Annotated in this window: 195 protein-coding genes, 3 tRNA genes and 1 riboswitch (2 of these 199 only partly in view); of the genes, 120 read left to right on the plus strand and 78 right to left on the minus strand. The window is 39.9% G+C overall.

Annotated features, from left to right (window positions below):
- From rpsA to ACO6S2_RS09545, 10 genes are all read left to right on the plus strand, one after another.
- On the plus strand, positions 1–1311 hold the 3' portion of the coding sequence (rpsA, locus tag ACO6S2_RS09500; RefSeq protein WP_422362264.1) for a 30S ribosomal protein S1. 711 nt of this gene lie to the left of the window's left edge; the window shows 1311 of its 2022 coding nt (coding positions 712–2022); its start codon lies beyond the left edge, outside the window; it ends in the stop codon at positions 1309–1311.
- Between the two features lie 146 nt (positions 1312–1457).
- Positions 1458–1528 (plus strand) — tRNA-Cys (locus ACO6S2_RS09505).
- A 567-nt stretch (positions 1529–2095) separates the two neighbouring features.
- A complete protein-coding gene (locus ACO6S2_RS09510) occupies positions 2096–3562 on the plus strand; it encodes a hypothetical protein (RefSeq protein ID WP_422362265.1) in 1467 nt (488 codons plus the stop codon).
- A gap of 1 nt (position 3563) precedes the next feature.
- The gene (locus tag ACO6S2_RS09515) at positions 3564–4070 is read left to right on the plus strand and encodes a hypothetical protein (RefSeq protein ID WP_422362266.1); all 507 of its coding nucleotides are present in this window, start codon (positions 3564–3566) and stop codon (positions 4068–4070) included.
- The gene (locus tag ACO6S2_RS09520) at positions 4067–4567 is read left to right on the plus strand and encodes a hypothetical protein (protein ID WP_422362267.1); all 501 of its coding nucleotides are present in this window, start codon (positions 4067–4069) and stop codon (positions 4565–4567) included. Before ACO6S2_RS09515 ends, ACO6S2_RS09520 begins: the two co-directional genes overlap by 4 nt.
- Positions 4568–4585: 18 nt before the next feature.
- Complete coding sequence (locus tag ACO6S2_RS09525) at positions 4586–6763, plus strand: peptidoglycan-binding domain-containing protein (RefSeq protein ID WP_422362268.1); 2178 nt, start codon at positions 4586–4588, stop codon at positions 6761–6763.
- A 39-nt stretch (positions 6764–6802) separates the two neighbouring features.
- Positions 6803–14875, plus strand: a complete 8073-nt coding sequence (locus ACO6S2_RS09530) for a hypothetical protein (RefSeq protein WP_422362269.1) — start codon at positions 6803–6805, stop codon at positions 14873–14875.
- The gene (locus tag ACO6S2_RS09535) at positions 14862–22496 is read left to right on the plus strand and encodes a hypothetical protein (RefSeq protein WP_422362270.1); all 7635 of its coding nucleotides are present in this window, start codon (positions 14862–14864) and stop codon (positions 22494–22496) included. Before ACO6S2_RS09530 ends, ACO6S2_RS09535 begins: the two co-directional genes overlap by 14 nt.
- Positions 22487–22933: a hypothetical protein gene (locus tag ACO6S2_RS09540; protein WP_422362271.1), complete on the plus strand. Its 447-nt coding sequence runs from the start codon at positions 22487–22489 to the stop codon at positions 22931–22933. Before ACO6S2_RS09535 ends, ACO6S2_RS09540 begins: the two co-directional genes overlap by 10 nt.
- A 111-nt stretch (positions 22934–23044) precedes the next feature.
- Complete coding sequence (locus ACO6S2_RS09545; RefSeq protein ID WP_422362272.1) at positions 23045–23581, plus strand: hypothetical protein; 537 nt, start codon at positions 23045–23047, stop codon at positions 23579–23581.
- 94 nt (positions 23582–23675) lie between these two features.
- On the opposite strand, the gene ACO6S2_RS09550 is transcribed toward ACO6S2_RS09545, so the two are convergent.
- The 3 genes from ACO6S2_RS09550 to ACO6S2_RS09560 are packed head-to-tail and all read right to left on the minus strand — an operon-like array spanning position 23676 to position 25522.
- Positions 23676–24437 (minus strand): hypothetical protein, encoded by a 762-nt coding sequence (locus ACO6S2_RS09550; RefSeq protein ID WP_422362273.1) that lies wholly within the window; start codon positions 24435–24437, stop codon positions 23676–23678.
- 16 nt (positions 24438–24453) lie between these two features.
- The gene (locus tag ACO6S2_RS09555) at positions 24454–25149 is read right to left on the minus strand and encodes a hypothetical protein (RefSeq protein ID WP_422362274.1); all 696 of its coding nucleotides are present in this window, start codon (positions 25147–25149) and stop codon (positions 24454–24456) included.
- Positions 25136–25522: a hypothetical protein gene (locus ACO6S2_RS09560; protein ID WP_422362275.1), complete on the minus strand. Its 387-nt coding sequence runs from the start codon at positions 25520–25522 to the stop codon at positions 25136–25138. Before ACO6S2_RS09560 ends, ACO6S2_RS09555 begins: the two co-directional genes overlap by 14 nt.
- Positions 25523–25832: 310 nt before the next feature.
- On the opposite strand from ACO6S2_RS09560, the gene ACO6S2_RS09565 reads away from it, so the two are divergent.
- The 7 genes from ACO6S2_RS09565 to ACO6S2_RS09595 all read left to right on the plus strand — a co-directional run bounded on the left by ACO6S2_RS09565 (position 25833) and on the right by ACO6S2_RS09595 (position 34770).
- Complete coding sequence (locus ACO6S2_RS09565; RefSeq protein WP_422362276.1) at positions 25833–27665, plus strand: DUF885 domain-containing protein; 1833 nt, start codon at positions 25833–25835, stop codon at positions 27663–27665.
- A 128-nt stretch (positions 27666–27793) separates the two neighbouring features.
- Positions 27794–28396 carry a hypothetical protein gene (locus ACO6S2_RS09570; protein ID WP_422362277.1) on the plus strand — a complete coding sequence of 201 codons (603 nt, stop codon included), beginning with the start codon at positions 27794–27796 and terminating at the stop codon, positions 28394–28396.
- Positions 28396–29487 carry a serine hydrolase domain-containing protein gene (locus tag ACO6S2_RS09575; RefSeq protein ID WP_422362278.1) on the plus strand — a complete coding sequence of 364 codons (1092 nt, stop codon included), beginning with the start codon at positions 28396–28398 and terminating at the stop codon, positions 29485–29487. Before ACO6S2_RS09570 ends, ACO6S2_RS09575 begins: the two co-directional genes overlap by 1 nt.
- 63 nt (positions 29488–29550) lie before the next feature.
- Positions 29551–30132, plus strand: a complete 582-nt coding sequence (locus tag ACO6S2_RS09580) for an RNA polymerase sigma-70 factor (protein WP_422362279.1) — start codon at positions 29551–29553, stop codon at positions 30130–30132.
- Positions 30133–30187: 55 nt separating this feature from the next.
- The gene (locus ACO6S2_RS09585; protein WP_422362280.1) at positions 30188–31141 is read left to right on the plus strand and encodes a FecR family protein; all 954 of its coding nucleotides are present in this window, start codon (positions 30188–30190) and stop codon (positions 31139–31141) included.
- A gap of 99 nt (positions 31142–31240) precedes the next feature.
- Entirely contained in the window at positions 31241–33925 is a 2685-nt protein-coding gene (locus tag ACO6S2_RS09590) for a TonB-dependent receptor (protein WP_422362281.1), read from the plus strand.
- A complete protein-coding gene (locus ACO6S2_RS09595) occupies positions 33922–34770 on the plus strand; it encodes a DUF4249 domain-containing protein (protein ID WP_422362282.1) in 849 nt (282 codons plus the stop codon). The genes ACO6S2_RS09590 and ACO6S2_RS09595 overlap by 4 nt, the downstream gene beginning before the upstream one ends.
- A gap of 1 nt (position 34771) precedes the next feature.
- On the opposite strand, the gene ACO6S2_RS09600 is transcribed toward ACO6S2_RS09595, so the two are convergent.
- On the minus strand, positions 34772–35212 hold the full coding sequence (locus tag ACO6S2_RS09600) for a hypothetical protein (protein ID WP_422362283.1): 441 nt from the start codon (positions 35210–35212) through the stop codon (positions 34772–34774).
- A gap of 157 nt (positions 35213–35369) precedes the next feature.
- On the opposite strand from ACO6S2_RS09600, the gene ACO6S2_RS09605 reads away from it, so the two are divergent.
- The 6 genes from ACO6S2_RS09605 to trmB all read left to right on the plus strand — a co-directional run bounded on the left by ACO6S2_RS09605 (position 35370) and on the right by trmB (position 40593).
- Entirely contained in the window at positions 35370–36701 is a 1332-nt protein-coding gene (locus tag ACO6S2_RS09605) for an SPOR domain-containing protein (RefSeq protein WP_422362284.1), read from the plus strand.
- A gap of 95 nt (positions 36702–36796) precedes the next feature.
- Positions 36797–37468 carry a MotA/TolQ/ExbB proton channel family protein gene (locus ACO6S2_RS09610; RefSeq protein WP_422362441.1) on the plus strand — a complete coding sequence of 224 codons (672 nt, stop codon included), beginning with the start codon at positions 36797–36799 and terminating at the stop codon, positions 37466–37468.
- Positions 37468–37857 carry an ExbD/TolR family protein gene (locus ACO6S2_RS09615; RefSeq protein WP_422362285.1) on the plus strand — a complete coding sequence of 130 codons (390 nt, stop codon included), beginning with the start codon at positions 37468–37470 and terminating at the stop codon, positions 37855–37857. Before ACO6S2_RS09610 ends, ACO6S2_RS09615 begins: the two co-directional genes overlap by 1 nt.
- A 2-nt stretch (positions 37858–37859) precedes the next feature.
- A complete protein-coding gene (locus ACO6S2_RS09620) occupies positions 37860–38699 on the plus strand; it encodes a hypothetical protein (RefSeq protein ID WP_422362286.1) in 840 nt (279 codons plus the stop codon).
- A 1-nt stretch (position 38700) separates the two neighbouring features.
- A complete protein-coding gene (locus ACO6S2_RS09625; RefSeq protein ID WP_422362287.1) occupies positions 38701–39930 on the plus strand; it encodes a bifunctional folylpolyglutamate synthase/dihydrofolate synthase in 1230 nt (409 codons plus the stop codon).
- Positions 39931–40593 (plus strand): tRNA (guanosine(46)-N7)-methyltransferase TrmB, encoded by a 663-nt coding sequence (gene trmB, locus ACO6S2_RS09630; RefSeq protein WP_422362288.1) that lies wholly within the window; start codon positions 39931–39933, stop codon positions 40591–40593.
- Here the strand turns inward: trmB and ACO6S2_RS09635 are convergent, their stop codons facing one another.
- The 5 genes from ACO6S2_RS09635 to trpS form a co-directional block, all read right to left on the minus strand.
- Complete coding sequence (locus ACO6S2_RS09635) at positions 40594–41499, minus strand: hypothetical protein (RefSeq protein ID WP_422362289.1); 906 nt, start codon at positions 41497–41499, stop codon at positions 40594–40596.
- Positions 41496–42068, minus strand: coding sequence for an RNA polymerase sigma factor (locus ACO6S2_RS09640; protein WP_422362290.1), 573 nt, complete (start codon positions 42066–42068; stop codon positions 41496–41498). Before ACO6S2_RS09640 ends, ACO6S2_RS09635 begins: the two co-directional genes overlap by 4 nt.
- A 137-nt stretch (positions 42069–42205) precedes the next feature.
- Complete coding sequence (locus tag ACO6S2_RS09645) at positions 42206–43180, minus strand: calcium/sodium antiporter (protein ID WP_422362291.1); 975 nt, start codon at positions 43178–43180, stop codon at positions 42206–42208.
- Between the two features lie 241 nt (positions 43181–43421).
- A complete protein-coding gene (locus tag ACO6S2_RS09650) occupies positions 43422–45152 on the minus strand; it encodes a phospho-sugar mutase (RefSeq protein WP_422362292.1) in 1731 nt (576 codons plus the stop codon).
- A gap of 5 nt (positions 45153–45157) precedes the next feature.
- Positions 45158–46126, minus strand: a complete 969-nt coding sequence (trpS, locus tag ACO6S2_RS09655) for a tryptophan--tRNA ligase (protein ID WP_422362293.1) — start codon at positions 46124–46126, stop codon at positions 45158–45160.
- 90 nt (positions 46127–46216) lie between these two features.
- On the opposite strand from trpS, the gene ACO6S2_RS09660 reads away from it, so the two are divergent.
- Together ACO6S2_RS09660 and ACO6S2_RS09665 are read left to right on the plus strand one after the other, a co-directional pair.
- The gene (locus ACO6S2_RS09660) at positions 46217–47311 is read left to right on the plus strand and encodes a DUF1573 domain-containing protein (RefSeq protein WP_422362294.1); all 1095 of its coding nucleotides are present in this window, start codon (positions 46217–46219) and stop codon (positions 47309–47311) included.
- Positions 47312–47366: 55 nt separating this feature from the next.
- Positions 47367–47957, plus strand: a complete 591-nt coding sequence (locus ACO6S2_RS09665; protein ID WP_422362295.1) for a tetratricopeptide repeat protein — start codon at positions 47367–47369, stop codon at positions 47955–47957.
- A 2-nt stretch (positions 47958–47959) separates the two neighbouring features.
- Here the strand turns inward: ACO6S2_RS09665 and ACO6S2_RS09670 are convergent, their stop codons facing one another.
- From ACO6S2_RS09670 to ACO6S2_RS09690, 5 genes are all read right to left on the minus strand, one after another.
- Complete coding sequence (locus tag ACO6S2_RS09670; protein WP_422362296.1) at positions 47960–49924, minus strand: ATP-binding protein; 1965 nt, start codon at positions 49922–49924, stop codon at positions 47960–47962.
- A gap of 60 nt (positions 49925–49984) precedes the next feature.
- Positions 49985–51061, minus strand: coding sequence for a DNA/RNA non-specific endonuclease (locus ACO6S2_RS09675; RefSeq protein WP_422362297.1), 1077 nt, complete (start codon positions 51059–51061; stop codon positions 49985–49987).
- 5 nt (positions 51062–51066) lie between these two features.
- Positions 51067–51957, minus strand: a complete 891-nt coding sequence (locus ACO6S2_RS09680; protein WP_422362298.1) for a 3-hydroxybutyryl-CoA dehydrogenase — start codon at positions 51955–51957, stop codon at positions 51067–51069.
- Positions 51958–52121: 164 nt separating this feature from the next.
- Entirely contained in the window at positions 52122–53186 is a 1065-nt protein-coding gene (fbaA, locus tag ACO6S2_RS09685) for a class II fructose-bisphosphate aldolase (RefSeq protein ID WP_422362299.1), read from the minus strand.
- 223 nt (positions 53187–53409) lie between these two features.
- Complete coding sequence (locus ACO6S2_RS09690) at positions 53410–55956, minus strand: M14 family zinc carboxypeptidase (RefSeq protein ID WP_422362300.1); 2547 nt, start codon at positions 55954–55956, stop codon at positions 53410–53412.
- A gap of 146 nt (positions 55957–56102) precedes the next feature.
- Here ACO6S2_RS09690 and ACO6S2_RS09695 point away from each other — a divergent pair, with 146 nt between their 5' ends.
- The 3 genes from ACO6S2_RS09695 to ACO6S2_RS09705 all read left to right on the plus strand — a co-directional run bounded on the left by ACO6S2_RS09695 (position 56103) and on the right by ACO6S2_RS09705 (position 61462).
- Positions 56103–56999, plus strand: a complete 897-nt coding sequence (locus tag ACO6S2_RS09695; RefSeq protein WP_422362301.1) for a hypothetical protein — start codon at positions 56103–56105, stop codon at positions 56997–56999.
- A gap of 161 nt (positions 57000–57160) precedes the next feature.
- Entirely contained in the window at positions 57161–59641 is a 2481-nt protein-coding gene (locus ACO6S2_RS09700; RefSeq protein WP_422362302.1) for a PIG-L family deacetylase, read from the plus strand.
- A 135-nt stretch (positions 59642–59776) separates the two neighbouring features.
- Positions 59777–61462, plus strand: a complete 1686-nt coding sequence (locus tag ACO6S2_RS09705; protein WP_422362303.1) for a sodium:solute symporter — start codon at positions 59777–59779, stop codon at positions 61460–61462.
- A 47-nt stretch (positions 61463–61509) separates the two neighbouring features.
- On the opposite strand, the gene ACO6S2_RS09710 is transcribed toward ACO6S2_RS09705, so the two are convergent.
- The 3 genes from ACO6S2_RS09710 to ACO6S2_RS09720 form a co-directional block, all read right to left on the minus strand.
- Positions 61510–61992, minus strand: a complete 483-nt coding sequence (locus ACO6S2_RS09710; protein WP_422362304.1) for an outer membrane beta-barrel protein — start codon at positions 61990–61992, stop codon at positions 61510–61512.
- Between the two features lie 155 nt (positions 61993–62147).
- Entirely contained in the window at positions 62148–63158 is a 1011-nt protein-coding gene (locus ACO6S2_RS09715) for a glycoside hydrolase family 113 (RefSeq protein WP_422362305.1), read from the minus strand.
- A complete protein-coding gene (locus ACO6S2_RS09720; protein ID WP_422362306.1) occupies positions 63155–65398 on the minus strand; it encodes an efflux RND transporter permease subunit in 2244 nt (747 codons plus the stop codon). Before ACO6S2_RS09720 ends, ACO6S2_RS09715 begins: the two co-directional genes overlap by 4 nt.
- 400 nt (positions 65399–65798) lie before the next feature.
- Here ACO6S2_RS09720 and ACO6S2_RS09725 point away from each other — a divergent pair, with 400 nt between their 5' ends.
- From ACO6S2_RS09725 to ACO6S2_RS09755, 7 genes are all read left to right on the plus strand, one after another.
- Entirely contained in the window at positions 65799–66611 is an 813-nt protein-coding gene (locus ACO6S2_RS09725) for an AraC family transcriptional regulator (protein WP_422362307.1), read from the plus strand.
- 89 nt (positions 66612–66700) lie between these two features.
- The gene (locus tag ACO6S2_RS09730; RefSeq protein WP_422362308.1) at positions 66701–67174 is read left to right on the plus strand and encodes a VOC family protein; all 474 of its coding nucleotides are present in this window, start codon (positions 66701–66703) and stop codon (positions 67172–67174) included.
- Positions 67175–67607: 433 nt separating this feature from the next.
- Positions 67608–69821, plus strand: a complete 2214-nt coding sequence (locus ACO6S2_RS09735) for a tetratricopeptide repeat protein (RefSeq protein WP_422362309.1) — start codon at positions 67608–67610, stop codon at positions 69819–69821.
- Positions 69822–70463, plus strand: a complete 642-nt coding sequence (locus ACO6S2_RS09740) for a response regulator (RefSeq protein WP_422362310.1) — start codon at positions 69822–69824, stop codon at positions 70461–70463.
- A 167-nt stretch (positions 70464–70630) separates the two neighbouring features.
- Positions 70631–75502: an FG-GAP-like repeat-containing protein gene (locus ACO6S2_RS09745; RefSeq protein ID WP_422362311.1), complete on the plus strand. Its 4872-nt coding sequence runs from the start codon at positions 70631–70633 to the stop codon at positions 75500–75502.
- Between the two features lie 139 nt (positions 75503–75641).
- Positions 75642–75923, plus strand: a complete 282-nt coding sequence (locus tag ACO6S2_RS09750; protein ID WP_422362312.1) for a hypothetical protein — start codon at positions 75642–75644, stop codon at positions 75921–75923.
- Positions 75924–76288: 365 nt separating this feature from the next.
- Positions 76289–76960: a hypothetical protein gene (locus ACO6S2_RS09755; RefSeq protein WP_422362313.1), complete on the plus strand. Its 672-nt coding sequence runs from the start codon at positions 76289–76291 to the stop codon at positions 76958–76960.
- Positions 76961–77097: 137 nt separating this feature from the next.
- Here the strand turns inward: ACO6S2_RS09755 and ACO6S2_RS09760 are convergent.
- Positions 77098–77170 (minus strand) — tRNA-Met (locus tag ACO6S2_RS09760).
- A gap of 123 nt (positions 77171–77293) precedes the next feature.
- On the opposite strand from ACO6S2_RS09760, the gene era reads away from it, so the two are divergent.
- From era to ACO6S2_RS09775, 3 genes are all read left to right on the plus strand, one after another.
- Positions 77294–78181 (plus strand): GTPase Era, encoded by an 888-nt coding sequence (gene era / locus ACO6S2_RS09765; protein WP_422362314.1) that lies wholly within the window; start codon positions 77294–77296, stop codon positions 78179–78181.
- A 49-nt stretch (positions 78182–78230) separates the two neighbouring features.
- Positions 78231–78971 (plus strand): lysophospholipid acyltransferase family protein, encoded by a 741-nt coding sequence (locus ACO6S2_RS09770; RefSeq protein ID WP_422362315.1) that lies wholly within the window; start codon positions 78231–78233, stop codon positions 78969–78971.
- A gap of 75 nt (positions 78972–79046) precedes the next feature.
- Positions 79047–80057 carry a threonine aldolase family protein gene (locus ACO6S2_RS09775; protein WP_422362316.1) on the plus strand — a complete coding sequence of 337 codons (1011 nt, stop codon included), beginning with the start codon at positions 79047–79049 and terminating at the stop codon, positions 80055–80057.
- On the opposite strand, the gene ACO6S2_RS09780 is transcribed toward ACO6S2_RS09775, so the two are convergent.
- The 3 genes from ACO6S2_RS09780 to ACO6S2_RS09790 all read right to left on the minus strand — a co-directional run bounded on the left by ACO6S2_RS09780 (position 80054) and on the right by ACO6S2_RS09790 (position 83640).
- On the minus strand, positions 80054–80494 hold the full coding sequence (locus ACO6S2_RS09780) for an SRPBCC family protein (RefSeq protein ID WP_422362317.1): 441 nt from the start codon (positions 80492–80494) through the stop codon (positions 80054–80056). The two genes, ACO6S2_RS09775 and ACO6S2_RS09780, sit on opposite strands and share 4 nt — an antisense overlap.
- Before the next feature lie 112 nt (positions 80495–80606).
- On the minus strand, positions 80607–83390 hold the full coding sequence (gene leuS / locus ACO6S2_RS09785; RefSeq protein WP_422362318.1) for a leucine--tRNA ligase: 2784 nt from the start codon (positions 83388–83390) through the stop codon (positions 80607–80609).
- A gap of 176 nt (positions 83391–83566) precedes the next feature.
- Positions 83567–83640: transfer RNA gene (locus ACO6S2_RS09790), tRNA-Met, on the minus strand.
- Between the two features lie 122 nt (positions 83641–83762).
- Here ACO6S2_RS09790 and ACO6S2_RS09795 point away from each other — a divergent pair.
- Positions 83763–84146 (plus strand): START-like domain-containing protein, encoded by a 384-nt coding sequence (locus ACO6S2_RS09795; RefSeq protein ID WP_422362319.1) that lies wholly within the window; start codon positions 83763–83765, stop codon positions 84144–84146.
- On the opposite strand, the gene ACO6S2_RS09800 is transcribed toward ACO6S2_RS09795, so the two are convergent.
- The gene (locus ACO6S2_RS09800; RefSeq protein ID WP_412071650.1) at positions 84143–84310 is read right to left on the minus strand and encodes a B-box zinc finger protein; all 168 of its coding nucleotides are present in this window, start codon (positions 84308–84310) and stop codon (positions 84143–84145) included. The two genes, ACO6S2_RS09795 and ACO6S2_RS09800, sit on opposite strands and share 4 nt — an antisense overlap.
- A gap of 187 nt (positions 84311–84497) precedes the next feature.
- Here ACO6S2_RS09800 and ACO6S2_RS09805 point away from each other — a divergent pair, with 187 nt between their 5' ends.
- Positions 84498–85025, plus strand: coding sequence for a thioredoxin family protein (locus ACO6S2_RS09805; protein WP_422362320.1), 528 nt, complete (start codon positions 84498–84500; stop codon positions 85023–85025).
- A 1-nt stretch (position 85026) separates the two neighbouring features.
- On the opposite strand, the gene ACO6S2_RS09810 is transcribed toward ACO6S2_RS09805, so the two are convergent.
- Both ACO6S2_RS09810 and ACO6S2_RS09815 read right to left on the minus strand, forming a co-directional pair.
- Positions 85027–85833, minus strand: a complete 807-nt coding sequence (locus ACO6S2_RS09810; RefSeq protein ID WP_422362321.1) for an exonuclease domain-containing protein — start codon at positions 85831–85833, stop codon at positions 85027–85029.
- 37 nt (positions 85834–85870) lie between these two features.
- Positions 85871–87229, minus strand: coding sequence for a UDP-N-acetylmuramate--L-alanine ligase (locus ACO6S2_RS09815; protein WP_422362322.1), 1359 nt, complete (start codon positions 87227–87229; stop codon positions 85871–85873).
- A gap of 249 nt (positions 87230–87478) precedes the next feature.
- Here ACO6S2_RS09815 and dnaB point away from each other — a divergent pair, with 249 nt between their 5' ends.
- Both dnaB and ACO6S2_RS09825 read left to right on the plus strand, forming a co-directional pair.
- Positions 87479–89053: a replicative DNA helicase gene (gene dnaB / locus ACO6S2_RS09820; protein ID WP_422362323.1), complete on the plus strand. Its 1575-nt coding sequence runs from the start codon at positions 87479–87481 to the stop codon at positions 89051–89053.
- A 15-nt stretch (positions 89054–89068) separates the two neighbouring features.
- Entirely contained in the window at positions 89069–90067 is a 999-nt protein-coding gene (locus tag ACO6S2_RS09825) for a zinc-binding dehydrogenase (RefSeq protein ID WP_422362324.1), read from the plus strand.
- Here ACO6S2_RS09825 and ACO6S2_RS09830 read toward each other — a convergent pair.
- Together ACO6S2_RS09830 and ACO6S2_RS09835 are read right to left on the minus strand one after the other, a co-directional pair.
- Positions 90064–91242 carry an OmpA family protein gene (locus tag ACO6S2_RS09830; protein WP_422362325.1) on the minus strand — a complete coding sequence of 393 codons (1179 nt, stop codon included), beginning with the start codon at positions 91240–91242 and terminating at the stop codon, positions 90064–90066. The two genes, ACO6S2_RS09825 and ACO6S2_RS09830, sit on opposite strands and share 4 nt — an antisense overlap.
- 62 nt (positions 91243–91304) lie before the next feature.
- Complete coding sequence (locus ACO6S2_RS09835; protein WP_422362326.1) at positions 91305–93056, minus strand: tetratricopeptide repeat protein; 1752 nt, start codon at positions 93054–93056, stop codon at positions 91305–91307.
- A gap of 161 nt (positions 93057–93217) precedes the next feature.
- Here ACO6S2_RS09835 and ACO6S2_RS09840 point away from each other — a divergent pair, with 161 nt between their 5' ends.
- The 3 genes from ACO6S2_RS09840 (at position 93218) to guaA (ending at position 96242) form a co-directional block, all read left to right on the plus strand.
- Positions 93218–93946, plus strand: a complete 729-nt coding sequence (locus ACO6S2_RS09840; RefSeq protein ID WP_422362327.1) for a hypothetical protein — start codon at positions 93218–93220, stop codon at positions 93944–93946.
- Positions 93933–94616, plus strand: a complete 684-nt coding sequence (locus tag ACO6S2_RS09845; RefSeq protein WP_422362328.1) for a DUF6048 family protein — start codon at positions 93933–93935, stop codon at positions 94614–94616. The genes ACO6S2_RS09840 and ACO6S2_RS09845 overlap by 14 nt, the downstream gene beginning before the upstream one ends.
- A 96-nt stretch (positions 94617–94712) precedes the next feature.
- A complete protein-coding gene (guaA, locus tag ACO6S2_RS09850; RefSeq protein ID WP_422362329.1) occupies positions 94713–96242 on the plus strand; it encodes a glutamine-hydrolyzing GMP synthase in 1530 nt (509 codons plus the stop codon).
- Positions 96243–96246: 4 nt separating this feature from the next.
- On the opposite strand, the gene ACO6S2_RS09855 is transcribed toward guaA, so the two are convergent.
- Together ACO6S2_RS09855 and ggt are read right to left on the minus strand one after the other, a co-directional pair.
- Positions 96247–96615 (minus strand): Hpt domain-containing protein, encoded by a 369-nt coding sequence (locus tag ACO6S2_RS09855; RefSeq protein WP_422362330.1) that lies wholly within the window; start codon positions 96613–96615, stop codon positions 96247–96249.
- Positions 96616–96876: 261 nt separating this feature from the next.
- Positions 96877–98571: a gamma-glutamyltransferase gene (gene ggt / locus ACO6S2_RS09860; RefSeq protein ID WP_422362331.1), complete on the minus strand. Its 1695-nt coding sequence runs from the start codon at positions 98569–98571 to the stop codon at positions 96877–96879.
- Between the two features lie 119 nt (positions 98572–98690).
- On the opposite strand from ggt, the gene ACO6S2_RS09865 reads away from it, so the two are divergent.
- The 3 genes from ACO6S2_RS09865 to ACO6S2_RS09875 all read left to right on the plus strand — a co-directional run bounded on the left by ACO6S2_RS09865 (position 98691) and on the right by ACO6S2_RS09875 (position 102663).
- Entirely contained in the window at positions 98691–99173 is a 483-nt protein-coding gene (locus ACO6S2_RS09865; RefSeq protein WP_422362332.1) for a deoxycytidylate deaminase, read from the plus strand.
- 344 nt (positions 99174–99517) lie between these two features.
- Complete coding sequence (locus tag ACO6S2_RS09870; RefSeq protein ID WP_422362333.1) at positions 99518–100858, plus strand: NAD(P)/FAD-dependent oxidoreductase; 1341 nt, start codon at positions 99518–99520, stop codon at positions 100856–100858.
- The gene (locus ACO6S2_RS09875) at positions 100855–102663 is read left to right on the plus strand and encodes a 4Fe-4S binding protein (RefSeq protein ID WP_422362334.1); all 1809 of its coding nucleotides are present in this window, start codon (positions 100855–100857) and stop codon (positions 102661–102663) included. Before ACO6S2_RS09870 ends, ACO6S2_RS09875 begins: the two co-directional genes overlap by 4 nt.
- Before the next feature lie 37 nt (positions 102664–102700).
- Here the strand turns inward: ACO6S2_RS09875 and ACO6S2_RS09880 are convergent, their stop codons facing one another.
- Complete coding sequence (locus ACO6S2_RS09880) at positions 102701–103030, minus strand: iron-sulfur cluster assembly accessory protein (protein WP_348498444.1); 330 nt, start codon at positions 103028–103030, stop codon at positions 102701–102703.
- A gap of 147 nt (positions 103031–103177) precedes the next feature.
- Here ACO6S2_RS09880 and mce point away from each other — a divergent pair, with 147 nt between their 5' ends.
- The 4 genes from mce to ACO6S2_RS09900 all read left to right on the plus strand — a co-directional run bounded on the left by mce (position 103178) and on the right by ACO6S2_RS09900 (position 106652).
- Positions 103178–103579 carry a methylmalonyl-CoA epimerase gene (gene mce / locus ACO6S2_RS09885; protein WP_422362335.1) on the plus strand — a complete coding sequence of 134 codons (402 nt, stop codon included), beginning with the start codon at positions 103178–103180 and terminating at the stop codon, positions 103577–103579.
- A complete protein-coding gene (gene thiL / locus ACO6S2_RS09890) occupies positions 103579–104607 on the plus strand; it encodes a thiamine-phosphate kinase (protein ID WP_422362336.1) in 1029 nt (342 codons plus the stop codon). Before mce ends, thiL begins: the two co-directional genes overlap by 1 nt.
- An 86-nt stretch (positions 104608–104693) precedes the next feature.
- On the plus strand, positions 104694–105122 hold the full coding sequence (locus tag ACO6S2_RS09895; protein ID WP_422362337.1) for a hypothetical protein: 429 nt from the start codon (positions 104694–104696) through the stop codon (positions 105120–105122).
- A gap of 81 nt (positions 105123–105203) precedes the next feature.
- Entirely contained in the window at positions 105204–106652 is a 1449-nt protein-coding gene (locus ACO6S2_RS09900; protein WP_422362338.1) for a S1C family serine protease, read from the plus strand.
- Positions 106653–106686: 34 nt separating this feature from the next.
- On the opposite strand, the gene dnaA is transcribed toward ACO6S2_RS09900, so the two are convergent.
- The gene (gene dnaA, locus ACO6S2_RS09905) at positions 106687–108102 is read right to left on the minus strand and encodes a chromosomal replication initiator protein DnaA (protein WP_420581166.1); all 1416 of its coding nucleotides are present in this window, start codon (positions 108100–108102) and stop codon (positions 106687–106689) included.
- A gap of 281 nt (positions 108103–108383) precedes the next feature.
- On the opposite strand from dnaA, the gene ACO6S2_RS09910 reads away from it, so the two are divergent.
- On the plus strand, positions 108384–110084 hold the full coding sequence (locus ACO6S2_RS09910; RefSeq protein WP_422362339.1) for a methylmalonyl-CoA mutase family protein: 1701 nt from the start codon (positions 108384–108386) through the stop codon (positions 110082–110084).
- Positions 110081–112222 (plus strand): methylmalonyl-CoA mutase, encoded by a 2142-nt coding sequence (gene scpA, locus ACO6S2_RS09915; RefSeq protein ID WP_422362340.1) that lies wholly within the window; start codon positions 110081–110083, stop codon positions 112220–112222. Before ACO6S2_RS09910 ends, scpA begins: the two co-directional genes overlap by 4 nt.
- Here scpA and ACO6S2_RS09920 read toward each other — a convergent pair whose 3' ends face one another.
- Positions 112223–113206 (minus strand): pyruvate dehydrogenase complex E1 component subunit beta, encoded by a 984-nt coding sequence (locus ACO6S2_RS09920; protein WP_422362341.1) that lies wholly within the window; start codon positions 113204–113206, stop codon positions 112223–112225.
- A gap of 201 nt (positions 113207–113407) precedes the next feature.
- Positions 113408–115186 carry an OmpA family protein gene (locus tag ACO6S2_RS09925; protein WP_422362342.1) on the minus strand — a complete coding sequence of 593 codons (1779 nt, stop codon included), beginning with the start codon at positions 115184–115186 and terminating at the stop codon, positions 113408–113410.
- Between the two features lie 140 nt (positions 115187–115326).
- Between ACO6S2_RS09925 and ACO6S2_RS09930 the strand changes: the two genes are divergently transcribed.
- From ACO6S2_RS09930 to ACO6S2_RS09970, 9 genes are all read left to right on the plus strand, one after another.
- Entirely contained in the window at positions 115327–115542 is a 216-nt protein-coding gene (locus tag ACO6S2_RS09930) for a PspC domain-containing protein (RefSeq protein WP_422362343.1), read from the plus strand.
- A 109-nt stretch (positions 115543–115651) separates the two neighbouring features.
- Positions 115652–116599 carry an acetyl-CoA carboxylase carboxyltransferase subunit alpha gene (locus ACO6S2_RS09935; RefSeq protein ID WP_422362344.1) on the plus strand — a complete coding sequence of 316 codons (948 nt, stop codon included), beginning with the start codon at positions 115652–115654 and terminating at the stop codon, positions 116597–116599.
- A 9-nt stretch (positions 116600–116608) separates the two neighbouring features.
- Complete coding sequence (locus ACO6S2_RS09940; RefSeq protein WP_422362345.1) at positions 116609–117163, plus strand: 1-acyl-sn-glycerol-3-phosphate acyltransferase; 555 nt, start codon at positions 116609–116611, stop codon at positions 117161–117163.
- A gap of 26 nt (positions 117164–117189) precedes the next feature.
- Positions 117190–117408, plus strand: coding sequence for a hypothetical protein (locus tag ACO6S2_RS09945; protein ID WP_422362346.1), 219 nt, complete (start codon positions 117190–117192; stop codon positions 117406–117408).
- 1 nt (position 117409) lies between these two features.
- Positions 117410–117631: a membrane protein insertion efficiency factor YidD gene (yidD, locus tag ACO6S2_RS09950; protein ID WP_422362347.1), complete on the plus strand. Its 222-nt coding sequence runs from the start codon at positions 117410–117412 to the stop codon at positions 117629–117631.
- An 83-nt stretch (positions 117632–117714) separates the two neighbouring features.
- Positions 117715–118656 carry a fatty acid desaturase gene (locus tag ACO6S2_RS09955; protein WP_422362348.1) on the plus strand — a complete coding sequence of 314 codons (942 nt, stop codon included), beginning with the start codon at positions 117715–117717 and terminating at the stop codon, positions 118654–118656.
- A 65-nt stretch (positions 118657–118721) separates the two neighbouring features.
- Complete coding sequence (gene fmt, locus ACO6S2_RS09960) at positions 118722–119630, plus strand: methionyl-tRNA formyltransferase (RefSeq protein WP_422362349.1); 909 nt, start codon at positions 118722–118724, stop codon at positions 119628–119630.
- A 1-nt stretch (position 119631) separates the two neighbouring features.
- Positions 119632–120138: a dihydrofolate reductase gene (locus ACO6S2_RS09965; RefSeq protein ID WP_422362350.1), complete on the plus strand. Its 507-nt coding sequence runs from the start codon at positions 119632–119634 to the stop codon at positions 120136–120138.
- Positions 120135–120932, plus strand: coding sequence for an SDR family NAD(P)-dependent oxidoreductase (locus ACO6S2_RS09970; protein ID WP_422362351.1), 798 nt, complete (start codon positions 120135–120137; stop codon positions 120930–120932). Before ACO6S2_RS09965 ends, ACO6S2_RS09970 begins: the two co-directional genes overlap by 4 nt.
- On the opposite strand, the gene ACO6S2_RS09975 is transcribed toward ACO6S2_RS09970, so the two are convergent.
- The 3 genes from ACO6S2_RS09975 to ACO6S2_RS09985 form a co-directional block, all read right to left on the minus strand.
- A complete protein-coding gene (locus tag ACO6S2_RS09975) occupies positions 120929–121690 on the minus strand; it encodes a YdcF family protein (RefSeq protein WP_422362352.1) in 762 nt (253 codons plus the stop codon). The genes ACO6S2_RS09970 and ACO6S2_RS09975 overlap by 4 nt on opposite strands.
- Positions 121691–121698: 8 nt before the next feature.
- Positions 121699–124734 carry an ATP-binding cassette domain-containing protein gene (locus tag ACO6S2_RS09980; RefSeq protein ID WP_422362353.1) on the minus strand — a complete coding sequence of 1012 codons (3036 nt, stop codon included), beginning with the start codon at positions 124732–124734 and terminating at the stop codon, positions 121699–121701.
- Positions 124735–124851: 117 nt separating this feature from the next.
- Positions 124852–125757, minus strand: coding sequence for a hypothetical protein (locus tag ACO6S2_RS09985; protein ID WP_422362354.1), 906 nt, complete (start codon positions 125755–125757; stop codon positions 124852–124854).
- A 152-nt stretch (positions 125758–125909) separates the two neighbouring features.
- On the opposite strand from ACO6S2_RS09985, the gene ACO6S2_RS09990 reads away from it, so the two are divergent.
- The 4 genes from ACO6S2_RS09990 to ACO6S2_RS10005 all read left to right on the plus strand — a co-directional run bounded on the left by ACO6S2_RS09990 (position 125910) and on the right by ACO6S2_RS10005 (position 128159).
- Positions 125910–126545: a toxin-antitoxin system YwqK family antitoxin gene (locus tag ACO6S2_RS09990; RefSeq protein WP_422362355.1), complete on the plus strand. Its 636-nt coding sequence runs from the start codon at positions 125910–125912 to the stop codon at positions 126543–126545.
- 100 nt (positions 126546–126645) lie between these two features.
- Positions 126646–127107, plus strand: a complete 462-nt coding sequence (locus tag ACO6S2_RS09995; protein ID WP_422362356.1) for a hypothetical protein — start codon at positions 126646–126648, stop codon at positions 127105–127107.
- Between the two features lie 72 nt (positions 127108–127179).
- A complete protein-coding gene (locus ACO6S2_RS10000) occupies positions 127180–127662 on the plus strand; it encodes a hypothetical protein (protein WP_422362357.1) in 483 nt (160 codons plus the stop codon).
- A gap of 326 nt (positions 127663–127988) precedes the next feature.
- Entirely contained in the window at positions 127989–128159 is a 171-nt protein-coding gene (locus ACO6S2_RS10005; protein ID WP_422362358.1) for a PLDc N-terminal domain-containing protein, read from the plus strand.
- Between the two features lie 21 nt (positions 128160–128180).
- Here ACO6S2_RS10005 and dnaE read toward each other — a convergent pair whose 3' ends face one another.
- The 6 genes from dnaE to ACO6S2_RS10035 form a co-directional block, all read right to left on the minus strand.
- Positions 128181–132395, minus strand: a complete 4215-nt coding sequence (gene dnaE / locus ACO6S2_RS10010) for a DNA polymerase III subunit alpha (protein WP_422362359.1) — start codon at positions 132393–132395, stop codon at positions 128181–128183.
- 241 nt (positions 132396–132636) lie between these two features.
- Positions 132637–133632 (minus strand): glycosyltransferase family 2 protein, encoded by a 996-nt coding sequence (locus ACO6S2_RS10015; RefSeq protein WP_422362360.1) that lies wholly within the window; start codon positions 133630–133632, stop codon positions 132637–132639.
- A 66-nt stretch (positions 133633–133698) separates the two neighbouring features.
- On the minus strand, positions 133699–134004 hold the full coding sequence (locus ACO6S2_RS10020; RefSeq protein ID WP_422362361.1) for a hypothetical protein: 306 nt from the start codon (positions 134002–134004) through the stop codon (positions 133699–133701).
- A 90-nt stretch (positions 134005–134094) separates the two neighbouring features.
- Positions 134095–134847, minus strand: a complete 753-nt coding sequence (locus tag ACO6S2_RS10025) for a succinate dehydrogenase/fumarate reductase iron-sulfur subunit (protein WP_422362362.1) — start codon at positions 134845–134847, stop codon at positions 134095–134097.
- A gap of 8 nt (positions 134848–134855) precedes the next feature.
- The gene (locus ACO6S2_RS10030) at positions 134856–136778 is read right to left on the minus strand and encodes a fumarate reductase/succinate dehydrogenase flavoprotein subunit (protein WP_422362363.1); all 1923 of its coding nucleotides are present in this window, start codon (positions 136776–136778) and stop codon (positions 134856–134858) included.
- A gap of 29 nt (positions 136779–136807) precedes the next feature.
- Positions 136808–137494 (minus strand): succinate dehydrogenase cytochrome b subunit, encoded by a 687-nt coding sequence (locus ACO6S2_RS10035; protein ID WP_422362364.1) that lies wholly within the window; start codon positions 137492–137494, stop codon positions 136808–136810.
- A 316-nt stretch (positions 137495–137810) separates the two neighbouring features.
- On the opposite strand from ACO6S2_RS10035, the gene ACO6S2_RS10040 reads away from it, so the two are divergent.
- The 3 genes from ACO6S2_RS10040 to fabD all read left to right on the plus strand — a co-directional run bounded on the left by ACO6S2_RS10040 (position 137811) and on the right by fabD (position 142104).
- Positions 137811–140726 (plus strand): gliding motility-associated C-terminal domain-containing protein, encoded by a 2916-nt coding sequence (locus ACO6S2_RS10040; RefSeq protein ID WP_422362365.1) that lies wholly within the window; start codon positions 137811–137813, stop codon positions 140724–140726.
- A complete protein-coding gene (locus tag ACO6S2_RS10045; protein ID WP_422362366.1) occupies positions 140705–141118 on the plus strand; it encodes a thiol-disulfide oxidoreductase DCC family protein in 414 nt (137 codons plus the stop codon). The genes ACO6S2_RS10040 and ACO6S2_RS10045 overlap by 22 nt, the downstream gene beginning before the upstream one ends.
- A gap of 113 nt (positions 141119–141231) precedes the next feature.
- Positions 141232–142104, plus strand: coding sequence for an ACP S-malonyltransferase (gene fabD, locus ACO6S2_RS10050; RefSeq protein WP_422362367.1), 873 nt, complete (start codon positions 141232–141234; stop codon positions 142102–142104).
- On the opposite strand, the gene ACO6S2_RS10055 is transcribed toward fabD, so the two are convergent.
- The 3 genes from ACO6S2_RS10055 to ACO6S2_RS10065 form a co-directional block, all read right to left on the minus strand.
- Positions 142101–142892, minus strand: a complete 792-nt coding sequence (locus ACO6S2_RS10055; protein WP_422362368.1) for a M48 family metallopeptidase — start codon at positions 142890–142892, stop codon at positions 142101–142103. The genes fabD and ACO6S2_RS10055 overlap by 4 nt on opposite strands.
- Positions 142889–143380, minus strand: coding sequence for a DUF4870 domain-containing protein (locus ACO6S2_RS10060; RefSeq protein ID WP_422362369.1), 492 nt, complete (start codon positions 143378–143380; stop codon positions 142889–142891). The genes ACO6S2_RS10055 and ACO6S2_RS10060 overlap by 4 nt, the downstream gene beginning before the upstream one ends.
- Before the next feature lie 72 nt (positions 143381–143452).
- Positions 143453–144034: a DUF4389 domain-containing protein gene (locus ACO6S2_RS10065; RefSeq protein ID WP_422362370.1), complete on the minus strand. Its 582-nt coding sequence runs from the start codon at positions 144032–144034 to the stop codon at positions 143453–143455.
- A 167-nt stretch (positions 144035–144201) separates the two neighbouring features.
- Between ACO6S2_RS10065 and ACO6S2_RS10070 the strand changes: the two genes are divergently transcribed.
- Entirely contained in the window at positions 144202–144669 is a 468-nt protein-coding gene (locus ACO6S2_RS10070; protein WP_422362371.1) for a hypothetical protein, read from the plus strand.
- Between the two features lie 6 nt (positions 144670–144675).
- On the opposite strand, the gene ACO6S2_RS10075 is transcribed toward ACO6S2_RS10070, so the two are convergent.
- Both ACO6S2_RS10075 and ACO6S2_RS10080 read right to left on the minus strand, forming a co-directional pair.
- Positions 144676–145098, minus strand: coding sequence for a RidA family protein (locus tag ACO6S2_RS10075; RefSeq protein ID WP_422362372.1), 423 nt, complete (start codon positions 145096–145098; stop codon positions 144676–144678).
- Positions 145099–145111: 13 nt separating this feature from the next.
- Entirely contained in the window at positions 145112–146401 is a 1290-nt protein-coding gene (locus ACO6S2_RS10080; protein ID WP_422362373.1) for an aminopeptidase P family protein, read from the minus strand.
- 151 nt (positions 146402–146552) lie between these two features.
- On the opposite strand from ACO6S2_RS10080, the gene ACO6S2_RS10085 reads away from it, so the two are divergent.
- The 9 genes from ACO6S2_RS10085 to ACO6S2_RS10125 all read left to right on the plus strand — a co-directional run bounded on the left by ACO6S2_RS10085 (position 146553) and on the right by ACO6S2_RS10125 (position 154139).
- The gene (locus ACO6S2_RS10085) at positions 146553–146939 is read left to right on the plus strand and encodes an SRPBCC domain-containing protein (RefSeq protein ID WP_422362374.1); all 387 of its coding nucleotides are present in this window, start codon (positions 146553–146555) and stop codon (positions 146937–146939) included.
- A gap of 17 nt (positions 146940–146956) precedes the next feature.
- Positions 146957–147301: a YciI family protein gene (locus ACO6S2_RS10090; protein WP_422362375.1), complete on the plus strand. Its 345-nt coding sequence runs from the start codon at positions 146957–146959 to the stop codon at positions 147299–147301.
- 140 nt (positions 147302–147441) lie between these two features.
- Positions 147442–147885, plus strand: coding sequence for a hypothetical protein (locus ACO6S2_RS10095; protein ID WP_422362376.1), 444 nt, complete (start codon positions 147442–147444; stop codon positions 147883–147885).
- A gap of 36 nt (positions 147886–147921) precedes the next feature.
- Positions 147922–149190: an RNA polymerase sigma factor gene (locus ACO6S2_RS10100; RefSeq protein ID WP_422362377.1), complete on the plus strand. Its 1269-nt coding sequence runs from the start codon at positions 147922–147924 to the stop codon at positions 149188–149190.
- Between the two features lie 71 nt (positions 149191–149261).
- Positions 149262–150503 (plus strand): M16 family metallopeptidase, encoded by a 1242-nt coding sequence (locus ACO6S2_RS10105; RefSeq protein WP_422362378.1) that lies wholly within the window; start codon positions 149262–149264, stop codon positions 150501–150503.
- Positions 150504–150561: 58 nt separating this feature from the next.
- Entirely contained in the window at positions 150562–150969 is a 408-nt protein-coding gene (locus tag ACO6S2_RS10110; protein ID WP_422362379.1) for an EVE domain-containing protein, read from the plus strand.
- A 58-nt stretch (positions 150970–151027) separates the two neighbouring features.
- Positions 151028–152596 (plus strand): hypothetical protein, encoded by a 1569-nt coding sequence (locus ACO6S2_RS10115; protein WP_422362380.1) that lies wholly within the window; start codon positions 151028–151030, stop codon positions 152594–152596.
- A gap of 71 nt (positions 152597–152667) precedes the next feature.
- Positions 152668–153216, plus strand: a complete 549-nt coding sequence (pyrR, locus tag ACO6S2_RS10120; protein ID WP_422362381.1) for a bifunctional pyr operon transcriptional regulator/uracil phosphoribosyltransferase PyrR — start codon at positions 152668–152670, stop codon at positions 153214–153216.
- The gene (locus ACO6S2_RS10125; RefSeq protein ID WP_422362382.1) at positions 153213–154139 is read left to right on the plus strand and encodes an aspartate carbamoyltransferase catalytic subunit; all 927 of its coding nucleotides are present in this window, start codon (positions 153213–153215) and stop codon (positions 154137–154139) included. Before pyrR ends, ACO6S2_RS10125 begins: the two co-directional genes overlap by 4 nt.
- Positions 154140–154206: 67 nt before the next feature.
- On the opposite strand, the gene ACO6S2_RS10130 is transcribed toward ACO6S2_RS10125, so the two are convergent.
- Positions 154207–155130 (minus strand): hypothetical protein, encoded by a 924-nt coding sequence (locus ACO6S2_RS10130; RefSeq protein ID WP_422362383.1) that lies wholly within the window; start codon positions 155128–155130, stop codon positions 154207–154209.
- A gap of 28 nt (positions 155131–155158) precedes the next feature.
- Positions 155159–156403 (minus strand): CHASE2 domain-containing protein, encoded by a 1245-nt coding sequence (locus ACO6S2_RS10135; RefSeq protein WP_422362384.1) that lies wholly within the window; start codon positions 156401–156403, stop codon positions 155159–155161.
- 250 nt (positions 156404–156653) lie between these two features.
- Here ACO6S2_RS10135 and meaB point away from each other — a divergent pair, with 250 nt between their 5' ends.
- A complete protein-coding gene (gene meaB / locus ACO6S2_RS10140) occupies positions 156654–157643 on the plus strand; it encodes a methylmalonyl Co-A mutase-associated GTPase MeaB (RefSeq protein WP_422362385.1) in 990 nt (329 codons plus the stop codon).
- Here the strand turns inward: meaB and ACO6S2_RS10145 are convergent.
- From ACO6S2_RS10145 to ACO6S2_RS10175, 7 genes are all read right to left on the minus strand, one after another.
- Entirely contained in the window at positions 157624–158346 is a 723-nt protein-coding gene (locus ACO6S2_RS10145; RefSeq protein WP_422362386.1) for a diphthine--ammonia ligase, read from the minus strand. The genes meaB and ACO6S2_RS10145 overlap by 20 nt on opposite strands.
- Positions 158343–158903 (minus strand): alpha-ribazole phosphatase, encoded by a 561-nt coding sequence (gene cobC / locus ACO6S2_RS10150; RefSeq protein ID WP_422362387.1) that lies wholly within the window; start codon positions 158901–158903, stop codon positions 158343–158345. The genes ACO6S2_RS10145 and cobC overlap by 4 nt, the downstream gene beginning before the upstream one ends.
- Positions 158888–159661 (minus strand): adenosylcobinamide-GDP ribazoletransferase, encoded by a 774-nt coding sequence (locus ACO6S2_RS10155; protein ID WP_422362388.1) that lies wholly within the window; start codon positions 159659–159661, stop codon positions 158888–158890. The genes cobC and ACO6S2_RS10155 overlap by 16 nt, the downstream gene beginning before the upstream one ends.
- Positions 159662–159663: 2 nt before the next feature.
- The gene (gene cobT / locus ACO6S2_RS10160) at positions 159664–160701 is read right to left on the minus strand and encodes a nicotinate-nucleotide--dimethylbenzimidazole phosphoribosyltransferase (RefSeq protein ID WP_422362389.1); all 1038 of its coding nucleotides are present in this window, start codon (positions 160699–160701) and stop codon (positions 159664–159666) included.
- Positions 160701–161204, minus strand: coding sequence for a bifunctional adenosylcobinamide kinase/adenosylcobinamide-phosphate guanylyltransferase (locus ACO6S2_RS10165; protein ID WP_422362390.1), 504 nt, complete (start codon positions 161202–161204; stop codon positions 160701–160703). Before ACO6S2_RS10165 ends, cobT begins: the two co-directional genes overlap by 1 nt.
- Positions 161201–161851 (minus strand): diphthine--ammonia ligase, encoded by a 651-nt coding sequence (locus ACO6S2_RS10170; protein WP_422362391.1) that lies wholly within the window; start codon positions 161849–161851, stop codon positions 161201–161203. Before ACO6S2_RS10170 ends, ACO6S2_RS10165 begins: the two co-directional genes overlap by 4 nt.
- A gap of 67 nt (positions 161852–161918) precedes the next feature.
- Positions 161919–163829, minus strand: a complete 1911-nt coding sequence (locus tag ACO6S2_RS10175) for a TonB-dependent receptor plug domain-containing protein (protein WP_422362392.1) — start codon at positions 163827–163829, stop codon at positions 161919–161921.
- Between the two features lie 104 nt (positions 163830–163933).
- A riboswitch (cobalamin riboswitch) is annotated at positions 163934–164172 on the minus strand.
- Positions 164173–164463: 291 nt separating this feature from the next.
- Here ACO6S2_RS10175 and ACO6S2_RS10180 point away from each other — a divergent pair.
- The 11 genes from ACO6S2_RS10180 to ACO6S2_RS10230 all read left to right on the plus strand — a co-directional run bounded on the left by ACO6S2_RS10180 (position 164464) and on the right by ACO6S2_RS10230 (position 172140).
- Entirely contained in the window at positions 164464–164928 is a 465-nt protein-coding gene (locus ACO6S2_RS10180; protein WP_422362393.1) for a hypothetical protein, read from the plus strand.
- Between the two features lie 45 nt (positions 164929–164973).
- A complete protein-coding gene (locus ACO6S2_RS10185) occupies positions 164974–166107 on the plus strand; it encodes an ABC transporter substrate-binding protein (RefSeq protein WP_422362394.1) in 1134 nt (377 codons plus the stop codon).
- 43 nt (positions 166108–166150) lie between these two features.
- A complete protein-coding gene (locus ACO6S2_RS10190) occupies positions 166151–167167 on the plus strand; it encodes an iron chelate uptake ABC transporter family permease subunit (RefSeq protein WP_422362395.1) in 1017 nt (338 codons plus the stop codon).
- Entirely contained in the window at positions 167167–168135 is a 969-nt protein-coding gene (locus ACO6S2_RS10195; protein WP_422362396.1) for an ABC transporter ATP-binding protein, read from the plus strand. The genes ACO6S2_RS10190 and ACO6S2_RS10195 overlap by 1 nt, the downstream gene beginning before the upstream one ends.
- Complete coding sequence (locus ACO6S2_RS10200; RefSeq protein ID WP_422362397.1) at positions 168132–168476, plus strand: DUF6984 family protein; 345 nt, start codon at positions 168132–168134, stop codon at positions 168474–168476. Before ACO6S2_RS10195 ends, ACO6S2_RS10200 begins: the two co-directional genes overlap by 4 nt.
- A gap of 88 nt (positions 168477–168564) precedes the next feature.
- Positions 168565–169239 carry an ABC transporter ATP-binding protein gene (locus ACO6S2_RS10205; protein WP_422362398.1) on the plus strand — a complete coding sequence of 225 codons (675 nt, stop codon included), beginning with the start codon at positions 168565–168567 and terminating at the stop codon, positions 169237–169239.
- A 132-nt stretch (positions 169240–169371) separates the two neighbouring features.
- A complete protein-coding gene (locus ACO6S2_RS10210; RefSeq protein ID WP_422362399.1) occupies positions 169372–170289 on the plus strand; it encodes a hypothetical protein in 918 nt (305 codons plus the stop codon).
- Positions 170290–170300: 11 nt separating this feature from the next.
- The gene (locus tag ACO6S2_RS10215; RefSeq protein ID WP_422362400.1) at positions 170301–170735 is read left to right on the plus strand and encodes a hypothetical protein; all 435 of its coding nucleotides are present in this window, start codon (positions 170301–170303) and stop codon (positions 170733–170735) included.
- A gap of 2 nt (positions 170736–170737) precedes the next feature.
- Positions 170738–171154 carry a response regulator transcription factor gene (locus ACO6S2_RS10220; RefSeq protein WP_422362401.1) on the plus strand — a complete coding sequence of 139 codons (417 nt, stop codon included), beginning with the start codon at positions 170738–170740 and terminating at the stop codon, positions 171152–171154.
- A gap of 77 nt (positions 171155–171231) precedes the next feature.
- A complete protein-coding gene (locus ACO6S2_RS10225) occupies positions 171232–171744 on the plus strand; it encodes a DUF4199 domain-containing protein (protein ID WP_422362402.1) in 513 nt (170 codons plus the stop codon).
- A gap of 24 nt (positions 171745–171768) precedes the next feature.
- A complete protein-coding gene (locus tag ACO6S2_RS10230) occupies positions 171769–172140 on the plus strand; it encodes a VOC family protein (RefSeq protein ID WP_422362403.1) in 372 nt (123 codons plus the stop codon).
- Positions 172141–172197: 57 nt separating this feature from the next.
- Here ACO6S2_RS10230 and ACO6S2_RS10235 read toward each other — a convergent pair whose 3' ends face one another.
- Both ACO6S2_RS10235 and ACO6S2_RS10240 read right to left on the minus strand, forming a co-directional pair.
- Positions 172198–172611 (minus strand): DUF1573 domain-containing protein, encoded by a 414-nt coding sequence (locus ACO6S2_RS10235; protein ID WP_422362404.1) that lies wholly within the window; start codon positions 172609–172611, stop codon positions 172198–172200.
- Between the two features lie 36 nt (positions 172612–172647).
- Positions 172648–174045, minus strand: a complete 1398-nt coding sequence (locus ACO6S2_RS10240) for an ATP-dependent DNA helicase (RefSeq protein WP_422362405.1) — start codon at positions 174043–174045, stop codon at positions 172648–172650.
- A gap of 42 nt (positions 174046–174087) precedes the next feature.
- Here ACO6S2_RS10240 and ACO6S2_RS10245 point away from each other — a divergent pair, with 42 nt between their 5' ends.
- The 4 genes from ACO6S2_RS10245 (at position 174088) to coaD (ending at position 176612) form a co-directional block, all read left to right on the plus strand.
- Positions 174088–174579 (plus strand): NUDIX domain-containing protein, encoded by a 492-nt coding sequence (locus ACO6S2_RS10245; protein ID WP_422362406.1) that lies wholly within the window; start codon positions 174088–174090, stop codon positions 174577–174579.
- Between the two features lie 68 nt (positions 174580–174647).
- Positions 174648–175244, plus strand: coding sequence for a hypothetical protein (locus ACO6S2_RS10250; protein WP_422362407.1), 597 nt, complete (start codon positions 174648–174650; stop codon positions 175242–175244).
- Between the two features lie 8 nt (positions 175245–175252).
- Positions 175253–176143 carry a DUF3822 family protein gene (locus ACO6S2_RS10255; RefSeq protein ID WP_422362408.1) on the plus strand — a complete coding sequence of 297 codons (891 nt, stop codon included), beginning with the start codon at positions 175253–175255 and terminating at the stop codon, positions 176141–176143.
- A 10-nt stretch (positions 176144–176153) separates the two neighbouring features.
- The gene (gene coaD, locus ACO6S2_RS10260) at positions 176154–176612 is read left to right on the plus strand and encodes a pantetheine-phosphate adenylyltransferase (protein ID WP_422362409.1); all 459 of its coding nucleotides are present in this window, start codon (positions 176154–176156) and stop codon (positions 176610–176612) included.
- Here the strand turns inward: coaD and ACO6S2_RS10265 are convergent.
- Positions 176609–177289 carry an NUDIX hydrolase gene (locus tag ACO6S2_RS10265; RefSeq protein ID WP_422362410.1) on the minus strand — a complete coding sequence of 227 codons (681 nt, stop codon included), beginning with the start codon at positions 177287–177289 and terminating at the stop codon, positions 176609–176611. The two genes, coaD and ACO6S2_RS10265, sit on opposite strands and share 4 nt — an antisense overlap.
- A gap of 132 nt (positions 177290–177421) precedes the next feature.
- On the opposite strand from ACO6S2_RS10265, the gene pyrE reads away from it, so the two are divergent.
- On the plus strand, positions 177422–178072 hold the full coding sequence (gene pyrE, locus ACO6S2_RS10270) for an orotate phosphoribosyltransferase (protein ID WP_422362411.1): 651 nt from the start codon (positions 177422–177424) through the stop codon (positions 178070–178072).
- An 83-nt stretch (positions 178073–178155) separates the two neighbouring features.
- Here pyrE and ACO6S2_RS10275 read toward each other — a convergent pair whose 3' ends face one another.
- The 3 genes from ACO6S2_RS10275 to ACO6S2_RS10285 are packed head-to-tail and all read right to left on the minus strand — an operon-like array spanning position 178156 to position 180743.
- The gene (locus tag ACO6S2_RS10275; protein ID WP_422362412.1) at positions 178156–178917 is read right to left on the minus strand and encodes a TIGR02757 family protein; all 762 of its coding nucleotides are present in this window, start codon (positions 178915–178917) and stop codon (positions 178156–178158) included.
- Positions 178907–179974: a LysM peptidoglycan-binding domain-containing protein gene (locus tag ACO6S2_RS10280; protein WP_422362413.1), complete on the minus strand. Its 1068-nt coding sequence runs from the start codon at positions 179972–179974 to the stop codon at positions 178907–178909. The genes ACO6S2_RS10275 and ACO6S2_RS10280 overlap by 11 nt, the downstream gene beginning before the upstream one ends.
- Positions 179964–180743, minus strand: coding sequence for a hypothetical protein (locus tag ACO6S2_RS10285; RefSeq protein WP_422362414.1), 780 nt, complete (start codon positions 180741–180743; stop codon positions 179964–179966). Before ACO6S2_RS10285 ends, ACO6S2_RS10280 begins: the two co-directional genes overlap by 11 nt.
- A 70-nt stretch (positions 180744–180813) precedes the next feature.
- Here ACO6S2_RS10285 and ACO6S2_RS10290 point away from each other — a divergent pair, with 70 nt between their 5' ends.
- The 7 genes from ACO6S2_RS10290 (at position 180814) to ACO6S2_RS10320 (ending at position 187414) form a co-directional block, all read left to right on the plus strand.
- Entirely contained in the window at positions 180814–182163 is a 1350-nt protein-coding gene (locus tag ACO6S2_RS10290) for an NfeD family protein (RefSeq protein WP_422362415.1), read from the plus strand.
- 2 nt (positions 182164–182165) lie between these two features.
- Positions 182166–182348: a hypothetical protein gene (locus ACO6S2_RS10295; RefSeq protein ID WP_422362416.1), complete on the plus strand. Its 183-nt coding sequence runs from the start codon at positions 182166–182168 to the stop codon at positions 182346–182348.
- 9 nt (positions 182349–182357) lie between these two features.
- A complete protein-coding gene (locus ACO6S2_RS10300) occupies positions 182358–183386 on the plus strand; it encodes a DUF3667 domain-containing protein (RefSeq protein WP_422362417.1) in 1029 nt (342 codons plus the stop codon).
- A gap of 75 nt (positions 183387–183461) precedes the next feature.
- Positions 183462–184469 carry a magnesium/cobalt transporter CorA gene (gene corA / locus ACO6S2_RS10305; protein WP_422362418.1) on the plus strand — a complete coding sequence of 336 codons (1008 nt, stop codon included), beginning with the start codon at positions 183462–183464 and terminating at the stop codon, positions 184467–184469.
- Between the two features lie 103 nt (positions 184470–184572).
- On the plus strand, positions 184573–185247 hold the full coding sequence (locus tag ACO6S2_RS10310) for an HAD family hydrolase (protein ID WP_422362419.1): 675 nt from the start codon (positions 184573–184575) through the stop codon (positions 185245–185247).
- A gap of 91 nt (positions 185248–185338) precedes the next feature.
- Positions 185339–186991, plus strand: a complete 1653-nt coding sequence (gene pgi, locus ACO6S2_RS10315; RefSeq protein ID WP_422362420.1) for a glucose-6-phosphate isomerase — start codon at positions 185339–185341, stop codon at positions 186989–186991.
- 57 nt (positions 186992–187048) lie between these two features.
- Positions 187049–187414, plus strand: a complete 366-nt coding sequence (locus tag ACO6S2_RS10320) for a methylglyoxal synthase (RefSeq protein WP_422362421.1) — start codon at positions 187049–187051, stop codon at positions 187412–187414.
- 9 nt (positions 187415–187423) lie between these two features.
- Here ACO6S2_RS10320 and ACO6S2_RS10325 read toward each other — a convergent pair whose 3' ends face one another.
- Positions 187424–188101 (minus strand): YggS family pyridoxal phosphate-dependent enzyme, encoded by a 678-nt coding sequence (locus tag ACO6S2_RS10325; RefSeq protein ID WP_422362422.1) that lies wholly within the window; start codon positions 188099–188101, stop codon positions 187424–187426.
- Positions 188102–188219: 118 nt separating this feature from the next.
- On the opposite strand from ACO6S2_RS10325, the gene ACO6S2_RS10330 reads away from it, so the two are divergent.
- From ACO6S2_RS10330 to ACO6S2_RS10370, 9 genes are all read left to right on the plus strand, one after another.
- Positions 188220–189776 (plus strand): GH3 family domain-containing protein, encoded by a 1557-nt coding sequence (locus ACO6S2_RS10330; protein WP_422362423.1) that lies wholly within the window; start codon positions 188220–188222, stop codon positions 189774–189776.
- A gap of 132 nt (positions 189777–189908) precedes the next feature.
- Positions 189909–191666, plus strand: coding sequence for a DUF1800 domain-containing protein (locus ACO6S2_RS10335; protein ID WP_422362424.1), 1758 nt, complete (start codon positions 189909–189911; stop codon positions 191664–191666).
- A gap of 10 nt (positions 191667–191676) precedes the next feature.
- Positions 191677–193398, plus strand: coding sequence for a DUF1501 domain-containing protein (locus ACO6S2_RS10340; protein ID WP_422362425.1), 1722 nt, complete (start codon positions 191677–191679; stop codon positions 193396–193398).
- Between the two features lie 61 nt (positions 193399–193459).
- Complete coding sequence (locus ACO6S2_RS10345; RefSeq protein WP_422362426.1) at positions 193460–194272, plus strand: outer membrane beta-barrel protein; 813 nt, start codon at positions 193460–193462, stop codon at positions 194270–194272.
- A 6-nt stretch (positions 194273–194278) separates the two neighbouring features.
- The gene (locus tag ACO6S2_RS10350; protein ID WP_422362427.1) at positions 194279–195484 is read left to right on the plus strand and encodes a hypothetical protein; all 1206 of its coding nucleotides are present in this window, start codon (positions 194279–194281) and stop codon (positions 195482–195484) included.
- A gap of 168 nt (positions 195485–195652) precedes the next feature.
- Positions 195653–196975: a hypothetical protein gene (locus tag ACO6S2_RS10355; protein ID WP_422362428.1), complete on the plus strand. Its 1323-nt coding sequence runs from the start codon at positions 195653–195655 to the stop codon at positions 196973–196975.
- Positions 196968–201179, plus strand: coding sequence for a PKD domain-containing protein (locus ACO6S2_RS10360; RefSeq protein WP_422362429.1), 4212 nt, complete (start codon positions 196968–196970; stop codon positions 201177–201179). Before ACO6S2_RS10355 ends, ACO6S2_RS10360 begins: the two co-directional genes overlap by 8 nt.
- Before the next feature lie 19 nt (positions 201180–201198).
- The gene (locus ACO6S2_RS10365; RefSeq protein WP_422358475.1) at positions 201199–202824 is read left to right on the plus strand and encodes a T9SS type A sorting domain-containing protein; all 1626 of its coding nucleotides are present in this window, start codon (positions 201199–201201) and stop codon (positions 202822–202824) included.
- A gap of 129 nt (positions 202825–202953) precedes the next feature.
- Positions 202954–203571: a LysE family translocator gene (locus ACO6S2_RS10370; protein WP_422358476.1), complete on the plus strand. Its 618-nt coding sequence runs from the start codon at positions 202954–202956 to the stop codon at positions 203569–203571.
- A 69-nt stretch (positions 203572–203640) separates the two neighbouring features.
- On the opposite strand, the gene ACO6S2_RS10375 is transcribed toward ACO6S2_RS10370, so the two are convergent.
- On the minus strand, positions 203641–204558 hold the full coding sequence (locus ACO6S2_RS10375) for a PhzF family phenazine biosynthesis protein (protein WP_422358477.1): 918 nt from the start codon (positions 204556–204558) through the stop codon (positions 203641–203643).
- Between the two features lie 178 nt (positions 204559–204736).
- Between ACO6S2_RS10375 and ACO6S2_RS10380 the strand changes: the two genes are divergently transcribed.
- Positions 204737–205288, plus strand: a complete 552-nt coding sequence (locus tag ACO6S2_RS10380; protein ID WP_422358478.1) for a NirD/YgiW/YdeI family stress tolerance protein — start codon at positions 204737–204739, stop codon at positions 205286–205288.
- Positions 205289–205334: 46 nt separating this feature from the next.
- Here ACO6S2_RS10380 and uvrB read toward each other — a convergent pair whose 3' ends face one another.
- The gene (uvrB, locus tag ACO6S2_RS10385; protein ID WP_422358479.1) at positions 205335–207359 is read right to left on the minus strand and encodes an excinuclease ABC subunit UvrB; all 2025 of its coding nucleotides are present in this window, start codon (positions 207357–207359) and stop codon (positions 205335–205337) included.
- A 112-nt stretch (positions 207360–207471) separates the two neighbouring features.
- Between uvrB and ACO6S2_RS10390 the strand changes: the two genes are divergently transcribed.
- Together ACO6S2_RS10390 and ACO6S2_RS10395 are read left to right on the plus strand one after the other, a co-directional pair.
- A complete protein-coding gene (locus tag ACO6S2_RS10390; protein WP_422358480.1) occupies positions 207472–208680 on the plus strand; it encodes a hypothetical protein in 1209 nt (402 codons plus the stop codon).
- A 15-nt stretch (positions 208681–208695) separates the two neighbouring features.
- A complete protein-coding gene (locus ACO6S2_RS10395; protein WP_422358481.1) occupies positions 208696–209649 on the plus strand; it encodes a carbon-nitrogen hydrolase family protein in 954 nt (317 codons plus the stop codon).
- Here the strand turns inward: ACO6S2_RS10395 and ACO6S2_RS10400 are convergent, their stop codons facing one another.
- The 5 genes from ACO6S2_RS10400 to ACO6S2_RS10420 form a co-directional block, all read right to left on the minus strand.
- Positions 209650–210804, minus strand: coding sequence for an MFS transporter (locus ACO6S2_RS10400; protein WP_422358482.1), 1155 nt, complete (start codon positions 210802–210804; stop codon positions 209650–209652).
- Positions 210805–210855: 51 nt separating this feature from the next.
- Positions 210856–211596 carry a shikimate dehydrogenase family protein gene (locus tag ACO6S2_RS10405; RefSeq protein WP_422358483.1) on the minus strand — a complete coding sequence of 247 codons (741 nt, stop codon included), beginning with the start codon at positions 211594–211596 and terminating at the stop codon, positions 210856–210858.
- The gene (locus tag ACO6S2_RS10410) at positions 211593–212546 is read right to left on the minus strand and encodes a DUF368 domain-containing protein (RefSeq protein WP_422358484.1); all 954 of its coding nucleotides are present in this window, start codon (positions 212544–212546) and stop codon (positions 211593–211595) included. Before ACO6S2_RS10410 ends, ACO6S2_RS10405 begins: the two co-directional genes overlap by 4 nt.
- 17 nt (positions 212547–212563) lie before the next feature.
- Complete coding sequence (locus tag ACO6S2_RS10415) at positions 212564–213337, minus strand: phosphosulfolactate synthase (RefSeq protein WP_422358485.1); 774 nt, start codon at positions 213335–213337, stop codon at positions 212564–212566.
- 116 nt (positions 213338–213453) lie between these two features.
- Positions 213454–214848 (minus strand): tetratricopeptide repeat protein, encoded by a 1395-nt coding sequence (locus ACO6S2_RS10420; RefSeq protein ID WP_422358486.1) that lies wholly within the window; start codon positions 214846–214848, stop codon positions 213454–213456.
- A 332-nt stretch (positions 214849–215180) separates the two neighbouring features.
- Here ACO6S2_RS10420 and ACO6S2_RS10425 point away from each other — a divergent pair, with 332 nt between their 5' ends.
- Together ACO6S2_RS10425 and ACO6S2_RS10430 are read left to right on the plus strand one after the other, a co-directional pair.
- The gene (locus ACO6S2_RS10425; RefSeq protein WP_422358487.1) at positions 215181–216308 is read left to right on the plus strand and encodes a helix-turn-helix domain-containing protein; all 1128 of its coding nucleotides are present in this window, start codon (positions 215181–215183) and stop codon (positions 216306–216308) included.
- 69 nt (positions 216309–216377) lie between these two features.
- A complete protein-coding gene (locus ACO6S2_RS10430; protein ID WP_422358488.1) occupies positions 216378–218726 on the plus strand; it encodes an ABC transporter permease in 2349 nt (782 codons plus the stop codon).
- Positions 218727–218786: 60 nt separating this feature from the next.
- On the opposite strand, the gene ACO6S2_RS10435 is transcribed toward ACO6S2_RS10430, so the two are convergent.
- The 9 genes from ACO6S2_RS10435 to miaB form a co-directional block, all read right to left on the minus strand.
- Positions 218787–219182 (minus strand): DUF3127 domain-containing protein, encoded by a 396-nt coding sequence (locus ACO6S2_RS10435; RefSeq protein ID WP_422358489.1) that lies wholly within the window; start codon positions 219180–219182, stop codon positions 218787–218789.
- A gap of 119 nt (positions 219183–219301) precedes the next feature.
- A complete protein-coding gene (locus ACO6S2_RS10440) occupies positions 219302–220642 on the minus strand; it encodes a WD40 repeat domain-containing protein (RefSeq protein WP_422358490.1) in 1341 nt (446 codons plus the stop codon).
- Between the two features lie 98 nt (positions 220643–220740).
- The gene (gene groL / locus ACO6S2_RS10445) at positions 220741–222378 is read right to left on the minus strand and encodes a chaperonin GroEL (protein WP_422358491.1); all 1638 of its coding nucleotides are present in this window, start codon (positions 222376–222378) and stop codon (positions 220741–220743) included.
- A gap of 45 nt (positions 222379–222423) precedes the next feature.
- Complete coding sequence (locus ACO6S2_RS10450; protein WP_422358492.1) at positions 222424–222702, minus strand: co-chaperone GroES; 279 nt, start codon at positions 222700–222702, stop codon at positions 222424–222426.
- Between the two features lie 226 nt (positions 222703–222928).
- Complete coding sequence (gene secG / locus ACO6S2_RS10455; protein ID WP_422358493.1) at positions 222929–223306, minus strand: preprotein translocase subunit SecG; 378 nt, start codon at positions 223304–223306, stop codon at positions 222929–222931.
- The gene (locus ACO6S2_RS10460) at positions 223307–225379 is read right to left on the minus strand and encodes a hypothetical protein (RefSeq protein ID WP_422358494.1); all 2073 of its coding nucleotides are present in this window, start codon (positions 225377–225379) and stop codon (positions 223307–223309) included.
- A gap of 69 nt (positions 225380–225448) precedes the next feature.
- On the minus strand, positions 225449–225976 hold the full coding sequence (lptE, locus tag ACO6S2_RS10465; protein ID WP_422358495.1) for an LPS assembly lipoprotein LptE: 528 nt from the start codon (positions 225974–225976) through the stop codon (positions 225449–225451).
- Positions 225960–227237 (minus strand): sigma 54-interacting transcriptional regulator, encoded by a 1278-nt coding sequence (locus tag ACO6S2_RS10470; RefSeq protein ID WP_422358496.1) that lies wholly within the window; start codon positions 227235–227237, stop codon positions 225960–225962. The genes lptE and ACO6S2_RS10470 overlap by 17 nt, the downstream gene beginning before the upstream one ends.
- An 11-nt stretch (positions 227238–227248) precedes the next feature.
- Positions 227249–228706 carry a tRNA (N6-isopentenyl adenosine(37)-C2)-methylthiotransferase MiaB gene (gene miaB / locus ACO6S2_RS10475; RefSeq protein WP_422358497.1) on the minus strand — a complete coding sequence of 486 codons (1458 nt, stop codon included), beginning with the start codon at positions 228704–228706 and terminating at the stop codon, positions 227249–227251.
- A gap of 171 nt (positions 228707–228877) precedes the next feature.
- Here miaB and ACO6S2_RS10480 point away from each other — a divergent pair, with 171 nt between their 5' ends.
- Together ACO6S2_RS10480 and ACO6S2_RS10485 are read left to right on the plus strand one after the other, a co-directional pair.
- Complete coding sequence (locus tag ACO6S2_RS10480; protein WP_422358498.1) at positions 228878–229363, plus strand: hypothetical protein; 486 nt, start codon at positions 228878–228880, stop codon at positions 229361–229363.
- A gap of 117 nt (positions 229364–229480) precedes the next feature.
- Positions 229481–230686, plus strand: partial view of an ABC transporter permease gene (locus ACO6S2_RS10485; RefSeq protein WP_422358499.1) — the 5' portion only. The gene runs 1230 nt beyond the window's last position; the window shows 1206 of its 2436 coding nt (coding positions 1–1206); its start codon is at positions 229481–229483; the stop codon falls past the right edge of the window.

The following is a 230686-nucleotide window of genomic DNA, read 5'->3' on the forward strand; positions in this document are numbered from 1 at the left end:
GTGGTTGTTTCTCATAAAATCTTGATTGAGAAAGATCTCGAAAAACAAAAAGCTCAAATCCTTGAGAACCTTGAAAAAGGTCAGGTACTAGAGGGTGTGATCAAAAACATGACCAACTTCGGTGTATTCATCGATCTTGGAGGTGTAGATGGTCTACTTCACATTACCGATATCTCATGGGGTAGAGTAAATCACCCAGAAGAAGTATTGAAGCTGGATGAGAAGGTAAATGTTGTTGTTCTTGATTTCGACGACGACAAGAAGAGAATTTCTTTGGGTATGAAGCAGTTGTCAGAGCACCCATGGGATTCACTAGACAAATCTGTTGAGATTGGATCTAAAGTGAAAGGTAAGATTGTGAATGTAGCTGATTACGGTGCATTCTTAGAAATCCAGCCTGGCGTAGAAGGTTTGATCCACGTATCAGAAATGTCATGGTCTCAGCACTTGAGAAACCCTCAAGACTTTATCAACATTGGTGACGAGCTAGAAGCTGTGGTATTGACGATTGACAGAGACGAAAGAAAAATGTCTCTTGGCATCAAGCAATTGACTGAAGATCCATGGACTAAGCAGGATGTATTGACTAAATACGCTGTAGGCACAGATCACAAAGGAATCGTGAGAAACTTGACAAACTTCGGATTGTTCATCGAACTAGAAGAAGGTATCGATGGTTTGGTTCACGTATCTGATTTGTCTTGGACTAAGAAAGTGAAACACCCTTCTGAATTCATCAACGTAAACGAAGAGCTAGAAGTAAGAGTACTTGAGCTTGACGTGGACAACAGAAGATTGGCACTAGGTCATAAGCAATTGGAAGAAAATCCTTGGGATACTTTCGAAACTGTGTTCGCTAGAGGAACTTCTCACAAGTGTACAGTGACTAACATCATCGATAAAGGTTCAATTCTTGAGTTGCCTTACGGTCTTGAAGGATTCGCGTCTACTAAGAACATGAAGAAGGAAGACGGTTCTAAGCCTGCAGTAGGTGAGAGTCTTGACTTCGTAGTGGTTGACTTCTCTAAGGATGATAAAAAGATCACTTTGTCTCACGTAGCGACATACTCTGACGAGGTAGTGGAGAAGGCTCCAGCACCTAAGAAGAAGTCTGCTTCTAAGAGCAAAGGTGTAGATAAAGTGAACGCTGATTCTGAGAAATCTACAATGGGTGATATCGCTGCATTGTCTGCATTGAAAGAGCAAATGGAAGCTAGCGCTAAGCCAGCTGCCAAGAAAGCTGCTCCTAAAAAGGCTGCTGCTAAGAAAGAAGAAGATAAAGGTGAAGCTGCTGAAGGCGCTGAATCTTAATCAGAAATATATTTATAGAAAAGGTACACCACGGTGTACCTTTTTTTTGTGCCTTGCGTTGATAAAAAGGCAATATTTTAGCGAATAGAAATGCTAAATTATTTGCAGGAGATTTAATTAATTCTAATTTTGTGTCTCCAAAAAATGGTCCTGTGGCCGAGTGGCTAGGCAGAGCTCTGCAAAAGCTCGTACAGCGGTTCGAATCCGCTCGGGACCTCTAGATAAGAAGGGTTGCTCATCGAGCAGCCCTTTCTTATTTAAACGTTTTTGATTCGATTCGAGTTTTTAAATCACGAGGGCGGTGTGCATGCTTGAACGTATGAACAATCCACTCATAACTTAAGATAAAACCGCAATAGAGGTCTTTTTTCATTTAAGGAATTTGAACTGCTCGGGTCAAGATTAAAAGGCTTGCAAGTGGAGAAGTAAATTCACTCAAATAAAACTATGGAAGATACTGGTTTAGCCAAATGCTTATCAAGTATTAATCTTATACTATAAGCTAAGGTATAGGGTTATTGGTTGGATGCCGACAAAGCAAACATCAGGTATTGTAAAATTTAAATAAAATTAGTACATTACCATAGCAGCATACAACCAGTTATTCCATGGCTAGTGTCGAAAAGCCCTATGCTGCTCCTATTGTCATCCCGACAGTTTCCATCAAGAAGCCTTCTTATTTTTTTGATAGCGTAGTCTATTGTAATTGTATTGATTATTGGATAATTGATGCCGTTAAATCTGATAAGTGCGGTGTGAGACCTTCACAAAACTTTTAGTGAGCATGACAGGAGGGACCAACTTACATTCATCAGAGTATCGTCAGATAGTTATAAATGGCCAGACTATTCAACCCCCAGAACTGGAGGATTCGGTACTGGATATTGAGTCGTATGCAGGTTCAACATTGGTTGATTGGCTTCATTGTTTGTATCCCTCGATTATTGAATCGGCCGCTACCCACGAACAGGTTGTCAAAGCACTGAATAAATTTAAGGTAGCTCATGGATTGATTGATGTAGAACCATCCATAAATCAGAACGTTTGGTCAGAACTTCAGTTAACCCTGGAAAAGAAAAATAACCTTTCACGAGTAGAACAGTTCAAAGTAAATTTTGAAACCGAAGATGAAAACGCTCTCGAGGCCAATCTAAAAGCCTTTGGGATTTTAGCTCAAGGAACAGAGCAGATAAAGTCTGGCATGCGCCTGTTAGAGGCCCTGATGAGACAAACAGACCAATACGATAAGTCAATAGATGGAGACGTTATTCACAATTATCAGGAACTTCATGACTATGCTTTCAACTATGCAGACTCCGTTTGGAAGACTTTTCACAATCATTGGCAATTGTTTTTGGGGGCTCCTTGGTTGGGAATCACCAAATCACCTGATATCTCGAATACAAGCGATGCGTTTTGGTGTAGTAAAGAGCTTCTATCCATTCTGTATAGATTGGGTGAAGTCTATTTCAAGAAATTGGTGGAGAAAAAATCTCAAAGCTATGCTCTCGAAAACCCTATAGTGGTATTATATCTTGGAAATAGACTCGGAGGAGTTGTATTTAAAAAAAATGATTTCTCTCAAATTGGAAGACAAGCCGCTCTCGATCTAACGGGATTATCGGATAAATCACTCGAATGGCTCAATGAATGTCTGATGAAAACGGACCCGGCATGGCGAATCAGATTACAAGGAGATAAACCTAATCTTAGTCATATCATTTATGTAAAAAAACCAATGTCCTCGGCTATTCTGGAAATGAAGCCAGAGCTACAGTATGTGTTGTCAAAACCACAAAGAATTTACAGTCACCTCAAAAAACACGAAGATTTTTTTAGTGAGTTTCCACTAGAAAGATTTGCTCAAGCCGTGTCAGACAGAGCTTATACTATGTCCTCAGATGAGCTTTCGCTTGTTTTTAAAACCATCAAAAACCTGGGCGTACAGACTTTGATGGAGTTTATAGGTGCGCTGCGTGATAGTCGGGGTTTAGGCGAAGTCCTGTATAGAATCCATACTGAGGGCAATGACATCATTCAGGATATTTTGCAGCTGCACTACGAGAGCCTCGGACTAGATACGGATGGGATCAAAGCCAAAGTAGTAGAATGGGAGGCTTACCTAGTCAGGTTTTTTATCATTGAATCTGGTTTGAAGGGAGGTAATGACCTATTAAAGGCTGCCTGGGAAATATTGAAAGAAGAGGCAGTCGAACAAGTCCAAAAGAAACTACAACCAGAAGGGGCATAATATGGCAGTCGAACTCAAAGTGATGGTCAATTCTACTGAGCTGCAGCTAGCTTCTGCAGTGGAGTATTTAGAACGAATGCCCCAAGTAGACTTATCTCTTCTGGCACAATTACCAGAAGTAGACCAACTGATTGTAGAAATCAATGAATTCCTCAAAGACATGGTCAATGACATCATATCTTTTATTAGTGATTTGAAAGAAGGGTTGGAGTGGCTGGCCCCCGAGCTGCAAAAGATAAAAGTGATGCTGGATATGATCATAGCCTCCGCTAAAACATTTACTGGCTTGTTGAATGCTTCATTGAGTATCAATACTTCAACAGGACAGGAAATCATGAATTTCAGTGCGCACGCAAGTTTTGCAGGCAAAATGGAGGAAGTGCTAGGCGATGTTTCCAGGTTCGTAGATAAGGCAGTGCCGGATCATCAAATGCTGGTCGACTTGGCCATTCAGCTTGAGAAAGCGAAGGGTTTGCTCATAAATATTAGAGATAAAGTACTGCTATGAGCGATTCCACAACATATACTTTGACAATCAATGTTGCCCTCGATGAGCTGTTCGATTTTTTGAATGGTGAAGAGATCCTGGCAGAGGTGTTACTTGAATTTTTTGAGAAGGAGACGATCAACACGATCCTCGATAACTTGACGGATGTTTTGCAGTGGTTGGATGATTTCTTGTCGCAACTACTATCAGCTACGATTGCCTTGGATAGTGTATTTGCTTTTTTGGAAACAGCCGCAGAGATACTTGATTTTTTGACCGGACAGTTAAGACAAATGGGACAGCAAGCGAAAGTCTCAGGAGATCAATTTATGAAGGCTTTGGGCAGATTCATGACTTCATTACCCGACATAGATACTTCCGGTGTAAACGCTATGGGAAGATATCTGCCTCAACCCGATGATATCGAATCTATGCGAACAAATATAGGGAGATTGATAGCTCAGGAACCTGGACTATCAGGAATACTTAGAAAATTAAAACATGAAATAAATTTATAAACTAAAACAACCTGCGTTATGCCTGAAACAATAGAGATTGCCCCAACAAATGGAACCTCAAATACATCAGCGGTCCCATCGACCAACGGCAGTACGGTTCCTGCAACTGCTGCACAATTTGATAATCCCTTCGACGCCATCGCGTACCTTTTTATGGTAATGCGTGAATCCATCGAGGGAACCAGAGACGAGAACGATTATCCAAGGTATGTACGAATTGTCAGGCCTAAGTCCGACACAGGTGCACAAGATACTTGGGTTGAATACATTAGTGAAACAACTAGAATAGGTGTACAAGGGCTAACCTTCATCATGGCTAAATTTGTGGATTTAACACTTTACGGGAGAAGTATGCTTGTTGGCATAGATTCTTTGGTGGCACTTCTTGAAGTAGCTCTACAGACTATCGGTACAGCGACCAATCGAGAGTTTTTAGATGCGTTAAAAAAGAGTTTTACCCCTCCGAGCGATGGTGCCCAAGTAATACCAATATCCACAGATGGCGCTGATGGAGGAATGTCAAGTGATTGGGCAACAAAGGCTCAGGAGTATTTAAAGTACATTCCTTCCCCACAAGATTTGGATAGGATCGGATATGAGTTGTATATGTTAGCCAGAGTAATGTACAAGGACGGACCTGGTGCTGATGAAAAACTAAAGCAATTTAATCTGATCGATTCGGGTAAACTACGAGTTATGGCCTGGGCGTATCAATTAAATTGGAATGTGCACTATCCAAAAAATGGAGATGATTTTGTCAAAGGGCTGTATGCCATGGGTAAAAAATCTGGAGCTACGCGGCCATCAGAAACAGTTGAAGTAAACTATAAGGACTCGGATATTCGGTTGTTTGAAAGTAGTGTGGCAAAAGAAGCTCCGGTATTAGCAGAACCAGAAAAAGATTTTCTAAATGCAGATGTACATGAACTAAAAAGCCTTTTAGAGGAGTTAGGATATACTGCTGGCCTAGCTTCGCTATTGGATATTGCTCAAGGGGGAACCCCACTGAGTAATGACGGTTTTCTCAGAGCCATTAAATGGTTTCAGCGCGAAAATGACCTTCCACAAACTACAGTTCTGGACAATGAAACGCTCAATCGATTGTTCAATCTGGATCACTCCGGAAAAAATATCAAAAGAGCAAAACGTGCTAGTGGTGAGGCACCGAATCCGGAAATTGCGGGAGGAAAATTGAAATTAATCAACGGAACAGCCGATGATTATGAGATTGCCAACGAAGTGCTTGTCGAAAATAGTGACCCGAATTACAACTACTATATGGTAAGTAAGACCTTCAGTAGCTTTCCTACAGATACTGTTCCTGGCCAGGTTGTAACGCATGACAACAGTCCATGGAAAATAGCTACCGATGAACAGTACCCCAATGATAAGGTGAAAATTGTTCCGGGTTTCGTCGGTATCCAATCCCGAAGAGTGATTAATCTGGCAAATCCTGCAAAGACTAGATATGATGGCGGCATCTTCTCAGAGGGGGCAAGTTCAGATGGTAAATTTTTCTTTGCCGCACGAGAAAATGAACCTTGGAGACCTGGTAGGAGCGGTACCCCTCGTGGCAATCGACTTTGGGATAGTAGCACTCCTCAAAACGGCCTATCACGCATGTACCAGGATGTGGATATTGAACCGGAAATATTTGAGCGCTTTGCAAGCATTAGTACTACTGATATAGATCCTGCAAAAACCTTTTTAAAAGTTCAGGCCAGTACCATGTTTCGTTCCCTATTTACCGATAAGGCTTCTTCGGGTACAAATCTTTTAGGCTTTCTGAAAAAGGGGAAAAGCGACCAAGGTAGGGTTCTACTGGAATTGAGATCTGGGACTGTAGGAGCCACAGGTGATTATACAGGCAATGATGCTTTGTCTGCAGGAGACGATCCCAATGATTTTGTGCTGAAGTGGGGCCCGAGTGCTGCAGTTACAAAGCTAATGGGTATACAAGACGGGAAAACTATTAATGAACGACATATAGACCAGTATAATACGTGGAAAAAGATCACTTCCTCCGAAATAAAGTTCTCATTGGAGAAAATTCTGGCATTGAAGGCACAACCCACAGGTATTCCCCGTTTTGCAGTTCGTGTGTTTCTGGATGGTATGCATATCTCAGGATGGGATATTGATGCCTATTTTGACAATGTAGAGATTCGATGGGATTATATATTGGTTAAAGCTTAATCATTTGACAGGCACAGTAGTTAGCGCTTTAATGGTCAAATGAATAACAAAAAATGGGTAGGAATTGGTCCCTCTTTTCCAAGGTTGGAGCTATTGGTCGCACCAGCAGAATTAGAAGACGGGGAAGTTGCTTCGCCGCAAGCTAAATCTATACATGGCTTGCGAATAGGGGTAGTGCGTGATACCCAAGATCCTGACGCACCAGGTTATTTCAATCGCATACAATTACGAGAGATAGCACTGGAGCAACCCATTTGGCTCGACCCAACGGAAGATTTCATTATAGGACTCAGAAAGGGGTCTAGTCAGCTTCCTCCACCTGTTAGTACAGAAGCTGGTAGCGAAGAGCCAAATACTCAACGAGAGGAGCCAACCGAACAGTCGGAGCAGAGTGGTAAAGAAGAGCAAGCCCCTGAACCTGTACCGCCGGTAATTACAGAGCTAACTTTTGAAGGGCTGGAAGGAGCCACAGATAAGCTCCTTGGATTGGTGTCAGTATGGGGGTGGAAGCTCAAATTAAAGCAGGAAGCAGGACCCATTGATTACCAACTAGTGCTTCAGGTCAATTGGGAATTGGATAGCTTGCCATCTTATTTTCCAGGGTTCACAAAAGGTGAGGCGGTTGTTAGTTCAATAGGAGATCAGCTTGCCATTGAAATGGCTTGGCCATTTTCAGTGACAGGCAAGTTGTATCTGCATACGCCGCACTGGACAGGGACACGGTGGCGGGCATACCTGGATTTTTCCACTATCGGCAATGTATTAGACAGTGCAGGAGATGCACTAAATAGCTCCTCGTTTGGGCTTATTAATGTTTCGGCTCTGGTTGATAAGATGGAGGAAGCTGGAGATGTGATCGATGATTATCTCTACTTAGTCGCAGGAACTGATGACGAGGAAAATGACTTTTTTTCATTAGAGATATCTACGCCGGATGCTGTAGAATTAGCCGAGTTTGCGGGCATGCAGCTGTGGCTGTTAGGCAGAGCAGCATTCGAAATGCGCTTCACTTTCGTTGAAAAATATATTGATCTCGAGTTTTTTATCCGACTAGGTTCAGAAGTTCCGGCACCTGATGGGGCTTCTACACAAACCATTACTGGTATAGAGCTGAGAGGCCCAATCATCAGAAAAATAGAATCACTATTATCATTCGCACGAGAAGCTGCGACGCTTCTGCCAATAGAGGGGGTCACAGATCTACCGGAAGTTAAATTCAGGTATACTTTCGATTTTTTTGATGATTACAAGGAGCTTGAATTGGGCAAGCTACAGATTCCTACTACTTGGGAAGATCCACCAGTATCACTGCCTGCATTGAATTTTTTGAAAGAACTTCCAATGGAAATTCCTCCTGAGGCCTTGGATAGCTTGGAAAATGTCAAATTGGGAAGTTTGGATGGCACGTCACCCAGTGTGAAATTAGACATTACTCGAGCCACCAGTAGAAATATAGAAGGTGTGATTGAATTGAATTTAAAGGTCGATTTGGGCTTTAAAATATTCGATGAAATCATAGAAATGAAGTGCGATTGGACCATGGCTATGGATCTGGAAGCCTTGGCTTTTGACATCGGTCGTCAAATTCGTGTGGATGTACAAACCAATGAAATCGAGTTTGGAGGATTAAAAATTGTTGGTTTACAAAGTATCGAAGCAGAATGGGGGGCAGGAGGCATTGTACTGAAGGCAGAGGATCTAAAAGCATATTTTGTAGGCTTGTCTGAAGATGGAGATACTTCCAGCGGATTTGAACTGGTTGTAAGCAATTTGTTAATCGATTCGGGAGGGCTGGACTTGGAAGCGCATATGATTGGCGGCACATCCAAATTAAACGGGATTGGAGATCACTTCAAAGGAGCGTCGGGAGCCATTAGCATCAAAAGAAGTGAAGTAGAGTTTGCTGAGCTAGCAGCTACAGGACCTCTGCCATGGATGGATAATGCAACGGGCAGCTTGAAAATCGTATTTGGAAGAGGGTTTAGACTGACTGATGTGAAGGCTGAGTTTCAGCTGGGTTTACATACCAAAACCGATTGGTGGATCGAATTGGGCCTCGAACGTGTAAATATTGACTTGGATTTCAGCGGGCCAAAACCTGCGCTATTATTAAAAGTCACTGGTAGTATTCTCTTTAAACCACCGCCGGACTCTGCAGCTACTTTTCTGAGTTATTTTGAGAAACTTGAAGTGGAGTTTACGGACCTTGTACTCACCAAGTCGTTTGATAGGCTACCGCCTGGCATCAAGCTTAAAATAGATCTTTCTCAACCAAAAAGAGTGGAGCTTTTTGGAGTGTTTGGATTCGAGGTAAGGAGTATAGGAATAGGCTCAGGGTTTGAAGCCGGCGAAGCTGCTTTGGACTTAGGAGGACAAGTCTTTTTTAGCGCAGGAGACTCGGTTAATACGGAGGCTGATTTTCACGGTCTGAGAATCGGAGCGCCAGCCCGAGGTGAATTCTTACCAAGGATTAGCCTGGAGCAACTGGATGTACACGTCACCATAAAAAGTACACTCGAATTGTTTGGCTCTGTTTCCCTGATAGATACCGATGACTACAAAGGATTCAAAGGAATGGGTAAACTCATCATAAATAAGTCCATTGCGGTCAACGTGATTATGGAATTTGCCAGGGTCCGACGAGAGTCCGACAATCAGATGGTAAGAATGTGGATGGTATTTGCCGAGCTGGAGGGTATAGATACAGAAATTGTCAATGGCTTTTATCTGCGGGATATTGGGTTAGGCTTTGGGTGGCGAAAAACCTTGCGCATCATGGATCAACCACTTCTTTTGCTGAGTGGAGACTCAAGTGGCGAAAAAATAGCGCCGCATCATCCTGAATCCTGGGTTAATGATCTGGAAGGTGAGGAGGCGAATTGGACGGTGGTCTTTTCCTCTTGGTTGACTTATGGTGTGGGTGGAAGAAATGAAACATCGCCTCTGGTTGGAGATATCATTATTGCTTTTCGGAGTGATCTGACATTTCTGGCATCTATTCGAGGGTGGTTGTTTGGTAAGTTGAATCAATTGAAGCAAAACTCTTTAATGATGAAACCGGCTATCAAAGGGATGCTTTATTATTCGGCAAGGAATAAACATCTTATTGCTGCATTTATTGTGGATCCTACTGCTTCTGCTCCCGAAGGTGTGCCTCCAGCCATTGTTCAGGCACTCATACGACAGCCTTTCTCATTTGTTTTTGAAACTCGCCCCGGGCTGTTACGCATTGAGTTTGGTTGGCCACGTCAGCTATCCTTTCCGCTCGGATTATATACAGGCAATGCAGGCATTATCTTTCGGAAAGCTACTGGAGCGGTTACCATTGGTGTTGGTTTCGAGATAGCGATCGATAAGCGACTGAGTTTTGGTATTGATTTTGGTATTGCAGCTCTCAGTGTAGAAATTATCATTTACATCGGGGTTTTTGGTATCATTATGTTGCGGATTGGTAACAGGGCCGCGCTATGGGGTATGGTGGGTATTAATGCGCTCATTTTGATCAATCTACACTTGCGGGTAGGCTTTGTAATTGATTTGGGGTTTTGGGAGATCAATATCAGTTTTACCATCTCTTTTGGTATTGTACTGACCTTAAGCGCAGGCGTAAGCTTTGGGATATCGGATGCAGGATTTGGCATGGCGGGTTATGCTACCGTAGGTTTAAGGATATGGAAATTTTCCTTTGCTGCCTCTGTTTCGTTTTCTATTAACCAACCCGCTTTGGATGAAGCCTATAGAAGAGTATTTGAAGGTACCTCAGGGTTAGGAGATAACGAATTAATAAAAAAAACTATTCCATTAATCCCTAAAAAAACGGTACCCATGCCAGAGGTGTTGTTGGAGACTCCGGCCTGGCGAATTTTTTATCTGAGAAAAGAAATTGAGGGTCAGCAGTTGATTTACCTGATGGCCATTCCGTTAGAAGATGTTTGGTTTTCCAATCCTGAAATAGCCAGTTATGAGGAAGATGAGATGCCTACCGATGTTTATGCCATTCAGTCTGCATTTGACTATCAGCTTAAAATAGACATCTCAAATTTAAGCTTGCTAACAGAGGGTCCTGGAATTAACTCATCGAGGCAAAACGGGTTGTTAACATTGGAGAAGACTATAGATTGGAATCAACCCATGACCGAAAAAGACGAATCAGGTAAGGAGGTTCCATTAGGACATCTATTTTATGAATCTGTTCATGTCAAAGAGGAGCTGAGGGTCATTGACCGGGCCATAGAATTGAATTTGCCAGAGCTGCTCAAAGACAAACGAGTGCGGAGTGATATCAACGAACGTGTTGAATTTGATGCTGGCCTTCGTTCAGATGTGCGGTCTCCCAAATTCGAAAAAGATACATTGTATGATACTGTGATGGAAACGGCTTTCGCTAATGAGAAAGGTACAGATTTGTCATGGGAAGAAGTAGCCGTTGCGCATACGGATTGGTGTGAGCGCATAGTGAACAATGATGCTTTGATGAAGATGCTTTTTGGTGCAAAACATGAAGAAATTCCTCGTGAAAAACCCGAGGATGCTATTGAAGCAGATCATTGGAAGAAGAGCTTGCTGGAGAAAATTAAAATACTGAAATCAAGTCGTTCTTCAATAGTCAGTCAAATGTTAGAACAGTTTAGATCTATTGCTTTGGGTGTAGAAGCCAACCTGGAGCTATTAGAAAGAGCAGGTGTGTTCTTTGCCTTCAACGTTGAAGATGACACTAAACCGATCACACTTGATGTCCAATCGTTGACTTCATTCGAAACGATTAGGGAGAATCAAAAAGTGTTTAAAACAGTAACGGAAGGGTTGAAAAATGCAGTGCTTGATCCAAAGGAAAGCGGCTTGGGTTTTGCCCAAAATGAGTTTGACTATAGAATTAAGGATGTGTTGGAGTTTCAAGACGAGGAAGGATTGTATTTTTCCTGGATATTGGAGTGCCGAGATAGCGAAAACAATATCTATGATATGACCGAGGTAGAGTCAAGCGGTGTGAGTCAAGATGTTGTTGAAAATGATCCATTCGAGTTTTTCGACCATTATCGAATTGAGCGAATAAATCTTTCACGCAATGAAGATGAAGATGTAGTCACAAGTAAAGAGGTTAAACCCGCCTACGCACCGGCGTTGCAAGACATGGGAGCTGGATTGATGAAATTTTTCCTCGTTGTACCCAGGTTTGAATATGTTGACCTGCTCAATGAGCCCAAAGACCCCGAAGTGAAGGCTATAGAAAAGGGTGGCACAGTCGAGATTGGAGATGAACTTTTGTATCGTGTGATGGCTGTGGATGTGTTTGGAAATCGCTCTCAGGTGACAGAGATAATCACCGAACGAAAACGATTTACTCCTCCTCCTGTACCAGCCAATATCAGGGCTACTTATGATATTGAGTTGATTGCGGATGGCCAACCCAAAGAAACACTTGATTTTACTATTCAGGAAGCAGATGAGGTAGGACAATGGGAGGGGGCTATTACTTATGAAATTTGGACCCGATCTAAGACATTGTTTCCTGGGAGCTTTTTAGGGTACGGGGATGTGGTTGCTGAGCATCAGGATAATGAGGGCGAATCTCTACTTACTACCGAGGGCCTGCGACTCGTGGCAAGCACGAATACCCTCAATCAGTCCATCGATGAACATATCATTAAACAATTGAGCTATGGAGAAGCTCATACTTTTTATGTAAGAGCAGTTTCCGAAGAAGGCAATGCCAGTCGTTTGGTTGTAGCGCAGGTAAATTATAAAATAGGTCGTGCCGGTGGTGCTGAGGTCAAGCAACTGGAACTGCCTTATTTAGAGCGTATACCCAATTGGTCAAAAGAAACCGTAGGTTGGGTGCATGCTGAGGATATACGCTATGAAATTATGCGGACAGAGTTTCCCGTGTTCTCAGGAAGTCTGGGTTCACCTATCATTTATCAAGAAGATTTGGATCCGACAAAGCGGCAACTGCTGATGCGTTTTCCTCACTTACGTCATATCGATCAGGAAGGAAGATATCTAGTTGGAGGGTATGAAGTGTATGCGAGAAACAGAGATACTACAATAGCAGATGACTTTAAGTACTATGAAAAATTAGCCAATTTGGATGTGGTTCCTGAGTATGTTCTAAGGAACGAACCCAATCAAACTAATGTAATGGAGCAATGGAGTGTTAATCTGCTGACTCCAAATCAGCAGACATTGGTCGAATATATTGTAGAAAAAGATTTAGAGTTTTACCAGGATTGGGGGGAGGAGTTTCCTGCGTTGAAACCAATTGAAAATGAATCATTTCTTCCAGAGGGGTCTCAGATCCATGTTCGTCTATATGAGTTGTTGCAGTTATTGACTGAAACTTTTGGTGCCTTGGAATTTGAGATGACACTCACTGGTGGATTGCCCACACAATCCAGTATGGAACAAGTATCATTTGCCATGATGCAAGAAAAGTTCAATTCGGACGCAGATATTACTGGGTCAGCCATGCTCAAATGGTTAGGTAGGTCTGTCGACTTTACCTTAATGAAAGGTCAAGATTCAGTCAACCTAAAAGAATTAGCTGATCAAATCAATATTGTTTTCAGAGGCGATGACCATTGGAGTAGGTATCATCCAGTATTGGAAATGATATTGGCGGGAGATCAATCAACTCCGATGTATATGTTCCGATTGAGCTTGTGGCCTGTGATTTCCACCTATGAAAAGCATGAAGACAATCCAGATTATGAACATCAAACAGCAACTCACTTCACTCAAATAGTTGGAAAGTATGTAACAGCAGCAAACGAGGGTGTTTTGTCTGGAATGGTAGGCAAGGAGAAGGAAATTTTAGCCCTATTAGACGTATACCCTTGTCACCTTCCGGTACAACAGACATCACCCTTGCAGATCGGGGTGAGTTATTTGAAGGATCAGGGGCAGTTATTGCGATCTGTCAGGAAGGATGGTACGCTTTTAATCCGTTTCGATTATACTTTTGATTATGCCAGGAGGTTTGCATACAAAATCAAGAAATTGAGTCGGTACCATTTCATTTACAGCTTACTTGGGTTCCCAAAAGTAGAAGCGCAAACTGAACCCAATCCAGTTCTGGTACGCTTTCCTAGGGTTAAGCTTCCGCGGCCTCCAGCTATTCAATTTCTGGGTAATCGCTTGCGAGGATCGAGTCTGTTTTCTGAATGGCTCATACCCGAACACGAAGAAGAGACCAAAGTAAGGAACAACGAGACGGCTAGGAATCAATTGGGATATAGAAGTGTCGCCTGGAGCCTCTTTGCAGAGGTTAAACCAGGGCTGATGCCTGGATCTGGTTGGGTAGGTGAAACCAATTGGTACAACTTGACAAATAGCAAATATCCTCTGCTTACACCAGAAGAGCGATCCATGATGGAAAATGCACCGCATTGGGAGAGTGATGAGCCAATGGCTTATGAAGATGGGTTGCTTGGGCATCCATTCGAAGAGTTATTGGGGCCAAAGGGGATGGTTGTTCGAATTCCCAACTTACCGTATTACTATGGTTATCGCATGGGGGCGTTTGTAAGGACAGACGATGTAGATTCCGTAGTTAAGTTATCTGATGAAGTAAGAGCAGAGCCTGCTTTAATGCCCGTAATTGCTGAAGAGGATTGTGGCTGGTATTATACTGAGGCAAACAGGATGATGATCTGGTGGAAAGTACCGTCGGTTTGGGAAAGTCTGGATAAACTAGAAAAATCTATATGGCGACATGAAGCACCATTTGCTCAGCGGTTGTGGGATTTTGATATTCAGTACAATATTATTTTATCCAAAAACCTTACACGGATTACCCAAATACGAGTCAGGCCAGAGTCGGTCAGTGCAGATCAATCCTCCGAAGATTTGATTGAACGAAGGTTTGAAGTACAGGCCACCGGCAATAAGTTGTTTTTTGAAACGTATGGAAGTGTTGAGCCCCCTCGCTCGGTTATTTTACCCTCTCCCTTTGAACCCTACATCAAAATTGAGGTGCAAGTTGATCCGGCATTGTTTGAAACGATTCGGAGGGAAGACTTTTTTGCTTATGAATTGGAATGCTCCCGCCTTTATGGACGGAATAGAGTGAGTAATACTAAAATCTTTTACCGAACAAACGATGAGTCGGCATAAAAAAAATAACCATATAACCTCAAGTTCGGACGATCCAAGTCAGCCGGTTATTTTACTTGTTGACCCTAAGAGGCAATGGGAGGCTACAGTGCTTTTGGATGAAATGGTTAAGGATGGAAGATTCACTTTTGCCGAGTGGCTGACACTCCGAATACCACAACAAGAACCCACACGCTCAATTCCTGCCACAGTTGCTGCGGATATAAAAGTTACTTCAATACAGGTGAAGGTTCCTCACTCAGAAGGGGAGCAAATCTTAGTCATTACGATCACAAAAGATGCCCCGGCCTTTCGCGTAGTGATAGATAATCCCGCTTTACAAAAGCCATCAGACGAGCAACTTGAACTTATTGCCAGATCCATGGAGCTCAATATTCCTTTAGGAGAAGAAATGATTTGGCCGTCATGGGTGGATGCTCAAAACACTCGTATAATTGGACCTGGTCATGTCGTAACGGCAGAAATGCTCATGACCTCCATTTTGTATTTTCCAAAAACGAGCGATAGCTTAATACAACTTAATGCAGGAGGGGTTACGGTGTATGGAAGTCAGAATGTGCCCTGGAGAAGTCAGAAATTAAAGGTAGGTGTATTTGAGCTCAGGCGAGAAGAAGTAGGCAACCAGCCTACTTTTTACCTCTCTCAGGAAAACGCAGGTGATTGGAGAAGTGACTTGCTGGATTGGCAGGACGCATTGATAGATGCAACAGACGAAATTAAGGAAGGCGGATTGCCTACTGAAGATTCTTCAGCTGCCGGTTTGATTGCAGCACCATTGCCAGAAAAACTGACCTGGCGATATGTCAGTGAAGATATAATATTTGTGGCTGACACTTTCGTATTCGAATTGGAATTGAGAGGGGCTGCTCAAGGAACCGCCCGAATTCTGGTATCTGAAGTTGAAATTAACCAGGGAGGTTTGGAAATTGTTTTGAATCATGGTGTTGCTACACCTCAAGATCAAACAATTAATTATAGCTATGAATCAAACCATATACAGCGATGGACAGGTAGTCTGACTTTGCAAACGGAAAGTTCTTCTATTCAACGTTTACTCGAAGCACCACTGTACGAAAAGCATACAGACGCTGATATTCTTGCCTGGATATATACACCCAATGGCCCCCTCAAAATAAATTTAGGAAAGCGAGAGAAATTGATCCAAAAATCAGAGGATTCAAAGTATGTTCCTCAGCTCTTCCGAGGCTTGCTGAGAATGAGTGAGGTGGCTTGGACAAAAACAGAAGATTTGATCATTGTTCCTGATATTTCTTCAGTAGACCAGGGTAGTGTGTTGGTCACCAACGCCCAACATGTGGAAGCAAGATTTCAATTTGAAATTAACCAAGGTAAATACCATTTGCTGAAAGTGGAGTTACAGCTAGCAGCACCTAGTGTCCGTGTTGAAAAGATGCTACCGCTATACCTACCCAAGAAATCAGAATATCCATTTGGAGATCTACCGCCAGAATTACCCTTATCTAATGAAGCTGGTGCGATTGATTTTTTCCCGCTTTCGTTTGTTCATGAACCTACAGATGACAGACAGGGTTTGCCGGAATGGCGTATGGACCTGGATTATTCTTCGGGTGGTGTTTTTTCTTTATTAAAAGAAGGTAAGTGGAATGATACCTTGATTGAGTTGAAAATAACGAATGTCACTCAGAATCAAACCTTGTACTGGTATCAACCCTTGGATTTTTTACTCATTCCTATACTTCCGTACAATCAGAAGCCAAACGAGGTGCCCGAAAGAGTAAATAAAAATAGAGTTTATATGCCGTTACAGCCAGAAGGCGGTAGATATTTGAAATTCAAACCCTCACATACACAGTACACGCCGCTTGTCAAAGAAGCATATTTGAGGGTTCCAGATGTTGAAACGAAGGACTTATTTGGATGGGCACCGTTGCAGATGCCTGGTATTTATTTGACCTGGCTGGAGGGATCAGTTGTTTTGAAAAATGGATGCTTGTCTGGCGGACAATTAAAATGTATTTGGAGTCACGAGCTTTCACTGATGAGTGAATCGTATGCCCTACAGACTCCGGCAGAAAAAGGAGCTACGGATGAAGAGGAAGCAGAAAGCGCCTCCAAAGCTGGTCCAGTTTGGTGGGAAGAACTATCCCGTTCATGGCGCTTGTCTTTTACCCAAGAGGCCACGATGTTGGAGATGTCTGTAGAGGTGAGCAATGATGCTCTAGTCAAAATAGATAAGAAACTAATCAAGGTAAGAAATCTGATAGGAACTCAAGAGTTTGATGGATGGGTCAAAATGAATGTATTTGATGGAGCAGCCGATCTATTTTTGCTGGATAGGCAAGATGAAAACGTTCCTCTCATCACAGCGGATAAGTTGCTCAAAGGACCCACGTCGTATTTTAAAAGAGTAAATGAAGGTACAGAGGAGCCAAGGTTTGAACCTTGTGCCACAATATCTGATTGGAAATTGACAGCAGGAGTATTTACACCTACCAGACTGATCAAGGAGGAAACACACTATTTTGATCAATTTGGATTCCAGTTTGATGAGCTCAAGCATCCCATGCTTCCACGGAGGGTCATAAGGGATACTGACCACGGACGACAAAGTTACTTGCTTTGGTCGGCCAACACTATAGACATGCAGGGAGAAGATTTCCGATGTCAGTGTTTCTTTACTTGTCTACCGTTGATTAAAGTTACATCTGGGCAATGGCTTTTCGATAGGGCCCATGATGGCAATACGGATATCCTACTTCGGGAATATAGTTGGGGGCCTTTAGACGACTGTCAGATTGATGGATTTTACTTTCAGCCTTTAGACCTCATACGGGTGGTGTTTGACGAAGACGTAGAAAATACGATCTGCCAGCCCAGGCTGGTGGAAGTATCTGGAGTCATTCATTTTAGAAAAACGACACTAAAAAAGTTAGCCGCTGAAAAACAGGAGGTGCGACTCACATTTGAAAGAAGTGACACAGATTGGAAGATTCAGGATTTGACTGGACAATTTTGGTGGCCCTTGTATACTTTTTCCCCAGATCTAGTCGATACACGTGGTGAAATCCGCTACGAGCCCTATATAGAAGGAGAATTATCTTATGATCAGGGGCTCATTTTTGGGAGTGAAACGGCTCCTTGTCTCGTGAATTTCTTCTTGCTGGGAGAAAAGTGGCAATTACCATGTGTATTGAATAAAAGGCTTCAGACACGTTTAGAGTGGTCGATCCATTCAGCATCGGCTACCTCAGGGTTATATGCAACGGACGGCACCATTGTCCAGCATAGAACTGAGAATGAACGAATATCGACGATTGGTTTTCAATTTCGAGCCAACTGGGGAATGGAAAGTGCCAAAGCACTCATTCATCTGGAATTTCAGCTCACCTTTACATTGACTCAATATGTGTTTAAGCTCACGAACGCGGGTATTTTGGAGCATTTTAATGATTTTTTGGTGACGACCCGAAATGCTGATCATTTTGAAAACACAATAGATCAACGGCACTTATCGATCGCACTGAATGCCAAAAGCGATACAGATTTTGAGCTATTACCAGGTTTGCACATAGCAAAAAATGCAACGATTCAGACATTTGCTAAACTCACGTTCACAACCGGAAATACAGGTGTAATTCGTTCGGCCGAAATTGAATCCATACACCTAAGTTTTGAGTCCACTCTGAATCAAAATGATCTGCATGTAGTTATGGATTATCATTGGAGTCAAAATGATTCTGAATTGGAGCTCGCATTGACCGGGGAAATCTCTAGGCAAAATGCTTTCTTTTGGCAAAAAGGGAAGTCTATATACACACACCATGTTCGGTTCACTCTATTCGATGCAGTTATTAATGCGAATGCTCTAACAGTCTTATCCGATACTGAAGCCTTTTTTACTCTTCATCCCGATCATGACGGTTTGGAAATACCTGCAGTGGCCAAGCATCAATTAAAGTTGGAAGAAGAGGAGGTCATACGATGGACTGCTCCACAGACGCTACGTTTGGTTACCCCCAAAGCGTTTTTTCGGAGAACGGAAAAGCTGCGACAATACTTTGAAAACTTAGGTGATAAAGATAGAATGGGTGTTTATACACCAGAACTTATGTCTCAATTGACGGCTAGGATTGAATCATCATCTACAATACTAGTTGAGGCTGACGAATCATTCTGGCTAGGGATGCCTTCAATTAAGTCAGAAGAAAGGAGAGAAGAGACCCTATGGGAGGATAAGTATAAAACGATCAAGGGACTTTCTAGTTACCGCAAGGACTATCAGACAATAGATGAGTGGATTCGTATCGAAATTCCGTTTATTGACGATTTGAAAGGAGATCTTATAGATTTAAAAGCTTCGAATGAAGCATTTAAAGAAAGTTTGAGGCAGACTTGGGTGAACAAGCCTAAAGAAAAGGATTATGAAAGTGGTTTGATCAAAAGTGCTCAACTGGAGAATAATTCGTTCCAACATGCATACAAGTCCCTATTTGAAAATAAGACAATGCCTGTGCTTGTACAGGATACCGCCAAAAATAGACTGTGGCAGACTTTTAAACCAAAATTTGCTTTTGACCCTGGCTGGGTGACCTTTGATCAACATCGTCTCGGGTTTGATACTCCGTCCGGGGAAGGTGATTTGAGGGTCCCGGGCCAATTTATGGCTTCCCATTTTAACCATGAATACAGTCTGAAACATTATAAGCTCCATCGAGACGATGACGGGTTCGATGGAGAAAGCTACTTTTTTGGAAACAGCGGGCGTGACATGGTTTCTTATGATTTGCTTATAGAAGTCACAGGTACTTATGAAGTTGAAATTGAAACACGATCCTTCTTTCATAAGGCTAAGCTGGGTTTACAACTTGACGACCATAGCATTCAAATATTGGAAATAGAAAAGGGTAAATTATGGAAAGAAGTCAATGGGGTACTTACGTTTTCGGAGGCAAAACACACGCTTAAATTGTTTTTGCTTGATCGCTATTTAGGAATAAATCAGATCAAGATAAATACGGCGATGAAAACTTTGTATAAGGCCACCTATCGACCAAAAGACCATGTCAGTATTGGCAAGCATGCAGAGTTGCCAAAGAATAAAGCTTATATTAGACTGAATACAGGATACCATGGCTATGCACGGTTTGAATTTGAGGTGCCTCATTCCGGAAGATATTTGATCGCCTTTAGTGCAAAAGGTATGCGTTCCTATTCAAATATCTACTATAGTATAGACTCGCAGCGCGGGACTGTTATCAAGCTTCACAACACAAAAAAGTACGTCAACTACTCGGTTTGGGTGGATTTGTCAGAGGGAAAGCACGTTTTAAGTATTAAGGCCTACTGGTATAAATTTTATTTGAAGCATTGGAGTTTATCTCAGTTTGGGGAGCCCACAACTGTTACACCGAACCTTGCCGTGCCGCCTCTTCAATACCTCGCTGATAAATGGACTGGTAGGCTACTTGCGTGGCATGAAAGACTACCTCGGTTGGCAGAAGAAACTTCGGCTGCTGGTCTTTACTTTCAGCACAGTCCATTTTCTGACCTGAAAATGGTGAATAAGCCATTTTCATCGGGACATAGAGAGGAGATAGATATTTTTCTTGAAATACTGCAGTCACAAGTTACAAATGAGTGGAATCAAGGTAGCAATGGCTGGGTAAGTCTGGCGACCAAGTCTTTCGGAATAGGTATAAAAGCAGATGAAGGATGGTTTCAAATTCTTTTTGCTAAAGGGGATCAAACGTCAAGTCCTATTCGTAGAAGAGTAATTTCTTGGGTATCGGAGCAGTTGGTCAAAGCGAAACACAAGAACCTTCTTTTGCGGGCGAGCACCTATTCATCCAACAGCAATCTATCTAGTCCAATGTATTTTTTATTAGGCGGAACTTCAACACCAGAGCAAACGCTGATGACGGGTTTAGTTTCAACAAAAAATGTAATAGAGCCCGATATTCATTTGGCATATCGGTCTGAAAAATTGGACACACTGAGCTTAGGTATGCCGGATTATCGAGCAGGAGAGGTATACTATGTTGAAAAAGATACCATTGTGGCTCCGGAATCGCCAGCTACTATAATTTCAGGTTGGCCTATAAGTGCATTTAACATTTCTGATGAACAAGTACTACAAGGGGGAAGTACAAACATCAATTGGCAAGTGGAACCTGATGAAAACATACATCTGCTTCTTCTTATCGATGAAAATACAGAAACTGAGCAAGAGGTAACTATCGATGCAGGTCGTTTGACTATTACTCCAAAGCGCAGTGGATTTTTTAAGCTGTTGGTATACGATGAGCAAGACAGTGAGATTGCCTTTGCTAGGCTGTTTGTCCCTGTTATTCGCATGACTTCTGGCAGTGCCGTTGGGTTGTCTTATCATTTAAACGGGGCAAGTGCAGGGAGACTCCATCATAGTCGTTTGCCATTCGACCAGCAGGAAGATGCACTACATCCCTGGTTGGAGATGAACAAGGAGGTCTCTTTTACAGATCAAACCCGAAAGGATATGGCTTCTGCACAAGAAACAGGCTGGCTGTTACCCGCCGACCGTGTTTTAGACTGGGCTGGAAATAAAAAGGATAAGTTGGCACCACTGTTGCCTACTTCAGAAAGCATACTGTTTCATGGTAGCCGATCGGGTTCCAAACATCGACTAGTGAGTGCCTACCTCTTTGAAAACAAAGTAGGAAAGGTGCATCGCGGCATGCAATTGGGGTTTCACCTTCGTATGCCTCGTCCAGTGACTATGCCAGAACTTTACAATCCCATACCCGCTATAGATGAAAGCAAGGGGTTAAGGCCTCAGCGAGTATTCAAAACTTGTAGAGTGTATAACATAAAAAATACGCCACCATTTATTGTTCAAGAAATCATGTGGCAAGATCCATTATATAACAAGCAACTCATTGCTGTGGCCAATAGGCTGGACAAAGGCATTTGCAGCTTAATTCATGACCGAAAAATCTATTCGGGTATCGATCTGTTTTATCCGGAGGTATTACTGAACCTTGGGGCCATACCCACTTCCGATTGGGTAATCAAAGTCAGATTCGTAGTGAAACGTAAAATATATGGTGTGTATGAGCAGTTAGGTTTTCGCGAATATTTAATCAAGGCTAGCGGAGTATTTAATCATACTGGAGATGAACAAAAAGGCATTCGTAAAGAGCTGGTGACAAAGCAAATTTGGCGCTATGTATTTGAGATTGGATTAAACGAGCCGCAGGCTTTAGACGATCATTTTAACTTTGAATTTGAACACGAAGACCGAATAGAGAGCGAAGTGGTATTTAGCGATATTGGCACAGAGGAAGTACTTACATTGTCGGCTCAGATCAATACAAAGGAAGAAGTATGGCCTACACCTTCTCACGCCTATGCAGTGATTCGCAAACAACTAAGAAAAGAATTGCTTCTAAAGAATGTGGCGGCATTTGGCTGGATGCCAAAGCCAGTGATCATCAAAAGAAAAGATAAATTCGACATTGCCAGTTGGTATGCGACTTTCGATGCCAAGGATGGGTATATACCCGATTTAGATGAAAACGATGGAGAAATTGAGAGTCAATATGAAATCCGAACCATCACTCCTTACGGCGAACAAAACATGGATGCCATAATATGGGAATAGGACAGAAAATAATTTGTGTAAACTTAGTGGCAAATCAAGTGGCTAATGAGCACCTGACTCAGGTAGTAGAAGTACTAAAGAATCACAAATGCTCCTATGACATTTTGTTTTACACAACGAATGAAAAAGAGCTCAAAGCAGTGTTGCAACAGCGCAGCATTGATATGCTGTATGTGATAGCACATGCTGAACAAGATGTAGGGATAGTATATAAGGATAATATTTTCAGTCCAAAGGGTTTGATCTCTTTACTGGGAGGTCGTGTGCCTAAGCGTTTGTATCTGAATTGTTGCTTCGGTTATGAATTAGGTTATCAGGAGCATCTACTAAGGTTGGGCTGCGAGGAAATGATAACCAACCAAGGATTCATCAAATATAACGAGGCGTTTGCAAATGGTCTAAAGTTTGTCAAACGGCTGGCGCAGAATACAAACTAGTGGTAATTCAAATTTTATCATAAAATACTTTGAGGCAAAAGGATTCACAAAAGTGTTTTAGGGTTTTGAATGAGAGATTTGTTTATTGATTTTAACCAATAAAACTCAAACATGAAATACCTTATCGTGATGGCTCTCTTTTTTGGAGGGTTCGTTTCTCAGGCACAAAAATCTGATAACAAATTAGCTCCATTTTATTATCTCCTGGGTGAATATGATATCAAAGTATTCACTCCCGATAGTATTGGGCAATGGCAAGCAGATGGCACCGGAGTATCGACTTACTCTATGCTATTTGATAGCACTTATATTGATGAAATGTTTGTGCTGAATATGACCAATGCCACTTTGACTATGCGAAGCACGCTAGGTGTGGATGGTAGGACCAAGGGACTACGTTTAGTGGCATTGGATAAAGAATTTAGTTCGATGGATGTATATGCAGGAAGAGCTGAAGGAGAGAAACTAATTCTGAGTAATTTGGATTCTGATGAAGCCTTTGCTACAGAGAATGCAGGAAAAATCTCATTCAGACTCACTGTAACCCCCAGTAAGACTTGTCATCATGAAATGCTCGTAGAATACACCAACGACCAGGGCAAAACCTGGAAGAAATTTTCCAGACAGGAGTATTACTCTAAGTTATAGCATTATTCAACTTGTGATTTCTAGTTCCGTTGTTGGCGCGGATTTATAAAAGAATGTTCATTTTAAATGCTCATGAAAATTAAGTACGGAGTTGCTATATCGACTGCAATTCAGCAATGTTATCAAGTAATTTCTGAAGGGAGTTTTTTAATTTATCATTTTGGGCCTTTTTATACATCAACTCTGCTTTCTTTTTAGTAATGTTTGGATTGCCTGAAGGAAAAGTTTCAAAAAGCTTGGGGAAAGCATTATCTAATCCCTCACAGTAAGCAATTATTGCATCTTCACTAAAACCACTCTCGTTGTTTGTGTAATCTAGGTAATTGTTGAAATTTTTGTAAACCGTTTTTACATTGGAAGCGATAACATTTTTGACACTTGAAGAGCTTGGATCATCTGCTTCTTTGAGAATGTTGTCATTTCCTATTTTGAAGTAATATATCTGTAGGTCAAGACCAAATTTGTATATTTCTATCAGTTCCCTGCCATATACAAATTTATCTTGTCTATCAGTTTTGTAATAAAGTTCGGTAAACTGACGAAAAACATTAAAAAAATCACTTGCAACGTTGTTGCGATGGTTTATTCCCAATTGATCATCACCAAGGACAGCTTCGAAATTATCACGATCAACTAATTTTTTGAATATGGTAGATGTTTCTGGATTTTTAAGCTCAGGAAACCTCTCGCCTTCAGGGGTGTTAAAACGGATTTCTCGAAATACATTTTCATAGTCTTCAGGAGTCCAAAATCTCTTTTCCATTGGGAAACGCGATCCAGTTCCTGAACAACTTAGTAGAGTTCCAAGAACAATAAACAGTGTTATGGAATTATAGATGGGTGTGATTTTCTTCATGTTGCAAATGTATTAATCAATATTGAATTTCAGTATGTTCAAAATCTGATAATGTATTCAGAGTGCTATCAATTCTAATCTCCCATTCAAGCTGTTGTCCTAATAGATAACTATGATCGGTATCATAGTCATATTTCATTTGCATGATGTTTTCTTGATTGAAAATTTTCTCATATAGCTTATTCAGTTCGCTAGTTGAAGGCGATCTTTGAAATTCCGAAATTAATTTTCGGAACTCTCTGGCCCAGACTTCAGTAATATGAAAATGATATAACTCATGTCTTAACAAACTTTCGCTTTGAAGGTTGTCAATATAGACATAAGACCTGGCTGGATGAAAGTAACTTTTTATAGTTACCATACTATCTCTTTTTTTGTATTCAATGTTAGTGGTAATAAAAGCAAATTCACTCCCCCCTTGAAGTGTTTGACCTGGTAATTTAAAACCATTAAAATCTTCCAGACCTATTTCCTCACGTTGGGAGTATTCAATAGGCTTCGAGTAATTGAAAATGTTTACCTCAAATGCTGTAATAACAATAGTTAGACTCACTCCACAAAATAGAACAACAAGATGAATGCGGTAGAAGTACTTTTTGATATCAAAGTTTATTGGAGGTTTTTTTATTAATCCAATCAGCTTTATTACATCAAGTCCAATAACTAAAACGTATATGATTATTACGATTAGATAGATATTATTTTTTAGCATTTGCGATTACTCTAATAATTGATCCAAGGGTCATATTCCATGCAATTAGTGAAATTCCGATAAGAACATATCCAGCCAACCCTCCAAACGAATTATTCAAACGAATCATTGAATCAAAAAGCATCTGAAAAATGAGGACTAACGAAGTAAACAATAGTATGAATAACAACATTTTCCTAATTGAAAGCTTAAACTCATAAAAGGCTAATAGAAAAAAAGAATTTAAAAAAGAACAGCCAAAACTGGCAATTAATATTGCAGGAAGAATATTGTGAAAAAGTTGAACTGATATATTAATTACGGCGAATGCAAGCAAACTCCAAGCAAATAACCCTATTAATTCGACCTTAGCATTTTTAAAAATTCTATTCATATTCTTTTAGATCAACAGTGGTTGCAGAAATTGGGTCATCCTGATCCAGTATCGCTAAATTAATTATTTGATGCGATTACCATTGAATCTATGGAAAAATAGCAGTTGAATAGTTTGCTAAACCAATTTTGGCCTGCACGTAGTACTAGAGGCAAGCCTATAAAATAAATATTTATAGGTTGATTGCCAATGGCTTTTAAGAACGAAGATGAAATCAACCTCAGATGCGTTCGAGCTGGTTTTGTTATGGTTACTACAACCAGATTAATTAACTTGACATCTTCTTTTTCACAATTAATCACAAACCCAAATGAAAGCTTTTAAGCATACAGTTTTATTGTGCTCGGCTGTAGGATTTCTTTTCCTAACGGCCTGTCAAACCAAAGAAACAGCATCAACTACCAAGTCAGAAGTGATATCTATAGATAGTCTATTCGATGCCTACCATCAGTTCAAACTGAGGATCAACCCTATTGAAGGTACCAATGCAGGATTGGAAGGCTACAATAATAAGCTGGTCAACTACATAGATGCTAAGGTGCAGGCGGATATGATTGTTGAATATGATGCTTTTTTGAAGGCCATTGCCGCAGTTGACCCTGATAGGTTATCAGAGGCTGATCGGATGAGTATTCAGGTGATGGAGTGGGATTGTAAAATCAAAAAGGAAGGGTTAGAAAACCCAATGGCCTCTGTTGCTTCTCCGGTTTTTGATTTGCCGAATATCAATTACCTGCCGATCAATCAGATATTTGCTTTTCATCTCTATTTCACCACGTTCGCCGATGTGGGAGGGGCACAGCCATTTGATTCTGCTGAAGATTATGACAACTGGTATAAGCGTATCAAAGCATTTATTTCCTGGTTGGAAACGGCTCAGGCCAACATGAGAGAAGGCATGACAAAAGGCATTGTGTTACCTAAGTCCATCATTAAGAAAGTGATTGGGCAGATGGATCAATTTACTAACCCAAATATTGAAGATCACGTGTTTTATGCGGCGGTGAAGAACATACCAGAAAGTATATCGACTGAAGATCGAGAAAGAATTGAGGCTTCTTTTCGGGATTTGTTAACCAATGAATTGATTCCTGCCTATCAGTCGTTGGATACTTTTCTAAATGAGGAGTATTTTCAAGCGGGTACAGAAACGGCCGGTATAGGGGCTTTGCCAAATGGACCGGAAACCTATCAGTATTTGGTGAAATACCATACATCAACAAACATGACTCCAGATGAGATTTTTGAGTTGGGTAAGCGTGAGGTAGCTCGAATCCAAGCTGAAATGGAAAAAGTAAAAGAAGGAATTGGGTTTGAAGGAGACCTAAAAACTTTCTTCAATCATGTGCGCACGAGCAAAGAACAAATGCCATTTACAGAGCCACAGCAGGTGATTGATAACTTTAATGCTATTCATGAGCGCATGAAAGAAAATTTGAGCAAGTTGTTTGATATGAAGCCAAAGTCCCCATTTGAGGTGCGAAGGACACAAGCTTTTAGAGAAGCTTCTGCCAGTGCGGAGTACAATGCTGGCTCTAAGGATGGTTCTCGTCCAGGTATCTTCTACGTGCCTATTCCTGATGTAACGAAATACAATAAATATTCAGATGAAGCTCTGTTTTTGCATGAGGCCATCCCAGGACATCATTACCAGTTGTCACTTCAGCAAGAGAATGAAAGCCTGCCAGGCTTCTTGCATACCGAAGGTATGGGAGTTTACGTCGAGGGTTGGGCACTTTATACCGAGTCGCTGGGTAAAGAGCTTGGCCTGTACACCGATCCCTATCAGTACTTTGGTATGTTGAGCATGGAAATTCACAGAGCAATCCGACTCGTAGTAGATGCTGGCATGCATGCCAAGGGCTGGAGTAGAGAGCAAGCCATTCAGTATTCACTAGAAAACGAAGCTCAGTCTGAGGCTTCTATCATTTCTGAGATCGAGCGTTATATGGTAGCACCGGGCCAAGCCTTGTCTTACAAGATTGGTCAATTAAAAATTCGTGAACTGAGAAATCGTGCTGAAGAGGCATTAGGTGACCAATTCGACATTAAAGCATTTCATAATCAGGTGTTAGGCTCAGGCAGCTTACCATTGGTGGTGTTAGAAGCGAAAATTGATCGTTGGATTCAGAACTCGAAATAGAGATATTTGATTTCAAAATAGAAGTGGAAAGGACTTGTCGAAGGGCAAGTCCTTTTTTCTTTTAAATTCCCTTATCTTTCAATAAGCAATTGATCAAGGTTGGTTGTTGTAAGGTCATAAATTGCAAAATGAAAATACGCTTATCAATTCTTTTTTTAATGATAGTTCTTGGGACTACCACGCGTTCCTTTGCACAATCAGATTCTTTGAAAATTGAGAAACGAAAATCTCCATTAGGCATCAAGGGATATATTGGAGGTGTTTATGAAAATGCTACTGTAGCTCCAGATCACACTAAAAGCTTCGGGGTTCAGGCTGCAGTGATATTGAAGAATCATATAGAAGTCGGCTTTTACAACCTCGCCTATACCAATAATAATTATCGCGAGCGACTGATTTTCCCGAATATTTTTCAGATGAATTATAAGCATGCCGGATTTGTATTGGGTTATAGAACAAACTTGGAAAAAGACTATGAATTCAATGTGGAATCAAAAGTTGGCTTCGGTGAAGTGAAATGGGCTCAAGTTGAAACTGGGGATGCGTTTTTAGTTGATAAATTTAGCATACTTCAATTGCAAATAAGTGTAGACTATTTGTTGGCGAATTTCCTGGCATTAAATGCCTTCGTCGGGTATCGGTGGATGAAACAATTAGAAATTACAGGTTTAGAGAATGAAGATTTTAATGGGGTTTATTTTGGTTTGGCAGTTAAAGTAGGAAAGTTTTGATGAACCGATCATTAATCATAGCGATAGCTGTAGTTACGGTAGCATCTGGTTGCTATTACGATGAATCTATCCCCTCAGATCAAAATGTATGGCCTATACTTCAGCCAAGTGAGGTAGAAATGGATGAGGCCAAATTACTGGAAATGGATTCAGCAATTACTGCTCAGCCGGGTCAAGGTATTGAATCAGTTGTAGTCGTAAAATCAGGCTATCTGGTTTATGAAAAGTATTATTACGGAAATAATCGTAGCACTCAATTCGAGTTGGGAGGGGTAAGTAGCTTTATTTCAAATTTGGCTCTAGGAAGGGCCATTGATATGGGTTTGATTAATTCGGCGAATGATTCCATTTACAAGTATTTACCGGCCTTTGCGGAGGAATTTGAAGACTTTCCATTGAAGAAAAATATTACATTCGAGCATTTGATGACTATGAAAAGTGGGTTGAGCTGGAATGAACTGAGCGGAGTTTTTGATGGTCAGCTTAGCGATATCGACCGCATAATTGAAAGTGAAGATTGGGCGGAGTTTTTAATTACTAAGCCGTTAGACGCGCTACCGGGTACTAGATACGCTTACAATAGTGCTATTCCAATCTTGATTGCTGAGGTTATTGAAATTCAGTACGGAGGAGATATACAAAGTTTTATGTTGAATGAGGTTTTTGAGTCTGTCAATGTCGGGAGTTTTGGTGTAACTCAGGTGGGAGAGAATACAAACATGGCTTGGGGAGTATCACTATCAACGTTGGATTTGGCCAAACTTGGGTATCTATATCTGAATGAAGGTGATTGGTTTGGTGAAAGGATAGTAGCGGCCAGCTACATGAAATCTTCTGTGGATGTTCAGACCAATATAGATTATTTCAACAATTTTGGATGGATGTGGTGGCGATATGCTGATACCAGTGGTTTTCTTCCATTTTTAGAAATAAATGATACCTTTTTTGCTGGTGGCATAGGAGAACAACGATTGTATGTTGTGCCTCATCTAGAATTGGTTGTGGCTATTACTGGAAAAAATGAACGAGCCGATTTTGATTTGCCTTCTCCATTGATTTTCAGAGATTATATCCTGAGAGCCATTCAATAGATTGTTGTGTTTGCATGAATTTCTAATTCTTGTACATTTGCCGCAATTACCTAAACGATACAAGTGCATATTTCTGACGAAGACGAACTGATCCGACGCCTATCTAATCATGATAGGGATGCTTTTGAACAAATTTTCAGGACTTACTATGCTGACCTTTGCAAATTTTGCATGAAGTATGTCAGAGACGAACAGATAGCCGAGGAGGTGGTCCAGGAAGTTTTTATCAATATATGGGAACGAAGAGCAAGTCTGACTATTACTACTTCTATCAAATCTTATCTGTTTACAGCCATTAGAAATAGATCTTTTAATTACTTGAAACTGCAATTGCCCAAAGAGCAAAAGAAGGTAGACCTTGAGGGCGTTGGCTTTATGGAGGAAGACAGCCGTGAGCAGGAGATGATCATGGACGAATTGAAAGAATATGTACATAGTGCTATTGAGTCTTTGCCGAACAAGTGCAGAATCATTTTTAATCTTAGCAGAAATGCTGGAATGACCTATAAGGAAATAGCTGAAGAGCTTGATATTTCGGTGAAAACTGTCGAAAACCAGATTGGTTTGGCACTGAAAAAATTAAGAGAGAACCTCAATCCAATTTGGGATAAAATAATGTTACTGCTTTTGATGAATATTTTTTGAAATTTTATGGGGGATTGAAATGGTTTGCTTGACATACCATTGAACGACGACTAAAATGCAAGAATTGGAATTTAAAGTACTGGCCTATTTAAAGGGTGAGCTCAATACAAAAGAGCGACAACAGGTAGAGCAATGGGTAGCTTTGTCTGATGCGAACCAAAGGGCTTTCGATGAGATTGAGAAGATTTATCTCTCATCAGAAATCAGCTTTTCAAAATTTAATCCCAACGTAGATCGTGCCTGGGAATCTGTGGCAAATGCTATTCAGGAATCAAAATCATCAGGACAAGCCATTTTGTATAGAGTTGCGGCTGCAGTGACCTTGATTATGGGTTTGGGATTCATTGTTTTTCAATATCAAAATCAGACCGATCAATTGGTGGCGAAAACGGCTGAAGATGAGGTCAAAAAACTAGAATTGGCGGATGGATCTATTGTTTGGCTAAATGAAAACTCGACCTTCAGCTATTCTGAAAAAATGAATGAAGAAGAACGGGTGGTTAGTTTGGATGGACAAGCCTATTTTGATGTTGCCAGAGATGCAGAAAGACCTTTTAGAATTATAGGTAAAAAAGCCACTGTAGAGGTATTAGGTACTTCGTTTGATTTGGTATCTAAAGCGAATTATGCGAATGTGAACGTAACCAGCGGGCGTGTAGCTTTTGGTTCTTCTAAAGATGAAGAGGTGAAAGTTATCCTTGAAAAAGGTAACCAAGCGACTTTCAGTGGAAAAAGACTGGCAAAGAATGATTCCTTTAATGACAATGCATCCTCTTGGATGACAAAAGACTTTGTATTTAAAAGTTCTCCACTATCCCAAGTGGTTAAAACGCTTGGTGATCATTTTGAAGTGAAAATAAAGGTGGATGACGCTATAAAAAACTGTTTGATTACATCTTCGTTTGAAGACAAAGATTTAGATGAAATACTTAGCACACTGGAAGCTATCGCCAACATTAAAAATGAGAGAAAAGGCAAAACAATCAAATTGACAGGCCCAGGCTGCTAACAAGGATACTCGAAGTACAATGGACTAACCCGTAGCGATAATATCGATGCGGGTTTTTTTGTGTGATCTAATTCATCCATTTGATTGCAATGGCTAAATTTGACCAAAATTGCATTTGTCGAGTTAGATAGTTTGGATCAAGTCGTTGTTAGAAAGTTTATTTGTGCCTTGCTGACCCTTCTGATATGTACGTCAGAGTTGTATGCGCAAGAAAGTATCCTGGATAGGAAGGTGATCCTGTATAAGAAGAAGTATAAAACCAAGGATATATTAGAAACACTGCTTCCTCAACAAGGTGTCAATGTGGCCTATCATGACAATATCATTCCGCTGAAAAAAGAGGTTGAGTTTGGGAAAACAAGGGAGACGGATGTAAAAGACATATTGTCTAGAATTTGCCACAACGAAAACTTGGACTTTGCTTATTTGAACGGTCAGTTGATGATCAGATACTATGATCGTCCAGAAAACGAATACAAGTACTCAATAAGCGGATTGGTTGAAGATGCTGCTTCTGGTGAGGCCTTGATAGGCGCTACGGTTTATATCAAAAGTATAGAGACCGGCTTGGCAACTAATGGTTATGGGTTTTATGCCTTTACCCTGCCCAAGGGAGAGTATGATTTGATTGTGTCTTTTATTGGTTATCATCAGGTAAGCCATGCTATTGAGTTGAATAAGGATTTTCAATTCAATTTTCAACTAATCGAAAATTCTGTTCAGTTGGACAATGTGGTAATTGAGGAACAAGAGTTATTTGATATTAAGGCTCAAAACGTTCTGCTTAGTTCAAATAAACTGGATATGGATATGGCTGGTCAGATTCCCCATATTGCCGAAGTAGACGTCTTTCAAAGTTCGATGCTGCTACCTGGTATATCTAACGTTGGAGAAGGTGTTTCTGGAGTCAATGTCAGAGGAAGTGCTTCAGATGCTAATCTTATCATGCTGGACGAGGCGGTAATTTACAATTCGAATCACTTTTTTGGTCTAGTATCTGTATTTAATCCTGATGCAGTAAAAGATGTAGAAATATTGAAGGGTGATTTGCCAGCCAAATATGGAGGTAGGACCTCATCAGTGATGCACGTCAGACAGAGAGAAGGGAACGAAAAAGAATTTCATCTTTCAGGAGGGCTAGGGTTAATTACCAGTAGAATTATGTTTGAGGGGCCTATTTTGGATGGAAATACCAACTATCTTCTGTCTGCAAGAAGTACGTTCTGGGATTTGATTTTGCGCAATACCAAAAGTCCGACTTTGGCCAATAGTCGAGTGAGTTTTCAGGACATTAATACTAAGGTTAAGTTCAATCTGAACAATAAAAATAAAATATACTTCTCAGGTTATTTTGGTGCCGATGCAAACCAGTTTGGAATTGATGCCTTGCAAAAATGGGGTAATAGAGTGTTGTCGGTTAGATGGAACAAGATTCATAGAGCAAAGCACTTTATGAATGTGACTTCGTATTTCAGTCAATATGAATATAGAGTAATTGAGGAAAGTGAGTCAGACGGTTTTGTTGGGACTTCCAGAGTATCTGATTTGGCCGTTAAATTTGATATGACTTCATACTACAATCCTAAAAACATATTCGAGTATGGAGGAGAGGTAGTTGCTCATATAATGAATCCAGGTGAAAGAGTTCCAAGGGTGGGATCCTCCGAGAATTTTGTCAAACTCAATAACGAGCTGGGTTTAGAACCTTCTATTTATCTCTCTAATGAAAGACATTTGGGTGATATTTCAGTTTCTATCGGTGCCAGATATTCTGGGTTTTACAATACTGGGAAGTCAGACTTGTATCTTTATGAGGAAGGAGAAGAAAAGTCACTTGAATCTCGTACAGACACAATTTCTGCAGGAGATAAAGAGGCGAAAACATTCTATCATAACTTTCTACCTAGGTTATCCTTGAAGTACCAACTCAATCCAAATATGGCACTGAAGGTCGGACATTTTGCATCAGTTCAATATATGCACCTACTATCGAATACTTTGTCACCTGCATCTTCGGATCTCTGGCAAATAAGTGGAAAGTATCTTCTGCCATCAACTATGCATCAAACCACCGTTGGGCTATACCAGTATGTTAAACGGTTTGATATGGACATATCTTTGGAATTTTACTACAGAAAAATCCAAAATGTGGTGGACTATAAAAATGGTGCTGACCTACTTTTTAATGAGTCCATTGAAACAGAAATTCTCAATGGGAAAGAGCGAGCTTTTGGAATGGAAGTTTTTCTTAAAAAGAAGTTTGGTAAGTTAACAGGATGGCTGGGGTATACTTTGTCTAGATCAGAACGTCAGGTGGATGGAGAGCTCAAAGCTGAACGAATTAACAATGGTCAGTTTTTCCCAACTAATTATGATAGAACCCATGACGTGGCAATTACAGGTATTTACCAGTTGACCCCTCATTTATCCTTGTCTTCAAGCTTTGTGTATTATACGGGAAAACCTTTTTCATTTCCGACATCAAAATATGAAGTAGATGGATTGCAAGTCCCTCATCACCCCACTCGAAATTTGGATAGGCTGTCAGACTATCATAGACTAGATATCGCAGCCACTCTCAATTTGAAAAAAATCAGAAAGAACGGCAAAGAGCGCAGAGCCGAAAGCAGTTGGGTGTTTTCAATTTACAATGTATATGCAAGAAGAAATGCTCAAGCCTATTACTTCCGTGAAAGCGCAAATCAGAAAGGCGTATCCGTAGTTGAGAAATTATCAGTGTTGGGTACAATGATTCCATCGGTAACATACAATTTCAGGTTTTGAAAAGAATAAGTAGTTATATCGCCATATTCCTTATAGTTTTTATCTATTCCTCCTGTATTGATGAAATTGATTTAGATCTGGATACAGGAGAGTCTCATTTGGTGGTTTTCGGCTGGATTACAAATGAGATAGTTCCTTATGAAATTAAGTTGTCGATAAGCAATGGATACTCAGACCAAACGGGCTATCCAGCCGTGTCCGGGGCAGAAGTTTTTGTGACTGACCAAGAAGGGGATAGGTACGACTTTGTGGAGATACCAGGTACAGGTAAGTATCAGTCTGACCCCACAAATTTTGTAGGGTCTCCTGGATCAGTTTATCAGTTAACAGTTTTACATAATCAAAACATATATACTTCGAGCCCTGAGGAAATGCCTGAATTGAGTGTAGCAGAGGATGCTTTTGTTAACTTCATAGCTGACCCGGCTGATTTTGAAATTGATCCTGAGGATGAAAACTTCTTCATCTCTGCCTTTATTAATGACGATTCTACTACGTCTAATTTTTACAGATGGAAGGTTTATGTCAATGATCAATTGCGAAATAGTCCCGAGGAACTTGTGCTGTTCGATGATCAATTCACCAATGGTAATAAATTTAAATTTGATGCTGGAAATGTACTTTTTACTCAAGCTGACGATGCCCATTTTCAACACATGTCTTTATCGAAAGAGGCATTCGATTATTACAAAAACATCAAGGAACAAGTGAGTAATTCAACGCTAAGTCCTAGGGTATTGCCCGGAATTGTTGAGGGCAATATGATTAATGTTAATGATCCGAATGAACTTGTTCTTGGGTATTTTGGGGCCTCGGAAGTTTTGAATGTTAACGTGGATAATTGAGTTAATCCAACACTAACACCTCATTGACATAGTCTAGGGCGCTGAACCTGACTCTTAGCTGACGTGTGCTGGTTGTCTGATTTTGGCAATCAAGTTTGTAGCTGAAAAATTTCTGACCTCTGGTGTAAAGTAATGTTTTGTCTGGGTTACCCAAATACTCGATTAATTCTGTTTCACTCATGCCAATAAATTGGTCAAATTCGGCTTCCATTCTGTTTATCACGTCATTTCGGTAGCCAGTACAGGTTTGTGTCTCAGCAATCCACAGTGAAGAATCAAAGGAATCAAATGAAACAGACTTAGTTTGGCAAGCTAGAGTGATTGAGATCAATAGAAACCATCCAATTATCTCGCCATTCCGAATATTTGAAACCAATTTTTGTTTACTCCAAATAAGCAGTGTAATGCGGCTGATAGAATTTGATTTTGTTATGATTTTCATGTCAGATATATTGGATTAAAGTAATATTTTGAATGATTTATTGATAATTTTATAGGAAAATACAAAGGACACCATAAAGTTGTTATTTCAAAATAATTCTATACATTTAAGGTGTGATTTAATAAGTTTATATTAATAATAAGGTAATTGCTTAGATATGGCCGACGATAAACTCAACGAAGGTTCGGAAGAAGAAAACAAATCAAATCAGTCAGACGAGGATTTTGGTTTACCAGATTTGGAGTTTGATGAACTACAAGAATTAGATTTTAATTTGGATGACTCTGCTGAGGAGGAGACCGAAAGTGAAGAAACCACACTTCCGGAACCTGAGGGGATTGACATGAGTGTCCTTGACGATATTGACGTTCCGGAATCATCTGAAGATTCTTCTGGACTGCAACCTGGGGATTTAGATCCACCTGAAGGTTCTGTGTTAGATGAAGGAATTGAAGAAGTAGAGGATGTTCTTGATAGCGCACAGTTGATCTCTGATCGCCTCGGTGATGATGAGGAAGACCCGTTATCTCCGGATTTTAGCGCTGATATCAATTATGATGACCTTATGGGTGGAGACGATAGCGCAGAAGCCCCAAAGGAAGAGGCCTCTTCTATTGAAGATATGGGACTGGATTTAGCAGCCGATGACTCGCAGGATTCAGATGATTTGCTAGCCAATATTGATAGCCCTGATCAACTGGCTGCACTGGGTATTTTGGATGAGGAGGATTCATCTGAAAGTAGCGAGGAGCCAGCAGCAGAAACATCTTCAGATGATGATTTTAGTGCAGATAGTGCGGGGTCATCACTTTTTGCAGCTGATTCTGCAGAGGAAGAGGGTTCTATTTTTGCTACAGACAGTATGTCTTTTGAGGATGAAAAACCGGAATTTGAAGAGGCTGATACACCTTCTCTTCCTCCAAATTATAAGCCATACTCTTATGAGGAATCCTCAGGAGGATTTGCTAAGGTTATTATAATTGGTGTATTGATAATATCTATCATAGGGGGAGCATTCTATTATTTCTCATTGGATGATGGACCAAAAGAAGTGGCTAAGAAGGAGGTTCCTAAAAAGCGTGTGAAGAGACCAGCGAAAAAGCCTGCCACTAAGCCGGCAGAAACTGAAGCTTCTACTACTAAACCTGCAGAAACTAAGCCTAAGCCTGCAGAGACTAAGCCCAAGCCAGCAGCTGCTAAGCCTAAGCCTCAAGCAGCAACTGCTCAGCCAGGCGAAATTGTTAGAGTAACCGAACGTAGCTCAAGGTCTTATGTAATTATTGGTAGTTTTATTGATGAGGATTTGGCTATGGACTACGCTTCTAAATTAAGCGGTGAGGGCAATGGTGTTAAGATCATTCATCCATATGGCAAGTCTAAAAGATATCGAGTTTCGATTGCAGACTTCTCTAGTTATGGAGACGCTGCTAGCCAGTTGAGTGGATTCAAAGGACAGTACGGAGACGAAGTTTGGGCTTTACAGTATTAATTTGAAAAACGATATTGAATTAAAATCGTGTTAAAAATATAAAAAGGTCATTTTGGCCTTTTTTTTGTTTAAAGGGAATTATGCAAATACTAAATATGATTTTGACTTCTTTGCCTCAAGAGGTACCAGTAGAAGAAGTTATTGAACAGGTCTCTGTGCTAGACCTATTATTGAAGGGCGGTTATATGATGGTACCCATTTTATTGTTGTCTTTGGTGGGTATATATGTTTTTGTCGAGCGTTTGCTAACAATAAAAGACGCAGCTAAGACTCCCGACGCTTTTATGTCTAGTATCAAGCAAATGGTTTTAGATGGAAATATTTCAGAGGCACTTACCCTATGTCGTTCTACTGCCACACCAATTGCAAGAATGATTGAAAAGGGAATAGCCAGAATAGGAAGTCCCTTAAAGAGTATAGAAGCATCAATTGAGAATGTAGGTAAGATAGAAATCTATAAGCTGGAAAAGAACTTGAGCTTATTGGCTACCATATCTGGTGCGGCACCTATGATTGGTTTTTTAGGAACAGTAACAGGTATGATACAAGCGTTTATTTCCATTGCTCAGGAAGAAGGAGCGGTTAGTCCCAAACTACTTTCTAGCGGTATTTATGAAGCGATGATCACAACAGCAGCAGGTTTGTTTGTGGGTATTTTGACATACTTAGCTTACAATTATCTCGTTACAAGAGTAGGTAAGTTGATACATGGAATGGAGTATACTTCCATTGATTTTATTGATCTATTACAAGAGCCACAGAAATAATGAACTTAGGATCAAAACATAAAATTGAGACTTCTTTTTCTATGTCGTCAATGACGGATGTTATCTTTCTGTTGTTGATTTTTTTCATGTTGACGTCTTCTTTTATTACACCATCTGGTTTACCCGTTAACCTTCCAACCAGTAAGAGTTCTAACATTGTGATGCAAAAGATCAGCGTAACTATTACTCCTGATCTGCAATACTTCGTTAATGATAATAAGGTTTCTTTAAGCCGATTGGAACATGCCCTTCAAACAGAATTGAAGGACAAGGAAGGTGTTGTGGTTTTACATTGTGATAAGTCAGTACCTGTAGAGCATTTGGTGAATGTGGCAAGTATTGCTACCAAACTAGAAGCAAAAATATCTCTGGCTACAAAACCTGATTGATTTTGGATAACCAAGAAAAGAGAAATAGAAACATTAGTATTTATGTGTCTTTAGGGGTTCATGCCATACTTTTTGTGATCTTTTTTGTTTTGTTGGCGTGGACTGAGCCTGATCCTCCAATTCCAGAATATGGGATTGAATTCAACCTTGGAAACAGTATTGTTAGTGAAAATCAGAGTGAAGAATCAGTGCAAGAAGAGGTGATTGATGAAATAGAAGAGGTGTCAGAAGAAAGTAATGAAGATGCCGATGCAACAGAACAGTCTGAACAAACTGCAGCTGAAGAGACAGAAGGAGATGATACTAAGCTAGCCGAAGCTGAGGCGGAAGTTTTGGAGTCTACGACAGAGGATGTTAATAGTCCTGATGTGGTAGAGGAGACAACTGCTACTGAAGAAGTTAAGACCCCAGAGGTAAAGGAAAGCGATTCAGGAAGTGATACTCAGACCGTAGATACAACAGAAAAAACAGAGAAAAAGGAAGAGGAGAAAAAAAAGGTGGAGGAACCTAAAATAGATGATCGAGCCATTTTTAAGAAAGTGGATGATGGATCGGGAACAGGCAACAAAGGGTCAAGCCTGGATCTTGCTGGTTGGGATTGGGATTTTAAACCGCAACCGAACGATAATTCTTCTGAAAATGGAATGATTGTATTTCAAATTATAATCGATGAAGAAGGTGAGATTATCGGAATTAAGACCCTGGCAAAAACAGTTTCTCCTGTCGTCGAAAAAGTATATCGTGATGCTGTGATGGAGTTAACTTTTAGCAAAACTTCTGATAACAGGTCGGCTGCAGCCACCTCTAAGGGAAAGATTACATTTATTATCCAATCGAATTAAGATGATGAATTATCAAGAAGTCCTGGACTTCTTATACACTCAATTGCCCATGTATCAACGAGTGGGTAAAGTAGCGTTCAAAAAAGACCTCACGAATACGTTGCAGTTGTCAGAGCGACTAGACAACCCTCACGAAAAGTTTAAGAGTATTCACGTGGCAGGAACAAATGGCAAGGGGTCTACCTCTCATATGATCGCTTCTGTGCTACAGTCAGCAGGCTACAAGGTTGGGCTATATACCTCACCCCATTTACGCTCTTTTCGTGAGCGAATAAGGGTGAATGGTGAAGAGGTAAGAGAATCTTTTGTTTCGGACTTTGTAAATGGAAATAGGAAGTTCATAGAGGAAATTTCTCCTTCTTTTTTTGAGATCACAGTGGTGATGGCATTTGAATACTTTGCTCAAGAAAAAGTTGATTTTGCTGTTATCGAGACAGGGTTGGGAGGGAGACTGGATTCAACCAATATAATTACCCCGGAGGTATCGGTAATTACTTCAATTAGCCTCGACCATCAAGATATGCTGGGCAATACATTAGCGGAGATTGCTCGAGAAAAAGCTGGAATTATCAAGGCAGGTGTTCCTGTGATTGTTGGAGCATTGCCTAACGAGGCTTTGAGAGAAATCCGAAGGTGTGCCGATGAGAAAAAAGCAAAGCTGTCAGTGCCTTATGACTCTATTCAGGATACTGTCTATGAATCAGATCTTTCTTCAGAAGTGGTCAGACTGAATTTGAATACCGTTAGAAAGTCTGTTGATGAATTGCGTAATCAAGATGTGACTATTAGTGAAGAACAGCTCATTCATGGAATAGGACATGTGGTAGCACAAACCGGCCTGAAGGGCAGGTGGCAAATGATACGAAAAGAACCGTTGGTCATTTGTGATGTAGGGCATAATGAGGAGGCCGTAGTATGGCTAATGGATCAAATAAAGAGGATTGACTATAATAAACTCCATATTGTTTGGGGAGTGGCTGCGGATAAATCGTCGGAAAAGATATTTCCTCTATTGATTAAGGAATGTGAGTATTACTTTTGCGCTGCTGAAGTCCCTAGGGCAATGCCTGCTGATCGTTTATTCGCAGAAGCTGGGCGATTTGGGTTGAAAGGAAAGTCTTACGGTTCGGTGAATCATGCTTATTCTACTGCACTTGACAGAGCTGGAGCAGGGGATTTAATTTTCATAGGGGGAAGCACCTTCGTGGTTGCGGAAATAAAAGATTTATAAGTGGGAAGAAAGAAGTTAGAACGTTTTCAGGACAATGCTGAACGATACAATGTCGTGCAAGATGGCAAACCAAATTTTGGACATCTAATAGGTAAATGGAGAGAAGAACATTTTAAAAACGAGCAGAATCTGGTAGTTGAGCTGGGTTGTGGGAGAGGTGAGTATACGGTAGGTCTCGGCGAGAAAATGCCTGATAGCAATTTTGTTGGTGTAGATATTAAAGGGTCGAGAATATGGGTAGGTAGTTCCTATGCTATCAAGAACAACCTTGAAAATGTAGCTTTCCTGAGGACTCAGATCGAGTTATTGGATAAGCACTTTGGAGAAAATGAAATTGATGAGATTTGGGTGACATTTCCTGACCCCAGGCCGAAAGATAAGGATGAAAAAAAACGCCTGACCGCCCCCAGGCATCTCGAGGTTTATAAAACTCTATTGAAAAAAGATGGGTGGGTAAAATTCAAAACAGACAATACTTTTTTGTTTGACTATACCTTAGAATTGTTCAAAGAAGGTCAAGTGAAGGTTAAGAACCTAGTTCACACACATGACCTGTATAATTCAGAGTACATGGATGAGCATTTTGGAGTAAAGACCAAGTATGAGGAACTGTTCTACAATAAAGGAGAGAGTATCAAGTATATGAAATTTCAATTTGCTTGATTACCCTAATATCAAAGAGATACTTGGATAGGCCTGTTTCATATTGTTCGTAAAGATCACTTCAGGTCCGAGTTTGATATGTTTGCTGATATTCCTAAATAGGGAAACTTTGATGGTCGTATCTTGATATAATTGCCCATCGGGATTCAATAAATATCCGGCTCTAGAAGTCCAACCTTTATTTGTTTTTTTGTTGAGAGAGGTGAATTCCAAGTTCACAAATGTATGTGGATAAACACGCTTATCTCCTGACTCGTTGGTTTTGAAGTTGAGCTGAGAGGACATTCCAATCTTATAGATCTGTCTACGTTTGGCTGTATAATTTTCTGCTATTTTAAAGTCAACGCCTATCTCGGGAACTACACTCCCTGACTGAAAGTTAGCCTTTCCAAATACCGATACAAATGGGTTTGACAAACGAGAAACCTCGATTGATTCTTGTTCATTTTTCTCAAGTAATACTACTGTTTTTGGTAGTTTCTTGTTAACCTCAGAGGTAATCACAGGCTTTTTCAACTCTGTGTCTTGTTTGATTGGTTTCGCCATCTTAAGTCCAGAAATATGAATGGTAGGTTTTGGTTTATTTACGATAGTCTCTGGGCTTGATTTGGGCATTTCTGAAATGGTATAATCTTCAATATTCAAATTGAATGGATTCAAATCAAATACCTTAATATTGGCGGCTACCAGAAGAGAAAAAGAGGCAGCCATGGCTAACCCCCAGGTTACTAAGCCCTTGTCCATTTTGCCAAGCTTCTCAGAAAGTTTTTCCCATGTCTTTACTGGGTTGAAGTGACTTACTGGCACTTCATCTACAACGGCCACTGCTTTTTGACTTATCTGGTCAGTCTTTGATTTTTGAGAATCTAGTGATTTACCGTTTTTGTGATTTCCATTAACTTTCATAGCGCACCTATTTGTGTTAGCGATTTGGATAGTGAGGCTCTGGCTTTGCTCAATTGAGATTTTGATGTATTCTCACTTATATTGAGTCTTTCGCCGATTTCCCTATGGGAGTAGCCTTCTATCACGTACATATTGAATACTGTTCTGTATCCATTGGGTAATTGCTGAATGATATCTACTATCGTTTCCTCCATCAATTGAGATTCAACAGTTTCATTGTTCGACGACAGGTCATGGACTCTTTCTATTTCTACTTGGTCCATTTTTCTTTTTCTGAGTAGCATCAAGGACTCGTTGACCATGATTCTTTTTACCCAGCCTTCCAAGCTTCCTTTTCCGCGATATTCGAAGGTGTCTATTTTTGAAAAAACTTTCATAAACCCATCAATCATAGCGTCTTCAGCTTCCATCTCATCATTCAAATATCTTAGACATGTACGCATCATTTTATTGGCGTACTTGTCATACAATGCTTTCTGAGCCAATTCATCTTTGGCTTTACACAAGTCTGTCAATTGACTGTCGTCCAAAATTTGATCGTGGTTTGAGATGTACCCTTTGTTATTCAATGCTTGTTTGTTAATAAAGGTTGCTTTTGCGAAATGCAATTGCAAAGTATCCTTTATACAAACATCGGGCCGTTAATAGGTCGTTAAAAGGTGTTAAGATCTGTTAACACTGAATGAAATGAAATGGGGAGTGTCTTTTAAAGACGATTCATGTAAAGGAAGACACAGTAAGCAGCAAACCCTACCAAATAAAGTGCTCCTTCTGCTCTATCTAATTTGTACTTCTGTAGGGTGAACATAAAAATGAAAAGCATAAATGTTCCAATCATCACAATGTATAGATCCAGATTAAGGTCAATATCAAATGCTATTGGAGCATTTAGTGTAGCAGTAGCACCTAATACTAACAGTAAATTGAAAATATTGGAACCTACTATATTGCCTACGGCCAAATCGGATTTCTTATGAAAAGCAGCCACCGCGGTGGTAGCTAGTTCGGGTAGTGAAGTGCCTGCAGCTAAAATAGTTAAGCCAATGACCTTCTGACTTATTTGGAAGTATTCAGCTACAATGATCGCATTGTCGACAATAACCTGGCCACCAATCGCCAACCCAGCAATACCAAAGATGATCATGAGTGTGGTTTTCAAACTGCCATACATCTCAATTTCATCCATGTCTCCGCCAAGGTCACCAGTTCGTCGCATGTTTTGAAATACATAAGCAAGAAACGCAATAAACATCCCTAGTAGAATAAATCCATCTATCAAGCTCAGCGCATTCTCTTCTGCACCAAACAGGAGTGAATCATTTACTAAAACGAAGAGAACAATAGTAGCAAGTAAGGAATAAGGAACTTCCTTCCAAAGTGCATTTTTCTGAACAGTAAGTGGATAAATCACAGCAGCTATGCCGAGTATCAGGAACATATTAAATATGTTGGACCCAATGATGTTTCCAAATACGATATCGTCATTTTCTCCTGAAGATCCGGAAATAATATTGACCACCAATTCTGGGGCAGAAGTACCCATGGCTACTACAGTGAGGCCTATGGCAATGTCCGAAACATTATATCTTTTGGCAAGAGAGGAAGCTCCATTCACTAAAAAATCGGCTCCCTTGATAAGCATAACGAAACCGACAATGATGAGCAAAAAGGGCACTACCATATTTGAATTAATTTATGTTCAGGTGGTAAAATTATTAGAAATGAAATATAAATATATTCAGAATATTTTAATCAATTTTTCGATGAATAAACCGAGCAGAGTTGACATTCTTATTTATATCCGTATTTCAGGCCTAAAACTCACTATTTCTCTGCAATATATTCAAAACATTTTTTTTCATGAATAATAGCTGGTAGTAAAATGAATATTTATCATAAATATCAGAAAATGAGCTGGTTGGTTATATCAAATTAAGCTCTTCTTTAATTTTGGATATTTTATCTTGAAGTCCTTTTTTTTCATCTTCGAAACTTCTGTCAGAATCAGACTCTGACCTTACGCTCATATAGAACTTAATTTTTGGCTCAGTGCCTGATGGACGCATAGAAATCTTCGAGCCATCTTTGGTGATAAACTGAAGAACATTGGATGATGGAAATCGAATACTATCCTCTTGTCCTGTCAATAGATTTTTGGCCGTAGAATTTTGATAATCTATTAACCATTCTATTTCAGACCCCGCAAGGGATTTTGGTGTGTTGTTTCTAAATTGATGCATCATGCTCTGAATTTCTTCAGCACCAGATTTCCCTTTTTTGGTAAGAGAAACTAAGTCTTCCTGATACATACCAAACTGAGAGTAAATCTCTTCAAGTAAATCACCCAAAGATTTCCCATTGTCTTTGGCCCAGGCAGCCATTTCGGCAATCATAGCGCAAGAAGCAATTGCATCTTTGTCACGAACAAAATCACCAATTAAATAACCATAACTTTCTTCACCGCCTCCGATGAAGGTTTTCTTTCCTTCAAGTTCTTTTATAAGTCCAGCAATATGCTTGAATCCAGTCAGGGTGTCGAAACTCTCTATTCCAAAATGAGTGGCTATGTCCTTGATGAGTTCAGTGGTTACTACAGTTTTCACCACATATTGATTGCCATCCAATTTGCCATTCTCTTTCCATTTTAGGCATAGATAGTAGATGAGAAGGGCGCCGGTTTGATTTCCATTTAATAATTCAAAATCTCCAGTCTCTGTTCTGATGGCAATACCCACACGGTCTGCATCAGGATCTGTAGCCATCACTAACTCTGCATTTACCTGCTTGGCTTTGTCTAGTGCTAGCGTAAGTGCTTCTTTTTCTTCAGGGTTTGGGTAGACTACTGTTGGGAAATTCCCATCTGGGGTAGCTTGTTCTTCGATAACTGTAACATTAGTGAAACCAAATTGTTCAAGCGCTTTTGGAACCAATGTGATGCCAGTGCCATGGATAGGAGAGAAAACAATAGATAGATCTGATTGATTTTTTATGGCGTCTGGTGATAGACTCAATTTTGACATTTCAGCCAGATAGCGGTCGTCAATGTCCTTGCCAATAGGTTGAATTAAATCTTTGTTAGCCCCAAATTTGATTTGATCAAAGCTGGTGATTTTTCTTACTTCCTCTATGATTTTGGTGTCATGGGGTGCGATGATTTGCGCACCGTCTTCCCAATACACCTTATAGCCATTGTATTCTTTAGGATTGTGAGAAGCAGTTACTACAATACCGCTTTTACAGCCCAATTCTCTAATGGCAAAAGAAAGCTCAGGAGTAGGTCTAAGCTCATCAAATAGATAAACCTTGATTCCATTAGCTGATAGGATATCTGCTACAATTTGAGCAAAATAATCGCTATTATTTCTACTGTCATGAGCGATGGCTAATGAAGCTTCTTCACTTGGAAACTGTAGGTTGATGTAATTAGCGAGACCCTGTGTGGCACTACCTACAGTGTATTTGTTCATTCGGTTACTGCCCAGACCCATGATGCCTCTCAGGCCTCCAGTTCCGAATTCCAAATCTTTATAAAAAGAATCAACAAGTTCTGTTTCGTTTTCACTGGCGACTAATTCTTTTAATGCGGTTTTGTCGGCCTCATCAATATTACTGTTAAGCCAAGTGTCAATAGTGGCCTTGATATTTTCTTCCATGCTTCTTAAAATCCAATAGTGTTTTTTACTCTGCCTAGTACATCTCGTGCTATGGCTCTTGCTTTTTCTTCTCCTTCTTGCAAATGTTGTTCAATAGCTTGCTCATTGTTCATGAAATGATCAAATTGATTTCTCTCCTCAGAAAATTTATCAAGCATCAATTCAAACAATGCTGTTTTTGCATGTCCATAGCCATAGTTTCCTCCTTCGTAATTCTTTCTCATTTCATTCTTTTGTTCTTCAGAGGCTATGGTTTTGAAGATGTTATACACATTACATGTGTCAGGGTTTTTGGGTTCTTCCATTGGTGTGCTATCTGTGAGGATAGACATCACATTTTTCTTAAGTTTTTTCTCCGGCATGAAGACGTCGATGATGTTTCCATAGGATTTACTCATCTTCTGACCATCTGTTCCTGGGATTGTCATGACTTCATCGTCAATTTTGGCCTCAGGAATCACGAATACCTCACCAAATTGATTGTTGAACGCTTTAGCAATATCGCGAGTCATTTCAATGTGTTGCCTTTGATCTTTGCCAACAGGTACAATTTCAGCATCATACATAAGTATATCTGCTGCCATCAATACAGGATAGTCGAAAAGTCCTGCATTTACATCCGACAGACGTCCGGCTTTATCCTTAAAGGAATGAGCATTAGCCAGCATGGGGTAGGGGGTCACACAATTGAGAAACCAGGTCAACTCACAAACCTCCGGGATTTTCGACTGTCTGTAAAAAATGGATTTGGAGGTGTCCAACCCACAAGCTAGCCAAGCAGCAGCAATAGATTTTGTATTTTCTTGTCTTATTGCAGGGTCTTTGATGGTGGTAAACGAATGCAAATCTGCAATGAAAAGTAGTGATTCCTGTCCCTCTTTTTCAGTCAGTCCGATGGCTGGCATAATAGCCCCAAGTAGATTGCCTAGATGTGGCCTTCCCGAACTCTGAATTCCTGTTAATACTCTTGCCATAGTTAATTTTTGCGCAAATTAATAAAATTATTTCCCTTTGTTACGTTAAGACATTATTGTTTATTTGCATTGAATTATTCATAAAAAATCATGTCAAAAATTAGTAAACCAGCTGTTCTACTTGTATTTGTTTTTGTGTCAAATTTTCTTTTAGCCCAAGAAAAAGGAAAACTTGAATTTATCAACAACGACCATGATTTTGGAGAGATTAAGGAGGATGGAGGACCTGTCATTTATGAATTTGAATTTGTGAATAAGGGTTCCGCTCCGCTTATAGTAAGTCACGTTCGTGCTTCTTGTGGTTGTACTACACCGGGCTGGTCTAGGGAACCCGTGCTGCCCGGAGAAAAGGGTTTTGTGAAAGCCCAATACAACCCTAGAAATCGACCAGGGAACTTCAGAAAATCACTTACTATTACTACTAATGGAGAGCCTGCTGTAGTGAACGCATATATTAAAGGGAAGGTCCTTCCAAGAGTAAAGTCCATAGAGGAGCAGATGAGTCTGAAAATTGGAAGTACTAGATTCAAAAGTAGGTCTGTAAATATGGGTAAAGTGACTACTGAGAAGCCGGTACAAAAGTCGTTTGATGTATATAATGATGGTGCGGATACTATTTCTCTGTTAGATAAGTATGATGCACCACAGTTCATCAAATTGACCTTCGAACCTCAAATATTAGCACCAAAGGAGGTAGGTAAAGTGAATATAGAATATGACGCTGTACATGATGACAACCTAGGTTATAATAATCATGGTGTCACGATATACACAGATGAAGAAAATACCTCCGCTAAGAAAATTAATATTCTGGCAACGATAGCTGAATACTTTCCGCCTATGTCTGAAGAAGAACTGGCGAAGGCTCCAAGGATGGCCATAACTGATAGGCTGCAAGATTTAGGGAAAGTAAACGAAGGCAATAAAATAACTGCTGAATTTGTATTAACCAATCACGGCCGCAGTGTTCTTAATATTAGAAAGGTAAAGTCAAATTGTGCTTGCTTCTTAGCGGAGTTGCCAAAAGAAAATATAAAACCTGGGAAGTCTATTACTCTGAAGGGAATCTTTGATGCCACCAATAGAAAAGGGAATCAGAATAAATCAATAACGATTTATTCAAATGACCCAGTTGACCCAATACAGGTGGTTTCTATAAAGGCTTCAATTGTCGCTGCAAATTGATAATTATCTATACATTATTTAAGTATTCGTTATAAGTTTGCGCAAAAATCAAGTAATGAGACAATTAATGACTTGGGTGCTGGCATTGGCACTATTTGCATGTGAGAACGAAGAGAGAACTAAGGGAGATACTCTCTATAGCGATGGGAAATATGCTGAGGCTATCAAGGCGTATGATGAATACTTAAAATTGCACCCTTCCCATGTAAAGTCTCTTTACAATAGAGGTAGGTCTTTTGAAGAGTTAGGTAAATTTCAAAAAGCTTATAACGACTTCGAAGCAGTCTTGGAAATCGACAAAAAGAACACCTCAGCTATGCTGAGCCTAAGCAAATTCTACTACAGAGATCACAAGTTTGAAAAGGCGAAGTATTATGGTCAGATGGCTGTAAAGGAGAACGTCAATTTGTCACAGGCACATTTTTGGTTGGGAAGAGCACAACACCAGTTGGGGGCGTTTTCCGAAGCATTAACAGGTTATAATAATGCGATTAACTTAGATAGAGAGCTTGGTGAGGCCTATCTATATCGCGGTGCGATTAAAATGCAGGGCAATCGCAAAAAAGGAGCTTGTGCTGATTTTAAGTCAGCCAAAGATCTTGGTGTGAAAGAAGCAGAGGCTGCTCAGAAAAAATACTGCAAATAGATTTACGGCAGTTCTTTTGGTGCCGGGATATAGATGGTAAATGTGCTTCCTTTTCCCAGCTGACTAGTCACGTTTAAAGAACCACCCAATTCTACCAAATATTCTTTAGCGAGGTTCAAACCGATACCGGTACCAACTTCAGCATGGGTTCCTTCGGTACTTTGTACTTGTTCAGGGGCAAACAAACGACTTATTTGTTCTTCGCTCATTCCTACGCCTGTGTCAGAGATAATAATTTCACAGTGGTCGCTTTTATGGGTAAAGCAAATATTGATATGACCTCCTTCATGCGAGAACTTAACGGCATTGGCAAGTAAATTTCTGATTACGAAATTTATAATTCCTTTATCCGAAGTAAGACTATAGGTACTATCTAAATCGTAAGTAATGCTTAGTGATTTGGTCTGTAAGGTGTTCTTGATTTGTTTGACGTTTTCATCAATTATTGATGAAACATCGAATGATTCTAATTTTATGTTTTCTCCCTTTCGCTGACGGGCGGTCCAAAATAAAATGTTTTCAACCATGCTCGTGGTTTCTCCTAAATTCTCATCTATTTTCTTTACAAATTTCCCGAAGTCTTCTTGAGATAGAGCATTTGAGTCATGCAAAGAAAGTAAGCCTTTTAGGTTGTTGAGAGGACTTTTTACGTCATGAGAGATGATAGAAAGCAGTCTCTCTTTGATTAAGTTTGAATTAACCAGCGCTTTCGTTTGGTTTTGCACTTCTACCTCTAGTTCTTGGTTTATTTCCTCCAAACTTTTGTATGAATTAGCATAGTGCCTGGCCAATATATAAACCTGAAATACTAGAAATACCAGTAACCCTAATTCAACAAGGTAACCGAACCGAATATCAAAATTTACTAACGCGGTATTTTTGAGTATTTCTAGAAGAATGAATGGAAAGGATGCGATGACTCCAAAAAAGATGTATTTCGAATCTGGATTCTTCTTTATAACCCAAGCTCTAACTATGGTTATAATGGCGTAAATAAAACTTAGCACCAATGCTATATGACAAACATCGAGTAATTGACCGTATTGGTATTGAGGTAGAAAAATTACTGGAATGAAGAGGGAAGCAGACAAAACACAGAAGAAATTCACTACAACCTTCGATGAGGAAGATTCAAACAAGTGATGGACATATAGGGGAAACAATGCTACAATCATATAGACACCCCCAAATTCAATTTTTTTCCATAATTCATATGGTACGTTAGGGAATAGATTGGGAAGTAGGAAGGAGCCTCCATTGAGAGTCATACTCCTAATGGCGACTGCAAGGCAAATGAGTGCCAGCCACAGGTTGGGTTTTCCTCGATTGTAGAGAAAGAATAGCAAAAATTGGTAGATGAACATGGCTATCAAACTTCCGGCAAACACATTTTCAATTCCATTGCGCAGTGTTTTCTCTTTGATGAGCCTAGAAGATTGGCCTAGCACAGGTGTGCTTACAAGTCCAGAGTTAAAGTAGGTATAGTTGGCCACTTGAATTACAATTTCCAAAGTGTCTTCTTGGTCTGGAATCGGGATGTAATTATTAGTTAGTTCCGCTTGATATGAATTATCATGTAATTCACCAGATGTTGATCTGAGTTCTCCATTGATCCATATTTTGGAAGATGAGTTTATTATTGAAATATATAGCAGTAATCCTGTTTGATCATGGGGGAGCACAGCCTGACACTTGTATGTGGCTTTTCCTTTCAAGGGGTATTCGTCATTCCAGTGCCATGACCCAGGAACTCTTAAGAAAGAACTAGGGACTATTTTTTTGAGCTGCTCGGGAGCTAGTAGCGTGTCGTAGTAAAATTCCCATGAGCCGGAAATCCAAGCATAGTCAGAGCTGAAATTGGTCTTTGTAAAGTCGAACGTTGATCTATCCAGAGCTTGCCCAGGAAGTAGACTCAGGTGTGCAATGAAAAAAAGGGAAAAGACAATATATCGCCTAATGTTTGCCATAGCAGTATGCGCTAAGATAGGCGGGTTAGACGAATAATGTAATTTAATGAGACTATTTGGCTACTTCCAAAGTGAATAGTTGTAGGTCTGCTCAATTTTATCTTCAAGTGGATCAGGTATTGATGGGAAAAAATCCAATCCGGTAGCTTTTTCTACTTCGTCTATGCTCATGGCAAAAACGCTTAAGTCTTTGGATGATTTTTCGTTGTCCAGAATAAAGCCGATGCCTTTGACTTCTTTTCCATTTAGCTCAAGGATAACTTTGTAGTATTGATCAGGAACCACCACTTTGTTTTTGCCTATTTTCTCACCTTTACCATTGTATATAGGACCTGTTACCACATAAATCTCTTGATTGCTTCGTGCCCAATCTCTAACTCGTTCTTCTAGTTTTTTCCAGATACCTCTATTGAAGCTAGGATGTTGCGGACTCATATTGCTCATATAGAAAGATTCGCTCATTCCGTTTTTGCTCCAAGCAAAGTCAGCTGCAGGAGCAAGATGACCACGGTCATATCCTGACCCTTTGTAGTCTGCAAGTGCAGCCGATTTTGTTTTTACATCTGGGTCTTCTCGGAAATTATCTGTGCGCTTAAATTTTGAATTATCCAGATTAACCTTTTTCAAGGTGTAAGAGACCCAGTCGGCTTGCTCTGTTTTCTCGTTGTATCTTAGGGTGTAATACTCATGTTCAACTATGGCATCTTTTTGCGTGTATGCAGGCCAGGTGAAATCAAAACTGGAGGAATAATAATAATTGTCATCCTCCGAATAGACAGGAAGATTCTTGTTGGTTTCTACAGTTTCAACGGCTCCGTTTTGGGCGTTGATCTTGTTTTCTTCAAATTTTTCTCTCTTAGGCTCATCCTTTTTGGGTTCATTTTTCTTTGATTCAGAAGGAGAAGAGTCAGAGCCCTTCTTCTTTTTTACAGCAGAGGGAGAGCTGTTAGTTTCCTTTTCAGTTGAAGTGAATGTCGCGGTGATTTTATCAAGTTCTTTACTCCAGTCAGGATCCTGCTTAACCCAATAGAGGACTATTAAAACTAGAATGGCAACAATGGTAAAGATTGAAGAACTGTTGACTCCTGAACCATTGCCATTGCTATTTTTGGATTTTCCTTTCCGTGCTTTCGCCATTTACTTTACTTCTGAAATTGTTTTGAAACCACTAATTCCTTAGAACCTGCCTCGTACTTATAGAACCCTTCACCTGATTTTGCACCAAGCACACCAGCTTCCACCATGTTTACTAAAAGTGGGCAAGGAGCGTATTTAGGATTACCAAATCCATCGTGCAAAACTCTCATGATTGATAGACATACGTCCAAACCTATGAAGTCAGCCAGTTGTAACGGTCCCATCGGGTGAGCCATACCTAGCTTCATCACCGTGTCAATTTCTTCTACACCTGCCACGCCTTCATGCAGCGTGTAGATAGCTTCATTGATCATCGGCATTAAAATCCTGTTGGCCACAAAACCGGGGTAATCATTTACTTCAACGGGTACTTTCGACAATTTTTTGGACAACTCCATGATGGTATCTGTCGTCTCATCGCTTGTGCTGTATCCGCGAATTACTTCTACCAATTTCATCACAGGAACTGGATTCATGAAGTGCATGCCGATGACTTTATCTTTTCTGTTGGTCGCAGAACCAATTTTTGTAATAGAAATAGAGGACGTGTTTGATGCAAGAATACATGACGGCTTGGTGTGCTCATCCATTTGCTTGAAGATATCGAGCTTCAGTGCCATATTTTCTGTAGCAGCTTCTACGACCAAATCTGCTTCTTTAACACCGTCAGCTAATGTGGTAAATGTGGTGATATTACCTAAGGTTGCTGTTTTGTCTGCCTCAGTGATTTTTTCTTTTTTGATCAGCCTATCAAGGTTTTTACCTATAGTTGCTAGTGCACTATCAAGAGCATCCTGCGAAATGTCTATTAGATTGACGGTATATCCTGTTTGAGCAAAAACATGCGCGATGCCATTGCCCATTGTGCCTGATCCGATGACTGATATATTCTTCACTTTGTTTGTATTTGGGTTTGTAATGTCGTTTTTAAGAGTCACAAAAATGTCATTTATTGTGCAGGGTTCAAAATGATTCGAATCAAGAAATTTGAAATTCTGAAAACAAAAAAAGAACTGCCATTCGACAGTTCTTTTTATATCTTTTGCTATTCCGACTTGGATTATGCGTTTCTATTGATATTGTTCAAATCTTCGAAAGCATCTTTCAATCTAGCTACAAATGACTTCTCAGCTTCTCTTGTCCAAACTCTAGGGTCATAGAACTTCTTATTAGGGCTGTCGTCACCGTCAGGGTTTCCGATTTGTCCCTGTAGATAGCCTTCGTTCTTTTGGTAATAATTCTTTACACCATCCCAGTATGCCCATTGTAAGTCTGTGTCGATGTTCATTTTGATTGCACCGTAAGAAATAGCTTCTCTGATTTCCTCTCTAGTAGATCCTGATCCGCCGTGGAAAACGAAGTTTACTGGGTTGTGACCTGTTCCATACTTTTCCTGGATATAATCTTGAGAGTTTTTCAAAATCTTCGGAGTCAATTTCACATTACCTGGCTTGTATACACCATGTACATTACCAAATGCAGCGGCGATAGTGAACTTGTCACTTACTTTACCTAATTCTTCGTAAGCATAAGCCACTTCTTCAGGCTGCGTATATAGTCTTGACTCATCCACGTCAGAGTTGTCAACACCATCTTCTTCACCACCTGTGATTCCTAATTCGATTTCAAGCGTCATGCCCATTTTAGACATACGCTCTAAGTACTTTTTGCAAATCTCGATGTTCTCTTCTATTGGCTCCTCAGACAAGTCGATCATGTGTGAAGAGAAGAGTGATTTTCCTGTTCTAGCGAAAAACTCTTCACCAGCGTCCAACATACCGTCGATCCAAGGCAACAATTTCTTAGCACAGTGGTCTGTGTTCAAGATAACTGGAACACCATAAGCCTCAGCCATCATGTGTACATGATGTGCGCCCGATACAGCACCAGCAATAGCAGCTTTTTGTCCGTCGTTAGACAATCCTTTACCTGCATTAAAGGCTGCTCCTCCATTTGAGAACTGCACCATTACCGGAGAGTTCAATTCTTTTGCTGTTTCTAATACTGAATTGATAGAACTAGAACCAATAACATTGGCAGCTGGTAAGGCGAACTGATTCTCATTCGCATAGTTCAATAATTCGGTTACTTCGTCCCCAGTGAGAACCCCTGATTTGAATTTCATTTCTTAGTGTGTTTTTAGTGATCTGAAGTCGTGGTAATTCGCGAAACTTCCGATTAAAAATAATTGTGATTATTAAGGCTGGCAAAGATATGTATTTGTATGAAAATATCATTGAATTGACAAAAGACAATAACCGATTGCAATCGATGAGATGAATTATTAGTATATTTTCAAATATTCATCACTTTGTTGAAAAATATACAATTTAATATACGATCTATTGCTATCGAGCAGAGCCAGCCTCTATGATTCCACCAAAGAATAGGGCATTAAGAAATAATCTATTGGTTCCATACCAATAGGCTCTGAAGTTTGGATTGTCATTGAATGATATAATTAGCCCCTTACCAAAAGCCCAAAGCCCAACAGCTGGACTGTCAGGTATTTGCTTTAGGCTTTCTTTTGAAATATATCCGGCCAGTAGCGGATTGGAATCGTAATGAGCTGGCTGAGCATATGGGTTTTTAGATAGTTCCATGAACTGTTTCCCCCTCTTAAACATCGGAAGTGTGTCATCTGAGAAACCAAAACCAAGCGGGTGCGTCAAGTCGATCTTAGTTTTAAATATTGCTCCGCCTATTCTTTGAGCGCCTTGTGTCTTGGATCGGGAATTATAGGTCAGGTACTTTTGGGTGGAGTCCTTGGCTATTTTTTTATACTTGATTTTGGATAATCCAGCTTCGGATGCCCATTTGCCGGCTGATCTGGCGGTGACGATATTTCCACCATTTTGGACCCAGGTCTTGAGTTTGGACTGAGTTAAAGTGCCATAGCTCCCATTTACCATAATAATGGTATTGTATGAACTTAGGTCAATGTTATTGAATTTATCAATGGTAATCATAGGTAATGCCATTCCTATTCGCTGATCCAACAGATGCCACACCTCACCCGCTTCGTAGGCATTTATACCATCTCCAATCAGCAATAGTGGTTTGGGAGTAGCAAGGGTCTTGAATTTTGGGCTACCCAATTGAAAACCACCTGCATTGCCAGAAGCTAAGGGTGAAATAGAAATTTGATGTCTTTGACTAAGCGTACTCAAAATTTGAAAAATTTTAGAAGCCTCCATGTTCTGATTTTGTATCGGTACTATAACAGAGCCTCTTTCAAAAAACTGACTGTTGCTGCTTGTCCAGGGCTCTGTAGATACTTTCGTACGCAGTCCTGACTTTTGAATGTCGTACAATAGTGCAGGGGACTGGCTGTCTTCCCAGTGAATAGCGTAGGCATAGCTACTAGATTCAAATAATGCGGCAACTTTCAATTGTTCCTTAGTATTGTATTGCTCACCTAAAAGACTGGTCGAGTAGGACTTGCCCTTAATGGTCTGCCAGTTAAGATCAAAGGCAAGCGGCAAGGTCCAGGCAGATACGTCATAAAACAGACTGTCTTGAAACTGCGTACGTTGTTCGAACATTCCTTTTATCAAACGATATTGATTTTGATGCATTGGAATCACAAAAGAATTGTCAGTATTGAATTCACCATATTTTTTCTTTAGGTGATAAACTTTCACTTGATGAGTATCAAGTATGGTAAGAAAGGCCTTGAGCTTACTGTTGTCCTGTCCCGCATTAAATATGTAGCCTTTAATTTCATCCTTGTCAGCACTCGATGGGATGTCGGAATAAAAATTTCGTTGGTGCTCGAGCAATTCGTTTTTTAGCTGACTAGCGGCTCTTAAGGTGGAAAGTGAAGTGGTAAAATGATTTCTAATCGCGAAAGGAAAGGTCAATAGTCCATTGGCACTCTGCTGGGCATGACCTCTGGCGCTGGCTTGCTCAAATAGGATTCCGACGGCACCATTCAAATCCGGATAGCTCGAGCCTTTCCCAATATAAAAATCATCGAATGATTCTTTGGAGTAGTATAAGGAGCCGATTTCATCTAGTGCATCGGCATGATAATTCGCTATTTTCTGTGTGAGTTCGTACGTTTTTGATGGAGTCAAAGGATTATTTCTGCTGGGGATACCGGGTTGAAAGAAGTAGGTGCCATTAGTACCCATTTCATGATGATCGGTCAAAACATTAGGCTTCCATTTGTGATACTGCTGGATTCTGCCTTTAGATTCTGGATGTTGAACAGGGAGCCAGTCTCTGTTTAGGTCAAACCAATAATGATTAGTTCTGGAGCCAGGCCAAGGTTCATTTTGTTCAATGTTATTTGGATCAGAAACGAGGTTCAAACTTTTTTTACTGTTTACACAAGAAGCGAAGCGGTCTAATCCATCTGGGTTATAGCTTGGATCCAAAAGAATGATTGTGTTCTTCAACCATTCTTCTATTTCATCACCCTGAGCAGCTGCGAGATAATAGGCTACAAGGAGAGCAGCATTGCTGCCACTAGCTTCATTTCCATGAATGCTATAACCGAGATAAGCGACTAAAGGCATGTTGGAAAGGTCAAGTGATTTTGATTGATTGTAATCCGATAGCTTCAAATGTTCTGATCTAAGATCATCCAAATTCTTGATATTCTCAAGGGAAGAAATTTTTAGCGTAAGCAACGGTCGGTTTTCATGGCTTCTGGCATATTCTTCAATTTCTATACGGTCGGAGGCATCTGCCAAAGCATACATGTATTGAACAAGCTTATCATGACTAACATGCCATTCTCCGACTTCATAGCCAAGTATAGACTGTGGAGTAGGAATCGCTGGATTGTAGCTGGTATTCTTGGGTAAGTAATAGTTTAGAGAAACCTGTGCCTCACTGTTGGTGAGGATCAAGATGAATGAAACTAACGCTAAAATCCTTTTTTTCATATCTGCTTATTTGTATCAAACATAAGCTTTTTAAGGCGATCTGTCATTTTTTTTAAAAAAATCTAAGGAGCAATTAAACCTTTGTGACTGTATGCAGTCCAAGAGCCAAACAAATTTGAAAATGACAACCATTAAATATTAAAACCATGAAAAGATTAATTGGAATTTTTATCTCGACTGCTGCTTTGACTTTTTATTCTTGCTCTGATGATATAGAGAGTGTCGGTGATTCTGGTACAACAGATATTGCTATTGAAGACGCCAGCCTAGAAACTACATCTAGTGAATTGATGGAAGAGATTGATGAGGCCGCAGATGTTGCGACGAGTTCATTTGAATCTTCAGGAGGAAGAATGCTTGGCGGGTTTGGCTTTGGTGGCAAACGATTTGGCGATTGTGTTACAGTCACAGAGGATGAAGCTACCAATACCAAAATCATTGACTTTGGTGAAGAAGGTTGTGAAGGGCGTGATGGTCGTGTGAGAAAGGGGAAAATTATCATCACTCACGAAGGTGAAAGAGATGTGCCTGGATTCAAACGTACGATTACTTTGGAAGACTTTTCTGTGGATACTATAGGTGTGGAAGGAACTCGAGTACTCACATATGTGTCTGGTACGGACACCGAAAAAGAATACAACGCAACATTGACTGGAGGGAAACTGTCATTTCCTGATGGCACCGAAGCTACAAGAGAATCGACAAGAACCAGAGTGGCGACTTTTGATGAGGAAGGAGAAAAAACTCAGGTGGATCGTTTCGGTTCAGCCGAAGGAATCAATCGAGAAGGGTTGACTTATCTGAATTCAGTTGATGAAACTACACCAATATTGACCTTGAGCGTCTGTAGGGAAGAAGGGACCTACGCTCCAGTTTCGGGTATTCTTTCTATCAACATAGAGGGCGAGAGCGAAAAGATAATAGACTATGGAGATGGAACTTGTGATAATCTGGTAACCATAACTCAGGATGGAGTTTCTACAGAAGTAGAAGTTGACCCCAAACAAAGACGTAAAAGAAGATTTAGAAGAAGAAACAGTTGAGGTAATAAGTTTAGGTTAAAGTAGGATAGAGGTCTGCCCTGGGGTAGGCCTCTTGTGTTTTATATATGGGATAACTCAAAACCGAAATTACCGTTTAGCACTTATTGTTTTTTTATTAATATCTGGCCAGCTATTATTGTTGGAAATTTTATAATTCTAATATGCGATCAATTCGACTATTCTTAATTCTACTATCTCTTACTATTTCTTTTTCCAATCAGGCCCAGCAGCCCAAAAAACCAAATGCCGCTGAGATTCAATTGATGCTACAAAAGCTCAATGTATTGGGTTCTGTTTTGTATGTAGCCGCACACCCAGACGATGAGAATACCCGGGTCATAGCTTATATGGCCAACGAAAAGAAATTTAACACGGCTTATCTGTCTGCAACAAGAGGTGATGGAGGACAAAATTTGATTGGTTCAGAGATTAGAGAATTGCTTGGCTTGATAAGGACACAGGAGCTGCTGGCTGCGAGAAGAACAGACGGGGGACATCAATATTTCAGCAGAGCCAATGATTTTGGATACTCAAAAAATCCGGAAGAGACCTTCGAGATTTGGGATAAAGATCAGGTGCTCGCTGATTTTGTGCGAGTCTATAGAAAACACCGTCCAGACATAATCATCACTAGGTTTCCAGGGACTGGACTAGGTGGTCATGGGCATCACACGGCCTCAGCTATTTTGGCTAAAGAAGCCTTCGAACTAGCTGCCGATAAAAAAAGCTACCCGGCATCTGCAGAGAAATTTGGTGCGTGGCAACCTAAGAGACTATTGTTTAATACTCATCCATTTTTCTATCGAAGAGCTGGAATAGAAATGGACACAGCTTCATTAATGACCCTGGATCTGGGAGCTTACAATCCTTTACTTGGGAAGTCATATCCTGAGATTGCTTCTTTGAGCAGGAGTATGCACAAAAGCCAGGGTTTTGGCTCTACCGGTTCCAGAGGTACACAAGTTGAATACTTTGATCATACAGCAGGCGACAAGTCCTCTGATATGTTTGGTGGAATAGATACCAGTTGGAGAAGAGTAAAGGGAGGAGAAAAAGTCGGATACCATGTGGACAATGCCATTATGCATTTCGATCCCACTAATCCGTCTATTATTGTTCCTGATTTGATTCAGGCTTATAACGAACTGAGTAAGGTAAAAGACCCTTACTGGAGACGCATTAAACAACAAGAGATAAGAGATTTGGTCAAGGCTTGTACAGGTCTGTATATGGAAGTCAAAGCGGATCAATTTGCCTATACCCCTGGAGACTCCATGTCGTTGAGCGTTGAGTCAATTAATCGCTCAAACGTTGATATAAAATTGGCATCTATCAAATTGGGCAACTTGCAAAGTTTCAATATAAATCAACAGTTGTACAATAATCGTCCATTTAATATGGACAGAAAGTATCTATTAAATGCCGATGCGATTTATTCAGACCCTTACTGGTTAAGAAAAGAAGGTACTTTGGGAATGTACAGTGTGGCTGATCAGAATTTGATCAGTACACCTGAAAATGCTCCGGCGCTATCCTGGGTGGGTACGATTGAAATTGAAGGTACTCTGTTGGAGTATGAACTGCCAGTGATTTATAAAGAGAATTCGCCCGTAGATGGAGAGACTTATCGGCCATTGGAGGTCACGCCACCCGTCTTCCTGAATATTTCCGAAAAGGTATATGTATTTGGTAACGGAGCATCAAAGAAAGTTGATGTGCAGGTATTGGCAGGAAAATCAAATCTACAAGGTGCTGTTTCCTTGAACATTCCTGAGGGTTGGAAGATAGAACCTGAAAGTTATGCTTTTGACCTGAGCGATAAAGGAGCTGAGGCTACATTTACTTTTGAGTTGTTTCCTCCTTCCACTACGAGTAGTGGTGAGATAGGGGCGATAGCGAAAGTTGGAGGCCAAACCTACAATAGAAGTCTGGTTCGTATCGAATATGATCATATTCCGGTACAAGCGCTGTTTCCTGAATCCAAGTCGAAAGTAGTTAAAGTAGAATTAGAAAAGCGTGGAACCAATGTAGGGTATGTCGTAGGTTCTGGGGATGAAATTCCTGCGAGTTTAGAACAAGTGGGCTATCAAGTTACAGAGCTGACTAACGGAGATATCAGCGCTGATAAAATGAAGAAGTATGATGCGGTGATCCTTGGTATTCGTGCCTACAATACAAATGATCGGTTAGAGTTTTACCAGAAAGAGCTCATGGAATATGTGAAGAACGGAGGTACCATGATCGTGCAGTATAACACCGCCCATGCTTTGGTTACTAAAGATTTAGGGCCGTATCCATTGCAACTATCAAGGGATAGAGTGACTGTAGAGGAAGCTGAGGTACGTATTCTGAAGCCAGATCATCGAGTGCTTAATTTTCCTAACAAGATCACAGATTCCGACTTTGAGGGATGGGTGCAAGAAAGAGGACTCTACTTTCCCAATGAGTGGGATGAGCAATACGAAGCTATTCTTTCATCAAACGATCCTGGAGAAGATCCCAGAGATGGAGGATTGCTGGTCGCCAAATATGGCAAAGGCTACTACATATATTCAGGTTATTCCTGGTTTAGAGAACTGCCAGCAGGTGTTCCCGGAGCTTATCGTATATTCACAAACATGATCTCCATCGGAAAAGAATAATCATCTAAACATCACTCATTTGGATTCACCGGATAAACCTCCCTTTTTCAAAACCTGGAAAGCCATGTATTTATTTGTATTTGGCAATCTGGTAGTCGTTATTTTATTGTTGTATTGGTTTAGCATTTCCTTCCGATGAGCACGATAGATTTAATTGTTCTTTTTGGCACCTTAGGCCTAATTGTAGGTTATGGTGTATACAAAACACTGGGCACCAAGGATATTGATGGGTACCTACGTGGAGGTAGCAGCATGAAATGGGGTACTATTGGGTTGTCAGTCATGGCGACACAGGCCAGCGCCATTACATTCATTTCCACCCCAGGACAAGGTTACGAAAGTGGGATGGCATTTGTGCAAAACTACTTTGGGCTACCAATAGCGCTTATTATTGTGGCTTTGGTGTTTATTCCAATCTATTACAAACTCAAGGTTTATACTGCCTATGAGTATTTGGAGAATCGATTTGATAAAAAAACACGTTTGCTGGGAGCGTTTTTGTTTTTAGTGCAGCGCGGATTGGCTGCAGGGATTACCATTTACGCGCCGGCCATTATTCTATCTACCATACTCAGTTGGAGTCTTTCCTGGACGATTCTTCTAGTGGGTGTGTTGGTAATTATCTATACAGTAAGTGGAGGCACTAAAGCGGTGAGTCTCACTCAAAAGCATCAAATGACTGTGATTCTTGTTGGAATGGCGATCGCCTTTGGATATATCATACATTACTTGTCTGATTATGTTTCACTGCCAGAAGCCTTACATATTGCAGGGAGTTTGGACAAGCTGAATGCCGTAGATTTTTCTTTAGATTTTGAAAAGAGATACACCGTGTGGTCAGGTATACTCGGAGGCTTGTTTTTGGCTTTGTCTTACTTTGGTACGGATCAGTCACAAGTACAAAGATACCTTGGGGGTAAAAACACAGCCGAAAGTAGAATTGGCTTAATGTTCAATGCGGTGATGAAGGTTCCCATGCAGTTTTTTATCTTGCTCACTGGTGCGCTATTGTATGTGTTCTACATTTTCTATCAGCCACCAGTTCATTTCAATCAGCAAAGTTTGGCTATTGTTGAACAGCAAGTGGGAACTGAAAACATTGACCTGATTACAGAAGATCACGACTATTGGGTAAGCAAAAGAAAGGCCTCTGCTATGGTATATAAGGATGCGCTACTTTCGGGCACAAAAGATGATCAGGAAGAAGCCCAAGAACTCTTGCAATTCACTGCTGAACAAGTGAATAGTTCCAGAGCAGAAATGAAGAACCTCATTGCGGCGACAGATGATACCATTAAGCTAAAAGACTCTGATTATGTATTTTTGACCTTCATTCTCAATTATTTACCTCAAGGAATTATAGGGTTATTGATAGCAGTAATTTTCTCAGCTGCCATGTCATCTACATCCGGTGAGTTGAATGCATTGGCATCCACGACAGTGATTGATTTTTATAAGAATCTGATTAATCAAAATGGAACGGAAAAGCAATATATGCTTGTTTCTAAGCTCCTAACCGCCGCCTGGGGTGTTCTTGCTATTTGTTTCGCATTTATGGCTCATCAATCGGAAAACTTAATCGAGATGGTGAACATATTAGGCTCACTTTTCTACGGCAATATTCTGGGTATTTTCCTTGTGGCTTTTTTCTTTAAGTATGTGCAAGGTACTGCAGTATTTTGGGGCGCTATTATCTCTCAAAGCCTTGTAATTGGTTTGTACAATTCAACAGAAATTGGTTACCTGTGGTTTAATGTAATAGGCTGTGCAGGGGTGATCTTGCTTGGTTTGTTGATTCAGGTTATTAGTCCTAAGGCATAAAAAAGTCCCGATGAAAACCGGGACTTTAAAATTTTTGTTGGAAAGAATTATTTGCCAAAAGTGTAAACAACTCCTATGTTAGCCTGAAGGCCAAGAGCGTCGTCAAATGGCTTGTTTAGTTGATATTTCAATTCAGCATTTATACCTACAGCGTCAGAAATACCAAAGATCGCACCAGCACCCAGTGCCAATCCAGTCTCAGAAAATCCACCATCTCCGTTGATAAAGCTAACTCCAGCCACACCATAAGCTTGAATGTCATCAGTCATGAAATAATATCTACCGTCAATACTGAAAATGTTAACTTTAAAATCGTCTTTGTTTGTCAGATAATACGAAGGAGCAACTGAGATTGCATCGGTAATCAAATATTCACCACCAAATCCAAATCCAATTCTGTAGTCACCACCATATGGTGAAAATAAGTTGATGAGACCAGCATTGACTCTGATGTCTCCTTGTTCTTGTGCCATTGCACCATTGATTGCGAATAAACCTACTAGGGCTAAAGCGAGTAATTTAGTTTTCATAATATTAAATTTTAGGTTTAAAGATTTACTGGAGTCATTGAGAAAAACTCCAGATCAATAAATTATGCTTGTAATATTGCACTTTTTTTATAAAATACAATGAAAGTTAGCGCATATTATGTGAGTGGAATTAAGATAGAGGGTTGGAAATATACCTATTGATCTTTGTTTTTAGAATACTGGTTTCTAAGTATTTTTTCGGCTAATTTGTTTTGTGGTGTAAAGTCTTGGTTTGAGGTCCCGCCTGCTTCTTTATGTTTATAATGCCACTTCCATGCAAACCCTCCTAGAAACCAGTCTTCATTCCAATAGAGTTTAAAGAGTGCTTTGTAGGCGTTAGCTTGACCATCAATGTTGACGGTTTTATTTTTATGATCTTGTTTCCAGTGTCCAGACGTACTGTAATCCTGGCTTTTAAATCCAAATTCCGTGAATAGCACTTTTTTAAGATAAACGTTTGTAAAATCTCGTATCTCTTGTTTTGTCTCTGAACCATTTTTAATTAACTCTTCTACTGATGGCGTTTTTGACTCACTTATTGGAAAGTAGGCATCAATACCAATGTAGTCAAGTTCCCTCCAAAATGGTATGTTTTCATAATTGTCCCAATTGGCTGAATAAGTGAGAGGCCCCGAATAAATCTTTCTAACTCTATTAATAAGGTCAATCCAATAGAAGTCGTTGGTTTTTGCAATCTGTCGGATTTCAGTGCCAATTGAAATCATTTCTACATTGAGTTCATGGGCCACTTGAGCGAAATTCAATATGTATGTAGCGTAGCTGGACTTCCATTGATTTAGTTGTTCTTCAGAGGTATATTCAAGATCTCCGGCCCAGCCTTGTCCAATTACCCACAGATGAGGCTTTAGCATGACTTTGAGCCCAGATTTATGTGCGAGTTGAATGGCCTGTTTTATTCCATCGGTAGTTTCTCCTATCCATTGTTTTGGGTGATCAAAGGTTACTTGGGGCTGAGTTGGGCTGCAAAATGCGTAAGGAATGATAGCCACCCAGTTAGCTCCTGTATTTTGGATGGGTTGATAATACGCTGGTTTCAACTCAAAGGAAGGAGCAACCAAACATAAACCGTTGATTTTGTCATTAATGTCCTGCTTAACGGCACCACATGAGAAGATACATGACAATAAGATGAGTCGAACATTCATTTCTTATGATCTGGTAGCCATTTAAGTATGAGCACGGGTAATAAAAATAAGTCTGCCACTAGTGCTGTGACGAAAGAAATACAGACAAATAGACCCATATAAAAAACTGCACTGAAACTGGAAAAGCAAAACACCATAAAACCTGTGGTAAGAATGATGGTAGTCATTAAAATTGGTCTTCCTGTCTTAAGCAGAGCTGCATTGATCGCTTCACCCTTGTTTTTTCCTCCCTGATATTCAAACCTGAATTGACTTAGAAAATGGATGGTGTCATCCACGACTATACCAAAGGAAATTGCGAATATAACCGAGGTACTTAGATTTAAGGGGATGGAAAAGTAGCCCATTATGGCAGCTACTACTAGAATTGGGAATAAGTTTGGAATAAGCGTAATTAGGATCATTCTTAGGGATTTGAAAAGCAAGCCTGCAATGATTGCTACGATAAGTATGGCTAGCCCGAGCCCTTTAATTAAATTTATCGAAAGTAGCTCATGACTCTTATCTATGAGCAAGGTTGTGCCTGTTAGGCGATACCCAATGATTTGATGGTTGACATTTTTGTCTAATGCTTCTAATAGATTGGCGTGTTTTAATGATGCGTCTTTTGAACCTAAATCCTGGAAGTATCCAGTGATCTGAGCTAGTGATTTCGTACTTACTTTTGTTGATCTTCTTTCCATATGGCTTCGACGAATATGGTGAAACGCTTTTTTCCACTCTTTATCTGATTGGGGTAACCTATAATAGGTAGGAGAGGCCCTGTGAAGGTTTTGATTAGCGAGCTTTACGATAGAAACAGGAGAAACTAAATCTCCAGCTTGGGCGTGAATCTTAATTAGCTGCTCTATTTTGTCCATTTCTTCAATTACTTGCTTACTATAGATCGGGTTAGAAGCTTTTTTACTCCAAATGCTCAACGTGAATGGTTTGGATCCTGAAAATTGCTGATCAAAAAATATAAAATCTGATTTTACGACATCGTCTTCAGGTAGGTCATTTACCAAATAGGCATCAATTTCTAGCTTGGTGAGACCGAAAAGACTTAGCATAAATATTGCAATAGAACTGATCATGATGGTTTTCCCATTTCTACTGATATTCTCATATAATTTTTCCAATGGGGAGAATAGAAACGTACCTTTATTTGATTCGGAAATGTTAGGTTTAAGAAGCGTAACCACTGAAGGGTAAAGAAGATAGGTGATAACAAAAGCTAGAATGATTCCTCCGGCAGCGTAGATCCCTAAATCAATGATTGGTTTCACGTTGATCATGATCAATGTGATGAACCCCATGGCAGTAGTAAGTGAAGTTAGACAAGTTGCGACTCCAACTTGACGAATGGCTTGATTAATGGCAGGTTTGAGTTCTTTAAATTTCAGGAATTCTTGTCGGATATGCGAAAACAGGTGTACAATATTAGACATAGAAACCACCAGTAAGATGGTTGGGATGAGAGAGGATAGTACATCAATTTTTTTGCCGGCTAGCGCCATCAATCCTATAGTAGCCACAACGGATAGTCCAGATATACACAACGCCATGATAATGAGTACGATTTGTCGCATAAAGACAATGAGCCAGAGAAATATCAATACGAGTGCAATAAGGATAAATTTGGTGAAGTCGGCCTTGACTGCTTCAACGAAAGCTGTTTGAGCTACAGCTTTGCCTGCTATTCGAACTCTGGGTGTGAATCCATCAAATATCCTATGTATTTCGTTGACATATTTGTCGGCCTCTTCCTTCGTTTTAAATCTTTCATGTACGACTATAGCTTTTAGGCTTTTTCCAGATTTTGAAACAAACATTTCTCTGTAAAGCGTGTGATCAAACAGTTTGATACTATCACGCTTAAGTTTTGATGGATTCGAAATATGCAGCAAAGGAATAGGGATAAAGCCCATGGGTGTCTTTGCGATGGACTTCATGGAAGTAGGAGAGAACACCTGGAGGGTATGTTGTAGATTTTCTGTTTTCGATAACCCGCTATCTATTTGGCTTAGAAACGCCTGATTAAGCAAACCATTTGTGGATTCGAAACCTAGGAGTAGGTAGTCATTGTCGTGTCCAAAGGTTTGAGAAAATTCTTCGTAATATTTGAGGTCGGGGTCATTATTGGGGAAGAAGTTTTCCAGTTCGTAATCGAACTGGAGGTTCGGAAGTTGAAGAGCTAGGAATCCTAGTATTAGAATAACTACTAGAATCGAAAAGATTGAGGTTCGTTTGTTGACCATATTATGGGCTTTGAAAGCAACAATGAAGATAGCCAATTCCATCTGAATTTTTATACTAGGTACAAGTACCTAGTATAAATTGTGGTATCTGTACCTATTTCAAACCTATCAATCTCCCCCTACTTTTGAAGTATCAATAATTAGTAATATTGATGAAGGAGCTAACCGACCTAACCTCTTTTGGTAAACAAGGTTGACCTAACTAACAAATTTGCTTCATTATTCTTTGGCCAGTTCATAACGTTGATCTGGCTTTTTTTATGTTCAAGCTTAAAAACTAAGCGATAACCAAAAATGGAACTAATCAAATGGATAGTTTTATTGTCTGAGACTTTTGTGGAAGCAGTGTTTATTCTAACTTTCTGGACTATCAATTGATATTGTCTACGTTAGATCACGGATGAGTTTAGCCAATCTATTTTACCCTCAACAGCCTACTATTGCTTATGAGTCCCGGAAAAATATTTCGTATTCGGAGGTGAGTCCCAATGACAACCTTAAAGAATATATATACTGCTATTGGCAGTTGAAGACCATCGAAAAACTTGACTCTCCATTTACTTACAGGGTGGTTTCCGATGGTTGTGTTGATATTTTGTTGGAGGTCACCAGCTTAGATCGTATTTTCATTACAGGTTTCTCCAAGTCTTTTTTGCAATATGACTTGGGAGTTACATTTGATTATATCGGGATTCGTTTTTTGCCAGGAGGATTTCCGCAGTTGTTCAATATTTCAGCCGTTGAGTTAATTGATCAGTTCCTTGATCTGTCCGAATTCTTACCGAAACTTTCAACGGTTATTGGCGAATCATGGGTTAGAGAGGAGGGGCTAGGTCATTACAAATCAGTATTTGATCAAATTTTTCTTGAGGTTATTGCGAATAGCACTTCTTTGATTACTCCTGATTCGCGAGTAATAAATGCTATGCGAGAAATTTTAATGTCTGCGGGAAATGTAGATATTAAGTCATTAGATGTAGGACTAAGTGAGAGGCAACTTAGACGTGTCTTTCAGTTCTACTATGGGGTGTCTCCCAAAACATTTTGTCAAGTTGTGCGCTTTCAAAATATCCTCAGAGCTAAGCCTTCTATGGAGAGTCTCAAGAAGAATAAAGTTTTCTATACTGCTGGCTATTACGATCAAGCTCATTTCATAAAGGAATTTAAAAACTTCTACGGAGTTACACCCAGTCAGGCTTTTGGTAGGCAATGATTACTAAGGAAGAAAACAACAATGTCCGTTTTTTACAATGACCAGAAATCCGTTTCGATGAAGTTTGTATCAAACAAATTCTTGAAAAAATGAAACGATTAACAACGGTTATTTTAATAGCAATCAGTACGGTTACTGCTGGCTATGCTCAAAAAAATGTTCAATCTCAAAATCAATCTCAAATGAAACTTAATGCAGGAATAATTACAGAAAAAATCCAGGAGACCAAACAGTTTTACACAGAAAATTTAGGATTTGGAGTCACTTTCGAAAATGAATTTTATTTATTGATGCATACCCCAGGACATCAGGCTCAGTTAAGTTTTTTACTGCCCGATCATCCTTCTCAACAACCTTTGTTTAAATCAAGATTTCAGGGCGAAGGTGTCTATCTGACTATAGAAGTTGATAATGTTGATGAATTGTATGCTAAAATGAAGGAACGAGGTGTGGAAATAAAGATCGACATTCGAGATGAGCCATGGGGCGACCGTCATTTTGCAATAGAAGATCCGAATGGGGTTGGGATTGATTTGGTGAAATATACAAGACCAGCCAACTAACAACACTTTGTGCTAATGGCCAACCTAATAAAGAGGTTGGCCATATTGAGCTATGCTAAGGTGTAATAGAGATATAGAAGTAAACCTTCAGAAAAAGTCAACTTTGATAAGCGTTTCTGCCGAAAGAGAGAGGAATATTTTTTATAATAAATTGGAGGGTAGTCTGGCTAATCTAAAGGCTTATATTTTGAAATAATACTATTAGTGTGTTGACCTTTTAGAAGTTCAATAGGTGTTTGATCTTAAGCATATTGATTTGAGATCTAGCGCTGCTTGTATAATATACTGCCATCTCGCGATTTCATTACGTCCTGATATTGAAAATACTTAAAATGGTGTATTTCATAACAGCGTAAATATGGCTATCTATGCGTAGTATTGACAACTAGTTGTGTAAGGGTCCGAATCTTACCTAGAGACCCTGTTCAAATACATGAAAAGCAGCGTATACAAAACTCAAATTTCCATTTTAGTATGGATACTAGGTACTATGATGTCTCCGGTATCCCATGCCCAAACCTTTCCGTCATTGGCGGATTTTGAAAAGCAGATCAGTCATTTGCAATTAGAGCAACAAACAGATTCATTGGTAGCCATGTATGAGGAGATTTCTTCTCATGATCAAATCAAATCACTCGAGTTTCTAGATCAGTCCATCAATCTTAGTAGAGCTTCTGGTTACGATGAAGGCCTCGTTCGAGGACTGACGAAGAAAGGAAATCACTATGTGAACGTCGCTGTAGACCTGAAAAAGGCAGAAAAGTACTTGTTGGAAGCCATGGAGGTGTCGACACGACTTGACAATGACAGCCTCTTGCCTGCGCTTTATAACCGCCTGGGAGCTGTGAATTTCAAATACGGCAAGATGCAGGAAGCCATGGTCTATTTTGAAAAAGGTGAAGCAGTAGCCATCGCCATTCAAAGTGAAAGGGAAATCATGGATTTCGCCATTAATATAAGTATCCTTCATTTGCAATTAGGACATACACAACTGGCCATCGATCGGTTTATTCATTGTTTGACGCTCAATGCCAGCGAACGACAACGGGCGATGATCAATAATAACTTGGGTGTGATCTACTCACGATCGGAGAAATACGACAGTGCCATATATTACTACCGAAAGAGCATAGAACACTGCGAGCAAGATCAAAACCCTGAACGCTGTAAAATGAACCGGTTGCACAATATTGCTGTAGCCCAACTGAAAATGAATAATTTCGAAGAATCGCTCGAAAGCTTCTCGAGTATCGAAGACTATGTAGGCAGCTCTGGCCAGCAGGAATTGTATGCGCAGCTGTTGTATAACAAAGGTGTGGCTTACAAGGGTTTGGAAGCATATGACAGTGCCATTCTTATGTTCAACAAGTCAAAGGAGATATCGGAAGCAAATCAACTCACAAGGGTCTTAAGAAAGGTACATCGAATGTTGGCAGAGAGCTATAAGTGCCAGGGACAATTCGAAAGTGCCTTGTACTACAGAGAAAAGTACATCGATATCAAGGACAGCTTGTTTACCATCGAAAACAACAAACACATAGAGAATCTGATGGCCAAATATGAGTCAGAAAAGAAAGAAAAGGAGATCGCTTTGTTGAAGCGAGAGGGACTTAAACAGGAGGTCGAACTAAAAAGCAAACAAGCGGCTTTTGAACAAAAACTGTTATCCGACAGCTTGCGGTCACAGCGCAAGGAGAATGAGATACTGCAGTTGAAAGGTAAAAACAAGGTACAGCAAGTGCTCATTGAGAAAAACCTGGTCGAGAAGCAAAAGCAAGACGGGGAAATGTTGCTCCTGCAAAAAGAAAAAGAATTGAAAACAACGGAGGCCAAAAGACAATCGCAGTTGAGAAATGCGGTGGTTATTGGTGCTTTACTGTTGCTTATTCCGGCCGTTATCCTGATATTGGTCTATCAGCAAAAAATGAAGGATAAGGAATTGCTCTATGCCAAGACCGAAGAGATCAACAGGCAAAAAATCCTGGAAGTCATTCGGGACCATGAATTGAAAGCTATCAAGGCGAGTATAGAAGGGCAGGAGAAAGAAAAGAACCGAATCAGCAGTGATCTTCATGATGGCATAGCCGGCAATTTGGCGGGAATCAAATTCATGTTATCAAAACTAGCTGAAGGAGACCCAACTGATCAAAGACTTTTGCCCATTGTTAAAAAAATCGACGACACCTATCAGGAAGTTCGTGCCATTACGCACGAGTTGAAACCACCAAGGATCACTGATGCATCCTTCAGTCAATTGATTGATGACATCCTACAGGATATCTCAACAGGGAACTCATTCAATGTCAAATTTATGTGCCACCCAAGAGAGGAATTGGACCAGCTTAATGATGACATTAAAATAGAGGTGTACAGAATTACCCAGGAATTGGTAAGCAACATTGTCAAACATGCCAAGCCTGAACAGGTCGAGGTACAGCTGGTCATGAACGATGATTATGTCAACCTGCTGATAGAGGACGATGGTGTCGGGTTTGATATCCATAAGGGAAGTAAAGGGATAGGTTTGCCGAGCATTCGTTCACGGGTGACAAAATTGAACGGGAAGATAGACATCGATTCCAATGTGGGAAGAGGAACCATTGTCAATATAGATATACCAGTTGCGAAAACATTTGAAACCGCATAGATGAAGAAGGAGAAAATTAATATTGTGATTGCTGATGATCATCAAATGTTTCTTGATGGGCTGACCTCGTTATTGAAAGATGAAGAAAGTATCCATCTGGTGGATACCGCATTGAATGGGGAAGAAGCGTTGCAAATCGTGGAGCGAAATCAGGTTGATATATTGATTATGGATATCAGTATGCCCAAAGTAGATGGTATAGAGTTAAATAGCTTGGTCAAAAAGAATCACCCGTCTGTGAAAACACTTGCTCTGACCAGTCACAGCGACCATTACATGATTTCAAAGCTGGCCAAAGGGAAAGTCAATGGCTACTTGTTGAAAAATGCTGAGAAGTTTGAGCTATTACTCGCCATCAACAAGATTGATCAGGGCGAAGATTATTTCTCTCAGATGGTGAAGGATAAAGTAGTTGAAAGCATGTTTTCGAATGGTGCTGAAAATGACCTCCCCGAGCTAAGCAAGCGAGAAAAAGAAATAATCAAGCTTATCGTTTCGCAAGATACCGCCCCGGAAATAGCAGAAAAGCTATTCATTAGCCAAAATACAGTGAATACCCACCGCAAAAACATACTGACCAAACTCAAACTCAAAAATGTCGCCGGTCTGGTAAAATTTGCAGTCGAGAATGGATTGGCATAGTCCTGCCAAATAATGCGTTTTTGAAGTGTAAATAGTAATTTCAGATCTCTAAAACCAAAAACTCACCTTTTACCACCATTTCCTGATATCACCTTTTTGGGTGATTTATTTCGCAATGTCAAAACTTAAATTTGTCTTTAAATACGAACAAATTGGATTTTGCTAATATGGAAATGATAAGACCTGCCCTTCTTTTTAACAGAAAATCAACCGCTCAACTCCGGAATATTTCAGATAAAAAAACCACAACAACAAAAACATATTTGTCTGTCATATTCTGGTTGGTTTGTTTTCCACTCATGGCTCAAGTGCCGACTATTACCTCTTTTTCGCCCTCCAATGGGCCAATTGGAACTAGCGTGACCATCTCAGGATCGAATTTTGATCTGACACCTGCCAACAATACGGTTTTCTTTGGTGCTACCGAAGCCACGGTTACGGCTGCGGCTGCCGATCAATTGATCGTTGACGTACCATTGGGAGCTACCTACGCGCCCATTACAGTCATGGTGAATGGATTGACTGGTTATTCTTCTTCACCATTCATCGTCACCTTTACCAGTCCCGTCATTTCTAACACTTCTTATGCGCCCTTCGAGGAATATGATACCGGTTCTTCACCAAAGATGGTGGCTTCCGGAGATTTAGATGGTGACGGCAAACCTGACCTCGCTGTGGTCAATGGTAGTAGTTATACCGTATCAATTTATAGAAACACCAGTACCAGCGGCGCGATCAGCTATGAACCTAAAATTGATTTTACCACCGGAACAAATCCAAATTCAGTGGCTATTGGTGATTTGGATGGTGATGGTCTATTGGATTTGGTCGTTGCAAATCAGAATGATCATAGCCTTTCCGTATTCAAGAATACCAGCACAGGCAGTACAATTAATTTTAATAATAAGGTCGATTTCACCACCGGTACCAGCCCGCTTTCAGTGGCCCTTGGTGATTTGGATGGTGATGGTAAGGTGGACCTCATTGCAGCGAATTCAGGAGATGATAATTTTTCCGTGTTGAGAAATACGAGTACAAATGGAGTAATAGACGCAACTTCATTTGCGAGTAAGATTGATTTTGCGACCGGACTCAGACCCTATGCATTGGCCATTGGTGATCTGGATGGTGATAAGAAGGTAGATGTGGTGGTGGTAAACAGAAATAGCAATACCCTTTCAACATACTTAAATATCAGTACGAGTGGGGTGATAGATGCTTCTTCATTTGCCGCAAAAGTGGATCAAGTAACCGGACTCAGACCTTATGCAGTGGCTCTTGGTGATTTGGATAACGATGGTAAGGCTGATTTGGCTGTGCCCAATAATAGTCAACAAACTACGTCTGTGTTTAAAAATTCAAGCACAGGTCAAGGTGTAATTAGTTATAGCAGAACAGACTTTATTGGCGCATCAAGCCCTACTGCGGTAGCGATTGGGGATCTGGATGGTGATGGCAAACCTGATCTTGTCGTAGCAGGCTTTATTGGAAGAGTAGTGTCTCTGTTGAAAAATACAAGTACTGGAGGAACAATAGATGCGAGTTCATTTGCCGATAAGGTAGACATTGCCTCAGGATATTATCAAACCATGATAGCATTAAGTGATCAGGATGGTGATCACAAGCCTGAAATCCTGACAAATAACCAAATTGATAATGCCATATCAATCATTCGCCATACGGGTTCAGATACCAATACTGATTTTACAGAATTCTCGCTTACCGAACAAACGGAAGCTGCTCAGATCAACACCATTGCACATACCATTGGCATAGTGGTTGAATATGGAACAGACCTGACAGCGCTGATTGCTACTTTCGAGTTGTCACCAGGTGGGTCAACAAAAGTAGGCAGTACAGCTCAGGCGAGCGGGACTACCTCAAACGATTTTACCAATCCGGTGGTATACAGCGTAATGGCTGGAGATGGTGCGACCACACAAGATTGGACAGTAACCGTTACCACCGAACCGCCAAGCACTGAAACTGACATCACCGCTTTTAGTTTGGCTGAACAAACCAATTCGGCAACAATCGATGCGACAGCGCATACGGTAGAGATAGAGGTGTTCTCCGGTACAGATCTCACTGCTCTTGTAACGACATTTACACTTTCTGCAGCAGTCACTACTGCCGAGGTAGGAGCCACAGCCCAGATAAGTGGCACTACACCCAATGACTTTACCAATCCCGTGACCTATACTGTGACAGCAGAAGACGGAACGACATCTCAAGATTGGGTCATTACTGTATCAGTAGCCGCGCCTGTCGTGGCCATCAATTCTTTTGTTCCGACAAGTGGGCCCGTAGGCACTTCAGTAGTTATTACGGGAACAAGCTTTGATCCTACGCCAGCAAATAACGTCGTGTTTTTTGGGGCTGTACAAGCCACCGTAACTGCAGCAGCTACGACCGAGCTGACTGTCACAGTGCCAACAGGAGCTACTTATAGACCTATTGCCGTGCTTGTCAATGGTTTAATCGCACAGTCATCTACTCCCTTTGAAGTAACATTTAACAGTGCAGCTATCAATGCACATTCGTTTGCATCAAAGGTGGATTTTGCTTCTGGCACATCGCCTTCATGTGTTAATATAGGGGATTTGGATCATGATGGTAAACCTGATTTAGCCATTACCAATGGGAATGGATTGGATGTGTCAGCCTCGATATTCAAAAATACTAGCCTCAGTGGTAATATTAGTTTCGCAGCATCGGTGGATCTGGCTACGGGTGCCTCTCAGCAATCGGTCGCTGTAGGAGATATCGATGGCGATGGTAAACTCGATTTGGCTATGGTAACTTTTTCTACCAATACAGTATCTATTTTTAGAAACATTAGCGTAAGTGGGACGCTTGATGAGACATCATTCGCTGTTAAAGTAGATTTCGAAACAGGAGCTAGCCCCAGGTCGGTGGCTGTTGGAGATTTGGATGGTGACGGGAAATTGGATTTGGCTGTTGCCAATAGAAATAGTAATACTGTATCTGTATTTGAGAATACGAGTTCAGTTGGTATCATCAGCTTTGCCACCAAAGTGGATTTTGCGACAGGATCAACTCCATATTCAGTTTCGATCAATGATCTGGATGATGACGGCAAACCCGAAATTGTAGTTTCAAATAGAACCAATAATACGGTGTCGGTATTGAAAAACACAAGTACAATAGGTACTATCAACTATGATCCCAAAGTGGATTTTGATACAGGAACAGAACCAGAAATGGCGGTAATAGGAGATCTGGATGGAGATGATAAGCCGGATTTGGCAGTCGTCAATCACAATAGCAATACGGTGTCGGTCTTGATGAATACAAGTTCAAGTGGAGTTATTGATATCACATCATTTACTTCAAAAGTAGATTTTGAAACAGGGGCAGGTCCTCGTTCTTTAGTCATTGGAGATCTGGACGGCAACGGAAAGCAAGATATAGTTGTGACGAATGATGACGACAATTCGGTGTCCGTATTCATGAATACAAGTAATGTAGGAGCTATTGATGTGACATCATTTGCTGCCAAGGTAGATTTTGAAACTGGAACTGGGCCACAATCATTAGCTATTGGGGATTTGGATGGAGATGGTAAGTCCGACCTGGTTGTGGGGAATAATTTTAGTGCATCACTTTTTAGACACGCTCTATCGGATACCGAGTTCTTAGCGTTTAGTTTACCTGATCAAACAGGCGAAGCGATTATTGACGAAGTCAATCATACCATCACGATAGAAGTGCCATATACTCCTGATGTATCGGCGCTGATTCCTTCTTTTATGCTTTCTGCGGGAGCCACAGTTGCAGTGAATGGTACAACTCAGGAGAGTGATATCACTGCCATTGATTTTTCAAATCCTGTAACCTACACAGTGATGGCCGAAGATAACACAACTACACAAGACTGGGTGGTTACCGTGAATTTGGCTCCGAATACTGCCACCGACATTACCGAATTTAGTATTCCCAACCAGCTTGGGGATGCTATAATTGATGCAACCGCATATACCGTTGATTTGGAAGTGCCTATTGGCACCGATGTTACCTCTTTAGTGCCCACTTTCACGCTTTCTTATGGAGCCAAAGCTACGGTGCATAAGAAGTTTCAGACAAGTGGTGCCACGGCTAATGATTTTACTGATCCTGTGACCTATACCGTCATAGCAGAAGAAGGTGGTGCCATAGTACAAAATTGGACTGTCACCGTCACCTTGGTGCTCAATACGGCCACTGACTTCACTGCATTTAGTCTCCCTCAACAAACAAGAGCGGCTACAATTGACGAGACCAATCATTCAATTGTGGTAGAGGTTCCATTTGGAACGGATGTATCAGCACTGGTTGCGGTGTTCTCCTTATCATCAGGCGCTACGGCTAAAGTGAATGGTAATATGCAAACCAGCGGCACTTCGTCCAACAATTTCACCAATTCGGTTACTTATTCGGTGACAGCCCAGGATGGGACTACAACACAGGATTGGCAGGTAAGCGTTACCGCTAAAGCGAATGGTATGCCAACGGTTTCTGCCGCTTCATTCTCCATAGATGAAGATGTGGCGGTTGGCGCTTTGGTTGGTCAGGTTTCTGCAAGTGATCCGGATGGCGATGATTTGATGTATACCATCCAGTCAGGAAATGACGGCAATGTTTTCAAAATCGATCAAAACACGGGAAACATCTCCGTGGCATCATCACTGGATTTTGAAACCATAGCTCAATACAGCCTGGTTATTGAAGTGAATGATAGCAACGGTGGAACCTCAACAGCCATGATAACCGTGAGTCTAAACGATGTGACTGAGTCAGTATTGACAATTGAAAACGAAGTCAAGCTAGCTGAAGTCTATCCGAATCCCGTATCGAATCTACTGAAGATTCGATGGTCACACTTTGATCAGGCTATCTTGCGTGAATTCTCAGGTAGAGAAGTTCTGAAATCGTCTCTAAGGGAAGTTGACCTAAGCAATCTACCAACAGGGATATACATCTTGACGTTAGAAGGTAAGTCAAATGAACAGGTTAATCTTAGGGTAGTGAAGGAGTAGATGTCAGAATGGTTGCTAGCTTAAAATCAATGAAATATCTATTATGTATACTTAATGACGGAGTTTTCGCTATTTATCTGATTTGACTTAACTGTGGTAATTGATTAAATTAAGTCAAAAACCAACTTATATCAGGCCTATGACTTCAATCATTTTTGCCATCTTTTTATCATTTATGTTTCCTGACTCAGAAACTGATCAGGTGGTTCCATGTAATGAGTGTATTATTTTTCTTGGTATCAAGTCTGGTTCAGAAAGAACCTATAAGGGAGTTAAGAGTTATATCTATAAGTACCAAAATCAATGTAATGTTGAGGTTGGAATGAAATTTTCTTGTAAAGAAGGGGATATTAGAAGGATGAATTTTAAGCCATTGGAAAAAAGAGATAGCTATCGTTCGCGTGTGGTTCAACTGGATTAAAAGTAGTTAAATTTATATGTGACTGACCATTGATAAGGAGTATTTAGTCAATCCTTTATAGCAATAGCAAGAAGAAAGCTTTTACACCAGATAACAATAACTCAGCAATGTTTTAAGGAGAGTTAATGTCCTATCAACTGACGATGATATTTAGCCTATTGCTAAGTTTTTAGTGATGATATTGACTTTTTATTTGCCCTATGATTATGATTTATGGGAGAATGAACTAATGGATTTGATGAAGATTAAAAGTTATTTGGATGGTGCGTATGTAACCTTAGTTGAATCGGTAAGATTAGGAATGATGTTTAAGCTGGCGTGTGAAATATTTTAATATCAAGAGGAACAATGAAAAAATGTAACTTATGGCTATAGAACCTTTATCTCTAACAACTAAGAAATCCAAGATCTCATTACTTACATTTTCATTGGCTTTTTTTCTGGTTAATATATTTGAAGTTAAAATGACTTCTATTCCAACAATTGGCGTGCAATTTAAGTTTTCAGAATATTTGCTTCCTTGGTTCTTGGTTCTTGGTATGTTTTATAACTTAATATGCTTTCTGATTTACTATAAGGATGATATGCATAATCCTGTTAAGCGTCGTTACCAAAGTAATTTTGATACTGGGGTTAATGAATTTGAAAGCAAATTAATTCGCTTTGCAAATGATGTTTTGAGAGGGGAAAAGTGGACGCAGTCTGATATACTTCGGTTTGTTGAAATAATGAAAACAATTGCAATTGCTTATGGGAAACCGCCTGTAATTGAGATTCATACTCCCGAAGAGATTGTTGAAACAGAGCTAAACAAGATTTCAGAAGACGAAAGAAAGCGGTTATTTGATCCTACCTATAGAAATTATATTATTGATTTTATTAGAAAGCATGGAGAAAATTTTTATCAAATAATGATACAAAAGGAACCTAGGTCAGACGTTAGAATAGCTAAGCTTCGAAATTTTTTGGATTTCACCTTTCCTATTCTATTCTTCTGTGTGTCACTTCTTTCTATTTTAAAGCAGAGTATCAAGTAGTTCTCGTATAGTAGCGGGAGTAGATCCCCAATGGAATTGCCGGAATGGAATGATCGAACTTGCGACCTCCACTGTACAAAATCTTTCCAGAACGGATATAAAAAAAGGCCAACATTTTCATGTTAGCCTTTGCTTAGTAGCGGGAGCAGGACTCGAACCTGCGACCTTCGGGTTATGAGCCCGACGAGCTACCAACTGCTCCATCCCGCGATGTATTTTAGTTTGCTTTTTGAGACGAAAGGGTCATAAAATCCTTTGTTTTTCCCTCAATTGCGATGCAAAAGTAGAAGCCCATTGATTAAAAAACAAGTACCTTTGAACTTTATTTTTCATATGAGCGAAACTAATTTCAAATCAGGCTTTGTAAGCATTGTAGGCAAGCCGAATGTAGGAAAATCTACTTTAATGAATGCCCTGGTTGGAGATAATCTCTCCATTATTACATCCAAAGCACAGACCACACGTCATCGCATCATGGGGGTGCTGACTGGTGATGATTTTCAAATCGTATATTCAGACACGCCGGGATTGTTGAAGCCTCAATATACACTGCAAGAATCCATGATGAAATTTGTGAGTGCTTCCCTGGAAGACGCTGACTTGGTGCTGTATGTTGTGGAGCTCATGGAAAAGCAGGAAGACGAAGAAACCCTCGAAAGAATCATAGCCAGTGGTACGCCAGTGATTTTCGTGATCAACAAAACAGATTTGAATAAGGGATCTAGATTGACGGATAAAATTGACTATTGGAGTTTACTCTATCCAGATGTGGAGATTATAACCGTGTCTGCCTTAACTAAAGAAAATGTAGATGTATTATTTGCGAAGATACTTGAGCTGATGCCTGAACATCCGCCTTACTTTCCAGGAGATACACTGACGGATAAGCCTGAGAAATTTTTTGCCTCAGAAATTATTAGAGAACAAATATTTAAAAATTATAAGCAAGAGGTACCTTACAGCACGGAAGTCGAAATAGAGTCTTTCAAAGAGGACGAAGAGATCATTAGACTTCGAGCTGAAATTTTTGTAGAAAGAAAATCTCAAAAAGGAATCATTATAGGAAAAGGAGGAGAGGCTATCAAGAAAGTAGGTACCGAAGCTCGGTTGCAATTAGAAAAATTCTTTGGGAAAAAAGTGTTTTTGGAAACCTTCGTAAAGGTTGCGAACGATTGGAGAAAGAAAGATAACTTGCTCAAAAAATTTGGCTACAAGGGTTGATGTGTACGGGTTCAGAAAGTCTAGTGAAATAAAAAACCTATTTTAAAATATGAATAAATTCCTAGGAAGGATTTATCTGATACATGCCTTCATTGTATTTTTTGGCTTATTCGTGCTTTTGATTCCATTTTTTGCTCTGGCTATATTGTTCGAGCTATCTGAATTTGCAGTTTCTCTGAATCGATATTGGGGTAGAGCTTTTTATATCTTAATTGGTATATCCCCTAAAGTCGAAAATAAGCATCTGCTGAATAAAAAAACAAATTATTTATTCTGTCCCAATCATTTTTCTTTCTTAGATATCACATTGATGCCTCTGGTACCCATAAGCTTTAAGTTTGTTGGAAAAGTATCCATATCCAATATCCCAATCTTCGGATATTTTTATAAAAAACTCCACATCACTGTAGATAGAGAAAAACTAAAGGACAGGTATGCCACGTACCGTAAAAGTGTAGAAGCTCTTGAAAATGGGCACTCCCTGACCGTCTTTCCTGAAGGAGGAATCCATGCGGCTCATACTACTCGAATGAATCGTTTTAAAGAAGGACCATTTCGCATGGCTATTGAAACAGGCGTGTTTTTAGTGCCTATCACATTGGCAGACAACTGGTGTATCCTAGCGGATGATGGTAAATTTCTAATGAACTGGAAAAGAAGAAGCCGTCTCATTATTCACGAGCCAATAGACCCTTCAAAATACACTTTATCAAATATAAAAGAATTTCAGGACGAAGTTCGAGGAAAAATTCAAGGAGAATTGGATAGATTGAATCTTGAATCAAACTAAGAATGTATGCTTAGATTGTTATATTTAACTTCTTGTTGAAGCCTTTCAAATTTTACCATTCAATAATTCCGTACCATGACAATTGATTTAAGAAGCGACACTGTAACAAAACCTAGTGATGAAATGCTAGAAGTAATGATGGCGGCTGAAGTAGGGGATGATGTCTTTGGTGAGGATCCAACGATTTTAATGCTTGAGAATAAGGTGGCCAAATATTTCGGAAAGGAAGCTGCGCTATTCTGTCCATCAGGTACGATGACCAATCAAATTGCGGTAAGGATTAATACTCAGCCTCAGGATGAGGTGCTTTGTGACCGAACTTCACACATTTACAATTATGAAGGCGGTGGTGCAGCTTACAACTCTATGGTTTCTATGAAATTACTTCACGGAGATTTAGGACGTTTCACTGCCAACGATGTTAGAGAGAATATTAATCCTGACGATATTCATTATGCTCGAACATCAATGGTCTCCTTAGAAAATACAGTAAACAAAGGTGGCGGTAGTGTCTTTCCATTGGACGTAATCAAAGATATCACGAAAGTGGCTGTGGAAAATAAACTCAAAATGCATCTAGATGGTGCTCGGGTTTTCAACGCTCTTGTCAAAACTGGAGAAAACCCTGTAGATCATGGTAAATGCTTTCATACCATGTCGGTTTGCTTTTCTAAAGGGTTAGGAGCGCCGGTAGGTTCGGTATTGCTGGGCTCAAAAGAAGCTATTGCAAGAGCGAGAAGAGTGCGGAAAGTATTTGGTGGAGGCATGCGACAGGCAGGTTACTTGGCGGCCGCATGTATATATGCTCTGGAAAATAATGTTCAACGTTTGAAGGATGATCACCGCAGAGCCAACCAATTGGCAAATATGTTCGAAGATAAAATGTATGTGGAAAATATTATATCCGCGGGAACGAACATCGTTATTGTATCTATAGCAAAAGACAAATCAGTGAGTGACCTGCTGAACGGCTGGAAGAAAAAAGGCCTGCTAGCTGTACCGTTTGGTCCGAATGATATTCGGCTAGTTACTCATCTCAACTTTACAGATGATATGCTTCAGAAAGTAACAGAAGTGCTTGCTTAGCTCGCCTCGTTTTCCGCAAAGGTTTTAAACTGTTTCATAAATTTGAGGGTTTGTTTAGGGAAAGCCCCTTTCATGAATATTCCCATAAGTTTCATGAAGCCGGAAAATTGAAATTCATTTTCTGAGACCCATCGGGTTTGCTTTTCACCAACCTCTTCAAATCGATTTGAAATGATATTGAAAACGCCTTTAGTTTCATACGTTCCTGACATTTCATCCGGCAATTCATTTTTAGTCACTGTTTCAATCATTTCTATATCCCTTTTGCCCATTTTGTAGTGCAATTTAGACTTTGCTCCCGGCTGACCTGGGTCACCGCTGAGGTGATCAAAGCTGACTAGGTCGGGTTGCCATTTGTACATATTGTCAGGATTGTCAAATAGTGTAATGACTTTCGGTCTGGGCAGATCGATAATGATATCAACTGTGTACTTCATGATTTAGCGCGTTTATCTATCCAATATAATCATTCAGTAAACCAAAAAAAAGAAGGCTTCCGATTGATCATTATTCAACCCGAAGCCTTCTTCAAACAAAAGTAGTTGGTAATTATACAACTACATTGATAATTCGCTTTGGAACGATGATTACCTTTTTTGGAGGCTTGCCTTCTGTCCATTTCTGAACTGCTTCATTAGCCAATACCTCAGTTTCTATTTCGTCTTTTGGCTTGTCGATGGCAAAAGCGATTTTTGCTCTCACTTTGCCGTTGATAGAAATAGGGTATTCATGCGTACTCTCAGTCAAGAAACTCTCGTCGAATGCAGGAAACTGAGCTAAACTCACCCCTCCTTGGTGACCCAATTGCTCCCAAAGCTCTTCCGCCAGATGAGGAGCGAAAGGAGATAGTGTAATGGTTAGTTTCTCTAAAACTTCTCTCTTGTTGCATTTTAGAGCAGTCAATTCATTCACTGCTATCATTAATGTACTGACCGAAGTATTCAAAGACAGGTTATTGATGTCTTCTTCTACTTTTTTGATCGTGCGATGAATGATTTTCTGTTCTTCATTAGTTGGCTTTTCATCAGAGACTTCAAAGCTCTCTTCTCCATTGTGGAAGAGTCTCCAGAATTTCCTTAAGAACTTATAAACGCCGTCTATACCATGAGTATTCCAAGGTTTAAACTGTTCCAATGGTCCCAGGAACATCTCGTACATACGAAGTGTGTCAGCTCCATATTTTTCAATGATGTCGTCAGGATTCACTACGTTGTATTTCGACTTTGACATCTTTTCTACTTCGTAGCCACAGATGTACTTACCGTCTTCCAGAATGAACTCCGAATTTTTTAAATCCGGTCTCCAGGCTTTGAAAGCTTCTGTGTCCAAAACGTCATTGTCTACCAGGCTCACGTCGACGTGCATTGGCGTCGTGTCATGCTGGTTTTTCAGGTTCAATGAAACAAATTGATTCGTTCCTTTTACTCTATAAACAAAGTTAGATCGTCCCTGAATCATTCCCTGATTCACCAATTTCTTGAATGGTTCTTCTTCTTTGGCGAACCCTCTGTCGCAAAGAAATTTGTTCCAGAATCTAGAGTAGAGTAGGTGACCGGTGGCATGTTCTGTACCACCGATGTATAGGTCTACATCTTTCCAGTAGTTCTGCACTTCAGAAGATACAAAAGCATCGTCATTGCTGGCATCCATATACCGGTACCAGTACCAGCTAGATCCGGCCCATCCTGGCATCGTACTTAGCTCTAGTGGATAAGACTCACTAGATCCCTTTGGAGTATAAGTAAAGCCTTCTGCTCTGGCTAATGGCGGATCACCGTCTGCTGTCGGAAGATATTTGTCTATTTCTGGTAGCACGATAGGCAAGTCTTCCTGCGCTACTGGATAAGGAATTCCATTCTTGAAGTAGATCGGTACAGGCTCACCCCAGTATCTCTGACGAGCAAAAATAGCGTCTCTGATTCTGTAATTTATTTTGCCACTTCCGATGCCATTTTCTTCCAGAAAGGTAATGGCTTGGTTTGTTCCTTCTTGAAAGTTCAAACCTTTCAATATACCTTCATTAATGATCTTGCCTTCTTTGGTAGCATCTGCTTGTTCACTCACATCCATACCGTCATAAACAGGTAGGATAGGTATATCAAAATGTTTAGCAAAATCGAAATCTCTTTGGTCACCGCCTGGGACAGCCATGACAGCTCCTGTGCCGTAGCCTGCCAGTACGTAGTCAGCAATCCAGATTGGAATACGTTCTTTGTTGAAAGGGTTGATTGCATAAGCACCTGTGAAAGCGCCAGATACGGTCTTCACGTTGGTCATTCGATCACGCTCCGATTTGTTTTTCGCTACTTCTACATAGGCCTCTACATCTTTGCGCTGATTGTCCGTAGTTATTTTATCTATCAGCTCTAGTTCAGGTGCAAGTACTAAGAAAGTAACACCACATACCGTGTCTATTCGTGTGGTGAATACGGTGATTTTGTCATCGTGCCCCTCGATAGCATAATCCATTTCTGCACCCTTGGATTTTCCAATCCAATTGCGTTGCATTTCTTTCAATGGTTCAGGCCAGTCGATGGTGTCGAGACCTTCAAGTAGACGTTCTGCATAAGCGGTGATTCTCATGCTCCATTGCTTCATGTTTTTTCTCACTACTGGAAATCCACCTCTTTCTGAGAAGCCATCTTTTACCTCGTCATTAGATAGGACGGTTCCCATTTCAGGACACCAGTTTACCGTAGTTTCGGATAGATAGGTAAGTCTATACTGAAGAAGAATTTCTTGTTGCTTGGCTTCATCAAAAGCATTCCAATCTGCTGCAGAAAACTCGCTGGTATCTTCATCACAAGCTGCATTGATTTTAGAATTGCCTCCTTTTTCAAATTGAGCAACTAGCTCTTGAATGTCTCGGGCTTTATTAGAGTCGTAATCATACCAGCTATTGAATAGCTGAATAAAGATCCATTGCGTCCATTTGTAATAATTAGGATTGCAGGTTTGTACTTCCTTACTCCAGTCGAAAGAGAAGCCAATGTTTTTCAATTGTTCCTTGTACCTCGCTATGTTTTCTTCCGTGGTTACGGCTGGGTGCTGTCCGGTTTGGATAGCATATTGTTCTGCAGGCAAGCCAAAAGCATCAAAACCCATAGGATGCAATACATTAAATCCTTTCGTTCTTTTGAATCGGCAGACAATATCCGAGGCGATGTATCCTAGTGGGTGACCTACGTGCAATCCAGCACCTGATGGATACGGAAACATATCTAAGGCATAAAATTTTGGTTTATCCTGATTAACCTCAGCCTTAAAGGACTGTTGTTCTTGCCAGTATTGTTGCCATTTTTTTTCGATCGATTGGAAGTCGTATGATGCCATTTGTTCGTTGGTGCAATTTGATATAAGTGCGTAAAATTAATAGTATTATTGAATTAATTGGTTAGATTAAAGGAGTTGTAAAATGGGCCAATGGTCAACTTTTGTACAACTCCTAAAAATTCAATAAATGAAAAAGGCAGTTGCCTAAAAAAATAGGAACTGCCTTCTGAATCTAGTAGCGAAGACGGGAGTTGAACCCGTGACCTCAGGGTTATGAATCCTGCGCTCTAACCAACTGAGCTACCTCGCCGTGTGATTTTTCGAGGTGCAAATCTAGCCATTGTTTGTTTATTCACAAGTCTTTATAAAAACTTTTGATACATTCGTAGAAAATTCATACATTGAGTAAATAGGAAACCGATTTAAAAGGATATGAGCAAGTTCAAATATGTGGGGGAATATGAGGTCAAGGCATCAAAAAAAATGCTGTATCCTTACTTGTCTACGGCAAGTGGGCTGGCCCAATGGTTTGCCGATGACGTCAATATTGATGAAGATAAAGTTTTCACTGTAATATGGGATGGAGAAGAGAATAAAGCCAAGATGGTTTCCCATCGCACCAATTCTCAGGTGAAGTTTGAGTTTATCTCTGATGATGACGATCCTAATTATGTGGAGTTCAAGATTGATATGAATGAACTCACTCAGTCTGTCTTTATAAGAGTTACAGATTATTCAGAAATGGATGACGAGCAGGAGCTTGAAGAGCTTTGGGAAAGTTTGATGACCGATCTCAGAGAAATAGTAGGAGGTTAATTAATTTGATGCTCTAACCTTACCACAATCCCATCACATACTGCACACTTACCAGCAAACAACCCTGGTTTTCCGTGTTCTTCCTGGCATTTTACACACCAATATCTGCCACATGATCGGCAGTGTAGTGTAGCTCTTTTCTCGCATTTATTGCAGTTGTGCATATTTCATCTTCTTTATCTAAATATAATAAATATTAGAAACTCAACATTTATGGTTGGTACAGAATAATACCATTTGCATAAATTTTGGTAATAAAATGAACCTAAACAGGTTATTAGTAGTATTAGAGTATGAGCGCACTTCAAAAAAATGTACCTTTGGATTGCAATTTTTAAATAAAGTCTAAGAATGATGAATAAGACCTTCGTTTTAAGTGTTTGTATTTTGTTGGTGAGTTTGGTTGTTGTTGATCAGTCTATGGCTCAGGATGTAAAGAACGGATTTCGCTCATCGGAGAATGAGGGGTGGATGGTGAACGTAGAAGAGGCTTATCAATTATCTGAGAAAACAAACAAACCAATTTTGGCCAATTTTACTGGCAGTGATTGGTGTGGCTGGTGTAAAAGGTTGAAAGCTGAGGTTTTCAATAAACCAGAATTCAAAGCATGGGCTTCAGAGAATGTGATTTTGTTAGAGTTGGATTACCCACGAAGAACAAGTTTGCCAGAAGCACAGAAAAAACAGAATGCTGAATTGCAACAGGCCTTTAGGGTTACAGGTTTTCCTACCATATGGATGTTTGATTTGGATAGACCTGATGGAAAAAGGTTTCAGATACAGGCTTATGGTAAAACCGGTTATGCAGCTGGTGGTCCAAATAAATACATTCAGAATCTTGATAAAATGCTAGAGCTAAAGGAGAAGAGCGTTAACTAAACTAGCGAGCATTAAAGCCTCTTAGCTTTATTTGAGTTAGTTTTCTTTTAGTGTCCTGAGGAAAGTCTCCTTTCATCATCCAGTCGTAATAGCCTGGTTCTGCTTTCAATACATCTTCCACTGGTTTGTGTCTGTGTTTACCAAAGTTGAAGACTTCCACACCCTCATCATTGGTTACAAATCTGCCTGCCAGATCTACCATATTAGCCGCTGAAACCTCATGCAGATTTTTCATATCATTAGCCATTGTACCCACAACCTTGCCCATGGGATTTACCACTTCTTGCCCGTCGTATTTTTCAACCTGAGCCTTAATTACCGCAGCTGTGGCCAATGTATCTGCTTCTGCACTATGGGCATCATCTAGAGATTTACCACAGTAGAATTTGTAAGCCGCTGTTAAGGTTCTTTTTTCCATCATATGGAAAATTTTCTGCGCATCCACGAATTTCCTATTGGATATATCAAAGTCCACTTCTACTCTGGCAAATTCTTCGACCAATAAGGGAATATCAAACTTTAAACAGTTGAATCCACCTAAGTCACACCCTTGGAGAAACTCCGCGAGACTTTTTGCAATAGACTTAAAAGTAGGAGCATCCTTGACATCCTTGTCGTAAATGCCATGAATCATACTGGTCTCTATTGGGATTGGAATAGTTGGGTTGATTTTCATCGTTTTAACTATTTCCTCCCCATCAGGCATGATTTTAACCACAGAGATTTCAACAATGCGATCAGTAGATATATTGGTTCCAGTAGTTTCCAGGTCGAAAACTGCCAGTGGATTTTTTAAATTTAATTGCATCAATGTTGTTTCAAGTGATTAATCAGGCGTCTGATTATTAAACAATTTTTTCTGCAAAAGCAGCAAGGTCCATTCCTCCAAATGTCCCAGAACTCATGAATAGTAAGTCATGATCTTTCCAGGTTTTAGATTGAAGGTAAGACTCTAGTTTTTGAGTATCTGTGAATAGTATGAGGTCCTTTCTGCCAAAAGCAGATTTGATTTCCTCTTCCGCTATAGATTCATAGTTTTTTTCCTGAACCACTTTTTGATCGTAGAAGACAATGGCCTCATCTGGTGTCTTGTAGGTTCCTTTGTAGTTCGCCAAAAAATCTTTGTTCAAACTGCTAAACGTATGCAGTTCGTAACATGCTACTAATTTCCTCTTAGGGTGCAATTCTTTGAGTGCAGCAGAAGTGGCTGCCAATTTAGAAGGAGCATGTGCAAAATCGGTGTACACAGAAGTATGGCTATTCTCAGCAAGGAGATTGTTCCTTTTGAAGGCACCCTCAAAGCTTGCTACAGCCTCGTAGAACTGCTCGTCCGTGATGCCTATTCTTTTCAGAATCGTTTTGGCCCCTTCAATATTTTGCATATTGTGCTTACCAAAGAGTTTGACAGGAGTATCTCCGTTGATGACAAAAGCCCCATCCTTTACCTTGTATTTAGGTGTTTCGTAGGGTTCTTTTCGTACGTCGTTTCGTTCTGCATTGCCAATTTTCTTAGCCTGCTTGTCATCGGTACAGAAAACTAATGTTCCGGCCTTTGGTGTTCGATTGGCAAGCTTTTCGAATTGCTCCAAATAGCTTTTTTCTGAAGGGTAAACATTGATGTGGTCCCAAGCTGTTCCACTTATTAGTGCAATGTGATGATCGTACTTGAGGAATTTTGGTTCTGGGTCGAGAGGAGATGTGAAGTATTCATCGCCTTCGATGATGATCACGGGAGCATTCGATAATTTAATCGTTTCATCTATCCCATTGATCTTAGCCCCAATCACATAATCGAAATCCCGCTTCCAATAATTCAATACATGAATAATAGTGCCGGTGATAGTCGTTTTACCATGACTTCCTGCAATAACAATTCGTTGTTTGTTGTCAGACTGTGCTCTGATAAACTCTGGATAGGACCAGATTTTAATGCCTAATTCTTGAGCTTTCAACAATTCAGGATTGTCTGCTTTGGCATGCATTCCAACAATCACCGCATCTATCGAGTCATCAATTCTATTGGCATCCCAACCCATTGCATGAGGTAGCAATCCATTAGATTTCAGCAAACTTGCCGCTGGGTCATAAATCTTATCGTCAGAGCCGGAGACAGTCATTCCTTTTTTCTTAAGGGCAATAGCTAAACTGCTCATTACTGCACCTCCAATGGCGATAATGTAGATTTTTTGATTTTTTTGACTCATGCGGGATTTGAATTTTTTCAAAAATAAGACAATTAGTAAGGTGTGCAAATTAAACCCAAGCATAAAATTTGAGCAACAATAATCTTAGTAGTAATCGTTTAATAATGTAACGGCTCATGAATATTCATTTCATTGTGGAAATGTTGTTATTAATCTGAGGTAGAATTAAGGAGAATACACCACCCATTTACATAAGTTTGTTTTCGAAATTGAAATAGATGTAATTCCAGATTTCTCTTTATAAAAATTATGGCCAATATAGATTCTCCAGATCAAGGAAATATCAAAAACAAAGTAGGTGGAAGGAAGAGCCCATCGAAAACGGCGTTGGTGCCGTTAGGCAAGATGCAGCCACAGGCGGTAGATATAGAAGAGACGGTGCTGGGTGCGTTGATGTTGGAAAAAGACGCATTGACTACAGTGATTGATATCCTGAAACCTCAGAGTTTCTATGATGACCGTCATGCTAAGATCTATGAAGCCATCGTTCAGCTGTTTAATAAGTCTGAACCGGTCGATATCATGACCGTAACGGCTCAGTTGAGAAAAAATGGAACACTAGAAATTGCAGGCGGGGCTTATCATATAGCCAACCTTACTACCAGAGTAAACTCGGCCGCCAATATTGAGTATCACGCCCGTATCATTACTGAGCAGGCGATTAAAAGAGATTTGATTCGGATTTCAGCAAAGATTCAAGAAGATGCATTCGAAGATACTGAGGACGTATTTGAGCTGCTTGATAGAACAGAACAGGCACTATTTGAGATCTCTGAATCCAATATCAAAAAGAATTACGCCGGCATGCAGCAATTGATGCATGAGGCCATTATGGAGATTGAGGCTCGAAAGGAACACAAAGATGGACTGACAGGAGTGCCAAGTGGATTTACTGAGTTAGATCGGGTTACTGCAGGGTGGCAAGCTTCGGATTTGGTGATTATAGCAGCACGTCCAGCGATGGGAAAAACAGCTTTTGTTGTATCCGCGATGAGAAATGCGGCTGTAGAGTTTGGAGAAGCTGTAGCTATTTTCTCATTGGAGATGTCATCTATTCAATTGGTTAATCGATTGATTTCAGCGGAAGCGGAATTGGAAAGTGATAAAATCAAAAAAGGAAACTTGGCTGACCACGAGTGGGAGCAATTGGTTCATAAGACTGCTAGATTGACCGAGGCACCAATATTTATTGATGATACGCCTGGATTAAGTATACTGGAATTAAGAGCGAAATGCAGAAGGCTTAAGGCTCAACATGATATCAAAATGATTATTATTGACTACTTGCAGTTGATGTCTGGTGATTCGTCCAAATCAGGTGGTGGTGCCGGGAATAGGGAACAAGAAATTGCTTCGATTTCTAGAGCCTTGAAAGGAATTGCGAAAGAATTGAACGTTCCGGTGATTGCACTGTCTCAGCTGAGTAGAGCGGTGGAAACCAGGGGTGGAGACAAGCGACCACAACTTTCGGATTTGAGGGAATCTGGATCTATTGAGCAGGATGCAGATATGGTAATGTTCCTATACCGTCCTGAATACTATGATATTACCGAAGATGAAGATGGTTTGCCAACAGCAGGGACTGGAGAAGTAATTATTGCAAAGCACAGAAATGGTTCTTTGGAAAATGTAAAACTTAAGTTTATCGGTCGATTCACCAAGTTTGCTGATTTGGATGGGTCTATCATGGGAGGTGATTATAGTGGAGGAGGCTTCCCATCGGCTGGTATTCCTGCTGAATTTGATAGCTCTCCTAATACCATGACCTTCCCGTCTAAAGCCAATGAAGGAGAGGAGCCACCTTCTGGTGACGCACCATTTTAACTAACCCAACACAACATGAAAGCCCTATTACTAGTTGACGAAAGTCAGGATAAAATTGCTATTCGAGAAATTGAAAAGCCATCTCCAAAGAAAGGAGAGGTGCTTGTTCAGGTGAAAGCAGCGGCCTTAAATCATCGGGATCAATGGTGTAGGATTGGTATGTATCCGAATATTCAATACGATACTGTTTTGGGGTCTGATGGAGCGGGAGTGGTCGCCGAAATTGGAGTCGGTGTTGATGGTAGTTGGTTAAATAAAGAAGTAATCATTAACCCTAACATCCATTGGGGTGATGATGAAGCGGCACAGTCTGCAGCGTATCACATATTAGGCATGCCAACTAACGGCACCTTTGCTGAATACGTAGTGGTTCATGCAGATCGCTTGAGTGAAAAACCTGCCCATTTGAATTTCTCTGAGGCTGCGGCTTTGCCACTGGGTGGTTTAACAGCTTTTCGAGCCACCTTTACTAAAGGTCATGTAAGCAAAGGAAATAAAGTATTAGTCTCTGGGATAGGAGGAGGAGTAGCACAGTTTGCTTTTCAGTTTGCCTTAGTGGTAGGGGCAGAAGTATGTGTAACTTCTGGAAGTCCAGAAAAGCTAGATCAAATGATTGATAGGGGTGCAACTGGAGGCTTCAATTACAAAGAAGAAGCATGGTCGAAAAATGCATTGAAAACCACCGGAGGATTTGACGTGATCATTGATAGCGCCGGAGGCAGCAGTATGAATGACTACCTTAGGTTGATTAAATCAGGTGGTAGATTGGTGCATTATGGGTCGACCACGGGAGCTCCGAAAAACCTGGATATGTTTAGGTTGTTTTGGAGCCAGGCCAGTATTCATGGTAGTACCATGGGTTCGGACAAAGAATTTGGAGAGATGGTAAAGTTTGTTTCTGAAAACAACATCAAACCAATATTGTCATCAGTCAGAGATTTTGATCAAATCATTGCTGCTTTTGACGAAATGCATGCAGGTAATCAAATGGGTAAATTGGTCGTTACTTTTTAGTTTTCCAGAATTACGAATTCTACTCTTCTGTTAAGTGCTTGGTTTTGAGGGGTGTCATTAGGTACTATGGGTTGACTGCTGCCATAGCCTTTAAATTCTAATCTGAACTCATTTAGGCCTTTGGCCACTAAATAATCCACAACTGCTTTGGCTCTGGCCTCTGATAATTTTTGATTGTACTCTCTTGAACCCACATTGTCCGTGTGTCCTTCTATCTCAATTTTCACTCTTCTATGTTTCTCCAGATAGGCCAGTAATTTATTGAGTTCCAAATAGGAGGTTCTCAACAGTGTGGCCTTGTCAAATTCAAAATAGATATTTTGTAAAGTGAATTTCTTGCCGACTTCAGCCGGACCAAAATAATCGTCTTCTGGTTCTGCTTTGGTCACTACCGGATCTGGGTAGATGGATTCATTCGGATCTACAGGACGAACTAGCACGTCATCGATTAAATAATAAGAGATTTGAGGTTGCAGATGTTTAGGTGTTCTTTTGTCTCTGATATGTGAGAATTGACGCTTAGTTTTTTTTGTTTTCAAGGCGGAATCAGGAGCAAAAGTTCCGATGGTTAACGCTAATTCATCGCCTTTGGCTGTAAATGTCCCGGAGATCTTTGTCCAATTTTCATTGTCGTCCAAAATTTGATCCTTAGGATTGGATACCTGAGGTTTGTAGTGATTGAAATTCATGATTTGCCAATCGAAGTTGGGCATATCTCTGGTGAAGTACATGCCAAAACTGTTAATAGCCCATTCGCAATTGTCTGCCAGATTTATCCACATTTCTGCATAATACTGGTTGCCTGCTACGAGAGGTTTAGTCAATTGCACCATAGCAAATTCACGATGATTTTCGGGTACGCGCCAGCCTCGTCCGCTTTTGGATGTTAGGTACGAAATGACTCCGATATAAGCTTCTCCACTATGCGCTTCCTGCTCTCCAAATACACTGTTAGGCACACCCATGATGTTTTTCGTATTGCATGCATGGAAGAAGTCAGGTGAGGGGTCGGCTGTTCCAAATGGAAACCAGGATTTAGTGAATTTGAGCTGATTCATGGTGAAAGGGCAGTCCCAATTTTCTTCGAAACCAGGATTGAGTACCATGTTTTGGGCTTGCCCATTGAGAAACACGGCGAGCCAGCATGCTACTACCAAAAATCCATTTTTGACCATAATGCAATATACACGCTCAAAGGGATTTCCAAGGTTTGAGCGTGTATATTTCCAGGCAAATCCTACGACTTTTTCTTCGTGCCGCAGATTGGTAGTTCTGGTATATCAGTGAGTCGACTAGTGAGCGTTTTAATGTCTAATCCTTCAAAAGTGGGAATAGATTCGTTCAGTATTCTCGATGAGGATAGCTCAAAGTCTGCATATTGCCAGGCCTCTGTGAGTTTTTTTGCTGTAAGGTTTGCCTCTTCGGTTTTGCCTTGCGCCTCAAAACTCATTAGTAATCCCTTGAGTGCCCAACCATTCTTGGGATAGACAGCCAAATCTTCCAAATAAGTTTTTTCAGCCAATTCATAAGCGTTATTCTCTAAATAGATGGCTCCGAGGGTATGTCTCACTGAAAAAAACCAATCTGGTGGCTCGTTATAATTTAACTGATCCTCAATGGCTACGGCTTGATTGAGCTTTGAAATTGCTCCTTGGGAGTTGCTCTTATTGTTATCTATTTCTGCTTCCAGAATCAGCGTGGCAATTCGGACCAAATGATCTACAGTATTCAATTCCCATATGGAGATCTGTTGAAGTTCTTCTTTGTCATTAATTCTTTGTAGAGATTCCAATTCGCTTAGAGCCAGTTCGATTTGGTTAGTGCCTAGAAAGGCCATGCCTCGTGCGTAGTGCCAAATGGCCTCAGGATAAAGTAAATCTGGTTTTGGAAGTTCCAGTACCTTATTCCACTGACCAAATTTGACTAATATGTAATAAGGAATGATATAATAATGCTGAAGCGTTGCCCATTCCGGCTGATACATCAGTTGCGCATCTGCGTTTTGCGCTACTTTAAATGCAGATTCTATAGAAAGTTCACCTCTGCCTTCCAAAGTAGCTGTTGCGGCCAGGAAGTGATAGTTGTGTGGATAGTAGGCAAGTGGATAGATTCCTTGGGCTTTGCAATTAGTGATGTAGAGGCTGTCTGCAATAACGGATAGTTCTCCAGCTACACTTCCTTCATGATAGTTTCCAGTTCTGATGTAAATATGAGCTGGCATGTGAACGAGATGACCTGCAGCAGGAACCAAATCGGTCAGCGTATTGGCAGCTTCCAAGGCTCGGTCTGGATTTCTGGAAGCCTCAGTAGCGTGTATGTAATAATGATTGGCTCCTGGGTGCTTAGGATTAGCTGCCAGCGTGTTTTCCAAAATATCTAATATTTCTCCTGTCCATGGTTGAGGCTCGCCAGTTTCTGTGTCCCAATAATCCCAAGGGTGTAAGTCCATAAGGGCTTCCGCACACAAGGTAGCGACATCATAATTTTCCCTGAAGTTGAGATAGGTTGTTCGCATCTGACCGGCAAAAGACTCGTAACAAGCAGCCAGTGTTTGTTTTTCGTTTTTAGGATATCTGAGATCTATGGCTTCTATCATTTGTTTTTCGAGCGGGGTCACCTTGTCTATATGTTGTTTCGCATGAGTGATATACCCATTGGCTTCTACAACCAAAGATGAATCCATGGCCGCGTTGATATTGGGTCCGAGTACGTAGGCCATTCCCCAGTAACACATAGCACATTCTTCGTCGAGCCTAGCAGCCTCCTTAAAGGAACGCATCGCCTCGGCATGGTTTAGCCCGTAGGTTAAGGTCAATCCTTGATCGAAGAATTTCTGACTCCATTCATTTGAAGTGGAAATTTTGAAGTGGTTGTTGCCAAGTTGATCAAATAGAGGTGCCTGAAATTCAGGCGCTTTTTTCTTTTGACTACAGGCAAAAGAGAGAAAAGTAAGAATTATGCAAAGTTTAAGTGGTAGTAGTCTTAACATGGTTTTTTAGTTTGTTTTCAGCAAATTTATTAGCAGAACTTATTGGTTTGAAGATAGTTTGGTATACAAGAGGTGAACATGAGGTTGATTATTGCAAATAAGAACTGGAATTTAATGCATTTAAAATATCTGTTATCGTTTAGATTTGCGCAATGGCTAGAATGAGCTCATATAAAAAAGCGAAAATCTTAAGGTTGTTGATCCTTTATCTAGGAGTGTTTGCGGCGGTATTAGCCTGTGAAGAGGATGTCGAACCTACGGTTAGCGATCCGTCAGTGAGTATATTTTTCCTAAACAAGGACAGTTTAGATGCGGTGAACCTTATTACCGATTCGCTAAGTATAGAATTGGAAGAATATGATTCCATTATCATAGCTCTTCAGGATAGTGCTGATTTATTAGTGGATAGCTTGATTACCTTGACTGACTCCCTTGCCAATGGTGGTGACCTAAAGGATGATAGTACTACCGTTGCAAAAAATATTATTCTACTCAATGAAAGCCTTGATGTAATTGAAAAGGAAGATTCGGTAGTAAATGCCTCCTACTCTGGTTGGGTGTCAACCACATCAATAATAACCTCTGGTTCAGTCAAAATATCTTCAATTGAAAATAAAAAAAATGGCTTGAGCATAACCTACGAAGATAGTAGTACCGCTTGGAAATTGCCCTTAGACATGCAGGCTGATGACGTTGATGTAGCTATTACCATAGCAGATAGTGTCTACAATCTAGAGATTAGCTATAGTAGAACTACTGTTGCGGATGAAAAAAATAAGGTTGTGATAAGTGCCTCAGACTTTCAAATATTAAATACTGACTTCAAGAATCCATACTTGTCATGCAATGGCTGCGAAGCTTCAAAAACAACGATCTATGTGGAATTTTAGATGTTTATTGTTTTTAGTGGTATTTATCCCATTTCAAAGTATGGGGCAAGACTCCCTGCAGGTAGCAGCTGAGGACATAGAGGAAGAGCTAACCATGCCTTTCCTGTCTTCTATCGCTGTATCAGTTGACTATGGAAAATTGGCGGCTCAATTTTTGAATACGGAATCAAAATTTGAGTTTGGAGGACAGGTTGAATTTAAGGACCGGTTCGTTTTAATTGGAGAGTACGGTTTTTCTACTTTGACTCCCCATGGGGCTTATCAAAATACTGATTACCAATCAGAAGGAAACTACTTTAGGGTAGGGCTTGGGTATAAAATCGACTTTAAGGCTAAAAACAATATATATTTTTCTGCCAGATACGCAAAGTCTAGTTTCAAGGATAAAGGTGCACTGGATATTACTAGTGCTTCTGGTTTATACGATGATTTGTTCGAACCTTTTGTGCGTGACAATCTATCTGCTCAATGGTTTGAGGTTGTGATGAGTTCTGAAACGAAGCTTTGGAAAGGGCTTTATGCGGGATTTCATTTGCGATTACGTATCATGGATAAGTATGATGAGCAAGAACCTTTGGATGTGTATACTGTTCCTGGATACGGACGGACATTTGATAGAACTATACCTGCTGTAAATCTCTACCTTAAATATGCCCTACAACGTTTCTAAGGGGTATTCGAAAGCACTTCTGTAAAAGGAATAAATAATTCTAAACTTAATTCATCTGACTACTTGCAGGTCAGAAAGGCTGTGTTAATTTTGCGCATGGCAGAAAAGATTATCATCCTCGATTTCGGTTCTCAGTATACACAATTGATCGCTAGACGCGTCAGAGAGCTGAATGTTTATTGTGAAATTCACCCTTTTAGTAAAATACCTGAGCTGGACGATTCAGTTAAAGGCTTGATCCTTTCAGGAAGTCCTTGTTCGGTGAGACAAGAAGACAATCCAGATATCAATTTGGGAGCGTTGATTGGTAAAGTACCAATTTTAGGTGTTTGTTATGGTGCGCAGCTTATTGCGCACAAATCTGGTGGAGAAATTACGCCATCTAAAATTCGCGAATATGGTCGGGCAAACCTTTCTAAAGTAGACTCAACGAATGAGCTTCTAAAAGAAGTAGAGATGGACTCCCAGGTTTGGATGTCTCACAGTGATACGATCAAAAGTATTCCAGACCATTTTGAGATTATCGCCAGTACGCCTCAGGTGGAAGTGGCAGCCTTTCATAGCACGACTCATCCGGTGTGGTGTATTCAGTTTCATCCTGAAGTTACACACTCCACGCAAGGTAAAATCATTCTGAGAAACTTTGTAGTTCATATCTGTAAATGCAGCCAAGACTGGACACCAGATATTTTTGTAGATGCTACCGTTTCTGATCTCAAAGATCAATTAGGAGATGATCAAGTAGTGCTTGGATTGTCTGGAGGAGTGGACTCCTCTGTGGCGGCGATGCTTATTCATCATGCCATTGGAAAGAACCTACATTGCATCTTTGTTGATAATGGGTTGCTAAGGAAAAATGAGTTTAGCGACGTGTTAAAATCCTATGAAGGAATGGGACTTAATGTGAAGGGAGTAGATGCCTCAAAGGAGTTCTATAAAGCGTTGGAAGGCCTTACTGATCCAGAGGATAAGCGAAAGGCTATCGGACGAGTTTTTATTGAAGTTTTCGATGCCGAAGCGAAGAAAATTAAGAATGTCAAATGGTTGGGTCAGGGTACGATATATCCAGATGTAATTGAATCCGTTTCTGTCAACGGACCATCGGTTACCATTAAGTCTCATCACAATGTTGGAGGCCTTCCTGCTAAGATGAATTTGAAAGTGGTGGAGCCGCTAAATACGCTCTTTAAAGATGAAGTTAGAAGGGTAGGAAGATCACTTGAAATTGATGAAAAAATATTGGGACGTCACCCGTTCCCAGGGCCTGGTTTAGGGATCCGGATACTCGGAGATATTACAGCCGAGAAGGTTCAAATCTTACAAGAAGTGGATCATATTTTCATCAATGGATTAAAGGACAAAGGACACTACGATGACGTGTGGCAAGCGGGCGCGATGTTACTTCCGGTTCAGTCTGTAGGAGTGATGGGAGATGAGCGAACTTACGAGCGAGTAGTGGCACTAAGAGCGGTCTCAAGTGTGGATGGAATGACGGCTGATTGGTGCCATTTACCTTACGATTTTTTGGCCGATATTTCGAACCAAATTATCAACAAAGTGAAGGGTGTAAATAGAGTGGTATACGACATCAGTTCTAAGCCACCAGCTACCATCGAATGGGAATAAAAATTTAGAATTGATCTGACTTGATCAGGTCATTTAATTCTTTCAAAATGATATCGCAGAGTTCTCGTAGCTCTGCGATTTGTTTTGGTATCAACTCCATATTTCTAGGCGCTTTTGCGTTGCCTTCAAGCTCACGAATATGTGTGGATAGATTGTCAATATTTAGCAATAAAAGAGAGGGTTTGAGTTTATGCATAAGCCGCCCAACTTGCTCCCAATTTTCTGCTTTTCCTTCACGTTCAATGTCGTCCAACATCTCTGGCGTATTCTTGACAATTGTCATGATCATTTCATAAATGAATTCTCTATCGTGATCACTGATCTCATATAGATAGGTGAGATCTAAAGGGAGTTGGATTTTGTCTGTGGCCATTTTGTGTTAAGCATAAATATCAAAGCTCCAAATTAAATAGAATTCCCGATTTGTTTGCTAAAAATGAAATAAATGAAGGCATGAAATGCATTTTTAAAAGTCAATAGACAAAATCTATTAGAGATATTTAATATTTTATAAATCAGATATTTAAATCTATTTGTTTAAATAATAGGTTTTAATAAAAAAGGTATAATTTTTTCTTAGTCTAGAATAGATGGTACCTATTGGCTTAAACGAATAAAATGTATGAACCAGGCTTTAATAACCTGAAGCCGCGCTTTCATTTCTTGTAATATCTGGCGCGCCTTCGATGGTACCATGCTCGTAGACCATGATGCATTCGAGCTTACCAATTGCCGGTTTTATTTCAATAGTATGACCCAGTAGTCGTAATGAATCTAGTAGGTTTGGATCAAACTTTCCTTCTTCAAAATAGACTTTATCAGGTAGCCATTGACTGTGAAACTTTGGCGCATCAACGGCCTCTTGCATGGTCATATTGTGATCAACAACATTGAGAATTGCCTGGTATACAGAAGTGATAATTGTGGAGCCACCAGGTGTGCCCAAAATCATTTCGACTCTGCCATTTTTTTCGACTATGGTTGGTGTCATAGAACTCAACATTCTCTTCTCAGGTGCGATCGAATTCACTTCGGTACTGACCAATCCAAATTGATTGGGAACGCCTGGCTTCATACTGAAATCATCCATCTCATTGTTGAGAAAAAAACCGGCTCCTTCTACCAGTACTTTTGACCCAAAATAACTATTCAAAGTGGTGGTAATGGCGACTGCATTTCCTTCGATATCAAGGATGGAAAAATGCGTGGTTTCCATACTTTCGATTACGTCAACTTGCCCCTCCTTAACCAGATTGGAAGGAGTAGCTTTGGATGGATTGATGTCCGAAAATTTTCGTTCGTTGTATGATGAACTTAGTAATTTGTCCAATGGAATTTCTACGAAATCAGGGTCACCCAAATAGGTGGCACGATCGGCATATCCGCGCCTTTCTATCTCGACCATTTTGTGAATCGTAGATGCCGTATTGTGACCAGATTTTTCCAAGTTAAATTGTTCAGATCCCTGAAGCATTTGAAGGAGCGTTACCCCACCAGCAGAAGGTGGGGCCATGGTAATAATTTGTCTGTTTTTATAACTACCGATTAGTGGTGCGCGCCATTGAGATTCATATTTGTTGAGGTCATTTTGTCTAATCAAGCCGTTGCCTTTTTTGCTTTCATTCAAAAGCTTTTCAGCCACCCAGCCGGAATAAAAACCATCTCTTCCTTTTTCTTGAATCGTGGTCAGCGTCTTGGCCAAATCTCTGTTAATTAAGGTATCTCCCGTTTGCCAAATTTCACTTTTAGTATATGGAATGTTTCTTTGGTTTACATCAAGAAAGGTCTGCTTAAAACGGTTGAGTTCTTTTGCCAAGGTTTGATTGATAGCATGCCCGTTTTTGGCTAGATCTATGGCGGGCTGGATCAGGGAAGGCCATGATAGTTTTCCGTATTTTCTGTGTAGTTTATACAAGCCATCTACAGACCCAGGCACACCCACGGCAAGATGACCGACCAGACTACTATCCTCGATGACCTCACCATTTTCATCTAAGTACATATTTTCATTTGAGGCCATAGGTGCTTTTTCTCTAAAGTCAAGAGAACCATTTTCTCCATTGCCAAGCCGAAAGACCGCGAAGCCGCCGCCGCCAATATTACCAGCCTGGGGATAAACCACAGCCAATACAAAATGCGTAACAACTGCGGCATCGAAAGCATTGCCTCCAGATTGAAGAGTTTCTTTACCAGCTTCGGAGGCGAGTATATGAGCAGAGACCACCATGCCATTTTTACTAAGAGTACCCCGCGTTCTGTTTTCTGTTTGTGGGGTGGTGCAAAAAGTGGTGAGTAGGATGGGTGCCAAAAGTAGCGTGCGTAGGCTCATTGTTGAAATGGATTTAGTATACCACAAGTATAAGTAATTGATGATAGGGTTTAATTATCAAGAAAATACTGTTTGAGAATTGTGGTATTGGGTAAATTGCCTTCCTAAGAAGATAAGATATGAAGAGACCTGATTTTGATGATATCTATATGGAGTTGGCAGTAAACTTGGCCAAACGTTCACATTGTATCAAAAGGCATGTAGGAGCTGTATTAGTAAAAGAAACAAGAATTATATCCATTGGATACAATGGACCTCCGGCTCATACGCACAACTGCGACGAGGAATTTCCTGAAACGGGTTGTGACAGAGATTCTAAAGGAAGCTGTACACTGGCTATTCATGCAGAGCAAAATGCCATTCTTTATGCGGTGAAAAACAACGCTTCTGTGGAAGGATCAAAACTATACGTGACGCTTTCCCCTTGTCTTTCCTGTGCCAGGATTATATTCTCTATGGGTATATCTGAGGTTGTTTATCTAAAATCTTATGCCGAATATAAAGGACTAGCTTCAGACGAGGGGATTGACTTCCTGGAGAAGTTTGGAGTCAGTTGCAAAAAATATGAAGGGGAAATTGCGGATTTGACTGCTATGATTTGAAAAGTAAAGGCTTATAAAAAAGGAAGGGGCTGCCTTTTGACGTGCAACCCCTAAACCAACCTAACCTAAACTTACCTCAACAACCTTAAATGTTGTAATTGAATGCTACCCTTAATATACGATAATCGTGCCAAAAAAGATGTAGCAATTCGAAATATTTTTCTTTCTTTCGAAATTGTGATACAAAGATAATAAGCTGTACCAACACACAAAACTATTCTTAGAAAAAATGTGAAAATTACGGGTATTCACTATTTGATAGGGGAATTACCTATATAAGTGGAACTTTCTTCATGTAAGTTGTATTTTAGATTTGAATTAGTCTTGAACTCCTCCTTCGTTTTATGCAAGAAAACACACACATTGTAATTGTCGGGAATGGTATTGCCGGAGTTACTGCAGCACGTCATATTCGTAAGCAAAGTAATTGCAGAGTTACTGTGATCTCCGGCGAAACAGATTATTTCTATTCAAGAACAGCACTTATGTATGTCTATATGGGGCATATGGAGTTTGAACATACACAACCTTACGAGAACTGGTTTTGGAAGAAAAACAAAATCGATTTGGTGAAGGATTGGGTTACTGCCGTCGACTTTGACTCCAAATCGATAAGCTTGGAGGATGGAGAACAATTGACTTATGATCGATTGATCATTGCCACCGGGTCGGTATCAAATAAATTTGGCTGGCCTGGTCAGGACGCAAACGGCGTGAGAGGATTGTACAGCAAGCAAGATTTAGAATATATAACAGAACGAACGATATCTATCAAACATGCGGTAATTGTTGGAGGAGGGCTAATAGGGATTGAATTAGCCGAAATGTTTCATTCCAGAGGAGTAGGAGTCACTTTTCTAGTAAGAGAAAAGAATTTTTGGGATATTGTTTTGCCTGAGGAGGAGGCCAAAATGATTAATCAAGAAATCATTGAACATCATATTGATTTGCATCTGGCAACTGAGCTCGATCAGATTAAAACTGATGACAATAACAATGTCGTTGCTGTGGTCACCAAAAGTGGGAAAGAAATCGAATGTCAGTTTGTTGGGCTTACAGTAGGTGTTTCCCCAAATGTAAATTGGCTGAAGGATACGAAACTAGAAATAGATAGGGGGGTAGTCGTCAATGAATATCTGGAAACGAACATTCCGGATGTATATGCCATTGGTGACTGCGCTGAACATAAAAATCCCTCAAAAGGACGGAGGCCTGTGGAGCAAGTATGGTATACCGGTCGGATGATGGGAGAAACTGTAGCGCGTACCATCACAGGAGAGAAGACGGCTTACAAACCAGGAATATGGTTCAATTCTGCCAAATTTTTCAACATTGAATATCAGACCTATGGTCAGGTAAAACCTGAACTGGATGCTGGACAAGAGCAATTCGTTTGGCAATCTGAGGGTAATAAGAAACTGGTGAGAGTAGTTTTTGACGAAAAAACTATGGCGGTTATTGGTGTAAACGTCTTCGGAATCAGAATGCGACATGAGGTTTGGGATGATTGGATTGGCAAAGAGCGAAAAATCAACTTTGTGATGGAGCATCTGGATCAAGCCAATTTTGACCCTGAGTTTTATAAAACTTACGAATACAGCATTCGAGAGAAATTCAATCGAGAATTTGATTTTATGACCGTCAAAAATACAAGACCGTCCTTACTAAAAAGGTTATTCGCATGAATTATAAATTGATACAAAATATTGGGCTCATCACTTTTTTGGTCGGGTTTGCTTTGTTTTTGGGCTCTTTTGTGAGTGAAAATTATAAGCTGACAGGACAAATCATTGATACGCAGATAAAGGATAGCACTAAATCTGAGTTGTTCAAATCGTTTGCTGAAAATGAGCTAGGTCAGACTTTTATCCACTCATTTGGCTTCAATTCGGCCTTGGATAAAGTGTTTAATGAAGCGAACGCTTTCCAACTTGAGCAATTTGCTATCAGCGATCAAAGAATTGACCAGATACTTACATTCTATTCAGAGGGTGTTTTTACTTTGGATCAGGCTCAACAAGCATTCAGAACGAAAGACGCGATAACTGGATTTCAATGGGAATCTTTTCAATCCTATGGAGGATGGTTGGATGGCCGAAGTTTTGGGAGTGCAGAGGAGTTGAGGAATTCACTCAAGATTGTTCAAGACAATATTGCCAAGTATGGTGTGATCAACCAAAAAGGTTTTAATGAATATGAAATCAAAGATTTGAAATATTCATTAACCAAAGCTTCGTCTGCAGGATGGATATCGCAAAATAAGACGTTTTCCTTTGTACTGATCTACTCATTGATGATTTTGGGTGCCTTGCTTTATATTCTACCCAACAAGAAAATACTTGGTCCACCCGGCATCAAGAATGACGGCACTTTTCACAGCAAGGCCAAAAATGTTGGCTGGATTGGTATATTGCTCGGGACCTTTCTGATTCTCTTTTATATCGTTTTGTATTTCTATCCGGAATATATGACTAGTTGGATTCTGATGGTTGATCCCGTAAGTCAGTGGCTCAAAGGATCGGATGCAGGCCGATTCTTCCTATATGGTTTTATCTACACACTGGCCATTCTTGTAATGGGTGTTAGGATGGTTATCAAATATAGACATAGCAAGTACCAGCTCTGGCGAACGGCTTCCGTCATGTTTTTTCAATTGGCTTTTGCCTTTTTAATTCCCGAAATATTGATTCGATTGAATCAACCCTATTTTGATTTCAAAAACATCTGGCCCTTGGATTATGACTTTTTCTTTGACAATGAGCTGAATACACTGATCAATCATGGAGGGATAGGACTTTTTATGCTCGGTTGGGGTATAGGCCTGACATTGATTGGTGTACCTGTGATGGTGTATTTCTTTGGCAAGCGCTGGTACTGTTCCTGGGTATGTGGATGTGGTGGTTTGGCCGAGACCGCTGGAGACCCCTTCCGTCAATTGTCTGACAAATCTTTGAAAGCCTGGAAGTTTGAGCGTGTTTCTATTCACGCCGTGTTGGTTTTCGCTATTGTTATGACTATCGGCGTGTTGTACACTTATTGGACTGGCGAAAGTGAATTGTTGGGAGTGAGTTCTTATAAGCTTCGTTCGGTTTATGGTGGATGGATTGGTGCTGGTTTTGCCGGTGTGGTAGGTACCGGTTTTTACCCCTTGATGGGAAATAGAGTATGGTGCAGGTTTGGATGTCCGCTGGCGGCCTACCTTGGTCTGGTACAGCGATTCAAGTCTAGGTTCAGAATTACCACCAATGGCGGGCAGTGCATTTCCTGTGGCAACTGCTCCACCTATTGCGAAATGGGTATAGATGTACGCTGGTATGCACAGCGAGGAGAAAATATCATCCGTTCTTCCTGTGTAGGTTGTGGGGTGTGCTCAGCCGTTTGCCCTAGAGGCGTACTCAATCTTGAAAACCGAGCAGACGACAATCGGTTTGAAACAGCTGGCCTGATTGGAAATGATAGTTTTCCTGAGATTAAAAAAAGCCGCAGATAGAATCTACGGCTTTAAAATACTTTAATTGAAGTAAAGACTACACGGCGAAGCTTTCTCCACAGCCACAAGTTCGGGTAGCATTCGGGTTTACGAATTGAAAGCCCTTGCCATTTAGGCCATCTGAAAAATCTAGCGTAGTGTCGAGTAGATAGAAAAGGCTTTTCTTGTCCACAATTACTTTCACGCCATTGGCTCCTTCAAAGACATCGTCTTTGTCGGTGATCTGATCGTCGAACGATAAATCGTACATCAAGCCAGAGCAACCACCACCTTTTACAGAAACCCTAAGGTTGTGCTGATCGGTATGTCCTTCTGCCTTCTTCAATTCTACTATTCTGTTTTGCGCTTTTTCTGATACGGTCAACATATTTTCTTATATCTAATGGTATTTTGAATACCTATTTGAATGTCTAACTTTTAAAAGTAGAAAACCCTTCGTCGTGCAGAAAAGTTTCACTTTTTTTGCAAATCTAACGATTTATTTAGAATCGTTTTGAATAATTAATCTCCAAAAATGAAACTAGAACACATTGGTATAGCGGTGAAGAACCTAAAATATTCTAACCAGCTTTTCGAGCAATTGTTTGGTCAACCAAGCTATAAAGTAGAAACGGTTGATTCAGAAAATGTTTCGACTTCGTTTTTTCAGGTGGGTGAATCCAAAGTTGAATTGTTGGAAGCTACCGAAGAGGATAGTGCCATCGCTAAGTTTATTGAGAAGAAAGGTGAAGGCATCCATCATTTAGCTTTTGAGGTGGAAGATATTCATGTCGAAATGAAGCGATTAGAAGGAGAGGGTTTTCAATTGATCAATAAAGAACCGAAAAAAGGAGCAGACAATAAGCTGGTTTGTTTTCTTCACCCCAAGTCGAGCAATGGAGTACTAGTAGAACTGTGTCAGGAAATAAAAGGATAATGTCGGAAAAAAGAACGGAAATAGGAGAAATAGGTGAGTTTGGACTGATTGATCAAATCAGTTCGAAGTTTACTAATAAAAACAGCTCTACACTAAAGGGTATAGGAGATGATGCTGCAGTTTTTGGTGCTGGCGATCCTTTACAACTGCTTTCTACGGACATGCTGTTGGAGGGTGTGCATTTCGATTTGTCTTATATGCCACTGCAGCATTTGGGATACAAAGCAGTGGCGGTGAATATCTCCGATATTGCCGCTATGAATGGAATTCCAAAACAGATTACAGTGAGTCTAGGATTGAGCAATCGATTCTCTGTGGAGGCTGTTGAGGAACTGTACAAGGGTATCCAATTTGCTTGCGAGGATTACAAGGTTGATTTAGTAGGTGGAGACACTACTTCGTCTCCGGCTGGTTTGGTGATTTCTGTTTCTGTTATTGGTGAGGTAGCCAAGGATAAAGTGGTCTACCGCAAGAATGCTGAAGAAAATGATATCATCTGTGTAACAGGGGATTTAGGAGGAGCCTTTTTAGGCCTTCAAATATTAGAAAGAGAAAAAGCGGTATTCAAGGAAAACCCTGAAATGCAGCCTGATCTTGAAAAGTACGACTATATCGTCAAACGCCAGTTGAAACCTTCCGCACGAATGGATGTCATTCATGAGTTGGGTGATCTTGGATTGGTACCCACTTCTATGATTGATATTTCAGATGGATTGGCTTCAGAACTGTTCCATATAGCCAAGAACTCCGAAGTGGGAGTGACTATTTACGAAGACAAACTTCCAATTGCCAAGATGGCTTATGATACGGCTGTAGAGTTTAATATGGACCCAATGACTTGCGCCTTAAATGGTGGGGAGGATTACGAGTTGTTATTCACCATTGGACAAAATGATTTTGAGAAGATCAAAAATCACCCTGATATTGCTACGATAGGTTATATAGACAAAAAAGCCAATGGCTTGAAAATGGTGACTAAGAACAACAATACGGTGTCATTGCAAGCGCAGGGTTGGAAGCATTTTTAGCCAGAAAAAATGTCAATTGAATATGATATTTTTTTTTCAAAATGATTTTAACTTTGTTAGGAACTCGTAGTTGACCCCTAAAGAAAATGAACGCATCCATTGAAATACCTAAGGATTCTAAGGTGTATCTCAATAAACCTTACGTGCAGGTGTTTTGGAGTCCAATCAATAAGATCCTAACAAGTCGCTGGACAGGCTTTTGTACGTTTGATGAAATCAAGGCTGTGGCACAGCGGATTATAGATGCAGTTACTCTTGAGGGAGCTAGAAAAGTACTTTACGACGCACGAGAAATTGAAGTGCTTGACGAAGAGTCTCAAAAATATATTGCAGGGGCCTTTACGAAAGAAATGATCAAGGCAGGAATAGAATATTCGGCTACTGTTTCTCCATTAGATGTTTTTGCCCAGTTTTCCGTAGACGATATCCAGAGTTCAATCAAAATCCCTGAGGCTTCACATAATAAGTTTTTTCAGAATGTTGATGAAGCCTTTAGTTGGCTATTGAGCAAATAGCTTAACAATCTTTAACATACACCTTTTCAACTTCTCAGTCATTACTTCGTATTTTTCAATTGGAAAAACGATTTAATGAACATGTCGAAATACATTAAAACAGGATTAGTAGCATTTTTGTCTGCCGGAATGGGTGTTTGGTTTACCTTGGAGTATTTAGAATTCGCAGGCCTTAAGCAGCAGGAAGCAAATAAAGAAGAAAGCAGGTCCTATGCTCAAAAAAATGCAGACTTTGTTTCCAACAGCTCAGTATCTAATTCAAACTTGCTGCCAGCGGAAGACTTTGTGGATGCCTCAGAGCAATCTACGAATAGCGTAGTGTTTATTAAGAACCTAAGTGTAATCAATTACCGGACCGGCCACTGGATGGACTGGTTTTTTGAGCCCAGGACGTCACAACGAATTAGCACTGGTTCTGGGGTGATTTTTTCAGAAGATGGTTATATCGTAACCAATAATCATGTGATCGAAGATGCGGATGAGATTGAAGTGGTTCATAAGAAAAGAAGCTACAAAGGCCATATTGTCGGTACCGATCCTTCCACCGACCTGGCTGTAATCAAGATTGATGTGAAGGACTTTCCTGCAATTGCAGTTGGAAACTCGAGTGAGGTTAAGGTCGGAGAATGGGTATTAGCCGTGGGCAATCCATTCAATTTGACCTCAACAGTAACGGCAGGTATTGTTTCCGCAAAGGGACGCAACATCCATATACTAAAAGATAAATTTCCTATTGAATCATTCATTCAAACGGATGCCGCCATTAACCCCGGAAATAGTGGCGGAGCCTTGGTTAATAGGAATGGAGAGTTGATTGGTATTAATACAGCGATTTTATCTATGACCGGCTCTTATGCAGGCTATGGATTCGCAGTGCCAGTGGATATCGTCAAGAAGGTGTTTAATGACATTGTTCAGTATGGCGAAGTGCAAAAGGCTTTTTTTGGTGCCGAATTCGCAGACATCGACAATGAGCTGGCGGAGGAATTGAATATCAATACCATGAATGGTGTCATTATTACTCATGTGCAAAAAGGATGGGCAGCAGATAAAGCAGACTTGGAGAAAGGAGATGTGGTTGTGGCTGTCAACGGAGAGCCATTATACGACAAAGCGCAGCTGGAAGAAATGATCGGCTACAAGTATCCGGGAGATTTGATTCAATTGACATTGAAACGAGGTAATAAGGATATAGAGAAAACCTTGGAGTTCACGAACCGTGAAGGAACCACAGAAGTACTTACGAGGGATATTTATAAGTCTCAATCTATGCAGGCCTCTTTCGAAACCATATCGAAGGCTGAAAGAGATTTGTTAGGGGTTAAGTCTGGAATTAGAGTGGTAGAAGTGGGTAATGGATTTTTTAGAAAGCTGGATATCCCTGAAGGGTTTATAATTACTGAGATTAATCACAGCAACATAGAATCTCCTCAGGAACTAGAAAACATTTTGAACAAAATCAGAGGAAAGGTGATTGTATCAGGAATTACCACTTCAGGTAGAAAAGTTTACTTTCCGTTTCTATTCTAGAAAGTAGGAGAGAGGAGAATAAAAAAATGAAAGCCTATATGGCTTTCATTTTAAATTTCTTTTTTAGCTCAGAGAACGATGACCTAAATCGAGCATCGGTATCGAGCATATCGTTGACCGACTGTAACGCGTGAATCACAGTACTATGATCTCGCCCTCCAAAGTGGCTTCCAATACTTTTTAACGAATGATTGGTGTAGTCCTTTGAGAAGTACATAGCCAACTGTCTGGCAATAACTATTTCCTTCTTCCGAGTCTTAGCTTTCAGGTCGTCAGACGATACATTGAAGTATTCAGAAACTGTCTTCTGGATGTAATCAATACCAACTTCTGACTCAATATTTTTAACGATAGACTTAAGTGTCTGCTTGGCCAGCTCTAGATCAATATCAGTTTTATTGAGTGAAGAATGTGCTACCAATGAAATAAGTACACCTTCTAATTCTCTGATGTTAGTATCTACACTATACGCCAAATATTCAAGGACTTTATCATCGATAATCAATCCATCATCTTGAAGTTTCTTCTGGATGATCGCTAGCCTGGTTTCGAAATCAGGATTTTGCAAGTCTGCAGTTAATCCCCATTTGAATCTTGAGACCAATCGTTCTTGTAAACCTTGCAATTCGGTAGGTGGTCTGTCACTAGACATGACGATCTGCTTACCGTTTTGATGCAGATGATTAAAAATATGGAAGAAGATCTCCTGTGTTTTCACCTTATCTTTAAAGAACTGCACATCGTCTATAATCAACGTATCCACGTTGAGATAGTAATTCGTGAAATCCTGAAGGTTGTTGTTTTTTAAGGCCTCAATGAATTGATTGGCAAATTTTTCGGAAGCCACGTACAATACAAAGTTTTCCGGAGACTCCTCTTTTATTTTATTTCCGATGGCTTGAACCAAATGCGTTTTTCCAAGTCCAACACCACCGTAAATCATCAATGGATTAAATGATGTCACGCCAGGCTTCGTAGCTACAGCAAAACCAGCTGATCTTGCCAAACGGTTACAATCGCCTTCAATATAGGTTTCAAATGTATTTTCTGGATTCAGATTGGATTTTTGGTAACATCCATCTACCGCTTGAAGGGCGAAAGGACTCGCGAAACGCTGATTTTGATCCCCCTTGATTTGTCCAAATTTAGAAATTCCGTTTTTTTGTGCCAAATTGACCGTGTACGGCTGATTCGAGGAATTTCCTTTGTCTACAATTACTGAATATTCTAATTTCCCTTCCTCACCAATTTCTGCTTGAATTGCTGCTTTAAGTACTTGTACGTAATTATCTTCAAGCCATTCATAAAAGAACTGCGAAGGAACCTGAATAGTAAGTACAGGATGGGTGAATTTTATGGGAATAATGGGTTCAAACCAAGTTTTAAAGCTTTGTTCGGGTATTTTTGACCCAATGAACTCCAAGCACTTATCCCATATTTTTAGATGCATTCGTTTAAAATTGTTGGTGGTTAAAAACTGATTATTTTCAACATCTCTCTCTAAAGCGGACATCAAATTTGAAGAAAAAATAATTAACAAAAAAATCAATTGTGTATTGACTTTTTGGAAAATTGTTCTATCATCTATAGCCGCTTCTTTTTTTTGAATTTTCTTCGAAAAATGCACTTTTATTACCCTCAGGAGCTTGTTTGTAGGATTTTCAATAATTAATTCTCAAATTTTCCTTCTTCGTTCCTAACGCTTTAAATTGCGATTTCTACCCAATTATTATGATAAAAGAATACAATTTTGACGAGTTTGATAAAGCTTCAAAAAAGGAGTGGACAGACAAACTCATTCAAGATCTAGGTGCAGATACGGTACAGCGTATTTCTAGCTGGAAGTGTGAAAGAGAATTGTCTCTTTCAGCTTATTACAACGAAGAAGACGCGAAAGACAAACTCCACATACCTTTAAAGAAGAGCCTGGATTGGAAATACCTTCAACCGATAGGAATCAATGCAACGAATGAGAAGGTACTTGATGCATTAATGAATGGTGCTGACGGGCTGACTTTAGAAAGTTCTCAAGTAAATGATTTGGAGAGACTTCTGAATAAAGTTTCTCCTGAGTATTGTACTTTGGCTTTAAAGACTTCAGGTTTAGAGGACTATCTGAAGTTTGTGACATGGTGGAAAAGTAAACACCCTGCGGAAGGTGAAGGTGAAGTGTTACTGTTCCAATCTTTGGGAGAGGTAGACGCAACAATAAGCCAAAACCATTTGACACTATTGGAGGGCTTACTCTCTGCAAGTACCCATGGACATCGAGTCATTAACGTTGACTGTGGTCTTGTGCAAAGAAATGGAGGAGGAGTTGCTACTGAGCTTTCTTTTTTGCTTTCACAATGTGTCTTCTATATCAATCATTTAATGGATAAAGGATATTCATTAGATAAGATAGTAAGCAACATTTTTGTGAGTACGGATATTGGCTCTAGCTATTTTTTAGAGCTGACCAAGGTACGGGTAATGAAAATGTTGTTGGCGCAGTTGCTAAAGCAATATGGTGTAGAGGATTTAAGTATTCCAGTACATGGTTCTACCTCTCCAATTACAAAATCTTCTTTGGATTCAAATACGAACTTTTTGAGATGCACTTCTGAAGCGATGTCCGCTGTTTTGGGTGGGGCAGATTATTTAACCATTGATCCAAGCCATTCTTTGGCTTCATCTGATAGAATTGCTCGAAACATTTCAAACTTGATGAAGGACGAATCTTATCTGTCTAAGACTATGGACCCTGCAGCAGGGTCTTATTATATGGAAGACATGTCAAAAAAACTAGCTGAAGAGTCTTGGGAAAAATTCCAAAACATTGAAAGTAATGGCGGTTTCAACTCTGCTGTAAAAGAGGAAGTATTTCAATCAGAAATTGCCAAAGACGTAGAATTTCAAAAAAATAGAATCGCTTCCGGAAGACGTAAAATGGTAGGTGTAAATGATTTCGGTAATGCTGATGAGAAGATTTCATCCGATGAACTGTTAGTGACATCAGAATCATTATCTGTTGAGTTTGAAGCTGTTAGAAAAAGAGTTGAAGAATTTGTGTCTGAAAGCGGCGAAGAGAATAGGCCTACAGTATGTCTAGTGGCAACTGGGGCTAAGGCTAAGATGATAAATGCTCGCTATACATTTGTTACGAATTTCTTTAATTGGGCAGGGTTTAGAGTGACTAAAATGGATAGTCTTGAAGAGATGCCCGACTATCACATCGTAGTCTGTTGCGGAGCGGATGAAGACTATAGTCAGCAAGAAATACAAAAGATAAATGGTATTGACAAGTCAAAACTTGTATGGGCTGCTGGTAAAAGTACTGACGCTACTTCATCAATGATTTCTGGTTGGGTAAATGCTAAATCCAATCGTTTACAAACCGTAATAGATGTGTTAAATCAAATAGGAGTCACTCAAAACTCATCATTGTCATGATCAAACCAGATTTTTCAAAACTTAGTTTTAACCAATTAGATTGGAATACAAAAACAAAATCGCAGGATACAACCTCATTCATGACTCCGGAGGATATTCCTGTAAAGGAGAACTACAGTTCTGAGGACACCAAGAAGGCAGAGCATATTGGTTTTTCTGCTGGGCTTCCACCCTTTTTAAGAGGGCCTTATTCGGCAATGTATGCCTCCAGGCCTTGGACGATTAGACAATATGCAGGTTTCTCTACCGCAGAGGAATCCAATGCGTTCTATAGAAGGAATTTGGCTTCTGGGCAAAAGGGACTGTCTATAGCCTTTGATTTGGCTACACATCGTGGTTATGATTCAGATCACGAACGTGTGACTGGGGATGTAGGTAAGGCTGGTGTAGCTGTCGATTCTATTTTAGATATGGAGATTTTGTTTGATCAAATCCCTTTAGATCAAATGTCGGTATCTATGACCATGAATGGGGCAGTACTTCCTATTATGGCCTTTTACATTGTTGCAGCGGAAGAGCAAGGTGTAGATAAATCAAAGTTGAGTGGTACCATTCAAAATGATATCCTGAAAGAGTTTATGGTGAGAAATACTTTTGTATATCCACCTAAACCTTCCATGCGCATTATCTCTGATATTTTTAAGTATACCTCAGCGCACATGCCGAAATTCAATTCCATTAGTATTAGTGGATACCACATGCAAGAGGCAGGAGCTACGGCCGATTTGGAATTGGCCTTTACTTTAGCTGATGGTTTAGAATATTTGAGAACTGGAGTTGAAGCTGGTATCGATGTCGATGTATTGGCACCAAGGCTATCTTTCTTTTGGGCTATTGGAATGAATCATTTCATGGAAATTGCAAAGATGCGTGCGGCTCGAATCTTATGGGCAAAAATGGTGAAGACCTTTAATCCAAAGAATCCAAAATCCATGGCTTTGCGTACCCATAGTCAGACTTCCGGATGGAGTTTAACAGCTCAAGACCCTTATAACAACATTGCAAGAACTTGCATTGAGGCCATGGCGGCGGCATTTGGTCACACACAATCGTTGCATACCAATGCCCTGGATGAAGCCATTGCGCTGCCTACCGATTTTTCAGCGAGAATTGCCAGAAATACTCAGATTTATCTTCAAGAAGAAACAGATATTACCAAGGTTGTTGATCCATGGGCGGGTTCTTATTACGTAGAGTATTTGACAGATCAGCTGGCTAGAAAAGCTTGGGATACGATCAATGAAATAGAAGAGATGGGAGGGATGGCAAAAGCTATTGAAACCGGAATGCCTAAATTGAAAATAGAAGAGGCTGCAGCAAGAAAACAGGCAAGAATAGACACCAAACAGGAAATCATTGTAGGTGTAAATAAATATCTTACAGAAGAAGAAACAGATATTGAATTGCTGGAGGTGGACAATGAAGCGGTGAGAAAATCTCAAATCCAACGATTGAATAAACTCAAGGCGGAAAGAGATCAATCTGCTGTAGATAGAGCTTTATCCGATCTTACGAAAAGTGCTGAAACGGGCGAAGGGAACTTGCTAGACCTGTCGGTAAAGGCTGCCAGAGTACGAGCTACTTTAGGAGAAATTTCGTTCGCCATGGAAAAGACATTCGGAAGACATGTGCCAAAGACGTCGGCTGTTTCAGGTGTATTTGCAAAAGAAGTGAAAGACAATAAAGAAATAAAAGAGGTTTTAGATCTGGTGGATAAGTTCGAAGAACTGGACGGTCGAAGACCTAGGATCATGGTCGCCAAAATGGGTCAAGATGGCCACGATCGTGGAGCCAAGGTAATTGCCACAAGTTTCGCGGATTTAGGTTTTGATGTGGATATCGGTCCGCTTTTTCAAACACCGGAGGAGGTAGCCAAGCAGGCTACTGAAAATGATGTACATATCATAGGGGCATCGAGTCTGGCTGCGGGCCATAAAACACTTGTACCTGCATTGATCGCAGAACTAAAGAGACTCGGAAGGGAAGATATAATGGTAATCGCAGGAGGTGTAATACCTCCTAAAGATTACGATTTTTTATATGAAGCCGGCGTAGCAGGTGTTTTTGGTCCAGGAACCAAAATATCTGACGCAGCTACAGATATACTAGTGAAGTTGATCAAAGAAGTGCAGCAATAACTATTGCTGCACGTACATAATTTCTTTTACTGCCTTCACCGTTCTTTCTACATTTGGAAGGATTTCTTCAATCAAGGTAGGGGCGTATGGAAGCGGCACATCTCTATTTGTGATCCTGTGAATAGGAGCGTCCAAATGATCAAATGCTCTCTTTTGGACGATATGGCTAATTTCAGAAGATAGCGATGCCAATGGCCATGCTTCTTCTACAATTACCAATCGATTAGTTTTCTTTACCGATTCAATGATTGTGTCATAATCAATAGGCCTTACTGTTTTCAGATCAATAACTTCAGCATTAATTCCTTCTTTAGCAAGTTCTTCAGCTGAGCTATTGGCTACCTTCATGAATTTACCAAATGATACGATCGTTACATCAGTACCTTGCTTAACTACTTCAGCTACGCCGATTGGAGTAAGGTATTCACCTTCAGGAACTTGGCCTTTGTCTCCGTACATCAATTCAGATTCCATGAATATCACAGGGTCGTTGTCTCTGATCGAAGACTTCAACAGACCCTTAGCATCTGCTGGATTAGAAGGTATCACTACTTTCAAGCCTGGGCAGTTCGCATACCAGTTTTCAAAGTTCTGAGAGTGCTGAGAGCTAAGCATACCAGCATTTCCTGTAGGTCCTCTAAATACGATAGGGACATTGAATTGACCACCTGACATAGACATCATCTTGGCCGCACCATTGATCACCTGATCGATGGCAACCAACGAGAAGTTGAAAGTCATGAACTCAACGATAGGGCGAAGTCCGTTCATTGCAGAACCAACGCCAATGCCAGCAAAGCCTAGTTCGGCAATAGGAGTATCAATAACTCTTTTCGCTCCAAACTCATCAAGCATGCCTTGACTTACTTTATACGCACCGTTATACTCTGCAACTTCTTCTCCCATGAGATATACGGATTCGTCTCTTCGCATTTCTTCACTCATGGCCTCTCTAAGGGCTTCTCTGAATTGTAATTCTTTCATCGGAAATTAATTTAACGTTTTATAGCTTGGGTGCGTCGTTCTTGATCTAGCTTGAAAATCTAGTTGAAGAATTTCAAGACCGCTAAATTATTACAACGGCCTCAATAACGCAATCAAACAGCGATAAATAGGATAGAGTTAAAACAAAAAAGTCTCACTTCAATCAAGAAGTGAGACTTTCCATTCAAATGATTAGAGATCTTATTGCAATGCTTCAGTTACCTGAGAAGCATAGTTTGAAAATTCAAGGTCGTTCAACGCCTTCTCTTTCAATTCAGGATCTTTTTCGATAGCAGTTTTCAAGCTAGATAGCATGTCAGCATCGTTTCTAAGTCTTGCAGAAGCAATTGCAGAAGCATAATAAGCTTTAGCGAATTCAGCATCCTGCTCAGAAGCGTTACCGAAACCAGTTACGGCATTTTCAAAGTCTTTGTTTAGCAATAGAGCCAAACCTCTGTTGAATGCTACGCTAGTAGATTCGTTAGCTGTTTTCAAAGATTCGAAAGCAGCATCGTACTCACCTCTCTTGATTTCCAAAGAGCCTTTCACAGCGTTCATGCCTGCAGCATGATCAGCAGAAGGGCTTTTTTCCAATCCAGCAACTACAGCATCGTAAGCCTGAGCTTTGTCCCCTTGTAGTGCATAAGCAGTAGCCATGTTAGCTAATACTTCAGCAGCGTTGTTTTTGTTAGCAGCAATTTCCAATTGAGTAATTGCCATTTCAACTTTAGAAGTTCTTTCGTCACCTTCAGCAGCAATTGCCATTTCTAGGTATACAGCTCCTAAGTTGTTGTGTGATTGCCAGCTACCATCTTTCTTAGTAGATGCTTTGAAAATTGCTTCTCTTTCAGTCAAAGAAGGAGTTAAAGTAGCAGCAAACATTAATTCTTCACTTGAAAGTGTATCAGCACTAGCAGTTCCTTCAGCGATTTGCTTTGCCAATACAGCAATTTCTGCGTTTGTTTTCTTTTCCTTAACAGTAAGAACTTCAGTTTTAGCAGCTCTCAAACCTGGGTAGATGTCTTTGAAGATTGCTTTGTAAGAATCCAAGTTCTGTAAAGCTTTTTCTTTGTCTTCGAATACACCAGCACCATTTACAACTTTTAAGATTTCAGACTTCTGAGCATCAGACACACCTTCATATGCGCTTAAAGCATCTTTGAAAGCAGTCCAATCTTCAACTACAGGCTTAAGGATAAAGTTGATAGAATCAGCCATGTCCTTGTAGTCATATCTTCTCATTTGCTTTCTGTAGTAGCTTTCGATAGCCTTAGCTCTAGCTTCAGACAATCCAGAGTTGATAGTCTCAGTACCTTCAGGAGAGTGAGTACCAGTGATAGTTACTGTTTTAGTTACGTTTTTGTCTGCGATGAAAGCAGCAAATTCTTTTCCTTTTTCGCTTCTTGTCTCAGAGCTTCTCAATACAGAGCTTCCTTGATCGAAGTAGAGGTCAACGTTAGTTGGTACAAGTTCTTCTTGGTCATTGTAACCGTGGAAAGCGTATGCGCTATAGAATTCATCTTCTACCAATTGAGAAGTAGTGATGATTCCTTTGGCTACTTCAATTCTTGCAGCTTCTTTGGTCTTAGCATTTTTATCAACTGCAACTCCTTGTACTTCTAAAGTTCCTTGGCTAGCAGCTGGGTCGAAAAGAAAGCTATAAGTAGCGCTTTGTCTTGAAGTAGTTGTTTTGCTGTCAGGGAAATCTGCAGCGTCAAATACCATTTTACCTACTTCAGTATCGTTCTCACCAGACTTGTAGTAAGTAGTTAGATTGTATACATAATTTTGTGGGAGCATTTTTGCTGGTAGTACCACAGACATGTCAAACTTCACAGAGTCGCCATGTAATTCAAGTGGACTAGGTACTACATCTACTTGCTGGGTGGCAGCAAGCTTTACCATGTTGTTCAGAGCACTACAGCCTGATAACATTGTTAAGCCTACGAAAAAGGCTATTACAATATTCGATTTTCTCATTTGAATAATTGTTTTATTAAAATTGATATAACTTTTTGTACTTATTTTCGGAATAATTGCAATAATACGGAAAAAATAAATATATCCTAAACTAATAGAAGACAAATAAATTCGACGTTTTACGTTAATTTTGCAGGGTTATGAAAGGAATACAGGATTTTTTTGAGAAATATGCATTCGGGGTTTGTACCAGACTAGGGGAGAAGCTTAGAATTCCCTCTTCAAGCATTAGGTTGTTCTTTATATATACATCCTTCCTCACCTTTGGATCGCCAGTGTTGGTGTATTTAATGTTGGCTTTCATTATGAATTTCAGAAAACATATAAGAAGAAGGCATTCACTTTGGTATCATTGAGAAGATGAGAGTTTGAATGTTTTAAATTCTACAGATATAAACTGATTCTACCTGACCTTCAATTAGGAATTTATTTTTAGGTTTGCACTTCAAATTTCACCATTAATCTATGCTATTAGAATTTGAAAAGCCCATAGCTGAGCTTGAAGAAAAGCTGGCCGACATGAAGATGCTCGCATCTAACAACGATGTAGATGTGAATGAAGCGGTCAAGACTTTGGAGAAGAAAATTAAAAAACTAAAGAAAGATACCTTTGATAACCTGACTCGCTGGCAGCGTGTTCAGTTGTCACGTCACCCAGAACGACCATATACACTCGACTACATTTATGAAATAACGGACGAGTTTATAGAGATCCATGGCGATAGAACCGTCAAGGATGATAAGGCCATGGTAGGAGGGTTTGCATCTATGGATGGACAGACCGTGATGATCATTGGGCAACAAAAAGGGAGAAATACCAAACAGCGTCAAATGCGAAACTTTGGTATGGCCAATCCTGAAGGATATAGAAAGGCTCTGCGCCTAATGAAGATGGCTGAAAAATTCAACAAGCCTATCGTTTGTTTGATTGATACGCCCGGCGCATTTCCTGGATTAGAAGCCGAGGAAAGAGGGCAAGGCGAGGCTATAGCCAGAAACCTAAAAGAGATGTTCATGCTCAAAGTGCCCGTGATTTGTGTGATCATAGGAGAAGGTGCTTCTGGAGGAGCATTAGGAATTGGTATAGGGGATAGAGTGCTAATGATGGAAAACTCATGGTACTCAGTGATTTCACCTGAAAACTGTTCTACTATTCTTTGGAGAAGTTGGGACTATAAGGAGCAAGCTGCTGAGGCATTAAAACCTACAGCAAAGGATATGCTGGCCAATGGTATGGTGGATGGAGTAATCAAGGAGCCTGTAGGTGGCGCTCATATTGACACGACGGAAGCGGCCAAGGAACTTAAAAAAGCACTCGTTTCAAATTTAAAAGAGCTCGATAAGGTTTCTCCAGAAGAGAGAATAAGTCAAAGAATTGACAAATTTGGTAAAATGGGTGTGGTAGCCTCGTAATTGTAGTTGATGCTGAAGCTACTGGCCAAACTTATTTTTCTCAAGATACTCGGATGGAAAATCAAAGGTGATATTCCTACGAGTATAAAAAAGTGTGTAATTGCTATTGCACCTCATACCAGTAACTGGGATTTTTTTATTGGTGTAGTGGTTCGGCCCATTAAAAATTTACGTTCGTCATTTTTAGTAAAGAAAGAACTTTACAAATTCCCTCCGCTAGGATGGTTGCTAACGGGTATGGGTGGAATCCCTGTAGATAGAGGAAGAAGGGCCAATAGTTTGATAGATCAGGTAGTCCGAATTTTTAATGAGCGGGAGGTGATGAGATTGGCGATTACTCCGGAAGGTACTCGATCTAAAGTGAAAGATTGGAAAACTGGGTTCCACCGGATTGCGATTGCTGCTAATGTGCCGATTGTTCCATGCAGTTTCAATTTCAAGAAGAGGGAAGTGGAATTTATGGAGCCGTTTTATCCTTCTGATAATTTGCAGGAAGAAGTGGAAATGATCCGAAGCAAGTTTGTTGGGATTCCAGGAAAACATCCAGAACTTGGAGTCGACTAAATCAGTATAATACCAAAAGCATTGGTGTGATCTTAATTATTATTTTATTGGTGGTTGCTGCTGCACTGCAGATTGGCATATTTCTTTATTCAAGAAATTTAAAAAAGAAGTGGAAGAGTGATGATGTACTTGCCAAGTACAACATCAGATCAAGAAGTGAATTATTCGCTACCTTAAATCGTCAGGACATTCCGGAAGACGATTTGATCAAGCTCAATGATATCTATAGTAGTCAGGAGGAGTGAAATGAAATCGATCTTTAAAAAACTCTTTTTGATTCCTATTTGGATTTACCAATACAGTATTTCTCCTTTATTCCCATCTTCTTGCAGATTTTCACCCACTTGTTCGCAGTATACCAAAGAGGCTATTGAAAAACACGGAGTAGGAAAGGGTTTAATTCTTGGAATTAAAAGGATTGCAAAATGCCACCCTTGGGGTTCTAGTGGGTATGATCCTGTACCATGACCATTATCATGAATATTCAAGAGGCAATATTTTTATGAAGTAAAAACAACCTTATCTTTGCAGTTCAAATAAACCAAAGTACGTTGGAAAAGAAAAAAGGATTTTACTGGTCGGATGAAAGAGAGCCACACTTCAAAAGAAGAAAGGAAATTCTAGCTAAGCATCCGGAAGTCAAAGAGCTTTATGGCATAGACAAAGGTTTAAAATTCAAGATTCTGGGTCTAGTCATTTTTCAGTTGGTTTCAGCACCATTTGTTGCTGAGCTGGCCTGGTACTGGTACCTGCCAATTGCATACATCTTTGGTGCTTCTGTAAGTCACACGATTTTTCTAGCCATTCATGAGCTAAGTCATGACCTCGCTTTCAAAAAGAAAGTATTGAATAATTGGTTAGCCCTTTTTGCGAATATTCCGATTGTGGTCCCTTATGCGATTTCATTCAAAACCTATCACCTCAAGCATCATTGGGAGCAGGGTGATGAACATAACGATACGGATTTGCCTACTCAGGCTGAAGCTAAAATATTTAAAGGCATCCTTGGTAAAATACTGTGGGCCACAAATCAGATTCTTTTTTATGCATTCCGCCCTATGTTCGTTCACCCAATAAAATTAGAGAAGTGGCACATTTATAATATTATTTTCCAGCTTGTTGCAATTGGTATCTATTGGTATTTTGTAGGTACTGGTGCTATTCTATATTTACTATTGTCCATATTTCTTGCGGGGAGTTTACATCCTTTGGCCGCTCATTTTATTGCAGAGCACTATGTTTTTGAAGAAGGGCAGGAGACCTACAGTTACTATGGCTGGTTGAATGTGTTTGCATTGAATGTAGGCTATCATAATGAGCACCATGATTTTCCGAATATTCCGGGGACTCGGTTGCCAAAATTGAAGAAAACAGCACCAAGTTTCTACGATAATCTTTTTGTTCACAAATCCTGGGTCAACGTGCTTGTTCAGTTCGTCACTAATCCAAAAATCGGGTTGAGTAGTCGGATAAAGAGAAACAATAGTATTTAGTCCTTCGGAGAATAGAATCTCTCCTTTAATCCACGTAATTTCGAGCTATAATTAATCGAGATTATATGCGGATAGTTTTTATGGGTACACCTGAGTTTGCGGTGCCCAGTCTTCAGATTTTACATGAAAATGGCTGCAATATTGTTGGGGTGATCACTGCTCCTGATAAGCCAAAAGGTAGAGGCAAAAAGCTTCAGGGTACACCTGTAAAGGAATATGCCGAAAGTGCAGGCCTTCAGGTGCTACAACCTACGAACCTTAAGTCTGAGGAGTTTCTATCAGAACTGCGCGTTTTGAAAGCTGATCTGCAGATAGTTGTAGCATTCAGGATGCTACCAGAGGTAGTTTGGGATATGCCAGAAAGAGGGACTTTCAACTTGCACGGTTCTTTACTTCCACAGTATCGTGGAGCCGCTCCAATCAATTGGGCCATTATGAATGGTGAAAAAGAAACTGGTGTTACCACGTTTTTCCTAAAGCATGAGATTGATACAGGAAGTGTTATCCTTCAAGAAAAAGAATCCATTGGTTCAGAAGATACTGTTGGGGATGTTTATGGAAGATTGATGCATAAAGGGGCTGGTTTGGTGCTCAAGACTGTACTTACGATAGAAGAAGGAGATGTTCAATTGAAGCCACAAGTTGAGTCCAGAGACTTGAAATCAGCACCAAAAATTCATAAAGAAACTTGTGAAATAGACTGGGCTAAAGAGAGTGAAACTATCAGAAATTTTGTTAGAGGCTTATCTCCTTATCCTGCAGCATGGACCACACTTGGAGGGAAAAAATTCAAAGTGTATAAAGTCCGGTCAGCGCAAAGAGGCAATAAAACGATTGGTGAGTTTGAAACAGATAATAAAACTTACTTATCTGTAAAAACAAAAGACGGATGGCTAGATTTGATAGACCTTCAAATGGAAGGAAAAAAACGGATGCCAATAGATGATTTATTGAGAGGATTTAAATTTGATTGAAATGAAGGTATCACTGATCGCCGCTATGACTAAGAATCGGGTCATTGGAATCAATAATGATTTACCCTGGCATCTGCCGGATGACATGAAGTATTTTATGGAGACCACGAAAGGGCACGTGGTAATCATGGGTCGTAAGAATTTTGATTCCTTACCTCCTAAGTTTAAACCATTGCCTCATCGAACGAATGTTATTCTTACCAGACAACAGGGATTTGAGGTTAATGATTGTGTGGTGTATCATGATATAAATGATGCCTATGTCTTTGCTGATGAGCAAGGAGAGCAAGAGTTATTTGTGATAGGCGGTGGACAAATTTATCAAATGGCTATGGAGCGAGCAGACATGATTTACCTGACTGAAATAGATGCACATATCGAAAATGGAGAAGTGTTTTTTCCTGAAATGACAGGTGATTGGAAGGAAGTATCAAGGGAGCATCACCCAGCGGATGAACGTCATAAATTTTCATTTGATTTTGTTAAATACGAAAAGATAAAAAATTGAAATACTTCGAAAATAGGAACATATGGATCACTGGTGCTTCTAGCGGCATAGGTGAAGGATTGGTACAGCATTTGAGTAAAGTGAAATGTAACCTTGTGATTTCTGCCCGCCGTGTGGAAGAATTGGAGCGCGTAAAGTCAGAAAATAAGCACGCTGCTACTATAGAGATATTACCACTCGATTTGGCTGATGGACCATCTTTAGAAGAAAAAGCCAAAAAAGCAGAAGAATTCTTTGGAGGTGTTGATATGCTCTTCAATAATGGAGGCATCAGTCAACGCGACAAAGTGATCAATACTTCCATGGATGTACAACGGCAGATTATGGAAGTCAACTACTTTGGGACTATAGCTTTATCAAAATTTGTACTTCCTGGAATGGTAGAGCGGGGCTTTGGTCATCATGTGGCTGTCACCAGTGCAGTGGGTATATTGTATTCTCCGCTAAGGGCAGGTTATTCAGCCTCTAAGCACGCTGTTCATGGCTTCTTTGATTGCCTTCGTGCGGAGCATTATCAGGATGGAATTAAAGTGACTTTGATTTTGCCTGGCTATGTTAATACAAAAATTTCTTACAATGCATTGATGGGAGACGGGTCAAAGCAAAATACACTAGATCAAGCACAAGCCAATGGATTGACAGTCGATCAATTGGTTGTTAAAATGCTCAAAAGTGTAGCTGCGCAAAAGGAAGAGAGCTACATCGGAGGGTTGAAAGAGGTGTTTGGAATTTATGTAAAGCGATTTTTCCCAACACTTTTTTCTAAAATCGTTAGAAAAGTGGCAGTAACCTAAATGAAACCCGCAGCCTTATAGGCAATTATTCCTATCCACTCTTTAGTTAATATAGTCCAGATTTTCAGTCCATACAAAGAAGGGATAAGGATATCATCTGGGGTGTAATAAAGCTTACGGCCGTAGTAATCTGTTGGAAATGGGGTTACTGATAAATGCACTTTTTCAAAGCATTTTCTTGCACGATACATGTGAAAGGCGGAGGTGATTAAAATAGCTTTATCAGATGTTTCAGATATGAGTTCCTTTGAAAATTGAGCGTTTTCTCTTGTGTTTCGAGCCTTGTCCTCCATGATAATGTCAGATTGAGGAATGCCACTACCAAGCGCAAAACCTTTTAGTGCATGGGCTTCTTTGTTCCCTTCAAAGGTGAGAGTTCCACTACCTCCTGTGATAAGAATTTTTTCAATAATACCCTTCTTGTAAAGATCAATAGCATGTACAATTCGGTCTGCTCCCTTGTTAAACTGTACACGATCAAACGGTGGGCGATTGGGATTGGTAATACCTGAAAGCACGATGCCATAGGTATAGGTATTGTCTATTTCCTCATAAAGGAGAGCCTCTGGCTCCCAAGTGTTAATAGTAACGGTGGCTATAAATGGATTCGTAAAGAATAGAAAAAGGCCGAAAGCTACCCATCTCAATTTCTTTTTATACCTATCCTTTTTTACCAGTATTGAGAAAATAATCAACCAAGCCAACAAGCTAGTCGGCATGATCAACCAATAGGCAATCTTGGATAGAATGAAAAACATCAGTAATGCTATTTACCGAAACTGTTAACGACTTTTCTAAACCAATCAAAATAAAGTGATATCACCAGTAGAACTGACATCAGCCAGATAACTATCACATTGAAATATAAGGTGTCGTAATAGTTGCCTAGGAAGTGCTTTTGAGGCGCATAAAAGTGAGATCTGATATCCAATGCATGATTAGGGACGGGCACATTATAAATAGGATAGATCTTCTGGATCAATTCCTTTTTTGTTTCTAACAAACGGTTTTCCGCGGTGCTGTTTTTTAGGAAAAACACGATGGCCTCATTCTCATTATCTTTTCGAAGTTGGGCAAATGCTTCTAACTTCTCATCCGTATCTGTCATCGTCTTTGTGAGCTTATCGCGATCTTCCGTGGCTTTCTTTAGACGGTTGTTATAAATCTTTCTCATGATTTTGATGAATTTTTCAGTTTCATCAAAAGTGGCCTTATCAAACTTACCTGGTGTAAGATTCTCTAAGGCTTTGAATTTATCCCTTGGAATTCCTCCCAAGTCCATTTCCTTAGAAAGTTCTTTTTGAATAAGTTTTAATTTATCAGTAACCTTTTGTTTTTTGTCACTATCCTCTGAACCAAAGTTGGAATGAACGTAATCAAGGTTAGCTTCTATAGCCGAGTAATAGTAAACGCTTTTGAACTCTGAATTTGCAATGGTTTGGTCGTACTCGAAGAAATTTCTTTCAAACTCATTGTCTTTGAACTGTGTCACTGCCAGAGCCTCATAGCCCCACTTAGATGCCATGAGCTCCCCAATGATTGGTACTTTCTTAGAATTGCTCAATAGGGGGTGAAGTTTATCAAAGTTCACCACCACACCACTTAAGATAAGTTGTGGGATGATAAGTAGTGGGATTAAGATATATATCGTAACAGCAGAATTGAAGGCTGAAGATATATTGAGTCCCATAATGTTGGCAAAACAGGATACACTGAACATCACCAGCCAAAAGGAGAGGGTCATGCCGTTTATTCCCAAAACAAGATCGCCTATTAGCACGAACATCAAAGTCTGTAGTGCAGATAGACCAAATAAGATGGCCATTTTTGATACGAGATAACTAAAGCGACTGAGATTCAAGAACGATTCTCGTTTCAGAATTTTCCTATCCTTAAAAATTTCTTCTGCACTCACAGTCAGCCCCATGAATAGCGCCACAATAATGGCCATGAAGAAGAAGGCTGGAATGTTGGGATTTTCTCTGAATATATATTCATTTGAGCCCTCAGGAGTATATCTAATAATGAAAGCAAGAATAACTGCAAGAAGCGGAGCCTCAAGTAAGTTAATCGCTAAATATTGTTTGTTGCTAAGTTTTGAGGCTATGTCGCGGCCAGCAAAAATCAGTAATTGCTTAATCCTGTTCGGAATTTTCAGCGTTTTCTCGGGTTGATCCTCTGATTCATCAGCGGGTTTGATTGTTACTCTTTCCGCGAAGTAGCTGTTCCAATCTTGTGGAGAGATTTTTCTTTGATCGGTAAGCTTGCCATATTCATCTACTACTTTGGTTTCGATGATATTGAATATTTGCTCTGAGTTAACATTCCCACATTCAATACACGAGCCGGCGTCCTTATCAATCAGGTCAACAATGTTCTTGAAATAGATGACAGCCTCCACTGGGTTGCCATAATATATTTGATAACCACCGACATCTAGGATGACGAGTTTATCAAACATTTTAAAAATTTCTGAGGATGGCTGGTGAATGACTACAAAGACCATTTTGCCTTTCAGAGAAAGCTCTTTCAAGAGATCCATAATGTTTTCAGAATCTCTGGAAGATAGTCCCGAAGTAGGCTCATCTACGAAAAGTACTGATGGTTCTCTGAGTAACTCCAGTCCAATGTTTACTCTTTTTCTTTGCCCACCACTAATTGTTTTTTGGAGAGGCGAACCTACTTTGAGATTGCGGGTTTCACTCAGCCCTAGTGCAGCGAGTGTTTTGTCCACAAGCTGATGTAGTTCTTCATTGCTCATGTCAGCAAAGCAAAGCTTGGCTGCATAATAGAGGTTTTCCGATACGGTGAGTTCCTCAATTAGAAGGTCATCTTGAGGGACATAACCGATAACACCTTCCACCTTACTTTTATCCTTATTGATGTCAATGCCGTTGATTCTTACTGTGCCCTGAGAAGGAGTTTCATTACCATTCAATACATTGAGTAAGGTCGATTTACCAGCGCCACTTCCGCCCATAAGGCCAACAAGTTTACCTGAACTTTCAGCAATGGTAATGTCTCGCAGCCCTTGATGTCCGTTAGGGAATGTGAAACCGATATTTTCAGCAACAAATGAAATTTTGGAATCGGAACCTTCCTCTCTAAACTCAGATACTACATCGCTATAGTAAATGGGGTCAATTTTAGAGCTTCGAATCGTGCTACCAGATGAGAATACAATAATCTTATTTTTTCTTACATGGACTCCATTTAGCGTAAGCGCAGAATCGCCCATGTATTTCATGAAGTACATTTCCAGTGCCGGAAGTCTGAAGAAGGCAATGTATCCGGAAAGGAAAGCTCTTTTTAGATGCTTAGCTGCTGTATTTGGCCCCGCACCCTGGCTGTCATCAACGATCAGAATATTGTCGGCACTCAGCTCGGAACGTTCTTTTGTAATCACAAAGGACTTAATATGATCAACGGCTTTGGTAGAGAAATTGAATGACTCACCGATCAAATGAAGCAGCTCCAGTTCTCTATCCGAAATCTCACCATCAGCCATGATGACCTCCAGAACTTTGAGTATTACAACAATTTTTTGCTGCTGTGTGAGCTCCTGATTGACCTGCTTGGCAAGGATGGTAATCTCTTTCTGCTCACCGAACGACACCTCGCGGTCACCAGACATGTGGCTGGTCAACTGATCAAACAGTTGCATGTATTTTAGGCTTTCGTCCTTGCTTAAATTTTCGAGTAGAAAGTCCTCAATGGCACTTCTTTCGTCCTCAGTTACATCATCTTCTTTGGCTACAATAGCGAGTAGGTGGATGATGGCTTTTAACAGTTGCTCACTCATAGTTTAGATTGAGATTTACGGATGGAATTGATCTTTAAATATAGGTCAAATTAGGGCAGAAATAAAAAAAGCATTGAACAATACATTCAATGCTTTTTCGACCGAAAGAATGATAGATTATTTTACCATTTCGGTTCTAATTCTCTTTACTTCTGATATGATATCAACTAACATATCTCTATTTAGCATGAAGTTTGGATCACCTTCTGCGATTTTTTTGTCAATTTCAGCAAGATCTTCTTGATAAAGTACTCTTAAGATATCGAATTCAGCAACTACCTCAGCAATTGTGTCATCACTCTTTAAGTCTTTTAGTAGTCGTACTACGTCATTCAATGGCTCTTTTTGGTCAATGATAATTTTAACCAATGGCTCTAGAATCAAGTTTCTGCTTGCTTCCGGGAGTAAGTCTTCTGGATAAGTGTCGATCACCATAACAGATAGATATAGGCCCTCGATATAGCTGCCAGAAAGTACCAAAGCAATAGTTTGCAGTCTGTCTGTTGCCTCCAGTTTTTCTTCAGCAACATCCATAGCGTAATTGATCAAATTAGCCAAAGAGTCTCTGTTGCCGAGATTTTTTTCAAATCTCTCCATCAACTCTAACTCAAATGCAGATGCAATGCCAATTTGATCCGCCAGCTTCTGACAGGTTTCCATGTATTTCAAGGCATCTTGAACTTGATCGTATGCAGAAAGATATCCTATATCTGTTGCGTAAGCGCCAAGGTTCATGGCAGCTTTGTCAGTAGAGTTTTCGTATTTGGTAACATTGTTCAGGTCGTTAATCAAATCTGCATTGAAATCAGACCCAGTAGCTTGAAGCAAGTAAGGTACTTCTGATGGTGGTGGCATGTCGTGTACCACTTTGTCTATTTCTTCGATAAGCTGATTTTCTGCTTCTTCAAAAGCTTCAGCTTCAATTTCGGCGGCAACTTTTTTGGAATTTCCTCCGCAAGAACAAATGAAAACAGTCAACGCAATAGCAAAGCAAAGGTTGATGGTTTGTTTATAGTTGATCATAGTTTGTGTTTTATGAATTTCTCAACGCCAATTTTAATATATTTTTGAATGGATATAAAGCACTGTTTGAAATAATTTGAACCGTTACGTCTGATTGGAGGTAAAATTGATTAATAATTGATATTATTAAGAAAAGACCCGTATATATACTCATGAAATTTAAAAGATACCTATTGCTACTCACTTGTGTTTGTACAGTTTGCACCCAGCTTTGGGCTCAAGATAAAACGCAAACTTTCTACTCAAATGGAGTGTTAAAAACTGAAGGAGTGCTCAATGAAAGCGGAAAGGATGGGCAGTGGACATACTACTTCCCAACAGGAAAGATTAATGCTGTAGAAAATTATGAGAAAGGGGAGTTGGTTGGAGAGTCAACTACTTACTATGAGAATGGTAAGGTAAAAAGCAAAGAAAATTGGCACGCTGGTCTGCTGGAAGATAGTGCTTTTTATTACTATGAATCAGGCCAACTGAAGAGAAAGGGAGTCTACAATATGGGCTTGTATGAAGGGAATTGGATTGCTTCCCATGAAAATGGCAATTTAAAAAGTAAAGGGTCATACAAAATGGGATTGCCGGACGGCTTATGGGAAGTGTATACTGAAGGAGAGGTACTATTTCAAAAGGGAAACTATAAAGAAGGAAAGGAAGAAGGATATTGGGAGTTTTTTGATAGCGAAGGCAGATTGAATTTTTCAGGGAATTACAAAAATGGGAAAGAGATAGGAGAGTGGTTTGAGTATTCGAAGAAGGGGAAGAAAAAACTGTATTTTGACTATGGGTATTAGTTGAAATTTGTGGTATCTATCGAATGATTTATAGTTCCGTTTAGGGGGAGTAGTTTTTTTGGTTGACTTAGAAGGAGTAAGACAAACCAAACCTTTACTCATGCAACAACAAACCAAACTAATTCTCCTATTTCTGTTCCTGTGGTTAGCGCAAAAAACTCAAGCTCAAGAAGACAAGCGTGCAGAAAATACAATTCTTAAGATTGATAAAGAAAAGAACCCCTACTCCAAGTCAAAAAACAGATACCTAACCAAAAATGGCTTTGATGTAAAAAGCTATGAATGGAATGACTCTGAGATTAACTTATATCTAAAAAAATCCTTAAAGAACCGAGCAGCGTCGAATATAACGTTAGGTTCAGGAGTGGGTTTGGTTATTCTAAATTTGGCTGCAAATGCTATGGGGCAAATTGCCCATACAGCTAATAATAACTCGGAAGGAGAGTATAAACCTTATACTTCTCTATATTGGATAGGTGGTGCAGCTATTTGTTCTTCGATTGCATTTCGTCTTGTCTCTGCTAAGCAAATTGAAAGAGCGAACAAATTAAAACAGCAATAGGAATCATGGAAGACTTATGTCTTCATATTGAAAAACCGGAAATGAATGAAAAGTTGATTAGATAAAAATGACATGCAACAACAAATCAAACTCATCTTGCTATTCATGTTCTTGTGGTTAGTACAAAAAGCAAATGGGCAAACTCAATCGAGTCGGGCAGATAAATCCATTCTTGTATTACATAAGTCTCAATTAAGATATGTGGAAAGGCATGGCTTTTCAACTTTCGAATATGATTGGAAAGATGAAGAAGTGAATTTAATGTTGAATGGAGCTTTTTCTGACAGAAGCTCCTCATCTCCGTTTGTTGTTCTGGGTGCAGTGTCGGCGGGAGCGGGCTTGTTTCTGCATGTTTTTTCGGGCATGGCTGATACCGAAGAAAGGAAAGATAAAGTCGTAAGGACAGCGAATAGTTTTTTGTTTACATCTGCCGGATTTTTTACCATTTCGATTGCACTTTCGTCTTCTGGAGCAAAGAAGGTTAGAAAAGCAGAAAAAATAAGGGCACAACTGTATAACAAAAAAACAATTCTCTTGCCCAGTGATCTAGATTAATTGTAACGCAAAAAAACTATAAGAATTAATCGCCATTACTCCTTTGCAATACCACATGCAAGTTACGTTTAAACTCATTTTCTGGAGGATAGTGTAAAATGCTCAAGCTACTCTTAATCCGAATTTGGGGCATGTATCTCTTTTCGCTACTTTAGATTCCTTTGTTGTAGGAGTAATATTATATGGTATATCGAAAAAAAACTGGCATTGGCAGATTTTTGAGTTCATGAGCTAACCACTTTCTATACACAATTAGTGACTGTTTGAAAGAAAACTGGTAAATTATAAGTCAATCATTCTCGACAAACTCTTAAACTATTATGGATATGAATTCTATTCTTTATCTAATAGCCTTAATAAGTGCTATTTGGGTCATTTTTGAAGTGTTGACTAAACAAAAAAGTATGAGCGGAGGAAGCAAAGCATTATGGATTATTTGCGCTTTGTTTTTCAGCATAATTACTGCGATCGTTTATTATTTCACAAAGAAAAAATAATAATAGGAGGTGATCGGTTACTTAGGCGATCACCTTATACTGAATTTCATCCATCGCCTCCAACTTATCAAGTAGACCGTTGTCTGGCTCTATTTTCACTTTACGCGAAAGTAAATTGACTTGCATATTCTCCTCTTCGTCTACAATATCAAGTTTGAGTAAACTACTGCCTGCGTACTCAGAAGTTAACTTTTTGATTTCATGGATCAGTCCATCGTTTACATCTTGAAGCTTAATTCTTAGGTTGAGACCCTTGGTTTTTTCTCCTCTGATTTCAGTGAGCAAATCCATGGACTTTACTTTGAGCTCTAATTCTTCCCCTTTCCAACGGTTCTGTACTGCGCATTGAAAATAAAGGAACCAGCCAGTCTCAAAGTACTCTTTGAACTTGATATAGTCGTCTGAAAACAAAAAGAAAGTAAAAGAGTCTGTGAAATCCTCCAAGGTGATCGTGCCGAACGGCTTGCCGTTTTTGGTGACGCGATGGCCAACTGCTGACACCTGACCCGCGATTTTGATGCTTCCTTTTTTCTGAAGTTCTGTCAGGTCACCGTTTAGTTCTTTAATAGATGTATTGGTGAATTGGTCAATTTCAAACTTGAATTGATCTAGGGGATGACCGGAGATGTAGAGACCGACCACTTCTTTCTCTATCCTCAATTTTTCTAACTCTGAAAATGGTTCAACGGTAGAAACAGTAGGGGTAGGAATAGATACACCTGAGTCACCTCCGAACAATGAAGCCTGTGCACTGGCTTCTTCCTGCTCCATCTTGTTGGCGTACTTGATAGCCTTTTCGATCAAACTTGGTTCTCCGTCATCCGTGATTAGATATTGTCTTCTGTGATATACTTCAAAGCAATCAAACCCTCCAGATTGTGCTAAGGCCTCGAGTGTCTTTTTATTTACTGAGCGTAAATTGATTCGAGTCACAAAGTCAAAGAAGTCTTTGAACTTGCCATTCTCTTCACGTTCTTCAATAATGGAAATGGCCGCTGCCTCACCTGCACCTTTGATGGCACCCATTCCGAATCTAATTTTCCCTTCGTCATTCACTTGAAAGAAAACCCCCGATTCATTGACATCTGGTCCTAAAACAGGAATCTTCCTCACCCGGCATTCTTCCATAAAGAAGCTGACCTTCTCAATGTTGTTTTGGTTGTGCGTAAGTACCGCTGCCATATATTCGGCAGGGTAGTGGGCCTTGAGGTAAGCGGTATGATACGCAACTACAGAGTAGCAAGTAGAGTGCGACTTGTTGAAAGCGTAGGCGGCGAAGGCTTCCCAATCCTTCCATACTTTTTGAACCTTGGCCTCGTCGTGCCCGCGTTCCAAACAGCCTTCTACAAACTTAGGCTTGAGCTGATCCAGGATAGCCTGAATCTTCTTACCCATCGCCTTTCGAAGCATATCGGCCTCACCTTTGGTGAATCCAGCCAACTTCTGTGAAAGTCGCATCACCTGCTCCTGATAGACAGTAATACCGTACGTTTCGGCCAGATATTCTTCCATACCCTCCAAATCATATTCGATTTCCTCAGTACCCATCTTACGGGCAATAAAGTTGGGGATATACTCCATCGGTCCCGGCCGATAGAGGGCGTTCATCGCAATCAAATCTTCGAATCTATCAGGTTTGAGTGAACGCAAGTGCTTCTGCATACCAGGCGACTCAAACTGGAAAGTACCATTGGTTTCCCCGCGCTGGTAGAGTTCGTAGGTCTTCTTATCGTCAAGAGGAATATCATCAGGGATGATCTCTACTCCATGTCGTTTTTTTACGTTGGCGCAAGCCGTTTTAATAATGGACAGGGTCTTGAGTCCCAAGAAGTCCATTTTTAGCATGCCCGCACTTTCCACTACGCTGTTGTCAAACTGAGTTACCAACAGATCAGAATCTTTGGCCACACCCACGGGTACATGCTGAGTAATATCACTTGGCGTGATGATGACACCACAGGCATGAATACCAGTGTTTCTTACTGATCCTTCTAGTACTTTGGCTTGTTGAATCACTTCGGATTTTAGTCCATGGCCACTTTCCATGGATTGGAGTTCCTTTACCTCTTTAAAGGCTTTGTCTAAACTAATGCCGGGTCTTTCTGGGATTAGTTTGGCTATCGAGTCTGTATCGGGTAGAGGCAGCTCCATCACTCGACCAGAATCCCGAATAGAGGACTTTGCAGCCATGGTACCATAGGTGATGATCTGAGCTACCTGAGTCTGACCGTATTTATCAATTACATATTGGATTACTTTGTCGCGCCCTTCATCGTCGAAGTCAATATCAATATCGGGTAGTGATACACGATCAGGGTTCAAGAAACGCTCAAAAAGCAGATCATAGGCGATCGGGTCTACATTCGTAATACCAATGCAATAGGCCACGGCCGATCCTGCGGCCGATCCTCGACCTGGTCCAACAGAAACACCCATTTCTCTCGATTTGGTAGTGAAGTCCTGAACGATCAAGAAATAGCCTGGATAACCTGAGTTCTCGATTGTTTTCAGTTCAAAATCTAACCGTTCAGTAATCTCTTCAGTAATCTCCCCATAGCGTTTTTTGGCTCCTTCATAAGTTAGGTGTCGTAGAAAGTTGTTCTCGCCTCGTTTGCCACCATCTTCGTCATCTTTTGGATCTTTGAATTCTTCTGGAATGTCGTAGGCAGGTAGGAGCACATCTCGGGACAATCGATATTCCTCAACGGAGTCAATCAGCACTTTGATGTTTTCAATTGCTTCAGGAATATCCGCAAACAACGCTTTCATTTCCTCCTGAGTTTTGAAATAATACTGGTCATTAGGTAGTGCATCACGATAAGCACGTCCTCGACCTACTTCGTCATTGATACTTTTACCATCTTTGATACAGAGCAATACATCATGTGCCTTGGACTCTCCTTTGTCTATATAGTGCACATGATTGGAGGCGATCATTTTTATCTCATGCTTTACAGCAAATTCTTGAAGTATTTCGTTTAAGTGATTTTCTTCATCCAACCCATGTCGGTTGAGTTCGATATAAAGATCATCACCAAACTGCTCTTTCCACCAGAGGAGGGCTGTTTCTGCTTGCTCTTCGCCTTGATTCAATGCCAGTGAGGGTACTTCGCACATCAATCCTCCAGTAAGACAGATGATGTCTTCTTTATATTGCTGGATTAGCTCCTTGTCAATTCTTGGATAAAACCCGTACAACCCTTCCATGTGGCCCAAAGAGGAAAGTTTGGCCAGATTGTGATAGCCCTTTTTGTTTTTGGCCAATAGCACAATCCGTGTCATTCGATCTGGATTGTCCTTGGTGAATTTGAGTGTCTTGCGCTCTTCTGAAATGAAAAACTCCTGACCAAGTATAGGTTTGATGCCTTCCTTGATGGCACCTTCCACGAAGTGGTAACCACCGTACATATTGCCCAAATCTGTAAGGCCTACTGCAGGCATGCCAAGCTCCTTTGCTTTGGCGATCAGGGGTTTGATTTTAGGCGTGGCTTGTAATACCGAGAACTGAGAGTGGACGTGAAGGTGGCAAAAAGGCGCATCGATCTTCTTGGCTGCCTCAGTGTCAATGTCTACACCTTTTTTGTCATCTTTAACAGCAAAGTTAGCAGCGGCTAGATCCGGTGCCTCGTATTTGATGTTTTCCTTGGCAGTATCGTCGAGCGGCGCAATGACCCCTTCTGTCAATAGCCCAAAGAAACATTTGGCTGTAGCGTCTACATCGTATGCTGCATCATGTGCATCATCAAAACCTACTCCAAAAAGCTTGGTGTGAAGTTCAGTCAGTGTAGGCCATTTGAATTTGCCGCCACGTCCTGGGATGGCCACGAACTCAGTGGACTCATCTTTTGTATCTATGGAGTTGACTGGAGCTAAATCGTTGTTTCGCTCCTTACGCAAATATTCAGCGCCTACTATATTTAAATCAAACTCAACATTATGGCCTATAACCGCCTTTATTTTTGTTAAGTCTTCAGAGAAGATACTTAGGACTTCATTTAGGTCATGACCTTCTTCTTCTGCTCTTTTGGTGGAAATGCCATGGATCTTCTGGGCGTTAAAGGGAATAGTATATCCTTCAGGTTTGACGATGTAATTCTTATCACTGATAAGCGAGCCATCATTTGCATGCACTTGCCAAGCGAGTTGTACCAGTCGCGGCCAGTTGTCAAGGTCCTCCAGCGGGGCGTTGTAGTTCTTGGGTAATCCGGTGGTCTCAGTATCGAATATTAGGTACATGTGTAATTAACCTTAGTTTGTCATCTCGACCAGAGGGAGAGATCTTTTTTGGCTTATGATGTGCATCATATTGGCTAAGATTTCTCGTTTCACTCGAAATGACAGGGTGAAAAAATGATCGCAGTGAATAGGACATTAAAACTAGAAATTTTAGGCGGATATACGGAGTCGTTAGGAGGGAAGTTTTCCACAATTTCGAGAATAAACTCTTTCAAAGTATAAAACTTTGGAAGAGTTTAAGTTAACCTGCAATGATGTAATTCAATCCTTCTTTATATCCTTCAGATTTTAAAAAATCGCGCACCTCATCTCTTCGATTCCTATTAGTGATATAGCTGACGATAAACGGCTGATGGGTAGGCTTGATGTCTTTGAAATGAACACAAGGATAATCTCTGAGCTGTTTGTCTTTTTTTATGTCAATGTAGCCTGCAATTTTTATGTCATGATCAAGCAAGTATTGACTTCGCTTATATCCGAGCTTACCGGCTCCCCAAACCCAGACTTTGGTTTGGTTTATAAGTTTTAGGTGCTTGGCTAGATATTCAGATTTAATTTGGAAGAAAGCATCATTGGAATAGCGTGAATCCGTTCTTGTCAAGCGGTTTGGGCTGTCATTCCAGTCGAGAAGAGGATGGGGCAGTTTCTCAATTTTATGGCCTTTGTTCAAAGCCCTAAGAAACCACTCGTAATCTTCTGGAAAATTTCCCTCTTTCATGTAACCGACGTCCTCAAGTAGAGACTTTCTAAACATGAGGGTAGGGTTGACCACCGGGAACTCTACGAATCGATTTTGATAGACATCTTCCCATGTGATCAACTTGTTACTCCATTCCACGAAATGCGAAAAATCGCCTAGATCTTCGTTCTCTGTTTGGTAGCGAACTTGCGTGGCGGAAATGGAAATATCTGGATTAGATTCCAGGTGTTTAAGTTGTCTTTCGAGTCGTTCAGGGTATGCCAGGTCATCTGCATCCATACGTGCAATGTACCTGCCTTGGGCAACTTTCATACCGGAGTTGGCAGCGAAGACTACACCTTGTTGGTTTTCTGTTAGCAGTTTTATTTTGGGGTTGGTTTTGGCTAAACTTCTTGCTACGTCTTCACTTTTATCGAAGGAGTTGTTGTTGATAAGCAGAAGCTCGAAGTTTTGGTAGCTTTGATTCAGTATACTTTGGGTGGCTCTTTTAAGGGTTAAAGAAGAGTTGCAATATGGAAGGATTATAGATACAAGCATGTCATTAAACAAGGAAGGTTCATCCAACTAAGATGAACCTTCCTAAAATCTTAAAAAAATAATCTCTTATTCAAAATTAATGATTGGTATATCACAATCAACAGCGAATTGTAAAAGTTTAAGTGCGTCAGTATCAGAAAAATCTTCGCTCTCGAATTTACTCTTGCTAAATTCACTTGTTACTTTATCATATAAGCAGTCACATTGTTCTTCAGTGCCTTGTTCTTCGGAAACACACTCTGCTTTAATTGCTTCAATTTCAGTATCACTCCAGCCGTTATTGTCATCATCGTCATCGTTGCAGGAAGTAGCTACAAATAACATTGGCAAAATAAATAAGATGGCCAAAAGAGAGTTTTTCAATTTATTCATGATTTTCAGTTTAGTTTATAAGTAAGTTAAAAAAAAACGTCAGTACCTCACAAAAGGTAATGACGTTCTATGTTCTTTAGAACAGATTGATTAGATATTGTCAGAGGAAGCCTTCGCTGCCAGATACTCTCTATTCAGTCTAGCAATGTGTGTCACGCTAATTTCCTTAGGGCAAACAGCTTCACAAGCCTGTGTATTGGTACAGTTACCAAAACCTTCTTCTTCCATCTGTGCTACCATATTTTCTACTCTTGTTTGGCGTTCTACCTGTCCTTGAGGAAGTAGGGCCAATTGAGAAACTTTAGCTGCTGTGAAGAGCATGGCTGAAGCATTTTTACATGCCGCTACACAGGCACCGCATCCAATACACTGCGCCGCATCCATGGCTTCGTCAGCGATTACTTTCGGAATCGGAATTTCGTTGGCGTCAGGCACGCCTCCAGTGTTTACATTTACATAACCGCCTGCCTGGATGATTCTGTCAAACGAACTTCTGTCTACCACCAAATCCTTTTGTACAGGGAAAGCAGCGGCTCTCCATGGTTCAATCACAATGATGTCACCGTCTTTAAACGATCTCATATGGAGCTGGCAGGTAGTTACTGCATCTTTGGGGCCATGAGGCTTACCATTGATGTATAGTGAGCACATACCGCAGATGCCTTCTCTACAATCGTGGTCGAAATGTACCGGATCTTTTCCTTCTCTAGATAGATCTTCGTTCAACACGTCAAGCATTTCAAGAAATGACATGTCTGGTGATACGTCCGAAACATTGTATGATTCGAAAGCACCTTTATCATTAGCGTTTTTCTGTCTCCAGATTTTTAATTTCAGATTCATATCAATTCTTATTTATAGCTTCTTTGGGTCAATTTCACATTTTCGAATTCGAGTTTCTCTTTGTTGAGTTTTTCCTCTTTGCCTTCGCCTTGGTATTCCCAAGCAGCTACGTAAGAAAACTCATCATCAATTCTTAAGGCTTCGCCTTCGGGTGTTTGTGATTCTTCACGGAAGTGGCCGCCACAAGACTCTTTCCTGTTTTGGGCATCATCGATCATTAACTCTCCCAGTTCGATGAAGTCAGCTACTCTGTTGGCCTTCTCCAAAGACATATTCATCTCTTCATTGTCACCCAACACTTTTACATTCTTCCAGAACTCATCTTTCAGCGCTTTGATTTTGCCTTTAGCAGTTTTCAAACCTTCTTCGTTTCTGGCCATACCACAGTATTCCCACATGATGTGACCCAATTCTTTGTGAAAGTCATCCACCGTCTTGTCACCGTTGATGCTCAAGAGTTTCTGAATTCTATCTTTAACCTCTTTTTCAGCCTTTTGGAATTCTTCGTGATTTGTTGGAATCTTATCATAAGGCATGTCCGCCAAATAATCACCAATAGTATATGGCAACACGAAGTATCCATCTGCCAATCCTTGCATCAAGGCACTTGCCCCAAGTCTGTTGGCGCCGTGATCGGAGAAGTTAGCTTCACCGGCAGCATACAATCCAGGAACCGTAGTCATTAGGTTGTAGTCCACCCAAAGACCACCCATGGTGTAGTGTACTGCAGGGTAGATCATCATTGGCATTTCGTATGGGTCGTCTCCTGTGATCTGCTTGTACATATCGAAGAGGTTTCCGTACTTGCCTTTGATGGTTTCGTAACCATCCCGCTTGATCGCTTCGGAGAAATCAAGGAATACAGCCAAACCAGTATTGCCAACTCCGCGACCTTCATCGCACATTTGCTTGGCATTTCGTGAAGCTACGTCTCTTGGTACCAGGTTACCAAAGGCAGGGTATTTTCTTTCCAGGTAATAATCTCTTTCGTCTTCAGGAATCTTAGCAGCATCCGCTGCTTTGAGTCCCTTTACAGCTGTTTTTGGTACCCAAATTCTACCGTCGTTCCTCAATGACTCAGACATCAAAGTCAATTTTGACTGGTGATCGCCTGATACGGGTATACATGTAGGGTGAATCTGTGTGTAACATGGGTTGCCGAAGAAAGCACCTTTTTTGTGCGCTCTCCAGGCGGCTGTAACATTCGATCCCATGGCGTTGGTAGAGAGGAAGAATACGTTGCCGTATCCACCCGTCGCCAATACCACGGCATGTGCACTGTGAGATTCGATCTCACCAGTGATCAGGTTTCTTGTGACTATACCACGGGCCTGACCATTCACGATCACTACATCTAGCATCTCGGTTCTGGCGTGCAGTTGCACTTTACCAGAAGCTACTTGTCTACTCAAAGCACTGTATGCCCCCAGTAGTAACTGTTGTCCCGTTTGACCACGAGCGTAGAAAGTACGTGAAACTTGAGCTCCACCAAATGATCGATTGTCTAATAATCCACCATAATCACGAGCAAATGGCACGCCTTGCGCCACACACTGATCGATGATATTAACGGATACTTCAGCTAATCTGTGAATGTTTGCTTCACGGCCTCGGTAGTCACCGCCTTTGATAGTGTCGTAAAATAGTCTGAAGACTGAGTCTCCATCATTTTGATAGTTTTTTGCAGCATTGATGCCACCCTGTGCGGCAATACTGTGCGCCCTTCTTGGACTATCTTGAAAGCAGAAGGATTTTACATTGTAGCCGAGCTCCCCAAAAGAAGCGGCTGCAGATGCTCCGGCCAATCCGGTTCCTACTACTATGATGTCATATTTTCTTTTGTTGGCTGGGTTGACCAGTTTGCTCTTGAACTTATGCTTCGTCCACTTCTCAGCTAACGGTCCTTCAGGTATTTTGGAATCTAAAGCCATTATATATAGGTCTTAATTTTCTGTATTGATTAAAATTTAATTCCGAGTAGCATACAAATAGGAATACTTGCAAACCCTAATGGAATAAGAATAGAATACACTAAACCGAGTTTAGATATAAATGGCGTGTATTTTTTATGATTAAGTCCCATGGACTGAAAAGCACTTGAAAAGCCGTGTGACAAATGAAGCGCTAGAAATATCATGCACAGCACGTAGAATCCGGCATAGAGTGGATCAGCGAAGAGTGTCTGTACGATTTGATAAACATCTTTGTATTCCACACCGTCATAGGTGGCGAATGGAATTGCACCAAACTTGAATTCATACCAAAAGCCTCGAAGGTGAGCAATTATGAATATCAAAGTAATAATACCCAATAGCGCCATGTTTTTAGAAGCCCAACTACTCTTAGAGTCCTTGGTAGCTACATGGTATCGAACATTTCTTGCCGCTTTATTTTTCATCGTTAAGATGATTCCATCAATGACGTGAACCAGGATAAAAAAGAAGTTGCCATAAGACACCACTTTGATGAACAAATTGTTGGCCATGCCAGTAGCGTAAACATTAAATGCTTTACCGCCATCATCAAAAAGGAGCTGAAGATTTCCAGCGAGATGAACCACCAGAAACAAAATTAGAAATAGCCCAGTCAGTGCCATCAAGAGTTTTTTGCCGACGCTGCCTGAAAGTGTTTGTGTAAACCAACTCATACTACGATTGTTGAAAATTTAGATGCTAAATGATGCCTCAAATATATAGTTGAGGGGCGTAGCAACCAATGATATGCGAAATTCAGTTTTGGTATTTAGACTAATTATAAATTAGAGTTTAGGGAATTGAGAATATCTCAATACTTGATTTAAATTATTTCCAGTTTGCTACATGTTTTGTAACAACAATGACGTTAATCTTATATATTTAATGCCAAAGAATCTTTCGTTTCAATTTAATCTGGAACAAAAAGCATAGGGAATGAGTTGAAAGAATTGTTTCAACTTTGAATGTAATATCAAACCTCAGTTTTTAATGATATATCAAACGGGACTTAGAATATTAGGCTTACTATTTTTTTCGCTGTTTTTCTGTTTTGAAAAGGCCTTGGCTACTCATATTAGGGCAGGTGAAATCGTTGCTGTTAGAACCTCAAATTCCAGTCTTACTTATAGATTTACAGTAATTGGCTATACAGATACTGGATCTTCTGTTGTTTTTGGGGGTGGTGAAATTGACTTTGGAGATGGCACGGTCTTAAATTTAGCGGACAATGCTGAAGCGAGTGGGACCACACCGCTTGAGGATGAAGTTGCTTATAATTATTTTGAAATTTCACACACCTTTTCAGCCCCTGGGAAATATACAGTAAGATACAATGAACGCAACAGAAATGCGGGTATTCAAAATATGTCTAATTCTGTTGACACCCCCTTTTATATCGAAACAACAATACTCATAGATCCTTTTGTAGGACTAAACAATACACCAGTTTTTTTGGTGCCGCCAATTGATAAAGGAGCCGTAGGAGCAGCTTTCCTTCATAATCCTGGAGCTTTTGATAGCGATGGAGACAGTCTTTCATACAGAATAACCGAACCGAAGCAAGCACTTGATAGGGTAGTTAATAATTACCTTTCGCCTGCAGATCCTGAGTTTTATGATAATTATCTAAATGGAAACGAGGATCAGAATGACATACCAGTTTTTGAGATTGATGCCATATCCGGGAATGTGCTATGGGATGCCCCTGGAGCACCGGGTGAGTATAACATAGCTTTCATCGTTGACGAATGGCGAAAAATCGAAGGAGAATGGTTTTTGTTGGGATCTTTGGTTAGGGACATGCAGGTGATTATTGAAGATACAGACAATACGAGACCAGAAATTCTGCCTCCACCGGATGTATGCGTAGAAGCTGGAAATACAGTAAACGAAACGATTACGGCCACCGATCCTGATGGGCATCAAATAAAAATAGAAGCATTCGGAGGCCCCTTCGAATTGGCGGACAATAGTGCTGTCCTTGATCCTGACGGTACCTATCAAAATTCACCAGCTAGTACAGATTTTACTTGGGAAACTTCCTGCGAATTGGTGCGAAGAAGGCCTTATGAAGTGCAGTTGAAGGCTACAGATAACCCAGAATTAGGCCCAAAACTAGTAGACTTTAAGACCTGGAATATCACCGTGGTGGCACCAGCACCTACAGGCTTGTCAGCGTCTTCCCAACCTCAGCGTTCGGTAGAGTTAAACTGGGATTCGTATGCAGGTTGTTTGGGCGCTAGTCGCATTCAAATCTGGAGAAGAGTAGATTCTTATGAGTTCTTGGCAGAAGATTGTAACGTAGGTCTACCTGAATCTGCCGGTTATCAATTGATAGATACTGTAGGTGTAAATGCGACTACATATCTTGATGATAACGATGGTGCCAAGTTGGCTCCCGGAGCTAATTATTGTTATCGCATTGTAGCCATTTTTCCTGAACCTGCAGGAGGAGAGAGTTATGCTTCAACGGAAGTTTGTGTGGAGATGGGACTCACTGCGCCAATAATTTTGGAGGTGGATGTAGAAGAAACGGATGAGTCTACAGGGCAGATATTCGTAAGGTGGCAATTGCCTGTTGACCTTGATCTTGATGATTACGAATATGAAATTGTGAGACTACCAGGTCAAGGAGGAACTAACAATCCTCAAATATTGGAATCTAAAATCCAGTATAATGGGACTGATTTCTTATCATATACTGATACTGGGCTAGAAACAAAAAACAGCTCATATCATTATGTGATTAATATGATGTTAATTGATGATATTGATACTGTCGACTCATCGGCCCCGGCCTCTTCGGTTTGGTTAGAAACTAGTTCTACAACGGAAGCGATTATTCTCAATTGGGAATCGCTGACACCCTGGTCCAATATCGTGCAACCAGAACCGGGTGATCCAGCTGAAAAGTACTATCATACGATTTACAGATATGAAGGTGATGGCTTTGTAGCCACAGATGATTTGGAGTTTTCAGATTTTGATTCTTTAACTAGCGTAGATGCATCAATTACGGGATTGTATTTTGAAGATGTCTATGACGAAAATACCAATCCGCTAAATTCTGATTTGGAGTACTACTATTATGTCGAGACCAGAGGAAGCTATGGTAATGTAGCTATTGAGGATCCGATTGAGAATAAAGCTCAGATTAATTCGGCTCAGTTAGATGATGGCGTACCACCAGATTGTACACCCGTTTTAACTTTTGATGAAGGTTTTGATTGTACCACTTTTCTGGCTGGACAACCCTGTTCATTTTCTAATTTTACGAGAGATTTAAGTTGGACTTATGATTTTGGAGATTGCGATCCAGATGTAAAGGCATATCGAATCTATTTTTCTGTTGATGGAACCGAGGAAGGCTTTGGAGAAAAGGGAGTAGACTATGTGGCTGAGGTTCAAGGGACGTCTTTTACTCATACGGGTTTGGGGTCTTATAAAGGTTGCTATAGAATTACGGCGGTTGATAAAGCTGGAAATGAAGGGGAGTGGGATGAGGAACAGACCTTGTGTGCCGATAATTGTCCCAATTATGTATTGCCTAATGCCTTTTCACCAGATAAGGATTCACAATCAACTAATGAGACATTTACTCCTTATACTGATTTGAATAACAATATTGAGAACTTTGACTATTCTTTGTGTCCAAGATTTGTTAGAAGAGTTGAATTCAAAGTTTTTGACAGATCAGGAGGAGTAATCTTTGATTTTAATTCGGCTCGTTCAGGAGGCGAAGGCCAAAGTGTCAATAGTATTCTAATTAATTGGGACGGTACAACAGATAATGGTAGGGAGTTGCCTGCTGGAGTTTATTACTATGGTGCCGATGTTACTTTCGATGTGTTGAACGAAGAGGAGAATAAGAAAACAATCAAAGGATGGGTTCAGATCGTGAAATAGACAATCTGATTCTCTACGATGGTATATGCAAGTTTTGTAATCGCTCTGTTAATTTTATTCTAAAACACGAAAGTCAAGCCGAGTTAATTTTCACGCCACTCCAGTCAAATTTTGGTCAGTCTATTTTAAAAGAGTACAATTTACCTCTCGACTACACTGATAGTCTATTGTTTGTTTCCAAAGGTGAGATATACTCTCACGCTCAAGCAGGATTGAAAATAGCAAGTTTCTTGAAGATTCCTTGGAGATGGTTAATCGTTTTTGAGGTGTTACCGTCAATCTTTACTGATTTTATTTACCGCTTTATAGCAAAGCATCGATACAAACTTATGGGGCAAGCTGAGACCTGCCTGCTTCCTCCTTCCGAGGCTCGAGATCGGTTTTTAGAATGATTCCTTTTAGCTTAAGTTTGCGCAAATTTTATTCTAAGACAATTTGTAATAAGCATTGTGATTGCATTTTATGATCAGTTTGCGAGTTCTACTAACTACTAAATAAATACCTGATGAAAGCATATGTATTTCCCGGACAGGGCGCTCAGTTTACAGGCATGGGCAAAGATCTATACGAAAATTCGAGCAAAGCCAAGACCCTTTTTGATAGTGCTAATCAAATTTTAGGGTTTGATATTACCAAAGTCATGTTTGAAGGTACGGCTGATGAATTGAAAGAAACCAAGGTGACCCAACCAGCTGTTTTTATTCACTCTGTAGTATCTGCCTTAATTAATGATGATTTTAAACCTGATATGGTGGCTGGTCATTCATTGGGTGAATTTTCGGCTTTAGTGGCCAATGGGACATTGACGTTCGAAGATGGGTTGAAACTGGTGTCACAGCGAGCACAGGCGATGCAAAAAGCTTGTGAATTGAATCCTTCTACCATGGCAGCTATTCTTGGCTTAGAAGATGCAAAAGTAGAGGAGATTTGTGCAAGTATTGATGATGTAGTTGTGGCTGCGAATTATAATTGTCCTGGGCAATTGGTTATCTCTGGATCTAATGCCGGAATCGAATTGGCCTGTGAAAAAATGAAAGAGGCAGGAGCCAAAAGAGCATTGCCACTTCCTGTTGGAGGAGCCTTTCATTCACCATTAATGGAACCTGCAAGAGAACAATTAGCGGCAGCTATTGAGGCAACGACATTTTCGGAACCAATTTGCCCGGTCTATCAAAACGTAGATGCTAAAGCGCATAGTAATGTAGAAGAAATAAAAGCTAATCTCATTGCTCAGCTTACGGCACCAGTACGATGGACACAATCAGTACAGCAAATGGTAGCTGATGGCGCAACTAACTTCGTGGAGTGTGGTCCTGGAAAGGTGCTACAGGGATTGGTTAAGAAAATTCATAGAGAGGCTGAGGTAAGTGGTATCTAATTAAGATACTTTTTTACCAATTCCCAATCTAAGGGAATAGGCACCTCTTCAAAGTCATCGGGCAACTCAAAGTCCGATGACTTTTTTATTCTATCATTACTCATTGGATGTGTACTGATAAACTCCAGCTTTTCCTGAAGAGCAGATTGATTCTTTGCTTTCATTTTTAGAAAAAACTGAGCTAATCTACGAGGGTTGATTTGACTGTTGTAAGCCAATGACAGCGCAAAATCATCGGCTTCTTCTTCATTGATTCTGTCGAATGATGTCGAAAGTGTCAATTTGCTGATTTCGGAAATAAGTACCGGATCTCCTCCGGTCATAATACTAAATAGCGCTTCTATACCGATGGTCTTTATAAGCTTCTCTACAACATGTTTGTTTTCTGCATGACCGATTTCATGTGCTAGAATAAGTGCCAGTTCTTCAGGAGAAGACACTTCTCTTATAAGTCCGCTAAAAATGTAAATATTACCATCCAGCGTTGTGAATGCATTGGTTTCAGATTCGTCTATGACATGGAATTTGTATTCGTATTGTGATGAATCTAAATTGGATAACAACCGGTCTGTAATAATTTGAATAGAAGAGTCCATTGATTGATTCTGGACAAATTCAAAATCAGCCATTAAGTGTTTGTTTATGAAATTGGATAACTCAGCTTCCTTCTCTAAGGAAATAGAGAATGGGTTTTCTATTTCTTCATAATTGTAATAGGAGAAACTGGCCCATAAGGCACCGAATATGATAATAAGAACTCCTAATTCCTTAAGTGCGGCCCATCTCATAATTTGGGAGGAAGATTTACGTTTTTAGATTCATCATCGATATTATCTCTGATTTGATATACTTGATGGTAGCATATTTTGCCAAAGAATAGGAAGTAGTACATTTTTCCATTTCTGGCTTTTACAGCTCCCACTATACTAAAAGCAAAATAGGCTAGATTCAATATCACCAGCATAACCAAATAGCCATAGTACATATCAGTGACTTCTAGGTTGTCGAAAAGAAATATCTGTAAGGTCCAGTACATGGCGCCTGCATTGATCAATGTAGTGGGTAGCTGGCTCCAAAGAGATTGAAGGCTATGAAACCTTACAAATCGCGTATTGTTCTTGTGGACGAAGAAATATATAACCGAGGCGATCAGGTTGATGATAGGTAAAGGCAGACCGGCACCAATGGCAGCAAACATCATGAGATAGGCACCCATGGCGTCTTCTTTTTCTTTTTTGGTCAGTTCGTCAGGTTGTTCCAGGTTGTGATATTCCATAGCGATCTTAGGTGTAAAAGAAAAAAGAACCAGTGCTTTTAGAAACACCGGTTCTTCAATATTTTAATTTTCTTATTTGCCCGAAAACGGAGGGTAATCGTCAGTCATATAGCCCATATATAGTTGAACTCTCAGACCCCAACGCATCGTGCCTACAATAAACTCATGCCATGATTCTGGAAACTTGCCAGTGAATAATACTACCCACCAACCCAATATCCAAAGGAACATGGTGGCAATACCTCTGAAAAGAAGTAAGAAACCATGAGGAATAATTACATAGATTGCGCCAAAAAATAATTTCAACAATTGAGTCGATCTACTAAGATTCTCTGGGTAAGGAATGTCAAGTGTGAATGCAGAGTCTTCACTTTCTAGTCCAAAAGCAGGATACCCGTCAGCCAAATTGTAAATTCTGAGATTCACCCTGGTAGACCATTTCATTAGTTTTACTTGATATTCGAAAAAACTCTCTGGATAGCTACCTGTGAACATAATAATGAGCCAGGAAATAAAGGATAGGATAGAACCCCAAAGTCCTAGAAACATTAACAAGAATGCATGAGGAAGAACAATGTAGAAGTATCCAAAAAAGGATCTTAGAAGCAATTCTCCTCTGGAATAAGTCTCCTGATGTTTAACAGTAAATGTCATAATAGTTTAAATATTTGGTTGAGTATAAAAGATCAATATACACTCATTATACTTTGAGAACAAATTCATGAGGTCACTTTTAGTATTTGATGTTTTTCAATTTTGAGAAATATAGAATTTGTTTAATTTGGCTGATGATTTTTTTAACCAATTGCTTAACTAAACTTATGAATGCATCAATTAAATCTCTCATTCTGATTTGTGTAATGATTTCTTCGTCATTATGGGTGAATGCCCAAGAGTTGACCATTTCGAACGATGAGATTACTAGATTTATAAATGCCGTAGGCCCTTATACGCAAGTATTGAAGGAACTGCAAGCTGATATGGCCAATGGAACCCCATCACAAGAAAAAATGATTGCAGGGAAACAAAAAATTAAGGACACACTGGGTGAGCATGGCTGGGGCGATGAGTATCAGGACAAGTCCAATGCGATTTCCCAACTTTATGGTATTGTAGGGGCTGAGAATGAAGCGAAAAAGATAGAAGACGAATATCAGCAAACTAGGCTAGATGCCATTCAGGTTGAATTAGATAAATATGCTACTCGCTATGGTGAGCAAAGTATTGCAAACGTGAGGTCCAGATACGATGACCTGGACGCTGCTTTCAATGCATTGTCGATGGAGTGATGTCGCCTAATCGATGGTGGCTATACACTTCAATTCAATCGCAATGGGTGTAGGGAGACAATTGATTTCTACCGTAGTACGACAGGGTTGATTGTCCTTGAAGTACTCCGCATAGATTTCATTATATACTTTAAAATCGTCTTTCATGTTGGTCAGGAAGACAGTAACATCTACGAGTTGATCCCAAGATGAGCCTGAGGCTTCCAGAATTAGCCGGATGTTATTGAAAACTGAATGACACTGTGCGGCAATATCATAAGACTTAATTTGACCGTTGCTGTCTAAATCAACACCTGGAATAACTTTAGTTCCTTTTTCTCTTGGGCCAACACCAGAGAGAAAAAGCAGATTACCTACTTTTCTAGCGTGCGGATACAGACCTACAGGCTCGGGAGCTTCGTTTGAGTTTTTTATAGATTCGTTGTTCATTTTGGGTTATACTTTAAGCGTTCATCAAACTTTCAATTTCTTCAGCATGTATTGGAATATTCTTCATCAAATTGTCGTGCCCTTGTTTAGTGATCACAATGTTGTCTTCTAATCTGATACCGATATTTTCTTCAGGGATGTAAATGCCAGGCTCAACTGTAAAAACCATTCCTGGTTCAAATTTCTTATAGATACTAGCCACATCATGGACATTCAAACCCAGATGATGAGAGGTGCCATGCATGAAATATTTTTTATAAGCTGGCCAATCAGGGTCTTGCTTCTCAATGTCTGATTTGCTGATAAGGCCTAACGCTAATAGCTCTCTTTCCATTATTTCACCAACAGCTTTGTGATAATCAGGAATGGTACTTCCTGGTGTAAGTAACTCAGTGGCTTCATTTTTAACTCTTAAAACCGCATCGTAAACTTGCCTTTGCCTCTTGCTGAACTTACCATTGACCGGGATAACCCGAGTCATGTCTGCATTGTAGTTGGCATATTCAGCGCCTACATCAAAAAGGATGATATCTCCGTCCTTGCATTGCTGATTGTTTTCTATGTAATGCAGCACACACGAGTTTCCGCCAGAAGCGATAATAGGATCATAAGCAAATCTACTCGCTCGATTTCTTAGAAATTCATAAGAGAGTTCTGCTTCTAATTCGTATTCCCATACGCCAGGCTTTGTGAATTCTAAGATTCGCCTGAATCCAATTTCAGTAATGTCGCAAGCATGCTGTATCATTTCGATTTCTCTCTGCTCTTTCACACATCGAAGGTCATAGATAATGGGTGCGATACGTTGATATTCATGCAAAGGGTAGTTTTTTTGACACCAGTTTGTGAACCTATCCGTTCTTGTCTCTACCTGAGATCCATTGCGAATGTGCTCGTTCGAATCTAAATAAATATGTTCCGTTTCAGCTAGAATGGTGTTGAACACAGACTCAAACTCATTGAGCCATTTTACTGTTTTTATGCCAGAAGTATTTGCCGCTTCCTCTATTGTGTATTTATGCCCTTCCCAAACGGCGATCTCTTCATTTGTTTCTCTTAGAAAAAGTACTTCACGAAACCTTTCATCAGGAAAATCTGGTGCTAACAGTAGTATAGATTCTTCTTGGTCAATGCCAGATAGGTAAAATATATTGGCGTCTTGCTTGAAGGGCATGGTTCCGTCTGCGGAGGTAGGCATGAGATCACTTGAATTGAAAACGGCTACTGAGCTGGCTTGGAGTCGCGCGCTTAATTTCTTTCGATTAGTGATGAATAGGTCTTGCCCTATAGGTAAATACTTCATGGTGATATTGTTTAATAATGAAATAGATCAAGCTATTTGCTGTCGTAAAACTAGTGCTTCTTTTGAACGATTTCTGACCTGAAAAATAATTTTTCAATTTTCGGTCCTAATTCATGATTTCTATTCGTCATCTTATCAAAACAGCAAGGCTATGAAACGATTTGAGAAACAATATCTTGTTAATGTAAGTGAGAAGAGGTTCTATGAAGCACTAACGAATCCGGCTATGGTCAGTCAATGGTCGGGTGCTCCAGCGCAAATGAGTGAGGAAGTGGGAGCTGCTTTTTCTTTATGGGGAGGTAGTATTGAAGGGCTGAACTCAAAAGTGACTTCAAATACACTAGAACAACAATGGAAGGGAAAACGCTGGGGTGGGTACTCGAATGTGTTATTAGAGTGGAAAGCAGGTGCTGAGGGTCTTGAAGTTTCCTTGACTCATACGGATATACCGGATGACACTTTTCAAAATATCAAACGAGGGTGGGACGAACATTACATGAATCCCTTGATTACCTGGTTAGAATCGAATAATTTATAAACTAAAACATAAAACACATGAAAGATTATCTATTCATCTTTAGAAACGACGAGTCAGGCTCGGATCAGACACCAGAAGAAATGCAAGCGCATATGGCTAAGTGGGGTGTTTGGATGCAGGGATTGGCTGAAGATAATAAACTGGTAGCCGGAGAACCGCTACAAAAAGAAGGTAAGGTTGTCCGAAATGCGGGCGCTTTGATTACAGATGGAGCCTATGCCGAAGGCAAAGAAATGGTTGGAGGATATTTGATTGTTAAATCAGATACTCTTGATGGAGCCGTTGAAATTTCTAAAGGGTGTCCAATATATGAAGATGGCGGCTCGGTAGAGGTTAGAGAAATTATGAAAATGGATATGTAACTCAGTTTAAATTTCATTTAAAAAAGGGTCGAGCGAACTTGACCCTTTTTTGTTGTTCTAATTATCGTACTAATGCCACTCTTGTTGGTTGAGTCAAAAAGTCGTAACTTTAATTGTGTCTTGAGAAGAATTAATTTGTCATGAAACACCTTTTAATCCACTTATCTACCCTCTTAATATTGCAGTTTACGGGTTGCCAGCAAGAAGATTTATATTCACCAGAGGTAGAAACGAAGGAGAATACAGCAGACTTCTTGATCAATAATAATTCGGATCATGACATTAGCATCACCTATGTAACATCATCTAAGTTAGGCTTCAAAGAGTCCAATGGTTTTATTGCCATCCCAAAGGGATCTACTAAAACGTTTTTTGATGTAGCTTTTGTAACAGAGGTTCCATTTCCTTCAAGCGCACTTTCTTCCCTTAGTTTTTACCACTTCACAGATGCCGGGCCTGAAATAGTAACAGAAAACAGGCCGATTGTCGATGAGACTTGGGTGGTAATTGATCAAGCATTAGATGACGAAGGATTCGGTCATACGAGATATCAATTATCTTATTCGGATATTAAAGCGGACTAATTTTCTTTCCTTGCTTGAAAATCAATTGAACGAAACTTGTCAAAGTCAATAAAAAATCCCTCTACTGAACAAATTGTTGATCACCTATTCAGAAATGAATATGGCAAAATCGTGTCACTTTTGGTAAGTAAGTATGGAGCAAGCCATTTGACATTGGCGGAGGATGTTGTGCAGGAGGCAATGTATAAAGCCATGCAAACTTGGCCTTATAAGGAGGTGCCAGCTAATCCAGCAGGTTGGATTTATAGGGTGTCAAACAATCAAATGATTGACCAGTTAAGGCGCTTGTCCAAGCAAGATTATACGGAAGATAGTCATCTGGATTTACAAGAGGCCTCGTTTGAATCAGACATAAACCCCGATGATGTTTTAAAGGATGAATTACTTAAAATGCTTTTTGCTTGTTGTCATCCAGAACTCAATGTTGAATATCAAATCATTCTGGCACTTAAGGTGCTATGCGGGCTGGGAGTAAAGGAAATAGCGGCCTGTTTGTTGAAGTCCGAAGCAGCAGTGGCTAAGTCGTATACACGTTCGAGACAAAAACTCATTGAAGTAAATGCAAACTTTGATTTGCCTCCTACCAACGAATTGAAAGATCGACTGTCCGTCGTACTGAAGGTAATTTACCTATTGTTTAATGAAGGCTATAAACCAAGTTCTGGCCAGAAAATATTGAATGTAGATTTATGTATTGAGGCACTTCGACTTAATAAGCTGTTATTAGATGCTGAAGTTGGGAATCTACCAGAAACCAATGCACTTGAAGCCTTAATGTATTTTCACTTAGCACGTTCAGAGTCTAGAATGAGTGAGGGAGGTTTTATCATTTCGTTGGAGGATCAGGATCGGTCTACCTGGGATCAGGAAATGATTCAGACCGGGCATTATTTTTTGAGTAGAGCTGTTCAACAACCTGTTTATTCTGAATATCATATTCAGGCAGTGATCTCTTCTCTGCATTGCGCAGCCAAGTCTTTTGAAGAGACTCCCTGGAAAGAAATACTTGCGTTGTATGATGCTATGGTGCTTCGTTTTCCCTCTGCTGTAGCACAACTCAATCGATTGATGCCATTGGCTCAAGTGGAGGGTTGGCAAGTGGCTATGAATGAACTAAAGAAGATTGAAGATACTGGGTTTTTGAGTAATTATTATTTACTCTATTTGGTTAAGGGGCACCTTTATGAAGCAGCCAAAAAGAATAACGAGGCCCTCAAGGCCTACGAGGAAGGAGTGGATCTGATAGAAAATGCATTGGAGAAAGAGTACATTCTCATGAAGATCAAAAAGCTCTCAATTAATTAATCAGACATTTCTAGCTGACCAATAATTCTGGCCATCAAAATGTATAACTTTGTGGCTTCGAATGGAGTAATATGATGGATTATGAGTTGTGGGAGCTGCCCAATGGAATTAGAGTAGTTCACAGACAAGTTTCAAATACAAAAATAGCCCACTGCGCGTTGATGCTGGATATTGGTAGTAGAGATGAGGGAGCACATCAGCAGGGAATAGCTCATTTCTGGGAGCATATGGCCTTTAAGGGCACTCAGCGTCGAAAGGCTTTTCATATCATCAACCGATTGGAGTCTCTTGGGGGCGAATTGAATGCTTATACTACAAAAGAAAAAATCTGTTTTTATGCAGCGGTTTTAGACAATCATCTGGATAAGGCGGTAGAACTTCTCACAGATATTACTTTCAATTCTATTTTTCCAGATGCCCAGATCAACAAAGAGCGACAGGTTATTCTAGAAGAGATGTCGATGTATGCTGATAGTCCTGAGGATGCTATTCAGGATCAACTGGATACGTTGGTTTTTAATGGTCATCAGCTGGGAAATAACATATTGGGGACGCAAGAAAGTGTCAAATCCTTTCATCAAACAGATTTTTTAGATTTTGTAAGTGAAAATCTGGATACAGAGCGAATGGTTTTTTCATCGGTTGGAAATTACTCTTTGAAGAAACTAAAGAAAATCGTTGAAAAAAATTTACTCCAAATAGAGCGTATTTCATGTCAAAGGGAGCGCGTTTTAGTCAATGGTTATAAGCCCCATGGGGCAAGTGAAAATAGGGATATTACCCAAGCTCATGTAGGGATTGGTTGTCGTGCCTTTGATATTTACTCAGATCAGAAAGTGCCTTTTTTTGTATTGAATAACATTTTAGGTGGAAGTGCTATGAATTCCAGACTTAATTTGAGTCTTCGTGAAAATCATGGTATGGTTTACAGTATTGAATCTAACTTTCAAGCGTTTACTGATACCGGGTTGTTTTCTATATTCTATGCTACCGAACCAGCCAATCTTGATCGTTCGTTACAATTAGTCCAGAAAGAAATAAAGAAACTCAAAGAGAAGGAGCTAGGCTCTAAACAACTGCAGACGGCCAAAAATCAGATCAAGGGACAATTAGCCATGTCCGAAGAAAATAATCAGAATTTCATGCTCATGATGGCTAAGAGTATTCTGGACCATGGAAAAGTTGAAGGGCTTGAGGTGGTTTTCGACAAGGTAGATAAAGTAACAAGGTCTCAGCTTAGTAAATTGGCTAATGAGTGTCTTGATTTTGATCAAATGAGTATTCTTAAGTATTTGCCGAGTATACCTGGATAGACCATTTGCATTAGTCCTATAAATATTTAAATTTCAATAAACAATTGATCTAATATTTATGAACTACTGGTTAATCAAGTCTGAACCCAATACCTATTCATGGGATGATTTTGTGAAATTAGGAAGAGACCATTGGGATGGAGTGCGTAATTATGCAGCTCGGAAGCATATGATGAGTATGAAGGTTGATGATTTAGCCTTGTTTTATCATAGCGTAAATGATAAGTGCGTGGTAGGAGTTGCAAAGGTTGTTCGCGAACATTATCCTGATCCCACTACAGATGATGATAGGTGGGTTGTAGTCGATCTGGTTCCTGAATTCAAATTTGATGAGCAGGTTACATTAGAACAAATCAAAAGTGACAGTCGTTTATCAGAAATGGTGTTGGTCAATAATTCAAGGCTTTCTGTACAGCCGGTAAAAAAGGATGAGTTTGATATTGTTTTATCCTTAGGTCAGAAATGAATCGAAAAATAATAAGGGTATTACACTCTAAAGTCCTTTTTTAAGTAAGATATTAGAAATGAAAAAACACACTTACATACTATTTTTTCTTTTATTGGGTATCCAGCTAACAGTGCTAGGCCAGAAGAAAAAAAAGGAGGCCGAAAAGGATACAACAGAACAAGAATCTTTCATTGTTCAGCCAAAAAGAATTGAATTCGAAGTTGGGACTAAGGATGAAGATTTTATTATCATTTCAGCAAAAGAGAATGGCTTGTTGGTTGTTAAACAAACTAGAAATAGAACGCAAACTGGATTTATTTGGGAATTGTACCGAGTGGATAGCTTATTGAATGTAATTTGGGACAAGGCCTTGTCTATAGATTATGGGGCTGTTTTCTTGGGATATGATTATAGTGATGAGGGGTTCTTTCTATTATTTGGTAAGTCTCAATACAAACTGGATGATTTGATCGTATATCAAGCTGATCTTAGTGGAAATGAGCTGCTTTCTTATAATCTCTCTCTTTCGTTACCACTAGAATTGAGTCATTTTGAGGTGGTATCTAACACCTTGATTTTTGGAGGCTACTCTAATATGAAACCAGTAATTTCCGTCATCGATTTGGATGACCCAAGACCTATCGTCATGCCTGGGATATACAATAACAATAGTTCTATTATAGATGTAAGGACAGACAAAAGGACAAATAATTTTACTGTTGTAATGAGCGAAAGTGGTCAAAATAAACAGGTCACAGTTTCACTCAAGACCTTTACAGAAAAAGGGGAGATGGTTCATAAGGAAACTATAGAAACTGAGTATGAAAAAAGCCTTTTGGATGGTGTGTCTACCAGTTTTGATAATGGTACACAGTATGTTGCTGGCACCTATTCAAAGAGAAAGTCAGAATTTTCCAGAGGATTGTATTTGGCGAAACTGAATCTAGGTAAGCAAGAGTTTATTAAGTACCATGATTATGCTGATTTGGAGAATTTCTTCTCGTACATGAGAGCAAAGCGTGAAGAAAGAGTTAAGGAAAAAATAGAACGAAAAAAGGTAAAGGGCCAAAAGGTTAAATTCAACTACAGATTGCTAATCAATGATATTGTAGAAAGAGAAAATGAATATATTTTAATTGGTGAGGCGTATTACCCCAAATATTCTAATTACGGCAGTAGTAATTTTTATGCTGCTAATAGCTTCCCAGGCAACGACGGGTTCTCAAATCCAAACTTTATTGGATATAAATATACTCATGCCATAGTTGCTGGGTTTAGCAAAAAGGGAGAATTGTTGTGGGATAATAGCTTTGAAATCAACGATTTATTGAGCTATTCATTGAAGCCTAACGTGCAAATCAGTGTGGAGGACAACCGGATTGTGTTGCTATATGTATACGAAAACGTGATACGATCAAAAATTATTCAAAACGATGAAATACTGGAAGGGAAAAGTTTTGACCCAATAGAACTACATTTCAAGTCAGATGAGATTAGAAACAATGACAAAGAGATGGAAGGGTTGGAAAAATGGTTTGATGGAAATTTTTACACCTTTGGGATTCAACATATTAAAAACCTTAAAGACAAGGATGTGAAATTGAATCGTCGAGTATTTTATATCAACAAGGTTCAATATCAATAATCTGAAATCTTCTCCTGAAAATACTTTTATATGTAAAGGGCTAGTTTCTATATTTGCGTAATCAAAGACACATGCAAAAGAGACTTCTTCTTAATAGCCATCACCTGAGTATTACCATCTCCCGTCTTTGTTATCAATTAATTGAAAATCACAACAAGTTTGAGAATACCGTACTGCTGGGTTTACAGCCTAAGGGTATTTATGTGGCCGAGCGGATAAAAGCTAAGCTGGAAGAAGCAGTGAAAAAAACGATTCCATTGGGGTATCTGGACATTACTTTTCATAGAGATGATTTTCGAAGAAGAGATGAGTTATTGGCTCCCAATGAAACAAAAGTCCCTTTCATTATAGAAGATAAAAATGTAGTCTTAATTGATGATGTGCTTTACACAGGGAGGTCTGTAAAGTCTGCTATGGATGCCATGGGAGCATTTGGTCGCCCGGCTAAAGTGGAATTTCTCACATTGATTGATAGAGTATATAGTAGAGATATACCAGTAGAAGCGAATTATATTGGCAAACAAGTGAATACCGTGTTGTCACAAAAAGTCCTTGTAGAACTCACAGAACAAGGCAAAAAGGAAGATAAAATTTGGTTGATAGATAATTCAGAAAAATGAGTCAGTTGAGTAGCAAACATTTATTGGGTATCAAAGATTTAACATCAGATGATATTCAGTTGATTTTTGAGACTGCTGACAACTTCAAGGATGTTATCAATAGACCAATAAAGAAAGTCCCTTCTCTCAGAGATATCACTATCGCAAACGTGTTTTTTGAGAACTCAACAAGAACCAAGCTGTCTTTTGAGTTAGCTGAAAAACGACTCTCTGCCGATGTGATAAATTTCTCCTCTTCGGGAAGTTCTGTAAAGAAAGGGGAGACCTTACTCGATACGGTCAACAATATTCTTGCGATGAAGGTGGATATGATTGTAATGAGACATTCCTCTCCGGGAGCTCCACATTTCCTATCGAAGCACATCGATGCAAACATAGTTAATGCTGGAGATGGTACACATGAACACCCAACTCAGGCACTTTTGGATACGTTCTCCATGCGAGAAAAACTTGGCGACCTGACTGGAAAGAAAATTGCCATCATCGGAGACATCATTCATTCGCGTGTTGCCTTATCCAATGTGTTTGCACTACAAAAATTAGGAGCAGAAGTAATGATTTGCGGTCCAGCAACCCTGGTACCTAAATACATAACCTCATTGGGGGTCAAGGTGGTTACGGATGTGTTTGAAGCACTGCAATGGTGCGATGTGGCTAATATTCTTAGAATACAACTGGAAAGGCAGCATATTAAATATTTCCCTTCACTTCGTGAATATTCGCTCTATTTTGGAGTAAACAAGCAACTACTTGATCGATTGGATAAAGAGATCGTGATCATGCACCCAGGACCAATCAACAGGGGCGTAGAGATTACTAGTGATGTAGCAGATTCTCAGCACTCTATTATTTTGAACCAAGTTGAAAATGGAGTGGCCGTGCGGATGGCCGTAATGTACCTACTTGCTGGAGCCAACAGGTAGGTGAAATTCAAGAAATAAAAAAGGTCATGCCGTAAGACATGACCTTCATTTTCTAGTAATCTATTTCTTACTTCAAACCATTCTTAATTAAGAAATCGTCGTAAAGTGTTTTGAAGTCTTCCACGTCAGGAGATGCAATCAAAGCTTTTTCGTATTGCGTCATTGCATCCAAGATCAAATTGTTTTCCTCATAGAATGATGCAAAAATCAAGTTGTTCAATGGGCTGTCTTCCGACAAATCGGATTTCAAAGCCTCAAGGTTTTCATTGATTGAAGCAGCATCGTCTGAAGACATTCTTTTGATTCCATAGTCGCCAGACTTAATCTCGTCATTGTCTTTTACTTTCACATTTAAGATAACCAGTCTTTCATTAGCAAGCTGATCATCCTCAAAATTGATATTCATACTAGTACCAGTAGTTTCAGCACTGTAGATTTCTTCATCGAAGATGTTCTTAATGCTCACAACGTAAGCTGCGTCAGCCACTTCTTCGGCACCGTTCCACCTGATGATAGCTTCAGGGTTTAAGATGTCCACAGAACTTGGAAGCATTACTTTCAATGCTGCACTGCTTGTAGCACGCTCCACAGCTCCTGTAGCTTTCATGTTACGTCTATAATTGGAACTAGCTCCATCGCCATCACTCATCTTGTTCATAACGAACTGAGCATATTTATTGGCTACTGATGACTGGCTTTTTGCCAATTTAGTTTCTAAGTCTGTAATTTTAGTTACACCTGGATTTCTTACTTCGATAGTTCTTCCCGACTTATGCATTAATCCAATGTAAGCGCCAGAGGCTGCGATCAATTCGTCGCCCGACATTAACGTTGCTCCGGTTTTCAGGGGAACAGTTTCACCTGATTGAGCTTTTTTTACCTGATTGGCTCCTTTGCTGGCCAATACTCTAAAAACAAAACTTTGTCCGTAGCTGGTATTGACTAGAAAGAATATCAGAAGAGTAGATGTTATGAATAATTTAGTTCTCATGATATATATAGATTTATAGATTACAAATTTACAATTTCTTTAATTCTCGAAGTTCTTTTCGACCTTCTTTTGTGAATAGGTTGACAAATACACCAAAGAATACTTCTAACGCATCCCCGACTATTAATACTGCAACGATCGATAATGTAACATCAATTTTATAATTGAAGTAGTTAAAGATGACAATGTTCAAGGTAAATAACGTCGCTGCTTCTACTAATTGTGTGAGTTTCGTCAGTCCATCGTACCATCTTGGTACCACCTTGTAGATCACTGTAAACAATACGATGTTTAAATACAGCAATATTAATGCCATAAGGTAGGCATAGTTTTGTCCCATTTCGTCGATATAGTTTTCAGACATAATCATCGAAAACGCATTTGCATGAACAACTCCACCAAACATGTCTGGGTGTGTTTTCCCAACATAGTTTTTATTCAATGGTGTGAAATACTTGTCATCTAATGCTTTTCTATCTCCCAGTTCACTGCCCAAGTAACAAAATATAACGGCTTTATCTTTGATCAGCTCTGGAGCAAATTCCATATCAAGCACTTGATACCAGTCCAAGGCAAAGTAGCTAATCGGATAGGCTGTATCTCCATAGTCAAAAATATTGCCTCGATAGTTGATGTCTTCTACATCATTACCCCTTGCTAAAAATCTTTCTACCTTTTCTGGGTCCATGTACTGCGCCATTTTCACAGAAAAGGCTAATTCAGGTTCTCCGTTTACATATTCTCTTACAGCAAATTCTCGGCACATTTTCAGATCATCTTGTGTCGCTGCACCTGAGATAAAGTTGGTAAAGGCGGTTTCTCCGTAGTTGAAATAAGGAGGATATGACACTTCTAGACTGTCAAATTCACCATCATCGTCAATATCAACAAGCTTGCTGTACATTACCAGATTTTCTACGCGAGAAAATGCATCGGATAATCTTAAATCACCAAGCGTATCTTCTTTCGGGTACCTGAATATCATATCCATCCCAATGACTTTTGGTTCAGCGGCATTTATGATGTTCACCATGTCTGCAATACCTGCTCTTGGCAGGTCGCCAATGTTAACGATGACTAAATCTTCTTCAGCAATAGGGTCTTCTCTCAATTGTGAAAACACGATATCTGTACTCTCCATATCTTCAAATACTGCTCCGATTGGATCAAAAACATCGAAAATATTAAAGGCTGTAACTCGGGTAACAAGAAAGGCTAACGCGAGAATGAAAAACAATCCGTATATGGTTTCTAACCAGAACTTTTTATGCATGTCCGTTTATTAAGATTAGTAAATGTTCAAGTCTTATATTAGATGGAACATTTGCCAGCCTTTTTCTCTTTTCAAAATTAAAGCTAACTCTAACTTGGTTTAATTCAATTATTAATCGACCAAATGCTCCAAAATATCTATAAACATAGGAAATCCAACTATAAGAAGTATTCCGAATCTTAATTTTTTAAGAATTATGAAACTCAAGTCTTTTCATTACTATCTTTATTTTTTCACTGAATACTCCTTAATGAAGAGATTTGAACTTGATTATTATCTGAATGGACTGAAAGCACATGACAACGTGATCTTAGCAAGAGCCATTACTCTGGTGGAGAGTAAAAGAAAGGAAGATCAGGAAGTAGCTAATGATTTGCTTGATAGAATTGTAGAAACTAAACAAAGGTCGGTTCGCATTGGAATTACAGGGACGCCTGGGGTGGGTAAGTCAAGTTTTATTGAAGGTTTTGGTTCTTATCTGATTGAGAATGGCAAAAGGGTAGCTGTACTTGCTATTGATCCGAGTAGCCAAAAAACAGGAGGAAGTATTTTGGGTGACAAAACACGAATGGAACTCCTGAGTAGAAACCCTAAAGCTTATATACGTCCTTCAGCTTCAGGAAATACCTTGGGAGGCGTTAATAATAGAACACGAGAAGCTGTTCTTCTTTGTGAGGCAGCTGGCTACGATGTAATCATTATTGAAACGGTTGGAGTGGGCCAGTCGGAGACGTTAGTCAATAATATGGTCGACTTCTTTCTTCTCATGATTCAACCGGGCTCAGGTGATGATTTGCAGGGAATAAAGAAAGGCATCATGGAAATGGCTCATGGAATTGTCATTAATAAAGTGGATGGAGATCAAGCCAAATTGGCCAAGCAATCGAAAAAGGATTTGTTAAGTGCTTTGCACCTGTTTGCAGCAAGCGAAACAGGATGGTCTACGCAGGTGGAATTATGCTCGGCGTTGGAAAAAATAGGTTTTGATTCGGTATGGCAAATGATAGAATCGTTTGAGGAGGTAATGACCGCTAATGGTTTGTTTGACCAAAATAGATCAAATCAAAACGTGTCTTGGTTCGAAGAAAGGGTGCAATTCGGTATTCTAACTGAACTCGCGGATAAGGCTAAACTCAATACACTTCAAAGCGAACTAAAAAGTAAGGTTCAACAAAATAAGATGTCTGTGACAAAAGCCACGGTAGAAATGCTCAAGGTTGTCAAACAGCAATGGGTTTAGTCAAAGTCAAATCTGCAAACTCGAAAGCAGTTTTTACTTCTTCTCCAGACGATAGTTTATGCTCATACGTATGAATCTTTATTTCATTCACATCAATGAAAATAGGCTTTTTGAAGATGGGGCCGTCAAAAGCGTAAGAGTGAAACTCTCCATTTTCTCCGCAAGGGTCTACGTTTGGGTCAAATGATTGCAGCATTTCTTTCGAATATTCTTTACCACAGATGCTTTCAGCAAAGAGCGATTGTTTCGCTGCACAAATAAGAGTTTTGAAGTTCTTAGCAAAGAAATACTGTGCAAGATCACTTGTTTTCTTTTTCCACAATGGATAAACCCCGGTAAGACCGTTGTTGCTAAGCATCTTATCTCTGTATGCCTTGAGGTCTTCCAGAAATACATCACCAAATCCGATGTGATTGATGCCTTGCGATTTAAGGTTGGAATAGTACGCGTTCAATGCTTTTTCATAGTTTGCATTGGTGGAATCTGGGGCTATAGAAATAAAATGTATTGGTAGTCCAATAGATTCTGCTTGTGCTCGTATCAGATCCTGGCTCACACCATGCATGGAAACTCGCTCAGTTTCGCTAGAAATAGCCGTATGAAGTTCAGCAATCTCATATTTTTCATCGTTCCTCAAATGATGTAGCATCATGCTTGAGTCTTTGCCACCACTCCAGCTGATAGCCAACGGAATCTTATTCATTTTTTATTGATATAGTCTATTGTGAAATGGCCTTCAACCAAACTGATTTTTGTAACGCTACCATAATCTATTTTTAGCGTGAAGGTATCTTTAAGAGAAAGGTTGAGTACATGAGATAAGATAGCTCGAATCGGACCAGCATGAGTAATGATACCCGTAGATGCTCTGTTTTGAGAAATGATGCCTTTGAATATTTCCACCACTCTGGCTTTTAGTTTCTTATAAGACTCACCTTTTGGTGGAGCTTGCGTGACATAATTTTCCATCCATTCATTGAGTGCAGACTGCGGTATGTCTTTCCATTTCTTCATTTCCCAATCTCCGAAACTCAGTTCCATGAGTCGAGGTTCTTTTTGAACGCTAACATCGAACGAATTGGCCAAATTGGCGCATCTCTTCAATGGACTTGAAAAGATGTAATCCAATGGTTTATCAATCAACTGATGAACCTCTTCAGCTTCCTTTTTAAAAATCGAGGTAAGATCAATATCACTTTGACCATAACAAATGCCTTTAGCGATTTTAGGAGTGGTGTGCCTGATCAAGTAAATTTCCATAGTAGTAGAACCAATAGGTAAAAGGCGATTTCTGAAATTTGCTGAACAGCTCCCAAACAATCACCTGTGTATCCACCTATCCATTTTTTGAAATAGCTGGAGAGATACAATTTAACCAAAATAAGCACAGGAATGGCCGTGAAGAAATATAGATTTTGGAAATAGACTAATGGGAGCAACCCTATGAGTATTGCCACGACGAAAGTACCCAATTTCATTTGTTTGGCAACAGGCTTGGCTTTTGAATCTTCATTGTCACGCGCATATTCGTCGGTGAATATCATGAAAACGGGATTAGCCCTGCTGATGGCATGAGCAGCCAATATTACCATAGCCGCATTCAAACCACCTTTGGAATTGCCAATTTCCCAGAGAAGAGTAAACTTAAAAAGAAGCATCATGATCATACCCAGGGCACCATAAGCACCAATTGCTGAATCCTTCATGATAGTAAGAATCTTCTCTTTGGTCCAGCCACCACCAAATCCATCACAGACATCAGCAAAGCCATCTTCATGAAAGGCTCCTGTCAGCAAGATGCTTCCAATCATTGACAGCATAACAGCTATGCTCAAAGGCAAGACCAGAACACTGCCTAAATAAATAAGCGCTGAAAAACCTCCAACGACCCAACCAATCAGAGGAAAGTATCGAGTAGCCTTATTGAGCATGTCAGCAGAATGATCCACCCACCTTGGGCAGGGGATGCGGGTATAAAACATGACCGCAGTAAGAAAAATGGACCATTCTTTTTTCATAATTAATCTTTGTTTGAGACTCCAGCACTTTCAAAGCTGGCCATTTTATTCATAAAATCAACGGCTGATCGAATGAGCGGTAATGCTAAGGCGCATCCAGTTCCTTCACCTAACCTCAAATTCATTTGCAATAGCGGGTTTGCTTTTAAATGAGCCAACATTTGTTGATGTCCTGATTCGCCTGATTGATGACAGAATATAGCGTAGTGTTGAATGTTTGGATGAAATGACTGTGCACATAGATAGGCAGAAGTAGCAATGAAGCCGTCTACTAGTACAATCATTTGGTTGGCAGCAGCTTGTAGCATAGCGCCGGTCATCATAGCTATTTCAAATCCACCTACAGCTTGAAGAAGCTCCGAAGTGTTTGAAATAGAGGAGTGCTTTTCTTGCACTTTCTCCAGTATTTCAATTTTCTTTCGCCATCCTGCATCATCTACGCCAGTTCCGCGCCCTACACATTCGTTGATTGGAAGATTGCAAATATGACTCATAATCAAACTTGCTGCAGAGGTATTGCCGATGCCCATCTCACCAAATCCAATAATGTTTGAGCCATTGACGTGAATTTGATTTACAATTTCTGCCCCTTTTTGAATGGCCTGATCAAACTGAGCTTCGGTCATTGCTGCATCAATTAGGGAATTAGCTGTACCCATGTCTATTTTAGCGTTGGTCAAATCGCTTTGGTTGCCAAAGTCAAAATTGACACCAGCATCTACGATTTTCAGGTCTATGTCGTGTTGTTGGCTGAAAACATTGATGGCCGCACCACCTGACAGGAAATTCAGTACCATCTGATGTGTGACTTCTTGTGGATAGGCGCTTACGCCTTCCTTAGCCAAGCCATGATCTCCCGCAAACACTACCAGACTTGGGTTTTTCAACTCCGGTGAAAGCGTTTGTTGAATTCGACAAATTTGTTTTGCCAAGCTTTCCAACTGGCCCAGTGCTCCGATGGGCTTGGTTTTGAAATCAATTTTATGGTTGATAGCAGCGTCTAGCTCGGAATATGGATTAGGGATATTGAAATCAATCATTACTTTAATTTTAGAGGTAAGCCCGATACTATGAAATATGCCTCATCGGCAGCCTTTGCGATATGCTGATTGATCCAGCCTTGTACTTCGACAAAGTCTCTTCCGACTTGCGTGTCAGCATGTGTACCCATGCCTATTTCATTGGAGATGAATATCAAATTGCCTTTATAGTCTTTTAGTTTCTCAAATTCAGTTTTAACTAATTCAAGTGTTTCGTCTCGTTTGCCTTTGGTTTTAGAAAAGAAGTTGGAAAGCCAGAGGGTGACACAATCTATGACAACAACTCGCTCTGACGGCAGGACTGAGCTCAGCTCAAATCGTTCTTCAATATTAGTCCATCGTTCATCTCGTTCGGCTTGGTGTCTCTTTATCCGTTCCTCAAAGTTGCCGTCGTAGGCTTTGGCTGTAGCCAAATAAATGGGATTGTCAGATAGCTCCAATGCCATCTTTTGTGCATAAGAAGACTTTCCCGATCGCTCGCCGCCTGAAATATATGTGATCATTGGACTAATTTAGTTTCAATGAAACAATAATTGTCAGTTTTGACTTTTTTACCCTTTTCTATTTGAATGGGTTGATCAAATAGCGGGCAATCCACAACTAATGTATGAAATTCACCATTCTCACCACATACATCAACGCCTTTAGCTTCAAGTTTTGGTATCAGATCATGGGTGATTTCCTGTCCTAAGAAATCTAATCCCAAGGTGTGATTGCAGGAAACAATGATCGCTCTGATGCCAGCATCAATCATGGATTCTACCAACTCCTTACGGTCTCCCTGCCAAAGTGGGAGATTGGCTTCCAGTCCTGCGGCTGCAGAAACTTTCTCTTCCCAGTCCCTGTGCTTTTGAATGTCAATATCTCCGTAAACCATGCCTTCGATGTGATGAGTTGCCTTGATTTGATGAAGATTAGAGATGAAATTTTCTTCATACGTTGACCATGAGGCTGCTGCCAATTGAATGGGAACAGTCAATGCTTTGGCTTGAGCCCGAAGAATCTCCTGCGTCAACCCATGAGATTTGGAGTATTCTTGATTTTCATCCATTACGTTCATGACTACTTTGAGGTGGTCACCTTGATCCAGCTGTTTCATCAATGCGAAACAACTGTCTTTGCCACCGCTCCAAGAACATCCAATATTCATTTTTATGCAGATTAATTCAATGGTTGTTGGGGTTGCAAAAGCAAACCCCAACAACCATTCTGTTTATTTAGAATTTATAATTCAAACCTATGGTCATGGTTCTGCCTCGAGTGGTATAGCCATAAATACCCACGAAATCAGTATCCAAGGCATTGTTGATTCCTCCATAGATTGATAGGTTTTTGTTAACCAGTTTGTAATTAGCAAAAAGATCAACAAGACCGAAAGAATCCAATTCAGTTTCTACAGAGGAGAATGTGGCAGAATCCCAATACGCCACGGTTCTATCACCTGTCAAATTGTATTTAACAGAAAAGTCAACACTTTCAACCGGAGAAATAACCAGGCCAACACCAAATTTATAAGCCGGTATTCTATAGAAGTTGGTTTCTTCGTCTGTGGTTACATAGCTGTAATTAGCGTTTAAGCTAATAAGATTTGAAATTGCCCAGTTGGCATCAAGTTCAAGTCCTTTAACAACTTGTTCATCTGTTCCGTTGTCAAAAAAACTTACCCAATTATCATCATTGTCAAGCGCACCACTGAATATTATCGGGTCAGTTTCGTCTCTTCTGAAATAAACAGCGTTCAAAGTCAATTTTTCTCCTAAGTAAAAAGATATACCTCCTTCGTAATTGGTAGATCGTTCTGGAGACAAGTTTTCATTTCCATAAAAAGAATACAGCTGATAAAGACTTGGCGTAACGTATGAGGTAGAAATTGAAGCCAAAAATTTGACTGAAAGGTCTCCATTCACTGGGAGCAGAAATGAAGGGTTTAAGTTGTAGATGAACTCATTGTCATACACGCTGTGCGTGTTAAGTCTTACACCAGCATGAACATTCAATCCAGAACTGTGATCAAAAAACACAGAGGCAAAAGGATCAACAATCGTAAAATCATCATATTCAGCATTAGGATCAGCAAGTACTTCTTTAGCAGAAAGCTTTTGTGCGTTTACACCTATTAAAGTTTTGAAATTGTCATTCCATTGGTGTTCGTGTGTGAACTCTGTTTGAAGGTTTTTAGACTTGTATTTTGACGAATAAGCGCTTTCGAATTCTCGCGTTCCGGTATTCAACAATACATTGAGCTTCACTTGACCAGCTCCATAATTGTAGCTCGGTGCCAATCCAATTCTGAATTGTTCTCCGTTGTTCTGATTGTCAGCGTCTAAGTAGGCGCCGCCATCATAATCAGCTGAAAACTCATCATATCCAGCGTTTATTCCTATATTCAATTGTTCCGTGGCTTCTAGGCCTAACTTCACATTTACATTTTTTTGAGACATTCCATCATCCTGGAAGTCTGTGGACGAGTTTTCATCCGATGCCGCAGAAAAGCCTTCAGACTCCATAAAGCTTCCGCTCACCATGTAGCTAAGCTTGTCTTGCTTGCCATTTATATTAGCAGATACCTGATGGGTGTCAAATGAACCATAACTATAGTCGACCTGACCATGCACACCTTCTTGGCTGGCCTCTTTGAGTTTGATACTAATGACTGCAGCCGAAGCACCCGTACCATAGAGTGTGCTCAATCCGCCTTTGAGTACTTCTATAGATTCGATCTGGCTCACCGGGAGAAATCGAAGGTCGAATGATGCATCGATACCAGATGGGTCATTGAGTGGCACGCCGTCTATCAAGATCAATGTGTTTTTGTTTCTACTCCCTCGTACATAGTAGCTGATATTGGTGCCTGGAGCACCAAAGTTTCCATCCATTTGAATGCCCGGTACTTCATTGAGCAGATCTGGGACTGATTTGCCTGCATTTTGTTCAATGTCCTTGGCTGTCAGTTTGTAGATGGTTTTGCCTGATTTCTCTATGGGCAATTCGAATTTTGTTCCTGTTACCACAAATTCATCCATGGTGTAGGTAGAAAGATCTTCCTGCTCTTGGGCAATGGATAATCCTGCTTGAAGAAATAGCCCAATGGCTAAAAGGTGTTTGAGATTAATTTTTAAAATTCTCATAGTAATTTTTATAAGGTTAAAAAACTATGAGCCTTTGTTTGAAAAAGGGAATAGTGGCATGTTGAATACCGCAGTTCACTTCACTTTTCTCCCGAAAGCTCAGATAAATAATTGAACTACTGGCAGGTCTCCTGGCTTTTCGAAATTTTCTGATCGGCCTTCCCATACTCCTGATAGTTATCAGGATCAGTACAGTGGCTGTGGTAGATCAAAAATGATGTCACTAGGGCATCTTCGAATTACAGTTGCGGGAACAGCTTCGGAGTTTGTGCATCGCACAGCACCGAATTCCCTTTTAATTTCTCAGGACTTTCCTTCGAAAACCAATAATTGCCGCAAAGCTAGAGAAATAATTGAGGATGAGAAATATTATTGAATAATTGGCATGCGTCTGTGATATCAGCTATTTGTTTGGAATAAGCGGTTGTTAGTGGGGAATTGAGTGTATGAAAGTTGCTGTTCTCGTAATTTAGAGGGAGATTTAAATAAACCAAAAGAAACTATTTCGTAATATTTTTGTCTTTTGTGCAACTAAATGAACACGACTATCATCTTATACATGTGAAACCGAAAGGAATGTTTCACGTCTAAAGAAGAGATATAATCAAAAACCAAAGATCAAAACTCAACAATCATGGGACTATTAGGGCTGTTTAAAAAAGAAAAAAAAGGGAAGAAGGCTACGCAATGTAGCGTGTGTAAGTCACATATGGAAAGAAATGAAGGGTATGCGCTAACTACTTCTCAAGTAGTGACAAGTAAGACCTATTGGGATCATAAAATGGTGGAGCCTGAGACAATGTCTTATACTACACAGCATTTCAAGGATAAAGACGAAAACGCGACGAAAATGAGAGGTATCATTTTCGAAAAAACTGCAGAAAAGGATCAGACTTGGATGACATGTGATACATGCATCAAGCATTTTGATGTAGATCATGAAGAAACTAAATCACTCGCTGGTGAATGGTGGAACGCAGAAAACGGACATAAAATCCCAAACACAGGAAAAGCTATTGATCATTTACCTGGTGAAGCGTATGAAACGATTAAGGAATACGCTACGATGGAAGCTGGGGCTTCCTTGATCAGATTGTAAGCCTAGAATTTTACTTTTCTGAAAGGATAGGTGTTTATTTGCGCGATGAATAAACACCTATCCTTTTTTTTATGCCTGGCCTTTACTATTTCCTGTTCGACAGAACAGAAACATGAGATAACGTCCGAAGATCAGACAACTTCGGGTATTCAATATGCTAAAAGATTCGATGTTCAATACCAGGACGGCATTCGGTTGATTACGATTGACAAACCTTGGCAGGGCAGTAAAGAACCGCTTCAATATTTGTTGTACACTGACAGCATTCCTGAAAAGTACCAGAATGATGCTTCCTTGGTTAAGATCAAGACTCCCGTACAAACTATTGTTTCCAACCTGACCACACAACTCGCGCTCATGGATGAGTTAGAAGTGACCAATCGCCTCACAGGTTTTGCACAAACTCAATTTATCTACTCTTCGGAGATATTGGATCGCGTAGAAAAAGGAATCGTAAAAGAAGTAGGCTCTGATGGAAGCTTGGACATAGAAAGTATTTTGGATTTGAATCCGGATATTGTGCTTGCCTTCAGCTCCGGAACAGAAAATCGACAGCTCGAAAAACTAAAGGAACTCGGCATGAATGTCGTGATGAATGCAGGCTATATGGAGACTTCATTGTTAGGTCGATTTGAGTGGATTAAATTTTTGGGTCACCTAACAGGAACTGAAGAAAGAGCCAATCAAGTATTTGATCGAAAGGTGGCCATTTATGATTCACTTACACAACTAGTTAGTGGCAAGGAACAACCCTCCGTGATCACAGGTACTCTATATGGTGGTACATGGTTTATGCCGGCAGGTGAAAATTATGGGGCCAACATCATAGCAACGGCTGGCGGGGATTATTTGTGGAAAGAGGATCAAAGTTCTGGTTGGTTGAGTATGGATTTTGAATCTGTATTTGAGCGCGGCTATAATGCAGACTACTGGATTGGAGTGGCTAGTTATTCTTCGTTGGATCAGTTGCGACAAGCAGACGAGCGCTACGCAGAATTTGAGGCATTTAAGAATGGAAATGTATATTCCTACATGGCCAGGGTGAATGAGGAGGGAGCCAATGACTACTTTGAATCAGGTAATGTGAACCCTGAAAAATTGTTGGCTGACCATATTAAAATCTTGCACCCAGAACTCCTGCCTGATTATGAGCTCTATTATTATATGAAATTAGAATAGCCTTTGCATTTCTATTAAATTCGTTCAAAACCATTCCAATTCATTGAATAAACCATTAGTCATACTGATTCTTGCATTCGTTGCAGCCTTTCTGTTGGATGTGATATTTGGCTCTGTACTGATACCCCTTGAGGGCCTTTGGAACATCCTGATAGGTGAGCCTGTAGCACATCCTGCCTGGGAGCGCATTGTAGTCAACTATAGGCTGCCTCGAGCAGTAACTGGTGTGCTGGCTGGCAGTGGGTTAGGGTTGAGTGGTTTGTATATGCAGACTTTTTTCAGAAACCCTCTGGCAGGCCCTTATGTATTGGGAATCAGTGCTGGGGCGAGTTTAGGCGTTGCTTTGGTGGTGTTTGGGGAATCTTTGTGGCTGATTTTTGGGATTCAATTTATGTCTGGGCTTTCTATGGCAGTTGGAGCTATTATCGGCTCATTTCTGGTATTTGCTGTTGTACTCTTTTTCTCTACGAAGGTGAGAGATAATACCTCCTTACTAATTATTGGATTGATGTTTAGTAGTGCTACAAGCGCGATAGTGAGTATTCTTCAGTTTTTCAGTAACCCGGAGGATGTACAATCTTATCTGATATGGACATTTGGTGATTTAGGAAGTGTGACCTTGAGTGAATTGCAAGTGTTGTTTCCTTTGATTGCTATGGGCTGGCTAGGTTCTATTTTCTTGATTAAGCCGCTCAATATTTTCCTATTAGGAAATCAATATGCCAAAAATGCTGGTCTCAATATGACCTTAGCAAAATATGCTGTGATTAGTGTGACGGCATTATTGTCCGGTACTGTTACGGCCTATTGTGGTCCTATTGCGTTTATCGGTCTGGCGACTCCGCATATTGCACGTATGATTTTGGATACTTCTGATCATCGGTTATTAATTCCTTTTGTGGGTTTTCTTGGAGCAATCATATTGATGCTGTGTGATGTGATTTCGCGAATGCCGGGCTTGTCTCATTCGCTTCCGCTTAATGCCATTACGTCTATACTTGGAGGCCCATTAGTGATTTGGTTAATTGTAAAACGAGGTAACATATCCAATAGCTTCTGATGACCTCCTTACAAATCATAGGATTGAGCGTAGGGTACGCGACAAAAGAAATCGCCAGAGATATCAATTTAAGTCTAGGTGGGGGGCGCTTGGTGTGTTTGCTTGGGCAAAATGGAGTAGGGAAATCCACTTTGTTGAGAACACTATCCAATTTACAAGATCCACTTGCTGGAAAGATAGAAATCGATAATCAGGAAATAGGACAGTTAGACAGAAGAGATCTCGCAACCAAATTAGGCATTATTACTACGGAGAAAATCGGCATGTCGAATATGACTGTGCGTGAATTGGTGGCTCTTGGAAGGTATCCATACACGAATTGGATTGGTCAAGAATCCGAGGAAGACACTGAAAAGATTGAGGAGGCCATTTCGAGATGCAGGATTAATTATATAGAAAATGCTAAGCTGTCAGCTATTAGTGATGGGCAGTTTCAAAAGGCCATGGTAGCTAGAGTGCTGGCTCAAGATACAGACATTATTTTAATGGACGAACCTACAGCACATTTAGATGTGGTGAATCGAGTGGAGATGTTTCAATTGCTTCAGTCCATCAAAAAAGAAACAGGTAAGTCTATTCTAATCTCCACCCATGAACTGGACTTGTCTATGCAGTTCGCGGATGATTTGTGGTTAATGAATTTCAATGCTCCAATAATAACTGGTACTCCTGAGGATCTCGGCTTGTCAGGAGAAATAGAAAAAGTGTTTTTTCATGAAGAATTTCGCCTGGATAGTCGGACGGGACAAGTGAAACTCAAGCAAGAAGTGAGGCAGTTTTTTCAGGTAACTGGAGAAGACAAACCAGTACATTGGCTACAAAAGGCTTTGGAGCGAAAGGGCTACGGAGTGAGCCTGGATGGCACCCCGATTAGTGTACACGTAAAAGAAGGGGTATTCACTTGGAGCCTTGGTGAAAGGTCTGGTAAAAGCATCGCGGAACTTTTAGATTTTATTGAAGAGAAATGAGTCAGATTAGAAAAATTAGGGAAGAAGAAATTTTGTTGGCCAAACATCTGCTGGTTCTGGCTGAGAAAGATCCAAGTGCATACGCCTTTCCTTCTGATGTAGATGACTACGAAGGAGGAGTTATGGGTAGTATCAATTTCACACTTGGAGACTCCTCGGACTATGCTGGTGACATTGTTCAGGTGGAATATAAAGATGAAGATGGTATTAGAGTGGTGATCACCTTGACTCAAAATAGTAAAGGTGAACTCTTGGACATGGATTTTTGGAAGGAGAACTTTTCTAAGCTTTTGAAATATCCAACTCCTGATAAAGTATCTATCAACACACGAGGTATTTAGTTTGTAAAACCGAAGTTGATCACTTCCGTTTGTGACATTAATTTCTATATTTGAGAAAGAGTCAAAAACAACTTCAAAATAAAATCAAATGATCAAACTAAAAGACATAGACAAGTTTGTCGATTCTAAGTTTCAGCGCTTATTTATTCTGAAAGGAATAGATCTGGAGGTGAAGGCAGGTGAATTCGTAAGTATCATGGGGCCTTCAGGTTCTGGTAAATCCACACTCCTAAATATCATAGGGATGCTGGACAAACCATCTGCTGGTGAATACTATTTTCTCGATGAGCCGGTTCACAAATTCAGTGAACGAAAAACTTCCAAACTTCATAAAGAATATATTGGTTTCGTGTTTCAGGCCTATCACCTGATCGATGAATTGAATGTTTATGAAAACATTGAAACACCGCTTCTTTACAGAGGGGTGAAGGGCAAAGAAAGAGCCAGTATGGTGGCCGAAATGCTTGATAGATTTCAGATGGTGGCTAAGCGTGATTTATTTCCTGAGCAGCTGTCTGGAGGACAGCAGCAGCTTGTTGGTGTGGCTCGTGCATTGATCGGTGGACCTAAACTTCTTCTGGCTGATGAGCCAACAGGAAACCTTCACTCGGAGCAGGGAGAAGAAATAATGAAGCTATTCAAAAAATTGAATGAAGAGGAGGGTATGACTATCATTCAGGTAACTCACTCAGAAAAATGCGCTGAATATGGTTCTCGAATCATTAGATTAGAAGATGGCGCTATTGTCAGCGATGGCAAATAAGCTCCTCTTATAGAGATTACTGGAAACCGAAGTCACTCGCTTCGGTTTTTTTATATCCAATTGGTTAGGCTATTTATCCTTGCCTATATTTGGGCGTATTTATTGATCAGAAAAAAATAATTATCCCAGGCTATGGATAACCACCTCACAAGAATACTTACCTGCCTACTGTCTTTTTTTTTCATAATTTCTCAAGCTTCACTGGCCCAAACTCCTGAGGAAGATGAGATAAAATTCAACGAGTCTATGACCTGGCTAGAATCGAACCTAGCCTACGTTTATCAAAATAGCTCTACTGGGAAATGGTGGCACAACAATTTTTTATACAACGTAGAGAAACAATCCATCAATGTAAAAAATTCTAGCTCGGATACACCTAACCGGGTCGATAAGGGAGTTTACTTTGATAGAATAGTCAACATCAGGGAATTGGACTTGAACTCAATTCGTATAGAAGAAATCAGATCGAATAAGGGCAGAGTAGTAAAAGGAAAAGTGGTCCATATAGACGCTATTGGTAAAGAACAGCGAATACAAAAACTATACAATGGATCTCCTTCATTTAAAGAATTCTTTCTGCAGTTCCCTTTTCCTCAGTCAGACGATGATTTGAATAAAAAAGCAGAAGATTGTAAAAAACATTTTCAAACGGTTATTGAATTAGCCTCCAGAGTGTATCCAGCTACTGACTCTTTGGAAAACACCAATAGTATTTTTGAATTGATTCCTGGGAGCTTTGAGGGGTCTGATGGAACCAAATGTGAAGTGGTAGAGTTATTTCCGCATTCTCTTGAATTGAAATTTTTCAGAGCGGACAAACTCTATAAAAAGAGCGTAATTAGCTACGATGAGTCTAACCATCATTTTATCTATTGGATGGTCAATACGGCAGGAAGTAGTCATTTCGAACTGAATTTGCACTTCGATAACGTAATCCGGTTGGAAGCTAACGCAAAGGATTATTTACTCAATTTCCCTAATAGTAACCAATTCTCAATCCTTGATGGAGGGTCTACTATCAAGTATAACCGAACTGGATTTAATGAATAAAAAGTGAAACTATGAACCAACTTAAACTACTGTCCCTACTTTTTCTTGTATTGTTTGCCTGCAAACAGAGAGGAAACAATCAAAGTCAATATGAGGTGAATTTAGAATTGAGTGCTGTCTTGATGAATGATGATAGTATTGTTTTTAATCCAGTACAACAATTCATTTTCAAAGCCAATAATGGCAAGGTTATTAATATTCCACTGGGGAATGGAGTGCCCTTCGGAGTAAGGGTTGATATAGGGCAAATGGTTGATGGAGATGATGAATCCTTGGGACACAAGGTTGTGTTTTTGAAACAACATCAAGGCGAGTGGCAAGTATTTGGCGAAAGCTCAAGTGAAGAGCTGGCCCTGGATAAGAAAATTCAACTGAATGTAAATGCCATGGATGAAGGTAGCATAGTTGGGGGTGTCTCTGGTATTTATACTATTATATCACTTTAGCATTGAAAAGATCAGCTGTATTCATCGGGCTGAGTGTGGGCCTCTTACTTACACTTTTGAATGCGCTGGATTATTTTCATCTCATCCGAGTATTATCATTTGAATTTTATGCTGCTGGTGTGGGATTGCTCTTTATGATTTTGGGGATATGGGCTGGAATCAAATTGAGCGGATCGAAAAAACAGCCAATCACATCTAAGGTTTCCATTGAAAATGGGAAGAAAATCAACCTGAGCGATCGTGAGTTGGATGTGTTGGTAGAACTGAATAATGGTTTGTCTAATCAGGAGATTGCCGACAAATTATTTGTCTCCCTCAATACTGTCAAAACGCACATCAGTAATTTGTATCTAAAACTTCATGCCAAGCGCAGAACTCAAGCTTTAGCAAAGGCAAAAGAGCTGAGGATAGTCGAATAGCTTCTATTTCATACTTTCGGGTGAGTCAATTTTTCTTCGCTTCCCATACATTTGATGCATAATCAATTACTGAGAAAATGAAAAATACTGCAATTAAATATGGCTTGATTGGAGCTGTGGTAATGATGCTTGGCGTCATGCTTCCTTTCTGGATTTATGGGGAAGACATGGAGCTTGGCGCTGGTGAGGTGTATGGTTATGCCTCTATGATTCTGTCTCTCACAGCCATTTATTTTGGAATCAAACAATACAAATCAGAGCTGGAAGGAGAGCTGTCATTCAAACAAGCTTTCATCTTTGGTACTTTTGTGAATTTTGTTGCAGCACTTGTATTTGGTGTCTTCTCTTTTCTATTGTACGCCTGGTTAATGCCGGATTTTCTACAAACCTATTTGGACCATTCTATTGATTTGGTAAAAAACAATGCAGCATTGACACCAGAAGAAGTGGAGGCAGAGTTAGCCTACATCAATGAAGGAAAACATCTATGGCTTAGCCCGGCCTTTGGTGGATTGTTGATGTTTGGCACTGTATTTCCGATAGGATTAGTTATGACACTCATCTCATCATTCGCCCTTAAATCGAAATAGTTTAAAACTTAAAATTTGACACCCATGAAACTAGGAGCATTCTCAGTCAGCCTCAGTGTTAAGGATCTGACTATATCAAAAACATTTTATGAAAAACTTGGCTTTGTCGTATTTGCGGGAAGTCTGGAACAGAATTACCTGATTATGAAAAATGAACAAACCTTGGTTGGTTTGTTTCAGGGCATGTTCGAAGGCAATTTATTAACATTCAATCCAGGTTGGGATCAGGAGGCCAATACTTTAGATTCATTCGATGATGTCAGGGACATTCAAAAGAAAATAAAACAAGAAGAGATCGCTTTGATTCAGGAGGCGGACGAATCGAGTCAAGGGCCAGCCAGTATGATGGTAGTGGATCCTGATGGTAATATGATTCTGATAGATCAGCATGTATAAAAAAATAGCTCAGGATTTAAACCTTGAGCTATTTTAATTGATTTTATGATTCGCCAATCAGCTATCCGTTTTTGGTAAAATATTGGTAACAATCTTTACCCTTTCAGGGTTGTTCGTGGCATTACTCATGATTGTAATGACTTTGTTTTGGTGACCGATTTTCCCAGCACTATTAAAACTTACCTCAATTTTGCTCGAAGTACCTGGGAGAACTGGTTCCCTTGGCCAGCTCGAAGCTGTACATCCACAAGTAGTCAATACATTGGAAATTACCACTGGGGCGTCTCCTGTGTTTGTAAACTCGAAAGTGTATTCTACTTTTTCGCCTTGTTCGATATCTCCAAAATCGTGAGACTCTTCAGAAAATTTGATGAATGGTCCAGGAGGAGTAGGTGTTAATAATTCTGCATCTTGTGCACTGGCCGAGAAGCCAAGGCAAAAAATAACTGCTATACTTAATATATATTTCATTGCTAGTTTTTTAGTTGTTTGCTACTTAACGTAATTCTAGAAGAATTTGGTGTCAAAATTAACTAGAAAAAGTTCATTTTTTGCTCTGGTGATGGCGGTATACGTCCATCGGATAAAGTCGTTGTCGATTTCTGCTTCACCCAAATATCCCTGATCCACAAAAACGGCATCCCATTGCCCACCCTGACTTTTGTGGCAGGTTAGGGCATAAGCATACTTTACTTGAAGCGCATTGAGGTATTTATCTTCTTTCATAGCTTCCTTTTGTTTTTTTCGTGGTAGGTCGACGTAGTCAATCAACACACTTTTATACAGTGCCTGGTTTTGTTCTTGGGTTAGAGCAGGAGTGTAACTGTGTAGGCCATCCAAAATGATTTTGGCCTCGAATGGTTCCGCATCGGGATAGTCAGTAAGCCGGATTTCTACATCTGCGAATCGTAAGCCATGCAATTCCTCAAATTTCTTAATTTTGAGTATCTCCATGAAGTCACCATTGGCGAGAAAGCCTGATGGGACCTGATCTGTTGCGAAATTGTAGTTGTTTCGAGAGATCATGAGCAAATCGCCCGCATCAAGTTCATCTTCTTTGTAGAAGAGTGTGTTTCTGATGTAATGGTTATACATCACCGCATTCTTATTCGATCTACAAATGATCAGCGTATTCTCTAGACCATATTTGTCGTGGGCATACCTTAAACCATCTTCCAATCTTTCACCTGTCATCCTGTAGATATCTTTGTGAGATTTGGTGTTGAAATAAACTTGTTTCTCTTTTTGGAAAAGGCAATTTCTTAGGCTGGTAGCATTGAGTAAAATGCCGCTGTTTTCAGCTTGTCGAGTTATTTCGGTTAGTACACTCTCGGTTGTATCCAAATGAAATACGTCTGACAAATGCTCTCTATCCAAAGCCAGACTTTTCTCCTGATGGACAGGTGGGAGCTGAGCGGTATCACCTACAAGCAAAAGCTTATTGCCCTCTTTTTCAAAGACATACTTAACGAGGTCATGAAGCAAACTTTTGTTTTTGTAATCTGCTTCTGAGCTGATCATAGAGGCTTCGTCAACAATAAAGATGGTGTTAGACTGGTAGTTTTTGGTTTGGCTAAAAACAGGCCCACTATCTTCTTGACTCGATTTCGCTTTATAAATTCTTTTGTGAATTGTAAATGCTGTTCGTTTGGCGTATTGGCTTATGACTTTGGCTGCTCTTCCTGTTGGGGCTAGCAAAACAAACTTGTAGTTGAAGAGCGGTAGTACTTTAACTAACGTTGCCACGATCGAAGTCTTTCCGGTACCGGCGTAGCCTTTGAGAATCATGGTCGGTTTGGCTGTCTTGGCTGCGACAAACTGATCAATTGCCAAAAAAGCCTTTGTTTGACTAGCTGTTGGCTGATGTTCAAATTTGTTTCTTAATATCTCAGAAGGTAGTGGCAAATGATATTGTTTATTTTAGCGCAAGTATAGCGAGCTCAAAGAATGCGATCAGAAGAAATCAAAACTATTTTTGGGAATCAAGTCAGAGTCCGAGTCATGGGTGTCTTGATTCAGGAGGAAAAGGTTTTGCTTTTGAATCATACAGGACTTAATGACGAAGATGAACTTTGGTTGCCTCCAGGTGGCGGTATAGCATTCAATGAGTCTGCGAAGGAGGCCCTAATCAGAGAATTTGAAGAGGAAGTAAATCTTTCTATAAAAATTTGTGACTTTCTTGGTGCCACTGAATTTATATCTAAAGAAATGCATGCCATTGAGCTATTCTTTGTGGTGGAGCAAATCGGTGGTAAATTACAATTAGGTTCTGATCCGGAGTTGGGTGAGAATTCTATTTTAAAAGAGGCTCGTTGGATGAGCATTTTGGAGATAAATAAATTGTCTGAAAATTGTGTCCATCGCCTGTTTAAGAACTTAGAATCCATTGATGATCTATTTAAGAAAAAGGGATTTTTTAATATTAGAAATAATCCTTAAAATAGCATTTGCTTAAGGCAGAATTACTCTAAAAAATATTTATACTTGCAAAAAATCGAAATTCAAGCATGGAGAAGACAAAGATAATATCAATAAGCTTTTTAGTCCTTTCGCTTTTGTTGGCGGGCTTTTTAGGAAATAGTATTTTTACATCTATTGATGAGGCTGACAGAATTGAAAGAATGGAAGGGCAGATCATTGATAAATTGATCATGATTAGAGATGCACAGATTGGTTATCAGGCTGTAAATGGTCAATACACAAGTGACTGGGGTAAATTGAAAAATTTTGTTGATTCAGGTCAATTCTTTCTTACTTCTAAAATCGAACACATTATCACACTAGACTATGGTGCGGATAGTGTTTATATTGAAGTTGATACTTTAGGAACCGTAGCAGTTAAGGATTCATTATTTTCTGCGGCAAAATATCCAAGATTTGATTTGTCTACTTTCTCATATGTTCCAGGTTATGAAGAAGAGCAGGTTGAATTTAATATGTGGGCGGATAAAATCGAGAAGAGCAATGTGAAAGTGGATGTAGTGGAAGTTTGGAACCCCAAACCTGTTGACCCTAAAAGAAAAGAGGACAATGAAGCTAGAACCAAAAAACCTTTGAGATTTGGATCTAGAACAAGTATCACTACTGCTGGAAACTGGGAATAACATAAGATTTGGAAGCTATACATAGCGCAACATACAAGCTAGTAAAAAGAATCAAAGACAGTAATTTTGATGTAGACGAACTACATCATTACTGTCTTTCGATGCAAATAGGGATTCGTGATTTTCAGATGAGCATCACTGATACCCGCACTGATACCTGTCTGATTCTTGAGGATTATATTCTTCAAGATGTAAAGACGATCAATGCAAGATTACAAGTGCTGGCTAAACTATTTGAAAATCATCACCTGCTTATGGCAGGCTTTTGGAATTCTATTAAATTATCTCTCAAAAGTCATAAGTTTTCTTTGGTTCCTGCTACACATTTTGTGGAGGACTCTGTGCGGGATTACCTCATGCTGAATTGTACAATCAATGATTCAGTAGAAAGCGAATATACTTATAGGCACACCTCTTCAAATGTGGTAAATGCCTTTGCAGCTGACAAACGATTAGTTAGTTGGATTAATTCTTTATATCCGAATAAGGAAATTGAAGTGACTCATCAGGGCAGTGCATTGATTGAAGGTATACTGAAGTATAATACCGAGGCAGAATCAAAAATCGTGTATTGTATTCTGGATAGAGGTATTATGCATGTTTTTGTATCTGAAAATCATAAGCTGCATTACTACAATCAGTTTTCCATTAAGGAAGCCAAGGACTATGTAAAATATGTGATGTTGGTGTTTAAGGAATTTAACCTAAATCAGAGAACGCAGAAGGTTATACTGTGGGGAAATATTACTCAAAGCTCTGATCACTACAAGTTGTTTTCGAAGTACATAGGAAATATTTCCTTTGGAAAGCGTCCGGCCAATCTCAAATTTAATTATCACTTTGACGAACTAGCAGATCACCAATATTTTGACTTGCTGAGCGTCTACCTTTGCGACTAAAATTGTAGCCATGTCGGATAAAAAAATTGCTCTTTTTCCGGGTTCTTTTGACCCATTCACCAAAGGGCATGAAGATATAGTCCGTCGTGCACTCAAGTTATTCGATGAGGTGGTTGTAGCCATTGGTTACAATAGTGCCAAGTCTCGTTACTTTGAGGTGGAGTATATGGTGGAAAGAGTAAAGTCTGCTTTCAAGTCAAATGAAAATGTATCTGTGATGGTTTATAATGAACTCACGGCAGATTTGGCTAAAAAGACCGACGCTTCTTTTCTAATTAGAGGATTGAGAAACACGACAGATTTTGAATACGAAAATAGTATCTCTCAGGTAAATAGATACCTGAATAGTCAATTAGAAACTGTATTCTTAATCACATCACCAGAATATGCACATATCAGCTCTACGATTATTAGAGAGGTGCATAAATATGATGGGGATATCAGCCCATTTATCCCTTACGAACTTTAGCTGGTAATTTTCTTCAGTAGTTTACGGTATTTTTGAACCACTCTTTCAATAGTTTTGAAGGAATGGAGCATGGCAACATCCACCTCCGTTTCAGTCATCCATACAGCCTTCTGTATATTTTCTTCTTTTTGAGGTTTTAGCTGACTATCATCCAGGCAGGTCATTCTGTACCACGTGGTCTTTTTAAGTACGTATTTCTTGTTTCTGGTATATGTGTGCCAGGTCGAACAGATTTTCTCTTCCAATTGTACTTTGACACCCGTTTCTTCTTCTACTTCTCGTGCCGCTCCCTCAGGCCTTTTCTCACCCTTTTCTAGTTTTCCCTTAGGAATGTCCCAAAGATCATTTCTTAGGATCATCAGTGTTTTACCCTCTTTTTCAACGACACCTCCCGCGGCTTCTACTATATTAAACTTGGACTTGAGATACTGTTGAGCCTTTGTTTTGTTTTTTACTCTAATCTCAATTTGTTTGATTTTGCTGTACTTCTTATCCGTCATGATTTGAAGCAGACGGTTAATAGCCTCATGCGACTTTTCTTTGATGAGTACCTTGCCCTTGAGTTTGATGGCTTGGATATCATCTACATCACTATCTACTATGGCGTCAAATTTTTTATTGGACTCTCTTTCGCGGTCTCGAATCCTAACAGGTATATCGTTAATGTATATCTTCATCTACATAAAAGTACTTGGCGAACATGGAGAAAAAATAGTGAGATTCACAATTTCATGGATTAATTTTTCTTCATTCTTTATAATTCATTCTTTCAACGAAATCTTGATTTAAAATATTACTAATTTCGCCACATGACGAACAATGAATCAAATCTTCCGCTGAGCGCTCAAATCGCCACCGAGTTATTGGAAATAAAGGCTATTAAACTTCAGCCAAAGGACCCCTTTACCTGGGCGTCAGGATGGAAGTCTCCAATCTATTGTGACAACAGAATGACATTATCCTATCCTACTTTAAGGACAGTGATCAAAAATGCGTTCGTCAAAGAAATCAAGGCAAGGTATCCAAAAACAGAAGTGATCGCAGGTGTGGCCACTGCAGGTATTCCTCAGGGAGCTTTGATTGCAGAAGAGATGGGCTTGCCTTTTATCTATGTGAGGGACAAAGCGAAGTCTCATGGCCGAACGAATCGTATAGAAGGGCAGGTGCAAGAAGGGAAAAATGTTTTTGTTGTGGAGGACTTGATTTCTACAGGCGGAAGTTCTATTAAAGCAATAGAAGCACTTCGAGAAGCAGGTATGAAGGTGCTAGGGCTTGGAGCCATTTTTACCTATGGATTCCCACATGCAGATAGAAATTTGATGCAGGCGAATGTTTCACACTTTACGCTGTCTGATTACCATTCATTATTGGATATTGCAGTGTCCTCCAATGTGATCAAAAGTGATGAATTAGATTCACTGAACTCTTGGAGAATGGAGCCGGAAAATTGGAGAGGGTAGTGCTTCGCAGTTAAAAGTTATAAAGTAACAAGTTGAAAACGAGAAGTAAAATTTAGGAACTTTTGACTCAAGATTTTCAACTTTTAGTACTTTTCCATCACTCCTAAACCAAATAAGGCGAAATCATATTTTACGGGGTCATTGGGGTCTAACTGACGAAGATTTTCGCTGAGCTCTAAGGCAGCACGCCAATCCGTTTGTTTACGCTGCAGTAAACCTAGCCGCTTAGCTACTCGCTCTACATGCACATCCAGAGGGCAAATCAATTGATTGGGTTTGATTTCAGTCCAGATGCCAAAGTCAACACCTTTATTGTCTTTTCTTACCATCCATCGCAGGAACATGTTTAACCGCTTGCAAGCGGATTTTCGAGTTGGAGTGGCTACATGTTTTTTACTTCTGTCTGGTGCATTCGGATGTGCAAACAAAGTGTTATGAAAGTTGGATAGGTAAGATTCCATATCACTAGTCTTTCCACCTGTAAATGCAGCTTCTAAAGAGTCATTCTCTGAATAATGAGATTTCAAAAAATCGATAAAGAATAACGTATCGGTGGCATTGAACGTCCTGTGTTTAAAACTTAAGAATCTTTTAAGGTCATTTTCGCCATGATTGAGAATGAAGTCATGAGGGGCATTATCCATCATTTTCATCAGTTCATTACACTTGTTGATAATAGTTTTTCGCTGGCCCCAAGCCAGTGTAGCAGCGAATAGCCCAGCGATCTCAATGTCTTGCCTTTTATTGAATTGGTGAGGGATTGAAATGGGATCTTCAGGAATGAAAGAAGGCTGATTGTACAATGCTACCTTTTCATCCAGAAAGTCTTTTAGGTTATTCTGCATCTGAGGAATAGCTCACTATGATCGGTGTTTTCAAATCTATGGCGCCCATGGCTTGGTAGGCTGCTGATGAAAGTCTGAGTAGTAGTGTTCGGTTCATAGCACTTTCTGGTAGCTTACCAACAACTCTTGCTTCGATGACCTGATTGGTCATTTGATTTTTCACCTGTATGGTAGAACCTAGAGGAGCTGTCCGATGCAATGCGAGATACTTTTTTGTATAGTCAGTGTCTTCAATCTTCATTGCAAATCCTTCTTCGGTCGTTTGTTTTCTTCCTTCAACTTCTTTGGTTTTGGTTTTGAATTGACTGTTGTCGGTTTTTACGTAAAGTGTGTCTAGCGCAGGTTTTTCAGGTTTTACATAGGTAGTATCTACTTCTTTTTTTGCAATGGACACAATTGCAATTGTATCTTCAATGACTTTTTTCTTACTGACTTCCCCTGAAACGATTAGCTTCTGTCCAATAGATAAGGTGTAATCTGGTAGATTGTTCCATTGCTGGATATCTTCGATTTCTACTTGATACATTCTTGAAATACCAAACATTGTCTCCGAAGGTTGGACCACATGGTACGTTACGTTTGGCTCAGTGATTGGTGCTGACTTCGTCTTCGTTTGGGGTTCGGTGAATAGGGTGTCCCCAACACTCAAATTAGAATTTTCTAATTGATTGATAGCAATGAGTGAGTCAACCGTCAGGTTGTATTGTCTTGATATAGCAAAGAGTGTTTCGCCAGACTGAACGACATGGTAATTGCTGCGATCACTTGCCCGTGGCTTCGGCTCGTGCTTTTTTCTTTTTTTCAATAAAGGTATACGGACAGTGTCATACATTTTAAGCCCATTCTCTTTGAGTGAAGGGTTGAACTCATATAAATCTTCTAGAGTAACTTGGTAGCGTCTGGTTATTGAATAAAGAGTTTCTTTAGGTTCAGCGCGGTGTATGATGTATTTCTTGCCTTTTATCTTTTCTACTCGGAGGCTGTCGATCGGACTGTTGGCTAAACTAGAAATAGCCAAAGTCATGGTGAAAATAAAAGGGAGCAGTCTATAAATCATAAATATTCAATGTGTTTTTGCCTGTGACAAATATGGCCTTATTTCGGTAGACGAAAAAAGTGTCTTTACCTATGCCTTGAAGCTTCTCATCCAAAATTACTCGCTCTAAAATCGTGCCTTCTCTATCCAATAGAACCAGACTATTGGTCATCATTCCTCCTTCTTTATTTTCATAATAAGCAATAAGGATGGAGTTCTTGATTTTCAGGTATTCAATTTCTCTACAAGGAGTAATGTTGTGTTTAGTAAAATATTGCACGAACCATTGAAAATACTCTGACTCCTCCGGGTAGGCAGTAGCATAGAAAATGTTATCTTCAATTTGCTCCTTAATTACCGGAGTATTCTTTAGTTCAGCTCCTGAGTTAAGGTCAATGTAAACTTCTTTGTTGACGAAATGAGGGTGTGGAACTTTGATCCACTCCAACCCCAATTCGATGATTCGAGTCTTTTGCAAGCTGAAAATAGGTGCACCACCGTTCCAGTCAAACATATAAACATTAGTCAGATCGGGATTATTCTGATCTGAGTATTGGATGAAAAGGAGTTGGTCTTTATTGTATGATTTGGTTACCAGTCCTGTGTATTCTTCCGAAAAGGAAATGGCCTGAATGATTTCTAGTGGTTCAAAGGATAGTAACAAAAAGGTCTGAGTTTTCGACAGAGTGTCATTCGTTTCAATCAAAAGCAGGTTTTCATCTGCCCCTGGAACGATAGACTTGATGGGAAAATCAAAAGTAACCTGATGATGCTTATTTTTGGCCGCCAAATTTCTGTATTCGTTTAAAGGATATGGTAAATAATAAATATCTTTCGGGCAAATCTAAATGTTATCCTTGATGTACAAACGTCTGTTTCTTTTATTGTTTCTTTTCATTGGATTAAACCCCAACACTTATGCTCAAGACAGCACCGAAGTAAAACCGTTGGTTTTCTTGATGAAGCTTGATGCTGATATTGACCCCCGTACCAACCGTTATACGGAGCTGGCCTTGGAAGAAGCTATTAGTCGCGAGGTGGATTATGTGATCATTGAAATGGATACCTATGGAGGAGCACTTAATGATGCTGACGACATTCGTACTCGAGTACTGGAATTTGAAAAACCGATCTATGTGTATATTAATAAGGATGCGGCTTCTGCAGGTGCTTTGATATCTATTGCTTGTGATAGCATATACATGGCTAAGGGTGCTAGTATTGGTGCGGCTACCGTGGTGACTCAGGATGGTGCAGCAGCACCTGACAAATACCAATCCTATATGCGGTCGATCATGCGTTCTACCGCTGAGGCGAATGGTCGGGATCCGAAAATTGCAGAGGCGATGGTGGATCAGGACGTGGAGGTGGATAGTATATCTACAGAAGGCAAGGTGATTACTTTTTCTACATCAGAAGCAATAAAACATGGTTTTTGCGAAGCGCAGGTTAGCGGAATAGAAGAGATCATGGAAAGGACTGGAGTGGAAGATTACGACATATTCGAATATGAGTTGACAGCCTCAGACAAAATCATAGACATTTTCATCAACCCATTCGTAAGTGGAATTTTGATTCTGATCATCCTTGGAGGTATTTACTTTGAACTCCAAACACCAGGGGTGGGATTCCCAATATTGGCATCAGTGATCGCTTTGGTTTTGTATTTTACACCCTACTACCTCAACGGTTTGGCCGAAAATTGGGAGATTATCATTTTTTTCTTGGGAGTTGTGCTTTTAGCCTTGGAAATATTTGTGATACCAGGATTTGGCGTGGCAGGGGTGTCTGGAATTACTATGATGGTTACTTCACTGATCCTTGTGATGCTAAATAATGACTATTTCGATTTTTCTTTTGTGCCATCAGGTCATTTGACCACCGCTGTGCTGGTCACTTTTCTAGGACTTATCGGCTCTTTTATCGTCATGTTTATTGGTGGGGTGAGATTGACAGAGTCAGGCATGTTTAAAAAGATTGCATTGGAGACCACGCTAGACAAAGATTCGGGCTATACGTCAAATTTTAAAAAGCAATCACTCATGGGCAAGGAGGGAGTGGCTTATACGATATTGCGTCCAAGCGGAAAAGTCGAAATTGAAAATGAAATCTATGATGCTTATACTCGCGGTAGCTACATTGATCAGGGAGCAAAAGTAGAAGTGATAGGTGAGGAGGGAACTTCTCTTAAAGTAAAAGAAGTCAGCTAAGCATGTCTAGAGAAAAGTTATTGAAAATCACCTATTGGGTGTTATTCGCGGGAGCCGTTGTCTTCCTCTATTTCAGTTTGAGAACACAATATTATCAGTTGGAATACTCGCTTGTTGCACTTGGATTATGGGGTGGCGCATTCTTCTTGAATCGATTTGTTAAAAAAGAAGACACTTCCGAATAGATGCGAGCATTGCGTAAAACTAAAAACTGCCTCAACTGTCAGACACCGCTCGACGAGGTATATAACTACTGTCCACTATGCGGGCAACAGAACGATGACAAAAACGTGTCCTTTAAGGAACTGAGCCAAGACTTGTTCGAAAATTTCTTTTCCTTTGATTCAAGGTTAGCTCACACCTTTTTTCCTTTCTTTTTTAAACCAGGAGAGCTCACAAAAAAATACAACGAAGGCAAACGATTCACCTACGCCAACCCCATTAGATTGTACATCATTGTAAGTTTCTTTTACTTTTTTGTGCTCAATAGCATGATGGGTGATTTGACCCGAGAGTTTAGTCAAGCATTAGACACACCGGAAGTGGATTCGGTAAAAACGGCCATTCAGAATGAGGTTGAATTCAATCTGGACTCCATAAAAAATTCACCACCCATAATGTTGAATATAGAGGGTGATTCCCTAGCAGAAGGCGATGAAAACTCCTGGCCTTTGAAAAATTGGCAGTGGGAGTTGCTCTATGATAAACTCAATGATAATACGATAAGTGAGCAGGCTCTTTATGACTCACTAAAAATTGAAGATAGAAGTGCACTTACAAAACTGACGATTAAGCAGATTATTCGCATTTACAAGCGAGATAAAGAGACATTGGTGTCGGAGATTGTTCAGAACCTATCCGTAATGATGTTTATTCTCATTCCAGTCTTTGCGCTATTGCTCAAACTGATGTATGTAAGAAGAAAAGAACTTTACATCAATCATCTCATTCATACTATTCATTTACACACATTTGCCTTTTTTATCTATGGAGTGGCCATAGTTTTAGTACATTGGATATTTGAGTCTGATGCGGTTCATGAATGGACCATGATGATCACTTTGTTTATTGTTTTTACCTACTCGTTCTTATCCTTTAAAAGAGTGTATAGTCAGAGTTGGAAGAAGACTATCTTTAAGTATTGGATTTCTTCTTGGCTCTATTTTTATATCCTGATTTTTGCTATTCTTATTGAATTGTTGATCTCACTTTTAATTTTTTGATATTCGCTAAGCATGGGATGATAGAGATATGATTGTGGGGTATTTTATGATCTACTCTTTATAAACCTGAGTACCATGAACAATATTAATGCTGATATAAACCCATCTATGCTTACACTTATTCAATACAACAAAACAGCACATCATAAGGAAGAGGGAATTACGACAAGAGATGCGTTTCAGCAAATAGAAAAAACAAAGAAGATCTCATGGCTGGACATTGAAAGTCACGACCGACAAATTCTGGAGGAAGTCATTCATCTTAATGAATTTCATCCACTTACATTGGAAGACATCCTGATTATTGAATCGTTGCCAAAATTTGAAGTGTTTGACGACTATATTTTCTTTTCGGCTAATATGTTATCCATAGATCTTGAAAATGTAATCAGTCAAGAGAAGATTAGCATTGTATTGAAGAAAAACGTGCTAATCACCTTTCAAGAAGGACTTCCAGGAGACGTCTTTGATGAACTTCGCAACAAAATCAAAAGTGCTTTGGGTGTTATTCGAGCTAATCCAGTGGATTATCTGTTTTATCAAGTGCTCAATGCGATTGTGAGTAGCTATGCCCATATTGCTGAAAAGCTAAGGTTTGAAATAGAAGAGCTTGAGGATCAGATACTGACTAATGACAACTACGATGTCATGAAGGAGGTAATCAACATCAAAAGGAATGTAAATCTGATCAGACGCCACACGTTGCCTTTGCTAGATGCCGTTACCAACATGAAAACAGAGGGAGCTCAATTCTTGAGAAAAGCCAATCAAGCTTATTTGCATGATCTTCAAGATCAGGTTAAAAATATCTTGGCCTTTTGTGACACATCTCGTGAAATGCTTAGAGACATCATGGACCTGCACCATACCAATCAAAACAATGAAATGAATCGAGTGATGAAAACACTGACCATTGTTTCGGCCATTTTCATCCCAATGACATTTATTGCAGGCATCTATGGTATGAACTTTCACAGCATGCCTGAACTGAATTGGCAGTATGGGTATTTTGGTGTTTTGTCAAGCATGGGTATGATTGGTGCTACTATTTTTTATATCCTTAAAAGGAAGAAATGGCTCTAATCAGAATCGAGTTCTGATGGGAATAATTTCAAGTAAGACTTATAAAGTTATCTGCTTTCATTTCAATAATACTTCTCTAGCTTTGCCGCCTAATCCGAATGCAATGCTAGAAGCAGTAATCTTTGATATGGATGGAGTGATAATGGACAGTGAACCCATCCACTACGAAACGGAATTTGAAATCCTCAAACGTTTTGGGGTAACGGACTACCCGTTCTCAGAACATGCACAATATGTAGGCATGCGAACTCGAGACTTGTGGACAGGAAATATTGAAAAATACGGCTTGGATGCATCTTGGGAAGAGTTGACCATCGAAGGTGATGAAGCCTATATCACCGCACTGCGAGAAAGTGATTTTGATCCAATTGAAGGATTGATTGAACTTTTGGATAGAATTAAGGCCAATGGCACAAAAATGATTGTAGCTTCTTCGGCCTCTAGGGAGAATATTAAATTGGTTTTGGATAAATTTGCCATTACCCAGTACTTCGAAGGCTATGTGAGTAGCCAAGACGTAGAAAAGACAAAACCCAATCCTGATATTTTTTTGTTGGCCGCCAAAACTTTGGATGTAAATCCAGAAAATTGTGTGGTTATAGAAGATGCCAAGCACGGCGTACAGGCAGCCATTTCTGCTGGTATGAAATGTATTGGATATCGCAATTTGAATTCTGGAAATCAGGATTTGACCAAAGCTCACTTGATCGTAGAGTCTCATCATGACATAGACCTGAAAATGCTGGATGAATTGATTATTGATGCACTAAAACACTAATTTACATGGAGTCCATGCGACCATTCAGACAGGCTGCTGATAGTAGTTTTATAATGATAGGAACGTGGTACTTCAATAGACTTTAACTAATATGTTTCCAAAAGTAAATCCCGCAGAAACCAAAGCGTGGGAATCCCTAGAAAACCACTACGAGGACATTTCGAAAGACCCAATCGTCGATATGTTCGAAAATGATCCAGAGCGATTCAATAAATTCTCGATCCAATGGAAAGACTTTTTATTGGATTATTCTAAAAATATCTACTCAGATAAGACGCAGGATTTGCTGATGCAGTTGGCCAAGGACTGCCAATTGAAAGAGGCGATTGAAGCCATGTTCACCGGTGAGAAAATCAATGAAACCGAGGACAGAGCGGTGTTGCATACCGCACTCAGAAGCAATAGTAAGGAGCCTCTCGAAGTTGATGGAAAAAATGTTCGTCCGCTGATCGCGAAGGAGCTGGAAAAGATGAAGGCTTTCATTACAAAACTTCACGCTGGTGAGCTCAAAGGGTATGACGGGAAAGTCATCAAGAATATCGTAAATATAGGTATTGGTGGTTCAGACCTCGGACCGTATATGGTGACTGAGGCATTGAAACCATACCAAAAAGAAAACATCAATTCCTATTTTGTGTCTAATGTAGATGGTTCGCACCTGCATCAGGTATTGCAAAAAGTAGATGCTGCTGAGACTTTGTTTATCATCGCCTCAAAGACATTTACCACGCAAGAAACCATGACCAATGCTATTTCGGCAAAAGATTGGTTTTTGAAAGAAGCTAAAGATGAAAGTGCCATCGCGAAGCATTTTATTGCGCTCTCCACAAACAAAAAATCAGTAGAGGCATTCGGAATCGACGCTGCTAACATGTTCGAGTTTTGGGACTGGGTAGGTGGTCGCTATTCGTTGTGGTCTTCGATTGGCATGTCCATCGCCTGTGCTATTGGATATGATAATTTCAAGGAGTTGCTTGATGGCGCAGAGGCCATGGATATTCACTTCCGTGAAACTGAATTTGAAAATAACCTGCCGGTAACATTAGCGATGCTGGGTGTTTGGTACAACAATTTCTTTGGTGCCGAATCGCACGCCATCTTGCCATACGATCAATATTTGCATCGATTTGCCAGCTACTTGCAGCAAGGCGACATGGAGAGCAATGGTAAATTCATTGATAGAAACGGAGAGCCGATTGCCATCCAAACAGGGCAAATCATTTGGGGAGAACCAGGTACAAATGGACAGCATGCATTCTATCAGCTGATACATCAAGGTACCAAGTTGATTCCTTCTGATTTTATAGCTGCTGCGCAGAGTCAGAATCCAATGAGCGATCATCACGAAAAGCTTTTAGCGAATTTCTTTGCTCAGACCGAAGCCTTGATGAAAGGCAAAATGGAAGATCAGGTGATCGACGAATTGCTTAAAACAGGGATGGAAGAAGAGGATATTGATGCCTTATTACCCTTCAAAATATTTGAAGGTAATCAGCCAACGAATTCAATCTTGATCAAAAAAATCACTCCGTTCAATCTAGGTGCATTGATTGCCATGTATGAGCATAAAATTTTCGTGCAGGGCGTCATATGGAATGTGTTTAGCTTCGACCAGTGGGGTGTGGAGCTAGGCAAGCAGCTAGCTGGACAGATCCTGCCAGAACTGCAAGGACAAGAAAAAGTGACTTCTCACGACGGGTCAACGAACAGTTTGATCAATCAGTGGAAGGAGTGGAGGAAATAAAACTATAAACTCTCCTAAAGTTGATAACTTTAGGAGAGTTCTAACTGATAAAAGAATATGAGACTTGCTGTAATCGCCCATGATGGCAAAAAAGCAGAAATGGTAGGCTTCCTACTTCAAAATAAAGAGCGTATTGCTCAAGCCGATATTGTAGCTACAGGGACTACAGGTTCGCATGCCGAGAAGGCTGGGTTGAAAGTGAAAAAATTACTTTCAGGTCCAATGGGCGGTGATGCACAGATTGCTACGATGGTAGCGGAGGGCAATATGGATCTGATATTTTTCTTTAGAGACCCACAAGGCAAACATCCACATGAGCCTGATATCCAGATGCTGATGAGACTGTGTGATGTGCACAATATACCATTTGCTACAAACCCCGCAGGAGCACAGTTGCTATTAGATGGTTGGCCTAATAAATAATAGGTTCAATTATTTGGCATAATTTCTAGCACCGAATATAGTGCTTCCAATTCTTACGATGGTGCTGCCTTCTTTAACAGCTATTCGGTAATCTCCGCTCATTCCCATAGAAATTTCTTTGAGGTCGAATTGGGGATGACTGTATTTGGTTTTGATCGTTTCGTAAAAGGACTTTAAACCAGCAAATTCTTTTTTTACCTGAGATTCGTTGGAAGTGTTGGTAGCCATGCCCATCAAGCCTACAATTACTACATGCTCAAATTCACCCAACTGTCCTGATTTTAGAAATTCTTCGATTTCGTCTTCACTAAACCCAAACTTCGTGCTTTCTTCAGCGATGTGAACTTGAAGCAAACAAGGAATCGTTCGATTGTTTTTTCTGCCCTCCTTATTGATTTCTTTAAGTAGTTTGATGGTGTCCACCCCATGAATCAAATGTACAAATGGAGCAATGTACTTTACCTTATTTCGCTGCAGATGACCAATCATGTGCCATTCGATGTCCTTTGGTAATTCGCTTGCTTTATCTACCAGCTCTTGCACTTTGTTTTCACCGAAAGCCCGATGCCCATGCTCATAGGCTTCTATAATCAGCTCGTTGGGTTTGGTTTTGCTTACCGCAATGAGTTTAGCTTGTGTATTTTCTAGCTCCTTATTTATGGATTGGATTTGATCTACGACGGACATATTGATTACTTGAATTCTTAATCGTGAATTAACAAAATAACAATTAACTTAGAATAGTTCAGTGCATTATTTCTGCTAATTTGATGAATCAATTTTTTCAATCAGTTGTTCAATTCACATGGCTATTTTAGGAACATTGCTCAAACGTGGTATTCGGCTCAGAGAGAGTTTAGAGCAGGACTACGCTTCTCCCTTTGACCTTCAGAAGGCGGAACTAAGAAAACTATTGATTGCCGCAAAGGACACTTACTTTGGTCGATATCATTATTTTAAAACTATTTTAAACGGTTTTAAGGACCAGGATCAAAATCTATTTTATAGCTACTATAAGAGTAATGTGCCTATCCACGACTATAATTCTATTAACGAAGAATGGTGGTCCCAATCCAGAGAGGGAATTAAAGGAGTGAGCTGGCCAGGCAAGGTGAAATATTACGCGCTAAGTTCTGGCACCTCTGGTTCTCCATCCAAATACATTCCCGTGACCAGAGAAGCTTTGAAGTCCATGCAAAGGACTGGTGTGCGTCAGTTATTGGCACTGTCCAAACTTAAGATCGATTCCAAGTATTATGAAACTGACATATTGATGGTAGGTGGAAGTACGGATTTAAAATTCAATGGGACCTATTTTGAAGGCGACCTTAGCGGGATTACCACTGGGCAGATTCCTATTTGGTTACAGGGATTTGCCAAACCAGGAAAGAAAATTGCCAAGGCTTTGGACTGGGATACTAAGCTGGAAGAAATGGTGAGCAAAGCCAAAGAATGGAATGTAGGGGTGTTGGTCGGTGTGCCAGCTTGGATTCAGTTGTTGATGGAAAAGATAATTGAACACTACGAAGTGAAGACCATTCACGATGTCTGGCCTAATCTGAAAATATTTGTTCACGGTGGGGTGTCATTCAAGCCGTACAAAAGAGGTTTTGAAAAATTGCTTGGAGAACCCATCCACTATATGGAAACTTACTTGGCGTCTGAAGGATTTATAGCCTTTCAGGATAAGCCCAACTATTCGTCGATGAAGTTGGTTTTGAACAATGGTATATTTTATGAGTTCATTCCTTTTACCAATCAGAACTTTGATAGAAATGGTCAATTGGTGACTAACCCGGAAGTCATTAACATAGGTGAAGTAAAGGAGGGGCAGGAGTATGCGCTATTGATCAGTACCAATGCCGGAGCCTGGCGATACTTAATTGGCGATGTGATTGAATTTACCAATGAGCAAGAATCAGAAATAGTTATCAAGGGGAGAACCAAACACTTTTTGAGTCTTTGTGGTGAACACTTGTCGTTGGACAATATGAATGAGGCGCTTGAATTAACAGCCAGTCAGCTGAATATGACTGTAAAAGAGTTTACGGTTTGTGGAGAACCTTTGGATTCACTCTTTGCGCATCGGTGGTATATTGGTACAGACGATCCTGTAAATAAGGGAAGGTTCAGAAAGTTATTAGATGAAAACCTAAAGCAACTCAATGATGATTATCGTGTTGAACGATCAGCCGCACTTAAAGAGTTGTTCGTTGATTTTCTCCCCTCATCCCTGTTTTATTCTTGGATGCGAAGTGAAGGTAAGGAAGGAGGACAGCATAAATTTCCTCGTGTATTGAATGCAGAGCGGCAAAAAAGCTGGAATCAGTTCATCGCGACTAAGACTAGCGTTACGATCTGAGTAGGCATTTGAAGATTTAAATAAAAAATCTACAAATAGTTATATTATTTCTTAGTATAGTTCGTTTTGAATCATATTTAAGATAATATTGTATCAGGCTCTTTGCCTATTAGAAACTATAAATCACCTGTTATGCCACTAACCGCTTTGGCTGGAGCGCTTGGAAGAAAGCGAGCGGCACATTTGCTAAGGAGGGCTACGTTCGGAGCGACTAAAGCACAAATTGATCAGGTGGCGGCTATGACCGCCAGCGAAGCGATGGACTTGCTGTTCATCACAGTAGGTCTACCAGACCCCGAACTCCCTATTGATCTTGCTACTGGTGAGGAGTGGATTACCACCCCAAGAACGGATGCTAATACTAGCGATAGGGGATTGAATGCTTATTTGAAGTCCTGGCACTTTGGACAGTTACTTGCCTTAGGTGTGGCTGATAATCAAGCTTTATCCTACGCCACAAGAGAAAAAGTCACTTTTTTACTACACACCATATTTACAACCTTAGAATCTAAAGTTGCCAACAGTACATCTATCTATTATCAGAATGCTTTGTTTAGAAAATTTAGTTTTGACGACAATGGAGATTCTGATTTCAATTTTAAAACTTTGTCAAAGAAGGTTTGTGTGGAAAATGCCATGCTGCGTTTTCTCGATGGTGATAGCAATGTACTGGGAAGCCCAAATGAAAATTTTGGTCGTGAGTTTCTTGAACTGTTTTCGATTGGGCGAGGCCTAGAAGGTTCCCTGTCACCATTGCCGGCTCCAGGAGATTATTTCAACTATACTGAGCAGGATGTGCAAGCTGCTGCGTTGGTATTCTCAGGATTCAACATTGATGATACTTATAGTAACATAGATGAAGATACCGAGTTGCCGAGAGGAGTTGTACGGGGCGGAACCATTGCGTCATCTCATGACAATTCAACCAAGCAGTTTAGTTACCGCTTCAATGATGCCACGGTCACTCCTGACCCTGATTTGTTGCAAGGTGGCTCCCCAACGGAGGAAAGTGCTTTGGACGAAATTGATCAACTCGTTGAAATGATCTATGATGTGTCTGATGAAGCCGCACGAAACATTTGTCGAAAAATCTACCGATTCTACGTCTATTATGACATTGATCAAACGTTAGATGATGATATCATTGATAACCTCACTCAGACCTTTATTAACGGAGGTTATAAAATTCAGCCGGTGCTCATGGATTTGTTCCAAAGCGAACATTTTTACGAAGATGGCGCAGGGACTGACAACGACCATTTCGGTTCTATCATTAAATCACCTATGGACCTTACTTTAGGTACATTGAAGATGATGGAAGTAACGATTCCAGACTACGCCACAGATCTGGAGAACTACTACACTTTCATGGGCAATATCCAGCAGTCTATGAATAGCCAGGGTATGGTGTATTACGAGCCACCCGAGGTGGCAGGCTATCCTGCCTATCATCAATTTCCAGTATTTAATAGAAGCTGGATTAGTACCAATTACTTGGCTGAGCGTTATCAATTTGCTCAGCAATTGGTAGATAACATGAATGCTGATGAGCCAGGAGGTGTTGGTGTGGATGTGGTTCAGTTTGTGAAGGATAATTTTTCCTCTGTAGCTGCCGATGCTAATGACTTAATCATCGAACTGTGCAGATATTTCCTTCCAATGAATGATAATTTGACCTTTGATGCGGCAGGAGATGATTCGTCTGAAATTACGGCAGAGCGCCTGAACTATTTTCTAATGGCCTTTTTGTATTCTCCACAGATTGACGCCGATCCTGAAGGGTCATGGAATTTTAGGTGGACCAACTTAGAAGACGGCGAGGTAGTAGAAACTCAGTTGAAGAACCTCTTCAACGCCATCTTGCAATCACCAGAATACCAACTCTCATAACCCTAGCGTAATGAAAAGAAGAAAATTTCTAAAGAAAATCCCATTGGCGGCTGGCGTACCCTTTGCCATCAGTGGTGTACCGATAAACCTAATCGCAAAAAACAGCTATTACCAGCAAATGGCTGCTAGTAGTACTAATGATAGGGTCATAGTCATACTCCAACTCTCAGGAGGTAACGATGGAGTGAATACAATTATTCCGGTGGATCAATATGATCAGTATTACAATCGACGAGCGAATATTGCTATACCAGCAAAGAATGGTGCAAGAAGATACATTCCATTGGATAGCACCTTAGCGTTGGAAGATCAAATTGGTTTGCACCCAGATATGCAGGGTGTTAAAGACCTCTACGATCGAGGTCGAATGGCCATAGTTCAAGGGGTATCCTATAAGAATAACAATGGTTCTCACTTTCGTGGAAGAGATATTTGGAATATGGGCGGAGGTGTGGATGATTTTTACTCATCGGGCTGGGTTGGTCGCTATCTTCAGAGTCAATATGCACCACAGGTATATCCAGATGATTTTCCTAATGAAAATATGCCAGACCCATTGGCCATTGAGCTTGGTAGTGATGTATCCCTAGTTTTTCATCAGCAAGGAAACATTCCTTCCTCAATTTCACTTGGAGGCAATCCGCAAGGTTTTGCTAACTTGATCGAAAGCCTGGATGGCTTTGTAGATCAAGGGACTGATCCTAGAGGCCGCCCGCCAGAGTATTTGTTGGATTCTCCTTATTGGAAGGAGATGAATTGGATTTTGGGCTTGGAAGATAAGTCGGAGGATTATGCTGCACGATTATTGGAAATATATAAAAGGGCAAACGATCCCACAGTTACCTATCCTGATGTATATCCATATAATGCCCCAGATGGTGCAAAAACTAATAGACTAACACCCCAGTTAAAATTGGTAGCAAAGTTATTAGATGGTGGAGGACCAGGCCTTGGAGCCAAAACCAAGGTTTTCCTTGTGAAAGTTGGTGGCTTCGATACACACGCCGATCAGGTTGAGTCTTACGATCCTACCATGGGTAACCATGCTTCTTTATTGTACCATATTTCTTCTGCTATGAAGGCGTTTCAGGATGACCTGAAAGCCAGAGGTATTGAAGATCGAGTACTGACTGTAACCATGTCCGAGTTTGGTAGAAGAATCGGATCCAATGGTAGTTATGGTACCGATCACGGTACTGGTGGGCCGATGTTTATTTTTGGTAAAGGTGCTAATGCTGGAGTATATGGAACCAATCCAGATATGACTGAAAATAATGTCGGGATGCAGTATGACTATCGTCAGATCTATGCCAGCATATTGGAAGACTGGATGCAGGTAGATAAAAGCGTGATCACTAATGATATCTTTTTCAATAACTATATAGATGGTACTAATGATGACGGTGAGGCTGTAGAAAAGGTAGAAGTCTCGAAGTCGGTAATTGATGGAGTTGAGGACTTTATTACTCACCGGTTTCACTTAAAAGAGTGTTATCCTAACCCTGCTCAAGGCGAAACCAAAATTGGCTTTTATCTCAATACTCCAGCTCAGGTCAGTCTTCGACTTTATGATAATAAAGGAAAATTCGTGAAGCATATATTAAAGGAGCAAAAAACTATAGGAGAGCATGAGGTGACGCTAGACGTCTCCCAGCTCAAACCAGGAACTTATATCTATCGAATAGATGCTGGACTTTTAAAAGACTCGAAAAAACTAATTGTTAAGAACTAAACATATGAATCGCTCATTTCGATTGTTATTACTTTTTTGTTTGCTATTAGCCTTTGAAGGCATGGCACAACGAAAAGGCCAACCCAAAAAACCACCCAATCCATTGAAGCAGTTTCTTCAAACGCAATTTTGGATTGGACTAAAGGGGGGACCCAATTTGACCAAAGCTAACCCAACTCAATTCCATTCTACATTTGAGGGAGTAGATTTTCTGGATGCTGAGCTTGATAAGGACTATGATAATTTTAAAGCTTTGGGTTCTCAAGTAGGTTTGGAGTTTGTGTTTTATCATCGTGGATTTTCGTTGGCCTTCTTTCCCAATTACTCAAGGTTCAATTTTACTTATCACAATTCCTACACTTACGAATCCGCAAGTAATCCTGATGATATGGTTATTCTCAATTATGACCAGAAGAATCATTTGGAATACATCGACCTGCCTTTGATGTTTAAGTATGACATACTTCAGGAAAAACTCAGGCCTTTCGTGCAAATCGGAGCGTATTACAGCCGTTTGCTTAATGCCAACAAGGAAGTCCAAATTGAAAATAATGATATGGCAGCAGGGGCAGTTCAGCCTTATCAACCTCCAGCTATCATTGTAGGTGCTAAAGATGTGTTCATTGGTTCATCTCTTGGTATTATGGCCGGCGTTGGCGTTCACTATGATCCTGGGAATATTCGTCTTTCTCTGGATATCAACTATCGATATGGATTGAATAATATCGCAAGCGCGGCTAATAGATATTCGGATAATCGACTGGCGGCTTCTGGTGACGCCATGGATGATCTTACTATAGATAATATTACTATGAATGTAGGCGTATTTTTCCCTATGCGGTTTATTAGCAAAAGTTTTAATTCTGATTTTTAGTCTCTTATGAAAATACAATTAACAAATATACTCTTTGGAATGGCTGCTTTGTTGGCCGTTTCAGCCTGTGATATAGGAGATAATAAAGATGTAAATCCGGCAGATTCCTTCTTGAGAATTTATGATAGTCATCAGTTTGATCATGCCATTAGTCCGGTAGATGTTACAGAGACCAGTGAAAATGGTTATTTGCTGTTGGGAAATTATAGACGAGATGATACGGACTTTTTAGGGACGTATATAGCTAGTACAGACGAGGAAGGTCAGTTTATACGAAACACCTACATGCGTGACAACAATGTACATCCGGTGGGTGAATTTTTGGTCTTAGGTGGTCAGCACTATTTTGTAAGCATGGATGCCGTAAGTCTTCAAGCTTATTTGAATCAGGTGGATGATTCCGCACGAGTAGTAAGCACGATTGGTATTGGCGCTACCTATCCTATGTTTGCTCAAAATGATGGAGCGGATCAGTTCGTGCTATTAAGTTATAACCCAGTGAATAGAACTACTGTTTTGTCAATTCATGGATTGGATGGAGCGACTATAGGTACACCAAGGGAGTTTGGTATTGGCGCAGGTCAAGACGTAGAAGAACCAATTATAGATCATTTTACCCGCACGGGTAGGGAGTTACCGTTTTTTGCAGGTAAAACGGCTGGAGGAACCTACTATGCCAATGGTTTTTATAATTATACCTTGTCATTGCTTTTTACAGACTTGAGCAGTGATTCCCCATCCGGGGTGATCCAGGGTCAACAAGACGAGGGTGGTATTAGTGGTTTGCTTCCTTTGAATGGCGATAATTTCGCTCTTTCTAGATTTAACTATGGAGACCAATATGCTAGCGGTCTAACTACGCTCAGTACTACAGGAACTACTTCAGCTAGTGATATTGATAGTCACGCTATGTTGGAATGGGAGACAGATGGAAAGGTAAAGATGACTACAATTACATTGAACGAATCCGATTATATCATCATAGCCACTACCACTAAAAATCAACAGATCGTTCTTCATTTCTATGACAATACTGGGGCTTATGTTGGTGTCGACTATCTTGGTTTTTCGAGCCCCTATCAGCTAGGAGCTATTCAGGTTACTTCTGACAATGGTTTAGCTATATTGGGATCTATTCAAGTGGCAGGTAAATTTCAAAGAATATGCCTGTTCAAGAAATCTGAAAAGCAATTGCTAGAATTGGTTGAGTAGTTTTTTATAAAAAATAATAATTTCTATCACTTCTATTTTTTCTTGAGATCAAAAAATTATACCAGAGTAATTGAAATTATTTGATGATTTGAAGTATTGTTTTGTGTCGGAAAATTTATTAGTGATTGATTTTTTGTTTTGATTTCATTGCTATCTTAGTAGTCAATAATGAAGAAATACCTAGCCTTAATTCTAATTCTCCTTTTGGCGGGATTAGGATGGTACTTATTTAAGCCAAAAACCATTCAAAAGAACGCGAGCGACTTTCCCATCGAAGAGTCGACAAAGGACACGGTTAAAATTCAGGACAGTCCCGAGGTATGGGATAAAGATGTTGCAAGTGAACAAGATACCCTTCTAAAACAAACGAGGCGCTCAGATCAAAAGACCCAGCTCTCGGTAAAGAAAATAGACCAAGTTCCTACTGAAAATATGGGCCTTTTGGTTTCTGGTGAGTATGAGGTGTCTTTTGAACAAAAAACAAATGAGTCAAACAGAATATTAGTCAACGGGGTAGGTGCCGGATTATTAGAGAAAGGGGAGATGCCTGTACATCTGACGGGCAACTCTTTATATACAACCCAGAAAAAAGGAGATTGCGTCTATGGCGATGGCACTTTTACTGTGAGAGAAAAGACGATTAACGGGTCAGAGTTAGTGGATAAAACAATATCCGAATTCCCATGTAGCGGCCGTACCATTCATTTTTTTGAAAATGGCGATTTTGTGTTCAGGCAAAGTGGGGAAGGTATCAGCTTAGGTTTTCAGTTTTATGACAGTCAACAACAGTTAGTTAATTCCTATTTGCCTGAATCAGAGGATAGAATAAGCTATGTTGATATTTATGAAGACAAGTTATTAATTGGCGAGTCGCCAACTACCGGGGATACGCTTAATACCTTTGTGTTGACCGATAATTTGGGAAAAATATTATTTAAAAAAAAACTTGCATTAGTGGGTGATGTAGGGAAAATACTTGCTTCAAGAAGTTATGTAGCATTATACGTCTATAGTGATTTTCCAAAAATCACTCATACGCTCATGATATTGGACCTGTCAGGTAATTTAGTTTCAGAGGCCTTGATAAATGGGCCCGTTCAAAATTGGACTTTTACCAACAGTATTGAGCCCAGCTTGCTCATCGGATATCCAGATCACTTAGAAACTCGTAATCCAAAAACGGCAGAAGTGATTAATGACTGGAGCTTTATTGAATTGTACACCGAGAATGATATTCGTTCAAGTCGTTCTGATAACTACATCGAGTTAGTGGATTTTGTAGCACTCGATGGGCGTCAAACCGGTATTTTATTTAGTCAGCCTGTCAATGGAAATGCTTTCGTCAATAATTTGATCTTTATTTTCTCCGAAGAGGGTGCTGGCAAAAAGAAGTTTATTTCTCTAGAGAATTCTAGTTATAAGCCACAGATCAAAAGTCGACACTCTGACATATCTGTAATGCTTGACGGTAAAATTTCTAATTATGATTAAGAAGCCTAACATTTTTGTAATTCTATTTTTTTTAGTTACCAAAACATACTTCACTTATTCGCAACAAACTTGGCCTTTCAACGACGCTGGCGGTAACGTGGTAAGAGGAAAGATATCAGGAACAGTTGGTGACTTCAGAGGATCAGCTGCCACGTCGAGGTTTCACGCAGGTGTGGATATGGTTAGTCCTCTAGACAATCTTGGTGCTGAAGACGGTGATACTGATACATTTGATGAAGATCAGGCCGTTTATTCCATGCACGCTGGTACGGTCTATGTTGCGAATCCTAATGACTATTGGAATGATTATATTAGAGTTACCCTAACTAACGGCAGACGTGTATATTATAAACACACACTTCCTGCTACTTATGATCCTGTTACTAACACCAATGTCGTCGCTATTACTACTGGAAGTACTGTAGCTGTTGGAGATTATTTGGGTTTGATGATCGAAAGTACAAACCAGCATGTTCATGTTAATGATAATGACGAGACAGGAAATGGAAATTCATTACCAGGTATAACCAATTGGATTAATAATAATGTTTCTCCCTTTACTGACTCAGGCAGCCCTGATTTTGTATTTCCGTTTAATTCAGGTGAGGCCTCTGTTGGTGAGAATGATGCCAACAACACAAGTGTTGAAAATAACGCAGTTGAGTTTCGCCAAAATGGCCATTTACATGACAATGCAGAGAATGAATTGACAACAACGAGCACGGTTGAAAACGTGACGCATAAAGTAGTTTATAATAAGGTGGATATCGTGTCCAGAATGCGAGATAGACATATTTTGTCTGACGGCAGTGCTTCAACTAGCGGAAATAATGGAATAAACAGAGCCAGTTTTGAAGTTTTAGATCATACAAATGCAAGTAGAGGAGGAGAAATTGAAAATATCAATTTTAATCAGGTCCCCGATAATGATCGTGCAGATTTTGTTTTTGATTCTAGGTCTAATCAGTCACGACACGTTTATATTTTAACGGCAAATCCCAGTGCCACTAATCAAGTGTATGATCGTTTTTTAAATACTGGTCTAAGAACGGGGCAAACAGAAGATTGGGATTTACAAAACAGAGGAAACAAAGACGCACGTTCGAATAGTGAGGCGTACTTCAAGGACGGAAAATATACACTCAGATTACGTGCACGTGACATTGCTAACGCAAATAACACGGCTAGTAATACCACCACAAGAGATGCATTCATGGTTGTCGACAACTTCAAACCTTATATCAAGACCGTATTTTTGATTTCCGAGCCGGTAACTGAAATATTCTATGATCGAGACTGGGTATGGAACAATGGGACTCTTGATTTTGGCCCTGACACGAGTACTGGAACTTCTCCTGAAGAGGGACAGAACATATCGGTTAGTGTTATCTCTAGTGAGCCAATGAAATCAGTAAGTATTTCCATTCCTACATTGGGTATTATAAATCAACCAATGACAGCTCTTGAAAACACCGTAGAAGAGGACTTAAATTGGCAGTATACGATCCAGGCCGCAAGCACACTGGCCGGTACGCATGCGATTGAATTTACTGGTCAAGACTATGCCAATAACCACATCCAAAGTGATCCTTCTCAAATTCCGATAAGAAATGCGAACGGCACTTGGAATGGCATAGTGAATGGGGGAGTTTCAAACCCTGATGAAAACCACTCTTTCGAGATTTTTGGAGAAACTTGTGACTCGCCTGGAGGAAGAATAGCAGGTGCATGTCCTTTGCATGCCGATTTCAGCCATTTGATGGATTCTTCAATTCCCTTAACCGTTAATTTCACAGACCGCTCAACGCCTTCTGACGAAATAACAGCCTGGTCCTGGGACTTTGGTGATTTTACATCTTCTTCTCAGCAAAACCCATCACATTCGTACAGTTCACCGGGCGACTACATGGTAGAGTTAACTGTAAGTAGGGGAGCTGAGCAAGAGAATATAAGCTACACCATCAATGTATCTAATGATCTGAATCCAATATTTACAACATCAGATACACAAGGAAGCAAACCCCTTTCTGTAACTTTCAATAGCTCGGCATCTACAGGGATCATCACTTCGAGGACTTGGGAGGTCTCACCAGCCTCCGGTTTTCGCTATACTTCGGGAAATCAATCATCCACGAACCCTACTATTGAATTTTATGATGCGGATATTTATCAAGTAAAATTAAAGGTCAGTGATGGTGTCAATGAAGTGGAATCTGCCCCGGTAGAAATAAGTGCGCAGTCCGGTATAGATGCAGTGGCCAATTTTGATTTCACCAATCCCGCTTATGAAAATAGCCCGGTCGAATTTAGCAGTTTCAAGTCCTTCATGCCATGTCCTAACTTGTTTGGTTATTCATGGAGTTTTGGTGATGGAGGCACTAGTGACCAGATTAATCCGAACCATTCTTATTCCACAGCTGGTCAATATACAGTGACTCTTTGCATAACTGATAATTGTGGATCTTCCGATTGTACGTCCAAAACACTTACGGTCCTTGACGTTGGCGCTGGTCTGACGCCTGCATTTAGCCCTCAAAATATTCGTATAAGAGCAGGGCAAGAAGTTGTTTTTACTGATCTGTCATTTCCCTCTAGCAGTATTAAAAAATGGAACTGGTATCTGGAACTGCCAGGAAACCATACAGGTTATCCCTATGGATATGAACCATTACAATATTTCATCTGGAATAATCAGACTTTCTATGAAAAATATACTCCCTACACGTACAACACCGCTGGAACATATAAAGTCAAATTGGAAGTTAGCAGCAGTTTCGAAAGTCAAGACCCAGGCCCAATTGCTGAAACTACAGTCATAGTTGAAGAAACTCCTGAATTACCCTCAAGTCAAAATCTAGGATTACCTACTGACTATCCGATTAAAGACATGGTAATGTATGAAGATTACCTGGCAGTAATTGTTGGTAGCAGTAACACACCTGGTACACCAACCGACTATATCTATGTATACAAACAAACCAATAATTCATGGAGTAAAATTGCTCAGTTATGTAATTTTTGTGGAGGATCCGGAACACCTCAATGGGATTGGTTAAATCGGTATTCGAAAATTGCCATGTACGACGAAACTATTGCAGTAATTTATGATTCTCAATTTGATAATCGGATTATTATGTTTGATAAAGGCCCAGGTGAGTGGAGTGATATGAATGCCCCAACGCAGCGTCTTTGTCTCGATGCCAATCGTTGTGGAGATTATCCTGATGGAAATGAAATAGAGATAGCTGATATTGCTATGGGTGATGATAGAATTGCGCTAGGGACTATTGAGAATGATCATGGGGCAAAAAAGAAATTCGTCTATGCGATAAATAAGAAAAATGGCGAATGGCCATTTTTGGAACGTTGGAGTGGATCAGACATTCAGAAAGTGCAGGTGGGAAGTTCTAGCGGCTCAGGCTTTAATGATATTGCTATTTCCGGAAATACCATTGTAGCGGAGTTTATTGGGAAATTGCATGTGTTGGAATATAGCTCCTCCTGGACAGAGGTTGCAACATTATCGACCAGCTCCTCTTATGGCTATGTTGATATAGAAGGGACCTCAATTGTTGCTTCAAGAAGGAGTAGTACCAACAATGTTTTTGATGATCCTGTAGCTTATGTTTGGGAAAAGCCAATTAATGGTGGCTGGGTGAATAACCAATCGCCTAGCGCCTATTTAACTCTCTATTTTGATGGAAATTATGACGAACATACGTACATGGGTGCGGGCAACGTAGCTATTTCCAAAGGTCATGTTTACGTAGATGTGAAGTATGGAGGAGGATCTTCCGGCACCAACTATGTCTCCTATATTTATGAAAAAGAATACGGTTTGTGGACATCAATGAAGGAAGCTTCTATTTTGGCCCAGGGAAACCCGCTACAAAAGGGAACCATGTATGGAGATGAAGTTACCGTTTGGGTGGAAAGAACTGACAGGCTTTGGATGTATGATCTGACTAGTTATTGTCAGACGGATAAATACGACAATAAGAATTTTGTTTTGTCTGCAGGAAACTGGCCAAAAGTTAAAGCGGGCTCAATTAGCCTCGGTGGGGGAACTGGTGCCGCAACCATTCAGTCTGGGGCTAAAATCAACTACGAAGGAAATGTTGTTGTACTTAAACCAGGGTTTAACGCAAAAAACGGATCCACCGTTCATATCAAGCTCGTTAACTGTGATCAATTCGACTATTAAAAAATCTAAAACTGAAACTATGAAATATTTGAAGTTATTCACTCTGGTATTTGTTTCACTATTAATGGCAATGAAATCAATTGCCCAAGAAACATCAAAAGATTGGGTGTTTAGTTCTGGAGGACAGTGGTCGGATCAGGCCAATGCCATTGTAACCGATAGCCAGGGCAATATATACGCTACAGGAAGTTTTCAGGGCAAAATGAATATTAAGAGCAAAACGTTAAAATCTGATGGAGACACGGACATATTCATCGCTAAATTTAATGAATCAGGTGAATTGTTATGGGCAAAGCGAGCAGGAGGAAAAGTAAGAAAAAGAAATACAATAACTGAATTTGGATCCGATTTAGTTTTAGTAGATGATAAATATCTATATGTAACTGGTGCATTTTCTTTGATAGCAAATTTCGAAAATGAAAATATTGAATCGAATGGACAAGATGATGTTTTCATTGCTAAATACACAACTGATGGAAAATTGGAATGGGTCAGAAGTGCAGGAGGTTCTAGTCAAGATATTGTATATGCATTAGATGCTGACCATTATGGTAATATTTACTTGACTGGTTCCTTTCAGAAAAATGCCAACTTTGGAAGTTTTGTACTTGAATCTTCTAATTTGACTGAAATGTTCGTTGCAAAACTTACGTCATATGGAAAATTTGAATGGGTTAAGCAGTCATCCAGTAACTCTATGAGTGCAGGAAAGTCTCTTAAATGTATTAATGATTATTGTATAATTGGAGGAGAGTATAAAGGAGGCATGAAGCTTTTGAACACAGAGATTTCATCAAAAGGCGAAGGAGATTTGTTTTTCACGAAACTAGATCTAGAAGGAAATCTGGTCTGGCTAAATACACTTGGAGGACGAGGATCAGAAAAGTTGGGGGACATTGACATCAAAAAGGATCAAATATACTTTGTAGGAAATTCTAACGAATCATTTCAAGAGCTACCTCAAATGATAGATAAAGATGCCATTCTAGGTTCTTTATCTATAGATGGTAATTTAAACTGGCTAAAAAGTTTTGGAGGTACAGGAAATGATTTAGGAAAAACACTTGCAATCACAGAGAATGAAGAAATTATTATTTCAGGCATATTTGAAAAGAATCTGTCAATTGATGTATATGAATTAATAAGCACTAAGCATCAGAGTGCTTTTCTGGTTTCAATGAATAGCAGAGGAGATGTTAATTGGGGGGAGAATTTAGGTGGTAGTAGTCAGCATCAAGTCAACGATATAGGACTTTATAATGGTAATGTATTTATGACAGGGTTTATGAGAGGTAAAATTGACTTGTTTGGAGAGCAAATTAATTCAGTTGGTTCATCTGATATGTTTTTTTTGAAATTGAATAGTATTTATGAGGAAAAAGATATAGTTATTTCTGATATGATTCATGTATATCCAAACCCAAGTGAAGGGTTGTTTACTTTGCAATCGGATCCGTCATTAGAGGCAGAAGATGTAAGGATTGAAATATTTGACATGCAAGGAGTGCTATTATTTAGTAAGACTTATGAGAATGATTTGTCAAAGGATTACAGAGTGGATGTAAGTAAAATTAGTTCTGGTTTGTATTTATTAGAGGCATCGTTTGATGGTAAGTCTTATTCTAAAAGAATTATCATTAAATAATCTCTTTTTTAGACTGTGCTCAATTGAAATAATAAAATTCTAATCATTTATTTTTTTGCTGGAAACATTAGATTAAACTTAAACTTTTGTGCTTCTATTCAAGAATAGTTAAAATTTAATATATAGTTATTGTTAGTTGCTTACCTCATAGGACTTTCAGCTGGTCTTGTACCCGCTCTTTCCACAGGTCCTGTTTTTTTGACTTTAGTTCAGAATGCCATCGATCATGGTTTTAAAAAGGCCATCTATTTTGTTGTAGGTGTAGCGCTGACTGATACTTCCATTATTTTATTGACCTGGCTTGGCTTAAGTCAGCTATCAGATGGGAGTGAACCACCGGCTGAGCTGTCGATAGGAGGAGGCTTGCTGCTGATTCTCTTCGGTTTGGTCTTTATCTTTAAAAAAGAAAAGGAGCAAAAGCCTGCTGCACCTTCTTCTACTCATTTACAGAAGTTCGGATTGTTTACGCAGGCCATCATGCTCAATGCCATTAATCCTATCATCTGGGGGTTTTGGGCAGCTATATCCAACTATGCCATCACTGAATTTAATGACAACACCAGTGAACTGTTATTCTTTTTGGGAGTATTGAACATGGTATGGGTAACAGATGTGCTGAAAGCATATTACGCACAAAAGTTGAATAAATATTTGAATGAGAAGTTTAAGAGGTATCTGAGAATAGGTATAGGCTCAATTCTTACCATTCTTGGGTTGAAACTGATTGTAGAGTTTTGGTTGAACTAAACCTGTTAAATAGAACCTCTTTCTAGAGATGACTGTTAATGTTTGCTTCAACTTGATGGTTTTAAGACACTAAATGTACCACTTACCGCTGCCAACATCCTTTACGTTTCCTCCAACATTTATAGAGTATTTACCATCGGCGAGAGAGCCTTCTAAACTGATCAATGACTTCCTCTTCATTTGATATCCTTGTTCTACCTGAGCTTTAATTTTTTTGGAATCGTTCCTTAAAAGATAAGCCAAAAAGCAACCATTTGCACTGCCAGTAGCTGCGTCCTCTATCAGATGATTATTTTCATAGCAAAACATTCTTGCACTGTAGTCGCTAGATTTTTCAGCAGTTTCATCAGCTACAAAGAACAGAGAGGTTGTGAGTCCGAGTGGACTATTGGTTTTAAATCGACCTGTTTGATTTAAAAAATCAAAAACTTTTTTCGGTTGAAGTTTTATTCTGTTTAGAATTTCTAGGCCACGAACGAGTATGATTATATATGGTAATCCTGTGCTGATTTCCTCAATGGGAAATTTTAGATCTAAATCATCATGAGATAAACCGAGCCCATCGACGATCATTTGATGACTATAGGTGGATAGAAAATCAGGTTGAGCTTGCTGCATGACATATTCACTATTATCCACGTCAAATCTATTGTTGAGTCTTATATCTATTTTGGCATGTTTAAGATTGAGGGTGATTTTCTCTTTAGGTAGGTTGATCAGGTATTTGGATATCACAAAGGCTGTACCCAGAGAAGGATGGCCTGCAAATGGTACTTCATATTCAGGTGTGAAAATTCGAACGTCAAATTGTTCATTTTGATGATTTTTCTTAATGAAAGTGATTTCTGAGAAATTTAGTTCTCTTGCAATCTGAAGCATGTGGTCATGCGTTACTACATCTTCGTAATCAATAAAAACAGCTAATTGATTTCCTCCATACTTGGAAGAAGTAAATACGTCCACGAGATGGTAGTCTATTTGTGTCATAGTAGGTTCGGATCAGGGGTTCAAATGGGTAATATTGGGTGTTCAAAGTAAAAAAGCCTTCTTGATTATCTAGAATGAATTGCAGCAACTAATCTTGGGATAGGTCTCTTAGGAGGCATCTTTTGCATATATTTATGTTAATCTACCACTTAAACTAGAATTTTTAAAACTTTCAATTATGAGAAAATCAATCGCTTTTGCGCTATTTGTCATAGCTCCGTTAGTATCATTTGCACAATACACAGGCCCCAACTCAAAAAAGATCCATTATACCGTAGAGGAAGTGAAGTCAAATGGTCCTCAATATGACAAGGAGGATCATTTAGTGACTTTACATGGATATATTATTGAAGCGTTGGCAGAACGAAATATGTATGTTTTTCGTGATCGAACAGGAAAAATTGATGTGAAAATTGATGTTGACGGATTACCCCATACGCCTTTTGATGACCAGGATTTGGTTGTGATTATCGGGCATGTGAAATCCAAAAAAGGGGAGACTAAACTTTTAGTAAAGAAGACTTTAGTATTGCACGTTGATTTAGAAGAGCTTAGAAAGCAAAACCAACAACTCAAAATGAAAATAGATGGAGATAAGCCTGTTAAACCGGCAACTCCAGCTAAACCTGAAATGGCTCCAAAGCCAATGGCAGATGAACCAATGGAGGATAAGAACATGAGTGAGGAGGAGGAAGAAATGGATGATTCTGAAGAGATGGAAGAAAAATAGGATAACTGCATGGTTTGTAAAAAAGGATCAGCTTACTGATCCTTTTTTACTTTTCAGTCTTTAGTTTCTCAAGAGCCAACATTTCATCCCTAAGTCTAGCGGCTTCCATAAAGTCTAGGTCTTTAGCTGCTTTTTCCATAGATTTTTTCGTCTTCTCAATCATCTTTTCTATGCCTTCTTTGTCCATATAAGCTACAACCGGATCGGCTGCTATATCTGCCGTTTCAGATTCTATGTATGGTTTAGGTCTGGTTGCCTTCTTGGAGTCGGCCACAGAGGTCTGCTCCATGATGGCTTCTTTTGATTTTTTGACTGTGGTAGGTGTGATGCCATGTTTCTCGTTGTAGGCGATTTGAATGCCTCGTCTTCGGTTGGTTTCATCTATGGCTACTTGCATGGATCCTGTGATTTTATCTGCATACATGATCACCATGCCACGTTCGTTTCGGGCGGCGCGTCCTATAGTTTGAACTAATGACCTTTCGTTTCTGAGGAAACCCTCCTTGTCAGCATCTATAATTGCCACCAGCGAAACCTCAGGCAAGTCTAATCCTTCTCTCAATAAGTTTACTCCAACCAATACATCAAACACGCCTAACCGCAACTCTCGAAGTATTTCTACTCGGTCCAAAGTATCCACTTCAGAATGAATATATCTGGTTTTCACACCAGCATTGATCAGATATTTAGAAAGTTCTTCAGCCATGCGTTTTGTCAAAGTTGTGACTAACACTCTTTCCTCAAGCCTAACACGTTCATCTATTTCATCCATCAAATCATCAATCTGATTCAGACTTGGACGTACTTCAATGATTGGGTCTAGTAAACCAGTAGGACGTATGACTTGCTCCACAACCACACCTTCCGACTTTCTAAGTTCGTAATCACCAGGAGTGGCGCTAACATAGACGCTTTGTCCTACCATACTTTCAAATTCATCAAAGGTCAAGGGCCTGTTATCCATGGCAGAAGGCAATCTGAATCCATGATCAACCAGGTTTACTTTTCGTGCACGATCACCTCCCCACATCGCTCTTACCTGGGGTAGCGTGACATGACTTTCGTCAATGATCATTAAAAAATCATCTGGGAAATAGTCCAGTAGGCAGAATGGACGAGCACCTTTTTGACGCTGATCAAAGTAGCGAGAGTAGTTCTCTACACCAGAACAGTAACCTAGTTCTCGCATCATTTCGATGTCAAATTCGGTGCGCTCTTTTAGCCTTTTGGCTTCGAGAAACCTTCTTTCTTCTTCAAAGTACTGCACTTGCTTCACCATATCATCTTGAATTTGATTGATGGCTTGGTGGAGTAGGTCTTTGCCCGTCACAAATAGATTGGCTGGGAAAATAGTAACGATTTTTTCGTCCGACAATTTCTTGCCCGTGTGTGGCTCAATGCGTTGTATGGTCTCTATCTCATCTCCCCAGAAAATGATGCGATAAGCAAAGTCTCCATAGGCAATAAATATATCCACGGTATCTCCCTTTACTCTGAAATTACCTCTCTTGAAATCGGCTTCTGTTCGGCTATATAAAATATCAACAAACTTGAATAGTAACTGATTTCTGGAAATCTCCTGACCCACTTCTAGAGTCACAATGTTTTTCCCAAATTCTTCTGGGTTACCTATACCATAGATGCAAGACACGGAAGCAACAACGATTACATCCCGCCTACCTGTTAGTAGCGCTGAAGTGGCTGCCAGACGAAGTTTCTCAATTTCCTCATTGATACTTAGATCCTTTTCAATGTACAATCCTGTGGTGGGCAAAAAGGCTTCCGGTTGATAGTAGTCATAATAGCTGATGAAGTATTCCACAGCATTTTCTGGAAAGAACTGTTTTAATTCACCATAGAGCTGTGCTGCCAATGTTTTATTATGACAGAGGACTAGTGCTGGGCGATTGGTTTCAGCGATCACATTGGCCATTGTAAAGGTTTTGCCGGAACCTGTAACCCCAAGAAGCACTTGTGATGGTTCTCCATTGTTAAGTCCTTCTAATAATTCGGCAATGGCTTGGGGCTGATCCCCAGTGGGAACGTATTCTGAAGTGAGTTTGAAATCCATAAGCGTAAATATCGACTAGTCTATACGGATGAACAAATCAAAAGTGACGCTGATCAGTTGTTCTTTATGCAATTCTAATTATTTTGAGAATTCATGAAGAAACGATAGCTGTATGATTGAAAACTTGCTCATCACTATTGTCTCAATTGGGGTAATTCTGCTGTTATTTATTCCTCGATGGACAAAATCTGATATTTGGTTGGCAACCCTTACGCCATTGGCTTCAATAATTGGAAGTGGTTTCTTAATTCTCGGGCCTCTATTACAAAATTCACTCGGTACGAATGCCCTTTGGGGTATGTTTTTCCTGTGCGCCTCGGCCTATTTGATTGGATATGTGATACGGTTTAATATCCAATATGTGGAAGATGAATTGAGTGCTTCAGGGACATCAAAAGGTATAAAATTAACTGAGAAATTAGGCGACATGTCTTTGGTACTGGCTTATGTGGTTTCCATTACATATTACCTGAATTTGTTCGGTGCTTTTTTTCTCAAGGCATTTGATCGCACAGATGATTTTGAACAGAAAATGGTTTCAACTTTTGTGATATCATTCATTGGAATATTTGGATTGTTCAAGGGATTAGATTTTCTGGAAAGGCTAGAAAAGGTTAGCGTGAGTATAAAACTATCCATTATTGGAGGTCTTCTTTTTGGGTTACTCTTATTTAATGCTGAAGCAGCGGCCAAAGGAGGGTGGATTTTAAAAGAACCACATTTGGACTTTACCTGGAATAGTTTTGCCATTTTAGTAGGCTTGATTATTACAGTTCAAGGGTTTGAAACATCTAGATTTTTAGGAGAGAAGTATGATCAAGCGACAAGAATTAAGTCTATGAAGTGGGCTCAGTGGATATCTACGGTCATCTATTTAATGTATATTGGATTGTCCTTAGTCAATTATATTGGGCCTACAGTTGGAGAAACTTCAGAAACAGCAATAATTGATCAAAGCAGAGTCATCGCTACTTGGCTACCAGCTCTGCTTATACTGGCTGCATTGGCTGCGCAATTCAGTGCTGCAGTTGCCGATACCAATGGTGGCTCCGGTCTGGCTGTAGAAGTAACCAATGGCACTGTAAAAAGTAAAGTAGGTATATTCTTGATTTGTCTTCTTGGGCTTGGATTGACCTGGTTATTCGATATTTTTCAAATTATTGCTTTGGCTTCTAAGGCTTTTGCTATTTTTTACGGTATACAATGTTTATCTGCCATCCAAGTGGCTTACCAGAAGAAATTTTGGTTAAAACTCCTATTGTTTGCTGGAGTATGTATCCTGTGCCTTTTGGTCATTTTTGTTGGTGTACCAGCGGAATAAAAAGATATAGAAATTATGAGTGAATTGAATTTGTTAAAAGTAGGTATTGCACAAATATCACCTGTCTGGTTAGACAAGAAAAGGACACTTGAAAAGATTTATGATTCGATAAAGACTGCTGCTAAACAATCTTGTGAGTTAGTGGTTTTTGGAGAGGCATTGTTACCGGGGTATCCCTTTTGGGTTGAGCTCACGGAAGGTGCGAAGTTTAATTCAAAGATGCAAAAGGAGCTTCATGCTCATTATATACGCGAAGCAGTAGAAATTGAGAAGGGAGATCTGGAGATGCTTTGTGGGATGGCTCAGAAACATCGATTATCAATTTATCTGGGTACCATAGAACGAGCTGCCAATAGAGGAGGCCATAGTATTTATTGCTCGTTAGTATATATCAATCAGGAGGGAAGTATTGAATCTGTACACAGGAAACTACAGCCCACTTATGAAGAGCGTCTTTCTTGGGCGCCAGGTGATGGGCACGGGTTGCAGGTTCATCCACTCAAGGAATTTACAATTGGAGGATTGAACTGCTGGGAAAATTGGATGCCGCTTTCCCGAACCGCATTGTACGGGCAAGGCGAAAATCTGCACGTTGCTGTATGGCCAGGGAATGAAAAAAATACTTTTGACATCACTAAATTCATGGCTAAGGAAGGGCGATCATTTGTGATCTCTGCTTCTGGATTGATGAGAAAATCTGATATACATGAAGGAATACCACATTATAATGACATCATAAAGAACGCACCGGATACCATGGCCAATGGAGCATCTTGCATTGCTGGGCCTGATGGAGAATGGGTGGTTCCCCCTGTATTGAATGAAGAAAAACTAATTACAGCTACCTTGGATTTCAATAGAGTGTTAGAAGAACGACAGAACTTCGATGTAGCTGGCCATTATTCTCGACCAGACATCACACAACTATCTGTCAATAGGGAAAGACAGGGTATCCTGAAACAGAATTAACTATTTGCTTCTTAGAATAGCTATTAGAGGGATGATGAGCAGTGGAATGGTAGTAAGCAGCATGTTTTCCCAACCCAGCGCATGAACAACAAAACCCGCAGATAAGGCAGCTGTAGCTTGTGTTCCAAAAATCATAAACTCATTCAATGCCTGGACTTTGAATCGTTCATTGTTGGTATAAGCCTGAGGTAGGAGCGTTGTTCCTCCAATAAAGAGAAAGTTCCACCCGATACCTAGTAGGACCAAAGAACCCCAATAATGGCCTACATGATGTCCTGAGTATGCTATACCTATGCAAATGGCAAAGGCTGCAATACCAGCCAACATCATAGTTTTAATCCCAATTCTTTTGATAATCCATGCGGTCACTAAACTTGGTAGAAACATAGCTACAATATGACTCTGAATTACCCATTTGGTGTCTTCTAAGGAATGTCCATCCATGACATGCATACTCACTGGTGTGGCCGTCATGATAAAACTCATGACCGCATAGCCCATCATGGCACATAGCACGGCTGTCCAAAAAATCGGTTGTTTGATGATTTCATTTAAAGATCTTCCTGGTGCTGTGTTTTCTTCGTTTATAGGTTTTACATTCTGAAAAAAAGAGATGATAACAAATCCAAAAACAAACAATACGGCCAAAAGCATAAATGATCCAGTGAAAGGATGATCGAGTAGATCCTTTCCATTAACGGCTATTTCGGGCCCGATGAATGCGGCAGCTATACCTCCTAGAAGTACCGTGGAAGCAGCATCTGGAATCCGGTTCGGTTTTACGCTTTCCATGGCCGCAAATCGAAATTGATTCAAAGAGGCAACCGAAATGCCAATTAAACCCAAGCTGAGGCAGAATAAATAAAAGGACTGTATATGGATACTATAGGCCGCTAACAAAGAAACGAAAACTGAAAATGTAATAATGGTCAGGAACGTCTTTTTTCTACCCCATTTTCTCATAAGTAGAGCGACCGGAACAGTAGCTAGTGCTGTACCAATGATAATGGCTGCAACCGGGAGTGTGGCCAAGTTAGGAGAGGGGGCAAGGGTAGTGCCAACGAGACCGCCTACGAATACAACCAATGAACTGGCTGACATCATTAGGGCAAGCCCTAAGGTTAGTACCCAAACATTTTTAGGAAGTGATAGCATGAATAAAGTTATGTAAAGGTAGGAGATACGTGAACTAAGAAAGAAAGATGACTAATCATTCCAAATTTTCCAAGAAGCCTCGGCTTGACCCATCAACATCTTGCGACCATTCTTGATTTTTGCTTTTTTGTCTAACCCTTCTTGCAAAAAGGCAGTGATCTCGGGGTTGTAGACTAAATCAAACAAAAGGTGTCGATTGGTAAGTTGGCTGTAAGAAAGAGAAGGTTTCGTTTCTACATCAGGGTAGGTGCCTAACGGTGTGGTGTTAATAATTAATTGATGTGTTTGTATCCAGTTCTCGTTATTTACATCTTCATAACTAATGGAATCATCAGATGCTTTTCTTGAAACGGATTGAAATGGAATATTCAAGTCGTTCAGCGCTTTTTTGATAGCTTCTGATGCGCCTCCCGTGCCCAAGACTAATGCCTTTTTATCAGACAGATCCCAGTCATCTTGCAGTGAGTTAATGAATCCAAGGTAATCCGTATTGTAGCCCTTGAGTTTTCCTTCTTTTAATATTTTGATCGTGTTGACCGCACCTATTTCTTCGGCATTGGCATCCAATTCATCCAAAAAGGCCATTACCTCTTTTTTGTAGGGAATCGTAACATTCAGGCCGGTTAATGAATCTGAATGATGATCAATTAGATTTTGAATTTCGGAAATTTCAGCCAACTCGAATAGTTCATAGTTACTATCAGTTATACCTTCATTTTCAAATTTTTCTGTAAAATACTTCTTAGAAAATGAGTGTTTTAAGGTTTTACCGATAAGTCCGAATTGCCTCATGATTGACTTTTTTCATTTGCCTTTTTAATAGCAAAAGCAATTTTCTCCATGATAACTACCATCATAAAACCTAAGGCCATATAGAGTATGGCTTGTATGATCAAAGGAGATTGACCTGTTTCAGCCATATAGTCTGTTGGTAGAAGATTTCTTTCAAAGATAGGGACTTGTTCACCGTGTGAATTAAAACGAAAAAGTTCTGCCTTTTTCCAGGGCCAAATCTTATTCAAAGAACCAATCATAAAGCCCGCTAATAAAGCAATGGCGTAGTTGTGAAATTTCTTTAAAAACCAGGCAATCAATCTTGAAAAAGTGAAAAGCCCTACCACACACCCAGTGCCAAACACGGCAATCACAGCAGTGTCAAGATTTTTAAGGGCAGACATGATGTAGGCATATTTTCCCAATATCAGTAAGATGAAGCTTCCAGAAATTCCAGGAAGTATCATAGCGCAAATGGCCACTGCTCCACTAATAAAAACAAACCAAAGTTCGTTGGGGGTAGTAGAGGGAGTAACCACTGTAATCACATAAGCGATGGCAATACCACTTATACATGACAGGGCAGTGATAAAATTCCATTTTGTAATTTCCTTGGCTACGGATATGGATGAGATAATGATCAGTCCAAAGAAAAATGACCAAATCTGAATAGGATGCTTATCCAGTAAAAAGGTGATAATTTTCGCTAAGGTTAGCGCACTTAGCAAAATACCTGAGACTAATGGCAATAGGAATGAACCATTGATTTTACTCCAAAACTCCTTGATTTTGAACGAGAAAAGAAGTCTGAAAGCATCTGCGTCAAATGAGTTGATGGAATTGAGCAGTTCTTCGTAGATCCCAGTAATAAAGGCGATCGTTCCGCCGGAAACTCCGGGTACTACATCAGCACTACCCATGCCTATCCCTTTTAGGAAAAGCAAGAAATAATCTTTAAACGAACGCATAAGGTGGTTTTGCTTCTTTAAAGTTTGGCGTCGCCGTTGAGGAAGTAATCGAAAGTATCTCCTCTAAGTCCAAGTCTAAGTGTTTCCAATGGAATCACTTCATTTGGAGCGATATTGCCAAGGTTTACGTTTGAGCCTAACAGCTTAATGAAGTAGACCTGTTGAGATTTCTGAGGAGCTTCCCAGATTACCTTTTCCATCGGGATTTTGGTCAGAATCTCTTGAACTAAACCTGATCTGACTTCTCCATCTGATCTGAATAGACCTACGTTTCCGCCTTCTCTGGCTTCGCCGATTACTTTCCAGGCGCCAGCATCTAATTCCTTTTGCATCAATTCAATCCACTGATATGGGGGGATTATTTCAGCAGCGTCTTTCGAACCTACCTCTGAAAGAACGGTCACCTCCTTGGCTAGCGTACTTATGTATTCACATTTTTTGCTATGATCGAGGATGATAGAGCCATCAGAAACTTCGGCATGTTTGATGTCGTATTTTTCGAGCACCCTACGATAATCGTCGAATTGATCTCTTATGATAAACGCTTCGAAGAGGGTTCCGCCGAGATAGACCGGGATGCCTTCAGCCTTATAGAAGTCTAATTTTTTTTGAAGGTTGTTGGTGACATACGAGGTAGCCCAACCTAATTTTATTATATCGATAGAATCCCCACAGGTTTCTAACATGTCTTCTGCCTGACGGACGCTTAAACCTTTGTCCATGACCATTGTGAATCCTTTTTCACGTGGTTTAACCGTCCTTTCAGGAATATTATTAAGGGTATAATTCATTCTAAATATTCAATACGAAAATATAGCTGGTCGATTTTTTCAACCTGCAAATAAATTGATAATAGCCCTATTTGCAAAGGCTTTTCGCGAATGATTTGGGGTAAGTGATTAATGTCTTATTTGTACTGCTGAATGATTTTGTACAGCGCCTTTTGGGTTTCTAGTTTAGGGAAGTGGTCATACAGAACGGTATGCCCTTCATAGTCCAAGAATAGTCCTTTTTCCAGATAAGTAAAAGCTAACTTGTATTGACCTTTTTCAATCAGATAGATAACCGCTTGATAGAAAAGTGCGGCATCATCTGGCAACTCTTCCAGTCCGTCATGGATGATGTTCATCGCTTGCTCGTGATCACCTTGCTCATGATAGATCATCGACCATTTCTTCCAAACTTCTACGTTGCCAGGATCTAGCTGACTTACCTCGTCGTAGGCATCGATACTTGATACTACATTTCCGACTTTGTATTCAGCTTCAGCCAACGCCATCCAATAATCAGCATTTTCTACACTGAGTTTTAATGCTTTATTAAAGAAATGAACAGCTTCATACCATTTGTTTTGGTGTCCCAAACATATTCCCGTGCAATACCATGCCTCATCATAAAACTGATCCAGTTTGGTTGATTTTCTATAGTACCGTATGGCCAGGTCATATTGTTCCATTTGCTCATACACAGAACCTATGCTGAAGTATATTTCAGGAGTAGGGCCCTCTAATTCTAGCGTGGTTTTGAATGCATTCAATCCCTGTTCATACTTCTTCTGCATCATGAGTGAGTTACCCATGTTGAAATATGCAGAGCTGTATTTTTCGTCTATCGCCAGACAGTATTCATAGGCATTGATAGACTCCTCGTATTTTTCAAGCTTATTGTAAACGATACCCAAATTGAACCAAGCGTATTCTGAGTAAGGGTCCTTGTCTATAAACTCTTTGTAATAAGAAATGCTTGTTTCCAATTCTCCAGTGACGTCCAGACAGTAAGCGAGTTCATACAAAGCATTTTCGTTATTTAGATTCTCTTCTAGCGACTGCTTGAAATAGGCAATGGCTTCTTTGTAGTCCCCTCGATTTTGATAGGCGAGTCCAATGCTGTAGAAGATTTCATCTTTATCTTCGGATTGTTCTAGTGCCCGATCGAAACTCGCTAGGGCATCGTTGATGTCGCCATTGAGAATTTGTATGTTTCCCTTGATAAGAAAGATGTCTGAATCACCAGGATGTAGGTTTCCTGCTTTTTCCAAAATTTCGATAGCTATGCCGTATTCTTGGAGATTTGAGTAAACCTGAGCCTTTAAAACCATGAACTCAACCGCATAGGGGTATTGCTCTATGGCTAGATTGGTGGCTTTAAGTGCTTTTCGGTGTTTGTTGTTGTCCAGGTAAGTTTGGATGATAGATTCGTATTCATCCGAAGTAAAATAAAAGGCCTCTTTATTCTCGCGAAACGATTCATACTTTTTTATAAGCTCTTTCTCCTCGTTTCGTTTTTTAAAATTCTCCTCCATTATCCGATAGCATTTGGTTGCAAAGATACTGAATGCTTCATCTGCAGCATCAATATCATTTATGAAATATACTCATTATGATTTAACAAAAGTGCCGTCATCTTTGATTTTTGTTTCTTTAAATAGTAGGATGTATGACTTGATTTCTGAATTTTATGAATGTATTTTTTTGATAATCAGTCAGATAAATACTTCACTGTGAATTTTTCATTGAGCAATTGAGTTTTAATTTAATTCGTGCGAAGAATTGGAACAAACCATTTTACTTAGGGGAATTATGATCTAGGTTTGGATTAACCAATTACTCTTGCCTGAACGAATATACCAAGTAGATGAGTGCAGTTAATTTTATTGGCATTGGCCTAGCCTTGTTTCTTTCCTTTCTGCTTATTCAGAAAAGAAAGAGAGGCACTTTTGATTATATATTGCTGACCTGGTTGATCCTTAATGCCATATTGCTCTTTTTCTATCATCTCAATTTCGAAGGACATACAGATCAGATGGTGCCGTTGTTGATAGCCATGTGTTTGATTCCTTATTTGATTTCTCCTTTACTTTTCATTTACGTCTCATCCCTGGTGCAAGGAAACAGATTCTCATGGATTGGTCAGCTTGCTCATTTTGTTCCATTCTTGTTTATGGTGCTTTCGATGTGGTGGTTTTATTGGTCTCCAACCCCTGATTACCTGATTAGAGTTTCTAAGGGATATATTAATGTAAAAGGACAGTTGCCATTTCATGTGAAACACTGGGCTTTAATTATGGCCTTTTCGGCATGCATGTACCCCGTATTATGTTTGATCAAGATTCTAAGGCATCAATCTGTTATCGTCAATGAGTTTTCTAATCTTCAGGAAAAAACACTTAATTGGATGAAGTATTGGATAGTAATAGAATTTGTCGGTTTCTGGATTTCCTTTTCAATCGTAATTGCGGGTGATATGGATATGGTAAATATTATGACTTCTTTTAAGGTTATATCAGGACTGTTGATTACCAATATTTTCGTGATTGGATACTTTGGTGTGAAGCAATCGAATATTTTTCTTGATTCCAAGTTGGAGAAGAACACGAACAATGATGAAAAATATCGCCATTCGAATCTTAACCAACAGGAAGCTCAGGAGCTAATTGATCAGCTCAATAATAAAATGCAAGTAGAGAAGCCGTACCTAAATCCAACCCTAAGTGCTGGGCAGTTGGCTGAGATGATCAACATATCAAAACATCAACTGTCACAACTGATCAATCAGAATACTTCTTCTAATTTTTATGAGTATGTTAATCTGTTTAGGGTTGAGGAATTTAAGAAGAAGGTAATGGAGGGGAAAGCCGATAAACTTTCGTTGTTGGGATTAGCGCTTGATTGTGGTTTTAATTCTAAATCTACGTTCAATTACCTCTTTAAAAAGTTTGAAGGGATGACACCATCTCAATACAAAAAACAAGTTGCTCAATAAGTCCGAATCCGTCGAACCGGACGAACCATACACTTAAGCCCCACATATTTGAACTAAAAACTCAAAATTATGTGGAAGAATTACTTACTCACCTCAGTACGTTCTTTGAATAAGGAGAAATTCTACGTACTTATTAATTTGCTCAGTATGGCCATGGCATTTGCGCTTTGTACAATTGCCTTCTTTAATTACATGTACAACAAAACTTATAATCAATCTTTTGAAGATTTTGATTTGGTTTATAAGGTTAATGCTGAACAACAATCTGCTACTTCATCCAAGGATGTAGGTATCAGTCCTGTAGCTCTTCTGGAAGGGATGTTGACTGAATCTCCAGAACTAGAAATAGGAAGATATCATGCTGACGTTGTAAGCTTAAAAAATGAGGATGTATTATTCAAAGAGTCAGTAGGTTTTGTTGATCCAGCATTTTTGGACATCATTCGTTTAGATCTAGGAACATTAGAGCTGGAAAAAGATGAGATTATCTTAACCGAGGAAGTGGCTCATAGACTGTTTGGCAATGAAGACACGAGGGGGAAATTAGTATCAGTATTGTTCAGCAATGGTGAAGAACGTTCCTTTCAGGTGGGAAATGTGATTCGGACACCGAATGAGAATACTAGTTTCAAATTTTCCGTGTTATTGCCCATCGGGCATCATTTAGATATGAACCGGATCGAATTCAATGATTGGAGTTCTTGGGTTAGTGGGACATTTATAAAAGTAAAAAAGGAGAATTTGCAGTCTGTAGAGTCTCTGATACAGCAATTTATTCCAGTTCAAAATGCACAAAACCCTGAATTGAAAATTGCAGCTTATCGGTTAGACCCCATTGCTGAGTGGCCGCACTTTGAAAAGGAACTGCATGGCAGAGCTTTTGGAGGAGTATTACATCCGGCTTCCGTGATTGGAACTATTAGTTCTGCTTTGGCCATACTTCTTTTGGCCTGTTTCAATTTCTTTAATACCACTATTGCAACTTCAGGGAGTAGGCTGAAGGAAATTAGCATGCGTAAGGTTATTGGTGGGAAGAAAATTGATATAGTTATCCAGTTTATGATAGAAAGTGGAATACAGGTAATTGTCGCATTTTTCATCTCACTGATCATTAGTAAGTTACTTATCAGTCCTTATAATGCTATGTTCAATTTTGATCTAGTGGAATTTCAACCAGCCTATTTAAAGCCGTACCTTGTTTTCTCCATCGGGGTTTGTTTGTTGACTATTCTACTTTCTGGTACCTATCCTGCTTTTTATATAAGTAAATTCCCATCACTAGATATATTAAAGAATAAGGTCAAAATCAAAGGGAATAATCTGCTGACCAAATGTCTGCTTGCCATTCAGTTTTCCGTATGTGTATACAATCTTTTTGCCCTCGGTGTTTTTGTGGAAAATGCTTACTACCAGGAATCTCTAGACCGAGGGTATGAAGTCCGTAAGTTCATCAATATACCTATTCAGCCAGATCAGTTTGAGCAGTTGAAAAACCTAATTACTCAAACCGCAGGATTCGATGTTGTTATGGGAACAGAGCAATTGGTGGGATTCTCAAATCAGGAGATAGCTATTGAATACGAGGGGGTAGAGCACACTGTTGGAAAATTGCACGTAGGGGCAGCCTATTTGAGCTCCCTGGGAGTTGAATTTATAGCCGGTAATGATTTTAGTGATAATCGATCATCTTATGAACATACCATTATTGTAAATCAGATGTTTAATAAACAAATGGGTGTAGATATGATGGATGGTTCGATAACGGTTCTTGGCAAGAAATACCGGGTGCAGGGAGTTACCCAAGATTTCAATTTGCAAAACATCATGCTGACCAATAAAATAAAGCCGACCATGTTCTTTTTTGCACCGGATTCACTTAACGAATATTTGGTAGTGAAATCTGAGGAATTAAAAATAATTCAGGATCAGCAGCGACTTGAAAAAATATGGTATGACCTCTATCCAGATCAATTATATGGTGGATTTTATCAGGAAAAGGTTTTTGAAAGTGAAAACAAAACCAACTTGATAATGATAAGAATTAATGTATTTATTGCGATTGTTTCTATTCTTATATCAATACTGGGACTTTATGCCTTGATTTCTTTAACCATACAGCGCCGAATCAAGGAAATAGGCATCAGAAAAACCTTAGGAGCTTCGTTTGGACATGTGATTAACCTGCTATTGAGAGAGGTGGGCTGGATGATGATTGTGTCGATTGTCATGGGGTTGATCATGGGTACTTATTTTATCAATATGCTTTTGAGTATTATTTATGCTTACCATATTGAAATTGATTTCTTAAACTATGCCTTTTCTGTTGTGATCATTTTATTGTCAGCTGCAATATCTATTGGATACAAAGTAATTGTGACGGCGAGGATGAATGCAGTAAGTCAACTTCGGACTGAGTAGAACCATAAAAAAAGGCTCTTTGATTTTTATCAAAGAGCCTTTCTCTGTTTTGGTATTCTATTAAAAAGGTAAGTCGTCAGCTTCTCCACTGTTATCTGAATTCAGCCATTCTGGTTCAGTAAGGTTGGCGCCAGCTTCATCCGTTTGGCCCTGGGCTGGAGCTGCACTTACATCATTCGCTGCACTAATTCTCCATGCTTGCAAAGAGTTAAAATAAACGACTTCTCCTTTAGGATTGGTCCACTTTCTGCCTTTCAAGTTAAAGGCTATGTTCATTTCCTGACCAATATTAAATCCATCAAGCTGTTCACATTTATCCTGAATCAATTCGAATTTGATAAACTCCGGATACTGCGGATTTTCTGCATACTCAACAACAAATTCTCTCTTTTTGAAACCACTGGCTCCAAAGGAAGCAGTTTCATATTTTTCTAGCAGTTTAGCTTTAATTTCCATGGTGTATTTTTTCTAAATGAATGGGCACAAAGATGTGAATTCAAAAGGGAAAGTTCAATGATGTTTATAAAATTTTGAAAGCAAAAAAAATTCAGTTAAAGAACAACATCAAGATTCTTCTAGTTTTTCTCCAAAAGGTTTGGGCATGTATCCTCATAAGGGAAATTATGTCCCACATAATCATGCCATTCCTCCGATGTCATATTTCTACTGATGTATTGGCAAAGTCGGTCAGCCATCCATTCGAAATCCAGATTAAATATCCTAATAGTCTTATCTTTCGAACCAGTAAGTATTTTATTGCCGGATTGATCAAAGCATGCGGTCATCACCCAATCGTTGTGATCGTCGAGTACGATTGGGAATTTCTTAGAATCAAATATATCCCATACTCTTACCGTACCATCTCGGCTGGCGGTTAGAATTCTTTGCGTATCAGGACTGAAATCTATGGCAGTGATAGCCGATTGGTGTCCGGAAATGATTCGAACAATCCTTTTTTCTTCTAGGTGCCAAATGATCGCATCACCCTTTTCTCTACCAATAGCTAGTAGTTTGTGGTCTGGGCTGACAGCCAGCACGTTGACAGCAAAATTTTCTGGTATGTCGAGATATGCATTTTCGAATCGTTCATTCCACACTTGCACAACTCCTTTGATGGTGCCAGCATAAATCTCACTTTTTTCGGCGTCTACCGCCAATGCCCTGATTTCATAAGTGGTTTTGCCCTTGATAGAATCTAGTTCATAACCTTTGATTTTAATTTCTCCTTGTCTGTTGACCGTTAGGTAGTTCAATTGATCAGGTAAAAAAATGGCAGCTTGTGCATTTTCTGAGTCTCGACTCACTTGTGAGGTATTTACTTCCGACGATTGCGATTGACCGGTTTGAGTGTTGATGAGTAAAACTCCATTTTCTTTGGTGACTGCCAGCAACCATTGGCCATCTGAACTTAAATCTAAAGAACGATAAAGCACTCTGTCACGATAGAGTAGGACAGGCTCTTTTTTGATGTTCGATTCATCCCATTTGAGAATTTTTCCGTCAGAGGAGGCGGAGTAAAAGATGTTGGGTTCTTTACTATAGACAATCGAAGTAACCATTTCGTCATGTTCGAGGATGTGGTTGTAAAAGGTGTTTTCTATGCTGTCATATTCATAATATTTATTCGCATTGTAAAGGGCAGAGTATACATTAAGGTGAGAAATGAATTTACTGGCCGTATTCCTAATCCAAAAATTGTACGCTTGTCGAGCGGTAAGTGATTTTCTGTCAGCAAAGTATCTGGGAGTAAGAATAGAGCGTTGAGACATGGACTGGATGAGTTCTGTCGTCTCTAGAGAAACAACCAATTCATTTAATGAGTCTAGTTGATTTTGTAGGCTTTTTTCTGCTTCGGACTGAGCTATGGTAGTATGAGCTAAAAAAAGAAGTGCCAGGAGGGAGGTTACAATTTTCATATTTAAAGATATAAAAATTATGACATGAAAAAGCCATCCCAATAAATATCGAGATGGCTCCATATATGATAAATAGTCCTTAGACTATGGCTTCATGATTACATCATGCCTGGCATTCCGCCACCGCCCATTGGAGGCATGGCTGGAGCTGCACCTTCTGGCTCAGGCTGATCAGATACAGCCGCTTCAGTTGTCAATAGCAATGAAGCAATTGACGCTGCATTTTCAAGGGCCAAACGTGTCACTTTAGTAGGATCGATGATACCTGCTTCAAACATTGACCCGTAAGTGTCATTTGCTGCATTGTATCCGTAGTCTTTCTTACCTTCCTTCACGTTGTTCACTACCACAGATCCTTCGCCGCCAGCGTTGGCTACGATAGTTCTTAATGGAGCCTCGATAGCAGATTTTACGATCGCTACACCAGTGTTTTGATCATCGTTGTCAAGTGTCAAGCCATCCAAAGATTGTACGGCTCTGATGAGTGCAACACCACCACCGGCTACAATACCTTCTTGTACAGCAGCTCTAGTCGCGTGCAAAGCATCATCAACCAAATCTTTCTTTTCTTTCATTTCTACTTCAGTAGCTGCCCCGATATAAAGGATAGCCACACCACCAGAAAGCTTAGCTAATCTTTCTTGTAACTTCTCTTTATCGTAATCAGAAGTTGTGTTTTCGATTTGCTGCTTGATGTTGTTTACTCTAGCATCGATATCTTCTTTCTTGCCAGCGCCATTTACGATCACTGTATTGTCCTTATCGATGTTTACTTTGTCAGCAGTACCTAAGTACTCCAAAGTAGCATTTTCCAACTTGTATCCTCTTTCTTCAGAGATCACAGTACCACCAGTTAAGATTGCGATGTCTTCCAACATAGCTTTTCTTCTGTCTCCGAAACCTGGAGCTTTCACTGCAGCAATTTTCAGAGACCCTCTGATTTTGTTTACCACCAAAGTAGCCAATGCTTCTCCATCTACGTCTTCAGAGATGATTACCAATGGTTTGCCAGTCTGAGCTGTAGCTTCCAATACAGGTAGCAATTCCTTCATCGTAGAGATCTTCTTGTCGTAGATCAAAATGTAAGGGTTTTCCATCTCAGCTTCCATTTTCTCTGTGTTGGTCACAAAGTATGGAGAAAGGTAACCTCTGTCAAACTGCATACCTTCTACAGTTTTTACTTCAGTCTCAGTACCTTTAGCTTCTTCTACAGTGATTACACCGTCTTTGCCCACCTTGTCCATGGCGTCAGCGATCATCTTACCTACTTCAGCGTTGTTGTTGGCTGATACGGTAGCTACCTGAGCTACTTCGCTTGAGTCTTTGATTTCTTTAGACTGCTTCTTCAAGTTTTCAACTACTGCAGATACAGCTTTGTCGATTCCTCTCTTGATATCCATTGGATTGGCACCAGCAGCTACGTTTTTGATTCCGTTGGCGAAGATCGCTTGCGTAAGTACTGTAGCAGTAGTAGTTCCGTCACCTGCATCGTCTGCAGTTTTAGAAGCTACTTCTTTTACAAGCTGAGCACCCATGTTTTCGATTGGCTCGCTTAATTCAATTTCTTTAGCTACAGAAACACCATCTTTAGTGATTGATGGAGCGCCGAATTTTTTGTCAAGAATTACGTTTCTTCCTTTTGGACCTAAAGTCACTTTTACTGCGTCCGCCAATTGATCTACGCCTTTTTTAAGGCCTTCTCTTGCGTCTGTATTAAATACTATGTCTTTTGCCATTTTAAATGATCTTTATATGCTAAATAGTTAATAGGATAATTGAAATTATAGTGTTCCGAATACATCAGAATTGCGCATGATAAGGTACTCGGTACCGTCCAATGACAACTCAGTGCCAGAGTATTTGCCGTAAAGCACTTTGTCTCCAACTTTTACAGTCACTGGTTTGTCAGATGTACCTTCACCAACAGCTACAACTACACCTTCTTGTGGCTTTTCTTTGGCAGTATCAGGGATGATAATACCAGAAGCGGTTTTTTCTTCTGCAGCAGCAGGTTCAACCAAAATTCTATCTTCGTTTGGTTTAAAGCTTACTTTTGACATGTTCTTATATATTTTATTTGATTCTATAATAAAGAAATTTCTTCCTGCCTATTAGCATTTCTTATGCCAACTCAAAGACCTGCCAAAAAGTCGGTCAATCTTGCAGGAAAAGTGACAGGAGTGGAAGCGAGCAGGGGAGTCACTGACAGGATTACGTTTTTTTGGATATAAAAAAAGTCCTAAACTCAATGTTCAGGACTTTGATATTTTTTAAAGTAATTCGAGATTACTCTTCGTTGTCAGTACCTTCTACTTCAAGTGCGTCGTCAAGTCCTTCAGTATCACCTTCCTCAACATTCAAATCTAAGTTTGGCGCGATTGTTTTTTCTTGAGCACTTTCAATGTTTGGGCTGGCAAACTCTTCTCCAGCTCTTGATTGAGTGATTAAGAATTTAGTAGAAAGTGTCAATGAAATTAAAGCGATAGCTAAACCCCAGGTTAATTTTTCAAGTAGATCACCAGTCTTCTTAACACCCATCAACTGAGAAGTGCCTGATCCACCGAATTGGCTTGTCAATCCACCACCTTTTGAGTTTTGTGCCAAAACAACCAATACCAGCGCTACTGCCACAAAAACTATCAATACAACAATCGTAGTAAACATCTATTTCTTATTTAATTTTTCAATTTGAGACGCAAAGTAAGCCTTTTTTTGAGGATTTTTCAAAATTAATTTTTGATAGATATCAATGGCCTTTTCCACTTTGCCTTGGCTAACTAAAATTGTTGCCAAATTTTCTGTGATCAAGTGGTCAGGGAAGGTGTCATAGCGAGCCGCAAGATCCTCGACGGGGCCATCTTCCCGTTGTTTGTCTTTAGATACTTGAATGCTAGGGTTTAACTCAATAAAGGAGTCGATGATATTGGATTGGTTGTCTGTGCTTTTTTTAGCCTTTTTTCCAGACCCACTTACTTCTTTAGGTTTTTTTTTTTCTGACGAAGAATCGTCATCTTTTTTTGTAGACTTCTTCGTTGTGGTTTTTTTCTTCGTTTTAGCACCTAAAGTTGCTGACATCCTAAATTTCGGAGAAGCTTTTTTTGCAGTTTCTTTCTTGGTGGTTTCCTTTTTGGCTTTGGACTCTGTCTTAGCGCCAGTTGCCTTTTTCGTAGTTGTTGCTTTAGAAGCAGCCTTTTTAGGAGCAGCTTTCTTTTCAGCTTCTTTCTTTTTAGAAGTGGTTGCCTTTTTGGTCGTGGCAGCTTTCTTGGTAGAAGCCTTTTTACTTACAGCGGTTTCTTTTTTCTCTTTTACCGCTTGAGTTTCGGTTTTGGAGGCAGTAGCTTTTTTTGTGGTTTTTGAAGCAGTACTTTTTGATGTTGATTTTTTCTCAACCTTAGGTGTTGCCGCCTTTTTCGCAGTTGCAGTTGTTTTTTTAGGTGTGACTTTAGTCTCTTCTTTCGTTGTAGTAGGTGCTTTCTTTGTCGAAGCTTTGGTTCCAGTCTTCTTTACTCTTTCCTTGGTGAATTTGGTGCCTCTTTTCAGTACACCTAGTCTGAATTTCTTGCCAGTTTTTGAACTTCCAGGAGTCAATTTGAGCTCTTGAATTTCTTTGTCGATTTGATCGAGCTCCTCTTCTGTCTCTTCTGTGGATTTATCTGAAGAAGTGTCTATACTGACAGCTAGTTCGATCTCCTCATCTGTATTTACTTGAGGTTCATCTTCTGTTTGACTTTCAACCTCTTGGGTTTCTGACTCAATCGTAGGTTCTGCACTGGCTTCGATTTCTTCAGTTGATTCTGGTTCTTGAATTTTCTCGACTACTTCAGTTTCTTTGATCTCAATTGGTTGAGGAGTTGTTTTTATAGATTGTTCTATCTCTTCAACGGATTCTTCAGCCTCTTCTGTACCGGGAGCTTCTTCGGAAGATGATTCTGCATCCACTATAGCTGTTAGCTCATCTGAAGAAATGGTAGGGATAGAATCTTTTGGTTTTTCTTCAACCTTGGGTTCTTCTATAGTTTCTTCAATTTCAGGCGTATCCTTTTGTTTCTTGCTTTTTTCGGTGATCTCCGATAAGGCCTTTGAGAGGGTCTCTTCTTCGGCTTCTATCTCTTCTGCTACCTGACTTTTTAGCTTTTCTACCTCATCAACTTTTGTCTCCTCTTCAACAGCTTTGGCTTCAGGTTCTATTACTTCAGGAGAAGAAGCCTCAGGAGTTTTAATTGGTTCTTTTGGAGAAGTAGGAACCTCTTCCTTAGGTGTTTCAGTTTCTACTACAACAGTTTTGGAGGTGTGAGGATCTTCAATTACGATTTCCTCCGGATGTTTTTTGTCATAATCAAGATAGTGTTCTCGGCTTGCCTTCCACTTTTCAAGATTTTCATATATTTCTTTTACTAGTGCACTTTGTTCTTCTTCTGTGTTGTGAGTAGGTGCCTTTCTTGGCGTGCCAGCAGTTGAAGGCGTGGCACTTTTTTTAGGTGCGGCAGGTTTAGCTGGGGTGGAAGTAGTAGGTTTAGCTTGAGTGAACTTTATCTGCCCGAGAATATAATGCTTGAATATGTTCCTGTTGGTAGCATAGATGGCCGCAGTACTCATCTTTTTTGCGGCAGTAGGTTTTTTAAGACTCCTACTTGCTCTTGCCACAATACTGTGGCCATTTTGAAAAAATGGATTTGCTTTAACCAGGGTCTCCAGTTCTACAAAATCTGCCTCTGATATATTTTCAGGGGCTTTCATCAACTCTAGAAGTGTTAGCTTATTCAAGGATGGCTCTCAGTTATGCGTAAGCGATAAAGATAACAAAATTTACCAATTGGCAACAGAAGAGTTGAAAATATCAAGAATGATTTGGTCGAAGATTTCATTCACATATTCTTCCTCATTGGCTGATAAATCCTCTCTGTTTTGATCAAAGTCTTTGAAGAACGAAAAAGTTTGATCGAAATCAAATTGGTCGTCTTCCAGGTTGGTGTAGGTAGCAGAAACATATATTGTTATTCGCGTCAAGCTTGTGAGGTCAACCTGGTCTGGGTTTTCATTGGCAGAAACGGCTACTGGAGTCAAGGTGTAATTGTCGATACTCCCTTCGAGTTGTAGGTCTCCTTCCCCGTCGACTAGTGTAAGGCTAGTATTTCTTAGATAGTAGTCCTTTATTTTCTCTGTAAAGAGAGGACTCATGTTAGAAGGTCCTAAGGGAGAATTGTTATAAAAAGTTTGAATTGAGATAGTTTCAACCGTTGGTGAAATGGATGCGCCAGTAAATGAATATACTCCGCAAGAAGTATTCATAAGGGCAAAAGACATGAAGATGAATATACTAGTCTTCCAATTCATAGTGTTTGATTTTTCTATACAATGTTCGCTCAGAAATGCCTAAATCCTGAGCGGCGTACTTTCTTTTATTTCTGTTTTTTCTTAATGCCTTGATTATCAGCTCTTTTTCTTTTTTCTCAATAGAAAGCGAATCATCTTGCTCAGTTTCATGGGCGATATCTTCTACCTTATCAGTATCAAAATCTTGGTAATCATCCTGACTGAGAATTACCGGCGAATTGATAGGGTCCTCACTGAAATCAGCAAACTGCTCATCTTTCAGTTCCATATTACTAAACAGTTTACCATGCTCCTTCATGATTTCTGCCCGGTCTGTGCTGTCTCCAGCATTTTGCAGCACAAGTTTTTTAAGCTCATTCATATCCTGTTTCATGTCAAACAGGATTTTGTATAGAATGTCTCGTTCAGTAAATCCGTCACCTGAACCTTCCCCTTGAGCTTTTCGATCGAGAAGTGCGGGAAGGTTACTTGTATTTTGAGGTAAGTACTTTTTGAGTGTTTCTTCGTCGAGCGTTCTGTTCATTTCGAGAACCGATATCTGCTCAGCGAGATTTTTGAGTTGACGAATATTTCCGGGAAATCGGAATCTCATTAAAGCCTCTTTGGCTCCTTCAGTTAGTTTGATAGGATCTACATGGTATTGCTCACCAAAATCATAAGCAAATTTTCTGAACAGTAATTCTATATCTGCACCTCGCTCTCTAAGGGCAGGCACGTAAATGGGAACTGTATTTAATCTATAATATAAGTCCTCTCTGAATTTGTTGTTTTCTACAGCGGTAATCAGATTGACATTTGTTGCTGCTAAAACGCGTACATTAGTTTTTTGAACCTTTGAGGAGCCTACTTTTATAAACTCTCCATTTTCAAGTACACGAAGTAATCTAGCTTGAGTGCTCATCGGCATTTCGCCAATTTCATCCAGGAAAATGGTACCACCATCGGTCACTTCAAAGTAACCTTTTCTGGCTTCGTGTGCTCCGGTAAAAGACCCTTTTTCATGACCAAACAATTCAGAATCGATGGTTCCCTCTGGAATAGCTCCGCAGTTGACAGCGATGAACTGACCATGCTTTCTCTTGCTGAGTGAATGAATGATTTTTGAAAACGACTCTTTACCACTACCACTTTCACCAGTTATTAATACACTCATGTCGGTGGGTGCGACTTGAGCAGCTACATTAATAGCTTGGTTTAGCAATTGCGAATTGCCAATGATACCAAAGCGTTGCTTAATGGATTGGATTTCCGATTCTTTCACTTGGAGTAGGTTTAGTTTTCGACCACCGAGGCTAATAACGTTCCTGTAGTTACCTCATTCACTCTTACGTTAACGTATTCACCTTTTTTGTGATTGCCTGCATCGAATACAGCTACACGATTACAGGTGGTTCTGCCTTGCAATTGTTTGTCTGATCTTTTAGAGAATCCTTCGATTAAAACTTTATAGGTATTACCAATAGTTCTCTTGTTTCTTTCGATGGAAAGTTCTCTTTGAAGGTTTATGACTTCAGTCAATCTTCGTTTTTTAACATCCATCGGGATATCATCTTCATATTTCTTTTCAGCTAGAGTGCCAGGACGCTCGGAGTAAAAGAACATATAGGAGTAGTCATATTTTACATACTCCATCAATGATAAGGTATCTTTATGCTCTTCTTCTGTTTCTCCGCAGAAGCCCGAAATCATATCACTAGATATCGCACAATCTTCACCCAAAATTTCCTTGATTCGATCAATCTTTCCGATGTACCAATCTCTATCATAGGTACGATTCATTCTTTCCAGTATTCTGGAATTTCCACTCTGGGCAGGGAAGTGAATGTACTTGCACAGATTGTCGTGTTTTTTCATGGTGTAGAGTACGTCATCCGTAATGTCTTTTGGATGAGAAGTAGCAAATCGAACCCTCAACTCTGGACTTACTTTAGCCACCATTTCCAGTAGATTGGCGAAATTGACAATCTCTGCGCTATCAATCTTTTCTAGTCGAGCTTTATTGTTTTGTTCAGCTGACCATTTATAAGAGTCCACATTTTGACCCAATAACGTGACCTCTCTATAACCTTTATCAAACAAATCTTGAGCTTCTTTCACCACAGAGAATGGATCTCTGCTTCTCTCACGTCCACGAGTAAATGGGACTACACAGAATGAGCACATATTATCACAACCTCTCATGATTGAGATGAAGGCCGTTACGCCATTTGAATTTAATCGAACAGGAGTAATGTCGTCGTAAGTCTCTTCTCTGGACAAGAAAGTATTGACAGCTTTTTGTCCCGTACTTACCTCATCCAGCATGTTAGGTAGCTCTCTGTAAGCGTCTGGACCTACTACCAAATCCACAATCTTTTCTTCTTCCAGCAATTTTGACTTCAGTCTTTCTGCCATACAGCCCAATACACCAATCACAAGCTCAGGATTTTTCTTTTTGTATTGGTTGATTTCGCTTAGTCGATTTCTGACCGTAGTCTCTGCTTTTTCTCGAATAGAACAGGTGTTGAGGAATGTAACGTCTGCCTCTTCTATCGAGGAGGTAGTGGTGTAACCTTCCTTCTTTAAGATAGATGATACAATTTCACTATCAGAGAAGTTCATTTGGCATCCGTAGCTTTCTATATAAAGCTTCTTCTGACCAATGTTATTCTCATCTTTGGTAATATTAACAACCTCACAACTTTCTTGTGTGTTGTCCAAAATATCAATGTCGCCAATAATCTCTTTCACCTGTTATTAATTTTTGAGAACGCAAAGATAGAATAAATGCGACAAAATGTCAGTCCTTCTTTGGGCCTTAATACAAATTCTTTTATGGCAACAGATTCAATAGTGTAATCATTAAAATTCCAACCAATTGGTTTGGTAAAGTGTCCTTGATAAAAACAATAAATATACATTATGAAAATACATCCAATTTTTTACTTCTTGCTGTTACCTGTTTTGTTGTCTTGTGAAGATGAGGCTTCAAAAAAGGCTCTTAGTCAAAACTTGTCAACGCAACAGCTGACTATAGATCAACAGAGGTTTGACCAGGCTTGGTCTCAGTTGCAAACAGACCACTCTAACTCTGATCCATTTCAACTCAACGGATTGAGAAATGACAGTACGATGTTGATGATAGATGTGGCTTATAGCGGTGGCTGTGAAGAACACGACTTTGAATTGATTTGGCCTGAAGTTATTACCATGATTTACCCGCCCAGGTACACTGTGATTTTAAATCATGAGAGTAATAACGATGCATGTGAAGCTTATTTGTCTTCAACTTTATATTTTGACTTGAGTCAATATGATTTGGGCCTGACTCCCGAAATAATGGACGTTATTGATTTAACAGTTATTAATGGAAGTGATGGAGATGATATGTTGAAATTAAATAACTAGGCTTTGGATGTAACTGCAACGTCGGTGATGTAGTCTTATGGGAAATAATAATCCTGATGCAACCCTTTTTTGGGGAATTGCATCTTGGGTGTATTATGAACTCAAAACTCAAAGGTCATGCTCAAAAACTTTGTCAACATTGCATTTAGAAACTTATTAAAACATAAGTTTTATTCTTTACTCAATATACTCGGTCTATCCATTGGTTTATCCTGCTTTATGGTCATCTCACTTTTTGTGATTGATGAGTTGTCTTATGATAAATTCCATGAAGGTTCGGCTAATATCTACCGGATGGATTTTGCCGCTAAGCTCAACGGCTCAGATCATGTTTCTGCTAAGGTAGGGGCTCCGGCTGCGCAAGCTTTACTGAATGACTATCCGATTGTTAAGGACGCCATTCGTATTTCGGCTACTGGCAATTGGTTCATAAAGGAAAAGGGTTTCGAAAAAACCTTTAAGGAAGAACATGTACTTATGGCAGATTCAAACTTCTTCTCCTTCTTTAGTGTGCCGATGATTCATGGTGATCCCAAAACTGCATTGGTAAGGCCCAATACACTGGTGATGGATCAGACGACTGCTAAGAAAATGTTTGGGGATAACAACCCCGTGGGCAGAACGCTTGTTTTGGATAATACCACAGATTATGAAGTAACTGGTGTGTACGAAGACTTACCCAAAAACTCTCATTTTCGCCAGAATATCATCCTTTCGGTAGCTAGTTTTCCTGGAAGAGCCAAAAGCACAAATTGGGTTAATACCGCCTTTAATACTTATATCAAATTTCAGGAGGGGATTGATTCGGAACAACTGGAGAAAAATTTCCCTGAGTTGATTGAGAAGTATATAGGTCCATTAATTCAGAAGTTTTTCGGGCAGTCTCTCGCAGAATTTAAGGAAGCTGGTAATAATGTCGGTTTTTCGCTGTTTCCTATGGAAATGATTCATCTTCATTCGGATAAGGATGGAGACCTGGCTCCAAATAGCGATATCAGCTACATCTATATTTTTTCAGCTGTAGCCATTTTTATTCTGCTTTTGGCATGTATTAATTTCATGAATTTGGCTACGGCAAGGTCAGCGAGTAGGGCGAAGGAAGTAGGAGTAAGAAAGGTAATGGGAGCACTCAAAAATCAATTGGTTTCTCAGTTTATTGCAGAGGCACTTGTTATAAGCTTTTTCTCATTTCTAATAGCCTATCTACTGACCATGGTATTCTTGCCATCGTTCAACGAGCTGGCGTCTAAAGAACTCGCGATAGCTCAGCTTTTCAATGGTACGTACGTCTTGCTGATGGTTGGAATTATGCTAATTGTAGGA

Origin of the sequence: Reichenbachiella sp. (assembly GCF_965233835.1) — a bacterium.
GTDB lineage: Bacteria > Bacteroidota > Bacteroidia > Cytophagales > Cyclobacteriaceae > Reichenbachiella.

Bases quoted from the DNA above. Each gene is read 5' to 3' on its own strand.
- ACO6S2_RS09510 (WP_422362265.1), top strand. From the start codon at position 2,096: ATGACAGGAGGGACCAACTTACATTCATCAGAGTATCGTCAGATAGTT.
- ACO6S2_RS09515 (WP_422362266.1), top strand. From the start codon at position 3,564: ATGGCAGTCGAACTCAAAGTGATGGTCAATTCTACTGAGCTGCAGCTA.
- ACO6S2_RS09520 (WP_422362267.1), top strand. From the start codon at position 4,067: ATGAGCGATTCCACAACATATACTTTGACAATCAATGTTGCCCTCGAT.
- ACO6S2_RS09525 (WP_422362268.1), top strand. From the start codon at position 4,586: ATGCCTGAAACAATAGAGATTGCCCCAACAAATGGAACCTCAAATACA.
- ACO6S2_RS09530 (WP_422362269.1), top strand. From the start codon at position 6,803: ATGAATAACAAAAAATGGGTAGGAATTGGTCCCTCTTTTCCAAGGTTG.
- ACO6S2_RS09535 (WP_422362270.1), top strand. From the start codon at position 14,862: ATGAGTCGGCATAAAAAAAATAACCATATAACCTCAAGTTCGGACGAT.
- ACO6S2_RS09540 (WP_422362271.1), top strand. From the start codon at position 22,487: ATGGGAATAGGACAGAAAATAATTTGTGTAAACTTAGTGGCAAATCAA.
- ACO6S2_RS09545 (WP_422362272.1), top strand. From the start codon at position 23,045: ATGAAATACCTTATCGTGATGGCTCTCTTTTTTGGAGGGTTCGTTTCT.
- ACO6S2_RS09550 (WP_422362273.1), bottom strand. From the start codon at position 24,437: ATGAAGAAAATCACACCCATCTATAATTCCATAACACTGTTTATTGTT.
- ACO6S2_RS09555 (WP_422362274.1), bottom strand. From the start codon at position 25,149: ATGCTAAAAAATAATATCTATCTAATCGTAATAATCATATACGTTTTA.
- ACO6S2_RS09560 (WP_422362275.1), bottom strand. From the start codon at position 25,522: ATGAATAGAATTTTTAAAAATGCTAAGGTCGAATTAATAGGGTTATTT.
- ACO6S2_RS09565 (WP_422362276.1), top strand. From the start codon at position 25,833: ATGAAAGCTTTTAAGCATACAGTTTTATTGTGCTCGGCTGTAGGATTT.
- ACO6S2_RS09570 (WP_422362277.1), top strand. From the start codon at position 27,794: ATGAAAATACGCTTATCAATTCTTTTTTTAATGATAGTTCTTGGGACT.
- ACO6S2_RS09575 (WP_422362278.1), top strand. From the start codon at position 28,396: ATGAACCGATCATTAATCATAGCGATAGCTGTAGTTACGGTAGCATCT.
- ACO6S2_RS09585 (WP_422362280.1), top strand. From the start codon at position 30,188: ATGCAAGAATTGGAATTTAAAGTACTGGCCTATTTAAAGGGTGAGCTC.
- ACO6S2_RS09600 (WP_422362283.1), bottom strand. From the start codon at position 35,212: ATGAAAATCATAACAAAATCAAATTCTATCAGCCGCATTACACTGCTT.
- ACO6S2_RS09605 (WP_422362284.1), top strand. From the start codon at position 35,370: ATGGCCGACGATAAACTCAACGAAGGTTCGGAAGAAGAAAACAAATCA.
- ACO6S2_RS09610 (WP_422362441.1), top strand. From the start codon at position 36,797: ATGATTTTGACTTCTTTGCCTCAAGAGGTACCAGTAGAAGAAGTTATT.
- ACO6S2_RS09615 (WP_422362285.1), top strand. From the start codon at position 37,468: ATGAACTTAGGATCAAAACATAAAATTGAGACTTCTTTTTCTATGTCG.
- ACO6S2_RS09625 (WP_422362287.1), top strand. From the start codon at position 38,701: ATGATGAATTATCAAGAAGTCCTGGACTTCTTATACACTCAATTGCCC.
- ACO6S2_RS09635 (WP_422362289.1), bottom strand. From the start codon at position 41,499: ATGAAAGTTAATGGAAATCACAAAAACGGTAAATCACTAGATTCTCAA.
- ACO6S2_RS09645 (WP_422362291.1), bottom strand. From the start codon at position 43,180: ATGGTAGTGCCCTTTTTGCTCATCATTGTCGGTTTCGTTATGCTTATC.
- ACO6S2_RS09650 (WP_422362292.1), bottom strand. From the start codon at position 45,152: ATGGAAGAAAATATCAAGGCCACTATTGACACTTGGCTTAACAGTAAT.
- trpS (WP_422362293.1), bottom strand. From the start codon at position 46,126: ATGGCAAGAGTATTAACAGGAATTCAGAGTTCGGGAAGGCCACATCTA.
- ACO6S2_RS09660 (WP_422362294.1), top strand. From the start codon at position 46,217: ATGTCAAAAATTAGTAAACCAGCTGTTCTACTTGTATTTGTTTTTGTG.
- ACO6S2_RS09665 (WP_422362295.1), top strand. From the start codon at position 47,367: ATGAGACAATTAATGACTTGGGTGCTGGCATTGGCACTATTTGCATGT.
- ACO6S2_RS09670 (WP_422362296.1), bottom strand. From the start codon at position 49,924: ATGGCAAACATTAGGCGATATATTGTCTTTTCCCTTTTTTTCATTGCA.
- ACO6S2_RS09675 (WP_422362297.1), bottom strand. From the start codon at position 51,061: ATGGCGAAAGCACGGAAAGGAAAATCCAAAAATAGCAATGGCAATGGT.
- fbaA (WP_422362299.1), bottom strand. From the start codon at position 53,186: ATGAAATTCAAATCAGGGGTTCTCACTGGGGACGAAGTAACCGAATTA.
- ACO6S2_RS09690 (WP_422362300.1), bottom strand. From the start codon at position 55,956: ATGAAAAAAAGGATTTTAGCGTTAGTTTCATTCATCTTGATCCTCACC.
- ACO6S2_RS09695 (WP_422362301.1), top strand. From the start codon at position 56,103: ATGAAAAGATTAATTGGAATTTTTATCTCGACTGCTGCTTTGACTTTT.
- ACO6S2_RS09700 (WP_422362302.1), top strand. From the start codon at position 57,161: ATGCGATCAATTCGACTATTCTTAATTCTACTATCTCTTACTATTTCT.
- ACO6S2_RS09705 (WP_422362303.1), top strand. From the start codon at position 59,777: ATGAGCACGATAGATTTAATTGTTCTTTTTGGCACCTTAGGCCTAATT.
- ACO6S2_RS09710 (WP_422362304.1), bottom strand. From the start codon at position 61,992: ATGAAAACTAAATTACTCGCTTTAGCCCTAGTAGGTTTATTCGCAATC.
- ACO6S2_RS09715 (WP_422362305.1), bottom strand. From the start codon at position 63,158: ATGAATGTTCGACTCATCTTATTGTCATGTATCTTCTCATGTGGTGCC.
- ACO6S2_RS09720 (WP_422362306.1), bottom strand. From the start codon at position 65,398: ATGGTCAACAAACGAACCTCAATCTTTTCGATTCTAGTAGTTATTCTA.
- ACO6S2_RS09725 (WP_422362307.1), top strand. From the start codon at position 65,799: ATGAGTTTAGCCAATCTATTTTACCCTCAACAGCCTACTATTGCTTAT.
- ACO6S2_RS09730 (WP_422362308.1), top strand. From the start codon at position 66,701: ATGAAACGATTAACAACGGTTATTTTAATAGCAATCAGTACGGTTACT.
- ACO6S2_RS09735 (WP_422362309.1), top strand. From the start codon at position 67,608: ATGAAAAGCAGCGTATACAAAACTCAAATTTCCATTTTAGTATGGATA.
- ACO6S2_RS09740 (WP_422362310.1), top strand. From the start codon at position 69,822: ATGAAGAAGGAGAAAATTAATATTGTGATTGCTGATGATCATCAAATG.
- ACO6S2_RS09745 (WP_422362311.1), top strand. From the start codon at position 70,631: ATGGAAATGATAAGACCTGCCCTTCTTTTTAACAGAAAATCAACCGCT.
- ACO6S2_RS09750 (WP_422362312.1), top strand. From the start codon at position 75,642: ATGACTTCAATCATTTTTGCCATCTTTTTATCATTTATGTTTCCTGAC.
- ACO6S2_RS09755 (WP_422362313.1), top strand. From the start codon at position 76,289: ATGGCTATAGAACCTTTATCTCTAACAACTAAGAAATCCAAGATCTCA.
- era (WP_422362314.1), top strand. From the start codon at position 77,294: ATGAGCGAAACTAATTTCAAATCAGGCTTTGTAAGCATTGTAGGCAAG.
- ACO6S2_RS09770 (WP_422362315.1), top strand. From the start codon at position 78,231: ATGAATAAATTCCTAGGAAGGATTTATCTGATACATGCCTTCATTGTA.
- ACO6S2_RS09775 (WP_422362316.1), top strand. From the start codon at position 79,047: ATGACAATTGATTTAAGAAGCGACACTGTAACAAAACCTAGTGATGAA.
- ACO6S2_RS09780 (WP_422362317.1), bottom strand. From the start codon at position 80,494: ATGAAGTACACAGTTGATATCATTATCGATCTGCCCAGACCGAAAGTC.
- leuS (WP_422362318.1), bottom strand. From the start codon at position 83,390: ATGGCATCATACGACTTCCAATCGATCGAAAAAAAATGGCAACAATAC.
- ACO6S2_RS09795 (WP_422362319.1), top strand. From the start codon at position 83,763: ATGAGCAAGTTCAAATATGTGGGGGAATATGAGGTCAAGGCATCAAAA.
- ACO6S2_RS09800 (WP_412071650.1), bottom strand. From the start codon at position 84,310: ATGCACAACTGCAATAAATGCGAGAAAAGAGCTACACTACACTGCCGA.
- ACO6S2_RS09805 (WP_422362320.1), top strand. From the start codon at position 84,498: ATGATGAATAAGACCTTCGTTTTAAGTGTTTGTATTTTGTTGGTGAGT.
- ACO6S2_RS09810 (WP_422362321.1), bottom strand. From the start codon at position 85,833: ATGCAATTAAATTTAAAAAATCCACTGGCAGTTTTCGACCTGGAAACT.
- ACO6S2_RS09815 (WP_422362322.1), bottom strand. From the start codon at position 87,229: ATGAGTCAAAAAAATCAAAAAATCTACATTATCGCCATTGGAGGTGCA.
- dnaB (WP_422362323.1), top strand. From the start codon at position 87,479: ATGGCCAATATAGATTCTCCAGATCAAGGAAATATCAAAAACAAAGTA.
- ACO6S2_RS09825 (WP_422362324.1), top strand. From the start codon at position 89,069: ATGAAAGCCCTATTACTAGTTGACGAAAGTCAGGATAAAATTGCTATT.
- ACO6S2_RS09830 (WP_422362325.1), bottom strand. From the start codon at position 91,242: ATGGTCAAAAATGGATTTTTGGTAGTAGCATGCTGGCTCGCCGTGTTT.
- ACO6S2_RS09835 (WP_422362326.1), bottom strand. From the start codon at position 93,056: ATGTTAAGACTACTACCACTTAAACTTTGCATAATTCTTACTTTTCTC.
- ACO6S2_RS09840 (WP_422362327.1), top strand. From the start codon at position 93,218: ATGAGCTCATATAAAAAAGCGAAAATCTTAAGGTTGTTGATCCTTTAT.
- ACO6S2_RS09845 (WP_422362328.1), top strand. From the start codon at position 93,933: ATGTGGAATTTTAGATGTTTATTGTTTTTAGTGGTATTTATCCCATTT.
- guaA (WP_422362329.1), top strand. From the start codon at position 94,713: ATGGCAGAAAAGATTATCATCCTCGATTTCGGTTCTCAGTATACACAA.
- ACO6S2_RS09855 (WP_422362330.1), bottom strand. From the start codon at position 96,615: ATGGCCACAGACAAAATCCAACTCCCTTTAGATCTCACCTATCTATAT.
- ggt (WP_422362331.1), bottom strand. From the start codon at position 98,571: ATGAGCCTACGCACGCTACTTTTGGCACCCATCCTACTCACCACTTTT.
- ACO6S2_RS09865 (WP_422362332.1), top strand. From the start codon at position 98,691: ATGAAGAGACCTGATTTTGATGATATCTATATGGAGTTGGCAGTAAAC.
- ACO6S2_RS09870 (WP_422362333.1), top strand. From the start codon at position 99,518: ATGCAAGAAAACACACACATTGTAATTGTCGGGAATGGTATTGCCGGA.
- ACO6S2_RS09875 (WP_422362334.1), top strand. From the start codon at position 100,855: ATGAATTATAAATTGATACAAAATATTGGGCTCATCACTTTTTTGGTC.
- ACO6S2_RS09880 (WP_348498444.1), bottom strand. From the start codon at position 103,030: ATGTTGACCGTATCAGAAAAAGCGCAAAACAGAATAGTAGAATTGAAG.
- mce (WP_422362335.1), top strand. From the start codon at position 103,178: ATGAAACTAGAACACATTGGTATAGCGGTGAAGAACCTAAAATATTCT.
- thiL (WP_422362336.1), top strand. From the start codon at position 103,579: ATGTCGGAAAAAAGAACGGAAATAGGAGAAATAGGTGAGTTTGGACTG.
- ACO6S2_RS09895 (WP_422362337.1), top strand. From the start codon at position 104,694: ATGAACGCATCCATTGAAATACCTAAGGATTCTAAGGTGTATCTCAAT.
- ACO6S2_RS09900 (WP_422362338.1), top strand. From the start codon at position 105,204: ATGTCGAAATACATTAAAACAGGATTAGTAGCATTTTTGTCTGCCGGA.
- dnaA (WP_420581166.1), bottom strand. From the start codon at position 108,102: ATGCATCTAAAAATATGGGATAAGTGCTTGGAGTTCATTGGGTCAAAA.
- ACO6S2_RS09910 (WP_422362339.1), top strand. From the start codon at position 108,384: ATGATAAAAGAATACAATTTTGACGAGTTTGATAAAGCTTCAAAAAAG.
- scpA (WP_422362340.1), top strand. From the start codon at position 110,081: ATGATCAAACCAGATTTTTCAAAACTTAGTTTTAACCAATTAGATTGG.
- ACO6S2_RS09920 (WP_422362341.1), bottom strand. From the start codon at position 113,206: ATGAAAGAATTACAATTCAGAGAAGCCCTTAGAGAGGCCATGAGTGAA.
- ACO6S2_RS09925 (WP_422362342.1), bottom strand. From the start codon at position 115,186: ATGAGAAAATCGAATATTGTAATAGCCTTTTTCGTAGGCTTAACAATG.
- ACO6S2_RS09930 (WP_422362343.1), top strand. From the start codon at position 115,327: ATGAAAGGAATACAGGATTTTTTTGAGAAATATGCATTCGGGGTTTGT.
- ACO6S2_RS09935 (WP_422362344.1), top strand. From the start codon at position 115,652: ATGCTATTAGAATTTGAAAAGCCCATAGCTGAGCTTGAAGAAAAGCTG.
- ACO6S2_RS09940 (WP_422362345.1), top strand. From the start codon at position 116,609: ATGCTGAAGCTACTGGCCAAACTTATTTTTCTCAAGATACTCGGATGG.
- yidD (WP_422362347.1), top strand. From the start codon at position 117,410: ATGAAATCGATCTTTAAAAAACTCTTTTTGATTCCTATTTGGATTTAC.
- fmt (WP_422362349.1), top strand. From the start codon at position 118,722: ATGCGGATAGTTTTTATGGGTACACCTGAGTTTGCGGTGCCCAGTCTT.
- ACO6S2_RS09965 (WP_422362350.1), top strand. From the start codon at position 119,632: ATGAAGGTATCACTGATCGCCGCTATGACTAAGAATCGGGTCATTGGA.
- ACO6S2_RS09975 (WP_422362352.1), bottom strand. From the start codon at position 121,690: ATGTTTTTCATTCTATCCAAGATTGCCTATTGGTTGATCATGCCGACT.
- ACO6S2_RS09980 (WP_422362353.1), bottom strand. From the start codon at position 124,734: ATGAGTGAGCAACTGTTAAAAGCCATCATCCACCTACTCGCTATTGTA.
- ACO6S2_RS09985 (WP_422362354.1), bottom strand. From the start codon at position 125,757: ATGATCAACTATAAACAAACCATCAACCTTTGCTTTGCTATTGCGTTG.
- ACO6S2_RS09990 (WP_422362355.1), top strand. From the start codon at position 125,910: ATGAAATTTAAAAGATACCTATTGCTACTCACTTGTGTTTGTACAGTT.
- ACO6S2_RS09995 (WP_422362356.1), top strand. From the start codon at position 126,646: ATGCAACAACAAACCAAACTAATTCTCCTATTTCTGTTCCTGTGGTTA.
- ACO6S2_RS10000 (WP_422362357.1), top strand. From the start codon at position 127,180: ATGCAACAACAAATCAAACTCATCTTGCTATTCATGTTCTTGTGGTTA.
- ACO6S2_RS10005 (WP_422362358.1), top strand. From the start codon at position 127,989: ATGAATTCTATTCTTTATCTAATAGCCTTAATAAGTGCTATTTGGGTC.
- dnaE (WP_422362359.1), bottom strand. From the start codon at position 132,395: ATGTACCTAATATTCGATACTGAGACCACCGGATTACCCAAGAACTAC.
- ACO6S2_RS10015 (WP_422362360.1), bottom strand. From the start codon at position 133,632: ATGCTTGTATCTATAATCCTTCCATATTGCAACTCTTCTTTAACCCTT.
- ACO6S2_RS10020 (WP_422362361.1), bottom strand. From the start codon at position 134,004: ATGAATAAATTGAAAAACTCTCTTTTGGCCATCTTATTTATTTTGCCA.
- ACO6S2_RS10025 (WP_422362362.1), bottom strand. From the start codon at position 134,847: ATGAATCTGAAATTAAAAATCTGGAGACAGAAAAACGCTAATGATAAA.
- ACO6S2_RS10030 (WP_422362363.1), bottom strand. From the start codon at position 136,778: ATGGCTTTAGATTCCAAAATACCTGAAGGACCGTTAGCTGAGAAGTGG.
- ACO6S2_RS10035 (WP_422362364.1), bottom strand. From the start codon at position 137,494: ATGAGTTGGTTTACACAAACACTTTCAGGCAGCGTCGGCAAAAAACTC.
- ACO6S2_RS10040 (WP_422362365.1), top strand. From the start codon at position 137,811: ATGATATATCAAACGGGACTTAGAATATTAGGCTTACTATTTTTTTCG.
- ACO6S2_RS10045 (WP_422362366.1), top strand. From the start codon at position 140,705: ATGGGTTCAGATCGTGAAATAGACAATCTGATTCTCTACGATGGTATA.
- fabD (WP_422362367.1), top strand. From the start codon at position 141,232: ATGAAAGCATATGTATTTCCCGGACAGGGCGCTCAGTTTACAGGCATG.
- ACO6S2_RS10055 (WP_422362368.1), bottom strand. From the start codon at position 142,892: ATGAGATGGGCCGCACTTAAGGAATTAGGAGTTCTTATTATCATATTC.
- ACO6S2_RS10060 (WP_422362369.1), bottom strand. From the start codon at position 143,380: ATGGAATATCACAACCTGGAACAACCTGACGAACTGACCAAAAAAGAA.
- ACO6S2_RS10065 (WP_422362370.1), bottom strand. From the start codon at position 144,034: ATGACATTTACTGTTAAACATCAGGAGACTTATTCCAGAGGAGAATTG.
- ACO6S2_RS10070 (WP_422362371.1), top strand. From the start codon at position 144,202: ATGAATGCATCAATTAAATCTCTCATTCTGATTTGTGTAATGATTTCT.
- ACO6S2_RS10075 (WP_422362372.1), bottom strand. From the start codon at position 145,098: ATGAACAACGAATCTATAAAAAACTCAAACGAAGCTCCCGAGCCTGTA.
- ACO6S2_RS10080 (WP_422362373.1), bottom strand. From the start codon at position 146,401: ATGAAGTATTTACCTATAGGGCAAGACCTATTCATCACTAATCGAAAG.
- ACO6S2_RS10085 (WP_422362374.1), top strand. From the start codon at position 146,553: ATGAAACGATTTGAGAAACAATATCTTGTTAATGTAAGTGAGAAGAGG.
- ACO6S2_RS10090 (WP_422362375.1), top strand. From the start codon at position 146,957: ATGAAAGATTATCTATTCATCTTTAGAAACGACGAGTCAGGCTCGGAT.
- ACO6S2_RS10095 (WP_422362376.1), top strand. From the start codon at position 147,442: ATGAAACACCTTTTAATCCACTTATCTACCCTCTTAATATTGCAGTTT.
- ACO6S2_RS10105 (WP_422362378.1), top strand. From the start codon at position 149,262: ATGATGGATTATGAGTTGTGGGAGCTGCCCAATGGAATTAGAGTAGTT.
- ACO6S2_RS10110 (WP_422362379.1), top strand. From the start codon at position 150,562: ATGAACTACTGGTTAATCAAGTCTGAACCCAATACCTATTCATGGGAT.
- ACO6S2_RS10115 (WP_422362380.1), top strand. From the start codon at position 151,028: ATGAAAAAACACACTTACATACTATTTTTTCTTTTATTGGGTATCCAG.
- pyrR (WP_422362381.1), top strand. From the start codon at position 152,668: ATGCAAAAGAGACTTCTTCTTAATAGCCATCACCTGAGTATTACCATC.
- ACO6S2_RS10125 (WP_422362382.1), top strand. From the start codon at position 153,213: ATGAGTCAGTTGAGTAGCAAACATTTATTGGGTATCAAAGATTTAACA.
- ACO6S2_RS10130 (WP_422362383.1), bottom strand. From the start codon at position 155,130: ATGAGAACTAAATTATTCATAACATCTACTCTTCTGATATTCTTTCTA.
- ACO6S2_RS10135 (WP_422362384.1), bottom strand. From the start codon at position 156,403: ATGCATAAAAAGTTCTGGTTAGAAACCATATACGGATTGTTTTTCATT.
- meaB (WP_422362385.1), top strand. From the start codon at position 156,654: ATGAAGAGATTTGAACTTGATTATTATCTGAATGGACTGAAAGCACAT.
- ACO6S2_RS10145 (WP_422362386.1), bottom strand. From the start codon at position 158,346: ATGAATAAGATTCCGTTGGCTATCAGCTGGAGTGGTGGCAAAGACTCA.
- cobC (WP_422362387.1), bottom strand. From the start codon at position 158,903: ATGGAAATTTACTTGATCAGGCACACCACTCCTAAAATCGCTAAAGGC.
- ACO6S2_RS10155 (WP_422362388.1), bottom strand. From the start codon at position 159,661: ATGAAAAAAGAATGGTCCATTTTTCTTACTGCGGTCATGTTTTATACC.
- cobT (WP_422362389.1), bottom strand. From the start codon at position 160,701: ATGATTGATTTCAATATCCCTAATCCATATTCCGAGCTAGACGCTGCT.
- ACO6S2_RS10165 (WP_422362390.1), bottom strand. From the start codon at position 161,204: ATGATCACATATATTTCAGGCGGCGAGCGATCGGGAAAGTCTTCTTAT.
- ACO6S2_RS10170 (WP_422362391.1), bottom strand. From the start codon at position 161,851: ATGAATATTGGATGTTCTTGGAGCGGTGGCAAAGACAGTTGTTTCGCA.
- ACO6S2_RS10175 (WP_422362392.1), bottom strand. From the start codon at position 163,829: ATGAGAATTTTAAAAATTAATCTCAAACACCTTTTAGCCATTGGGCTA.
- ACO6S2_RS10180 (WP_422362393.1), top strand. From the start codon at position 164,464: ATGGGACTATTAGGGCTGTTTAAAAAAGAAAAAAAAGGGAAGAAGGCT.
- ACO6S2_RS10185 (WP_422362394.1), top strand. From the start codon at position 164,974: ATGAATAAACACCTATCCTTTTTTTTATGCCTGGCCTTTACTATTTCC.
- ACO6S2_RS10195 (WP_422362396.1), top strand. From the start codon at position 167,167: ATGACCTCCTTACAAATCATAGGATTGAGCGTAGGGTACGCGACAAAA.
- ACO6S2_RS10200 (WP_422362397.1), top strand. From the start codon at position 168,132: ATGAGTCAGATTAGAAAAATTAGGGAAGAAGAAATTTTGTTGGCCAAA.
- ACO6S2_RS10205 (WP_422362398.1), top strand. From the start codon at position 168,565: ATGATCAAACTAAAAGACATAGACAAGTTTGTCGATTCTAAGTTTCAG.
- ACO6S2_RS10210 (WP_422362399.1), top strand. From the start codon at position 169,372: ATGGATAACCACCTCACAAGAATACTTACCTGCCTACTGTCTTTTTTT.
- ACO6S2_RS10215 (WP_422362400.1), top strand. From the start codon at position 170,301: ATGAACCAACTTAAACTACTGTCCCTACTTTTTCTTGTATTGTTTGCC.
- ACO6S2_RS10225 (WP_422362402.1), top strand. From the start codon at position 171,232: ATGAAAAATACTGCAATTAAATATGGCTTGATTGGAGCTGTGGTAATG.
- ACO6S2_RS10230 (WP_422362403.1), top strand. From the start codon at position 171,769: ATGAAACTAGGAGCATTCTCAGTCAGCCTCAGTGTTAAGGATCTGACT.
- ACO6S2_RS10235 (WP_422362404.1), bottom strand. From the start codon at position 172,611: ATGAAATATATATTAAGTATAGCAGTTATTTTTTGCCTTGGCTTCTCG.
- ACO6S2_RS10245 (WP_422362406.1), top strand. From the start codon at position 174,088: ATGCGATCAGAAGAAATCAAAACTATTTTTGGGAATCAAGTCAGAGTC.
- ACO6S2_RS10250 (WP_422362407.1), top strand. From the start codon at position 174,648: ATGGAGAAGACAAAGATAATATCAATAAGCTTTTTAGTCCTTTCGCTT.
- coaD (WP_422362409.1), top strand. From the start codon at position 176,154: ATGTCGGATAAAAAAATTGCTCTTTTTCCGGGTTCTTTTGACCCATTC.
- ACO6S2_RS10265 (WP_422362410.1), bottom strand. From the start codon at position 177,289: ATGAAGATATACATTAACGATATACCTGTTAGGATTCGAGACCGCGAA.
- pyrE (WP_422362411.1), top strand. From the start codon at position 177,422: ATGACGAACAATGAATCAAATCTTCCGCTGAGCGCTCAAATCGCCACC.
- ACO6S2_RS10275 (WP_422362412.1), bottom strand. From the start codon at position 178,917: ATGCAGAATAACCTAAAAGACTTTCTGGATGAAAAGGTAGCATTGTAC.
- ACO6S2_RS10280 (WP_422362413.1), bottom strand. From the start codon at position 179,974: ATGATTTATAGACTGCTCCCTTTTATTTTCACCATGACTTTGGCTATT.
- ACO6S2_RS10290 (WP_422362415.1), top strand. From the start codon at position 180,814: ATGTACAAACGTCTGTTTCTTTTATTGTTTCTTTTCATTGGATTAAAC.
- ACO6S2_RS10295 (WP_422362416.1), top strand. From the start codon at position 182,166: ATGTCTAGAGAAAAGTTATTGAAAATCACCTATTGGGTGTTATTCGCG.
- corA (WP_422362418.1), top strand. From the start codon at position 183,462: ATGAACAATATTAATGCTGATATAAACCCATCTATGCTTACACTTATT.
- ACO6S2_RS10310 (WP_422362419.1), top strand. From the start codon at position 184,573: ATGCTAGAAGCAGTAATCTTTGATATGGATGGAGTGATAATGGACAGT.
- pgi (WP_422362420.1), top strand. From the start codon at position 185,339: ATGTTTCCAAAAGTAAATCCCGCAGAAACCAAAGCGTGGGAATCCCTA.
- ACO6S2_RS10320 (WP_422362421.1), top strand. From the start codon at position 187,049: ATGAGACTTGCTGTAATCGCCCATGATGGCAAAAAAGCAGAAATGGTA.
- ACO6S2_RS10325 (WP_422362422.1), bottom strand. From the start codon at position 188,101: ATGTCCGTCGTAGATCAAATCCAATCCATAAATAAGGAGCTAGAAAAT.
- ACO6S2_RS10330 (WP_422362423.1), top strand. From the start codon at position 188,220: ATGGCTATTTTAGGAACATTGCTCAAACGTGGTATTCGGCTCAGAGAG.
- ACO6S2_RS10335 (WP_422362424.1), top strand. From the start codon at position 189,909: ATGCCACTAACCGCTTTGGCTGGAGCGCTTGGAAGAAAGCGAGCGGCA.
- ACO6S2_RS10340 (WP_422362425.1), top strand. From the start codon at position 191,677: ATGAAAAGAAGAAAATTTCTAAAGAAAATCCCATTGGCGGCTGGCGTA.
- ACO6S2_RS10345 (WP_422362426.1), top strand. From the start codon at position 193,460: ATGGCACAACGAAAAGGCCAACCCAAAAAACCACCCAATCCATTGAAG.
- ACO6S2_RS10350 (WP_422362427.1), top strand. From the start codon at position 194,279: ATGAAAATACAATTAACAAATATACTCTTTGGAATGGCTGCTTTGTTG.
- ACO6S2_RS10355 (WP_422362428.1), top strand. From the start codon at position 195,653: ATGAAGAAATACCTAGCCTTAATTCTAATTCTCCTTTTGGCGGGATTA.
- ACO6S2_RS10360 (WP_422362429.1), top strand. From the start codon at position 196,968: ATGATTAAGAAGCCTAACATTTTTGTAATTCTATTTTTTTTAGTTACC.
- ACO6S2_RS10365 (WP_422358475.1), top strand. From the start codon at position 201,199: ATGAAATATTTGAAGTTATTCACTCTGGTATTTGTTTCACTATTAATG.
- ACO6S2_RS10375 (WP_422358477.1), bottom strand. From the start codon at position 204,558: ATGACACAAATAGACTACCATCTCGTGGACGTATTTACTTCTTCCAAG.
- ACO6S2_RS10380 (WP_422358478.1), top strand. From the start codon at position 204,737: ATGAGAAAATCAATCGCTTTTGCGCTATTTGTCATAGCTCCGTTAGTA.
- uvrB (WP_422358479.1), bottom strand. From the start codon at position 207,359: ATGGATTTCAAACTCACTTCAGAATACGTTCCCACTGGGGATCAGCCC.
- ACO6S2_RS10390 (WP_422358480.1), top strand. From the start codon at position 207,472: ATGATTGAAAACTTGCTCATCACTATTGTCTCAATTGGGGTAATTCTG.
- ACO6S2_RS10395 (WP_422358481.1), top strand. From the start codon at position 208,696: ATGAGTGAATTGAATTTGTTAAAAGTAGGTATTGCACAAATATCACCT.
- ACO6S2_RS10400 (WP_422358482.1), bottom strand. From the start codon at position 210,804: ATGCTATCACTTCCTAAAAATGTTTGGGTACTAACCTTAGGGCTTGCC.
- ACO6S2_RS10405 (WP_422358483.1), bottom strand. From the start codon at position 211,596: ATGAGGCAATTCGGACTTATCGGTAAAACCTTAAAACACTCATTTTCT.
- ACO6S2_RS10410 (WP_422358484.1), bottom strand. From the start codon at position 212,546: ATGCGTTCGTTTAAAGATTATTTCTTGCTTTTCCTAAAAGGGATAGGC.
- ACO6S2_RS10415 (WP_422358485.1), bottom strand. From the start codon at position 213,337: ATGAATTATACCCTTAATAATATTCCTGAAAGGACGGTTAAACCACGT.
- ACO6S2_RS10420 (WP_422358486.1), bottom strand. From the start codon at position 214,848: ATGGAGGAGAATTTTAAAAAACGAAACGAGGAGAAAGAGCTTATAAAA.
- ACO6S2_RS10425 (WP_422358487.1), top strand. From the start codon at position 215,181: ATGAGTGCAGTTAATTTTATTGGCATTGGCCTAGCCTTGTTTCTTTCC.
- ACO6S2_RS10430 (WP_422358488.1), top strand. From the start codon at position 216,378: ATGTGGAAGAATTACTTACTCACCTCAGTACGTTCTTTGAATAAGGAG.
- ACO6S2_RS10435 (WP_422358489.1), bottom strand. From the start codon at position 219,182: ATGGAAATTAAAGCTAAACTGCTAGAAAAATATGAAACTGCTTCCTTT.
- ACO6S2_RS10440 (WP_422358490.1), bottom strand. From the start codon at position 220,642: ATGAAAATTGTAACCTCCCTCCTGGCACTTCTTTTTTTAGCTCATACT.
- groL (WP_422358491.1), bottom strand. From the start codon at position 222,378: ATGGCAAAAGACATAGTATTTAATACAGACGCAAGAGAAGGCCTTAAA.
- ACO6S2_RS10450 (WP_422358492.1), bottom strand. From the start codon at position 222,702: ATGTCAAAAGTAAGCTTTAAACCAAACGAAGATAGAATTTTGGTTGAA.
- secG (WP_422358493.1), bottom strand. From the start codon at position 223,306: ATGTTTACTACGATTGTTGTATTGATAGTTTTTGTGGCAGTAGCGCTG.
- ACO6S2_RS10460 (WP_422358494.1), bottom strand. From the start codon at position 225,379: ATGAAAGCCCCTGAAAATATATCAGAGGCAGATTTTGTAGAACTGGAG.
- lptE (WP_422358495.1), bottom strand. From the start codon at position 225,976: ATGAATTGGAAGACTAGTATATTCATCTTCATGTCTTTTGCCCTTATG.
- ACO6S2_RS10480 (WP_422358498.1), top strand. From the start codon at position 228,878: ATGAAAATACATCCAATTTTTTACTTCTTGCTGTTACCTGTTTTGTTG.